This window comes from Kyrpidia spormannii (genome assembly GCF_002804065.1).
In the GTDB taxonomy this organism is placed as follows: domain Bacteria; phylum Bacillota; class Bacilli; order Kyrpidiales; family Kyrpidiaceae; genus Kyrpidia; species Kyrpidia spormannii.
This window is the reverse complement of record NZ_CP024955.1, coordinates 3,167,594-3,352,175: the sequence shown is the minus strand read 5'-3', so window position 1 is coordinate 3,352,175 and position 184,582 is coordinate 3,167,594. Positions and strand designations below refer to the sequence as shown.

The window sequence follows — 184,582 nt, the reverse complement described above, 5'->3', positions numbered from 1 at the left end:
AAAAGAGTGCCTCCTTACACGGGTGCGGTAACGTTAGTCACAGGAAGAGCGCCAGTTATCCACAGAAAAACGGCAAAAGGATGCCCTCCTAATTCCTGTGGAATGAGGGCAAACGGCAACGGTGCCGAAGGTTTTGTGGATAGCGACCAAGTGTTATCCACATTGTGGACGGGCTGTCCACACAGTTATCCACAGGTGTGTATAACTGCAGAGAACGAGCGGGATTGTCCACATGTGAGTATTCCCATGATAGCAGATGGAATGGCCAGGGCCAAAAGATGGTGATGGGCAGATCCGGGCGGTTATCCACGTTTGTCACAGGCGGAGAGCCACAGGCTGTGGATTGTGGATAAGTTTGTGCGCGGATTTTGTCGAAAGAAGCGATGCGTCTTTCGGTTGACAGGGGTTGGGGGCGACGGTAAAATGGCGGAGAATGGACGGATATGCCTGTAGATGGAGGTGTAAGGGTGAAACCGACATACCAGCCCAATCGGCGGCACCGGAAGAAGGTGCACGGCTTTCGGAAGCGGATGAGTACAGGCAGCGGGCGGAAAGTTCTTCGCGCACGCCGGAAGAAAGGGAGAAAGGTGCTATCTGCTTGAGGCCACGAAGAAGTGGCCTTTTTCTTCATAGGATGTCGCTCCGCAAAGGCGGTTTACGGAGGCGCGGGGATCGCTATACTAGAGGATGAAAGATAGGGGTCAGTATGCGTGCGGAAAACCGGCTGCGGAGTCGAGAGGAGTTTCGACGCGTCTTTCAAAAAGGGGTATCGGTTGCCAATCGAGAGATTGTGGTATACGTGTGGAACCGAGGTGACGGTGGACCGTGGCGAGCGGGGTTCTCGGTGAGCAAAAAGGTTGGCGGAGCCGTGGTGAGAAACAAGGTGAAGCGACGGCTGAGGGAAGCCGTCCGGGGCCAAGGGGAACGGTTGCCCGCAGGGTGGGATCTGGTGGTCATCGCCAGGCCCGGGTGCGACGCCGCTTCCTTCGAGCAGCTTTATCGGGGCGTGTCCGACTTGGTGGAGAAGGCGGTACGCCGCGGCGGGCAACGGGGGAATCGAAGGAGTCCGGCACCGCGCAAAGGGAAAGGTCGTTCTTCCAAAAAGGGGTGAGGGTGGTGCGCCGGCTGGCTATCTTGCCCTTACGAGGATATCAGCGATTGATCTCGCCCCTTACGCCTCCGAGTTGCCGGTTTTATCCCACTTGTTCCGAGTATGCAGTCCAGGCGATTACGATTCACGGACTGGGAAAAGGATCGTTTCTCGCCGCGAAGCGGTTGCTGAAGTGCGGTCCTTGGCATCCCGGTGGATACGACCCAGTGCCGCCGAAAGAAAACGGCGAGGCATAAAAGGAGGATGTTGGTTGGGTAAGCGGCTGAAGTTGCTGTTTGGGGCGGCGATGGGGCTTTTGGTCTTGACTGGTTGTTCCGTCGCTCCGACAACGGTGGCCCCGGTGGATCGTGCGACGTGGTGGGGGGCTTTTGTCGGTTGGTTTTCGGACGGTATTGATCTGTTCGCCCGGTGGACACACGATTATGGTATCGCGATTCTCGTGGTGACGATCCTGATCCGGTTGATTACACTGCCCCTGTGGCTGCGTCAGATGAAATATTCCAAAGTTATGCAGGAGATGCAGCCACAACTCCAGAAGCTCAGGGAGAAGTATGGGGATAACAAGCAAAAGCTAAACGAAGAAATGGTGAAATTGTTTCAGCAAACCGGGGTGAACCCGTTGTCGGGGTGCCTCCCGACCTTGATCCAATTGCCGATTCTATGGGCATTGTACCAAGCGATCCGTTCGAACGCCATGCTTCAGGCACACCAGTTTCTCGGGATCTGGCCGCTTGGGCAACCTGACCACTATTTTATCCTCCCCATCCTCGCGGCGGTCACAACTTATATTCAGTCAAAGATGATGCTGACAACGAACGACAAGCAGCAGCAGATGATCCTCGTGATGATGCCCCTGATGATCCTTTTCATCGCTGTCTCATTGCCGTCGGCCTTGTCTTTGTACTGGGTGTATACGAACTTGTTGACGATTATTCAGTATTACTTTTTTACCAAGCATACCAGAACAAGCGTAGAGAAACAGGTGCGTTGAAGGTCTTCGTGAATGAGAGAAGGGTGCGGTGGCTTGGCGGGGCGGACTGTCCGAAGACGGTCGCCTCGTTTTGTTTGCGGAGGTGATCGGCATGGCAACGGTTGCGGAAGATGTGATTGCAGCGGTTGGTACGGCGCCGGGAGAGGCGGGCATCGCCGTGATTCGCGTCAGTGGTCCTGGGTGTGTCCAGGTGGTGGAGCAGATTTTTCGGGGTCGCCAGTCATTAAAAGATGCACCGAGCCACCGGATGGTCTATGGTGCAGTGGTGGATCCCGATACCGCAGAGGTCCTGGATGAGGTGCTTGTGGTGCGGATGCAGGCGCCCAGAAGTTATACCGGAGAAGATGTTGTTGAAATCCACACGCACGGCGGTTCGGCGGTGGTGGGTAGGGTGCTCAATGCTGTCGTTCGGGCCGGGGCCCGACCGGCAGAACCTGGAGAATTCACGAAGCGGGCATTTCTCAACGGCCGGTTGGATCTCAGTCAAGCGGAAGCGGTGATCGATTTAATTCGCTCGAAAACCGACGCCGCCCGCCGGCTGGCGTTAGAACAGTTGAAGGGTGGATTGTCCGCCCGGGTAAAACAGATGAGGGAGATCTTATTAGATGTTATGGCCCAAATTGAAGTGACCATCGACTATCCCGAACACGACGTGGAGGACGTGACCATCGAACAAATTCGGGAGGCTGTGGATCAAGTTCGGGAACAGATCGATGAATTACTTGCGTCATCCCGGGTTGGAAGGTTGGTGCGCGAGGGAGTGCGCACCGCCATTGTCGGACGTCCGAACGTTGGAAAATCGTCGTTGTTGAATGCGCTGGCTGGCCGGGAGCGGGCGATTGTGACGGCCATCCCTGGCACCACCCGGGATGTGGTGGATGAGTGGATTCACGTTCGCGGTGTGGCGTTTCAGATACTGGATACAGCGGGGATTCGCACTACCGAGGACGAGGTGGAGCGCATCGGGGTGGAGAGAAGCCTGAAGTGGGTGGAAGAGGCAGATCTTGTCTTATGTGTGCTGGACGGCAGTTCTCCGTGGGAAAAAGAGGATCTGGAATTGTTGGAAAGAATCAAGGACCGTCCATTTTTATTGGTCGTGAACAAAATCGATCTTCCACAACGGCTAACATGCGACGGACGTCTTGAGGAGCTGCCTCAGCACAGGATTGTGCGAGTATCTGCCCGAACCGGGGACGGAGTACAAGAGCTTGCCGATCGAATGGCTCGGGTGGTGCTGGGGGGCGAGGGTGTTTCGGCTTCTTCGTGCATGGTCACGAATGTGCGGCATATGGCTCTTCTAAAGGAGGCCCGGGAAGATCTGGATGCGGCGGAACGGGCCGTTTCCGAAGGCTGGACCGTCGACGTGGCAGCCGTGGATTTGCGGGCGGCATGGGAGCATCTGGGAGATATCCTCGGAGAGCGAGCGGGGGAAGAGCTGTTGAATCGGATTTTTTCACAATTTTGTCTAGGGAAGTGAGGGAGGAACGTGCGGTATCGGGCCGGGGAGTACGACGTGGTGGTGGTGGGTGCCGGGCACGCCGGATCTGAGGCGGCGTTAGCGGCGGCGAGGCTCGGGTGCCGGACTTTGTTGCTGACGATTAACGTGGATGCGGTGGCATATATGCCGTGCAATCCTTCGGTAGGCGGGCCGGCCAAGGGGATTGTGGTGCGGGAGATCGATGCGCTGGGGGGAGAGATGGCGCGCAACGCGGACCGAACCCATATTCAGATGCGGATGCTGAATACTGGAAAGGGGCCCGCGGTTCGTGCGCTCCGGGCTCAAGCGGATAAAGTGCTGTATGGACGACGCATGAAAGAGGTCTTGGAATATACTCCTGGTCTGACTTTGCGCCAAGGTTTGGTTGAAGAGATCTTGGTACGGGGCGGTCGCGCAGTGGGGGTCCGGACGAATACCGGAGCGGAGTACCTGGCCCAGGCAGTGGTGCTGACGACCGGAACGTATCTTCGGGGCCGGGTGATCATCGGGGACGTCAGTTACAGCAGTGGACCTGCGGGTCAGATGCCCGCTTTGGCGTTGAGCGACAATCTAAGAGACTTGGGGTTCCAGTTGGTGCGGTTCAAAACGGGGACGCCGCCTCGGGTGAACCGGCGTTCCATTGATTTCACCAAATTGATGGTACAACCTGGAGACGACCAGTGGCTGCATTTTTCTCATGAAGACCGATTGCCGAGGCGGCCGCAAGTGCCCTGTTGGCTAACCTATACGAACGAACGGACCCATGCAATTATCATGGACAACCTGGATCGTGCACCCATGTATTCCGGTGAAATCAAGGGCCGGGGGCCTCGCTACTGTCCTTCCATTGAAGACAAGGTGGTGCGGTTTAGCGATCGTCCGGCACACCAAGTGTTTTTGGAGCCGGAGGGGCTTTTCACGGCGGAATGGTACGTCCAAGGAATGTCCACCAGTTTGCCGGAGGACATTCAGGTGGAGATGTTGCACACCATCCGGGGATTGGAGAACGCGGAGATCTTACGGCCGGGGTATGCCATCGAGTATGACGCGTTGGTACCCACTCAGTTGTGGCCGACGTTGGAGACGAAGGCGGTGCCGGGGCTATTCACCGCCGGTCAGATCAACGGGACCTCGGGTTATGAGGAGGCGGCAGGGCAAGGGATTGTAGCCGGAATTAATGCGGCTTTGAAGGTCCTCGCTCGTGAACCCTTGGTGTTGAGCCGGGCGGAGGGTTACATTGGGGTGATGATCGACGATTTGGTGACCAAAGGGACCAACGAGCCTTACCGTTTGTTGACGTCCCGGGCAGAACATCGTTTGTTGTTACGCCATGACAATGCGGATTTGCGGCTGATGGAGAAAGGATACCGATTGGGTCTTGTGCCCGAGAGGGAATACGAGCGCCTGATGAAAAAACGGGAGCGGATTGAAAAAGAGTTGGATCGGCTGAGCGGCACCCGGGTTCGGGGTGAGGATGTGGAGCCTTTGTTGCGAGAACGAGGATCGGCACCGGTGTCCGGGTCGGTGGCGCTGGATCAGTTGTTGCGGCGGCCAGAATTGGACTATTCCTTGGTTCAGGCGGTGGCTCCGCCTCGGGAGGCGTTGGACCCGGAGGTGGTGGAACAAGTGGAGATTGCGGTGAAATATGCGGGGTACATGGCGAAAGAGCAACAAACTGTGGAGCATATGCGAAGGATGGAGGAAAAGCGTATTCCAGAAGGTCTGGATTATGGGAAGGTTCGGGGACTGTCCCATGAAGGGCGGGAAAAATTGAGTCTTGTCCAGCCTCGCTCGGTCGGCCAGGCTTCCCGAATCTCAGGGGTGAGCCCGGCGGACATCGCGATTTTACTGGTGTATCTTGAGGGGCAAAACAGGGCCCAGGCGAAAGGGAGATAAAGCGATGGCCGATGGTTCCAGGGGGGAACTCGTACGGCAGGTACAAGAAGCGCTGGAAGCGCAGGGAGTTATGCTGGAGACCGAGGTTTGGCGCGGGTTGGAGGTTTATGATCGGCGGCTGGTGGAGCGGAACCGGGAAGTGAATTTGACCGCGGTGACCGACGCGGAGGGAGTATACTGGAAGCATTTTTATGATAGTTTGGTGGTCCTGGGCTTTCCGGAGGTGCCTCAGGCCGGTTCTCTCGTCGATGTCGGGACTGGGGCGGGTTTTCCCGGTTTAGTGTTGGCATTGGCACGTCCGGATTTTTCGGTATCTTTATTAGATGCGTTGCGAAAACGTGTTTGGTTTTTAGAAGAGGTGAGCGGGGAATTAGGTTTGACCAGGGTTCGGGTGGTTCACGGGCGGGCTGAGGAGTATGGGCGGCGCCCAGGCTGGAGGGAAAGTTTCGATATAGCGACGGCCAGGGCGGTGGCGGAGATGTCGGTGTTGGCAGAGCTGCTGCTCCCTTTCGTTCGGGTGGGCGGCGTGGCTGTGGCCTGGAAGGGTCCGGATGTCAAGGAGGAACTGGAAGGGGCCCGGGGTGCAATTCGTCGTCTCGGCGGGGAAGTGGAGGCGGTGCATATGTATGAACTGCCTCACGGGATGGGGGGCAGAAGCCTGGTGATTGTACGCAAAATCTCTGCAACGCCAAAAGAGTACCCCCGGCGTCCCGGGGTTCCGGAAAAGCGTCCTCTCACGTAGGGACGTTGCAGGAGTCGATCCTATCGATGGCGAAATGAAATGGGGTAGGAGGTTAGGTCGGGGTAAAGGTGGGAGGTCACATGGGAAAAGACCCGTGGATCCGTTTTTTCCACGCAGGCGAACGGGAGCCCGACGGTAAGGAAGCGGGGGAGCAGGTGCGGGAGATTGCCATCGAACTCATTGTACCGAGCCCGTACCAGCCGCGGGTGGCATTCGATGAACAAGGGCTGGAGGAACTGAGCCGAACGATTCGGACCCACGGGATGATTCAGCCGCTAGTAGTGCGTGAGAAGGATGGGAAGTACGAGCTGATTGCTGGAGAACGGCGGTTACGGGCTGCGAAGCGCATTGGCATGATCACCGTGCCGGCCATTGTGAGGGCGATGTCCGATTCCCAGGCGGCGACGGCCGCGTTGATTGAGAATTTGCAGCGGGAGAGCCTTTCGCCGGTGGAAGAAGCGTGGGCGTATCGGCAGTTGATGGAACTGCACGGGTTGACCCAAGAAAGTTTGGCCCAGCGTCTTGGCCGCGGGCAGTCCACGATCGCGAACAAGTTGCGGTTGTTGCAACTTCCTGAGGCGGTCCAAGCGGCACTTATGGACCGAACAATCTCCGAACGTCATGCTCGGGCTTTATTGGCCCTCTCCGACGGGGAGACACAAGTGAAAGTGTTGAGCGAGATCGTTTCGAATGAGTGGAGTGTCAAACAGACCGAGGCGAGAATCAAACAGTTGTTGGAAGCGCGGGTGAGAAAGCCCCGGAGCCGCAGGACGGGGATTTCAAAAGATGTGCGGATCGCTCTGAACACGATTCGTCAATCCATCGACATGATTCAGAAGTCCGGGGTACCTGTCGAGGCGAAAGAAGAGGATGGTGAGGAGTTTTATGAGTTCATCATTCGGGTGCCCAAGCGGTCGGCAAAACAGGGCGGTTGAGTAAGAGGATGAGGCAAGGACTGGAGCTCGAAAAAGTGGAGCAGGAGAAAGGCGGATGGACGAACGGAGGAAAGGTCGCCATAGATGAGCGAGGAGAAGGGATTGAGGTGGTTCCGTTGGCAAGGGTCATTGCTGTGACCAACCAGAAGGGCGGAGTGGGGAAGACGACCACATCGGTCAATCTCGGAGCGGCCTTGGCGAGCCTCGGTCGGCGGGTGTTGTTGATTGATATCGATCCCCAGGGCAACACCACGAGCGGGATAGGCATCAATAAAGCGGATGTGAAACACTGCATCTACGATGTGGTGATTAACGATGTGAGTGCGGTGGATGCGATTCTGCCAACCCGGACAGAGAATCTGTCGATCATTCCAGCGACGATTCAGTTGGCAGGGGCGGAAATCGAGCTCGTGCCCATTATGTCCCGGGAGGTGCGGTTGCGGCGGGCGATCCAAAGTTTACGCGGGAGTTTCGACTATATCCTGATTGATTGTCCTCCTTCCCTCGGCTTATTGACGGTAAACGCACTCACTGCGGCGGATTCGGTTTTGATCCCCATTCAATGCGAGTACTATGCGTTGGAAGGACTCAGCCAACTGTTGAATACGATTCGTTTGGTGCAGAAACACCTCAACAGCCGCTTGCAGGTGGAAGGGGTTTTATTGACGATGTTTGACGCCCGGACAAATTTAGGGGTGCAGGTGGTGGAGGATGTAAAAAAATATTTTCGTGAAAAGGTCTACAAGACGATTATTCCTCGGAACGTCCGTTTGAGCGAAGCCCCGAGCCACGGTATGCCTGTCATTGAATACGACCCGCGATCTCGGGGGGCGGAGGTTTACATGGATTTGGCTAGGGAAGTGGTGTCTCATGGCCAAGGGTAAGGGACCATCTTTGGGTAAAGGGCTGGGCGCACTGATCCCGCAGATCAATGTGACTCCTGATGACCCGGTGTCCAGTGTTCCCCTTGAGGAGCTTAGGCCGAATCCGTACCAGCCGCGGCGGGATTTTGCCGAGGAAAAGCTGGCGGAACTGGTGGAGTCTGTGCGGGAGTATGGAATTCTGCAACCCCTGGTGGTTCGACAGTCGCTGAGTGGATATGAGATTGTCGCCGGTGAGCGGCGATTTCGGGCGGCGGAGCGTGCCGGATTGGCGGAAGTTCCCGTTGTTGTGCGCAATCTTTCGGATCGAGAGGTTATGGAGATCGCGCTGATCGAGAATCTTCAGCGGGAGGATCTCAATCCCATTGAAGTGGCGGAAGCCTATGCAACATTGATGAGGGAGTTCTCGATGACTCAGGAGATGGTCGCTGAACGAGTCGGGCAAAGTCGATCCCACGTGGCAAACATGTTGCGTTTGTTGAATTTGCCCAGTGAGGTGCGGGAGAGTGTTTCACGTGGAACACTGACGATGGGTCACGCTCGGGCGCTGTTGGCCCTGAATGATCCCGACCAACAAACCAAGCTGGCAGAGCGCATTGTTGAAGAAGATTTAAGTGTGAGGGCGGTTGAGCACCTCGTTCATCGGCTCAACTCGTTTGTTTCACGTGAAACACGAAAACCGGTTCCCCGGGAAAACCCGACCCTGCGCCATTATGAAGAAGTTCTTCGGGTTTCGCTGGGGACAGGTGTGAAAATATATCAGGGGAAGAAACGAGGAAAAATCGAAATCGAATACTACTCGAATGATGACCTTCAGCGGCTTTTGGCGCTCCTGGCGCCCGGCGCGGAGTGACGGGTGTATCCAGGGGCCGCATGGCTCCAAGGGGAGGCTGGGGCATGATCTACCTCGATAATGCCGCATCTACTTGGCCCAAACCGCCTGGTGTTGCGGAAGCGGTGAAAGAAATGGTTGCCAACAACGGCGCAAACCCGGGCCGAGGCACCCACAAAATGGCGATGCAAGCAGCAAGGGTTGTAGCCCGAGCCCGCAGTGCCGTGGCGACGCTTTTCGGGGTGCGCAACCCCGAGGACCTCATCTTTACCCATAATGCGACTGAGGCCCTCAACATGGCCATATTTGGCTTGTTAAAGCCGGGGGACCACGTCGTCACCACCATGCTGGAACACAATTCGGTGCGCCGACCCCTGGAGGCTTTGCGCCGGCGGGGTTGGATCGAAGTGACTTATGTACAAAGCACGGAGAACGGCATTGAGCCCGAAAAAGTACGTGCGGCTTTTCGCTCCGATACTCGTCTGCTCGCGGTGACCCACGCGTCCAATGTACTCGGCACGCTTGTGGACATCGATGCCATGACAGAGATCGCCCACGCGAACGGTGCCTTTTGTTTGGTGGACGCCGCCCAAACGGCGGGGAGCTTCCCCATTGATGTAACCCGTTCTGAAATTGACCTGCTGGCAGTTCCGGGGCATAAGGGGCTATTCGGTCCCCAGGGGACTGGAGCCCTTTATATCCGCCCGGGTCTGGAACTCGAGCCGTTTTTGTATGGAGGGACCGGGAGCCACTCTGAAGAACCCGATCAGCCGTTGGAGCGGCCGATCCGATACGAAAGCGGCACCCTCAATACGCCGGGGTTGGCGGGCCTTGCGGTGGGGGCAGAGTTTGTCAGCCAAATTGGGCCCAGTGCCATTGGGCAACACAACCAGGCCCTTATCCAGTCTCTCCGGGAAGGTCTTGAATCCCTCCCGGGCATCAAGTTCACCGGCCCCGGCCGGGGTGAGCCCCGAGCCGACCTGCTTGCTTTCTCGTTGCGGGGAGTGGATAGTACAGAATTGGCTGTCCTTCTGTCGGACCAATACGAAATCGCCGTCCGCTCGGGACTTCACTGTTCCCCCCTTGCTCACCAGGTTGCGGGGACACTGGACGAAGGGCTAGTGCGGGTGAGCGTCAGCTGGTTTAACACGGAAAACGACATCCGGGAGTGCGTAGCTGCGATCCGAGAACTGGCAGACTTTCTCCGGGATGGATGACCAGAGTCCTGCGGGAATGGCGCAGGACTGTTTTTGCACTTTGCGCTGAAATGGCGGCGTCCAATCGAACACCGTTGAAAGGGGGGAAGGCCGTTTTGCAGGGTTCCACCCACGCGGAACACAGCCGGCCAGATCGTGGTACTTGAAGGCACACTCGTGAATGTGGCTGCCATCATCATTGGAACGTTACTCGGACTTTTATTTAACGGCATTCCGGAAAGAATCCGGACGCTCATGCAACAGGGGATTGGGCTAGCCGTCATGGTCATGGGGATCTCGATGACCCTGAACAACGTCAACGGCCCAGGTCATGAATACGATTTTCTGATTGTCATCGTCAGTTTGGTTGTCGGCGGCGCCTTGGGCGAATGGCTCAACATCGAAGGGTTTCTTGAACGTGCGGGTCGAAGCGCAGAAAAGAAGTGGACATGGCTGCGCGGCCGGGGACAGGCGGGTCAAGCCTTTCTCACGGCTACCCTGGTCTTCTGCGTTGGGGCCATGTCCATTCTCGGCGGCTTGCAAAGTGGCCTGGAAGATAAACATGATATTCTCTTTACTAAATCCCTTTTGGATGGCGTTTCATCCATTCTGTTTACGTCCACCATGGGGCCTGGGGTGGTTCTTGCTGCCCTGCCCGTCTTTGTCTATCAAGGAGCCATCGCCCTCCTTGCAGGATGGCTCCATCAATGGCTTCAACCGCCGATCTTGAGCATGATCAATGCGGCGGGGGGCTTGATGATCCTTGGCATTGGTGTCAACCTCCTGCGAATCACGGCGATTCGGGTGGGCAATCTATTGCCAGCGCTGCTTGTAGCAGCATTGATTCGAGCAATTCTGATCCTGGTTTTAGGCGCATAAATGAGGGAACACTTAAAGGAGGCAGAACCATGTATTCCTCGATTGCAGCCATTCCCCTATGGTATTGGGTTGCCGCCATCGGCATTCTGGTTGTCTTGCTGTGGCTGACCGTCCTTATCCAGGGGGCTGGACTCCGCAAGACTCAGAAGCGCTATCGGCAATGGGTGGGCCGCTCGGGGACAGACGTGGAAAAGCTGCTGCCACAAACCTTAGAGCGGATACAACAACTGAGCGAAGAAGTACGCCGTCTTGAAGCACGAATCGACTACTTGGAAAAAAGTCTCCGGGCAACATTACGCACTGCCCGGGTCGTCCGCTACAACGCGTTTTCCGATTTCGGCAGTGATCTGAGTTTCTCCGCCGCCTGGCTCGACGGCAGTGGCAACGGCGTCATTTTATCGAGTATCTACGGCCGAGATGAATCGAGGATCTACGCAAAACCGGTCCAAAATGGCACCTCGACCTATCCCCTCAGTGAAGAAGAAAAACGGGTCCTGGCTGAAGCCATCCAGTTTAGTGGTGCCTCCGACTCGCCGGTATCCTCTGCTTTGCGGCCGCTTGAAGAAAGGTCGTAAATGGTCATGGAAAGATGGTTGTTTGTTGTTAATCCCGTTGCTGGTAAAGGAAAGGCCGCTCGCCGTTGGAATCGTTATTATCGTCATCTGGCAACGCTCGGCAAGCATTGGGACGTGTATCATACGAAATCCCCCGGAGATGCCACATGGATTGCGAAGAAAACGGTAGAAGACCGGGCGGCGGACGTTGTCGTGGCCGTTGGAGGCGACGGAACGATCCATGAAGTGATCCAAGGCCTGGCTGGAAGCTCCATTGCCCTCGGAATTCTCCCGGCGGGTACCGGAAATGATCTGGCACGCTATTTTGGGATCAAAAAAGGATTGCGGGCTATCCGACAACTCCAAGGTGCCATCAAACGTCAAGTTGACCTCGTGCAAACACAAAACGGCGTTTTTATTAACATTGCTGGCACGGGCTTTGATGCCTGGGTGGCGCGGCATGTGAACAACTCGGTGTGGCTGAAGCGATGGGGACCTTTCGGATATGTGGTGGGTGTTGCTATTCAGTTACTGTTCTTCAGGCCCCAGCGGGTGGATATTGAAGTGGACGGGGCCCTTTACACCTATCGCTCAGCCTGGCTGGTGGCGTTGGGAAACGGATCGACCTACGCCGGCGGGATGCGCATCCTGCCCCACGCGACCATGGAAGACGGCGAACTGGATCTATGTGTGGTGGATGGCCTCTCAAAACCAGAGTTCTGCTTGATCTTTCCGAAAGTATTCACCGGGAAACATGTCGGTCACCCGTCTGTTCACCTTCACCGGGGAAAACGGATCTGCATTCATCCGGCGACACCATGGCCGGTTCACGCAGATGGGGAAGTATTGCCCCAAGAAACGATGGAGGCGATGGTGTGGCCCGGTTCTCTGACTGTCCTCTGTCCCGCACCCTGACCTTACATTGACCGGGGTTGGTTTTTTAAGGTCCACCCGGGGCGGGGCGGCGCACGGGAAACGGCAGAACCTCGCCTCCCGCCCGGAGACGGCGATCCAACCCTTCTGCGAGCCCGTCAGCGATGATACGGGCCATGCGAAATACAAGCTGAAGGCGGGTATTCTGAAGGACGAAGTATTCCATGTAGCCCCCGACATTCACGATGCCGGTGACATGGATGTCCCCCACTGCAGGAAGTTGCTTGTTCACTCCCGCTCCGGGACGAAGGGGACCGTCATGAAGAGAGATCTGACCAATGCTGTTGACCTGCCCCAGGCAGGCGTCTACCGCGATGACAAAGGGAGCCGGTGACATGCGGTCCAGTCTTGTGAGGGTTTCGGTCAAGTTTACGGCGTGAACGGGCTCGTCCAACGTACCGAAGATTTGGATCTCGGTGGATTGCAGCGCCTCGGCAAGCCGGCTTCCCACCAGAGGCCCCAATGCGTCGCCGGTGGAGCGGTCGGTGCCCACGCAAATAATGGCCACATTGCGGTCCCGGGCCTTTAGGCGAACCGTCTCCCACACTCCTTGGGCCAGAACTCCAGCGGCGTTTGGATCATTGTAGGCCACGCGGATAGGATAACGCGGCAGATGTTCATCCTGGCGAAGGAACCTCATAAGAGAACCTCCGGAATATAGATTCATCTCAGTATACGGTTCGCGGCGCGGGGAATATACATAGGACGACAGGGAATGTCGGGGGGACTTGGATGGACGCGCCTCTGTGGATTGCTATGGCATGGGTGACAATGCGTGGGCTGGGGGTTAGTACCAAGCGCATCCTTCTGGAGATGGCCTCTACGGCCGCTTTGCTCGTCACCGGAGGTTGGACGTGGCTTCACCTCGATCGGCGCACCGTCGAGGCCATCGGAGCATGGGCGGCAAATCTCACTGCGATTCCGGGCACCGCCTGGCCGGCAGGCTCCGGAACTGCCGCAAACCCCCTCCCGTCTCTGCGTGAAAGCGCAACCTTCATCGCCGGTGGGCTGACCATCTTCCTTGCCGCGCTTCTGATTGTTTCCGCCATTCACGTCGCACTTGGGGCCATTGAGCGTCCGCGATCGGGTGCCATCCATCCTAATCTGATTGGCGCTCTCCTTTCTCTTGCGGGCTATACGGGGATCTACTACGGCCTATGGCGGATAGCCTTTCGTCTCACTCGCAACCCGGAGTTTGCAGCCCTCCTTCCGTGGGTGAAAAATAGCGTATGGTTCACCCTATTGGGCTCGCCCTCACCTTTTGGCGGGTAACTATGGGGTCCACTTCCCATGGACAGGGAAGCCTAGAAACAGTAGACTGAATACGAAGCGGATGCCGAGGTGCCGGAGGGGTGCAGGGACCATGGAAAAGAAGTATCAGCTCGGCGATGTCGTTGAAATGAGACGGACCCACCCCTGTGGAACAAACGCCTGGACCATTATCCGCATGGGGATGGACATCCGGATCAAATGTGTACACTGCGGGAGAAGCGTTTTGTTGCCCCGAGCGAAGTTTGAGCGAAACCTGAAACGCGTGATTCGCACGGAACAACTCGACAGCCCGGGTGGACCGGGTTTGAGTGCGAAAACCGGAGACTGACTGATCCGAGCGGAGTCGGCCCTTGGGGCTTATTGATCAGAACGCCCCGGCCAAGCTGGACGGATACGCTCATTACCATGGGTCTGAGAAAGGGGGCCGGCCGGAGAGCGGCCGGAAGCGTAAAGATGCCATTACAAGCAGGAATTGTGGGTTTACCGAACGTAGGCAAATCAACGTTGTTCAACGCCATCACCCGCGCTGGCGCAGAAACGGCGAACTATCCATTCTGTACGATCGATCCCAACGTCGGGGTGGTCCAGGTTCCCGATGGACGCCTGGTGCGCCTGGCGGAGTTGTTCCATCCGGGCAGAGTTGTGCCTGCGGTTTTTGAATTTGTCGATATTGCGGGGCTCGTGAAAGGGGCCAGCCATGGGGAAGGCCTTGGAAACCAGTTTCTCTCTCATATCCGAGAGGTTGACGCCATTGTCCATGTCGTCCGGTGTTTTGAAGACCCGGACATCACCCATGTCGCCGGCCGCGTTTCCCCCGTTGACGATATCGAGACGATCAATGTTGAACTCAATTTGGCCGACCTGGAGACGGTTGAACGCCGGATCGAGAAAACTCGGCGATTGAGGAAAAGCGGCGATAAACGGTATGATTGGGAGTTGGCGCTACTTGAAAGAATTCAGCGCCTCCTGGAAGAGGGAAAAGGCGTCCGGGGACAAGCCTGGTCTGAGGAAGAAAGCAAGTTTTTGAGCGATCTTCATCTTCTAACGGCCAAACCCGTCCTTTATGTCGCCAATGTGCATGAACAGGATGTGGCCACGGCCTGGGAGCATCCGATGGTCCAGGAAGTGCGCCGGCGCGCCCGGGTGGAAGGGGCGGAGGTGATTCCCGTCAGTGCTCGGCTAGAAGCAGAGATCGCGGAACTTGAAGGTGAAGACCGGGATCTTTTCCTCGCCGAGGCGGGATTACAAGAGTCCGGCCTTGACCGCATCACTCGGGCGGCGTATAAGCTGTTGGGGTTGATCACGTATTTTACCGCTGGAGAAAAAGAAGTGAAAGCCTGGACCATCGTGAAAGGGACAAAAGCGCCCCAAGCGGCGGGCGTGATCCATTCCGACTTTGAACGCGGGTTTATTCGAGCAGAGGTCGTTTCCTACGAGGACCTCGTCCGAGCCGGGTCCACAGTGGCGGCCCGGGAACAGGGTCTCCTTCGGCTGGAGGGGAAAGATTACGTGGTTCAGGACGGAGATGTGATGCATTTTCGCTTCAATGTCTGAAAGATCCGATCCACAGGTTGTGTTAGAAAAAGAAAACCCCGGCGGTTGCGACCGTGTGTCTGACGTGGTAGACTAGATGATCAGAGGGTTTTTGTGGCGGATTGATTCGCCCAATCCTCCTTGCTCCCACGGGGGCCATTGTCCACAAGGAGGTGACTGACTATGCGTAACTACGAGACACTGTATATCCTTCGCCCTGACTTGGAGGAAGAAGTGACAGCGGACCAGGTCAAGCGGCTTGCTGAGGTGGTCACCGCGGCCGGGGGGGAACTCCAGGAAGTCAATACCTGGGGCAAACGCCGCATGGCTTACGAGATTGAAGGCCACCGGGAAGGATATTATGTGCTCATGAAGTTCGCGTCGGATACCGAAGTGCCGAAGGAGTTGGAGAGAGTGCTCCGCATCTCCGAGCCAGTGCTCCGGTACATCGTCGTACGCGAGGACGAGTGACACGGGGGGATCTCCCATGCTCAACCGCATCATTCTGATTGGCCGCCTAACCCAGGATCCGGAGTTGCGGTACACGCCATCAGGGACACCGGTGGCCCATTTTACGTTGGCTGTCGACCGGCCTCGCCTCAACCAGATGGGAGAGCGGGAGACAGATTTTATTAACATTGTGGTTTGGCAGAAACTCGGCGAACTCTGCGCCCAGTACCTACGCAAAGGACGACTGGCTGCGGTGGAAGGCCGATTGCAGATTCGCAGCTACGAGAATCGCGAAGGGCAACGCGTGCGGGTGGCGGAAGTGGTGGCCGACAATGTTCGTTTCCTGGACCGTGCGGGTGATCGGGAGGGCGGGCCGAGTGCCCCACCGGCCTCAGGCAGCGGGTGGCCGGAGGAGGCCCGTACCCGGAGCACGGGCATGGATGATCCGTTCGAGGGAGACGCCACGCGGATCGATATTTCTGAAGATGATCTCCCCTTCTAAATGGAGGAAACGGCTAAGACGAATTAAGAGAAGGGAGGTTTTGCGATGGCGCGCAAGGGCCGAGGAGGTAAGCGGCGACGCGTATGTAATTTTTGTGTGGACAAGATCGATCGGGTGGATTACAAGGATGCCGACCGGCTGCGGAAATACATGACTGAGCGCGGCAAGATTCTCCCTCGGAGGATCTCGGGCAATTGTGCTCGTCACCAACGTCAGGTGACTGTGGCTGTAAAGCGGGCCCGGCAGGTTGCGCTTTTGCCTTACACGGTGGAATAACGCATCAGGATCCATACAGACAAGAAGGGGCGTGCGGGCTGATCCGGGCGCCCCTTCTCGCAGGGAATGCGTACGAGCAAGGCTCTACGATGAGCCAAGGGGTTTCTGCCCGGTTAGGGGCGGGACGACACCTTGAACCGGTATATCGAGAAGAGTGGGCTTTGGATCAGCGAGGGAGTCGACCAGGGCCCTTTCTAACTGAGTGGCATCCCGGACGCGTTCAGCTCGCCATCCCGAGGCTTCGGCGACTTTGACGAAATCGGGATTGGTCAGGTCGACGCCCGCCTGGCCATATCCGCGCATGATCATCTTGCTTTTTTCCATCTGAAGAGAACCGTTGTTCATCAGAACCACAGTGATGGGGGTTCCTTCCTGGACCGCGGTCGTCAACTCCCCCAACCCCATGGCCAGCCCACCGTCTCCCACCACAGCAACGACGGGCCGGTGAGGTTGGCTTAATTTGGCTGCCAAAGCTGCGGGTAGGCCAAAGCCCATCGTTCTCCAATCCCCGGAATACAACAAAGTCTGGCCCCGGGAACGAAAATTTCGGTTGAACCAGACGGTGTGATCACCGGTGTCCACAGTGATGATCGCATCGGGAGGGATATGTGTAGACAGTGCCCCCATTACTCGTTGGGGTGGCAAGGGGTTTCCATCAAACTCGCTTTCCCGTTCCACCGTTTCCTTCCACTGCCGGTGAGCCGCCTGGACGCGGTCGATCCACTCCTGATCCGGCCGATGGTCAGACAGGGCGTCGGCCAATAAAGCCACCACCGATCCGGCATCCCCGACAATTCCGTACTCGACCTGCACCCGCTGTCCCAGATTCTCGGGGGCCGTGTCCACTTGGATGGCCCTGGGCTGGCGAGGGACGAATCCTTCCGGCCAATAGGTGCTCCCGATCAGAAGAATGAGATCAGACTCCTGAAGAAGCCAAGGCACCTCCGGGCTTCCTCCTTCCCCGAGGCCGCCGACGTGAAAGGGAAATCCTTCATCCACGACACCTTTGCCCCCTAGAGTGGTCACCAAGCCGCCGCCCCATCGCTGTGTGAGCCGGGGAAGATCTGGGCGAGCGGACCATGCGCCCTCGCCGGCGACGATCATCGGACGGCGGCAACTCCGCATAACCCCGAGCACCGGCTCAAGCAAATCCCGAGAAAAGGCCACCTGACCGTGAATCCACGGAACCGGGGGACGCAGGGGTTGGGCCTGTGACTGCTCAAAAAGGTCGGAGGGGACCGACAAATGGGTGACGACGCCATGGGTTCTGGCGAGGTGAAGGGCTTTGTACATTCTATCGACGGCGGCATCGGGATGGACGATCAGTGAACTATACCGGGCGATTGGCTGAATGGCGACCTGTTGGTCAATGACTTGATTCTCGTCGCCGCCGATTTGCTTGACCGGAGCCTGGCCGGTGATGGCCACAACCGGCGTACGGTCCAAATGCGCGTCCGCCAACCCGTTCAGGAGATTCATGAACCCGGGTCCCATGGTGGCGAAGCACACACCAACCTTACCGGTGAGTTTGGCCTCGGCCGAGGCCATGATCCCTGCGTGGAATTCATGCTTGACAGGGATGACGCGAACCTGCGCCTGTTTTGAAACCGCGTCCAAAAACCCGAGGACAGCGTCTCCGGCCACACCATAAATCCGCTCGACCCCCCACAAAGATAGTTCTTGCAGCAACACTTCGGCTACGGTCAAGGAGGGGTCGGCCTGTTGAGGAGTGGGGCGGGGGGATGGTGCCTCGGCGACCGCACGTCCCATCGAGTCTGCTGGATATCGCGAAGGTGTCAGAAAGTCATGGAACACATTTCCCGCTCCTTTCAGGGATCTCCGTGTACACCCCTAGCATGTACGCGGAAACTCAAGATATGCCGGGGCGGCGCTCGTGTCAGGTCGGCCTTCGCGGATGCAGGAGGAATTCAGGGGGCGATGTTGAATCCTTTTATCTGAGGCTTGAGAGGGGAGGGGCACCCGTGGCGACCTTTCGCCGGGACGTGGACATCGGTCGACAAGTGAAGTTGATGGAATGGATAAAGATTGAGTTACTCGACCAGGTGTCAGCTCTGTTTCGGGCATGTCATACTGGGGCTGAGGGGCTGATCGCCGACGCTTTGTCGGGCATATTGATCAGTGTTTATATCCTGGCGCGTCGGGTTGGCCTCTCCCCTGGGGAGATTGATCGTAAAGCACTGGAAAAGTTAACAAAAACAAAGGAAATCGGTCACGAGGCTGAAACCTGGTTCGGAGACCTCGGGGCGGTTGAAAATCACTTGAGAGGCCGTTAATTTTCCGGAAGCGGCGAATGGGGGGTCAGTGGTGAAGGTTATTTTTCTGCAAGACGTCAAAGGCCAGGGCAACGCTGGGGATGTCAAAGACGTGTCCGAAGGGTATGCCCGCAACTATCTCCTTCCGCGAAAACTGGCAGTGGAGGCGACGGAAGCGAATCTCCGCGCTTTACAGACCCGGGTGGAGCATAGAAAGGCGCAGGAGGCCGAACGTCTGCGCCAAGCTAAAGAAACCGCGGACAAACTAAGCGGCCTCGTCGTGGAGATTACGGCCAAGTCTGGCGAAAACGGTCGACTTTTCGGTGCCGTCACCGGGAAGCAAATCGCCGAAGCTCTGGCGGCGCAAGGCCTCAAGGTGGATAAGCGCAAAATTGAACTGGAGGAGCCGATTCGCCACCCGGGCACAGTGACGGTGCGGGTTCGGCTTCATCCTGAAGTGACTGCGGATATTCGGGTTCGCGTGCTTCCCGTGTAACGGCGAGGGATGAACGGTGAGCGACAGCATGCAAGACCGGGTTCCTCCCCAAAGCGTTGAAGCGGAACAAGCGGTCCTCGGTGCGGCTCTGTTGGACGGGGCCGCCTTTCACTTGGCTCTGGAGCGCTTGACACCTGAGGATTTTTACCGCTCGGCCCATCAAAAGATTTTTCGGGCGATGGCGGAGGTGTCCTCTCACGGGGACCCTGTGGATCTCGTTACAGTTACTGCCCGCCTTCAGGATGCGGGCCAACTGGATGAATGCGGGGGAGCTTCTTACCTCGCCGAATTGGCCCATATTGTACCAGCGACGGGAAATGTTGAACATTACATCGACCTGGTGCACGACAAATCGGTGTTGCGCCAGCTCATTCGTACGGCGACCCAAATCGCGGCGAAAGGGTACGAACCCGCCGAAGATGTCGCCGGCCTTCTGGACGAAGCGGAACAACGGATTTTTGAAATCACCCAGTCCCGGGTGGTCCGCGGCTTCATTCCGATTCGGGATATTCTGGAACAGGCTTTTGAGCGCATTGAGTATCTATATGCCAATAAGGGTCAAGTCACCGGCGTCCCATCGGGGTTTCCCGACTTGGACCGCCTGACCTCTGGGTTTCAAAAATCGGACCTGATCATCGTTGCGGCCCGGCCCAGCGTGGGGAAGACGGCCTTCGCTTTGAACATTGCCCAGAATGTCGGGGTTCGTTACGGTTTGCCCGTGGCGATTCTCAGTTTGGAAATGTCCAAGGAGCAGTTGGTGCAGCGGATGCTTTCAGCCGAAGCCAATCTCGATGCTCACAAGCTGCGGACAGGCTTTCTGGATGAACAAGATTGGCCGAAACTCACGATGGCCGTGGCCAATCTATCTGAGGCGCCGATCTATGTAGACGACACCCCGGGAATCACCATTGCGGAGATGCGGTCAAAATGTCGACGGCTCAAGGCGGAACGGGGATTGGGGTTAATCGTAGTGGACTACCTGCAGTTGATGCAAGGAAGGGGGCGGGCGGACAATCGTCAACAGGAGATTTCCGAGATATCCCGGGGTTTAAAAGCATTGGCGAGGGAACTGGAGGTACCGGTGATCGCCCTTTCCCAGTTATCCAGGTCTGTAGAACAGCGCCAAGACAAACGCCCTCTTTTGTCTGACATTCGCGAATCGGGATCGATCGAGCAGGATGCGGACCTCGTGGCGTTTCTCTATCGCGAGGATTACTACGATCCAGATACGGATCGCAAAAATGTGATTGAAGTCATCATTGCCAAACAGCGAAACGGGCCGACAGGTAAAGTCGAGATGGTATTCCTCAAGAACTTCAATAAATTTGTCAACCTCGAACGGGTGTCCGCGGGAGAGGGGACCCCTTGACCGGGGGACCCCGGCGAGGGGAAACGCCTATCTCCAGTAGAGCCGCACGTTGTCCCCGGTGTGAAGGGGCGTGGTGAATGTCGCTTCGGCACCATTGACCTCCACGTGAAACGACCGGGCATCGGCAGGTCGCAACCCCTCGGGATCGATCACTCGAAACAGGTCGCTGATGATCCATTCGCCAACTTGTTCGTCCCAGACCTCCACCCAGTCGTCGCCGTCTTGAAGCGGCGTCCCGGGATCAGCCGGGCGCCCGTTGCACCGGAACGCCCTATAATCTTCCCCGTCCAATCGTACCAACTGGCCGTTGACGGTGACCGTGAGGGCCGGCCGCCCGGGACTGCGTTCCGGGTTCGTGACGAGCCAATCCGCCAATACCGGAGGCGGGGCTTCCACAATCTCGATCCGATCCCCCGCGGCCACGACAGTTCCCGGTTCGGCCGCCACCCCGTTCAATGTCACGATCCAGTTGGGATGAACGTACTGAACGGACCTGCCATTCCATGTAAAATGAATTTCTCGCTGGGAGAACGCTTCGGGTCTCCCGACATCTTCAAGCACATCCCGCAACTGCTCGGGGATGTACGCCTCGATCATTGCCCGATCTACCACTTGGGTGTCCGGTTTGACCCGGTGTCCGTTCATGAACACGCGCGGCGGCACGGGCTGGGATACACCATTCACGTACACCGACAAACTTTGTAGGGGCGGGATCAAATCTTCGATTCGGCACCGAGCGTCTTTCCCGTTTTGTCCGGGTCGTACCTCGATATGATCCCCGCTTGTGACCGGCGAGTCCAGCGTGGCAGGTGAACCATTCAACCGGATCTCCGGCCCCGACCCCGGTGAGCCAGGAACAACGCGCCTCTCTCCTCCGATGGTCACCGTCAACGCGGCGCCAGGGCGACCGAATAGAGAACGGATGTGAATACCCGCTTGAATCAACGCATCCCCGACCGTGAGATCTCGAAAGTCGAACAGGTGTACCTCCGTACTGCCGACCCGAACTGTGGCGGTCTGAACCGGGTGTTCCAGGGCAGCCAGGGCGATTCCCAGGGGCGTTACACCGTCCGGCCCCTTGAGTCTCGGCGGGATCCTGGCGAATCCTGCCACATGATCCACGGACCGGACAGCGACGCGGTCCTGGGGAAGGCCCAACTTCCGGGCCAGACTCTCCGGCAGCCCCGGTGTCAGGCTGCCTCCTCCGATCAAGAGCACTGCTGCGGGGGGCCGGCCGTTCAGGCTGAGAATTTCCCGGGCAATAAGTTCTGAAAGTCCGTCCACGGCGGGGGCCATAGACTGAACGAATTCCGGGCCCGGCACTTTTCGGCTATGACCCAGGACGTCGGTAAAGCGGATCTCCGCATCTCGCCAGTTCCGCTTTGCTGTCTCTGCCGTATCAAAGTCCAGCAGCCAGGTTTCCGCCAGAGCCTCAGTAATTTCGTCCCCTGCACTGGGAACCATTCCGTAGGCGACGACCGTACCCTCTGCAGTCAAGGCGATGTCGGAGGTTCCGGCTCCCACGTCCACCAGAGCCAAGTTCAGCTTTCGCATGGAGGCCGGGATGAGGGCGTGGATCGCGGCGATAGGCTCCAAGGTCAGGGCGCGCATCTGCAGATCTGCGGCTTCCAAGGCCGCAGCCAACGATTCGACCACCACCTTTGGCAAAAAGGTACCGATGACTTCGGTGCTGGCCTCCTGTCCTCTCTGCCCGAGGAGATTGCCGATCGTCGTCCCATCGAGTTTGTATTCGACGACGGAATAACCTACACAATGATAACGGCCGGCAGACTCTTCGTCCCCCGCCAATTCTCGGCGAGCCTGCTCCAACGCTTCTAATTCTAATCCGCGAACCGCGTCCGCCTCTAACCGGGAACCGTTCACAGCGCGAACAGCCTTTCCCCGGCAGGTTTTCAGCGCTCGACCGGCGGCGGCCACCGCCACGTCCCGAAGGGGACCGACCTTTTTCTCCAACCGCGCCTTGAGACGCCGGATCAGCTCGGCTACCCGGGGTATATCGTGAATTTGTCCGTCCAACATAGAACGAGTTTGATGCTCAAGAATTTCGACCGCCTTGATCGTTAATCCCTTTGTTCCGGGAATGGCGGTGAGCCCGACGACAGTTCTCGTCCCAATGTCCAGCGCAAACAATGGCTCCGACTTTTCCGAAACCACAATGCTCCCCCCTCTGCGGCCGCAGATGGGCGCATAGCTGTAATTTACCCTTCTATTACATTCGTCGCCTTGGGCGTGCCTCCCTTTAACCCGAACGATTGACGGCGCATGATGGGGAAACGTTCGGTCTTCCGTTGACACGCACGCCGGGGGCTGATAGACTGGGGGCGGTGACCGCTCTGAGTTGCGCAACCCGCAACGGGGCAGGTTAAGAGACGGAGGTGTCTGCGGGTGGCAACCGTCGTTGTGGTCGGTACCCAGTGGGGCGACGAAGGTAAAGGGAAGATCACCGATTACCTTGCCCAACGCGCTGAAGTGGTCGCCCGGTATCAAGGCGGCAATAATGCTGGGCACACGATTTATCTAGATGGTCAGGAGTACAGATTGCATTTGATTCCATCGGGAATTTTATATCCGGATAAACTGTGCGTCATCGGGAATGGAATGGTGGTGGACCCCGCCGCGCTGGTGGAAGAGATTCGATACCTTGAGCAACGGGGCATGTCGGTGAGCAACCTCCGAATCAGTGATCGGGCTCACGTCGTGCTTCCTTATCACCGGCGACTGGACGAGTTGGAGGAACAACGCCGGGGAAACGGAAAGATCGGAACGACCCGCAAAGGAATCGGTCCTTGTTATATGGATAAGGCGGCCCGGGTGGGAATTCGAATGTGCGACCTGCTCGAACCCGAGGTGTTCGCGGAGAAACTGGCCGACAATTTGGCGCAAAAGAATCGCCTTTTCGAAAAAGTCTATGAGGTGGAAGGGTTTGACCTGAAGGAGATTCTCGAAGAGTATGCGGCATATGCCGAGGTGCTGCGGCCCTATATTGCGGATACATCGGTGGTCCTTAACCGCGCTATTGACGAAGGCCGAGATATCCTCTTCGAAGGGGCCCAAGCCAGTATGCTCGACATTGACCACGGCACGTACCCGTACGTGACCGCTTCCAATCCTGTGTCTGGCGGTGTGTGTATCGGAGCCGGGGTGGGCCCGACCAAGATTGACCGGGCAATTGGCGTGGTAAAGGCCTACAGTACCCGGGTTGGCGACGGCCCGTTTCCCACGGAAATGCTTGATGATGTGGGCCGCGAAATTCGGGACAGGGCGGGGGAATACGGGACGACCACGGGTAGGCCCCGCCGCATCGGCTGGCTGGATGCGGTGGTGGTTCGCCACGCTCACCGGGTGAGTGGGCTGGACGGATTGGCGGTGACGCGCCTGGACATTCTGTCCGGTCTCGACGAGTTGAAGATCTGCACCGGCTACCGATACCGGGGACAAGTCCTCGACGAATTCCCCGCCAGCCTGCGGGTTCTTTCGGAATGTGAACCCATCTACGAGACGTTACCGGGATGGCGGGAAAACCTCGACGGCGTCCGGAATTACGACGAGCTTCCCGAGGCTGCCAAAGGGTATGTAGAGCGGATTTCAGAACTGGTGGACACCCCGCTCTCGCTGATTTCTACCGGGCCAAACCGTGAACAGACCATCGCCCTGGGGGACATTTTTGTGTCCAGACGCTAGCCTTTTCGGTCGGTATGGGAGACCCCGAGGGAGTCAAAAAATCCTCTTGGGGTCTTGCATCTGAGCCGGGGGCGTGGTATAGTATAAACCGTCGTCGACGTCCGCCACTCTGCTGGGTGGTTGCGGGGCATGAGAGCCATTAGCTCAGATGGTAGAGCACCTGACTTTTAATCAGGGTGTCGCAGGTTCGAGTCCTGCATGGCTCACCAACACCGGACTGTGCCGAACCGGCACCGTCGCCACCAATGGTGCGGCGATAACAGGAGATCGGGATGGGCGGTTAGCTCAGCGGGAGAGCACTCGCTTCACACGCGAGGGGTCACTGGTTCGATCCCAGTACCGCCCACCATTTTTATGTCTTGGAGCTGTAGTGTAGAGGCCCATCACGCCTGCCTGTCACGCAGGAGATCGCGGGTTCGAATCCCGTCAGCTCCGCCAACGCCGGGTCGACGCGGGGTCGACCTTTGTGGCTCGGTAGCTCAGTCGGTAGAGCAGAGGACTGAAAATCCTCGTGTCGGCGGTTCGATTCCGTCCCGAGCCACCATTGGTTGAATCGATTGAAAAGCCACCTCTCCGTCCTGGAGGGTGGCCTTTTTTCTAGGAGGTGCTGGGTTGATCAAACTTTTGCCCCGAAACTTCGCAGTAGGTTGAGCACCCCTTCGGTTTCATTGTCGGGAACGACGGCGGTGACCAACCAGTTGGTCCCGATGGCATCGGGGTCCTCTTGGTCCGCCATGCCCGAGGCCGACGGATGGACCGCCGCCAGAGGGCTTTCGTCCCGGTCGATAACTCCGTTTCCGAGGGTGAGGTTGGCGAGGCTAGGGATGTGCCCAGAGATCGTGGTGTGATGCAGAGGAGCCGGCCCTTCGGGAAAGGAGCTGACGGAAGCTAGCTGCACCTCTGAGAATCCTCGTTGCCGCAGGGTATTCGCCGCGTGAGAAGCCCTTGCAAAAGAACGAAAGTATGCGAGGATCGATCGCTCGCCCATGGTGTCCCCCTCCGATCTAAGGGTGGTCAAGCCGAAACTTCCTGCCCTTACAACCACAGTGTTCCCCGTTGAGCTGTATTTTAGGGACTCTGGCCACATTACGGTGTCCGCAACTGCAAAGACTTGCCCGGCACGGGTTGCCAAATCGGACCCCCGCCGGCACAATAGAAGGGGACGTGGGTGAGGTTTTCGGAGGAGGCGTCGAAGGCGTGTTTTCTTTCAGTGTGCTGGCGAGCGGAAGTTCTGGAAATGCGGTACTGGTTTGGGCGGACGATGTGCGCCTCCTGATCGATGCGGGGATCAGCGCTCGGCGATTGGACCGCTCTTTGCAGCAGCACGGGGTGAACCCGGACCAGTTGACGGCGGTGGTGGTGACCCACGAACACCGGGACCACGTCCATGGATTGCGGGTGTTTGCCCGGCGCCATGCGGTGCCGATCTGGGCCACCGGAGGGACCTGGACGGAACTCGGTGATCTTTCCACCGAGGTCGGCAGTGAACGCTGTTTTACGCTCACTGCGGGAAAGGTGGTTTATTTTGGCGGGGTTGCTGCGGAACCCGTCGCTGTCTCCCATGACGCCCGGGAACCCGTGATGTTTTGCTTTCACCACGGCGGGAAAAAGCTCGTGCTGGCCACAGACCTGGGTTTTGTCGGGGACCGCTTGCGCGGCGCCATCGCCGACGCGGATGCGTATATTCTCGAGTCCAACCACGATGTCGGGATGTTGCGGGCCGGTACTTATCCGTGGCACCTGAAGCGGCGAATCCTGGGGGACAAAGGGCACCTGTCCAACGAAGCGGCGGGGGAGACCCTAGCCGAAGTGATCGGCAACCGGACAACCCGGGTGGTGTTGGCCCACCTGAGTGAAGAAAACAATGCGCCGGAAGTCGCAAAAACCGCGGTACGAGCCATTTTGATGCAGGAAGGTCTGGAGCATCTTCCGATTGAGGTGGCTCCGAGACACGAGTCGACGCCTCTTTATGCCGTAGGGTGATCTCCGGATTGGAGGGCCTTCGGTCTGCCGTGGCCGACCCGGGTGTCCAACTCCCGAACCTTGCGAAGGATTTCCTCTCGTTGTGCCACTCCCGACTCGATCAACCATTCCAATAAAGCGGTCAATAACAAGGTATTCTGGTACTCTGTTTCCTTGAGATCGGCAATCAGGGCCGCCCAGTCGGGCGCTGGTTGTGTCGCCACACTTGTTTCCCCCTCTCAGTCCCGTACACCAGCATTGTCGTCCATGACAGATGGTTCTATACACAACAAATCCACCAGATCTCCATCGGTTTTCCAAAGGACTGAATCTTCGCCGACGAATGCGTTCTTTCATTGAGAAAGGGCGCTCCCAGTCGGTATAATGGAGGCAGTCGGGCTGTCAAGGGCATGCTCGGCTCGGGATAAGGAGGTTTGACGATGGGTTTCTACGATACGGATGCAGAAGGCATGAGGCCCAGACGTCGTGGGCCGCTGTCGTGGCTAGCCGTGATCGTGGTGTCCGCGATGATCGGGTCGATTGTGACCATGCTTTTCCTTCCAGCGATGATACGGAGTCATCTAGTGAATTTGCCGGTCGCCCAAGCGCCCGGGACGAATCTCGCACCGCCTTCCGGTGTACAACAGACCGTGAGTTATACTGTCGACACGGGGATCGTTCAAGCGGTGAATAAAGTAAAGCCAGCCATTGTCGGAGTTGTCAACGTGGCCAAGGTGCCCGACTTCTGGCGTGGTCAAATGGTGCAAAAGGACCAAGGGGTGGGGTCAGGGGTGATTTTTGACCCCCGGGGCTATGTGGTCACGAATAACCATGTGGTAGAAGGTGCCAGCGCCGTGGAGGTGGTGCTGGCGAACGGACAGCGAGTGAAAGCCTCCATTGTGGGCACAGATCCGCTGACCGATCTGGCCGTTCTCCGCATCCCCGCTGACCAGGTCAAGGCGGATATGGTGGCTACCTTTGGGAATTCCGATACGCTTCAGCCCGGTGAACCGGCGATCGCCATTGGCAATCCCCTGGGTCTGGAGTTTCGTCAAACAGTGACCGTGGGGGTGATCAGCGCCACGGGTCGAACCTTGCCCATTACCGATAGTCAAGGCCAGGTAGTGTGGGAGCAAGATGTCATTCAAACGGATGCGGCCATCAATCCGGGCAACAGCGGTGGAGCGCTGTGCAACATCGAAGGTCAGGTGATCGGCATCAACAGTTCGAAGATTACCCAAACCGCCCAGGGGCCGGTGGAAGGATTGGGATTCGCGATCCCGATTAACGAAGCGAAACCCATCATTCAGCAACTGATCACCAATGGCAAGGTGATCCGCCCGGTCCTCGGTATTACTGCCGTATCCCTGCAAGAGTTGCCCCTTGAGAGTCGGCCTCAGGTCCCGGTGGATTATGGCGTGGTCGTCGGCCAGCCAACCGCTGGAGCAGCTGCGGCGGGCCTGCAAGAGGGAGATGTGATCGTGCAGGTCGACAACACCCCTGTGCACAACGTCTCTGATTTGCGCAAGGCACTGTTTGTGAAAAAGCCGGGAGATACCGTATCGGTGACCTTCTATCGCGGACAGCAAAAGCTTACGGTGAATGTGAAATTGTCCGCTGCCTCATAGAAGGCGGAGTGTGATCGTCTGCATCCTGGTATACAGAGGCCGGCTCGTGCCGGCCTTCACCATTTTCAACCCGTCTTCTTTCCCGGGTTTCATTGATCCCGGGAGGTCAAATCGACAATCTTGGTAGGTGATGGAGCGATGAACCGACGGTCCCATTCTGACGGACTCCGGGTTTCTCCGGGGCCGACGGAGGACCCGGGCTCCCGCCCTTGGGCAGCTTGTGGGGAATGCGTGGATTACGTCCTCGACGAATACCTGGAGGAAACCGGTTATGTGCCGAACCTCGAACCGATTTCCTTGACTCCGAACCCCAAGCCACTCTGTGTGCGGTGTGGGGATGCGGCCGATTATCTGCTTACGCCAGGGGGTGTCATCGATCCAGATCCACATCCTCGCCGTTGGTAAACTCAAAGAGCGATACTGGGCGGAAGCCGCTCAGGCTTACCTGAAGCGCCTTTCCTTTTATGCGGATGTCTATCTCGACGAAGTGCCCGACCAGCCCGTGCCCAAAACCCCCAGTCCAGGCGAACGCGATGGGGTGTTGGCCGCGGAGGGGGAGGCGCTTCTCGGGCGAATCAAGGATCGGGATTGGGTGACCGCGTTGACTTTGGACGGCCGACGTTGGACGTCCGAACAATTTGCGGAACAATGGCAGGGCTGGATGAGCCGCGGGGCTGCTCGATATGTCTTTGTCGTCGGAGGGACTCTGGGCCTCCACTTCCGGGTCACCCGGCGGGCAGACGCCCTCTGGTCTTTATCTCCCCTCACCTTTCCCCACCAAATGGCCCGGGTGATCGTCCTGGAGCAGCTCTACAGGGCCTTCCAAATCCTTCGGGGTGGCACTTATCACCGATGATCAGCAGCCTTTGGCTTTAAAAACGTTCACAGCTTCGACACGATTCGACAACAGGGATTCGGACGCAATGATATGAAAACTACATATACAGGAGCCAATGCCACGGTAGAGACGGGGGTGGCGAGGAGATGAGGATCGACGGTGAACCAACAGGGGGTGCGAGCAGCGCCCTTGAACCGCTGTCGAGACCCCTTCTGATCGCGGTGGTGGGCAGTATGCTTCTGGGCTTTTTCGCGATGTGGCATTGCCCGGACACCTTCCATCTTCCTGACAAGCTTCCGTATATTTCCGTGCACTTTCTTCTTGAGCTATCATCAATCGCCATCAGTTGGATGATTTTTTCCGTAGGATGGCACGGTGTGGGAGAGAATGGTATCGGCAGTATGGCATTTCTCGGTTCCGTATTCTTGGCCGTTGGGCTGTTGGACGTCCTGCACACGCTGACCTATCAAGGTATGCCCGACTTCATCGGCCCGAGCGCCGCTCCGGTGGCCACTGCTTACTGGATGGCGGCCCGCCTGATCGAAGCGGTGGGGATTCTAATCGCCACTTTGTTGCCCGGGCGGCCGTACCGGCGCTGGGTGAGACGGGGATTGGCGACGGGCGCAATTCTCTCTGTTTTTCTGATTGCATGGGCAATTACAACTCGCCTGGATCAATTGCCTGCTTTATACATACCGGGACAAGGTTTGACCCCGTTGAAAATAGGCCTCGAATATGGAGTTGTGGTGGTGCACATCGCCACGATGGCCGCCATTGCTCGCCTCCCCGGAAAGCTGGATCCAATCGACCGCGGAGGAATGATGGTGGGGCTGGTCGCCGTGGCCCTGGGCGAGCTTTTTTTTACCCGCTACGTTCAGGTGACAGATATTTACAACCTGCTCGGGCATATCTACAAAGTGCTGGGTTACGGTTTTTTTTATCGGGCGATTTTTATCCAGAACGTTCATGCCCCGTTTCGTCAATTGCAACGCTCTCAATCTGAGCTCTTCGAGAGTCGGGAGTGGCTTTTCACCACGCTAAAAAGTATCGGGGATGCCGTCATTGCCACAGACGAAGGGGGCCGGGTCAAATTTATGAACGCAGTGGCGGAGTCCCTCACGGGCTGGTCTTCTGCCGAGGCCGTCGGACGTCCGATTCACGAGGTGTTTGACATTTTGAACGAACAGACCCGCCTGCCGGTGGAAGTTCCCGTCACAAAGGTTCTCCAAGAAGGGGTGCAGATCGGGCTGGCCAACCACACCTTGCTCATCCCGAGATATGGAAGCCCTGTACCTATCGACGACAGTGCCGCCCCGATTCGGGATGATCACGGACGGATACAGGGGGTGGTCCTTGTTTTTCGCGACATCTCTGCCAAGAGGATGTCGGAAGAACGGGATCGACTGGCCTCCCGGGTACTGGAAAGCATTTCCCAGGGGGTGGTGATCACCGATCCCACCGGGCGAATTGTTTCGGTGAATCCCAGAGCTTCGGAAATCACCGGATACACCTTGCCCGAGTTGATTGGACAGACCCCCCATGTCTTCAGTTCGGGCCGCCACGACCGCGCATTTTATGAAAAGATGTGGAAGAGCTTGACAGAAAGCGGTTTTTGGCGGGGGGAGATTTGGAATCGGCGTAAGGATGGCCGTTTCTATCTCGAAGAGATTGCGATCAGTGCGGTGAAGGACGACTCCGGGAATACCACTCAGTTTGTCGGCATTTTTCAAGATATCACCCAGCGAAGGCAGATGGAGGAGCAGATTCGTTATCAAGCGGATCACGATCCTCTGACGGGCCTCTTTAACCGAAACCGGTTCAAGGCTTTGTTGCAATCCGCCATTGACGAAGCCGGGGATACTGGCCATCTGGCCGTGCTCTTTCTCGACCTAGACCGGTTTAAATTTATTAACGACACCCTTGGGCACGGGGTCGGGGATCGGCTGCTTCAGGAAGCGGCCGGGCGTCTGGTGGCGATCATGCGTCCGGGAGATGTGGTGGCCAGGCTCGGAGGGGACGAGTTTATTGTACTGGTTCGAAGGTCGGGAGAAGAGCGAGAGGTGGCGGAGGTGGCAGAGCGCATTGCCGGCGTTTTCCGGGAGCCTTTCCGGCTGGACGGCCACGAACTGTACGTCACGGCCAGCGTAGGCATCAGTGTATATCCCCGGGACGGACTGGGGGGGGAAATCCTGGTCAAGAATGCAGATGCGGCCATGTATCAGGCCAAAGAAAGCGGGGAGACGTACCAATTCTACCGCCCGGAGATGAATGCGGCGACGGCGAAACGGCTGAACCTTGAAAATCGCCTTCGCCGGGCTCTAGAGCGGCACGAGTTCACCTTGGCGTATCAACCTCAGGTGGATTTTCGCTCCGGTCGCATCACGGGGGTAGAAGCTCTGGTCCGCTGGCTGGATCCGGAGGAAGGCGTGATCCTGCCCGGGACTTTTATCCCTTTGGCGGAAGAAACAGGCCTGATTCTTCCTTTGGGCCGATGGGTGCTCGAGCAGGCATGCGCGCAAACGAAGAGGTGGCACGAACAAGGGTTTAAACATTTGAAAGTGGCCGTCAACTTATCGATGGTGCAATTTCATCAAAAAGACCTGCTGGAGATGGTCCAGGAGATTCTGCAAAGGACCCGGCTGGAACCGCGATTCCTCGAGTTGGAACTCACCGAGAGTGCAGTGATGCGCAATCCGGGGACGGCCATCCGCATCCTGAGTGAACTTCGGGACGCGGGGATCCAAATTGCTCTGGATGACTTTGGAATCGGCCATTCCTCTTTAAACTACCTCAAACAGTTGCCCGTGGACCGAGTGAAAATCGACCGGTCATTCATCCGGAACATGCCCGTCGATTCGGCCGATGTGGCTATAGTCACGGCCATTGTGACCCTCGCTCACCATCTGAGGCTGCGGGTTCTGGCGGAAGGAGTGGAAACGGACGCCCAGCGCGATGCTCTGCGTTCCATCGGTTGTGATGAATACCAAGGGTATGTGTTTAGCCGGCCCGTGGATCCGGGAGACCTGGTGCCTCTATTGCAGCAATGCCTTCATGCGCCCAGGGACCTGTCCTGATTTACCCCTTTTTTGAATTTCTACACGTGATCTTGACCGAACTTCAACGGGGTGTTCATGTTCTTGTCCTGCCATGGGAGGAAGGTGGGCTGGTTAGCAACTTGCACCCAAAGCTCTCCGGCGGTCGTCACGTCGATTCGCTATCTCGGGCAGACCTCCACCTACACCATTGCCCGGCAAAATCGCACATTTACCATCATAGACCTGGGAGAACCCCGTTTCCACCCCGGGCAGGCCGTCTCCCTCCGCATCCACGACGCCTGGATCATGCCGGATGCAGCCGCCCCGGATTCCGCGCCGGTTGGATGGCCCCGGACGTAGCCATCGCCTTGAGGAACGCCCCGGCGATCGCCCGATGGCCCGCAGGGTTTGGGTGCACCGGGCGACGCCACGGGATGCGTTGCCGATCTCCGAGCCGGCCCCGGCGATAACCCTCAATCCACTCGGGCTGCCGCCCTTCAAACAACAGGTGCAGAGGCACGATCACTGTGCGCCCGCCCGCCTGGGGAAAAATCACGCGCTCATTGAATTCGGCCACCGCCCAGGAGGCGAGATGACTTTCAGGATACGGGTTGTACACCGATCCCAGGAACACCCAACCGCTTGTCTGGGTTTTCACCCTCGCCAGTGCCACGGCCAGATTCCGGCGGGATTGCTCCAGGAGTGCAGGCAGGCGGTCCGGGCGGACGATGACCGTCCCCGCCCTCCACAATAGGTCGTTCCCTCCGATCGTCATCACCACGATGTTTGCTTGGGGGAGCGGTTCCAGGCGGGTCTGGTGCATCAAGTCGATGGTCCGCATTCCCGGGCGGGCCAGCATCCAGGTTCTCCACGGTTTTGCGGTGGCCTCGTGCAGGCAGCGCGTTAACTGACCGACGTAGCTTCGGTCAGGACGCCCGGCTCCCACTCCTGCGGTGATCGAATCCCCCATTGCCAACAAGACCTCCGGAATCGACGTGTCCATCCTTTTCGCCCCCTGTACTTCTCGTCCCACAGTTCTTTTCCGTTGTATGATGCCGCCTGCGAGGATGGCACGACGGACTCCCAAGGACGGGCTGTGGTTTGTGATCTTGTGCTCCAAAAACTCGGGCGTTTATGCGAGTCCAATCGCTTCTCGTTCCCATAGATTGAAGATGAACCGTGGCCCCGGAAAGGAGGAACCATCGTGGCCAAAGGAAAGAAGTCCACCCATTCCAAAACTCAAGGGAAATCGGCGGCGGGACGTGGTCCGGCACCGGCACCAGGTCCAGGTCCGACAACGCAGGCGGCTGCCCCAAAAAACGGGATTGACATCCTCAAGGAAAACATTAAGCGCGTCGGCAAAGACGGGCTGATCAACATGCTCCACGACGTGAAGAATGCCCGCCCCGAGGACTGGCAGAACCCCGAACGCGTCAAAGAAATGGCCCGGCGTTTTGCCCAGCAGTTCCACATCCCGGTGTCCGAAGACCGCCTCAATGCCTTTGCGAAAGCCTTCCAGGACGCCACCCGGACCGGACGTCCGGTGACCGTTGAAGAGTTGGCGAAAAAATACGGAGGCGATCGGGTGGATGACGCGACCATCAAAGAAATGAAAAAATATATCCCGAAAGTCCCGTAATCATGCGAGGAGGGTTGCCCCGCCCAACGGGTGCAACCCTCGTTTTATGGATCCAAGTCCTTTGCAGCCCCGGCGATCTCCGGCCGCGGTCTCCCGAACAGCACGGCGGCGGTGCCAGGCCCAGGGCCTGGGCCGGGTTTCTCTTTCCTCACGAGCCCTCCGACGGGGGTGGGGCTTGACCGTCCCCGCCGATTCGCTCGAACAAGCGGTTTCCAATGGGGGAGTTGAGCAGTGCCCCGAGAATCGCGGCTAAATCCGCCGTACTCAAATTTCGCCCCCGGTGTTGGATCAATTTTTGCAGAATCCCAGATTCATTCAACGAGTTGGCTGTGGAAAACAGGGTTTCGATCATCGTATCGGCCTGCTGGACATACTGAAGCGCCTGCTTGGTGAGCTTCCGCAGGTTTCCAAGGGAGTTGATCGAATCCTGGATAAACCGAGGGGACAGGCGTACGGAGGGCAATGTGGCTGGCGGGTCTGCTTTAAGCGATTTTTTCGCCGTCCCGGGGCTTTGGCCCGACTTGCGCGCCGGAGATGGCGTCCGACTGCGCGGTGCCGGCACCCTGGACGACCGAGGACTACTTTTCACGACCGCCACCTCCCTTTCCCGCAGCTTCTCTCACCATCCTATGGGTGGAGGCGACCTGGGGTGCTGGACTGTCCGCCCAACCTTTGGCACATGCACCCGCTTTTCCCGGGGGATTCTAAAGGCGGAGGTGTCAATATGCAGGAGACCCATCATCCGGAAGGCACAGACGGGCGGCGGGGAGTCGAGGGTTCCCTTGACGGCACAACGGCAGCGGCGCCGGGGAGGGAAGGCCTTTTCGCCCGGCATGGAGGGCAAAGCCCTGGACCAGGCCGGATTGATCCACCTTCGGCAAGACGGCTTATGGGCGGACGGCGAGGAGCGGATCGGGGGCTCCGACCAGTGTTAAAACGGCGCCCCGCAAACGGCTGTGCCGCTCCGGGGCGCCCCATGTTCCGTTCTATCTCCGCCGGGCCAAAGGTTCTTTCCCGGCGAACCCCTCTTTCTAGTGCTCCACTTCCCCGAGGAACGCCTCCATCCTTTCCATGGCGATCTCCAGATCCACCCGGGACACCGCGTAAGAGAGCCGAATATTGTTCGGCGCTCCGAATCCCGAACCCGGGACCAGGGAAACCCGGGCCTCCTCCAGCAGCAATTCGCACAACCGGTCCGACGTATCGATCGTCTGACCCCGATACCGGCCCCCCAGCAGCCGCGACACGTTCGGGAACAAGTAGAATGCCCCCTCCGGCTCCGCGCAGGAGATGTAAGGCATCCCCCTGAGCCGCTCCAACACATAATCCCGCCGAGCTCGGAATTCCTCCACCACATCGGGATCAAAATGGTCCAGGGCCACCACCCCCGCCTTTTGCGCGATGGATGTGGGATTTGACGTGCTCTGGCTCTGCAGGCTGGTCATGGCCTTGATCACATCTTTCGGCCCGGCGGTGTAACCGAGCCGCCACCCGGTCATCGAAAAGGCTTTCGAGAAGCCGTTGACCACCAAGGTCTTCCGAAAAATCTGTTCGTCCAAAGATGCGATACTCACGTGCTCCACGCCGTAGATCAGCTTCTCATAAATCTCGTCGCTGATCACGTAACAATCGGCCGGGCGCAGAACCTCCGCCAAAGCCTCCAGTTCCTCCCGGCGATACACGGCTCCGGTGGGATTGCTGGGGCTGTTGAGGATCACCGCCTTCGTTTTTGGCCCCAAAGCTTCTTTCAATTGGTCCGGCGTCACCTTAAAACCGGTGGACTCATCAGTCGGCAAGATCACCGGGACTCCTCCGGCCAGTCGGACTTGCTCGGGATACGTCACCCAATAGGGAGCAGGTATAATCACCTCGTCCCCAGGGTCCACCAGGGTAAGCATAATGTTAAATAAAGAATGTTTCGCCCCCACCGAGACGAGAATCTCGTCCGGCTCATACCGCAGGCCATTTTCCTGTTCCAACTTCTGGATGATCCGCCGGCGCAGCTCCATAATGCCGGCCACCGCCGTGTACTTCGTGAACCCTGCCGCGATCGCCCCCACCGCCGCCAAAGAGGCTTCGGGAGGGGTCTGAAAATCCGGTTCCCCCACGCTGAGGTTGATCACCTGTTCACCGCGGCTGACCATCGCCTTGGTCTTCGCATCAATGGACAACGTCGGAGAAGGAGCAATTCCCCGGGCCCTCGCCGACAACGACAAACCCATCTGTTTAGGCCCCCCCTAGCTCGGCGGGCAATGATTGCCCGTGCTTCTTTGCCCTTACCATACTGGAACCGGCGACTTGCGTCAACAATCACCGGCGGGAGCGGCCCTGAAACCAATCCCACAAGTGATCAAAGGGCGTTCTCGTTTCCCCTTGGGACCCTGGTGGGTGAGGTGGACTTCCGTGCAAAGAGCACACCTCCATGGGCTCTGTCCCTTTTACAAAATAATCCCACTCCACCCTGGGGCAGTTTTCGGTGGCCAACTCACCGGACAGGGGATCCACCGCCGCCCGGACCAACCCGGGGGGAACCGGAAAATCCGGGGTTCCCGGCGCCACAGCTTTGCTCATAAAATCCGCCCAGATTTGGGAAGCCAGGGTCGATTCCGCGGGGGAAAGGAGCCGGTCCTTGTCGTACCCCACCCAGGCCACTGCCACCAGATTCGGAGAGAATCCCGCCATCCAGGCGTCGGTATCCGTGGATCCGGTTTTTGCCGCCAGGGGCCGGCCCTCCAGTTCCCGGGCCACCCGCGCCCCGGTTCCCTCCGGCCCGAATACGCTTTTCATGAGATCCGTCAGAATGAACGTCCGCTGGGGATCGGTGACCGGGGTGGTCTTCGGATCGATCACCTCCAGAACCCGGCCTTGGGAATCCAGCACTTCCCGAACCATCCGGGGCGTCACCTGCACTCCTCCGTTGGCAATCGCCGCGTACGCCCGGGCCAAGTCCAGGGGAGACACCGGGAGTGTGCCGAGCGCCAAGGATGGATAGGGCTTCAAAGGCTCGGTGATGCCGAGTTGCCGGGCCATCTCCACCACGGCTTGGGGGCCCACTTTCATGATGGTGTCTACGGCGTACACATTGTCCGACCGGGCGATGGCCTCTCTCATCGCCACCGGGCGATATAAATAATGATTGGCATAGTTGTGTACCTCGTAGGTTTGCCCATGTCCGTAGGTGACCGTCGTCGGTTCGCTGACAAAGGACGTGGTGGGGGTCATCCCCCGATGCAGAGCCGTGAGATACAAAATGGGCTTAAAGGACGAGCCCGGCTGCCTCCGGGCGAGTACTCGGTCATAGGAGCTGGTTCTATAATCTGTTCCTCCCACCCAGGCCTTGACGTCCCCGGTGTGGGGATCCAATGCCACGAAGGCGGCTTGAAGGCCACTTCCCTTTGGAATCGCCCGGGCTACAGCTTCCTCCGCCAGGCGCTGAAGCTTCGGGTCCAGTGTGGCGTAGATGGAGAGCCCCCCTTTGGCCAAGGCCGATTCCGGCACATCGTACCCAGAGCTGAGCTCCCGGCTGACATCATCCAGAAAATACGGCGCAGGCCGGTCCGGGGCGGGCTGCCGGGCCAACGCAAGGGGTTCTCGCCAAGCCCGGTCCGCCTCCGCCTGACTGATCATCCCCGCCCGCACCATCGCGTCCAGTACCTGCTTTTGCCGTTCTTTCGCCGCTTGAAAATGCTGGATCGGATCGTACACACTCGGTCCCCGGGGCAGCCCCGCCAACAGGGCACACTGGGCCAGATCCAGGGACCCCACGGGCTTGCCAAAATACGTCAAAGAAGCCTCCCCCACCCCCGTGGCGCCGTGACCAAAATAGATGGAATTGAGGTAGCGTTCCAGGATCTCATCCTTGGAGGCGTGCATCTCAAACTGCAGGGCCAGGATGGCTTCGTGGATCTTTCGGGTCCACGTGCGGTCCTGGGTAAGATACAGGTTCTTGACCAACTGTTGGGTGATGGTGGAACCGCCTTGGACGGTCGCCCCTTCCCGGATGTCGACCCAAAGCGCCCGGAGGATACCCCGCCAGTTGAGGCCTCCGTGTTGATAGAACTGGGCGTCTTCCGAGGCGATGACCGCTTCTTTCATCGCCGTGGGAATGCGGGTTAAGGGCACATAGTCTCGTTGGTCCGTCCCGCCGTACAACTGTGCGATAACCGATCCGTCCGCCCCGTAGACCACCGTCGGGCGCGTATCCCCGCCCGGGGGCAGGGGTGCGAAACGCAGGTAAAGCACCGCCAAGCCGGCCAGGCCGATTCCCATGACGGCCGCGGCCAACCATATTCTCCACGTTCGTCTGATCGGATTGCGGCCAGGCCGCCCCAGGGGAGGCAGGGACCCCGGGGACGGCGCGGAAGAATTCGAGGGAACAGGAAGATCGGATAAACGATTCACAACGCCTCCCCGCCTTTCCATATTCCCAGTATGGGCGCCGTATCGCCGGTGCAAACTGTCATTACCGTCCCATCATTCAGAACCTGGCCTCGGCGGGGGAGAATGCGTTGTCCGCGCCTGTGTTCTGGTATAATACCTACGTCTAACAAGGGTCAGCGGGGGGTGCCCCGGAAAGGACGTGTCCCATGGAGCTCTGGTTTACCGAAAAACAAACGGAAAACTTCGGGATTACCGCCAAGGTGTCCAGGACTTTGCATACCGAGCGGACTCCGTATCAGCGAATCGATGTGCTTGAGACGGTGGAATACGGAAGAATGCTGGTATTGGATGGCATGGTGATGTGCACCGACCGGGATGAATTTATCTACCATGAAATGATCGCCCATGTACCGCTGTTTACCCACCCCGATCCGAAGCAAGTGTTGGTGATCGGCGGGGGAGATGGGGGTACGATTCGCGAGGTGGTGAAACATCCCCGGGTGGAGAGGGCTGTGCTGGCGGAAATTGACGAGCGGGTTATTGCCGTATCCAAAGAATATTTTCCGGCACTTTCTCGAGGGTTCGCCGATCCCCGGGTGGAGATCGAGGTGGGGGATGGGATCGCCCACGTCAAGGCCAACAAGGACACCTACGACGTGATTCTCGTGGATTCCACAGAACCCATTGGGCCGGCGGAAGGGTTGTTTGCCCGGGAATTTTACGAGGGAATCTATGAGGCGCTTCGGCCCGGAGGGGTGTTTGTGGCCCAGACGGAGTCCCCGCTTTTCAACGCGGCCCTGATTTCCCGGGTCTGGCGGGATATTGCTTCGATCTATCCGGTGACGCGGCTTTATCTGGCGCCGGTGCCCACCTATCCCACGGGGATGTGGAGTTTTACATTGGGATCAAAGGGGCCTGATCCCCTGCAGGCGGAAGGGCAAGACGAAACGGCCATCGAAACCCGGTACTACACCCCGGAGGTTCACGGGGCGTCTTTTGCCCTGCCTCGCTTTGTCGAGGAGCTGCTTGCCCGATGAAAGCGATCCGCTTTGACCCGGCATTCAGCGGAGAGGCGTTTCTGGGGGCGAGCCCGGACTACACCGAGGCCAGGGCGGTTATCTACGGCATGCCCATGGACTGGACCGTGTCCTTCCGACCCGGGGCGAGACTGGGACCCCGGCGGATTCGGGAGGTGTCCGTCGGGCTGGAAGAGTACTCTCCTTATCTGAACCGCGATTTAGGAGAGATCCTTTACTACGATGCCGGAGACATTCCCCTCCCATTTGGCAATGCCGCCCAGAGCCTGGAGAGAATTCGCGAAACGGTGGGGCGGATCCTGGCGGATGAGAAGATCGCTGTGGGGCTCGGCGGGGAACACCTGGTTAGCTGGGGCGCCATTCAAGCGGCGGCCGATCGATATCCCGATCTCGTGCTCGTTCAACTGGACGCCCATGGGGATCTCCGGGAGGAGTACGAGGGACAACGCTTTTCTCACGCTTCGGTGATGCGCAGGGCGGTGGAACGGCTGGGCGGGGAGCGGGTGTGGCAGTTCGGGATTCGGTCGGGCCCGAGAGAAGAATTCGAGTTTGCCAGAAACCATACCCATTTTTATCCGTTCGAAGTGCTCCCGGGTTTGACCGAAGCCCGGGAGCAATGGGTGGACCGGCCGATCTACGTCACCGTGGACATTGATGTCGTCGACCCGGCTTTTGCTCCAGGGACGGGCACCGCGGAGCCCGGAGGGATCTCTTCGTCTGAATTGCTGAGAGCGATCCACTATCTAGCTGGGTTGAAGGTGGTGGGCTTCGACTTGGTCGAGGTCTCCCCGCCCCTGGATCCGACGGAGCAGACCCAGATCCTGGCGGCCAAAGTGATTCGAGAGGTTCTTCTCACGGTGGTTCCGGCGACCCGCTGAGAACTGTCGGCGGCCGGGAGGAAGGAAAGGAGTTTGCGACATGTCGACCCTACACAACGTGCAAGAGAAACTGCGCCGGGAGTTGGCCGCCGCCGCCGGTCGCTGCGGTCTCTCCGTAGAGGCGGACCTGGTGCATCTTGAGGTGCCCCGGGACAAGCGTCACGGCGACTATTCTTCGAATACGGCCATGCAGCTCGCCAAGGAGGTGCGGCAGCCACCGAGGGCGTTGGCCCAGCAATTGGCCGAAACCCTGGACTGTCGGGCTGCCGGGGTAGAGCGGGTGGAGGTGGCCGGGCCGGGATTTTTGAATTTTTACCTGGACACCGGGTATTTGGACGACATCTTGCGGGAGGTGCTAAAGGAGAAGGGCGCCTACGGCCGCAGGGCCGTACCCCGGGGGAGCCGGGTGCAGGTGGAGTTTGTCAGCGCCAACCCCACCGGCCGGCTGCACATCGGCCACGCCCGGGGAGCAGCCTACGGCGACGCCCTCTGCCGAATTCTCGAATGGGACGGATACGAGGTCCAGCGGGAATATTACATTAACGATGCGGGAAATCAGGTGCACAATCTCGCCAAATCCCTGGAGGCCCGGTATTTTCAAGCATTGGGGCGGGACGTGCCCATGCCGGAAGATGGGTATTATGGCCGGGACGTGGTGGAGCTGGCCGAACGGCTGGTTCGGGAGGAGGGCGATCGATACGCCAAGATGTCGGAGGAGAAGCGATATGAGGCGCTGAAACAAAAGGGCCTCGAAGCGATGTTGCAGCAGATTCGGGATGATTTGGCCCGATTCCGGGTGCGCTTTGACCGCTGGTTTAGCGAACGTTCGCTTTACGAATCGGGTGCGGTGGAGGAAACTGTCGAAGAGCTCCGGCGCCGGGGGTGGGTGTACGAGGCGGATGGGGCTCTGTGGTTCCGTTCCGCAGCCTTCGGGGACGACAAAGACCGGGTTTTGATCAAATCGGACGGGTCCTATACGTATTTGACACCGGATATCGCGTACCACCGGGACAAATTGGAAAGGGGATTTGACCGGTTGATCGACGTCTGGGGACAGGATCACCACGGCTATGTCGGTCGGATGAAGGCGGCGGTGGCCGCCCTGGGCGGGGATCCGGAACGGCTGGTGGTGCGGCTGTGCCAATTGGTGGCCCTCTACCGCAACGGGGAACAGGTGCGCATGTCCAAGCGGACGGGAAACGCGGTGACGATGGCGGAACTCATGGACGAAGTGGGGGTGGATGCGGCCCGGTATTTTCTCCTGCGCCGCAGCAATGACAGCCACATCGACTTTGACCTCGATTTAGCGGTGTCCCAATCGAACGAGAATCCGGTGTATTATGTCCAGTACGCCCACGCCCGAATCTGTTCGATCTTGCGCCAAGCCTCCGAACGGGGGTACCCGGATGTGGACCAGGCGGCGGAATCGGCGAACCTTCAGGTGTTGCGCAGGGAGCCGGAGGTGGATCTCCTCAAATGGCTGGGCAACTTTCCCGCCGAGGTGGAAGGCGCCGCTGCGGCTTATGCGCCCCACCATATTGTGCACTACCTGGAGGAACTGGCAAAGAGATTCCACAGTTTTTATACGAGCTGCCGGGTCCTCGGCGAGGCGCCGGAGATCGAGGTGGCCCGGCTGGCGCTGGTGCGTGGCGTTCAATGGACTCTCCGGGTGGGGCTCGATCTTCTGGGCGTGGCGGCGCCGGAACAGATGTGAAGGAGGGATCGGGGTGGATCCATCACGCGACCCGGACGAGCTTCGGCGGCGGCAAATGATGGAGCGGATGAAGTGGGAGTTGGCCCGGGAACTCGGGGTGAAACCTCCGGTGGATGGCTACTGGGGAGGATTTCCGTCCAAGGTGTGCGGGCAGATCGGCGGGCGGCTCCGGCAGCGCATCCGGGTATTGACCGAAGAAGGACCGTCGGGGAAAAAGCCGGCTTCCTCCGGGTCGCCACCGGGTCCCGGATCGAACCCGCGTCGGGAGGCGGGAGGGTCATCCCGGGGCGTGGGAGGTTCCGCTCAGGGGGCGCCGAAGACCCGCCGCCGGGGATCTTCTCGCTGAGCGGGAGCAGGGCCATGTGCGTGAATTGCCGAACTGTTTCCGCACATCGGGCCGGGACCGACACCTCGGTTTTTTCTGGCTTGTTCCAAGACAACCCATTGCCCAAAAGTGAGGGGACGGTTAAAATGAATGGTGAATCATTCATTTTAACCAGGCAAAGTGTTGAAGGGAAGAAAACGAACGGTCGTTACAGGCCGTTGATTATAGGGGGGTTGAGATGTGGCAGCGTTAGCGGTCCTGCGCATCGTGATCTTTCTGGCGCTCCTCGTGACCTCCGTGTACCTCTTTTGGACGGCTTTCTCGAAGCGCTATCGGTATCTTCGTTTGGGCGCCGAGGAGGACCGGACGGATAACACGGGAGAACGCATCAAGAGTTTTCTGAAGTACGTCCTCGCCCAGGGGAAGGTGATCGCCGAACCGGCGGGGCTGGGGCATTTTGTGATTTTCTGGGGATTTATCATCCTTTCCTTTGGCACCTTGGATTTTATCGCCTATCAGTACTTTGGCGTGCACTTGCCCTATGGGGAATGGTCTTGGTTTGCGTTTTTGCACGAACTGTTCTCCTTATTGGTGCTGGCGGCCATCGGCGTGGCTTTCTATCGCCGGTACGTATTGCAGCCCATGCGCCTCGACATTTCCATTGAGGCCGGGGTGATTCTCGGACTCATCACGATATTGGTGATCTCGGATCTGCTGGTGAGCGGCCTTCAGATCGCCCTCCATGAAGAGGCTCCGAGTGCGGCGATTCCCATCGCCACGTGGCTTGGGACCGTATTTGCCGGCGGGTCGCCGGGTGTGTTGCGGGGATTCCACGAGGTCTTCGTCTGGGTGCACATTCTGACCTTGCTCGGGTTTCTCGTGTATATTCCCCGGTCCAAGCACCTCCATATGATCGCGGCGCCGTTTAATGTCTATTTTCGCAAACTCCGCTCGCCGGGCAAGTTGAAGACCCTCGACCTGGAGGACGAGTCGGTGGAGGAGTTCGGGGTCGGCCGGGTGGACCAGTTCACGTGGAAGCAGCTCCTCGACGGGTACGCTTGTACCGAGTGCGGCCGGTGTCACGTCAATTGCCCGGCTACGCTCAGCGGCAAACCCTTGTCGCCAAAATATCTGATTCTCAAGATGAGGGATCATCTTGTGCAGGTCGGGGACACCCTTTTGGCCCAGCGGCAGATGGCTGCAGCCGGGGCCGGGGCGGGGGACGCCGAAGTGGCGGTGGCCACCGAGATTCCGTCTCTAATCGGGGACGTGTACACCGAGGACGAGATCTGGGCTTGTACCACCTGCCGGGCTTGTGAGGAAGCCTGCCCGGTCTTCAACGAGCACGTCGATAAAATCATCGACCTGCGTCGGTATCTGGTGCTCACAGAAGGTAAAATGGAACCGGAGGTCAGCCGGGCCCTGAACAACCTCGAGCGCCAAGGGAACCCTTGGGGGCGCAGCCGCTCCAGCCGGGGGGATTGGGCGGAAGGTCTCGACGTGCGAGTCCTTGAAGAAGGGGAAGAGGTGGAATACCTGTACTATGCAGGGTGTGCCGCCTCTTACGACGACCGAAACAACAAGGTGGCCCGGACCCTGGTGGGTCTCCTGCAGAAAGCCGGGGTGGATTTTGCCATCCTCGGCAGCGCCGAAGAATGTTGCGGCGAATCGGCCCGGCGGCTCGGCAACGAGTTTCTCTTCCAACAGATGGCCGAGCAGAACGTGGAATCTCTGAAGAACTATAAGTTCAAAAAGATCATCACGGCAGATCCTCATTGCTTCAACACCTTGAAGAACGAGTACCCGGAATTCGGCCTTGAGGTGCCGGTGATCCATCACACCCAACTCCTGGCGGACCTCGTTCGGGAAGGAAAGCTCAAGCCGGAAAAAGAGCTGGACATGGACGTGACCTACCACGACTCCTGCTACCTGGGGCGGTACAACGGCGAGTACGACGCCCCGAGGTTTATCCTCGAATCGATCCCCGGCGTCCATCTCGTAGAGATGGAGCGCAGCCGGGAGCGGGGCATGTGCTGCGGCGGCGGGGGCGGCGGCATGTGGAAAGAAGAGAAACATGGAAACCGCATCAATGTCATGCGCACCGAACAGGCGATGGAAACCGGCGCCCAGGCCATTGCGTCCGCTTGCCCGTACTGCCTGATTATGATGGAAGACGGGACCAAAGCTAAGGGCGTCGCCGACGAAATGAAAACCTTCGATGTGGTGGAGATGCTGGACCAGTCGGTCAACGGTAAATCTTAAGAACGCGCGGGGGTTCCCGGGCGGGCGCACGTCAAGGCCTGCCCGGGTCCGTTTGCGTTTCGGAGAGGGAGGATGGCGGGTGGCACGGCGAACAGCGGTGGTGGGGGCGGCTCGGACGCCCTTTGGCAAGCTCGGCGGGGCACTGGCGGCGAAAAAAGCGGTGGAGCTCGGCGCCACGGCGATTCGCGGGGCGATGGACCGGGCAGGGGTGGGCCCGGATGAGGTGGACGAACTAATCATGGGGATGGTGCTTCAGGGCGGGGCGGGCCAGATCCCGTCCCGACAGGCGGCCCGGCTGGCGGGACTTCCTTGGGACCTCCCGACGGAGACGATCAATAAAGTGTGCGCTTCGGGACTCCGGGCGGTGACCCTCGGGGACCAGATCATCCGGGCCGGGGACGCCCGCACCGTGGTGGCCGGAGGGATGGAGAGCATGTCCCAGGCTCCTTATGCCGTTTTCGGAGCCCGGGAAGGGTTGCGCATGGGTCACGGCCGGATGGTGGATCTCATGATGTACGATGGACTCTGGTGCGCCTTTCACGACGTGCACATGGCGGCCCTGGGCAGCCGAGTGGCCGGTGAGTACGGGATCTCCCGGGAAGACCAGGATCGCTGGGCGCTGCGCAGCCACCGCCGGGCGGTGGCTGCCATGGACGCCGGCCGGCTGGGCGAGGAGATCGTACCTGTGGAGGTTCAGGAGAAGCGGAGTGTCCGCCGGGTGGAACAGGATGAAGCGCCCCGGAGAAACACCAGCCTGGAACAACTGGCGGCTCTGCCGCCGGTCTTCACCAAGGACGGGACGGTGACGGCGGGCAATGCCCCGGGGGTGAACGACGGGGCCGGAGCTCTGGTTTTGATGGACGAGGAGACAGCCCGGTCGGAAGGCAAAGAAGTGCTCGCCGTGATCCATGGCCACGCTGAAGTCGGGGCGGAAGCGGCGTACATTGCCACCACCCCGGCGCTGGCAATCCAGAAGTTGCTGAAAAAAACCGGGCGGCGCTTGGAGGACATCCGGCTGTTCGAACTCAATGAGGCTTTTGCGGCGGTGGTGTTGACAAGCGCCAAGCTTTTGGAGATGTCCCCGGAAGCCCTGGAAGAAAAGGTCAATGTCAATGGCGGCGCCGTGGCCCTCGGGCATCCCATCGGAGCCAGTGGGGCGCGGATTCTCATGACCCTCATTTATGAACTTCGGCGCAGGGGTGGGGGCCTTGGCATTGCCGCGATCTGCAGCGGGGCGGCCCAAGGAGACGCCATTCTGATCGAGGTTTGAGAAAGGAGTAATGGGATTCATGGCGAATATCGGGCGAATGCTGGTGGTTGGAGCCGGGCAGATGGGCAGCGGAATCGCCCAAGTGGCAGCCCAGTCGGGACTCGAAGTCTGGCTGCAGGATATTTCTGAAGCCCTGGTGGAAAAAGGGGTCGGGCGGATTCGCGCCAACTTGGATCGCCAGGTGGAAAAGGGGCGCATGACGGCGGATCAGCACCAGGGGGTCCTGGATCGGATTCACCCCGTCGTCCGGCTGGAGGACGGGGCTCAGGTGGACATCGTCGTGGAGGCGGCGACGGAAAACCTCACGATCAAAAAGGGCATCTTTGAAACCCTCGACCGGCTGTGCCCACCTGGGGCGATTCTCGCCTCGAACACGTCTTCCCTGCCGATTACCGAGCTCGCCGCCGTCACAAAGCGGCCCGAACAAGTGATCGGGATGCATTTTATGAACCCCGTCCCGGTGATGAAACTGGTGGAGGTCATCCGGGGACTCGCCACCCGGGATGATGTCTTTGCCGCGGTGAAAGAGCTTGCTGAGCAGATGGGGAAAGTTCCTGTGGAAGTGAACGATTACCCCGGCTTTGTCGCGAACCGTATCCTCCTTCCCATGATCAACGAGGCGATCTACTGCGTATATGAAGGGGTAGCGGCCCCCGAGGATGTGGATACGGTCATGAAACTCGGGGCCAACCACCCGATGGGGCCCCTGCAGCTCGCAGACTTTATCGGCCTGGATACATGTTTAGCCATCCTGGAAGTCCTTCATGAAGGTCTCGGGGATCCGAAGTACCGGCCATGCCCCCTGTTGCGAAAATATGTCAACGCCGGGTGGCTGGGAAAGAAGAGCGGCCGGGGATTCTATCGATACGATCAGTAAATTGAAACGGGATGCGATCCGGTCAGACCTTGAGGGCCCTCGGGGTTCGGCGGGGCGGTACCGCTGACCCTGGGGACCTCCGGGCCACCGGGACCCGGACCGGGGCGCCCTTTTTCCGACTGTTAGGGTAGGGAACCAGCTGCGGGAAGGCCGCAAAAACCGATTGCACCGGCAAAGTGAACGAGCGTTCAGTCAGGATTCAAATGAATCGGAAAATGTGACCTACAGAGAGAGGGGGATCGGGCATGAACCTTTTACTGACCGAGGAACAGCGGGAAATCCGGGACGCCGTTCGGCGGTTTGCCGAAGAGGTGATTCGCCCCAGGGCCCCGCAAATCGACGAAGAAGACCGGTTTCCCCGGGATATCATCCAGAAGATGGCAGATCTTGGCTTTCTCGGGATTCCGATCCCGGAAGAATGGGGAGGCGTGGGGGCGGATTTTGTCTCCTACGTGCTGGCCATCGAGGAGGTGGCAAAAGTATCCGCGGCGGTTGCCGTCATCCTGGCGGTGCACACCTCTTTGGGGGCCCTGTCCGTGTTATACCACGGCTCAGAGGACCAGAAAGATAAATACCTCCGGGGGTTGGCCTCAGGGCGGCTTCTCGGCGCTTTCGCCTTGACCGAGCCCCAGGCGGGTTCAGACGCCGCCTCTCTTCAAACCCGGGCCCGTCGAGAACCGGGAGGGTATCGGATTGACGGACGAAAAGTATTTATCACCAATGGCGGCGAGGCCGATCTGTACCTCGTCTTTGCGAATCTCAACCCCGAAGCCGGGCGGCGGGGGATCACCGCATTTTTGGTCGAAGCGGACAATCAGGGATTGATTATCGGTAAAAAAGAGCGCAAGATGGGACTGAATGGGTCAGCGACCACGGAACTCATCTTTGAAGATTGTCGGGTTCCCGACAGTGCTCGCCTCGGCGGTGAAGGGGAGGGGTATCGCGTAGCCATGTCGTTGTTGGACGGCGGGCGGATCGGCATTGCCGCGCAAGCTCTGGGTATTGCAGAAGGAGCCTTGGAACTCGCCCGGGCCTATGTCAAGGAGAGACAACAATTCGGCCGGAGAATCGGGGATTTTCAGGGGGTGCAATTTATCCTCGCGGACCGGGCTGCAGAGATCGAAGCGGCGCGGCTAATGGTATACCGGGCGGCGACCATGCGGGCCAAGGGACTGCCCTGCGCCAAAGAAGCGGCGATGGCGAAATTGTACGCTTCGGATACGGCGATGCGTGTGACTGTCGACGCGGTGCAACTTCACGGAGGGTACGGCTATATCAAAGATTACGCCGTGGAGCGCTACATGCGGGATGCGAAAGTGACCCAGATCTACGAGGGGACGAACCAGATCCAGCGCATGGTCGTGGCCAAACACGTGCTCGGGTCGGCGCAATGATCGCAAGGGGGATGGAGAGATGGAGTTTGTTCTGACCAAGGAACAAGAACAGATGAGGGAAGCAGTCCGGGCCTTTGCTGAGGAAGTGGTGGCACCTGGGGCGGCGGAACGGGATGAACAGGAGAGCTTTGATCGAGGAATTTTTGACAAGATGGCGGAGTTGGGATTGGCGGGTATCCCCTGGCCGGAGGAGTACGGCGGCGCCGGTCTCGACATGTTGACCTACGTGATTACCGTTGAGGAGCTATCTCGGGTAGATGCGTCGGCCGGGGTGACCATCTCGGCGCACACCAGTTTGGCTTCGTGGCCCATCTATCGCTTTGGGACGGAGGAGCAAAAGCGGAAGTATCTGCGCCCCCTGGCTGAAGGGACGAAGATCGGGGCCTATGGGTTGACCGAACCCGGAGCGGGCACCGATGCGGCCAATTTGCGGACCACCGCCGTCCGCGAAGGAGACCACTACGTACTGAACGGGAGCAAAATTTTCATCACCAACGGCGGGGAAGCGGATATTTACGTGGTATTTGCCACCACCGACCGGGAAAAGCGCCACCGGGGAATTTCGGCATTTATCCTAGAAAAAGGGATGCCCGGGTTTCATTTTGGCAAAAAAGAAAAGAAAATGGGCTTAAGGTCCTCTCCAACGATGGAGTTGGTGTTCGAGAATTGCATCGTCCCGGCGGAGAACCGGCTGGGCGAAGAAGGGTTCGGATTCAAGATCGCCATGATGACCCTGGATGGTGGGAGAAACGGAATCGCCGCCCAGGCGGTGGGGATTGCTCAAGGTGCCTTGGAGGCCGCCGTCGCTCATGCGAAAGAACGCGAGCAGTTCGGCAAGTCCATCGGACAGTTTCAGGCGATTCAGTTTAAGCTGGCCGATATGGCCACCCGGGTGGAGGCGGCGCGGCTGCTGACCTATCAGGCGGCCTGGCTGGAGGATCGGGGGCTGCCCTACGGCAAGGCCTCGGCGATGGCGAAGATGTACGCGTCCGATACGGCCATGTACGTGACCACCGAGGCGGTCCAGATCTTCGGCGGGTATGGGTATATTCGCGAATACCCCGTGGAACGGTTTATGCGGGATGCGAAGATCACTCAGATCTACGAGGGGACCAACGAGGTTCAGCGCATGGTAGTGGCCAGGGAACTGTTGCGGGATTGAGTCCGGGGCGAGGGGTGTCCAAGGTGCCGCAAAGTGTGGAGCGATGGGTTGAACGGATAAGGTCCGGGGATTCCCGGGCCATCGCCCGGGCGATCACGTGGGTGGAGGATGAGGCTCCCGAGGCCGCGGCGCTTCTGAACGCCCTCCGCCCGGTGGCCGGGGGAGCGTACAGAATCGGTTTGACGGGGCCCCCGGGGGTGGGGAAAAGTTCACTGACCGACCGCTTGATCCGGTTGTTGCGGGGGTTGGGTCATCGGGTCGGGGTGGTGGCGGTGGATCCCACCAGTCCGTTTACAGGAGGGGCACTGCTGGGAGATCGGGTTCGAATGGTGGATCATGCCTTGGATCCGGGGGTTTTTATCCGAAGCATGGGCACCCGGGGCCGCCTCGGGGGATTGGCCCGATCAACGAAAGATGTACTGGATCTTCTCGATGCTGCCGGTTACGATGTGGTCATCGCCGAGACCGTGGGGGTCGGGCAGTCGGAACTGGACGTGGTTCATGCGGTGGACACGGTCATTCTCGCTCTGGGCCCGGCGGGGGGGGACCAGGTCCAGATGCTCAAGGCGGGGATCATGGAGATTGCCGACATTTTCGTAGTCAATAAGGCCGACCTCCCCGGGGCCGATCGGACGGTCCGCCTCATTCGCTACATGGTGGACCTCGCCCATCGCCGGGGGTGGCGGCCCCCGGTGCTCGCTGCTTCGGCATCGGAAGGCCGGGGGGTGGAGGACCTGTGGGAACAAATCCTTCGCCACCGGACCTACTTGGAAGAGAGCGGGGAAGGCCGAAAACGGCGGTTGCGGCGCGTGGAAGACGCCGTGTGGGACCAGGTGTTAGCCCGAGTTCAGGGGGCTTTCCTACAATGGAAAGCGGCGCGGCCGGATTGGGAAAGGGTTTTGGAAGAAGTGGCAAACGGAAGGCGGGGCCTCGAGGACGTGGTGGACGAGATACTTCATTCCGTGGACTTTTCCGCTGGCAAGGCGGAGGGCGGTGTGTTATAATTCCCTTCTGTATGCAGTGAACCGTTCCAGTCGTCGAATTCGGTTACAAGAGTTCCGATGGGAAAGGGGGATCGCCGATGGCGGGGGAAGCCGTGGCGGGGTGGGATCCCGAACGTCTGGAAGAAGCGTCGTTTGTCGACTTGGCGTACGAAGTTCTGCGGGAAGGGGGCACACCGGCTCACTACCGCGACTTGTTGGCCGACGTGGCGCAATTGAAGGGCCTCTCCGACGAGGAGCTGGATGAGGTCATTGCCCGCTTGTTCACGGATATCAACGTGGACGGGCGGTTTATCCACTTGGGCGGCAACGTTTGGGGATTAAAACGCTGGTATCCCACCGATAAGACCGCAGACCGCAGCCTTGGCAAGAAGGCGGCCGCGGTCGTGGACGACGAGGAAGAAGAGGACGAAGATCTCGAACTGGTGGAGATCGACGAAGTCGAGGATGAGGAATCCGAAGATGAGGTCGTGGACGAGGAAGATGTGGACGACTTCGAGGAACTGGATGATTTGGAACCCGATGACGACGAGATCGACGACAGTGATGACTTGGACTTTGAAGACAGTGAGGATGATTATTGAATTTCGCCCGATTTCACTTGACGCTGCGGGGGCGAGAGGATACCATACGTAAAGTATGGGAAACGGTTGAGACGACGCCTGATGCAAATCAGGCTTTTTCTCTGTGCCGTGCGGCCTGGGAGGATGAAGAATGACCAAATATATCTTTGTCACTGGCGGCGTCGTGTCGTCTCTCGGCAAGGGGATCACCGCCGCCTCCCTGGGGAGATTGCTAAAAAACCGGGGACTCCAAGTGACCATTCAGAAGTTTGACCCTTACATCAATGTGGATCCCGGGACCATGAGCCCGTATCAGCACGGGGAGGTGTTCGTCACCGACGACGGGGCGGAAACCGATTTAGACCTGGGCCATTATGAACGATTTATTGACATCAGTTTATCGCAAAACAACAATGTGACCGCCGGCCGAGTTTACTGGTCGGTCATCCAAAAAGAACGCCGGGGCGATTATTTAGGGGGAACGGTTCAGGTCATCCCCCACATCACCAACGAGATCAAGGAACGGGTGTTCCAGGCCGGGCGGGACACCGGGGCGGACGTGGTGATCACGGAGATCGGGGGCACGGTGGGGGACATCGAAAGCTTGCCCTTTCTTGAAGCCATTCGACAGATCCGCAGCGATGTTGGCCGGGACAACGTTATGTATATTCATGTCACCTTGATCCCTTATCTGCGCCCCTCGGGAGAACTCAAAACCAAACCTACCCAGCACAGTGTAAAGGAACTGCGAAGCATCGGCATTAGCCCCAATGTGATCGTCTGCAGAACCGAGTATCCGCTCTCCCAAGAGCTTCGGCGGAAAATCGCGTTATTCTGCGATGTGGACGTAGATGCTGTGATTGAAGCACGGGATGCAGTGGTCCTCTATGACGTCCCCCTGATGCTTCAGGAGGAAGGCCTGGACGAGATTACGGTCCGGCACCTGAAATTGGACGCGCCTCCGGCGGAGATGGGGGAATGGATCGATCTCGTCAAACGGGTGAAAAATCTCAGGGGACGGGTCAACATTGCGCTGGTGGGGAAGTACGTCAGCCTTCGAGATGCGTATATCAGCGTGGCGGAAGCCCTTGCCCACGGCGGGTACGCCAATGATCTCACCGTGGACATCCGGTGGATTTCGGCGGAGGAGGTCACTCCGGACAATGTCGCCGAGCTCCTCGAAGGTGTTGACGGGGTACTCGTACCCGGAGGGTTCGGCGATCGGGGAATTGAAGGAAAGATTGCCGCCGTAGAGTATGCCCGGGTGAATCGCATTCCTTACCTCGGCATCTGTTTGGGGATGCAACTGGCGGTGGTGGAATATGCCCGAAACGTGCTCGGCTGGGAGGATGCGCACACCACAGAGATTGACGAATCCACCGGCCACCCGGTCATCGACCTGTTGCCGGAACAAAAAGGTTTGACCGACAAGGGCGGCACGATGCGCCTGGGCGCTTATCCGTGCCATCTCAAGGTCGGAACCAAAACCCACGCGGCCTACGGCGAGTCGGTGGTCTTTGAACGCCACCGCCACCGGTACGAATTCAACAATGCCTTCCGGGATGCTTTGGCCGACGCGGGATTGGTGGTGGCGGGCACTTCGCCGGACGGGCGTCTGGTGGAGGTCATTGAGTTGAAAGATCACCCGTGGTTTGTCGCAACCCAGTTTCATCCGGAATTCACATCGCGGCCAAACCGGCCTCAACCTCTTTTTCGAGAATTTATCCGGGCGGCGATGGAGTACCGGCAGGAACGGCGGGCTTCCTCCACGGCCACCGGGGTTTGAGCTTGCCGAACCCCTATCCCCTTCCCAAAACGGGAGGGGGATATTTTATTCGGACAATTAATTGGAACCGGTTTTCGTCCAACCACGATTGTCGAAAAAGGAGATGTGATGTCGAATCGTGTCATGGAGGATTTTACAGTTGAGAAGCGAAATATTGACGAGGAGGGAGATGTCGAAAGGGGGAAAGGCCGTGTCTTCAAAGAAAATTTTAGTTGTGGACGACCAATTCGGGATCCGAGTACTGTTGAAGGAATTATTGGAACAAGATGGCTACAGCATTTATCAAGCGGCGAATGGACCAGGGGCTTTGCAGATTGTTCAAGATGAGCGGCCGGATCTGATCATCCTCGATATGAAGATTCCGGGGATGGATGGACTGGAGATCCTGCGCCACATCCGCGACATCGACCCCGCGGTGAAGGTTATCATGATGACAGCGTACGGCGAACTCGATCTGGTGAGAGAGGCGGATGAGTTGGGGGTGGTGGCGCATTTCACCAAACCCTTCGACATCGAAGTACTCCGGCAGGTGATCAGGGATCAGTTGAGCTGAAGGTCGTCCCTACATACGTCGGCGCCGGGGCTCGCCGTGGCGCGACAGGTGAAAAATTCCCGTGATATAATGGCAGGGAACGGGCATGGCTGCCGATGGATTGGACGATATTTTACATTGGAGGGATGTTCGGTGCCGCTGGCCACATTGAAAGAAGTGCTGGACGACGCGTTTCGCAACGGGTACGCGGTGGGCCAGTTCAACATCAACAACCTGGAGTTCACCCAGGCGATTATGGAGGCCGCCGAAGAGGAACGGTCTCCGGTGATCTTGGGAACCAGTGAAGGGGCCATCAAGTACATGGGCATCGACTACACGGCGGCCATCGCTTTGACGGCTGCCCGCAATGCCACGGTTCCGGTGGTGCTTCACCTCGACCACGGCAGTTCCTACGAGTGGGTACTCAAGTGTTTGCGCCGGGGATGGTCCTCCATCATGATTGATGGTTCTCATCATCCTTTGGAGGAGAATATTCGCCTGACCAAGCAGGTCGTGGACGCCTGTAAAGTGTTGGGAGTGTCGGTGGAAGGGGAGTTGGGGCGGATCGGTGGAACAGAAGACGAGCTCACCGTCGACGAGCGGGAAGCGAGTTTGGTGCGCCCCGAGGAAGCCAAGCGGCTGGTGGAGGAGACAGGAATTGACGCCTTGGCGCCGGCCATCGGATCGGCTCATGGCCGGTACAAAGGCAAGCCCCAGCTGGATTTTGACCGTTTGGCCGCCGTTCGGGACCTGTGCAAACTGCCCCTTGTCCTCCATGGAGGTTCTGGGATTCCCGACGAGGATATTCGGAAAGCGATCAGCCTCGGGGTCGCCAAGATCAACGTGAACACCGAGAACCAAGAAGCCTTTACGGCCAAAGTTCGGGAGATTTTCGCCGCGGACCGGGAAGTCTACGATCCGCGCAAGTACCTGGGGCCCGCCCGCCAAGCCATTAAGGACACGGTCAAGGCGAAGATTCGCCTGTTCGGAAGTAACGGCAAAGCGTAATCGCCGGGGCGATGCGGTGCCGCCCATTATCGAGGGGGGATTCGGGTGCAGCTGTTTATCGACAGTGCGAATGTCGAAGAGATCCGCCGGGTCAGCGCCTGGGGGGCGGTGTCCGGGGTGACCACCAATCCCAGCCTCATCGCAAAAGAAGGCCGGGATTTTGTCGAAACCCTGGTTGAAATCGCCGGGATGGTGACCGGCCCGATCAGTGCGGAGGTTCTCTCCCTGGATGCCGAGGGTATGCTGGAGGAAGGGCGGAAGCTAGCGGCTGTGGCCCCGAACATCGTCATCAAGGTGCCGATGACCGCGGAAGGTTTGAAAGCGGCCTACGCCTTTGCCCAAGAAGGGATTCGGACGAATGTGACGCTGGTTTTCTCCACCAACCAGGCCCTTCTGGCCGCCCGTGCCGGGGCGTCCTACGTGAGTCCTTTCGTGGGCCGGCTGGACGATATCGGGTACGACGGAATCGCCCTTATCCGCGAAGTGGCGGAGATTTTCCGACTTCACGGCCTGGATGCGCAGATCATCGCCGCCAGCATTCGGCATCCCGTGCATGTGACCCAAGCCGCCCTGGCCGGGGCTCACATTGCCACGGTCCCCTTTACCGTGCTGGAGCGGATGGTCAAACATCCGTTGACCGACCTCGGCATCGAGCGATTCCTCGCGGACTGGGGGAACCGCCCCACTCCCTGAGTCCCGGCCGACTCCCCTCTCCTCGCCCCGGCCGCGAGGCGGGGCGGCCTCCGCCTTAGGTACGGGTTCGCGCCGACAAAAGAAACGGGATCCAGCACAAAGGAGGCGGCGGTGTTGTCGATCACCGCATGGGTGGCGTGGGCGGCGGCGGTGGTGTCGCTGGGCCTTGCCGGTTCGATGATCAAACGGTGGGCGAAGCGGGGCGGAGCCCACCATTTTTGGTGGGCGGCCTCGTTCCTTCTCTACACCGTGGCGGCCTTCGGAGAAGGGTACGCCTTGGTTTGGGGATGGACTTCTGCGATTTATAAAATTTACTACTACGCGGCTTTGGTGCTGGTGGCGACTATGGCGGCGGGCGAGGTGGATTTGCTGGGAAGGGGCCGCCGGGGATGGGCCCAGTGGACCTTCACCGCGTATGTGGTCGTGGTGTCCCTGGTCTTTTTGGTGCAGCTCATCAGCTTAGGCCCCCTGGATATGACCAGATTCCGCGGGGCGGGAACGGCCATCGGCGGGGAGGCGATGCCGGGGTTGGTCCGGGCATGGTATCCTTTGCTTTTGTCCATGGTGGGGGGAGTGATCCTGATTGTCGGCCCCCTGTGGTCTTGGTGGGAGACCCGGCAACCTTCGGGGCTTTTAATCGCTTTCGGGGCAATTATCCTCAGTGCCGCGGGGTCGGCGGCCAAGACCGGGTACCCGGCCCTCCTCCCGATCAGTGAACTGGTCGGCATCCTCCTTATTTGGCTTGGGGTTATGCGGGCGGGGTCCGCCCCGCGAACGGAGCAGCCGGACGGTAAAGGAGAGTGAGCGGACATGGACGCGAAAGAAATCATCGCGTTTATCCAGAACAGTAAAAAGCGGACGCCAGTCAAGATTTACCTGAAAGGACGGCTGGATGGAATCGATTTCGGGCCGGGGGCCAAAGCGTTTATCTCCGGAGATGTCGGTGTGGTGTTCGGCGAATGGGACGAGCTTCGGGAAGTGCTGGCTGCCCACAGGGAACGCATCACCGATTGGGTGGTGGAAAGTGATCGGCGGAATTCCGCGATTCCCCTCCTCGACACAAAGGGGCTCCAGGCGCGGATCGAGCCCGGAGCTATCATCCGGGAGCGGGTGGAGATCGGGGAGCGGGCGGTGATCATGATGGGCGCGGTGATCAACATTGGGGCGGTCATCGGGGAGGGTACGATGATCGACATGAACGCCGTGGTGGGCGGTCGAGGGATCATCGGAAAGAACTGCCACATCGGCGCCGGTGCCGTCATCGCCGGGGTGGTGGAACCTCCATCCGCCAAGCCCGTGGTGGTGGAGGATGATGTAGTGGTCGGGGCGAACGCCGTGATTCTGGAGGGGATCCGGGTGGGCCGGGGCGCGGTGGTGGCGGCCGGCGCGGTGGTGATCGAAGACGTTCCGCCCTACACGGTGGTGGCGGGGACTCCGGCCCGGGTCATCAAGCGGATCGACGAACAAACCCGGGCGAAAACGGAGATCAAGCAGGAGCTGCGGCAACTGTGACCCCGGGGGCTCTCGACCTGCAGGCGATCCGCCGGGATCTGCACCGCATTCCCGAGCCCGGATTTCAGGAGTTTGAAACCCAGCGCTATATCCTCGATGTTCTCGCCCGGCTGCCCGCCTCCCGAATCGAAGTGAAGACGTGGCGCACCGGGGTGTTGGTGCGGATCAAAGGCACGGCTCCCAGGCGGGTGGTTGGCTACCGGGCGGACATGGACGGGCTTCCGGTGGAGGAGGCCACGGGCCTAGCCTTTCGTTCTGTGCGTCCCGGTTATATGCACGCCTGCGGCCACGATGTCCACATGACCGTGGCGTTGGGAGTGGTGGAACACTTCGTACACCACCCTGTGCGGGATGATCTGGTGGTGGTGTTCCAACCTGCCGAAGAGGGGCCGGGAGGTGCCCTGCCTATGCGGGAAAGTCCGGAGTTTTCGCGGTGGAAGCCCGACTGGATCATCGCCCTTCACGTGGCGCCGGAGTATCCCGTGGGGACTATCGCTCTCCGGGAAGGGACGCTGTTCGCGGGCACCTCTGAGCTGTTTATCGACCTCATCGGCCAGGGCGGCCACGCGGCCTTTCCCCACCGGGCAAAGGATATGGCGGTGGCGGCAGCCCATCTGCTCGTTCAACTGCAGACCGTGGTGGCCCGGAACCTCAACCCTCTGGATGCGGGGGTCGTGACCATCGGGAGGATGGAGGCCGGGACGAAGCAGAACATCATCGCCGAGCGGGCGCGCCTGGAGGGGACGATCCGGGCGCTTTCCACAGAGTCCCTCTCCCAGATGAAAGAGCGGATTGAGGCGCTGGTCCGGGGCATTGAAGAGGGGTTCTCCTGTCGGGCGACCATCGACTACGGAGCGAACTACCAGCAGGTGTACAACACGCCGGATTTGGCCCGGGAGTTCATGGATTGGGCCGCTCGGGAAGGCGGGGTGAAGGTCATACCCTGCGAGCCCGCCATGACGGGCGAAGATTTCGGGTATTTTCTCGAAACGATTCCCGGATTTATGTTTTGGCTCGGCGTCGACAGCCCCGAGGGGCTGCACAGCGCCGGCATGAACCCCGATGAACGGGCCATCGACATTGCCGTCTCCTTGTTAACCCGATATTTTACATGGAAAATCGAACGGGATGCCGCGGTGTAAGTCGATCGTCCGGAGACTCGACAGCCGGCCGGCGGTGTTTCACGGTGTCTCGTTCGCAGGATGCAGATTGCCGCCCGGATCCAGCTGGCGAAGGACAGTGCGATAAGGGGCGTCGAGCCACAAGTTTGCCCGCTCCAGGGCTGCGGGGTCGGCCTGCTGTAGGCTGTCCCGCCACCGGTCCGCGGTGAGGACCTCGCCCACGTGTTGACGGTAGAGGGTTTGCAGCCAGGAGAAAAACCGGTCGTCCCCCATGGCCTGGCGCAGATCCCGGTACATGAGGACGGGGCGGAGATATTCGAGGAAGTAATACTGCCATTCGGTGTCAAAATCTTCATAGGGCCGCTCTGTTGCCCCGAGGTCCCGGGTGGGAAGGGCAACGCCCGGGTGGCCCGGCGAATAAGACCGACCTTCCCGAAACCAACTCGTCAGGCGATTCATGGCCGCTTCGTACGCTTCCGGGCCGTATCGGCTTTCTTCATAAAGATAGGAGCTGTAATCCGCCAGCCCTTCATCCATCCACGGCGTCAGCCCTTCGTAATCGCCCACGGCGCTATACCACCACAGATGGGCGAGTTCGTGGGCCGTCCACCGGTCGGCGTCCTGCTCGGGCATCTGCCCGTTCCACAGGTCAACGTCGATCAGCGCTAAATTTGGCAGCTCCTGGGCGAAGGTGGTGCCGGGCGGAGTCTCCACCAAGGCCACCGCCTGGGTCGGCAAGGGGCCAAATCGGGCGCGGTAAAGGTTCAAGGCCGCCGTTGCCGTGGCTTCAAGTGCAACGCGGTGTTCCGGGGCGAGGAGGCCGAGGTGGACCGTCAAGCCGTCAGCCAAAGTCAGGGTTGTGTCCTGGTACCCCGCCGACCCCACCAGGGCAAAATTGCGCAGGGCGCGTCCGTCCATCTTGACGGTGACCGTCCCATCACCCGAGGGCACGGCGCTTTGCGCCGGGGCAGAGGCGTACCAAGTCATCCCCTTCGGTGCCGTCCATGTGACCCGGTAGTCCGCGGTGTCGACGATATAGGGTTCACCGAATCCCTTGGACGGAGGTGGAGTGATCCAACCTGTTTGATCCAGGGATGCGAGGATGGGATACCAATAGGCGAGAATCCATACCCCGTCCCGCTCCCCGTAACGGGTCCCGCCGCTGGGGATGTCTGTGGTAAACTCCAGGGTCAGCCGTTTGGAAGTCCCGGACCCGACTTGTATCAGCAGTTGTTCCCCCAGCACCTGATAGGGGACGCTCTTTCCATCTCGGTATACCCCGTGAACCTGAATGCCGCCGGGATTTAGGGGATAGAGATAGAAGTGGACCGGGCTCGGCAAGGGCTCCCGCCATTCCACGGTTTCTCGGCCGCGGATCTGATGTTGTTGAGGGTCTAACTTGGCCTCGATCTCATAGGTGATGGGTGAAGCGGTCTGCGGCTTTCCGGGAGCGACATCCCGGGCAGCGGGCTCCTCCCGGGAGGCAAAGGCCTTGGCCCATTCGCTTTCAAAGGTCCTATGCGCGTAATGCGCGGCGGCTGCAGCCAATTGAACCCAGGAGCGTTCGGGATAAGCGGCGGTCTTGACCACCAGGGACGTGGATCCCAGGGCGATCAAGAGGGCTAAAGCGACGCCGATCCACCTCCGCACCCCGACCACCTCCGTACCCGAAATTCATCTCGAATATCGAACCCGTCACTTGATAGATTCATATCGTATGGGTCGCTTCCTGCCTGGGCGTGCTTTTGGAGACGGCTTTGTCGTGCTATAGTTAAAGGTGGAGAGTGATCGTAGGGAGGCGGACCGGGTGGAACGGGAATTAGCCATGGAATTGGTTCGGGTGACCGAGGTGGCCGCCCTGGCCTCGGCGCGGTGGATGGGCACCGGCAAGAAGATGGAGGCCGATGACGCCGCCACCACGGCGATGCGCCGCATGTTTGACACGGTGAACATGAACGGTATTGTGGTGATCGGTGAAGGGGAGATGGACGAGGCCCCGATGTTGTATATCGGGGAACACCTCGGAACCGGGAGCGCCCCGGAGGTCGATGTGGCTGTGGATCCCTTGGAGGGCACGAACATCGTCGCCAAGGGATTGTGGAACGCCATTACGGTGGTGGCAGCGGCGCCCCGGGGAACCCTGCTGCACGCCCCGGACATGTACATGGAGAAGATCGCCGCGGGCCCCCGGGCCAAAGGAAGGATCCACCTGGATGCCACGGTGAAAGAGAATTTGATGGAAGTCGCCAAAGCCAATGATAAACATATCAGTGAAGTGGTGGCCATCCTGCTCGATCGCCCGCGCCACGAATCCTTGATTGAAGAGATCCGCAGTGCCGGCGCGCGGATTAAACTCATCACCGACGGAGATGTCGCGGCAGCCATCAATACGGCTTTCGAGGAAGTCGGAGTGGACATCATGTTCGGGACCGGCGGAGCTCCGGAGGGGGTCCTGGCTGCCGCCGCGTTAAAATGTCTGGGCGGTGAGTTCCAAGGACGCCTGGTTCCCCAGGACGATGCCGAGCGGGAACGCTGTCGGACGATGGGGATCGGTGATCCCCGGAAGGTGCTAACCCTGGAAGATTTGGTGCGCGGGGACGATGCGATCTTTGCCGCCACCGGGGTCACCGAAGGGGAATTGCTTCACGGCGTGCGGTTTTTGTCGAAAAACACGGCCAAGACACACTCGCTGGTCATGCGTGCGAGAACGGGCACCGTCCGGTTCATTGAAGCGAGACACCGGTTGGACCGCAAACCTCATCTCGTTCTTCGCTGATGGCCGGCTGCCGGTTTGGCACCGGCCCCAACTGCCTCCTTCCATTCCACCTTCCTGATAAGGTTTCACCGTTTCGAAGCTCGCCGTTTGTTCAACGTTGGCCGGGTTCCCGGGCCGGGCCAGGTTATGCATGAAATTATCCGAAATGCAGGTGACAGCATTTGCACATTGGGGAATTGGAATCGAAAAAACTCACCGAGTTGTATAAGCTGGCGAAAGAATACCAAATTCAGCATTATGGCCAGATGAAGAAAAAAGAATTGATTTTTGCCATCTTGAAAGCGCTGGCCGAACGGGACGGGTTCATGTTTGCCGAGGGCGTATTGGAGATCATGCCCGATGGCTACGGATTTCTGCGGCCCATCGGCTATCTGCCCAGCAACGAGGACATCTATGTGGCCGCTTCCCAGATTCGCCGGTTTGACTTGCGGACCGGGGACCGAGTGTCGGGAAAGGTTCGGCCGCCCAAGGACAACGAGCGGTATTTCGGTTTGCTGCACGTCGAGGCGGTGAATGGCACGAGCCCGGAAGCTGCCGCGGAACGGCTGCATTTTGCCGCGCTGACCCCGCTTTTTCCGAATAAAAAGCTCATCTTGGAAACGACTCCGGACCGGCTGTCGGCGCGAATCATCGACCTGATCGCTCCGGTGGGGCTCGGCCAGCGGGGGCTGATCGTCGCGCCGCCCAAAGCCGGGAAGACCCTTCTTCTCAAAGAGATCGCCAACAGCATCGGCACCAACTATCCGGAGATCGAGTTGTTTATTCTGCTGATAGACGAGCGGCCGGAAGAAGTGACCGATATGCAGCGTTCTGTCAAGGGCGAAGTGGTGGCCTCGACCTTTGACGAAGTGCCCGACAATCATATTAAGGTGGCCGAGCTGGTTCTGGAACGCGCCCAGCGCCTGGTGGAGCACAAGCGGGACGTGGTCATTCTCCTGGACAGCATTACCCGCCTCGCCCGGGCGTACAATTTGGTCATTCCCCCGAGTGGCCGCACTCTGTCCGGCGGAATCGACCCCGCCGCGTTCCACCGGCCCAAACGCTTTTTCGGAGCCGCCCGGAACATCGAGGAAGGCGGCAGCCTGACCATCCTCGCCACAGCCCTCATCGACACCGGATCTCGAATGGACGATGTGATCTACGAAGAATTCAAGGGAACCGGCAATATGGAACTTCACCTCGATCGGCGCCTGGCCGAAAAGCGGATTTTCCCGGCCATCGACATCCGGCGCTCGGGCACCCGGCGGGAAGAGTTGCTCCTCACCCCGGAGCAACTGGACCGCCTTTGGGCCATGCGGCGGGCCATGAGTGATACCCCGGACTTCACCGAACTATTCCTGAAGAAACTGAAAGAGACAAAGACAAACGCCGAGTTTCTGGCTACGCTGGATGTGCGGGAGCGCAGTGCCCGGGCTTAAAGGGGGCCTTAGACTTTTCCAGACCTCCCGCGACCGCCCCGAAGATTGCGAACGGGTTTCATCGCCTCAGCGAATTCCCCTGGCCATTCGCCAGGTGAGCAAGATCTCTTTGGCTGCACGGTAAACCCCAGCTTCTCCGGCGGCAATGGCTTCATCCAATGTGCACGGTCCGGGTACCGCGCTAAAACAGGCCGCGGGCCCGATCCGGCGAAGCTCATCATATCCAGGCCCCAGTCCACCGGACAAAATCACGACCGGCACACCCAGGGAAGCGGCGATCTCCAGTACGCCCATTGGCGTTTTTCCGCGGGCGGTCTGGTGGTCCGTATTTCCTTCTCCTGTCAGGACCAAATCTGCGTCCCGCACTCGGTCGGGAAGCTTGACCGCTTCGGCCACCAAGCCCACGCCGCGTTCCAGGGAGGCGCCGAGCCCGGCCACTAGACCGGCCCCGAGTCCTCCCGCCGCGCCTGCCCCCGGCAGATCCAGGACGCTCCGCCCGGTGGCGGCCTCAAGCAACCGGCCAAAATGTTCCAGAGCCTCGTCCAACGTCCGTACCAGTTCGGGAGTGGCGCCTTTCTGTGGGCCGAATATTGCGCTGGCGCCCTGGGGGCCGATCAAGGGATTGTCCACGTCGCAGGCGGCCCGGACCCGTACGCCAGCCAGCCGGGGATCCAGGTGTTGAAGATCGACCCGGGCTGCCCGGGCCAGGGCGAGACCGCCGGGAGGGAGATCCTGGCCTTCCGCATCGACGATCCGGGCTCCCAAAGCCTGCAACATACCCGCGCCGGCATCGTTGGTCGCCGACCCCCCCAGGCCGATCAAGAGTGTATCACATCCTTCGTCCAGAGCTGCCCGGATTAACTCGCCGGTACCGAAGGTGGACGCCCGGCCGGGATCCCGCCGATCCTTTGGGATCAAGGGCAGCCCCGACGCTTGGGCCATCTCGATCACCGCCGTGCGGCTGTCCCCGAGGATGGCGAAGGTGGCTTCAACCGGGGCGCCGAGCGGGCCCGTCACCCGGGTTTGCACGCGCCGGCCCCCCGTCGCGGCTGCCAGTGCGTCTACCGTGCCTTCGCCGCCATCGGCCATGGGGATCTCCTCCACCTGGGCGTCTGGGAACACCTCCCGGGCCGCCCTTGCCATGGCCGCCGCCACCTTCACGGCGCTTAGACTACCTTTATACGAATCTGGAGCAATCACAATTTTCATACACGATCACCCTTTCTGCACGGTGAGGCGCTGGAGCCCGGCCTCCGCGGATTTTGTTCAGCATGAGAATAACGGGTTGAAGTGGAAGAACAAGAGTTTTCCGGCAAAAGATGCGAAGAATTCGCCTTTGTTCCAAGCCGTAACGTGTTGGCCGTCCCTTCTTCATGATACAATAAAATTGCAGGGTGCCGCGGACCCAATGCCTTTGGTGCCCTCAGCCCAAGCAAGGGGGATGAGTGAATGATGTACGGATATGGACCTGGTGTCGGACCGGGCACAGATTGGGGGTGGTGGCCGATGGGCATGTTTGGCATGATGGGACTTGGCTTTCTCCTGTGGATTATCATTGTGGGCTTGGTGATCTGGTTTATCGTTTTCTTGGTCAGGCGGTACGGTGGACACGCCGCTCCCGGGGGCGGGTGGTCCGGCGACCGGGCGGAACAGGTGCTGCGCGAGCGCTACGCCCGGGGAGAGATCGACCGAGAAACCTTTGCCAATATGATGAAAGACCTCCAAGAGCATCGGCCAAAATGGTGAGGGGCGGCGGGCGAACTTTCCATTGCGATCTACGGTGCGATGGCGATATAATGTACCTTGGCGCTTTCGTTTTGTGCGGAGGTGTCCGAGGAAGGCAGGTGAGTGTTCGTGAAGGCTGGAATTCATCCGGAGTTTAAGATTACAAAAGTGACGTGTGCCTGCGGGGAAACTTTTGAGACCGGCTCGGTAAAAGAGAACCTGCGGGTGGAGATCTGCTCGAAATGCCATCCGTTTTTCACCGGCAAGCAGAAGTTTGTCGACACCGGCGGGCGCGTCGAGCGGTTTAAGAAGAAATACAACATGTGAATGGCCATGCGGCATTCCGCCGATGAGCCGGCTCCCCGGATCGCTTCCGGAAGGATGGGAGTCGGCTTTGTTGTTTCAATCCTTTCTCACCTGGGCACATTAAAGCCGAGGTGAGGAGGTGACGCGATGAGGCAGAGGCGGAGAAATTGGCGGAGCGGTGCCGCTGCGGCGGTGGGGGCGGTCCTGGTGATCGCGGGATGCGGGATCGGGCAGCCCGGTGCCGGGGCCCAACCCCCCGCCGCGCCGAAGATGGACCGGTCGCGGATCGATGTGGACGGCGACGGGGACCGCAACCGTTGGGCACACGGACAAGACGTCCTGAACCCGCCGGTTAGTCTGGGGACCCTGCCATCTCCCCGCTCCGGTGCGGGTGTGGCTGGCGGAGAGGCGGCTTTGGCCGACCGATTGGCGGATGTGGCCTCTTCGGTACCCGGGGTGCAGTCGGCGGCGGCAGTGGTCCGGAATCACCGGGCTTTCATTGGAATTCGCGTATCCATGCCCATTCGGGACGCCGAGCGCACGGAGCAAGTGAAAACCGAGATTCGCCAGCGGCTTCTGATCACGGCGCCGGTCATCAACGAGGCGCATATCACCGAAGACCGGACCTTGCTGCGGCAGATTGAAGACGTGGCCGACGCCGTGCGGGCGGGAAGACCGGTGAGCGATTTTCAGTCGAGGATCGACCAGTGGCAGCGACAGATTCCTGCGGTCAAGCCCAAACTCGAACCCCCCGCGCCCTCCCCGGCCAGGAATTCGGTCAACACACCGCCCACTCCGGCACCTCCCTTTCGAGGCCCGTGACCCCGGACTCAAAACGTGAACATGCACAATCAAAGCCACCGGCGTCGGTGGCTTTGTAACGTTTATCGGCTGATGGACCGTCCGCCAGGCCCCGAAGCCGTGCGAAACCGCGGCCAAAAGGCCTTGAGGTGACAGCGGATCGTCGTCCGGATCGTCTCTGCGGGGAAAGATTCAAGAGCGTTGTAGCGGGCAAGCCCGTCGTACACCGCCTGCACCAACTCCCGGGTGCGGGCCGGAGATTCCCCCAGTTCCGGTGCCAACTCCTTGGCCCATTCATCAAGTTCTGCCTGTTTCACCCTACTCACCCCCGAATCGAAACACCGATCCCCATTGTACAACCAATTGACCGGGGACGAAAGAGGAAAATCCCGCATTTTCGCCTCCTTCGGTTTTCCCGGCCAGGGAATTCCTTTATAATGTTAGAATGGTATCGTTTATGTGCGGCTGGGCGATACGGTCAAGGAGGAATGACCATGTGGGACAAACTTCAGGCGATCGAGGAACGCTATGAGGATCTGAGCCGCCGCCTGTGCGACCCCGACGTCCTGGCCGATCCGGAGAAACTGCGGACCTATTCCAAGGAACAGGCCGATCTCGAAGAGACCGTTCAAACGTACCGGGAGTATAAACAGGTGGTTTCCGCTCTCCGCGAGGCCAAAGAGATGTTTGAGGAGCGCCTGGACGAGGAGATGCGGGAATGGGTGAAATCGGAGATTGCCGCCCTGGGGCATCGGCGGGAAGAGCTGGAGGCCAAACTCCAGATTCTTCTTTTGCCCAGGGACCCCAACGACGATAAAAATGTCATCGTGGAGATCCGCGGCGCCGCCGGCGGCGAGGAGGCCTCTTTGTTCGCCGCCGACCTGTTTCGCATGTACACCCGATATGCGGAGCGCCAAGGATGGCGGGTGGAGATGATCGATTCTCACCCCACCGATCTTGGAGGCTTCAAAGAAGTGGTCTTCAGCGTTCAGGGCCGGGGGGCTTACAGCCGGTTAAAATTTGAAAGCGGGGCCCACCGGGTCCAGCGGGTGCCCACCACCGAATCCGGAGGCCGCATCCACACGTCCACGGCCACCGTGGCCGTCATGCCCGAGGTGGAAGAGGTCGAGGTGGAGATCCACGAGAAGGATCTTCGCATCGATACATTTTGTTCCACGGGTCCGGGGGGACAGAGCGTAAACACCACCCAGTCCGCGGTGCGGATCACCCACCTTCCCACCGGCATCGTCGTGTCCTGCCAAGATGAGAAATCCCAGCTCAAAAACCGGGAGAAAGCCATGCGGGTCCTCCGGGCGCGGTTGTACGAAAAATATCACCGGGAGCAGCAGGAGGAGCTGGCCCAAACCCGTAAAAGCCTGGTGGGCACCGGGGACCGCAGCGAGCGGATTCGCACGTATAATTTTCCCCAGAATCGCGTCACCGACCACCGCATCGGCCTGACCCTCCACCGCCTTGACGCCGTGCTCGACGGCGATTTGGACGAGATCATCCACGCCTTGATCGCCGCGGATCGAGTGGAGAAATTATCCATTGCCCAGTGAGGAACCTCCCCGTGACTGTTCACGAAGCATTGAAGGCGGCCGTGGCGCAGTTGCGAAAAGCCGGGGTGGAGGATGCTCGGTTGAGCGCCGAGGTGCTCATCCAGCGGGTGCTGGGCGTGGGCAAAGCGTATCTCTACGCTCATCCGGACCGGGTGCTCACCCCGGAAGAGGAGCGGCGGATTGCCGAAGGTGTCAGCCGCCGGGCCCGTCGGGAGCCCCTGCAGTACATCACCGGGGTGGTGGAGTTTTACGGGTTGGAACTCGAAGTCGGCCCCGAGGTCCTCATTCCCCGCCCGGAGACCGAAGGGCTGGTGGAGCGGGTTCTGGGGTGGCGCTCCATGTGGGAACGCCCGCTGATCGCCGATGTGGGTACAGGCAGCGGCGCCCTGGCTGTGGCCCTGGCTCACCACTGGCCCGGGGTCCGGATCGTTGGCATCGACGTATCACCCGGGGCGTTTCAGGTGGCTTCCCGGAATATATGGCGGCACGGGGTGGCGGATCGGGTCACCCTGGTACAAGGGGATCTCCTCTTCCCGTTGCTCGACCATAAGCAGCGAGCGGATATCGTCGTCTCCAATCCTCCGTATATTCCGTCCGCGGAGATTGAGGGCCTGCAGCCCGAGGTGGCCCGTTTCGAACCCCGGGCGGCCTTGGACGGAGGCGGGGACGGCCTGGCGGTGTATCGGCGCCTCTTCTCCCAGTTGCCCGAAGTTCTCGCCCGTCCGGGCGCCGTGGCGGTGGAGGTGGGGGCGGACCAAGCCGGAGAGGTGCGCCGCCTTCTGGAGGAGAGCCTTCGTCACGTGGCGGGCGGCGCCGCTGATGTCCAGATGGAAACGGGGACAGACCGGGACCTGGCGGGCATCGAACGGGTGGTCTGGGGCCGCTTCTCATAACGGCTTCTCTATCAGAATGCAATCATAGGTTTGCAAGGTTTAAGATTTCTCCCCGCCGGCCATACTGCTGGTACGACAGCAGCGGTGAGGCGGGGGGATGAGCCGTGGAAGAGCAAGAACAGCAACCGAAACGTCCCCGGCCGTGGGCGGTGTGGCTGTGGCGGGTCATGGTCGGCCCTTTGGCCTTGGCGCTTACACTGGGGGTGGGGTGGATCGGGGCTTTGCTTCCCGATCGGTCTTGGAGGCCCCAAGAAGGGCCCAGCGGGGTTCCGGTGACCGCTGCCCCGGGCGCCTTTACCCCAGGGGCACATCCCGCCGGGACCGCCTTCTCGACGGGTGGACAACTCCCCCCTCTGGACGCGCCGGGCGGGGCGGGAGGCAGCGACGGGGCCGTTATTCCAATCCCGAATCAGGCGATCCGCCTGCGGATCATCGCCAACAGCGATCGCCCCGAAGACCAGGCGGTCAAACTGAAGGTTCGGGACAAGATCATCCAACTGGTGTCCGATCACCTGAAGGGCGTGACCACCGCCGACGAGGCCCGGGCCCGGCTTCGCGCCCTGGTGCCCCAGGCGGAGGCGATCGCCCAGGAAGAGGTCCGGGCTGCGGGGTTCCACTACCCGGTGCGGGCGGATTTTGGAATGGTGCCCTTTCCGACGAAAATCTACGGGGATCAGGTGTACCCCGCCGGTCGTTACGAAGCTTTGCGGATCACGTTGGGAAGTGGCCTGGGGACCAATTGGTGGTGTGTGCTCTTTCCGCCCCTGTGCTTCGTCGATTTGACGAACGGCGACGCGGTTCCCACGTTCCACGAAAAGGGGAACGTCACCACCGTGGAGTTGCCCGGTGTCGATGGTCATAAACAGCCGGTGGTCCTAAGGTGGTTTATTGTTGAGCTCATCATGAAAATCGTGGAATGGTTCCGGCATCTATGGTGATGGGGGCTTGAAAATGGAAACCAAGTGGATGCGTGTGGCCGCGGCCCTGGACGATCCGGAAGGGTTGAAAAACGATCCGGCTATCCTCGAGGCCGCTGCTTTTTTGTCCCGGGGAGAAACGGTGGCATTTCCCACCGAGACGGTCTACGGGCTCGGGGCTGACGCCTTGGATCCCGCGGCGGTTGACAAAATCTACGTCGCAAAGGGCCGCCCCGGGGATAATCCGCTCATCGTACACATTGCCGAAAAGCGGCAAGTGGATGACCTGGCCAAAGAGATTTTCCCGGCGGCCGAGCGGTTGATGGAAGCGTTTTGGCCGGGTCCACTGACCGTCGTTCTCCCCGCGGCGAACCGGGTGCCCCGGCGCACCACCGGGGGCCTGGATACGGTGGCCATCCGCATGCCCGCCCATCCTGTGGCGGCCGCCATCCTGCGGGTCGCCGGGATTCCGGTGGCGGCGCCCAGCGCCAACCGCTCGGGCCGCCCCAGCCCCACCACGGCCAAGGACGTGTGGGAGGATTTGGCCGGGCGCATTCCCCTCCTGGTGGACGGCGGAGCGGCGGGGATCGGCGTGGAATCCACGGTCATCGGATGGCCCCAGGGCCGGCCGGTGATTCTGCGGCCGGGGGGCATCAGTCCCGAAGAGCTGCAGGACGTGCTGGGGGAGCCGGTGGAACTGGACGCCTCCTGGAAAGCTTCCGTCGACCGCCCTCTGGCTCCGGGGATGAAATACCGGCACTATGCCCCCAAGGGGCAGTTGTATCTCCTGCGGGGCGATCTGGATACCGCCCGGGCGGAGATCGTGCGCCGGGCGACGGACGACCACGCCGCCGGCCGCCGGGTGGGGGTGTTGACCACCGCCGAAGGGCGGACTGCGTATCCCCCTTTCTGCGAGGTGGTGGCCTGCGGCACCCGCCGGGACCTGGCCACGGTGGCGGCCGGCCTCTTCTCGGCCCTCCGGTTTTTCGATCACCGGGGATGTGAGGTGATCTACGCCGAACCGTTTCCTCCGGAAGGCATCGGCTGGGCCATCCTCAACCGCCTGATCAAGGCGGCGGGGCACCGGGTGATTCAAGTACCCCGGGCGACATGAAGGGCGGCCATTCCGATGGCAAAAGGGACAGTTTTATCAAGGTGGTCCTCACTCCATAATTCCCCCTTGCAGGACTTGCGGGCGGCCCCGCCGTGGCCCCGTGATGTCTAACCTTCGGCGTGTCCGCATAGACATGGTCCCAGACGGGCGGGACGGCCCCGACCGATGCGGACGAAGGGATGACGGCTATGGCGGAGGTTGGGTACGGGATCGGCATGGTGCCGGAGGAGTGGGCCACCTTGTTTTTGCTGGCGGTGGCCTTGGGGTTGGATGCCTTCTCGGTGGGGCTGGGCGTGGGGTTGACCAAACCTCGCCCGGCGGAGATTCTGCGAGCCAGCGCCGCGGTGGGCGTCCTCCACGTGGCTTTTCCTATGGCGGGTCTCAGCTTCGGCATGAATCTCCACTATGCCATCGGCGATGTGGCCCAATGGCTCGGATCTGTGGTTCTCATCGTGATCGGAGGCCACATGATTTGGCATTCCATGCGGGAAAAAGCGGAGGATTGGATGCGGTCCGGGGTCAGCTACGGCTGGCTTTTGTACGCCTTCGGGGTCAGTCTTGACAGCTTGACGGCGGGCTTCGGGCTGGGGTTATTCAATGTGAATCCCTGGGGCGCCGCGGCCCTTTTTGGCGTTTTCGGGGCCCTGTTGTCCGCGGCGGGGCTGATCGTGGGGCAGCGGGTGGGCAGGTGGCTCGGAGGATACAGTGAAGCCGTGGGCGGGGCCCTGCTCATCGCCGTGGGTTGCCATTTTCTGTTGTAGAGGGGGCCCCGGCGGTGGATCCGGTGTTGTGGATCAGTCTATGGTCTGGGATGGCCACGCCTCTCGGGGGGTTGTTAATTTTGTCTCTCGGGGAGCGGGCCCGGCGGTGGTTGGCGCTGTGCCTCGGAATTGCCGGAGGAATAATGGCGTCGGTGGTGGGGATCGACCTGTTGCCCTCAGCGCTTCGCCACGGGGGGCCGGCGGCTTTTTGGGGCGGGGGCCTGGCGGGGGTCGCTTTTATGAGTGTGCTGCGCCGCGCGGTGGAGCGCGGGATGGACGGATGGAAAGGCGATTTCGAGCAGAAACACCTCATGAGGTTGGGCTGGTTTCTCGCCTTTGCCATCGCCCTTCACGACCTGCCCGAGGGACTGGCCATCGTGGCCGGTGAGCGGGTGGCGCCCTCTTTGGGAGCGGTGTTGGCTTTGGCCATCGCCCTCCACAACGTTCCCGAGGGGATGAGCATCGCCCTGCCCCTTCGCATGGCCGGCCTATCGCCGCTCATGGTGACGGCGGTGACCGTGGCAGCCGGGCTTGTCACACCCTTGGGGACGTGGATGGGGATGAACCTGTTTCAGGCCGGTCCCGCCGGGGTCTCCTACGCCCTGGCCTTTGCCGGGGGGGCCATGGCTTATGTGGTGGCCCGGGACATTCTGCCCGAGGCCCTGGAAGAGGACTGGAGGGAAACCTTTGCCGGCATTGTGGTGGGGGCGCTGGTGATTCATTTTGCCGCCCGGTTACATATGTGAAGGTGCCGATAGGATGCTCAGCGGCCCAGCGCTCGCTCGTTGTCCTCCCGTCGGTATCAGAAGGGCGATCAGAAGGGCGAAGGCGATCGGCTCACCGCGTCAACACGTGCAACGACACGGCGGCACTGTCTCCTTCCAAAAAGCCGCCGGCGTTTTGCGTCAAGCCGGTCCGGGCACCCTCCACTTGGCGCGCCCCCGCCTCGCCCCGCAACTGCCAAACGATCTCAGCGAGCTGGGCGAGCCCGGTGGCTCCCACCGGGTGTCCCCTAGCGATCAGCCCGCCACCGGGGTTGACGGGCACTGAGCCTCCCAGGGCGGTGTCCCCGGACTCCACCAGCCTGGCCCCTTCCCCGGGGCTGCACAGCCCCAACTGTTCATAAGCCCACAGTTCCCCGGGAGCTGCCGCGTCGTGGACTTCGAGCACATCTAAGTCCCGGGGACCGAGTCCGGCCTGGGCATAGACGCGTTCCGCAGCCCGCTCCACATTGCTCCTCTTCTTCTCGGTCCCGCCCGAGGCCGGACCGGTCAGGGCGGAGAGTACCACGGAACCGGCGACAAAGACCGGCCGGCTCGTCCAGCGCCGCGCCGTCTTCTCCCGGGCGACGATCGCTGCCGCCGCACCATCACTCAAGGGCGAACACATCAGCAGGCGCAAGGGGTCGCTGACGACCCGGGAGGCCATGACACTCTCTACCGTCTGCGGCACCTGATACTGGGCGTAAGGATTGAGAGCCCCGTGACGGCTGTTCTTCGCGGCGATTGAAGCGAAGATCTCGACGGGCGTCCCGTATAACTCCATGTGGCGCCGGGCTTCCTCGGCGTAATAGTCCATGAACATGCTCTGCCGGCTCCGACCCCCACCGCCTGGAAACGCCCAGAGAGATTCTACGTCTGTTGCACCCTCGAAAGCGCGAAAAGTCCGGTCCTTATCCGGATGGATCATCTTTTCGACGCCGAGGACCAGCACTGTGTCGTACATTCCCGAGAGGACCGACAGACAGGCCAGATGAAACGCCGTCGACCCGCTGGCGCAGGCGTTCTCCACATTGAACATGGGAATCCCGGCCAACTCGGTGCCCGAGAGGAAGACCTGGCCGCGCACGCTCTCCTGTCTCCAGATGGCGCCGGCCATAGCATTGGACACGAACGCCGCCTCAATTGCCAACTCACGAATCCCCGCGTCTTCCAGGGCCGCCCGCGTCGCTTCCCGGGCCAACTCCTTCAAGCTCCGCTCCGGCTGCTTGCCGAACCGGGTCATGCCAACGCCGACCACTACCACTCGGTTCATTTCCGCTTCCTCCTTGCGCTCACTTCAGTTGACCTGCCGGTCGCGCCCGGACCAATAGGGCTCGCGCAGCGCTTTTTTGTCGATCTTGCCGTAGGGCGTCAGCGGAAGGGCCTCGACGAACCGGACTTCCTTAGGCCGTTTGTAGGCAGACAACTCCTTCCGGCAATGCTCGAGGATGCTCTCTTCGGTCACTTCCACCCCCCCTTGGGGTACAATGATCGCCATGACCGCCTCCCCCCAGTCGGGATGCGGCACGCCGATCACTGCCACCTGGGCCACTCCAGGGTGCCGCTGAATGGCGTTTTCCACCTCCGTGGTGTAGACGTTCATGCCTCCACTGATGATCATGTCTTTCTTCCGGTCCAGAAGATACACGTACCCCTCTTCGTCCATCATCCCGACGTCTCCGGTGTGCAACCACCCGTCCCGCAGGGCTTCCGCCGTCTTTTCCGGTTGGTTATGGTATCCCACCATCGTGTAAAGGGTACGGGCCGCGATTTCGCCTTCCACCCCGCGCGGCACCTCGTTGCCGTGTTCGTCGACGATTTTGACTATGCTCATTGCCACGGGCTGGCCGCAACTGCGCAGCCGGTGGACGCCCTCCGGGTCGGTGCGGTGATCCTCTTTTTTCAGGCGCGTGATGAAATTGGGCGCCTCGCTCTGACCGTACAGTTGCATGAATACCGGACCGAAAATCTCCAAACCCTGTTTAAGTCGTTCCGCGGTAATCGGCGCCGCGCCGTACACAATGGTCCGCAGGGACCGGAGATCATAGGTTCGGCCGCCGATCTGGTCCATCACCCGGTAGATCATTGTCGGCACCATGAACGTGAGGGTGATTTTGTTCTGTTCAATCCGATCCAGGACCAATTGGGGGTCAAATTTTCGTTCAATATAGTGGGCCGCCCCTTTGATCAAGCCGGCCAAAAGCACCATCCCCGCGCTGTGCGGCAGGGGCGACATCAAGAGGATCCGCTCGTCGTCCTGCAATCCCATCTCCATGATGTGGGAGAACAGATTGAGCACAATATTCTCTTGGGTGTGAACCACCCCTTTGGGCAGACCGGTGGTGCCGCCGGTGTAGATGATCAGGGCCATATCCTCAGGTGAGACGTCCACCCCGATATCTTCCTCTGTTTCATGGGCTTGAAACACTTCCCAAGATATGAACCCGTCGGGACACTGCTCCTCGGGGGCGACGCCCACCACCGTCTTCAGATCCGGCAGATCACGGCGGATCTTTTGGACGACGTCGAAGAAATTGGGCCCGACCACGGCCAGCTCGGCTCCGGAATCTTTCAGGATATACGCGATTTCTTTTTCGCCAAGCATGTCGTTGAGGGGCACCTTGGTGCCGCCGGCGAACGTCAGGCCCAGATCGCTGATCACAAATTCCGGGCAATTGGACATCATCAGGGCGACGCGCCGGTTCGGCCCGACCCCGCGGCGGGCCATCGCCCGGGCCACCCGCAGGGCGGCCCGATGGAGGGTATCGTAGGTGAGAGTCTGTCCTCCGAAGACGATGGCCGGCCGGTCGCCGTGGATCGGTAACACACGGCGAAACAAGCTCCGCAAGGTCGACAATTCACGATCCATGTTGCAAACCTCCCATTTTCATTTCATGCGTCACTTTGCCCCGCGCAAGGCATGAAGGCGGTTCAGCACATGTTCCGGATGGGCGTCGGCGGGAACGACCCCGTATCCCGGCCCCCGGTCGGTAGCTTCGGGCAGAGGTCCGGGCTCTTTCCAGAAGTCCCGATTCAGTCCGCCCGCGGCCGCCAAGCCTTGTTCCCAGAGAGCGGCCATCCCGTCCCACGAGACTGAGGGAAAGAGGGCGAAATCCACCTCCCTGCCCACCGGCAGAGCAACCGCCTCTCCGTGCCACCGGACGCCCTTGAGCCATTGGTAGTGATCCGCAACATTCCAAACGGGTTGATAGAGCGACCACAGTCCGCCAACCTTTTCCGAGTCCGTTTCATCCTCATCCAGCACAAGGGCAAAAATGCGGTAACCAGAAAACGCGCGCAGGCAATCGGCCACATACATCGCCGCAGCGTCAATCTCGTCCTCCTCCGGATCGACGGCCCCTCCCGCCCCGGTCCGCTTCCTCGCTTCCGAGAGCCACCGCCTGGGGGAGTCTGTGACGAGGGCTGTGGGGTGCCCCGGGAACAAAGACTCCAACCCCGACAACACCTCGCCCACGACCCGCCTCGGCTCCTCCAGGCCAAGAAGTTTCTTGCAGACAAAGGTCGTCGACTTTCCTTGCCACGGAGCCGCAATCTCCGGATGGGAGTCGAGCCATCCCATAAAAAAGGAGGATATCGGTACGCTCAGCACATCCGATTGGAGCAGCCGCTGCCCCTGGCTGTATACAGACAGAAATTGCACCGGGTCTGTCCACAACCCTCCCCTTCCGCCGGCGAACAACCGCTCAGCGTATTCCACAAAATCGATCCAGATCCCGCCGCCGCCGAACCATTCCGCAGCCACAGCCGTTCCCTCCCGTCTCCCGGCCGAGCCACTCAGGCCTCGGCCCGCAGGCGGGTGAGACGGGCTTCCAGTTCGGCGATTCGCACATCCTTCGGATCCGGCAGATAGATCGATTGAATGGCGTCCGCCGCCATCTTCACCTGAGGCGACCCGGCATATACCACCTTCGGATCTCCCCAACACCCGTACCAGGGCAGGTGAGCCGGTGGTTCCTCGGTGACCCACTCCCGGACGAATTCTCCAAAAGGAACCCCCCTCCGGAGGCGCGCCCGGCGTTCCTCCTCCCGCGCCCGCTCTGTGGCTTCCCGATCCAGCACCAAAGTGTCCGGATCATACACCACCCGGTAGATGTCCCGGGCGACCTCGACGGAAATCAATCCTTCTTCCAGATCCTTCATGACCAACTCCGGATCCCGTTCCAGCACATCCCCGTAACCGCCGCCGGCTCCCTGGGTCAAGATGTAGAGCTCACCTTCCTGGACGAGTTCAAACTGCAAACCGCGATGGTGGGTGCTGTAGGAAGCCTCTTCAAAAGGACGCTCGTTGAGCATGTCCTCCATGGTGTAACGCATGTTCTCGGGCGCCTCCTGCATCTTGCGGAACACATTGACGCCTTTGATCTTGGCGAGGGGATAGGCCGGACACCCGTACCCGCCGAACAGCCCGTAGATGCTCGGGTATTTGGACCCGATTGTGGTGGACATCAGGCCCCAGTATGGCGTGTCCTTGACCGCCACCATCATTTGGTAGCCGTGTCCCCCTCGATATTTGCCGAATCCCTGGTTGTCTTTCATGATCCGCCGGGACAACTGGATCATCGGAATCTCTTCCTCGATCAACTCCTGTTCACCCTGTTCCGCCATGGCGGCAAACAGCGGAGCGATGGCGTGCTCGCCGTCTGCATCCTCCCTGGCGCCTCCCGGCATCCCGTTGAGGTCCGCGCAGAGATTACCGACAATCTCGCCGTTCTGCGTAATCCCGCCGTAGAGGAATGTCGCGATCATGTTGTACCAGGGGGCCAATACTTTCGTGTACTTCTCCGGTGAACTGTACAAAAACTTTGCGAGGCAGAGTTGGGCTGCCGTGAACAGCGGAAAGATCGTCATCATGCTCTGGGCATTTGGCGCCTCATAGGAACAGTCAAAAATAGTCTTGGGGGTAACGGTGAATTTCATAGGCGCCACCACCGCCTGGTTGCGCGGCATATCCGGCCAGATGAAGCTGAGGAATAGCTGGGCGATGACCCCTTTGGCGCCGACAATAATCGTATTGTTCGACCGATTGGCGAACTCCGGAGCCGATCCGGACAGGTTAAAATGCAGTTCGTCCCCCTTTTTCGTCACTTCCAAATTGGTTTTGATCAGGATGTTCTCACGCAAAGTCCCGTCGGCAACCGCCATGGCCCGCACCGTGCCGTCAGGCCATTGGCGCAGGCGCCGCTTGACCTCCTCCACCGTATCGTCGAGGGTCTTGCGCAAAGTGGCGATGATGGCGTCCACTCCGTAGTCGGCGATCGCCTCCTCAATCCGCTGCTTCATGCGCATACAAGCCGACAGTTTCGCCTTCATATCCTGCAACTGGAGCTTCGGCTCGCGGACGGAGTTCTGCAAAAACGTCACCAAATCTTTTTTGAGCGTGTAATTTTCGGCTACTTTAAAAGGCGACATCATCAGTCCTTCCATGAACTTCGACTCGGCCGCGGAGGGGATCCCGCCCGGTTCGACAGCCCCGTTTTCCCCCTCGTGAACGACCGCCACCGCCCAGGCGACAAGCTCTCCACCGTAGAACACCGGCAACATCAGGCTGTGGTCGGCATTGTGAATACCACCGTAGCGGGCGTCGTTGTGCATGAAAGCGTCTCCGGGCCGGATACCCACGGTCGGCTCGTCCTTCCAATATTGGTAGGTGTATTTCACCGCGTACTGGGCCGTGGTGGAAAAGGCCAGGACGCCCCCGGAACTGGCCAAGGACAAATCGCCGCTGGTGGTGTAAATTCCCGTAATCAAATCGCCCCATTTCGCCCCCGGTGCGGCACCGATCTGTTCCAGCATCTCGAAGGACTCACTGGCGGCGGCCTGAAGTTTGCTGCGCACGATGCTGATGACGGGATCCGGCACGCGCTCAATCGCTGCCCGCTCCCTCTCGGTGATCGGCGCCAGGCCGTGGTCGTACATGATCGCCGGATCGGGCCCCAAAAACAACGTGGTACCCTTCAAAAATTGTTCGACCAGTTCCCGTTCCTGCTGATCGTTGTCGTGCGGGGTGAACATGAACACCACTCCTCCTTGTAAACCTTGTCTCGGATTCTTCCTCACGCCCGCAGGATCCACGCCGAACCCTGCGCTCCCATCACCAACCGCCAGCCCGTCTCCACCAGATATGTAGTCCGCGGAGACTCGACGAGGGCGGGACCCTCTACGATCGAACCGGGGGACAATTGCCCGACGTCGTACACCGCCGTCTGCACCATCCCGTCCAACCCCGTGAAATGACAGGGACGGACCTTGACCGGCTCGACGGCGACACGGCCGGACGCCCCACCGGGTTTTCGGAAGGGGATGGTCTCGAGTTCCACATAGGCTATGACGCGGATGGTGTTAATCCGAATGCCGGCTTCCGGCGACTGGCTGCCTTCTCCGAACCGTTCGCCGTAATTCTTGCTGAAAGCGGCGATGAGGTTCATCACGTCCCGGACGTTGTTCAGGCGCGTGGTGGGGCAGACCACCGAGGTCTCGGTCCGCTGATTGCCGTACCGCATATCCAGCTCCAGGCGGAAGCGGATATCCTCTTCATTCATCCCCTGGCGCAGCAGATCTTCCCTCCCGGCGTCTTCCAACTCCGCCACCAATGCGTTGAATCGGTCGTATTGGTCGAACAGCTTCCGCGTGTTGGAGTCGTAGATGTGGATGAACACATTCCGCTCGTGAATGTGCAACTGGTTCATCAGTCCGGCCCCAACGGCGGAGAAAATCGAACTGAACGGCGGAACCAGAATTTTGTCGATACCGAGCACCCCGGCGATGCCGCAAGCATGCAGAGGCCCGTTCCCCCCGTAGGCCAACAAAGTAAAATCCTTTGGGTCATACCCTTTGACCCCGAGCTCCTGAAACATGGCGTGGGCCATGTTTGTGTCCACTTTCTGTTTGATCTGTTTGGCCGCCTCGATCACGGAAATCCCCAGTTCCTCGCAAAGGTATTCCCGCACGGCGAACTCGGCCCGCCGCCGGTTGAGCTTCACGGTACCGCCGGCGTAGTGGTCCGGGTCCAGGTATCCCAACAAAAGATCGGCGTCGGTGACCGTGGGGTACATACCGCCGCGGTCGTAACAGGCAGGCCCCGGGTCGGAGCCGGCGCTTTCCGGCCCCACCTCAATCGAATTGAAAATCTGGTTGTACCGGGCGATCGATCCGCCTCCGGCCCCGATGATCTTGAGGTGGAGCATTGGCACGTTGACCAACCAACGGTCGATCACCGGATTGAACTCGTAGAATTTGATCCCCCCGCCGACCACCAGACCAATGTCGCAACTGGTTCCGCCGATGTCCATGGCGATCAGCTTCCCGGTGTCAAATTCCTCACTCAGCCTCTCCGCCACGTTGATGCCCGATGTGGGCCCGGAGTGGATCGTTTGTAAAGCGTGGGTGGAGTTGAGCTGGGCCATCCCGCCGGTGTTATGGACCACCAGCATCGGCTTGGTGTATCCGTACTCTTTCAGCGTCATCTCAAGAGCGCTCAGGGCATGGTACATCTGATCGTGCAGATAGGCGTCGAGGATGGCCGACGTGGCCCGGCCGTATTCCCCTTTACGCCCAACCACCCGGTGGGACAGGATCACAGGGATGGCTCCGAGCATGTGCGACGGATATTCCTCGAGCAAAATCTCTTCCACCCGTTTCTCGTGAACCGGATTGACCACGGAATTGACCAGCGCCACGACAAACGCTTGGGCGCCCCGGTCCACTAGGCGCCGGATCTGGAGCCGCAGATGTTCCTCGTCCAGGGGCATGAGCACCTGCCCTTTATAATCCACCCGCTCCCGCACCCCGGCGATCATGGTGGGGGGCACGAGGGGATCCGGTCTCCGGGCCGCCGGAAGGTCCTGCTGTTCCTTGGGCGTCAGCCCCTCCCCATACCCCCGGCCCCGGCTCAGGGGCACGGAACTTTCGTACCCGGCGGTGGTCAGGAGCCCCACCTTCGGCCCCTTGCGCTCCAGCAAGGCGTTGGTGCCGAGGGTCGTGGCGTAGCGGACCGAATCGACCTGGGACAGCACCGTCCGGACGTCCAGCCCCAGCTCGTCGCAAGCCCGGTCCAGAGCTTCCATGAATCCCAGGGCCAGATTGTGATGGGTGGTGAGGGCCTTGGCCTCCACTTGCTTTGCGTCCCATACGAGAAAACAGTCCGTAAAGGTTCCGCCGATGTCGACACTGATGCGCTTCATACTCGCGACTCCTTTCCGCCGTTCAGCCACCGGGCTTTTAACGCGTCGATATCGAACTGCATGTCGTAGACGGGGGGGTGCCCCGGCGGCAAGTATTCAACCTCAACCATCGTCCCGCACCCCGGACAGTAATACTCCACGATCCGCACCCAATCGGGGTCTGGGGCAAAGCTATACGCGTACCGGTCGGGATCCAGGATCGGGCGGTGGATCTCCCGCGGATCCCGGGCATACACCAAGAGTCCCTCTTTATAATTGGACCGGGCGGGAGCGAGGATCTGCCCGCATTTGCGGCAGCACCACGTCTCCTCCTTCAGGTCGATCGCCAGATATTCCGTCATCGCCACCTTCATCGTTGACTCCCCCTTTCGTAGCGCATAAACAGATCTCTGTTCTCGTTGACGCGAAAATTCCAACCCTCCGCTACCCGGCAGGTGAACAGTTTGTCCTCAATCAGCGCGGGCCCATGGCCCGAAGCCCCCGGTTCCAGGTCCTCGAATCGGTACACCGGCACCTCCAGCACCTGTCCCGACGGCTGCAAGATCGACTGATGCCGGGAGGCCTCCGGCTTGTATTCCCCTAGATCCCCGCTCGGTTGGAAGGTGAAATGGCGAATCGGTTTGACGACCTTCAGGTGCAAACGCCCCGGCTTGTCACGCCGATCGGGGCGGGAGGCGATCTCCTCAAGCGGGACCACTTCATACCCGTCGTCTCCTCCATATCGCGCGTCCATCTCCAGCCGGCATTCGTCGAGGTCGAACCCTTCCGCGAACATGTCGCGCCTAGCCCGCTCCCGTAACTCCGAGACCTTCTCTTCTAGGCCCGCGGCGTCCCGACTCCGCAACACCGTCTCGTATTCGTGGGCGATGTCGCTGAAACTGATGCCGAAAGCACTAAACACCGCCGCCAGACGCGGGACGATGACGGTCCGGATGCCGACCGCCTCCGCAACGCCACAGGCACTCATCGGGCCGGCGCCTCCAAATGCGAGAAGGGTGGTCTCGGCAGGATTCTCTACGTATTGCGACAAACCCTCTGCAATTTTCGCGATATAGGCTCTCTCCATAGCGAGGAGGGCCTCCTCCAGTCCCAAGCCGAGCGGAGCGGCGATCTTTTCTTCCACGGCGCGCCGGGCGCGGCTGTTGTCAAGGACCATGTTGCCGCCGAAATACGAATGGGCGTCAAGGATGCCCATCAAAAGGTAGGCGTCGGTGATCGTCGCCTCCTGTCCGCCCCGCGCGAAACACGCCGGTCCCGGGGCGGCCCCCACACTGTCCGGACCGACCCGGATCCGCCCTCCCTCCGCGCGGAACACCGAGCTCCCACCCGCCCCCACGCTGATCAGATCGCTCAGGGGGAAGGAGGTGCGGATGCCCTCGATCTCACCTCGGACCATCTCTTTGACTCCGCCGTCCCGGACCAGGCCGATGTCGGTAGTGGTGCCGCCAATGTCCATGGTCAGGAGTACCGGCAACCGGTAATGACGTGCTAGTGCCCGTGCCCCTTCCATGCCGCCCCGGGGTCCCGAACCGTAGGTCTTGATGGCCGTGGTTTTGGCAACCCGGGCGGAATTTCCGTCATTGTGAAAAATCAACAGCGGGTTTTTTATTCGGTGATTCCTGAGAAAATTTTCGGCATTATATAAGAACCTCTCCATCACCGGGTGGAGGAACGAATTGATCAGCGCGCTCCAGGTTCGCGTCCGGTCGTCTTCGTCATCGGCCAATTCGTGAGAAAAGAGGACCGGAACAGCTCCGAGCAGGTGACGCGGATACTTCTCCAGGACAATCCGTTTGATTCTTCGTTCTTCAACGTCGCGCGTCGGACCGTCCATGCTCACCACGAGCCGGTTCGCCCCTTGGGACAACAGTCGGTTGACAGCCCGGACCACGGAACGTTCTAGGACCGGTTCCTCTTGCGCCGGATCAACGCCGGCGACCCGCTCGCCGACCATCACCTCGAGCATATCTCTTTCGGTCTGCCTCTCGGCGAGAAACGCCGGATCCGCTCCTTCGCGCAGAATGAGGCCGAGCCGCGGCCCTTTTTTCTGTACGATGGCATTGGTGCCGGCGGTGGTTGAATAGCGGATGTAGTCCGTCTCCTTCAACAGCCGGGCAATGTCCTCGTTCCCATACAGGGCTGTGGACCCAGATTTCAGGACTTCAATGAAACACTTGGTTAGATCAAAAGGGGTAGTCAGGGTCTTAGCCCGGACCACCTCCGACTCACGGAGAATGCAAATATCCGTGAAAGTGCCGCCGTTGTCAATATTGATCAACAAACTCATCGTTCCATCTCCTTTCTGCGGCCCCGGGCGATCACCTAATCAATAAGCAAGAAGGATGCCAGGTCACGCAGACAGCCATTGGACCGATAACCCCCGTGATCAACACGGGAAACAACTCCGGCCGGTTGCCCCTAAGAGAAAACCCTCAACATGTGACAAGATGGACACATTGTGACAATGTGACAATGTGACGCCGATAAAAGGGGAGCCGCAAACCCATTGTGGCCAATTTTCAGAGGTGGTAGAATGATAGTGTTTTATCCGCGTTTGACGGAGAAAACCAGTCACAGCTTCGGGGGAAATAGCAATCGCCGTTAAGGAGGGAAAATCATTGTGGGTGACGCCTTGGTGGTCAAAAGATTCGACGAGTTCCATCAACTTGATCGAAAACTGCTGCAAGCGTGGGAACAGTTTATGTGCGGCGGTTTTCTGCCGGATCAACACCGCCCGGTGATCGCCTCTTCCTGGGAACGGTGTGCAAGCCTACAGGTCGATCCTTTAAAATATCTGGCCGACTTGATCCCCCAGGAAGATCTGTTACTGGAAAAAAAGGAGCAGAATTATCTTTTGTTGAGTACTGCTAAACCGTATATCGAAGAATTGTTTCGCTATTTTTGCGACGAGCCCTTTGCCATTGTTCTTTCCGACCCGGAGGGAGTGTTGATCGACGGTCGGTACAATCGGCGCGTGTTCGGCAAGTTGGAACGGCAACGTTTCCTCCCGGGTTCAAACTGGAGCGAACAATCAGCAGGAACCAACGCAGTGGGCACTGCGCTGGCTGAGGGACAACCGGTGCAGGTTTTCTCGGCGGAACATTTCTGTCAAGGATGGCACAACTGGGTGTGTTCCGCCTCGCCGATCCGAGACCCCTACACCCGCCAAATCATCGGGGTGCTCGACATGACCGGGGAAAAGGAACTGGTCCAGGCTCACGACCTGTATCTGATCACCAGCCAGGTTTATAAACTCGAACAGGCCCTGGTCTCCCACCTGCGGGAACAGAACCTCCTTTCCCTTCAGGCGCTGTTGGATGCCATGCACGATCCGTTCATCCTCTTCGATAACGATGGCCGGGTGATCCGCCTCAATGATCCTGCCAAATTTTTGTTGCGTATGGAACTGGGAAAACCCCTGTTCCCTGCTTTGGATCCGCCCGTGCATCCGGTCCTGGGCGAGTTATCCCAGAAGGGTATGGAGACAACCTACCGGCAGGAGAACGGCGTCCAATGGCGGGTTCGAATTCTCCCATACCGATTCGGGACCCGGATGATGGGGGGCATCGCTGTCTTTCACCGCCTGACGGCGGCCAGGCAAAGCCAGGCAACGGCGCTGACCCGCTATCGATTCGACCACCTGGTTACCGGCGACCCCAACATGTTGCAACTCATCGAACTTGCAAAAAAGTCAGCTTTCTATGAAAAGACGATTCTGATCACCGGGGAAACGGGAACGGGCAAAGAAGTGCTTGCCCAATCGATTCACGCGTATGGCCCCCGGCGCAATGGTCCCTTCGTGGCGGTGAACTGTGGCGCGATTCCAAAAGATTTGATCGCCAGCGAACTGTTCGGATATGAAGGAGGTGCTTTTACCGGAGCGAAATCGGAGGGGAAACAAGGAAAGTTTGTCGCCGCCGACGGGGGTACTATTTTTCTCGATGAGATCGGCGAACTTCCTCTCGATGTCCAGGCCTATCTGCTCCGGGTGCTGGAAGAGAGGGTCGTCGTACCGGTGGGCGGCACTCGAGCCATTCCCGTTGACGTGAGGGTCATCGCCGCCACCCACCGCAATTTGAAAGAAATGGTTAGAATGGGGAAATTTCGAGAGGACCTCTACTATCGCATTCATGTCATCACGCTGACGATCCCCCCTCTGCGGGAACGCCGGGGAGATATCCCCCTCCTTGTCCGGCATTTTATCAAGCAGTCGTCCGGCATGGGCGAAACGTGCATCGATGAGGAAGCGATGCAGGCCCTTTCGGCTTACCCCTGGCCTGGAAACATCCGCCAATTGAAAAACACCATCGAGCAGGCGCTGTTTCACGCCGATCACGGGCAGATCCGGTGGTGCGATTTACCTGCGGAAGTGCGGGGCCGCGGACCGATTCCCGCATCCGGCGGGAAGAGAGCCCTCCCTCGCCGGCGGCGATCCACCGCTCTGGACAGGCTCACTTTGGAGGAGGCTCTGCGCCGGACCCGGGGCAATATCAGCGAGACCGCACGGCTGCTGTCTGTCTCGCGGATGACGATTTATCGGAAAATCGAGGAGTTTAGAATTGATATTGAGAATTAAGACAAAGAAGCCGGGATGTCCCCAGTGCTGTCCACCCCCGCCCGGGCTTCCTAACTTCACTTCATGCCACCCTGGCGCCAGTCGTGTTCCGCTGGGCCGAAACCTCTGACACCCTCTTCACCCTGACCTCCCCGTTGTGCTGCGGTTCTCCGGATCGGTATACTAAGGGCAAATCTGTCCCGGGAGCTATTGAGGTCGGCGCTGGATGCGCATCGCCGGGCGGCGGAAATCCACGGGATGCGAATCGGGACACGAAGAGGACGGAGAGTTGAAGATGCGGATCTTGTTTGTCTGCACAGGCAACACCTGCCGAAGCCCCATGGCGGCCGCTCTGCTGCGCCGTCTGGCCAAGCAGCGGGGATATTCCCTCGAGGTCCGGTCGGCGGGCCTGGCGGCGGTCCCCGGGTTGCCGGCGTCGGAGCACGCCCGGGAGGCCCTCCGACGTCGCGGGGTGGAAGATGTGGAGGATCACCGCAGCCGAAGTGTGGCGCAAGAGGATGTGGAGTGGGCGGACGTGGTGCTGACCATGACTGAGGGGCATAAACGGATGATGCACGCCCGGTTTCCCTCGGCAGTCAGTAAAGTTTTCACTCTCAACGAATACGCCTGGCCCGGGGAGAACGCCAAGGACATCGCCGACCCCTTTGGAGGGGATGTGGAGGAATACACGCGCTGTCTGGAAGAAATCGAGAAGGCGCTCACGGCGCTCATGGATCGATTGACCCGGGAGACGGATGGCACCCAGGCAGAGCATCGAGACGGAGAGGCGGGTGGCAATACAGAGGACGCCGGGAATGGCGGGCCGCCGCGAAATGCCCGGGAGGATGCAGAGGACACCAAGGGCGGTCCTTCGGATGCACCGGGTGGGCAGTTTCCACCGACACCGCGGGCGGCTGACAACGATTGATCAATCACGACCCGTGTGAGAAGATGGCCTTCCTGGCCGGGGTGCTAGACACCCCGTTTTTTATTGCCCCAAAAATGTACTTGTCGCATTGGAATATAAGACATATAATAGGGCCCAAGGATTTTTACATTTTTCCGATTGGAGGGCTTTGAAATGATCTCGGTCATCGTCCTCGGCCTGCTCTGCGGGGTGCTGCTCGGATTTGTGCTCCAGCGGGGCCGATTTTGCTGGGTCAGCGCCTACAGGGACGTGTACGTTCTCGGGGACACCCGGCTGTTTGTCGCCACCATGGTGGCCATTGCCGTGCAAAGCATTGGCGTATACGCGTTGGCCGCTCTGGGAGCCATCCGGATTGACCCGGTTCCCTTCACGTGGGTGGGGGCCATCGTGGGCGGTTTCATCTTCGGCATCGGTATCGTGATGGCCGGGGGCTGCGCCACGGGTACGTGGTACCGGGTGGGAGAGGGACTGATCGGCAGTTGGATCGCCCTGTTTGGCTACATGCTCGGTGCGGCGGTGATGAAATACGGCGCCCTGAAGCCGGTGTATGGCCGCCTCACGGCGGCGAAAGGGCCGGATTCTTTCGTTTATCAAAGTCTTGGCGTCTCCCCATGGGTGCTCATCGCCGCCTTCGCCCTGGTGACGGCCTGGGCGGTGCGATGGCATTTGCGCCGGGAAGGCGGGCCCATTCCGGGGCTACCGGCAAAAAGGCGCGGTCTCAATCATCTATTGTTCGAGCGGCGTTGGCACCCCTTCGTCACGGGCATCCTGGTGGGGCTGATCGCCATTCTGGCCTGGCCCCTCAGTGAAGCCACCGGGCGGATCTACGGCCTCGGCATCACCACGCCGTCGGCGAATCTCCTTCGCTATTTGGTCACTGGCGATCTAAAGTCCTTAGATTGGGGCGTATTCTTGGTCCTCGGGATCGCCTTGGGCTCGTTTCTCGCGGCAAAAGGCAGCGGGGAGTTTCGCTGGCGGGTCCCTCCGGCGAAAACGGCTATCATCAACCTCGTCGGCGGTCTCCTCATGGGGTTTGGGGCAGGGCTGGCCGGGGGATGCAGTATCGGGAATGGCCTGGTGAACACCTCTCTCTGGTCTTGGGAAGGATGGGTGGCCACGCCGGCCATGATCCTTGGCACCTGGTTCGCTGCGTATTTTGCCGTGGTGCGTCCCATGCGGGCGGCGGGCGCCCCGAGCCGGGGTGCGGCCCTTCGTCAGGGCGCGTGATCGGGCCCGGAACGACATAGGGAGGTGAGGAAAATGACCCATCATTTACAAGTTCTCGGCTATGTTTGTCCCTTTCCGGTGGTGGAGGCCGAAAAGGCCATGGCAAACCTGGCTCCCGGCGATGAACTGGTGATCGACTTCGACTGCACCCAGGCCACCGAAAGTCTCCCCCGTTGGGCCATGCAGCACGGCCATCGGGTGACGGCGTTCGAGCAAACCGGAGACGCCCAGTGGCGCATCCGAATCCAAAAGCGAGCTGAGGGTTGTGTTGATACTCCTTCCCGCCCTCCCGGCCCGGCCTCGTCGCCCCCGGGAGGGCAAATTTTTTCGCGCGGAAATGAGCCCGTTGGCCGCGGGGCTGTGCGCCCTTGGCTGCGCGACGCTGCACCCTTGGCCGGCCAAGATCGAAGAACGGCCTTACCCCACGAGGTTCCGGTTGCCCTTTTTTCCTGCCAAAGGATAGAATAAAGGGGGAAATGGAGGGAGAGCCGTGAACGTGGCCATCGCCGCCGACCACGGCGGTTTCGCGCTGAAAGAGCATTTGAAAACCGTACTGGAAGACTTGGGGATCCCCTACACGGATTTCGGCTGCCACAGCGAGGCGTCGGTGGACTACCCGGACTTTGCCGTGCCCGTGGCGGAGGCCGTGGCGAGGGGGGAGTACACCCGGGGGGTGTTGATCTGCGGCACGGGTCTTGGCATGGCCATCACCGCCAACAAAATCCCCGGAATCCGGGCGGTGACGGTACACGATACCTTTTCTGCCAAGGCCACTCGCCTTCACAACGACAGCAATGTGCTGACTATGGGCGGGCGCGTGATCGGGCCCGGGTTGGCCGGGGAGGTCCTGCGGGTGTGGCTGGAGACGCCTTTTGAGGGCGGCCGTCATCAACGGCGGTTGGACAAGATCGCCGCTGTCGAGGAGCACCGGCCTGAGCTCCGGGCGGAGGCGGGGGATCCGGCGTGTCCGAACTGTTAAAGGAGCCCGTGCCCGAGGATTTGATTCGTAAAGTGTATGACCAGACCCTGGCCGCCGTGGAGGAGTTGGCCCAGGTATCGGGGCTCAACGACGGGACGCTCCTGGTGGTCGGGGCGAGCAGCAGTGAGATCGCCGGGCGGCGCATCGGAACGGCTGGGTCCCTGGAGATCGGTCGGGCGGTGGCCCGGGCCCTGCGGGAGATTCGTCAGCGTTTCGGGGTGTCCATCGCCGTCCAGGGGTGCGAGCACATCAACCGCGCCCTGGTGGTGGAACGGGAAACGGCGGAGCGCTTCGGGCTGGAGGAGGTGCGGGTGGTCCCGGTCCCCGAGGCGGGGGGAGCCGTGGCTTCGGCAGCCTTTCGCCTCTGGAAAGATCCGGTGTGCGTTGAGGCGGTGCGGGCCCACGCCGGCATTGACATCGGCGACACGCTGATCGGCATGCACCTGCGCCCGGTGGCGGTCCCGGTTCGCCTCAAAACGGACCGGGTGGGAGCGGCCCGGGTGGTGGCGGCCAAAACCCGTCCAAAGTATGTGGGAGGTCCCCGAGCCAGGTACAGCCTGGACGAAGGGTGAGCCAGGAAGGAGAGACGCGTTTGTGAGCCATTTGCGACTGATCGACCCGGAAGTGGCCGAGGCGATCGAAAAAGAACTGAATCGCCAGCGAAACAAGATCGAACTCATCGCCTCGGAGAATTTTGTCAGCCGAGCCGTGCTGGAAGCGATGGGCACGGTACTTACCAATAAATACGCCGAGGGGTACCCGGGCAAACGCTATTACGGCGGATGCGAGTACGTGGACATCGTGGAGAACCTCGCCCGGGAACGGGCGAAAGAATTGTTTGGGGCGGAACATGCCAACGTCCAGCCCCATTCCGGCGCCCAGGCCAATACGGCCGTGTATTTTGCCCTTCTTCAGCCGGGCGACACGGTGCTCGGAATGAACCTCTCCCACGGCGGACACCTGACCCACGGCAGTCCGGTGAACATCTCCGGGAAACTGTATCATTTTGTCCCTTACGGCGTGGACGAGCACACCCAGCAGATCGATTACGAACACGTCGCCCGCCTGGCCCGGGAGCACCGGCCGAAGATGATCGTCGCCGGGGCCAGCGCCTATCCGCGGATCATCGATTTTCCGAAACTCCGGGAGATTGCCGACGAGGTCGGGGCGTATCTGATGGTGGATATGGCTCACATTGCGGGACTCGTGGCCACAGGGCACCATCCCAATCCCGTCCCTTACGCCGACGTGGTGACCAGCACCACCCATAAGACGCTTCGGGGGCCCCGGGGCGGACTCATCCTGTGCAAGGAGCGCTTCGCCAAAGACATCGATAAAGCCATTTTCCCCGGTATCCAGGGCGGGCCCCTTATGCACATCATCGCCGCCAAGGCGGTGGCCTTCGGAGAGGCGCTCCGGCCGGAGTTCCGGGACTACAGCCAGGCGGTGGTGGACAACGCCCAGGCTTTGGCAAAGGCGCTGATCGATCGCGGGTTTAACCTGGTGTCCGGCGGGACCGACAATCATATGATGCTGGTGGATGTCCGGAATTTGCGCCTCACGGGCCGGGAGGCGGAACGGCTGCTGGACGAGGTCGGGGTGACGGTGAACAAAAACACCATCCCCTTTGATCCGGAAAGCCCCTTTGTGACCAGCGGAATTCGGATCGGGACCCCGGCGGTGACCACCCGGGGCATGGGGACGGCCGCGATGGAGACGATCGCGGAAATCATCGATCTGACCCTGCGCCACCAGGATGAACAGCCGGCCATCAACCGGGCGATGTCCCTGGTTCGGGGGCTTTGCGAGGAGTTTCCGCTCTACCAAAGCGTGGAAGCGCACTGAGCGAGGGGACGGCCGTGGGGCGAGTTCACGTTTTGGACCATCCATTGATTCAACATAAGTTGACGCTGATTCGCGATAAAAACACCGGGACGAAGGAGTTTCGGGAGCTCCTGGAGGAAGTGGCCATGCTCATGGCCTACGAAATCACCCGGGATCTACCCTTGGAGGAGACGGTGGTGGAAACCCCTCTGGGCCCGGCCAGGGCCCAGGTCCTCTCCGGGCGGAAACTGGGCGTGGTGCCCATACTGCGGGCGGGGCTGGGCATGGTGGAAGGCGTTCTGAAACTGATCCCCGCCGCCAAGGTCGGCCATATCGGCCTTTACCGCGACCCGGACACTCTTCAACCCGTGGAATATTATTGCAAATTGCCCACCGACGTCACGGAGCGGGAGCTCATCGTCATCGATCCGATGCTCGCCACCGGCGGCTCGGCCTCGGCCGCGATCCGGTTCATCAAGGAGAGGGGCGCCCGGCACATCAAGTTGATGTGTCTCATCGCCGCCCCCGAGGGCGTTCAGCGGGTCCAGTCGGATCATCCTGAAGTGGATCTGTACACCGCGGCAGTGGACGAACGTTTGAACGATCACGGCTACATCGTGCCGGGCCTTGGCGACGCCGGCGATCGGCTGTATGGCACAAAATGACCCGGCGTTTTGGAGGGCCATAAACCTCGGCCAAGGGGCTGGGCGGAGGCCGGCCAAGTGGACGGGTGGGGCTTCGGCTCGGGAAGGGAGAGGGAGAGATCATGGTGGACGTAGTGATTACTTCAGCAGTGCGCACCGCCGTCGGAACTTTTCAAGGGGCACTGTCCCGGGTGCCGGCGCCGGAACTGGGTGCGGCGGTACTCAAAGAGGCGGCGGCCCGGGGCGGGGTGGACCCCGAAAGGCTCGACGAAGTCATTATGGGCAACGTCCTTCAGGCCGGCCTGGGGCAAAACCCCGCCCGCCAAGCGGCGATGAAGGCGGGCATTCCCCAAGAAGTCCCATCCATGACTATCAACAAGGTCTGCGGCTCCGGACTTAAAGCGGTGATGCTCGCTGCCCAGGCGATCAGGGCCGGGGATGCCGAGATGCTTTTGGCCGGCGGCATGGAGAATATGAGCCGGGCGCCCTATCTCACCGAGGGGGCGCGAAGCGGTCTGCGCATGGGCCACGCCGAACTGGTGGATTCGATGATCAAAGACGGGCTCTGGTGCGCCTTCACCGACGTGCACATGGGGATCACGGCGGAGAATGTGGCGGAGCGCTACGGACTCACCCGGGAGGAGCAAGACGCCTTCGCTCTGCGCAGCCAGCAGCGGGCGGCGGCGGCCATTGCCGAGGGCCGCTTCAAGGACGAGATCGTCCCAGTGGAGATCCGGGGGCGGAAAGGGGAGGTCTCCGTTTTTGACACGGACGAACACCCCCGGCCGTCGACCACCGCGGAAGCCCTGGCGAAGCTCCGCCCGGCCTTCAAAAAGGACGGCACCGTCACGGCGGGCAACGCCTCGGGGCTCAACGACGGCGCGGCAGCCCTGGCGGTGATGAGCGCGGCCCGGGCAACGGAATCGGGCGCGAAACCCTTGGTCCGGGTCGTCTCCTATGCCTCGGCGGGCCTCGACCCTGCGGTGATGGGGCTGGGGCCGATTTATGCGACACGCAAAGCCCTGGACCGGGCAGGGCTTACCATGGCGGACATCGGACTGGTGGAGGCCAATGAAGCCTTTGCTGCTCAGTCCCTGGCCGTGGCCCGGGAGCTCAACATTCCGGATGAGATTCTCAATGTCAACGGCGGAGCCATCGCCTTGGGCCACCCCATCGGCGCCAGTGGAGCCCGGATCCTGGTCACCCTCATCCACGAAATGAAGCGCCGGGGCGTACGTTATGGTTTGGCCACGCTGTGTATCGGAGGAGGCCAAGGGGCGGCGATGATCGTGGAAAACGTCCGGTGACCGGAGTACTCCGACCAAGCCGATCTCCAGGCATTTCCGGAAATCTGAACAAATCGTGAGGATTTTCGGCCAAAGCCGCGGCACGTCCCGTTTCCGTACAGGTTTCGTTGACAACCGTACAGCGTTTTGTGTACTATGGGGCTGGGAATAGGGCGTTTCACGGTGGGATACACCTGTTGCGCAGCGTGAAACCACCAGCGGCCCTAGATCGCGTGAATTCGGCAGGGCCTGGGAGCCGGAACCGCCCGAATGGGCGGTTTTTTTCGGGCTGTATGCCACGGGCGGCGAACGCCTGCGGACTCACCCGCGGCCCGGGGCCCTCCTCGGAGGGATGGAGATGGCGCGGGGCCAAGGGGAATCCGGGGGTGACGACCCGAGGCCCGAAAGGGGGCGGGGGTCAGAGGAACGCCGGTCCTGGCGGGCTTTCGCCCTCGTTTCGGGGATTGGCGTGGAGCTCGCGGCCGCCGTTCTGGCCGGGGTATATCTCGGACGCTGGTTGGACCGTCTTTGGGGAACGTCGCCGTGGATGTTGCTCGTCGGGGTGCTCCTGGGGCTGGCCGCGGGGATCCTCGGTGTCGTGCATTTGGTGCAGACGGTGATGGGGGGCACCTCGCGGGATGGCCGGTGAGATGGGGGAATTCGAAACTCGGGTGCGGCGCGCCGTACGGAACACCCTGTACGCCACGGCGGCTTTTGTACTGCTCTGGGGCGCGGCGCCCGCGGCTTGGCGTCCGCTGGCCGCAGGACTTGCCGTAGGATCTTTCGTCGGCGTGTATTACCTGATCAGCGCCGCCCGACAAGCCCGGCAAGCCGGTGCGGTGGCGGTGGAGCACGCCAGGGTGCGCCCGGGATTCGCGGCGGTCTCCAGGATCGCCGCCGTCCTCTTGATGGTCCTTCTGCTCAGCCGGCACCCAGAGTGGGCCAATCCTTTGGCCGCTTTGGCGGCGGTCTGGATCGGTCCGGCCCTCGCCCTTGGGGACCACGTGCGTGCTCTGAGGCGCGACAAATCCTAATCTCAGGCTGGTTCGGCCCGAAAGGGGGGAAACGAAGCGGTGGAAGGTGCGCATCCGATTCTTGTGCTGTGGGGAATGAAGTTCAATCTCGCCACCATCGGGATGTCGCTCTTGATGATGATCATTGTGGCGGTGCTCGCCAGGATGGGGACAAGCCGGATGAGCATGCGCAGCCCGACGGGAATGCAGAATGTCCTGGAATGGTTGTACGGATTTGTCCGGGGCCTGGCCACAGACATGATGAGCGAAAAACAGGCCGACAAGTTCGTTCCTCTGGCGCTGACGCTCATTATCTACATTTTTATCTCCAACATGAGCGATATGCCGTTCAACATCACAACTGCACATCCCAACGGCATCCCCGGACTCGGGGTTGAACCCGGGCAGTCTGTCAATTGGTGGGTGGCGCCGACGGCGAACATGAGCGTGACCATGGCCATGTCCCTGATGGTCATTTTGCTCAGCCACTATCTGGGACTACGGCGTCCGGGTGCCTATTTCAAACATTATTTTGAACCGTTCTTCATCTTCCTCCCCATCAATATCTTGGAGGAAGTCGCGAAATTTCTGACGCTTGGTTTGCGGTTATACGGCAATATTTTCGCGGGGGAAGTGTTGATCTCCGTTTTGCTCGGAATCCCCATGGCCTTCGGTTGGTTGCCCATCGGAAACGTCCCGACGTTGATCATCTGGATCGCGTACAGTATCTTCGTCGGTACGATCCAATCCTTCGTTTTCACGGTGTTGACTCTGGTGTACATTTCACAAAAATTGCCTCACGAAGCTCATTGACCGGAGAGACGGTCGGTTCGTGGGGGGAGATTTCGAAGGGAGTGTCCACTGAATGAATTTGTTCGGTATCGCTGCAGCGATTGCGTTCGGGTTGGCGGCCGTGGGTGCCGGTATCGGCAACGGCCTCGTCATCAGCCGTACCATCGAAGGAATCGCCCGGCAGCCGGAAGCCCGGGGCATGCTGCAAACCCAGATGTTTATCGGCATCGGCTTGGTTGAGGCGTTGCCGGTCATCTCGCTGGTGATGGGCTTCCTGCTGTTCGGACGCAGCTGAGGAGCGGGCCGTCGGGCGGGGCAACGGGCCCTGCCTTCCTTTTGTCCGGTCGAAGGGAGTGAACCAAGCAGATGGAGTTTGAGCTCGGTACGGCCCTCGTTCAACTCATCGCCTTTTTGATCTTGTTGTGGTTCCTTTCCAAGTTTGCGTGGAAACCACTGGTCAAGATGTTGAACGATCGTCGGGAATATATCGAGAATCAACTGTCCTCCGCCGAACGCGAGCGGGAAGAGGCGGAGCGGGTTCTGGAGGAGCACCGGGCGCTGGTGGAAAAGGCCCGGCAGGACGCGCACGAGTGGATGGAGAACGCCCGGCGCACCAGTGAGCGCCAGGCGGCGGAGATCCTCGCTGCGGCCGAGACCGAGGCCAGGCGCATCAAGGAAGAAGCCTTGGCCGAGATCCAGAGCGAGAAGGAAAAAGCCCTGGCGGAACTCCGGGATCAGGTCGGCGAGCTGTCGGTGATGTTGGCCGGGCGCATCCTGGCCAAGGAACTGGATGCGAAGAGCCACCGGGAACTGGTGGACCGGGCCCTAGCGGAGATGGGGGATCGGGTATGAGGGACGGCACCGTCGCAAAACGCTATGCCATCGCCCTTTTTGAGGCCGCCCGGGACAAATCGGACGTGCAGACCATCGAGAAGGAATTGGGCTCGGTGCTCGAGGTGTGGAAGACGGAGCCGAAACTGGTGGAGTTCCTCCACCATCCCAGCGTGTCCAGAGATGTGAAAAAACGCACCATAGCCCGGGTGTTCGGGGATCGGGTCTCCGGGCTCATGTTGAATTTTCTCTACGTCTTGCTCGATCATCGGCGACAGGATGACTTGCCGCAGATAGTGGGAGAGTACCGCGGGCGGGTGGACGAGGCCCTGGGGCGAATCCATGCGGAGGTCGAGACTGCCCTCCCGGTTTCCGAGGAGGAGGCGCAGAAACTCAGGAGCCGATTGGCGCAAAAGACCGGCAAAGACGTCTCGATGCGGCTGGAGGTCAACCCGGCCCTCATTGGCGGAGCGCGGCTTAGGGTCGGCGATCGGGTGTGGGACGCGAGTATTCTGGGACGTCTTGAGCGGTTCCGTGGACAGCTCAAGCAGATCCAAGCCCGGTGAATAGGGGGGATTGCGCGGATGAGCATTCGTCCGGAAGAGATCAGCGCGCTCATCAAGCAACAGATTGAAAACTACGATGCCGAACTCGAAGTGTACGACGTCGGCACCGTGATCTACGTCGGCGACGGGATCGCCCGGATTCACGGACTGGCCAACGCCATGGCCGGAGAGCTCCTGGAGTTTCCAAACGGCCAGATGGGCATGGCTCTCAACCTCGAAGAGGACAATGTCGGTTGTATCGTCCTCGGAACGGTGGAGGGGATTAAAGAGGGGGACCAGGTAAAACGCACCGGCCGCATTGTTGAGGTGCCCGTCGGGGAGGCCCTGATCGGCCGGGTCGTCAACCCCCTGGGACAGCCCCTGGACGGCCGGGGTCCGGTCGAAACCAAGGAGTTTCGGCCCGTGGAATCCCCGGCACCGGGGGTTATCGACCGCAAATCGGTGCACGAGCCTCTCCAGACGGGGATCAAAGCCATTGACGCCATGGTGCCCATCGGGCGGGGCCAGCGGGAGCTGATCATCGGCGACCGCCAGACCGGGAAAACGGCCATCGCCATCGACACCATCATCAATCAAAAAGGGCAGAATGTCGTCTGCATCTACGTGGCCATCGGCCAGAAGCAGTCCACCGTCGCCCAGGTCGTGGAGACCCTGCGCAAGCACGGGGCCATGGAGTACACCATCGTGGTCGTAGCTTCGGCCTCTGATCCGGCGCCGCTGCTGTATTTGGCGCCCTATGCCGGCTGCGCCATGGGTGAATACTTCATGTACAACGGCGGCCACGCCCTTTGCGTGTACGACGACCTGTCGAAGCAGGCCGCGGCCTACCGGGAATTGTCTCTGCTCCTACGCCGGCCGCCGGGCCGTGAAGCGTATCCCGGTGACGTCTTCTATCTGCATTCCCGGCTTCTGGAGCGGGCGGCGAAACTGAGCGACGAGCGGGGCGGCGGTTCTTTGACGGCGCTGCCGTTCATTGAAACCCAGGCTGGCGACGTGTCGGCCTACATCCCGACGAACGTCATCTCCATCACCGACGGTCAAATCTTCCTGGAGTCCGACCTGTTCTACGCCGGGCAAAGGCCGGCGGTCAACTCCGGAATTTCGGTCTCCCGGGTAGGCGGCAGCGCCCAGATCAAGGCCATGAAAAAAGTGGCCGGGACCCTGCGCTTGGATTTGGCAGAATATCGGGACCTGCAGGCCTTTACCCAGTTCGGTTCGGATTTGGACAAGGCCACTCTGGCCCGGCTGACCCGGGGCGAGCGGACCATGGAGATTCTGAAACAGCCGCAGTACCAGCCCATGCCTGTTGAACGCCAGGTGGTGAGCCTGTGGACGGCGGTCAACGGATACCTGGACGACATTCCGGTGACGGCGGTGCGGCGGTTTGAGACGGAGTTTCTGAGCTTTGTCGACTCCACCTACCCGCAGATTTATAAATCGATCCTTGAGAGCCGGGATCTGACTGAGGAAACGGTCAACCTGCTCAAAGAGGCGGTCACCAAATTCAAAGAGTCCTTCGCGGCTTAGGCGGGTGACGGAAGATGGCGCAGAATGCGCGGGATATCCGCAGGCGGATTCGCAGCGTGAAAAGTACGGAACAAATCACCAAGGCGATGGAGATGGTGGCGGCGGCCAAACTCCGCCGGGCCCAGGAACGTGTGCACCTCGCCCGCCCCTACGCCCGCAAGATGGAGGAGGTCATCGGCAGCATCGCCAAGGCGGGGGATGTGCGCCACCCCATGATGGTTAAGCGCCCGGTGCGCAAATCCGGGTACGTGGTCATCACCGCAGACCGGGGGTTGGCGGGTGCGTACAACGCCAACATCATCCGCGTCACCCTGGAAGCCATCCGGGGGAAAGCCAAGAACGAGTATACGATTATCGCCGTTGGCCGCCGGGGCCGGGACTTTTTCAAGAAACGGGATTTTCCCGTGGCCGAAGAGATCACCGGCCTCTCCGATTACCCCACTTATGCGGACATCAAGAGGGTGGCCGGGGCGGCGGTCAAGATGTACGAGGAAGAGGTCTACGACGAACTGTTCCTGGTGTACAACCAGTTTATCAATCCGGTGCAGCAGACCCCCGTGGTCAAAAAAATCCTTCCTCTCGAGGACGTCGGCGGGGAGGCCGAAGGGCACCGGCTCCATTATGAATACGAGCCTTCCGCGGAGGCGGTGCTGGAAACCTTACTGCCCAAGTACGCAGAAACACTGATCTTCAGCGCACTGCTCGATGCGAAAGCCAGCGAACACGGGGCGCGGATGACCGCCATGGGCAACGCGTCGGACAACGCCGCCGAAATGATCGACACGCTGACCCTGGCCCTGAACAGGGCGCGGCAAGCGGCGATCACTCTGCAGATCTCCGAGATCGTCGGCGGCGCCGAAGCTCTGAAGTAGGCGGATGTGCCCGGGATGACCGGATTGGAGGGAAAAATGCACATGAACGTTGGACATGTGGTCCAGGTGATGGGACCGGTTGTCGACGTGGCGTTCCCCGAGGGGCAACTGCCGGAGTTGAACAACGCCCTCACCATTCGTTATGAAGCGAAGAATCCCGGCGAGCGGGACATCGATTTGACCTGTGAAGTGGCCGTTCACCTCGGGGATAATGTGGTGCGGACGGTCGCCATGTCCTCTACCGACGGATTGGTTCGGGGAATGGAGGTCGTGGATACCGGACGGCCCATCGCGGTGCCGGTTGGGGAGGCGACCCTGGGGCGGATTTTCAACGTCCTGGGCCAGCCCATTGACGAGCAGGGGCCCGTCGCGACGGAATTGACCCATCCGATTCACCGGCCGGCCCCGAGTTTCGAGGAACAATCCACCAAGGTGGAGATCTTCGAGACGGGCATCAAAGTGGTGGATTTGCTCGCTCCGTACATCAAGGGCGGGAAGGTCGGCCTGTTCGGGGGCGCCGGGGTCGGCAAGACGGTGCTCATTCAGGAGCTGATCCACAACATCGCGAAACAGCACGGCGGCTTTTCGGTGTTTGCGGGGGTCGGCGAGCGCACCCGGGAAGGAAACGACCTGTATCACGAGATGCGGGAGTCCGGGGTTATCGACAAGACCGTCATGGTGTTCGGCCAGATGAACGAACCCCCCGGCGCCCGCATGCGGGTGGGCCTTACAGGCCTGACCTTTGCGGAGTATTTCCGGGACGTTGAGGGCCGGGACGTGCTGCTGTTTATCGACAACATTTTCCGATTCGTGCAGGCCGGATCCGAGGTGTCGGCCCTGCTTGGGCGGATGCCCAGCGCCGTGGGATACCAGCCCACCCTGGCCACGGAGATGGGGCAATTGCAGGAGCGCATCACCTCGACGAAAAAAGGATCGATCACCTCGATCCAGGCGATCTACGTGCCGGCGGACGACTACACCGACCCGGCGCCGGCGACGACCTTCGCCCACCTCGATGCCACCACAAACCTGGAGCGGAAGATCTCCGAGCTCGGCATCTACCCGGCGGTGGATCCCTTGGCTTCGACCTCCCGGGCCCTGTCTCCGGATGTGGTGGGCCAGGAGCACTACGATGTGGCCCGGGGCGTGCAACAGGTGTTGCAGCGCTATCGGGAACTGCAAGATATTATCGCCATCCTCGGTATGGACGAGTTGACGGACGAGGATAAGCTCACCGTGGCCCGGGCCCGGAAGATCCAAAACTTCCTGTCCCAGCCCTTCCACGTGGCCGAACAGTTCACCGGCACCCCCGGGGTGTATGTTCCGGTGAAGGAGACGGTGCGCAGCTTCAAGGAGATTCTCGAAGGTCGCCACGACGAGATCCCGGAAAGCCTCTTCCGCTACGCGGGCACCATCGACGATGTGGTGGAGCGGTTCAAAAAGGAGCGGGGCTGATCGATGAGCACCACGATTCTGGACATCGTGACGCCGGAGCGGACCGTGTACAGCCGGCCCGTGGAGATGGTGATCCTCCGGGGAGCCGAGGGCGATCTGGGCATTCTCCCCGGACACATGCCGCTTGTCACCACTCTGCCCATCGGCCTCGTGCGGATCAAGGAAGAGGGGCGGTGGTCGCTGGTGGCGCTCAGCGGCGGGTTTCTCGAAGTTCGGCCGGACCGGGTGACGGTGCTGGCCGAGGCGGCGGAGCTGCCCGAGGAGATCGACGTGGTCCGGGCCGAGCGCGCCCGGGAGCGGGCCGAGCGGCGTTTGGCGGAGAAAGGGCGCCCCGACATCGACTACGTCCGGGCGGAATTGGCTCTCAAACGGGCGTTGAATCGGCTGCGGGCTGCGGAGGAAGCGAAAGTTTCCCTGCGCTGAGCCAGGCCAACCGCCGGCTGCAAGAGCATACCGCGCACGGGAAGGCCCGGAGGGGGTCTTCCCGCTCTTTTTGCCCCCCTATCAGGGGTCTGCTATAATGAATGACGGACGGCGGCGGCCCGTCGACCGGAGGTGAGGCCGGGGCCCGAAGGCAGCCGCCGAGCCGAAGGCGGGAGGGTTGCCCGTGACGGCGTACTGGAATTCGTATCTTTTTGTCGTGATTTTCATCGTTCTCGCCATCGCCCTTCCGGTGGGGGCCTTGACGCTGGGCAAGTGGCTTCGGCCCACTCATCCGTTCCGGGAGAAGCTGGAGCCCTATGAGAGCGGCGTGGAGCCGGTGGGGGACGCGCGGGTCCAATATCACGCGCGTTATTACCTCTTTGCCCTTCTATTTGTGGTATTCGATGTCGAAATCCTTTTCTTGTACCCTTGGGCGGTGGCGTTTCACGAACTCGGTTTATTCGGGTTGGTGGAGGCGCTGATTTTTATGGCCATGTTGGTCATCGGCCTGGTGTACGCCTGGCGAAAGAAGGTGCTGGAATGGAAATGAATCCGGTACCGGGCTCGCGGCCGGCGGGCCGGGTGGAATTCGAAGGTTTCAGTGACGAGGAATCCGCCGAACTCACCCGTGCGGGGGTGTTGGTCAGCACCATCGAACAGTTGAAAGCCTGGGCCCGGGCGAACTCCCTGTGGCCCCTTACCTTTGGGTTGGCCTGCTGCGCCATCGAGATGATGGGAACCGGGGCGTCCCATTATGATCTTGACCGATTCGGCATTATCTTTCGCGCCTCGCCTCGGCAGTCCGACGTCATGATCGTCGCCGGAACGGTGACCAAGAAGATGGGACCGCTTCTCCGCCGGCTCTACGACCAAATGCCGGATCCAAAATGGGTCGTGGCCATGGGCAGCTGCGCCACGGCGGGCGGGCCCTACGTACGTTCCTACGCCGTGATGAAGGGCGTCGACCAAGTGGTTCCCGTGGATGTGTACATCCCGGGTTGCCCCCCCTCGCCGCCTGCTCTGATCTACGGGTTGAATAAACTGCAGGAGAAGATTCGCATGGAGGCGAGGAGAAAGGTGGGGCGGGCATGACCGAGGACAGACGGGAGGAGCAGGATTCGGGTAGGAAAGAATCGCAGGCGAAGGATGCGAGCCCCGGGGAGCGGGGGCAGGCTGAAGGGACAGAGGCCGGGCCTCCGGATATCCAAGGGGAGGACCGAGTACCTCCAAGCCGCGGGGGCGAGAAGAACGCCGCCTCCAGCGAGGCGGTGGCGGAGAACGTCGATGCTCCCCGGACGGTGCCGCCGACGGGGGGACACCCCGGGGCGAAACACGCGGGTGCAGACGGTGGCGCGGCCAAGCCGGAGGGGGCGAAACCCGCAGCAAAGGCGGCCGGGAAAAAACCGGCGGCTCCAAAGCCTCCGGACCCCCGCGAAGCTCCGGCGAAAGCCCTGTTGGAGGACGTGCTCGGGCGGATTCAGGAACGCTATCCCGATGCGGTTGAGGCAGGGGAAGTGAAAAAATTCACTCCTATGCTCCTCATCAAAAGGGAATCCTGGCGAGAGGTGGCGGCTTATCTCAAGGAGGGGGACGGGCTTGGCTTTCGTTATTTGGAGGCCATCGCCGGCACGGATTACCCAAAGGAAGGCTACATAGAGGTGACAGCCTTTCTGACTCGGATTCCCGAAGCCACCATGGTGGGGATCAAAGTCCGTGCGCCCCGGGAAGCGCCGGTGGTTCCCTCTTTGGTCCCGGTATTCCCGGGAGCGAATTGGGATGAGCGGGAAATCTATGACCTGCTCGGCGTGACCTTTGCCGACCATCCAGATTTGCGGCGGATCATGATGCCCGACGATTGGCACGGTCATCCGCTGCGCAAGGACTATTCCCCGTTTGATTGAGGTGGGGTGAACAATGGCGGATACGCGAACGGAAGAAATGCTGATGAATGTCGGCCCCCAGCACCCATCCACCCACGGGGTGCTTCGGGTGGTCGTAAAACTGGACGGGGAAACGATCGTCGATGCGGCTCCGGTAATCGGCTACCTGCACCGGGGGACGGAAAAATTGGCGGAGGATCTGCAATACACCCAGATCATTCCCTACACCGACCGCATGGATTATTTGGCGGCGATGCTCAATAATTACGCCCTGGTCCACGCCGTCGAGGAGGCCATGGACCTGGAGATTCCCGAACGGGCGGAGTACCTCCGGGTCATCGTCATGGAGCTCAACCGCATCGCCTCGCACTTGCTCTTTATCGGCACGTATCTGCTCGACCTCGGGGCCATGAGTCCCTTTTTGTATGCATTTCAAGACCGGGAGCGGATCGTGCAGCTGTTCAACGAGATCAGCGGGGCGAGGTTAACTTACAATTATATGAGGATCGGCGGTGTGAAATGGGATGCGCCCCCGGGCTGGATCGACAAGGTTCGGGAGTTTGTGCCCCACATGCGGGAGAGCTTGAAGATGCTCGACGACCTGATCACCGGCAACGAGATCTTTCTCAACCGCGTCCGGGGCATCGGCGCCTATGATGCGGACACGGCCATCGCCTACTCGTTGTCCGGAGTGAATTTGCGTTGTACCGGACTGAAATGGGATCTTCGAAAAAATCGGCCCTATTCTGTCTACGACCGTTTTGAGTTCGAGATTCCCGTGGGCGAGAACGGCGACTGTTATGACCGGTACATCTTGCATCTGCGGGAGATGGAGCAATCCCTTCGCATTGTGGAGCAAGCCTGCGAGCAGATTCCCGACGGTCCGGTGATGGGCAAAGCGCCGAAATTCGTTCGGCCTCCCGCCGGTGAGTACTACAGCGGCATCGAAGGGGCCCGGGGCGAGCTCGGGGTGTATTTTGTCAGCGATGGAAAGGATAAGCCTTACCGGCTGAAATTCCGCCGGCCCTCCTTTGTGAATCTGCAGTTGCTGCCTTCCTTGCTCAAAGGGCAGAACATGGCCAATCTGATCGCGATACTGGGCGCGGTGGATATCGTCCTCGGGGAGGTGGATTGTTGATATGATCGCCTTCTTCGATTGGGTCAACCAAGCCCTAAGCGCCGGAACGGTGCTCAAAATGATCGTCGGCGGCGTGATCGTCCTGCTGTTTTGTCTGCTGGTGGTGGCCTACATGATCTATTTCGAACGGAAGGTCATCGGGTGGATGCAGCTGCGGATCGGGCCGAACCGGGTGGGGCCCCTGGGGCTCTTTCAGTCCTTTGCCGACATCCTGAAGCTTTTGATCAAAGAGGACATCGTGCCGAGAGAGGCGGACAAACCGCTTTTTCTCATCGCGCCGATCATCGCCTTTATCCCGAGCTTTGTGGTCGTGGCCGCCATTCCCTGGTCGGCGAGCCATGTGTTTACCGCGGATCTCGCCGTGGCGCTGCTCTATTATCTCGCCCTGTCGTCCATCACCATCGTCGGCATTATGCTGGGCGGTTGGGCGTCCAACAACAAATACTCTCTTCTCGGCGGAATGCGCTCTGCCGCCCAGATGATCAGCTATGAGATCCCCCTGGGGATGTCTCTGCTCGGGGTCATCCTTTTGGCCGGATCTCTCAACATCGCCGATATCGTTACAGCCCAGCAGCGGTTCATGTGGTACATCGTGCCGCAGTTCCTGGGCTTCTGCGTGTTTATCGTCGCGGCCACGGCGGAGCTCAACCGAACGCCCTTCGATCTGCCGGAGGCCGAATCCGAACTTGTGGCGGGGTATCATACCGAATACTCCGGGTTTCGGTTCGCCTTTTACATGCTCGCGGAGTATATGTATGTGTTCGCCATCTCCACCCTTGGGGCCACTTTGTTCCTCGGCGGCTGGTCGGGTCCAATTCTCCCCGGGTGGCTGTGGTTCGCCATCAAAGTGATGGCTTTCGTCTTTTTCTTCTTCTGGCTTCGGGCGACCATGCCCCGGATCCGGGTCGACCAGTTGATGAGCTTCAGTTGGAAGTTTCTCTTGCCCCTGGCGCTCGTCAACATCGTTTTGACCAGCGTCATTAAATATTGGGTGAACGCGGGGTGAGATCATGTTCGGCTTTCTCAAGGGCTTGGCGGTTACCATCAGCCAACTGCCAAAAAAGAAGGTGACCCTGCAGTATCCCGACGTCCGGCCCCAGTGGCCCGAACGCTTCCGGGGGATTCACCAGCTCAGCGTCGAGCGGTGTATCGTCTGTGGGCAGTGCGCCCGCATCTGCCCGACGAGCTGCATCTCGTTGTCCGGGACCCGGGGCGAAGATCGGAAACTGCACCTGGACACTTTCGATATCAGCTTCGAAATCTGTATTCTCTGCGACCTGTGTACCGAGGTGTGTCCCACCGAGGCGATCAAGATGACCGACGAGTTCGAGCTGGCCGCCTACAGCCGGGATCAGCTGTACAAGAATATGGAATGGCTGCATGAGAACTATCTCCGCCACGACGGGGCGAAAGAGCTTCAGGAAGCCGAGCGCCCTGCCGCCCTGGTCGGGAAAGCGGGTGAGGGCCGTGACTAACTGGTTTGGCGGGCTCGCCTGGACCGGGCAGACGGTGGCCTTTTTCGTGCTTGCTGTCGTCGTCGTGTTGGCGGCGGTGATGCTGTTGCAATTCCGCAAGGTCATGTACATGGCCTTGTCCATTGGCCTCGTTTTCCTGGGCATGGCGGGCATGTACGTCCTGCTCGGGGCGGATTTTCTCGCTTTTGCCCAAATCCTGATTTACGCCGGGGCCATCACGATCCTGATGCTCTTTGCCATCATGTTGACCCGGCACGATGAAGTGGAGGAAGAGGAACGGGCTGGCCTGCGGCAATGGTTGGCGGGTTTGGGGGCGGTGGCCTTGGGGGCCGCGATGCTTTGGGCGATCCGCACCACGACCTGGCCGGCAGCCCCGGCCCAGCCCCCGTGGCCGGCCCGAAACAGCGTCACCGCTTTGGCGGAGACGCTTTTCACCAGCTACGTGGTGCCTTTTGAACTGGTGTCGGTACTGCTCACCGTGGCCCTTGTGGGCGCGGTGATCCTGGCGAGAAAGGGGGACTAGCGGATGGCGCCGATCGGATCCTTTCTGGCTTTGGCGGCGATTCTGTTTTGTATCGGGCTGTACGGGGCGCTGACCAAGCGCAACATCATCATCGTCCTGTTGTCCATCGAGCTGATGCTCAACGCCGCCAACCTGAACCTGATCGCCTTTTCCCGCCTCGGGGCCAGTGCCAATGTGGCCGGGCAGGTGTTCGGTCTGTTCAGCATGACCGTAGCAGCGGCGGAAGTGGCCGTGGGCTTGGCCATCTTGATCGCCCTGTACCGCAACCGCAACAGCAGCGACGTGCGGGACATGAACCTGATGAAATGGTGACTCCATCCATTAATAGGGAGCTGCCGATAACACCGATGGGAAAAGGGTGATGGTATGATCGCGCATGCCTGGCTCGTGCCCGCTGTCCCCTTGATCGGGTACCTTCTGCTTCTCGCCATGGGGCGCCGGGTGCACGAGGGGGTCGCTGCGAGTATCGGCGTGGTGGCCACCCTGATCTCCCTGGTCCTTTCGCTGATGATTTTTGGCGATGTGGCCCGGGGAGGTGGACAACCGCCGTACCTCTGGAACTGGCTGACCTTCGGACCGGGTCCGGCCCATACCTGGCACGTGGGGTTCGAAGTCAACCCGCTGAACGCTTTGATGCTCGTGGTCGTCAGCTTTGTCAGCACCCTGGTCCTGCTGTTCTCCAGGGGATATATGCACGGCGATCCCCGGTTCGGGGTGTTTTATCAGTACCTGTTGCTCTTTGTCTTCTCGATGCTCGGCCTGGTGATCTCACCGAATTTCCTTCAGTTGTACGTGTTTTGGGAGCTGGTCGGGCTGTGCTCGTATCTGCTGGTGGGCTTCTGGTATTACAAGCCGGAGGCCGCGGCGGCGGCGAAAAAATCTTTTGTCGTCACCCGTCTCGGCGATGTCGGGCTCTTGGCGGGGATCATCCTGCTCTATCTGGCGACGGGATCCTTTGATTACGAAGACATTGCCCGAGCCGTCCAGTCCGGGAATCTCCAGGTCGGCTGGATCAGCGCCCAGGGCATGGCGACCTTGGGAGCCTTATTGATTTTCTTCGGAGCCGTGGGAAAATCCGCCCAGTTCCCCCTCCACGTCTGGCTGCCGGACGCCATGGAAGGCCCCACCCCGGTGTCGGCCCTCATTCACGCGGCGACCATGGTGGCGGCCGGGGTGTACTTGGTGGCCCGGGCGTTTCCCTTGTTCGCCTTTTCACCGGCGGCCTTGCACGTGGTGGCGTATATCGGGGGGATCACCGCAATTCTCGGGGCGGCCATCGGCCTGACCCAGCGGGACATCAAGCGGGTCATCGCTTATTCCACCATCAGCCAGCTGGGGTACATGATGATGGGGCTGGGGGTGGCGGCCTATACCGCCGGCGTTTTCCACCTTTTCACTCACGCCTTTTTCAAGGCGCTCTTGTTCCTGGCGGCGGGAAGTGTCATCCATGCCGTGGACACCCAAGATCTCGACAAGATGGGCGGGCTCTGGCGGCGGATGCCGATGACGGCCTGGACCTTCCTGTTCGGTGCCCTGGCTTTGTCCGGCATACCTCCCTTCGCGGGGTTCTGGTCCAAGGATGACATCCTGGCCGCGACCCTGGCGGCGGGACAGCCGGTGCTCTACGTCCTTGGCACCGTGGCGGCGTTTTTTACTGCCTTCTACATCTTCCGGGTGTTCTTCCTGACCTTCACCGGCCGCTACCGGGGTGAGCGGATTCCCCGGGAGAGCGGGTGGGTTATGACGCTGCCCTTGATGATTCTCGCCCTGATGGCCCTGGGGGCCGGGGTGGCTGGCGCGCCTTTTGCGGGTCTTCCTTTGGAGCGATTCCTCGGGGAACCGACCGGGGCCATGGCGGTGTCGGCGGGTCCGGGGGTTATGGCTTTATCCACGGTGGTGGGCCTGCTGGGAATCGGTTTGGCCTGGCTGATGTACGGAAAAAAGTCGGTTTCCGCCAAAGCCTGGAGCCGGGCGTTGTCCCCCCTTTACAACCTGTCTTTTCACAAATTCTATTTTGACGAGTTGTATCAGGCGGTGATTGTCCGCCCGGCCTTTGGCCTTGGCCGGGTGTTCGACTGGGTGGACCGGTGGATCATCGACGGGATCGTCACCGTGATCGGGGGCGGCACTAAGGCGGCCTCATCAGGCCTGCGTCGAATCCAGACCGGTCAAGTTCAGACCTATGGGCTGATTACCCTGCTCGGGATCGTCGCTCTCATCGCCGTGTCCTGGTCGTTGTTGTGGGGGGTGCATTCCTGATGCATGCGGCCGTGTTGTGGATCGTTCTCATCCCGCTGGCAGCCGGTCTCACCAGTTGGCTCGCTCCGAAAAACAATTCGTCCATACCCCGGGCTGCGGCGCTCCTGGGAAGTCTCATCTCAGCCGCGCTGGTTGGGGTGGTCTATCTGGGGTATGATCCGGCGGCGGGAGGCGTGCAGTTTGCCTTCACTAAAACCTGGTTCACCATCGGCGATGCCCTGGCGGACATTCCGGTGCAGGTGACTTTGGGCTTTGGAGCGGACGGGCTCTCCCTGCCCCTTCTCGCCCTCACCGGGGTGGTCGGATTTGCTGCGGCGTGGGCCTCCAAAGGTGTCCGCACCCGGGCCAACGAGTATTACGGTTGGCTCATGATCCTCCTGGCCGCCTTGTACGGGGTGTTCGCCGCCACGGATCTGTTCCTGCTCTTTTTCTTCCTGGAACTCACCCTGGTGCCGATGTACTTTTTGATCGGGATCTGGGGTGGGGAGGAGCGGAAAAAGGCGGCGACGAAATTTCTGATATACCGGGGGATGTCCAGTATCGGCCTGGTGGTGGCGTTCTTTGGGATTGCCTACCTGTCCGGGAAAGTTGGCGGAGGCATGACCTTTGACATCACCTCCCTCACCCAGCAGCTTCACAGCGGCGGAGCGGCGGCCGGGCTGGCGCCGGTGGCCGGAGCGTTGTTCTTGTTGCTGTTTGCCGCTATCCTGGTGGAAGAGGCGTTGGTGCCTTTTCACACGTGGCTTCCTTTTGTACACAGTCAAGCTCCGGCGGCGGTCAATATGCTGCTCGGCGGCGTGGTGGTGAAGACCGGCGCGTACTTATTTCTCCGGGTGGCCGGGGGGATGATGCCCGCCATGGTGGCCCGGTACGCCCTGCTGGTGGCGGTGGTCGGCGTCATCAACATTCTGTGGGCCGGACTCATCGCCTTTGTCCAAGGGGACTGGCGGCGGCTCCTGGCTTATACGACCATCAGCCACATGGGCGTCTTTCTTTTGGCCGCAGCTTCCATGACGCCAGCGGGCCTCCAGGGGGCTTTGTTTGTGGCGGTCTCCTCCGGGTTGCTCACGGCACTGCTTTTCGCCGGGGTCGGCATTATCGGAGAGCGGGCGGGCACCGTGGAGATGGCGGCCCTGGGCGGGCTGTCCAAGCCCATGCCTTACGTCTCCGGGCTGTTGTTGACGGGGGCGCTCGGCTCCCTGGGGTTGCCGGGAATGGGCCAGTTCGTGGGAGAGATTCTCTCTTTTAGCGGATCCTTTTCGGTGTTCCCGCGACTTTCCGCTTTCGGCATCATCGGGATCCTCCTGGCGGCGGTGTACCTGTTGTGGGCCATTCAGCGCACCACCTTTGGTCCGACCCCCGCGACCAAGGAAGGCCTTCGGGACGGGACGCCGGGTGAAGTGCTCCCAATGGTTCTGCTGCTGATCGCCGTTATCGGCGTCGGCGTATTCCCCGCGGTGATCGGCCAGACCGCAGGTGGCACTTTGGCTGCCCTGGCTGCGGGAATCGGGGGGTGATGGGGGATGTCGACGATACTGCAAGGGTTAACTTGGAGTCAAGTCTGGTGGGTCATGGGGCCGGAGATCGTGCTGATCGCCGGAGGGTTTGTTCTCATGCTCCTCGATGCGATTTTGCCGCCCGGTGTGAAGAGGGCGACAGTTGCCAACGGTCTCGGGGTCGTCGCTCTGGCCTGGGCGGGTGTGCTCGTCCTTCGCCGCTTTGGCCAAACGGCGTCCTTGGGGCCCGGGAGCTATGTGCTCGACGATTACGCCCTCGTCTTCAAGCTGTTGTTTATCGGCATCACGTTTTTGATCCTGCTCCTGTCCGTGGATGAGCACGGCCAGATTGACGTGGCCCGGGGAGAATATACGTACCTGTTGCTTTTCGCGACGGTGGGAGCCATGGTCATGGCTTCGTCGGTGGATTTGGTCACCCTCTTCGTGGGGTTAGAGATTCTTTCGGTTTCTTCCTATATATTGGTGGGCGTCCGAAAGACCTCGAAATCGGCCGAAGGAGCGATGAAATACCTGGTCCTCGGGGCTATTGCCACTGCCTGTGTGCTCTTCGGTATGTCTTACATCTACGGCGTCACCGGCACCACGAACCTCGCCGAAGCGGGGTACGCCCTGTACCTGGCCTGGGACAGCTACCGGGCCATTGTGGTGATCGGGATGCTTTTGATGCTGGTGGGATTCTCGGTCAAAATCTCAGTGGTGCCTTTTCACATGTGGGCGCCGGATGTATACGAAGGGGCCCCGACGCCGATCACCGCCTTCCTGGCCGCAGCGTCGAAGGCGGCGGGCTTTGCCATGCTGATCCGGGTGTTTCTGTACGGGTTTGCCAGCCATTTTCCAGAATGGGGCGGGCTGTGGATCGGCATCGCGGCGGTTACCATGGTGGTGGGGAATCTTCTCGCCATCGTCCAGCGCAACGTCAAGCGGATGCTCGCCTATTCAAGCATTGGGCAAGCCGGGTACCTGCTGGTTCCCTTCGCCGCTTTGACGGGGGCCTATCACGGCGGCAATTTGCTCCAGGGCGTATCGGCGCTCTACTTTTATCTCGCCGCCTACGCCCTGATGACGGCGGGCGCCTTTGCGGTCCTCACCGTCGTGGCGCACCACGCCCGGTCCGAGGATGTGGACGCCTTTACCGGGCTCTTTCGCCGGTCCCCGCTTTTGGCCGGGGCGATGACCGTTTTTCTCACGGCCATGGCGGGGATGCCCTTGACGTCGGGATTCACGGGCAAATTTTTCATCGCCCTCGGGGCGATCAACACCGGGTACTACTGGCTGGCGGGGCTGATGTTTCTCACCAGCGTGATGGCTTTCGCGTACTATTTTGGCTTAATCAGGCGCATGTATCTTCAAGAACCCTACGGGCCGCCCGAGCTGTGGGGGACGCCGGCCACCGTCGCCCTGGTGGTGGCCATCGCCTTGGTCGGGACCATCGGTCTTGGGGTGGCACCGGGGGTGATGATGCACAGCCTGCCGAGTTTGAATTGGTTTGGGCAATAGGGGGGGATGGAGGGTGGAACCGAGCACCGCAGAACAGTCGTTGGCCAGGCAGCCGGTGTGGAAGGCCTTGTGGATCGTATCCCTGGGTCACTTCCTGAACGACACCATGACCACCCTGGTCCCTTCATTGCTGCCGTTATTTCAAAGCCACCTCGGACTGAGTTATATCGAGCTGGGCGTGCTCGTCCTTGTCGCCAACGTGACGTCCTCAATGGTGCAACCGATCATTGGCGCCTGGACGGATCGGCACCCCAAGGCATGGCTGCTCCCCGCCGGGGAGTTCGTCGTGGGTGCCGGTGCGGCGGCCATGGGGTTCGCGCCGAGTTACGGATGGTTGTTGGTTCTGGTGGCGCTGCTCGGCGCGGGCTCGGCCGCGTTTCACCCCGAGGCCAGCCGGGCGGCCCACCTGGCGGCCGGGGTTCAGAAGGGCACCGCCCAATCAATTTTCCAGGTGGGGGGCAATGCCGGGCAGGCCATCGCCCCTCTGGTCGTGAGTCTCTTGTTTGTCCACACCGGCCTTCATGGCAGCATTTGGCTGCTGGTACCGGCGATGCTCGCCGCCGGGGCGCTGGCGACCATCGTGCCTTGGTACGGGGCCAAGGCCAAGGTCAAAGCCCCCCGGGTGGTGCGCACCGCGGGCGGGACGGGTGCGGCCTGGGCGGTCGTTCTTCTGCTCGTGGTCGTGACCTTTCGATCGTGGATGCAGGCCGGGCTGTCCGGTTTTCTGCCCTTGTACTACGTAAACGTCCGGGGTCTGTCCACCTCCGTGGCGGAGGTCTACACCGCCCTGTTCCTTCTGGCCGGGGCGTTGGGGACTTTTATCGGCGGCCCCCTGTCGGACCGCATCGGGAAGCGCCGGTTGATCCTCATCTCCATGGCCGGGGCCATTCCCTTTTCCCTGGTTCTGCCCTATGCCCACGGCATATGGGCGGCGGTGGACGTGGTGCTCCTGGGCTTTATCGTCCTGTCCACCTTCGCGGTCACCGTCGTCTTTGGCCAGGAGCTGATGCCTGGGCGCATCGGCCTCGTGTCCGGGCTGATGATCGGTTTGGCGGTGGGCATGGGGGGCGTCGGCGCCTCCTTGGCGGGGTATGTGGCCGACCGGTTTGGCATCACCACGGCCATCGAGATCCTCGCGGTTCTGCCCCTGCTGGCCGCAGTGCTCGCCTGGTGGCTACCTGAAGACCGGCCCCTCTCGCCTCGGGGCCGACCGGCGACAAAACCCCACCACTAGAGAAAAATGGCGAGAGCCCCGGACTGAGGTCCGGAGCTCCCGCGTCCCATCGCTGCCACTTTTCAGTAGGCGACAGCCTGCGCCGCAGCACCGCCCCCCGCGCCGCCGTAGCCGTGGGGCACAATCAGGAAGAACAGGACAAAGATGATCAGGAACACGACGGCCCAGCGGGTGGCGGGACCAAAGACACCGTACATTGCGCTTCCTCCTCATTCCTTCAGTTTTTGGGGAGTACCCGTATATAATCAATGCTCCTTTGCTGGCTGGCGTAAGGGACACCTGGCCGGAGGACAGAAAATGGGCCGATTCCACCGCCCACGAGAGGGGGAGTGCCGGTATGCCCTTGGATCTTTTGCCTTCGCCCGGAGCCTCGGGCGCCCTGGCCGTATTGCTTCTTCTTTTTGCCCTGGTCATCGCCTGGTATGCTTTAGGCCAGGTGAAATGGGGGATTTTCCTGAAAGACGGCGGCAGTCCCCAGGCAAAGGTGCTGCGGTTGCTTCTCGCCATCGCGCTGGCCTGGACGCTCGTCCAATTCATCAGTGCCTATATGTTCGCCTGGCGTATGCTGAAAAATCTGTTTACCGGTTGACTGGAGCGGCTCTTTCTTCAGGCCGATTGGCTATAAAATCCCCGCCTCCCGTCCACACTGTGGATAAGGGAGGGGAAGCCATTATGCGAAAAATCGGTTTTCTGGGTTTGGCGGTTTGTGCGGTGGTGGCGTGGATTTCCTTGTATACCGGCCAGTTCACCATGGCGCAGTCTGTGGCTCCCACGGCGTTCTTGGAGAAAGCGTTTGCGGCCACCGGCGCCCGGGTGGAAGGATACGGGGTTCATCATTGGTCCATCCTGAATCATGAACTGATGTCCACTGATCAACTGAAACGAATGGCGGCAAAACTCAATGCCACCTTGCAACTCCGCGACACTCGGGAGTGGGTTTACGACCAAGGCGATCAGCGGGTCTTCCAGCTCCAGGGCTGGTGGCCGGGCGGAACCTCGGGCGTGCTGGTCCTCACGTCCCTCAAAACGGATTCCCAGCCGGACACGACCCTGGTGCTCCGGGTTGAGCATACCGGACCGGGCACCGACGGCCTGGCGGCGGCCTACGACCGGGTCAAACAGACGGTTGAATCCGCCGGCCAGACCCCTCGAATTGACTCTTGTCTATACGGAAGCCTCAGTGTTAGAATGAGCGAGACAGAGCGCCAAAACCGGATTGCTCAGGCGTTGGCTTCGGTCCGGGCCAAGGAGGTCGAAGCCCTGCGCTCGCCTCAGGTGACCAGCGTCTCTGCCTATTCCCCCCAAACGAAAGACTACATACTGACGGGCAGCAAAAAGATGAATCTGCAGATCGCTGTACACGATGACGCGTACGAGAACAAGACCCGGGTAGTGGTGGGGACTCCGATCGTCACCGTGGAGTATTAGGACGGAGGTAACAACCATTGGCGACCATTCTCGTGCAAGGCGGTCGACCCCTCAAGGGGACGGTCCGGGTAAGCGGGGCGAAAAACGCCTCCCTTCCCATTCTGGCGGCGTCGCTGTTGGCCGTGGAGGGCCGGTGCGTGGTTGAAGATGTACCGTTCCTCCGGGACGTCGATTGCATGTGTGACATGATCCAGGCGCTTGGGGTCGATGTCCAGCGCGAGCCTGGAGGCGTGGTCCGGCTCAATGCCGAGGAGGTTTCCCACACGGAAGCTCCTTACGAGTTGGTTCGCCGGATGCGCGCCTCCTTTGTTGTGATGGGTCCGCTCCTCGCCCGATTTGGACATGCCCGGGTGGCCCTGCCCGGCGGGTGCGCCATCGGGGCCAGGCCGGTGGATCAGCATATCAAAGGATTCGAAGCCCTGGGCGCCGAAGTCACCGTGGAGCACGGCTATGTCGAGGCCCGGGCTCCCCGGGGTCGCCTGCGGGGCAATCGGGTGTACCTCGACATCCCAAGTGTTGGAGCGACCCAAAACATCATGATGGCGGCCGCCCTGGCAGACGGGCTGACGATCATCGAGAATGCGGCCAAAGAACCGGAGATTGTTGATCTGGCCAATTTTATCAACAAAATGGGCGGCCGGGTCCGGGGGGCCGGCACGGACGTCATCCGGGTGGAGGGCGTGGATCGGTTGCGGGGGGTGGAGCACACGGTCATCCCCGATCGAATCGAAGCCGGCACCTTTTTGTTGGCCGGTGCGATTACCGGCGGAGAGATCTATGTCGAGGGTGCCATCAGCACGCACTTGAAGCCCTTGCTGGCGAAGCTCAAAGAAACTGGGGTTCACGTCGAGGACGATGTGAACGGGATTTTTGTGGCGGGGGGCCCCGGACAGCGTGCCCTGGACATCAAGACGCACTATTATCCCGGTTTCCCGACAGACATGCAGGCGCAGATCATGGCGCTGCTCACGATCATTCCCGGGACCAGCATGGTCACGGAAACGGTGTTTGAGAACCGCTTCATGCACGTGGCCGAACTCCAGCGCATGGGGGCGGACATCCGGGTGGAAGGGCGGACTGCGGTGATCGAAGGGGTGCCAAAACTCACCGGCGCCCGGGTGAATTCGACAGACCTGCGGGCGGGTGCCGCCCTGCTGTTAGCAGGCCTGGCTGCTGAAGGGGAAACAGAAGTGCACGGCGTCCACCACATCGACCGAGGATACGTAGATATCGTCGGGAAACTCCACGCCCTCGGGGCGGCGATCAAGCGGGTGGAGTGACGGCGCTGGAAGAGCCGGGGGCACCGGCATCATCACCGGTATCACCCGGGGCCCAGAGCTCCTTTCTCCGCGCCCGTCCGGCCGGTGGGGCGTGGACGCCCTGCGCCCGCGGTCACCCAGGTGCCTGTATCCGGCCCGGGATGGACAAAGCCGATATCAACGACCCCAGGGGCAACGTCCCGGCCCAGGCCGTCCACCAGCACCTCGGTGCGGCCAAGGGGCCGGGAAGACCACCAGAGCCTGGCGTGGTCCCACGCCTTTCGCAACCCCACCCACTGTTCACCGGGTCCCCACCACCCGGCCAGATCTTCCGCTCCGAAAAGCGGATGGCTCAGTTGAATGGCCCGGCCGTCCGGGCGAACGGCCCACAAAGAGGCCGGCCTCCATCGCTCCTGGATCCACGGATGGGCAAAAGCGCGAACCACCAACCACCCCTGAGCCTGGGGATCCGACGACGCCCGGCGGTCCGTTGCCGTTTCCGGCGTCAGGATGACGGGTCGGTCCACCGACGAAACCGCTCCTTCAGGCAGCTTCCAAGCCAGGAATTCCCCCTCAAAGGCTTCAGAACGGCCCTCTGTTCGATGCCCGGATTCTCGACGACGATCCGTCAAAAAACCGATCCACAGGCGTCGATCCTGTATGGTCCAACCCGCGAATTCGAGGGGGGAGCCCAGTCGCGCCTGCCAGACCACAAGGGGAATCGCGGATCGGTCGGTAAAGCTGATGAGGCCCCGGTGGAGAGCCCGGCGGGAATCCGGGGCATCCCGCACCACCAAAGCCACCGCTTCACCACCCGGGGACGGATAGATCCCCTCCACCCCCCAGACCGGCCACCCGGACCGGCCGGGTGCCTGGGATCCTTGAGCCGCAGAAGGCGTTTGATCGTCGTATACGCGAATCCCTTCCGCCCTCTTCGGCTCATGCAGTTTATGCCGCACAGCCGTGGATTCCTGCTGATCCTCGACCATGCGCAATGGAAGTTCTCCCCATACCTTGGGCGTTCCTCCCCGCCACTTCACTTCCAGGATGCGAACCGCCTGTCGCCTGACCGGCGTTCCTGCGGCTCCCGCGGCTTTGCCGAGGGCCGGAGAGGGAAAGATGCCATTCGTTGTTGCTGCCGACGCCTCATGCCCGCCTTTTCCCGGGGAGTCCCCCGGTTTTTGCTCGGTGTCCCGGGTGCCCGCATCGGGGCCCGGCCGCCCGGGTGGGCTTTCAGGCTTCCGGGGAGCGATGGGGGTTGTGGGCTTCGGCGGGGCCGGGACGGACCAAGCCGGGGTGGCCACGTAGAGCCGGTTGCCATCGGAGCTCCAAGCAAACCGTTCCGCTTCCGGGGCGGCCAGGCTCCAATCGCTGGGGCCTTCCGGACCGCAGGGGATCACCCACAAAGCCCCGGAACGAATGTAGCCAAGCCGTCCGCCCGTAGGCGACCAGGCCATATCGGGACTCACTCGATCCTTGGCCAGGAGCCATCCTTTCCTGCCGTCCGGGGTGGTCAGCCACAGAGAGCCCTCGGATCTGTGAACGGCGAGAAACCGGCCGTCGGGTGAAAAAATCGCCCGGTCTGCCCCTTCAGTTTTGGGAACTGGCGCGAACCGACCTTCCGCCTGCAGCACCCAGACGGCCCCTTCCCGGATGACCGACACCAACGGCCTCTGGGGCTTTTGTGCCTCGACAGGTCCCACCGCTTCGGCATCTGGGGACAAAGCCGGGAACACCCCTCCGACGAGGCACAAGAAAAGCACCCATCCCGCCCAGTGGCCCCTTGACCGACGCGGGGAGGGGGCGGGAGAGAACGGGTGCCGACAGACAGCGTTCCACTGGAGCGACATAGGCGAACACTCCCACTGATGACAGTTAGCGCTAGTGTTCACCTGGTCCGGGATTTTTATGAACTCGGTGAGCCGGCCCCCTCCTGGGACGGGGCCGATTCTGCCGCAACGGCCGTCCCCGCGGAAGCGAGACGCGCATCGTTGCCTTCCCCTTGGGAAAGCCTGGCCACGGTCTCCGCCGCCCGGGCGATCTGCCCCAGGGATGCGGCCAGCTCTTCGGCGGCACTGGCTTGGGATTCGGTGTACTGACTGGAGGTCTGAATGTCTGTGACCATGCGCTCCACGGCGGCACGGATCTGGGACAGGCTGTCCTCGATCTCTTTGGAGGCGGACTGACTGCGTTGGGCCAGGCGCCGGATCTCGTCGGCGACCACGGCAAAGCCCCGGCCGGATTCTCCCGCCCGGGCCGCTTCAATGGCGGCGTTGAGCCCCAAGAGGTTCGACTGGGCCGCGACTTCGTGGATAAAGGAGAGCACCCCGGAAGTCAGCTGGATCCGCTCCTGGGCCAAAGCGGCGTGCTGGCTCATGTCGTCATTGGCCGAAGCCACCTCCGCTGCGGAACGGGACAACGATTCCGCATTGGCGGACAATTGTTCGACAAGTGCAGAAAGTTCGTGCGCTTGCGTGCGCAGCTCATCCTCCCGGGTGGTCAACACATTCAACGCCACGGCCCCGACGAACTCCCCGGACTCAAACAGCGGCACGGCCACGGCGTAGTAAGAAAATCCGAACAACTCCTTGTCGATCCGGGCCGCCACCCGCTGCTGGGTCTGCACGGCTCTGTTGATCGTCAAGTAGAATTGACCCCGGTTTGGCACTGAATTTTGACCCCCCTCAGAAAACGGAAGTCATTGCTTGCCATGTCGTGTCGTCACTCAGGGTTCATCGTCGTCGGCCGTTGTCCCAACGGGCCGAGTGTATCGGCCCTGGCCGCTCCGTCAAGGGACGCTTCGCTCGCCCAAGGGCGCCCTTGACCTCGCGGCTGCGGGCCGATGGGGGGCCCTTAGGGGACAACGGCCACGTGTGCGTGTCGCACACGCACGGACAACATGGGGTACCAAGTCCGCCGGGCTGGTGATTAGGCGGAGGCATCGGCCTTGAGCTTGTCCTTCATCCGGTAACTGTGACCCTGAATGTGAAAAATGTGACTGTGATGCACCAGACGATCAATGATGGCGGCAGAAGCAATTGTATCGCCAAACACCTTGTCCCACTCGTCAAAAGGCATGTTGGTCGTCAGGATGATTGATCCCGTCTCATAGCGCTTGCTGACGAGCTGGAAAAAGAGGTTCGCCCGTTGCTTGTCCATGGGCATGTAGCCCAACTCGTCGATGATCAGCAGGTGGTAGCGGCTCAGCGACGCCAGCTTTTGGGGCGTGGAACGATCCGCTAAACTGGCATACAAGAGATCCGCCAGTTCAGAGGCGGTGAAAAACGCGACCCGGAGTCTGGCCGTGCACGCTTTGACCCCAAGGGCAATCGCTAAGTGCGTTTTTCCAACCCCTGGAGGACCTAGGAAAATAACGTTTTCTTTTCGGTGGATAAAGCCGAGTTCTCCCAATTCCCGAATCTCCGCGGCATGGAGCGAAGGTTGAAACGAGAAATCGAACTCCTCCAATGTACAGATCCGCGGGAATCGCGCCAGATGAATCTTCGTGGCAATGGACCGGTTGGTCTTCTGCAACACTTCCGCTTCCACGAGCCGCGTGAGAAAAGCTTGGTAAGTCAGCTTCATTTTCACCGCGTTCTCAATTTCCCGTTCCACCACCTCCCGCATATACGGCAGTTGGAGCGTTTTGAGATGTTGTTTCAGGGTCTCCATCGCATCTTCGGTCACGGGAACTCCCCCTTGTTAATGCAACAGTTGACTGTAGTAGGACAACGGGCGAATGGTGTCGGCGCGCCGAGATAACGCCTGGACCTCGACGTTTCTCGAAGAGGCGGCCGGTTTTGTCGGGTAGTTGGCCAGCAGTTTCAACACGACCTTCTCGTCCGTGGCTCCGTAAGCCAAGGCCTCCTTCAGGGCCATTTCAATAGACTCGTCGCTATAGGTGCTGCGCATGTCCAGGATGCGGGCGGCATGGTACCGAGCGTTGTGGGCATACCGACGGGTGAGCCCTTGGTAGAATGCCGCACCGCTGGGAAACACCTCGCAGAATCGCTGACGAACCGAGACACGCTCCCGGTGAGGCGCCTGGTGTTCGGGCAGCGTGTGGATCGAGCCGGTGTCTCTCGATTTGACGTGCCGACACAAGAAGGTGCCGTCTGGGCCGTACATCTCGACATATGCCCCCCTGGGTTGCGTCACCCACACCTCCCGGCCGAGGTAGGAGGGCGGGACCGAGTATTCCACGTGATCGACGGAGATGTATCCGTCTCTGCTGACGCGGCGCAAGACGCGCACACTGTCGACATACCTGCGCTCGGGGAGGGGCCGTAAAGCCGCCCGGTCCGCCTCAAACCGCTCCAACGGGGTTTGTCCCAACCGGCGGTGCACCCGCTGATTCTCCGATTCGTCAAAGGACTTCCCTTGGGTAATGAGGTCCTCAAAGTCTTTGAACTCCGTCCCTTTGAGGAAATGCTGTTCCAGCATATAGAAGGCCCGTTCCACTTTCCCCTTCGTTTGGGCGCGGTACGGGGCGCATGCATACGGGTCCATCCGGTACAGTCCCATGACCTTGAGAAATTCCGGGTGGTACCGTACAGCTCCATCCGGCCGATGATCCACGACCATTTGACCGGCATTGTCGATCAGCACCCTCTCAGGCACACCGCCAAAGTGGCGAATCCCGCACTCCAGAGCTTCCAGGACCGTCTCCAGCGTTTGATTCAGCGCAAAGTGCGTGTATCGCATTCGACTATAACTGAGAATGTAACGGTACGCGTATACCTTGACCTCCTTGCCTCCTATCTTTACTGAGTACTCCGACCAGTCGAACTGGGCTTGTTCACCTGGAGCCGTCTCCATCCGCTGAACCCGCACTTCGGTGTGCGGCTGTTCTTTCTTCAGCCGCTGCAGACACCGGTGAACCGCAGAAAGTGAACCTTGGTACCCCATCTTCTGCAACTCCGCATAGATTCGTGTTCCGATCAATTGTTTTTCCACGTACATCTGTCGAATGTGCTCCAGGAATGGGTCTGTTGCCCGAGCCGACGGCTTCTTTCGCACATACTTGGGTGGATCGTCTCCCCGCAAGGCACGACGCACAGTGTTGCGCGAAATTCCCAGTTGCCGCGCAATCGCCTTAATACTGACACCGCGGGCATGGAGTGCTCGAATCGCAGTCCAATCCTCGATAGAGATCAACCCTTTCTCCCCCGCTCCCACTCAGATTAGTAGGAGCGTACCAGTCTATCTGGTGGGGGTCAATTTTCACTGACGATCTGGGGTCCATTTTCAGTGTATATCAACAGGCTCGGTAGATCGCCGTCCCCGGATACCGTTCCAGGGGATCTCCGACCTGGATCGGAATCGGCAGATCCGGATGTGGACAAATCGCGATGAATTTTTCCCTGTCGGTCATGGTCAACATGGACGCCTGGCGTTGCAACTGTTGAATCACGGGCGCTGCCGCCATGACAGATTCCAAAATCCCCACTTCTTTCACCTCCTCCCATAACCTTCATCAGCTGAGAAGCAGAATCCTCTTCATGTGCCTGGGCGCAACCCTCAGGGCCCCACGCTCGCGGTGGTATAGTCCCGGTGCCGAATGCATAAAAACCAACATGAACCGCCCGGTGCGAATTGCCCTCTTCACCCACGGCCAACCGAGTTGCCCCGCCTGCGCCTGAACTGCAAGGGAGTGAATGTTATTGAAGCGCTTTTCTTGGACAGCCCTGCTGCCTGTGATCCTCGCCTTTCTCGTCCCGACGGCCGCCGTGATCGCCCTCCGCCCGGGGCCGGCCGCCCTCCCCGCGGCTGATCCCGGGCCGGTGATCCGCGTGTACCGGGCCGCGACCCATTCGGTGACTCCCATGCCCCTGGAAGACTATGTCGCCGGGGTCGTCGCGGCAGAAATGCCGGCGAATTTTCACATGGAGGCGCTCAAAGCCCAGGCCGTGGCCGCCCGCACAAACGCCGTCCGGACCCTGGCCCATCCCGGCCGGGCCACCGGAGGGGCGGATATCACCGACGACCATACCCGGGATCAAGCGTTTCTTTCTCCCGACGATCTTCGCCGCCGGTGGGGATCGCAGTTTACGGCCAAATTCAACCGCATCCAGCAGGCGGTGAAGGAAACGGCGGGCCAAATCCTCGTCTACGGGGGCCAGCCCATTGACGCGACCTTTTTCTCCACGAGCAACGGCTATACGGCCAGCGCCCAGGAGGTGTGGGGAAAAAACCTCCCCTATCTTCAGTCAGTCCCATCTCCCTGGGACGCCTCGGTGGCCCCGCGATTTCAGGACACGAAAACGGTGTCCATTAAAGACTTGGCGGCGGCTTTACACCTGACAGCCGTGCCCGCCACCCCGGGAGGCTCCTTTATTCAAGTCCTCGGGGAGAGCCCGACCCATCGCATCACCCAGCTTCGCGTCGGGGACCGGGTGGTGAGCGGCAACGATTTTCGCACAGCTGTGGGGCTCAATTCCACATCCTTCACCTGGACGGTCTCCGGCGGCGAGGTGACCTTTCGAACGACGGGCTACGGCCACGGAGTCGGCATGAGCCAGTACGGCGCCGAAGCCCTGGCACGGCAGGGGAAAACGGCGGAGGAAATTTTACAGTACTACTATCGAGGGATCCAAGTGGTGCCTTGGTCCAAAACCTTGGTTCTGGCGGCGGCCAAAAGGCCGAACCCTTAAAAATCTCATAAATTCCTGGGCTCGCTTGGTATATTTCACCTCATCCCCGGCGAGAATGGCCTACTGAGGTGATGAAGGTGAAACAAGAAGACCCGCATTTTGAGCATTCCCGGGATACGGAACCGGGCGAGCCCGACAAGGGTCAGGAATCGGACGCACCGGTGGGTGGGCAGGCGGAACCCGGGGAGAGGATGGCCGCCGAGGGGACGCCGGTCGGCCCTGGGGAACGTACGTGGCGAAATATTCTGCGGACACGGTGGTTCTACCCAGCCATTTATTTGACGGCCGCCGTCCTAATCATCGCCCTCATGTACGCCAAAACTGCCCAGGTCTGGCCTTTTGCCCATGAGACGCCGGCGCCGGCGCCGAACTCCACCGCCCTTGACAACAACAATCCTCCGGCAGTTCCCGTGGGAGCGCAGCCGGGGTTCATCTGGCCGGCAGATCCTTCCGCCCAGGTCAGCGTTTCGATGAAGAATTTTGACGACACCCTCAGCAAAGACGCCCAGGCGGCGGCACTGGTGAAATTCGACAACAGCTACTATCCGCATCACGGTATTGACCTTTCGGCCCAGAACGGAAAGCCGTTCCAAGTTCTGGCCGCTGCGGCGGGGAAGGTCAGCAAGGTGGAAGATGACCCGCTGATGGGTAAAGTGGTGGAGATAGCGGCAGATAACGGGTATACGCTGTACTACGCATCCCTTGCGGATGTGTCCGTCAAACCCGGCGAATCGGTGACCCAGGGGCAACCCATCGGCACCTCGGGTCTCAACAAGTTCGAAGCGGCGGACAAGAACCACGTGCATTTGGAGATCAAGAAAGATGGTCAAGATGTGAATCCGGAAACCTTGCTTCCCAAACCCGGAACTCCGTAACCTGGAGCCGGGGAATTGCGGGGGCGGCCGCCGAGGTCGCTTCCCTTTTTTTGTGTGCGGACTTCGTCCCGGGCGAGAACCTCCCCCGGGGGGTTTGTCAACCTCCGGGAGTGGGCGTGAGCCCGTCTTCCCCCCACGCGCTTCAGATGTCGACAGCTTAGGCATAGCAACCCCCTCCCCGCATAGAATGTAACAGACATTTTGAGATGTGGGGAGGCGAAGGGCGTGCACGATTACATCCGCGAGCGCACGATCAAAATCGGCGAGTATATCGTCGAGACACGCAACACCGTGCGCACGATCGCCCGAGAATTCGGCGTATCCAAGAGTACCGTGCACAAAGATCTGACCGAGCGCCTGCCGGAGATCAACCCGGAGTTGGCCAGCCGAGTCAAAGAGATCCTGGAATATCACAAGTCGATTCGGCACCTGCGGGGCGGGGAGGCCACGAAGAATAAATACCGCAACGGCCAGAGTTCATCCCCCCAGACGATGGTGAACACGCTGTTATGACACCGCCGGCCATGCCGGCGAAAACGGGAGTGGCAGGACGACTTGCCTTGCATCCGTCCGCCGTCGTCGCCACTTCTGTTCGCAGGTCCCGGGACAAGGCTGACGAGGCTGACAAAGGTTTCCGGCGACTCGGGATGACGATGCCCCCCACATCCTGGTCACTGAGTCGCACCGGGTTTGCAGAGCGGACTCCGGTCCGGAGTGCAGGCCCGGGATCTGCCGCCAGCAACCGCGGGAAAGTTTGCGACGACAGGCAGGAATCGCACCGGCGCCGGACGCATCTTAAGGAAGCAAGGTGTTCGCAGCGAGGCGATACATACGGGGCGAAAGGGGAATCGGCGGATGATTCGTGGCCTCTATATTGCGGCGTCTGGGATGATCGCCCAGCAGCGCCGGGAGGAGATCGTGGCGAATAACCTCGTCAACGCCTCCACGCCGGGGTACAAGCAGGACGAGCCCTCCCTGCGAACCTTTGGCGATTTGTTTCTGCGCCGGCTGGGAAGCCCGGCCTCCGACATCTCCCTCCCCCTCGCTCCCGGGGTCGGGCCACTCAACCTGGGGGCGACGATGGAGGACGCGCCGCCCCGGTTTACGCCGGGCCCCTTGGTGGAGACGAAGCGCAACCAGGATTTTGCCTTGATCGATCCGCCGGGGAGGCAAAGCCGGCCCGGCGGGGTGGAGGCTTTTTTTGCGGTGGAGGGCCCGAACGGGCAGGTTCTGCTCACCCGGGACGGGCAGTTTATCGAAGGGCCGAACGGGCAGTTGTATACCGGGGATGGATATCGGGTGCTGGCGGCGGGGCCGAACGGTCAAGTGATCCCGGGCTCTTCGGTGGCGTTGGACGCTTCGGGGGCGGTGCACACCTACGATGGGACCGGGGCGGAAGTGTTCGGAGGCTTGGCGGTGGTGGACGCGCCGGTGGCCGCGCTCCAGAAACAAGGCACGGGCGTCTATGTGCTCACACCGGGCGCGGCGGGCGGGTTGGTTCCCTCGTTCGCCCAGGTGCGCCAAGGGTTCTTGGAGCAGTCGAACGTGGACCCCGGTCAGACGATGGTCCAGATGATCGACGTTGTCCGAGCCTATGAGGCGAACCAAAAGGTCATTCACACCGTGGACCAGAGCATGGACAAGCTGGTCAACCAGGTCGGGCGGGTAAACGCGTAATTTTCGCGGGACGGGTAATGGCCCCGTGCCAAAAACTGTTGAACCGGGAGAACGTAGAAGGGGGTTCGGAGGATGAGGGTGCTGTGGACCGGCGCATCGGGGATGAGCGCCGCGAGCCATTGGGTGAACGCCATGGCGAACGATGCGGCAAACATAAACACCACGGGGTACAAAAGCGAGGATCTCGCTTTCTCAGATTTATTGGCCGTTCATTACGCTCCGGGGGTTCGGATCCCCGCCCCGGACACGCCGCCGGGGCTGCCGGTGGGAAGCGGGGTTCGGGCGGCGGCCCGGGTATCCGACTGGAGCCAGGGGCCGCTGCAAGAGACGGGGCGAAAGTTGGACGTCGCCTGGGAAGGGGAAGGATTTTTCGTCGTATCTGGGCCCGAGGGCATCCGCTACACCCGGGATGGGTCTTTTCAAGTGTCGGTGGATCCCGCAGGTCAAGCCACTCTCGTGACGGCGGACGGCCACGTCGTACTGGATGAATACGGAGCGCCCATCGATTTGACCGGGGTGGATCTCTCGACCCTCGCCATTGGGCCGGACGGGCGAATCACAGGGTCTGTGGCAGGGACGCCAACAGATATTGCCGTGCTCGGTCGGGTGGTGTTCGATCACCCCCAGCGGTTGATCAAGGCTGGGAACAATCTTTACGACGCCGGCACCGAGGTCCCCCTCACCCCGGCGGACGTCCCGGATCCTTTGCGCTTTGGACGGTTGCGGCAAGGGTATCTGGAGGCCTCGAATGTGGATCTCACCGATGTGATGACCAAACTCATGGAGGCGGAGCGCTTGTACGCCCTCAGTGCCCGGGCGGTGCTCACCGCGGATCAGATGATGAGCATGGCGAACAATCTGCGGGGCTAACCGGGATACTTGGGATTTTGGGGATGCAATTTCATTGCCGGGCCTGTCACGGGGCAGTATAATGATGTTTGGATTGTTTCGAGGAGGTCACCCCGTGAACATACCCAACGCCCTCACCATCGTCCGGTTTATGCTCATCCCGGTGTATGTAATCGTGTTTTTTTCGCCTCGGCCCTGGAATATGGAAGGCGCCTTAGTAGTGCTCATGATGGCCGGGCTGACGGATGTACTCGACGGGTATTGGGCGAGGCGGCATCGCCAGGTGACGGAGCTGGGGATCATGCTGGACCCCTTGGCGGACAAGCTGATGATGGTGGCGGTTCTCGTTTCCTTCGTGGTCGACGGCCGGGTGCAGTGGTGGATGGCCGGGCTTTTGGCCTTGCGGGAGGTTGCGATGATCGTCAGCGCCGGGGTGCTCCACCGCCGGGGCAAGAAGATCATTCCCGCGATGATTTGGGGAAAGGCGACCACTGTTTTGTACTACATCACCGTGGTGGCTGTTCTGTTCGAGTGGCCGGTGATGACGGAGCTGTTGTGGTTGACGGTGGGGTTCTCGTTTTTGACGAGCTTTATTTATTTGTCGAAGATTCGCGAAGTGAACCAATCCTCCGCATGATCCGCCGCCGGGCCGGATTATGTACCGGAGCACCGTCCCCGGAAAGGGAAGGTGCTTTTTATGTCAACGCCCGGTTCCGCGGAAGTGAGGGCGGTACGACTAGTGTGGGCCGCTGGCCCCCCCTCATGCGCTGCCGAGGCCCCCGGATGTTCGGGAATGGGTGGTTCTCCGTCTAGCCCCTGGAGGTGACACACATTGCTTCATACTGAGCAGATTCAACAAATCCTGCCGCACCGGCCGCCGTTTTTGCTGGTGGATTGCATTCTGGAGGTGGAACCCGGCGTCCGGGCGGTGGGGATCAAGAACGTCACCGTCAACGAACCGTTTTTTGTCGGGCATTTTCCCCAATACGCTGTGATGCCCGGCGTGTTGATCGTGGAAGCCCTGGCCCAAACCGGTGCTGTAGCGATCCTTTCCGCCGATGCTTATCGGGGGAAGATCGGCTTTTTTGCCGGGATCGACCGCTTCCGGTTCCGGCAGCAGGTCCGGCCCGGGGATCAGCTGCGCCTGGAGGTCCAGATGACCCGCTTGAAAGGGTCGGTGGGCAAGGGCGAAGGCCGGGCCCTGGTAGGAGACCGGGTTGTGGCCGAGGGTGAGTTGATGTTTGCGGTGGGAGATCCCCCCGCGGAATGAGCGAGGGCCGGAGGGCCGCCCAGGTGGCCGCCCGGCCCGCTGCGTGTTCAGGCCCCTTTTATCCTCTTTTTTATCTTCCCCAGTCGTGCCCCAACTTTTTCAAGGCTCGACGCAGGTGATATGTGACGCTCTGGCGGGCGACCCCTTCTTGTTTGGCCAGTGCCGACAAGGGCAGCCCGCTCAGGAGGCCGGCGAGAACCCGGCGTTCCCGGGGCGCGAGTCCCGCCAGGAGCAGCCGGATTTCCGCCTCCAGAAAGGGCTCGGCCCATCGGGGGTCCCGAAGCAGCGCAAAGATGTCCCCGGGTCCCCCATCCTCCGCTTGCCCTCCAGAGCTCGCCCGTTTTTGCGTCTCCCGAGATGTCCGCCTCACCAGGGTCCACAGCCGGTGGTGAAATTTTCGGGCGAAGAAAGCCGGGAAGGGCACTCCGCGGTCGGGATCCCATATCTGGAGCACCTCAAGGTAAATCAGGGCCGCTTCCCCTTCGGCGTCTTCCCGATCGATGTTTTGGTATTTCCTTGCGACCATGGCGGCCAGGGGCCGCAGGTGAAGCCAGAGCTCCGCCACAGCAGCCGGGCGTCCGGCCCGGGCTTCGATCAGCAGATCCGGTGGAATGGGTGGAATCATCTGTCCAGTCCTTTCCCCGGAGGCCTCCGGTGGATATTGCGCGCATCTTGAGGATAGAACGCGCAATCCCCGGGGTCAGGCTGTCAGTTTCCACAACTTGGCGGGGGAGAGGGCGCTGAATTTTTACAAGTGAAGAATGACTTTTTAAAAATGGATAATGAAGAGGCGAACCACTCTTAATAGCTAGACAAGTATTGAGTATTTCGTTATGGTTTTATTGATAATATTTCATTCAAGTAAAGGGGGTCTCATCGAACATGCAGTTTTTGGATTTGGGTCGGGAGGTCTGGGAACTCGGGGCGTTCTGGCCGGTCTACAACCAAATGGGAGATGTCACCCTTGTCCTCTGGAAGAATGGCGAATTCGACCTCCTTCCCACCTCCGCTTCCCGGCTGCTCAAGAGTCTGGCCGCCTCTCTGGCGGTGGATCTGCGACAAGTGCGCGAAATTTATGGCCGGGAGGTGGCCAGAAAGTTGCTGGTGCCCCTGGCGCTCCACGATCAATTTCTGCTGGTGCCCCTCAAGGTTCGCACCGCCGTCATCCCCGGAGATGAAGTCTATGGGTATTTTGATCTTTCCTGTATTCAAGGTCTTCAGGTATCGGCGGAAGGGGTCACGGAACTCATTGTCGCCGGGTGCATTATTTCTCTGAGGCAGAGGCTTCGCTCGGTGGAGGAACAGTTGAATCGCGCCCGGCACATCGAGTGGTTGTATCAACTGCGCATGGTGGAACGGCGGTTGCCGATTTGGCTGGGGCGGCCCCGGGGAACGGAGCAGGTCCCGCCGGCGGAGCTTCGCCGGATTCACCCTTCGGGGGAATTGGAGCCGGAGAAATCCCCCGATAAGGCGGAAGGGACCCGGGCTGCCCCGTCCACCTCGTCCAACCAGACCTCCTCCTCGAATCGGAGGTCCACCTGACCGCCGGTGGCGTCCGCCGCCACAGATTGGCATTCGTGTTCGCGGCCTCGGGGAACGTAGACGGTGAGCCGAACGTCTTCGGCGAACACCGGCTCCTCCCGGGGCCAGCCGCGTTGGGCCAGGCGATGGTCCAGTTTGCCGAAGGCGGGGTAGGGGATGCGGATTCGGACCCGGACATAGGGGCGGCGGCTGAGAATGCCGGCCGCCCGCACCGCCTCGGAGGCCGCATGCCCGTAGGCCCGGACCAGTCCCCCGGCCCCGAGCAGGACCCCGCCAAAATACCGGGTGACCACCACGAGGGTGTCCCGCAGGTTCATGTGGTGCAAAACTTCGAGGATCGGGCGCCCGGCGGTGCCGGCAGGTTCCCCGTCGTCGCTGGAGCGCTGGATCTCGGAATGGGGGCCGATGGTGTAGGCGTAACAGTTGTGGGTGGCATCCCAGTGCTTCCGCCGGATCGCCTCCAGGAGGGAGACGGCTTCCTCTTCGCTGGCCACCGGAGCCGCCCGGCCAATGAACCGGGATTTCTTGATGACAATCTCCACCTCGCTTTGTCGCCCGACTGTTTGATAAGTTTCCACGAATCCTCCCCCTCCCACCGCCCGCGACATACCGTATTGCGGGTTCCGCTTTTTTACCCAGGATGACACGGAAAATCCGCAAAGTCAAAGGCAGCTTGACATGGATTCCGCCCTCCTACCATAATAATGTTGTGTGAAACAGGGTACCGGGTAGGGTATAATGCCGAGGCCTGCCCGGAAGGCCAGGGAGGTGACGGAAGGTTTCGGTTCGTCCGAAGCGCAGCTCGGGGAGATCTCCGAAGGGGTGACCGGTGCTTTCGCCCCGACTTGCATCTTGGACGGTTCATCGGCAGAAAGGTGGTAGGTATGAAAACGTGGGTGAAGGGTGTGCTGTTCCTCGGCGTCCCCCTGGGAGGGTTCCTCCTGGTCCTGAGCGGTGTCCTCGTACATAAGATTCCTCCAGGCACCGCCGAACGGGCCCCCGCGAGCATCAGCGGGGTCAAGGTGGCCGCGGTGGAACAATCGGCGGACCACACCGGTGTCACGGTGCCCGGCACCGTGGTCGCCGACGGGACCTCCCAGGTCGCCAGCAAAATCATGGCCTCGGTGCAGCAGGTGTTGGTGAAGGAGGGGGATTTTGTCAAGCAAGGCCAGACCTTGGTGGTCCTGAATCCGGAACCCTTGGCGGCGGCTGTCAAACAAGCCCAGGCGGGCAGTGCCCAGGCCCAGGCCGGAGTTCAGGCGGCCCAGTCGGTTCAGGCGCAGATCGACGAGGCGATCCGGCAATCCCAGGCCAGTCTACAAGCGGCCCAGGCGAACCTTCAGGGCGCTCAATCAGATTTTGAACGCACCCAATCGCTGTACGAAGCCGGTGCGGCGAGCCGCCAGGATTACGATCACGCCCAGACGCGCTACCAGGCGGCAAAGGCTCAGTATGACCAAGCCCAGGCCGCCCTTCAGGGGGCTCTGGCCCAGAAGGCGGAAGCCCAGGCCCGGCTCGGTGAAGCCCAAGCGGCCTTGGGTCAGGCCCAGGCTTCGGTCCAGGCGGCGTCCGCCAATCTGAGCGACACCGTCCTGAAAGCGCCCTTTGACGGGTTCGTGACCTCGAAGACGGTGAATGAAGGAGACATGGCGAGCCCTGGGATGCCTCTCCTGACGGTGGAAAAAGGGCCCTTCGCCCTGGAGGTCTATGCCGAAGAGAAACTGGCCGCGGCCATGAAAATCGGTGATACCGTCTCGGTGCACATTCCGGCTTTGAACCGGTCGGTTACCGGGACGGTGTACGAGATCACTCCCCGGATCGATCCCGCCAGCCGGACTTTTAAAATGAAGATACGCCTTCCCGGCGATGTGGAGGTGCGGCCGGGAATGTTTGGCGAGGCGGTCCTCGGCACCGGCGGGCCGAACGACAAGATTTTCATCCCGAAGGCGGCGGTGGTGCGCTGGTCGCAATTCACAGGGGTGTATACGGTGGATAACCAGAACCGGGCCCATCTTCGTTATGTATCATTGGGTCGGGAATCCGGGGATCAGGTCGAGGTGCTGAGCGGGCTGAACCCCGGTGAACGGATCGTCGTCTCCGGCGTGGATCGGGTGAGCGACGGGGCGGAAGTGAGGACCGGCTCATGAAGATCGGCCTCTCGGGCAGAATCGCCAAGGCATTCATCAATTCTAAGATCACGCCGCTTTTGGTGCTGGCCGCGCTGTTGATGGGCGTGCTGGCGGTGCTGAACACGCCCCGGGAAGAAGAACCCCAGATCTCCGTGCCGATGATCGATATTTTCGTCCCTTATCCCGGTGCCACGGCGAAAGACGTGGAGGACCGGGTGACGAAAGTTCTCGAAAAGAAGCTCTGGAAGATCAAAGGGGTCGAGTATATCTATTCTACATCCCAGCCCGGTCAGGCGCTGATCACGCTTCGGTACTATGTTGGTACCGACCTGAACGACGCGGTGGTCCGCACCTATAACGAAGTGATGTCCAACATGGATGAGGTTCCCCCCGGCGTGGGCCAGCCCTTGGTCAAGCCGATGACCATCGACGATGTGCCCATCGTCTCGGTGACCCTGTGGAGCAACAAGCTCAACGACTACGATTTGCGGCGGATCACTGCGGTGGTGGCCGACGAGGTCAACCGGGTGGAAAACGTCGCCAAGGTCCAGGTGATCGGCGGCCGGGAGCGGCAAGTCCGGGTGGAGGTCGATCCCACCCGGTTGGCGGCCTACGGGATTTCGCCGCTGACACTGGAAAGGACGCTCCAGAGCGGGAACCAGTCCCTGGACGCCGGCCAGTTCGCCGAGGCGAACAAGCAGTTCAAGGTCAAAGCCGGGACGTATCTGGTGGATCCCGAACAGGTCAAGAACTTGGTGGTCGGGGTTTATGAGCAGCGCCCGGTGTTTCTGAAAGACGTGGCCACGGTGACGGACGGACCTTCCGAGGTCAATCAGTACGTCCTCTTTGGGACCGGGCCCCGGGCGGCGGACAAAGGCGTGACCGAGCCCCCCGGGCGCATCTTCCCCGCAGTGACCATCTCCGTCTCGAAAAAGCCCGGGACCAATGCGGTCTGGGTGGCGAACGACGTCATCAAGAAGGTGGATGATCTCAAGGGCAAGGTCATCCCTTCGGACGTGCAGGTCACGGTGACCCGGGATTACGGAGAGACGGCGATGGAAAAGGCCAATGAGCTGATCGATCACCTGCTCATCGCCACGGCGTCGGTGATCCTGCTCATCGGGGTGGTGCTCGGAATCCGGGAGGCCATCGTGGTGGGCATCGCGGTGCCCGTGACCCTGGCGCTGGCTTTGTTCCTGAGTTACATGCACGGGTACACCCTGAACCGGGTGACGCTTTTTGCTTTGATCTTTGCCATCGGGATCCTGGTGGACGACGCCATTGTCGTCGTGGAGAATATGCACCGGTGGTTCCGGATGCGAACGCTCAAGCCCTTGGATGCGGCGGTCCATTCGGTGGACGAGGTGGGAAATCCCACGATCCTCGCGACTTTTACGGTCATTGCCGTGTTGATTCCCATGGCTTTCGTTCGCGGGCTCATGGGGCCGTATATGGCGCCGATTCCCATCAACGCCTCGATTGCGATGTTTTTCTCGCTGCTCGTGGCTTTTATCGTCACGCCCTGGTTTGGGCTGCGGCTGCTGAAGCGGGATGAGCCGAAGGCGGCGGTCCCGGCGGCGGCCGGTGTGGGCGGCGGGGATGAGGGTACGGTGGCCGTGGGACCGGCGTCGTCGCCGGGGGGTGCGCCAGGTGTGGGGATGTCGACGGGAGGCGCGTCCGAAGACGGCCCCGGGGCCGAAGGGGGACGCTCTGGCAACGGGGATCACGTCGGCAACGGGTATCACGTCGGCGAAGAGCACGGCGGCCGGGTCTCCCGGATGTACGCGGGTGTGCTCATGGCCATGGTGCACAGCCGCAAGAAGCGCAACCTGTTCTTCCTCGCGGTGGTGCTCCTGCTCTTCGCGTCATTGATCTTGTTTTACACGAAGGCCGTCGCGATGAAGATGCTGCCGTTTGATAACAAGAGCGAATTTCAGGTGGTCATCGACATGCCCCGGGGGACGACCCTGGAACAAACGGCGGCGGCCACCAAGGCCATCGGGGATTATCTGTCGACGGTCAATGAGGTCACCGATTACGAAATGTACATCGGGACCGCGTCGCCCTTTAATTTTAACGGCTTGGTCCGCCACTACTACCTGCGCCAAGGCCCGGACGTGGCCGACATTCAGGTGAATCTGGTGGCCAAGGGCGAGCGGCAGCAGCAGAGCCACGATATCGCGAAACGCATTCGGCCGGCGGTACAGGCCATCGGGGAGAAATACGGCGCCAACGTTAAGGTGGTGGAGGTGCCGCCGGGGCCGCCGGTCCAGGATACCCTGGTGCTCGAGGTCTATAGCAACGATCCCGCCGACCAGTACGCCGCGGTCCAGCAGGCGGCGGAGATTTTCAAGAAGACGCCCGGCGTGGTGGACGTGGACACGTCTCTGCAGGCGCCTCAGACCCAGTATTCGTTTACGCTGACCGACCAAGCCCGGCTCAACGGCATCACGGACCAGGAAGTGGCCCAGACGCTGCAAATGATGTTGGCCGGGGCCCAGGTGGGGTTGGTGCATCCGCCTCACGAGCTGGAGCCGGTGAAAATCTGGCTGCAACCGCCCCGGGACCGTCGGTCGAGCTTGGATGAGCTGAAGAGCATCCAGGTGCCGACGCCCTCCGGGAAGCTGATTCCTTTGGGCGAGGTGGCGAATATTCAACAGGAGACGGCGGAGCAGACGCTCTACCGGAAGAATCTCCAAAGCGTCGCCTACGTGTTCGGGGATGTGGCGGGGTATGAGGAGAGCCCGGCTTACGATATCGCCAAGATGTGGAACGCCGTGAGCCAGATTCATGTGCCGAGCGGCGCGAAGGTGGAGCAGTACCTGACCCATCAGCCTTGGCTGGAAAATGGCGTCAAGGTGAAATGGGACGGGGAATGGCAGATCACCTACGAGGTGTTCCGGGACCTCGGATTGGCCTTCGGGGTGGCGCTGGTGGTGATGTACCTTCTGGTGGTCGCCTGGTTCCAGTCCTTTATCACACCTCTGGTGATTATGGCGCCGATTCCGCTCACCATGATCGGGGTGGTGCCGGGACACTGGCTTTTTGGGGCCTTTTTCACGGCCACGTCGATGATCGGGGTGATCGCCCTGGCCGGCATTATCGTGCGGAACTCGATCTTGCTGGTGGAGTTCGCCGAGCGCCGGCGCAAGGAAGGCGAGGATCTGGATGCGGCGGTGGTGACCGCCGGGGTCGTCCGTTCGAAGCCGATCCTCCTCACCGCGGCGGCGGTGGTGGTGGGGGCGTTTGTCATCCTGTTCGACCCGATCTTCCAGGGGCTCGCCATCTCGCTGATGTTTGGGACGATCGCTTCAACGGTGTTGACGTTGTTCGTGATCCCGGTTTTGTATTATGCGGTGGAGATCCGCCGGGCCAAGGCGCGGATGCGGAAAGAAGCGAAGGCCAGGGCGAGGGCGAACGCGTGAGGCGCGTGGCGGGTTGACATAAGGGGAGGGTGATGGATATGTTCGTCGAGTCCGGAAAGGGTTCCCTCATCCGGATTGTCGCTGGGGTGTTCATTTTGATCGGAGCGGGACTGTCGCTTTGGGTGCATCCCCACTGGGTGTATTTTGACGCCTTTGTCGGGTTGATGCTGATCATCTCGGCCCTGACCGGGTTTTGCCCGATGTATTATATTCTGCGGGCTTTGGGGATCAAAGACGCCCAGTGTACGGTGAGACGGGTGGGGCGGTAAAAGAAGGGTTTCGGATGGGCGGTCGGGGAATGAGGAGATCGGCCGCCGAACCGATGAGAGCGCGGGGAGTTGTTGAGGCCCCGCGCTTTTTTTGCGGGTGCCGGCAGGTGGGAGATTGTGGATTGTAAAAGTGCGAGGAGGGTGTTGTGTCCGCCCTTTGATCGGACGGAGTGGCGGCTTTGTCCACGTGAAGTGGACAAGAGGTGGGGAATGGGAAAAGAGATCGGGCTATGATATGCTAATGGTAAACCGTTAATGTTCGGTTCGGGCATCGTGGTGAGAGAGGGTGAGCGACCTGGATTTTCCGATTCTTCTGGTGCACGATCCGGCGGAGGCATCGCCGGCCATTGCCGAAGGGGTGCGGTACATCGCCGAGGCGCTGGCGGCACAGGGTCTGGCCATTGTTAACGCCCGGGGTGAAGAGGAGGCGGAGCTGATCGTCAAAACCCGGCCGGAGCTCTCCTGTGTGCTGATGAGCTGGGACGATCCGGATCACGATCCCGGGGGCGGGCGGCGGATCGAACGGCTGATCCGTCTGGTGCGGGAGATCCAGGAGAGCCTGCCGATTTTTTTGTTGACAGAATCTTTGCGGGTGGACGAATTGCCCCACGAGGTGCTCCAAGAGACTTCGGGGTACGTATGGATCACCGAGGATAAGCCGGAGTTTTCCGCCGGGAGGATCGCCCGGGCGGCGGAGGGATATCGCAGGAGCCTGATGCCGCCATTTTTCCGGCGGCTGTACGATTATGTTAACGAGTTCAAGGACGCCTGGCACACGCCCGGGCACAGCGGCGGCCTGGCGTTCTTGAAATCTCCGGTGGGGAAGATTTTTTATGATTTTTACGGGCCGAACATTTTTCTGACCGATTTGTGCAGTTCGGTGCCGGAGATGGGATCGCTGCTGGAGCACCAGGGGGTGATCCGGGAGGCGGAGGACGAAGCCGCCGAGGCGCACGGGGCGGATCGGACATTTTTTGTGACCAATGGGACGACGATGAGCAACCAGATCGTACACCGGGCGCTGCTCAAGGCCGGGGATGTGGTGGTGGTGGACCGCAACTGCCACAAGTCGGTGATCAACGCCTGCATTATGACCGGGGCGATTCCGGTGTTTTTGCCGGCCCACCGCAACGGGCAGGGGATTATCGGGCCGGCCCGGTGGGAGGCGCTGGATCCCGAGGCGATCCGGGCCCGGGTGGCGGCCCATCCGCTGATGCGGCGAAAGGCGGGGGCGGTGGATCCCGGGGCTGCGGACGCTGCCGGAGGGGGCCGTGTGGGCAGCGGGGCGGCGGAGGCGGCTGCGGCGGCCGCGGCGGCCGGACGGGACGGTGTGGGCGTCGGCAACGGGTCGGCGGATTCGGAAACGGGTTTGGCCGCGGGTTCATCCGCGAGTTCGGCCCCGCGGGTGAAAATGGTGGTGATCACGAACTCCACGTACGACGGGGTGCTTTATAACGCCGAGCGGCTGTTGCGGCGGCTGGAGGGAGTTGCGGATTACATCCACATGGACGAGGCGTGGATTCCCTACGCGGCTTTTCACCCTCTCTACCGGCGGCACTACGGACTGTCCCCGGCCACCCGGCGGAAGGATTTGCCGACGGTGATTTCCACGGTGTCCACCCACAAGGTGCTGTCCGCCTTCTCTCAGGCCTCCATGATTCACATTCGCAACGGGCGCATGCCCATCGACGAGGATCGGTTCAATGAGGCGTTTATGATGCACACCTCCACGTCCCCCCAGTACGCGATCCTCGCCTCTTTAGACGTGGGCACCCGGATGATGATGGGCAAGGCGGGGGAGCGGTTGGTCCAGGAGGCGGTGGAGCGGGCGCTGGAGTTCCGCCGGCAGGTGTACAGCATCCACCGGGAGGCCGAGGGGCGGGGGGATTGGTGGTTCAACGTCTGGCAGCCGGAGACGGTGGAAGCGGTGTTTGCGGCGGCCGGGGATGTGCCGGGGGAAGGGCTGGGAGGCGATGAGAGGCGTGCGCTGGCCGGACTGGAGGGGCTGACCCGGAGTGATGCGCCCTGGCAGATCCGCGCTGGGGATCGGTGGCACGGGTTTGAGGGGGTGCCGGATGGTTTTGCGATGCTCGACCCCATCAAAGTGACGATCCTGACGCCGGGGGTGGACAGTGCCGGCCGGCCGGAAGCGACCGGAATCCCGGGTCCCCTGGTGGCGGCGTTCCTCCGGGATCACGGGGTGGTGGCGGAGAAGACCGGATTTTATACATTGTTGGTGCTGTTTACGATTGCCGCCAGTCGCAGCAAGTCGTCGACCCTGGTGTCGAAGTTGTACGCGTTCAAGCAGCTGTACGACAGCAATCGCCCGGTGAAAGAGGCGCTGCCCGAGGTGTACCGGGCGAACCCCGGGAGGTACCGGAGCCAGGGGGTCAAGGATTTGGCCCAGGAGATGCATGATTTTCTGCGGGAGGCTGAGATCGCCCGGGTGCAGGAGGAGATGTATGCGGTTCTGCCCGAAGCGGTCCTCACCCCCACCGAGGCATTTGGACGACTCGTGGACGGCGAGGTGGAGCTGGTGCCGCTGGAGGGGCTGCCCGGGCGGGTGTCGGCGGTCATCGGTTTGGTGTATCCGCCGGGGATACCCGTGATCGTGCCCGGGGAGCGGTTTGATGAGGGGTCGAAGGCGATCATCGAGTATCTGCGATTGTTTGAAGCCTGGGATAACCGGTTTCCGGGGTTTGAGATGGAAGTGCAGGGGGTGGTGAAGAACCGGGGGGCTGGGGACCGGGTGAACTATCGGATTTACTGCGTGCGGGATTGAGTGGAGGTGTGGAGGGTGGAAGAATATGGGCCGTCGAAAATCGAGGGGGGTGTTGTGTCCACCTTTTGAAAAACTACTAAGCAAAAATGTCTACGGTGAGGAGACATTCGGCCGAGTAATCGGAAAAGTTTTTCGCAACCGTCAAATCTCCGGGCGACGGGGGCGGTGATGGCCACCTGTTGTGCTATGGCGGGCGGGTCGCCGACGGGCGTGCATTTCATGCTACAATATGGATATGGAAAGAATTCGGAAGGGGAGGTGCGCATGGAGCACCAACCGAGCACGGCTGGTTTGGAACGGTGGGAGCGGATCGACGGCGTGATCTACGACATGACGCCGCCGCCAACGTCGGAGCACCAAAGGATCGTCGGCAACCTGTTTCGCGAAATCAGCGTCTATTTGAAGGGCAAGACGTGTACGGCATATCCGGCCCCCTTTGGAGTTTGGTTGGACACAGAGGATGACGGGAATTACGTGGAGCCGGACATCACAATCGTCTGTGACCCGAGCAAGATACAGCCGAAGGGTTGTGTAGGCGTTCCCGACATGGTGATCGAAGTCCTGAGTCCGGCCACAGCCAAGAAGGACAAGGCCGCCAAGCCGAGGGCGTATAAAGCCGCAGGCGTTCGTGAGTATTGGATCGCCGACCCATCGAACCAGATTGTTGAGGTACACGGGCTAGTCGACGACAACGTGTTCCCGACAGTCTACGGAAAGGACGACACGGTTGCGGTTGGTATTTTCGGGGACTTGCACATAAACCTGCAGGACATCTTTTAGCCCTTTTTTCGCATGTCATAATTTGTCGAATAGCGGCATCACCGGTGGCTCTGGGCGCGCTTTCTTGCCCCGGTCGGGTTTAATGATGGACAAGGGATCTGCGGGTAAGGAGGGGAGCGCAGTGCCTTCAGGACGAGAGTGCAGAAGTGGGGCAACAGCCTGGCCATACGCCTGCCTAGCGCCTTTGCCGAAAGCATTTCGATTCAACAGGGATCTGAGGTCGAACTCAGGCTGATAAACCGCACAATTACCGTGGTTCCGCGAAAGCGAAAACCGTCTTTAGAGGAGTTGCTGGCGAAGATCACCCCGGAAAACCGCCATGAGGCCATTGACTTGGGGACCGAAGGAAAGGAACTGCTTAAAAAATGCAAGGCCGGGGATATGGAAATGCAAGGGGTGGTGAAGGACCGGGGGACCGGGGGGGCCGGGGATCGGGTGAGCGATCATGTGCTGCGTGCGGGATTGAGTGGGGAGTGGCGGGTGGAAGACGATGGGTTGTCGAAAACTGAGGGGGTGTCGTGTCCACCTTTTGAAAAACTACCGAGTAAAAATGTCTACGCTAGGAAGACATTGGACAGAGTAATCGGAAATTTATATTCGAAAGAGGAACTTCACGACACGAATAGTGATTGCATATTGAAGTGTTTATTCGCCCATTAACGTCTGCGGAGCCTTCCTTTTTCAGGGTGGGCACGTCTGCCATGTTCGTCGATTCCTGATTCGTCAGTTCATGTGAGCTAAACGTTTATGGCTGCAGTAGCATGGCTCGCGATTAAGGTGCGACCCATTGCCAGAAAGCGCTCCAAAGGTCTTCTCTTCTTACAGATTATTGAGGATATCGACAAGAGTTCTTAGCATGAATGCGTTTGGCGTGTGCTCAGAGTGGGTGAGGGCATACCTGTAGAGACTCTTATGGCGGAATGCGAACGCGTCCGTGAAGAACTTTCATGGCCCGGCCGGCTGGTAACGAGTATGGAGCCCGTTTTGCAACCAGATGCGAATCAGTTATAATGACCACAGAGGTGGTCACCATGAAGATGATCAGTATTAAAGAGTTCCGCGATCACGCGACTCAACACCTGAAAACGTCTGAACCCATCATCATCATGCGCGGATCTACGCCCGCCGGAGTCTTCTTGCCTTGGGATGAGTCCATGTTGCCGCCTGACATCGTGAAAAAGGCCATGTATGAGCAACTGTCTCGCCAATTGCAGGAGCAACTGGAGAGGTTGCACGTATCCGAGCAGGAGGTCATGGCGGATTTTGAAGCCTATCGAAAAAATCGTGATTGATGCGAACGCTCTATTGTCCATCGTGATTGGCGGAAAGGCAGCTCAACGCATTGTCCTTCATTTAAAAGCTCCTGAACTATATGCGACGGTGCAGGCGTATTCCGAAGTTGAAAAGTATCTTCCCATCTTAGCTGAGCGGAAAAACCTTAACGAAAAACTGTTGTGGTCCGTATGGCGAATACTGCCGGTGGAGATCGTCGCTCCATCGACACTTGGACCAGCTTGGGAGAAGGCGTGGCATTGCCTGCACCAACGCGATCCCAACGATGTTCCTACGTTAGCTCTCGCGCTGGAACACGATTGGCCGATTTGGAGCCAGGACAAGGATTTCGAAGAGGCACAGGATGTGTGCAAAGTGTATTCCACAGCGGAGTTGCTGCGAATTCTGGATAGCTAAAGAACTTGGAGGTTAAAAATATATCTGCATAGACCATATTTTATAATAATATATATTCATGAAAGACACACAGTATCTCCCCATCGGCAAAGTGGCAAAAATGCTGGGACTGACCGTGCAGACGATCCGACGCTGGGACAGGGATGGAAAGATTCATTCCATTCGTTCGCCGGGGAACCACAGGTTGTTCGACGTCGAGGAGGTGAGGCGACTTTTGGGGAAACGGGCCGGGGACCGGACGGCGATCTACGCCCGGGTGTCTTCGGCCAAGCAAAAGGCGGACGGCAATCTCCAGCGGCAGCGGGAACGGCTGGAGCGGTATGCGGAAGAGCGCGGGTACGATGTGGTCCGGGTGTTTTCCGAACAGGCGTCGGGGGTGGGCGAGAACCGGAAACAACTGGCGGCCCTGCTCAAACTTGCGGAAGACGGGGAGATCGACCGGGTACTGATTGAATACCCGGACAGGCTGGCGCGGTTCGGATACCGGTATCTGGAACGGTTTTTCGAAAGCCACGGGGTGACGGTCGAGTCCACTCACAAGACCGAGCCCAAGACATCCCAGCAGGAGCTGGTGGAGGATCTGTTGACGATCATCACCGTGTTTTCAGCCCGGATGTACGGCAAGCGGTCGCAGGAGTTCCGGAAAAAGGTCCAAAAAGCCATGAACGAGATGGGAGGTGAGGACGCTGGCGACTGTCATCAGGGCGATCCGCATCGGGATTCACAGGGAGGTCCATCGGTGCAAGACGGAGGCGCTGGAGCGGACGAAGGATATCTATAACCAGGTGGTCGCCTTTTACATGGACTTTTTCGCGGCCCATCTGAACGTGTTGGACGAGCCGGTTCAGGTTCGGAAGAAGGACGGGTCTATCAAAGAACGAACGCGCACCAACCAGGAACTGTTGACCTTCGCGGAGTTTCACACCCTGGCGACCAAAGCCCACCCGAACCCGGGGTGGCCGCTCGACGAACACGTTCCGGCGGCCAGAGGAATGCCGACGGAGTTGCGGCGGGCGGCGATCAACCAGGCGATTGGCAAGGTGCGTTCCTGGTGGAGCCACCTGAAAACTTGGGAGGAAACAGCACCGGACCAGCGCGGGCGGGAACCACGACCCGGCGCACCGAACGAACCGGTGACGTTTTATGCGGGGATGGTCGAGCACCCCGCGTATGACCTAAACCCGCAGAAGAAAAAGCGGCATACGTTCATTATCCTGAAACTGCACACGGGGCAGAAGTGGGAAAAGGTGTCGCTGCCGGTGGTGGTTCATGCCCAGGCCGAATCGCTTCTCGCCGGGTCCGCCCTGGAGAAAGAACGCATCGCTCGGGAAAGGAAACGTTCAAAGACGGGCCAGGCCGGTTCCGGCGAAGAAAAAGGGGGCCGGACATGGGTGGCGAAATCCCTGACGGTGCACGGGAAGCGGGATAAACGGTATCCGGGCGGGGTGCGGTATGCGCTGCACATCCCGATGGAGAAATCCGTAGACAAACCCCGGAAGGCAGAGGAACAGCGCCGGGCAGACCCACAGATGCCGGTGGTTGCGGTGGACCTGGGCGTGGGCAGGCTGGCGGTGATGGGAGCGTTTGTGGAAGGGCGGCTGGCGACCACGAGGTTCGTGGACGGCAGAGCCCTGAACCATCGCCGGCACCGGCTGTTGACGGCAATCCACCGCAAGCGGGAGCAAAGCGGACGGCTCCAGCCGGGCGTCCAGGACAACGCGAACTTGTGGAACAAGATCCGGAACCTGGACGAGAACGCGGCCAAGCAGACGGCCGTAACCATTGTCCAATTCGCGATGGAGCACGGCGCAAGGGTGATCGTGTTCGAGCACCTGCGCCGGTACCGGCCGCCCAAGGAGAGGATGAGCAAAAGCGGGCGGAAGAACCACAAACGGGCGTATTGGTTGCGCGGACAGATCATGAAATGGGTCCGGGACTTGGCGTTTCGGGAAGGGATTCTGACGGTGGAGCGCAACCCGGCCTATACCTCCCAGGTCTGTCCGCACTGCAAGGTGCTCGGGGAACGCAACGGCTCACGGTTCACATGCAAGAACCCGAACCACCGGTACAGCGCGGACGCGGATTTTGTGGGGATGATGAACCTGTACAGGAAATGGACGAAGACATTCGTGTATCCCCGCAAAGGGGATGACCCAAAGCCAGAGGTTGCCTGAGGGCAAAATACCCCTCTGGTCTCGCGGGAGGCTAACCGCCTGGACGGGACAGGGATTCACGCCCCTGCCTTTCTCGAGTGCCCGTGTGGTACGGGATGGCCCTGAGCTTCTCTCTTCGGGGACCGGCTTGCCGATCTTAGGCGGTCGGATGCGGGAGGAAGCACACGCCGAGAAGCGCGCCCACCCCGGGGGCGGCTCCCTTCCGGATGGAAGGAGACACAGGTCAGGCCGACAGCGGTTTGTTGGATAGTTTTGATAAGATATCCCGGCAGCTGCTGATACCACGAGTCTCCAAGTACGTTTTCAGATGGCCGGGGGGTGGATCGTCGACGGGAAGGGAGAGAAGAGTGGGTGGCCATCCGGAGTTCTTTGGATGCTGCCGAGTTCGATAAGTTGTTTGATCCTGCCCTTTCCGGACCCGAAACAGATCAAACTCGACCTGACGACCAAGGACGCGGACGGGCGGGGTGTCTGGTCAAAAGTCTTCTTGCCCCGGGGCGGGTGGGTGAAGTTCCGGAAGTCCCGGCCCATCGACGGGACGATTCGGAACGCCACGGTGACGTGGCCGGTCGGGCGCTGGTAACCCAAACACGAGTGGAAAGGACGTTGCGGGATGCAGCAGGATCACGATTCACGCCAGCCGATTTTGCCTGAACGGTATGAGGTGATTGATGGCAGGGTGTACGACATGTCCCCTCCGCCGTCCGAGATTCACCAAAGAATTGTGACGAATCTGCTTCGGGAGTTCAGCATCTACCTGAAAGGGCGGGAATGTTTTGCCTATCCGGCCCCCTTTGGCGTGTGGTGGAAGGAGGACGACGATGAGCACGTGGAGCCGGATATTGCGGTCATCTGCGATCCGGGCAAAATTCGGCCGCAAGGTTGCGTGGGTGCTCCAGATCTCATCGTCGAAGTACTCGGCAAATCGACGGCGGAGAAGGACCGGAGCGTGAAAATGACAAAATACCGTATCGCCGGCGTCAGAGAGTACTGGATCGTCGATCCTGAGCACGAGACGGTGGAGGTCTATCACTGGGAGGACAATGTTTTTCAGCAGCCCGATGTGTACGGCGGGGATGGGGAAATACCGGTGCGCATCTTTGACGACCTCGTCATCAAATTGAGAGACGTGTTTTGAATGACAGCATTTGTCTGGAACCGAACCGGGAAAATATCCCGCGCAGGTGTAGCAGATGAACTCGACACAGGTGCGTGTCTTCGCGCCGGCCTCACTGAAGGGTTGAAAGGCTAGGGGAACTCGGGAGCGGGTCCGGTGGTCCTAGAGGTCATCGATGGACGGGTGTACGACACTTCACCTCCCCCGTTTGGGATTCACCAGAGCCATCGTGGCGAATCTGCTTCCGGAATTCAGGTAATGACTCGTTTGTGAAGGTGCCACTGAGTGATTGCGGGAGGTTGAATTTTTTGTTCCCATTGGGTACAGTAAATTCAGAGATAAACGCTGCTGTTCGCCGCAAGGGGGATGGCAGGTCAAGAACGGAGGCGGAGGATTGGCCGAATGGTCGTGCCAATTCTCCGCCTCTTCCATTGGGGGGGTTGTTCCCGTAGTGCGTGTGGCTGTATTTCTGGACCGAGAGACGGTCTCTCACTCTCGAGCTGGTTTGTCCCGCGCTTTGCTACGACTCGGACATTCTCCGGCTGTTAAAGCGATTTTTGGAAGACGTTCCGGTGCAAAGCCCGCGTTGCTTCGGGGATATTTTCATGCTACGATAAAGATGCACAAAATAAGGCCGCCGGTGTTGGCGACACCGACGGCCGCCCAGGAGCCCTTTCAGGGGCGGCTCCTCCGGTTTACGCGAAAAGACCGCTTGCCCGGTGCATCAGGGGCGGTCTTTTCTATTGGCGTTGATGATCGCGATGACGAGCATGGCTACATTGATGGCCACCATGAGTGCTTCAAATACGCTCACCGCACCACCTCCCTTCCCCCTGTGGAATCAGGGATCAGGGAGGGCCGCCCCTGATGGAGCCTTGTCCTGAGCCTCTTCATTATAGCCGGACAGCGGGCAATTTTCAGCAGCATCTTCTCCGGTTGTGGACTTTTAGCAAACCATCGCGTGCTGGATAAAGGGTCGCCCTGGGGAACCGCGCATCGTTTGAGGGGGCGATTACAGGTCGGCGCGCGTGTCCGGCCAAGGATTCGTAACCGGAACGCGGCAACGTTCTATGTCGCGTACGTTTCGCGTGACCACAACCAGGCCATGAACCCGGGCGGTGGCTGCAATGAGACTATCCATGACAGGGAGTGTTTCTCCTCGCCGCGCCGCGTCTCCACTGATTTCGCCCCAAGCCACCGCCACCTTTTGGTCGACGGGCAAGATGCGTCTCTGAAAACGCTGGGTTAAGTCGTCTTTCAACCACGCCTGCAATTGTTCTGCGCGACTGCGATCCAACAACTTACTCACACCGCGTTGCAGTTCTCCCAGGGTTAATACGCTCAAATACAGGTTTTCCTCATCCTGGTTCTCGACCCACCTCAGGACTGCGGGAGCGGGAGCCCTCTTGACCAGTTCAGAAATGACACAGGTGTCCAGTAAGTATTTCACAGTCCAGTCTCCCGCGGATGGTCCCGGACTCGTTCTACGTCCAGTTCAACCCCGACCAGAGGGGAATTTCGAAAAAATTCCACCAGACTGGCCTTTGGATGTGCTAAACGCTCATATTCCTGAACGGACACCACGACGACCGCGGGTTTCCCGCGCACCGTAATCATCTGCGGACCGTTCCGCATGGCCTTGTTCACAAGTTCACTGAGGCGATTTTTGGCATCCTGAAGCTGCCAGGTCTTGTCCATGACCATCCCTTCCCTCGCAAGATGGGTAAGCGCGAATTTAGCCAGACTGTCTAGCCATATTATAGTCTCAAATGCTGAACCAAGTGAACAGATACTCAATGCGCGGGCCCTGACAAATTTCCTGTTCCTGACCAGCAGTTACCTTCTCAGATTCGCCCGGTTGTCGAAGGAGCTTTTAGGCCTTGCCACGGGAAACCCATGGAAGGAGCTGAGTACATAGATGCCCTCTCTACCTTTTGCCAAACCGCAAGGGACATTGTGTCTGCGTGGACGGATGGAGGACAGTCTGGCTGCTTTACGTAAACGGGCTCTGTCCATGAGATGACATATTGCGGATGGCAATGTTTCGTGCTATTGTAAAAGTGCAAAAGATAAGGCCGTCGGTGGTCGGAGACCGATGGTCGCGCAAGAGCCTTTACAGGGGCGGCTCCTCCGCTTGAAGTGCCAAGGCCTTTATCCGGGTCGGTCATGGGCGGAGTTTTCTAGTGGTGTTGCTGATTGCGATTACGAGCAGGACTGAATTGATGGCTATTATGGTTCGATCACGCTCATCATGCCCCCTTTGTCTCTGGGATAAGGGATAGGGGAGAAAGCGACTCTGGCAAGAGACTTACTCTGTGCGTTTCCAAAACACCTAATGATTTCCAGATGTATTCAGTACGGTTTGTTTCTCCTTTGAGGTGGCAAACTTGTCAGCTGAGGAGATCGATATGCGCACGATTGTCACCGTGGGTGCAATAATACTTACGATCGTCATCATATTGCTTAATGATGGGACAAGCCTATCAAATGAGGCTAGGAGGACAGTTTTTGGAATTGTCCAACCCATTATGAATGCTTTTGCTGACCCAAATTCGTTTCAAGAGATCGATGCCAACAGGTACCTCGTTGATAACATGACTCGGATCATCAATTTGGGGCGCCATTATTACAAGTATCGATCCGAAGCAGCAGCGGCTATTGTAGTTATTATGGGGGTAATTCTTTTCATTTGGAGATACGTTATTTGGAAGCGCCGAGAATGAGGGCTAGTTCTAGTGCCCCTTCAGAAAACATAGTTGGATAAATCGGAAGGAATGTCCAGTTGTCTGTCGAATGATCATCCCAGGTGGTGATCATCATGTGCATCTTTGTCCGAGACCTGACACCTGAAGAGGGAAATAAACTTGTAAAGATTGCTCGCAAAGGATCCAACCCCGTTGAAGTGCGACGGGCTTTGGTCGTGTTGGCTTCCGCTCAAAAGATGAAGGTGCCGGAGATCTCCGAGTTGTATCATCTGTCTCAAGAGCACATTCGTCATATTATTCATGCCTTCAATCAGCACGGATTTGTGGCCTTAAAACCTCGGTACAGGGGCGGACGACCGCGGACCTTTACCGAAGAACAAAGAGCCGCGATCATTGAGTTGGCCCAGATCCCGCCAAACACCCTGGGTTTGCCCTTTACCCATTGGTCACTGTCCAAGCTCAAAGAGGAGGCCGAAAGGCGGGGCATCGTGATCTCCATTAGCATTGAGACTATCCGTGTCATTCTGGAGGAAGCCGACATCACCTACCAGCATACCAAGACATGGAAAGCCTCGAATGATCCTGACTTTGAGGTAAAAAAAACGAATCCAGTCGCTCTACCGGAATCCGCCCAAAGACGGACGGGTCATCTGCGTTGACGAGTTTGGACCGTTGTCCATTCAGCCGTTTTCCGGTTGCGGATGGTACCCGAAAAGTCGGCCCGATCGATTGCCGGCAACGTACCGCCGCACCCACGGGGTGAGGCACTTTTTTGCGGCTCTGGATCTGAAAGCGGATAAACTGTATGGGCACGTCTCATCCAGCAAGAAGCACCAGGACATACTGCGTTTTCTCAAGGTGCTCCGCCGGCGGTATCACCGGTCTGAACGGCTGTACGTGGTCTTGGACAATTTTTCACCTCACAAGCATCGTACTGTGACTGAGTGGGCTGCAGAAAACGATGTAGAACTGGTTTTTACACCGACCCAGGCATCATGGTTGAACCGAATCGAATGCCATTTTGCGCCGTTGCGATCGTTTGTGTTGCGTGGGAGTAACTATCGCCGCATTCTCGTCCCGGTCCATCACCGTCCCGCACTCTTCACACCGATACACCCGCTCCCAAAGCGGAAGGAATTCCTTGATCGCCCCACACCTGGAGCAGGTCTTGGAACTGGGATACATCCTGGGGGCCTGGACAAGACGGGACCCGTACCACTCGCATTTATACTGCAACTGCCGTCTCAACTCCGCCAGCCCCGCGTCGTAGATCGCCCGGGACAATCGCCGGTTCCGCCCCATCCCCGCCACATTCAGGTCTTCCACCACGACGGTGCCAAACGTGGTCGCCAGCCGGTGAGTCAGCTTGTGCATGGCGTCCAAGCGAATTCTCGCCACCCTCGCGTGGGCCCGGTTCAGCCGCCGACGGGTATCCTCCCAGTGTCGGCTTCTGCGTTTTCGCCGGACCAACTCCCGGTTCAACCGCGCGATCTTTCGCAATGCCTTGCGCAAGGGTTGCGGGTTCGGCACCTTCTCCCCCGTTGACAGGACCGCCAGGTGTTTCAGCCCGGCGTCCACTCCCACCACGTCCCGGGGGCGCTTCGGCCGCCCGGCGTCCCGCTCCACTTCGCAGGTGAAACTCACAAACCATCGCCCGCCTTCCCGGGAGACGGTCGCCGACAGGATCCGCGCCCGGTCACTTTGCACCCGCTCCAAGAGCGCCGTGGTCATCTCGTGCGTTCTCACCCGCCCGATCCGGGGCAAAACGACGTGGCTTTTGTCGTCCACCCGGATCGCTCCCGTCGTGAACCGCACCGATTCCCGACCCCGGCCCTTCTTCCGGAACTTCGGAAACCCCACCCGACGCCCCTTCCGCTTCCCGGACCGGCTGTCGAAAAACGCCTTCAGCCCCCGGGCCAGGCCGTCCAGCCCCGCCGAGTACGCTTCCTTGGAATTCTCCCGCCACCACGGGGCGACTTGTTCCTTCTGCCGGTTCCACTCCTTCCGAAGGGCGGCAAGGGTCCACGGCACTTCGACATCTTCGCCTCGTCCTCTGGCCTTCAAACGCTCTTTCACCAATGCCAGCCCCCAGTTAAAGGCAAACCGCCGGGCTCCGGTGTGGGAGGCCAGCATCCTCTCCTGATGCGGCGAAGGATCGAGTGCAAAGCGGTACGCCTGAAGCGCCTTCATGATTCTTTCCCGTCCTTTTTAGCGGCGGTCACAGCCCGCAAAGCCCGATTCCGTGCTCCCCGTCGGCCGCAGGGCCGCGCGCAGAACGATGTCATGACCTCGATCATGTTCCGGACCAGATCGTCGCGGGTCTCCCCGGCATCCACCACCACAATGTGACGGCCCTGAGCAGCCAGTGCAGATTCCAGGTACTCCACGCCAAACCTCGCCAGTCGATCCCGGTGTTCCACAATGATGGTCGTCACCCGCGCATCCGCCAAAATACGCCGGAGCTTTAGACATTTCCCGTTCATCCCCGATCCGACCTCCGTCACCACCTCGTCCACGACGAGATCTCGCTCGGTTGCCCACTGGGTGATTCGAGACACTTGCCTGTCCAAGTCACTCCTCTGGTCGTGAGAGGACACCCGGGCATACACGACCGTCCGGCCGCCTTCACGGGTCGGAGGGACATCCACCAGGATCGTACCGGATTCGGTCTGACGGGCAGGTACAGGCAGCTTGCCGTCTTTCCACCAACGCCAAGCGGTCATGCAGGAGATTCCTTGTTGCCTAGCCCAATCGGAGAGTTTCATGAGACGATTGTATAACAGAAACGTATGTTCGTCTATAGATGTTCACAAACTTCCAGGCTGTTGATCACCCCCTTTGTGCACAGCGCATAGAATAAGAAATAAGAAATAATATTTATGAATCGACAAACCGATCAACGGAAGGGGCGAAGTGACGAGTGAGACAAAGTAAAGTCACCAGCCACGGTCAGGTGACGATCCCGAAGTCGATCCGAGACGCAATTGGTCTCGAGGAGGGCGACTATGTGATATTTGAACGGGTACCCGAAGGTATTCTGCTGCGGCCAAAAAAGGTGCGACTCGTTGATCCGGATGATACGCTGTCTCTCGAAGATCAGGAAGGGTACAGCGTGGTCGGGAGCAGATCCAACTCGGGGAGTACGTGGAATGGAATGATTTACGGAAGGAGTTGGAGGAGTGAGTGAGTGGCGCGTGATTGTGTCGCGTGAGGCCGCCGCAACACTGTGGCGGCTCGACCGCAAGCAGAAAGAGCGTACAATCCGCGCCATCGATCGGATTGCCAAAGATCCAACACCAGGTCCAGGAAAAGATATCCGCCCCTCCAAGGAGTGTCCGGACTCTGTAGGATGCGTGTGGGTGACTGGCGCCTTATTTTCACGATCCGCACCGAGGAACGGATCATTGAGATTGTGGCTGTTCGTCCGCGGGGAGAAGCCTACCGACGGCTCTGAACCACCCGCAGACAATCCTGGACGGCATCTTCCCAACCACGGACATGGCCGAATGGCCGTGCCAATTCTCCGCCTCTTCCATTGGGGGGAGGGTGGTTCCCGTAGTGCGTGTGGCTGTATTTCTGGACCGAGTTGGCGGATAAGACTTCGAAGAAATGCGGGTCAAGCCCCGGCGGAATGCTCGGCGCTTTGCGGATGATGATTTCACAGTTTGACTCGTTGACCGTAAGCTTGACTTCGTCCCCCATGTGCAGGCCAAGAGCCCGCAGCGCATCCTTTGTGAACGTGATGCCGACGCTGCTGCCGATCTTCGTAACCTACCGGCGTACTTGGCGCAATGGGATCACCTCGGCATCGCGGATTTCCGGGCGCAGAACGTCTCCAGCAACTCCACTTGCCGTTCCAAATCCCCCTTCTGGTCGTGAGTGGAGGCCCGGGCATAGGCGAGAGTGATCCGCTCTTTCGGTTCCGGTTTCTTGCGGGCCCACCCGCGAAGGCTGGCCAGGTCGTACCGACGGTGCCCGCCCGGCGTCCGCTCCACCCGGATTTTTCCTTCCGCCTCCCAGCGGCGAAGGGTCTCCGGGGCAACTCCCAACTCTTTGGCGGCTCTACCAATGGAAACCTTCATGAGATAATATTACACAAAATGATGAGGAATATCAATCTTTATTAAGGTTTATGTGAGCAGTTGCGAGCCCCCGACAAAGGGTGCTCCTGTACTGAGAAAACACGGCTCGAACAGCGGATGACGTAGACATTTGTGCACTTGCCAATGCGGTACGAAAATAAGAAAATAAGAATATCCCAAAGTGAAGGAGTCGTGACGAATGGAGCGCATTATACATCCAACGGAACGCGGACAGGTAACTATCCCAAAAAATATCCGCGAAGCATTGCATATCTCTGCTGATACTCCGCTCGTTATTCGCCAAGAAGGGAGAAGGATCATCATCGAGCCAGTCTCCGGTCTAGAACTGCTTACTCGTCAACTCGAACACGAAGCGAAAACTCGAGGGATCTCACCGGAGGAATTGGTGGCGGAAGTGGAACGTGTCCGGCAAGAACTTTTTAACAAACGAACCGATGTGAAACAGTAAACATGACGCGACTCTGGTGCCTAGACACAAATGTTCTAGTTTCGGGACTGGTCTTCCAAGGTCCTGAGCACGTCCTCATCCGACAATTACAACATTACCGAGAACCCATATTGTGGCGGCGGATAAGACTTCGAAGAACTGCGGGTCAAGCCCCAGCGGAATGCTCGGCGCTTTGCGGATGATGATTTCACGGTTTGACTCGTTGACCGTAAGCTCGACCTCGTCCCCCATGTGCAGGCCAAGAGCCCGCAGCGCATCCTTTGTGAACGTGATGCCGACGCTGTTGCCGATCCTCGTGACCTTCCGGCGTACTTGGCGCAATGGGATCACCCCCGCATCGCGGATTTCCGAAGCTCATCCGCCAGTCGTTAAAACCGTTTATAACCGTTATACGTATCGATGTTAAGTTTGGTGGCGACAATACAGCGCGCTTGTTATCGCCCAATTTTGTTCTGACCAGTAATTTACAGGAGACCCCCCGACAAGGGCGTGCTTCTGTACTGAGGAAACAGGACTTGAACAGCGGATGACGTACTGCTGCGGGCGATGTTTCGTGCTACTGTAAATGTGTAAAAAATAAGGCCAACGGTGCGGGGGCGCCGATGGTCGCATAGGAGCGCTCACAAGGGCGGCTCCTCCGGATTAGGCGAAAAGACCGCCAACCCAGTGGCTCAGGGGCGGTCTTTTCTAGTGGTATTGATGATCGCGAAGACGAGTGCAGATGTGTCGACTGTGCGAACACTTTCACACAACGCCCTCTCCTTGGATGGGAGAAGGGCGTTCTTTTGTGCCGTGAACGATTGCACCATCCCTGGTTTCCGGGGCACGTGCGGAAGCCTCCGCGGGGCGTCTCCATACAGGTGCCGTCCTTGCCGCCGCAAACCCCGCTGCGGCTCCTACGATGTCTTTCCTTTTGCTCTCAGCCCTTCCGTCAGCAGTGCTGCGGCCAAGGGGGCCTGCTGTAGGGGGCTTACCGTGACGCGGGCGACGGCGGCCTGGCGCACCACGAGCGAGGAGCCTCTGCTGACAACCTGTTCCCCCACAAAATATCCCCGCGCCCACACCGCCGATGCCCTTCCCTCTTGCCAACGCCCTCCCGGTGGTCTACGATCGGAAGGGAATACGGCGCGAGGAGGCCTTGGGATGCGGGTGCTCACCATGATCGGCGCGGGGGAGTTCGGCGGCGCGGAACAGCACGTCTTCGACCTGCTGCGAAGCGTCAAGCGGGTGGAGCCGCGCCTGGCCGTCTTCTACGAGGGTGAGTTGGCCTCCCGCATGCGGGCGGTGGGGGTGCCGGTGCGGGTCTTGTCCCGCTCCCCCTGGCGGGCCATCGCCGAGGTGGTGGATTACGCCCGGGCTCAAAACATCGTCCTCCTTCACACTCACGGGGTCCGGGCCAACGTCATCGGCCGCCTGGCGGCCCGAAGAGCGGGCGTGCCGGTGGTTACCACCGTCCACAGCGTGCTTGCGACAGACTATCCCGACCCCCTCAAACGGTGGCTCTTCGTCGGCCTGGAGCACCTGACCCGGCGCCAGACCGACCGATTCATCTGCGTTTCCCGGGCCCTGCGGGACGACCTCGCCGCCGGGGGCATTCCTCTCGAACGTCTCACGGTGATCCACAACGGCATCGACACCTCCCGTTTTCATCCCGACGGCGACGCCGTGTCTCTCAACCTGCCCCGCCCGCTGATTGGCACCGTGGCTCGGATGCACGCCGCCAAGGGCTATGACGTGCTCCTCGATGCCGCCCGGGAGCTGGTCAAGGGGGGCTTTGTCGGCAGCTTTGTTTGGATTGGCGACGGTCCGCTCAAAACGCAGCTCGCCCGCCGCATCCAAGAGGCGGGACTGGAGGAGCGGGTGAGGATCGTCGGCTATCAACCAGACGTCGAGCGATGGCTGCGGGCGGTGGATATCGTTGTGCTCCCGTCTCTCTCCGAAGGCTTTGGCCTGGCGCTGCTTGAGGCTCTGGCGTGTGGCAAGCCGGTTGTGGCCAGCCGGGTGGGAGGCTTCGCCGAAGTGGGCGAGGGGTTGGCGGGAGTGCGCCTGGTGTCCCCGGGGGATCCCTATACCCTTGCCGCTGCGGTGGACGGCATGGTCCGGGAACGGGTGGTCCTCCCCGATCCGGACGCCGTGGCGAGCCTGTACTCGCTAGAGCGCATGGTGAGGAGCACCGAGGAGGTCTACGCCGAAATCCTGGCGAAAAGGTCCCTCTAAAAATCTTTCGCATAGAAACGATGATTTGTGAATTTGCGCCGGCCGGAAAAATGAACTAGACTGAGAGCACTCGCGGATCCGGAAGATTTCTGGGTGGGTGAGAAAGGAGAGACGCCGCCCTTTACCTTTGCCGGCGGACAGACTATAATAGCACTCGTGGGATTTTGGCTATTTTTCCCGCGGGAGATGGGGTGAAAAAAATCCTCTCCCCGGGGAACCTTTTCGAAGGTCTCGTCGTCAGTACTAGTGAAAGGCCCCAGGGGAGCGGGTTCCGGGTGAGGAAGTGAAGGCGAAGCCGCACATCGCGCCCCGGAGGGTTGAGCGCAGAGACCCCAAGGATTAGCATGTTCATGCGGGCCCGGTGCGATGCGCCCGGCCCACTACACGCCACTGAAGGGAGTGATGCGGCCCCGCAGGGCGGCGGATACATAACCAGCCTTTCTTCGATGATTGGAGTCGCGCACAGTGTCGTGCGCCTCGACCGAAGGGAAGAAAGCCGGCTGAGGATCTCCGGCCCGAGTGGGGACGACCATCCAGAAAAAGAACCACCTGCATCACGCCTCATTTCAGTAGACACACACGGGGGAGGAGAAACGAGGGTTATGAACAAAGGCAAAAAGGCTCTTGCAGTACTTTCCACCGCAGCTCTCTTCGGCACTACGCCGGCGGCTGTGGCGCTGCCCTTCTTGACCGCGACGGTGGCCCATGCGGCCGGAACGGCGACAGCGTTGGTCGTGCCGAATATTAATAGTTCTGTGCAAACTGCTGATTTGGGAACGGTTGATCTGTTCATTCCCAAAGGTGCTTTAGCGAGTGGTCAGGATAACCAAGTTACTCTTATGTTGCCAAACGGCTTTCAGTTTGACCCCGCCGTTGTGGGAACCAAGTGGCAAACGACCAATGTAAATGGTTCGCCGGGAAATGCGTCGGTTACCATGCTTGATGGTACAACAGCACCTACAATAACAACCAACGTGGCGGTTAATGGTGTAACGTATCCCGTCGGGTTACCCGCCAAGACTGGCAGCCGCAACACCCCAATCGTGCCAGCGCCATACGTGGATGTGGCGGTAGGGAATGCCATAAGTACTGACGCTACAGTAACGTGGGAAATCCCCAGTGCAACATTGCTGAAAGTTAAAGTGGTGTCAGGGACGCAATACGATGATGTGCACCTCCTTTTGCACCTGCCACAAGTCAACGTGACCGGACCCTCCGACGGTCCAGTTAACGCAACGCTGATTGCGCCTTCAAACAGCGCGCTGCCAACGGGTACTGTCGCCGTTGCTAATGTGGTATCTTCCGGAAAAGTCGACTTAGCAGCTACTGACACCCAGAGCAGCAGCGATGACTTCAAGTTTAACCTTGCCGTGAACGAGGAAGTTGCGGGATCCCTTAAGACGAGCACCAATGCGCTGAAATTGAAACTGCCCAGTGGATTTAAGTGGCATACAGATTCACAAAATGCGTCCGCAGCTCTGGTGTACGGCCAAGAGGCGAAGCCGCAAACTAATATGCAAATTCACGTTCAGGATCAAGACCTTTGGATCTCAACAACGGCTTCGACCACACAAGCTAGCGGTTGGCTAATTACAGGGTTGCATTTCTATGTTGATGACGAAACCGTGGCTCGAAACGGTGACGTAACGGTTCAGGTCACAGGTGCCTCCAGTACAAACGTATCGAGCTTGGTTGTCGGCCATTATGGTCAGGTTGGTTTTGAATCGTCTGTGGTGAGCAAGCCGACGCTCATCGCTGGCAAGAAGGAACAGATCATCGGCGACATCATCATTAAGGAAACTGTACCTGGTTCCTTCATTGATGGTCGTACCGTGACATTGCAATTGCCTGATGGAGCTCGGTGGGAGACTCCTTTCGAAAACAGTAAAGACCCAAACGGGAACTACGTTGGGTCAATCACCGCCACCAATGGTTTGGGGACTCCCCAAGTGCTTTATACGGACACCGACCGCAGGACCCTGAAACTGGTCATTAATGGAAGTTCAAACAAAAATTCCACCAACCCGGGTGAAATCGACCTGCGGAATATGCAGGTTGCTCTGCAGCCCGGATTCAGTGGGGATCTGACGATTCAGCTCGGTGGCAGCGAGGGTGTGACCGGGAACATCACGGTAGCTACCGTTCAGACGCCCATCTCTGTGAAGGCGGATACGACGCCCAGTGTGATCGTTGGCTCCGGCGGTCAGGCAATCGGTACAATTACACTGACCGAAAATGTGGCCGGCGGATTTGCTAAGAATTCCGATGTAGGCTCTGGTTACAACCAGGTCCACCTTGAACTGCCGTATGGTGTGCAATTCGATGGCACGCCCAAAGTTGAGGTCACCCAAGGCGACCTCCGGATCAAGGATATAACCGCCGGTCTCGGCAGTGACAACAAAGGCTACCTCGACTTCTATGTAGATGCCGAAAGTACGACGCCGAGCCAGATTACGATCTCGGATGCGAAGCTGAAGCTCGACCGCACGGTACCCCAAGGGAGCATTGTGCTGAAGGTCAAGGGTTCATCTGTGTCTTACACGGCCTATGCAAAAGATGCAAACCCAGACCTCAAGGGCGCGTATGCCGTGCAGACCTGGTATGACAACAACAAAACCGCTGCCAGCACGACGATTGCCAACGTCACCACTCCGGCACAGTCCGGCTCCAATGTGGCGACCTTCACCGTGGGTAGCAACAGCTACACGGTCAACGGTGTACAGCAGACCATGGACGTGGCTCCGTACCTCAAGAACGACGGCCGCGTGATGTTGCCGGTGCGGTTTGTGGCCAACGCCCTGGGGGTAACTGACGACCACATCGTCTGGAACGGTGCGGATAAATCCGTGACCATCTTCAAGGGCAACACGGTGGCGAAGATGACGGTGGGCAGCACCACCATGGTCGTCAATGGTGTGGCGGTCCAGATGGACGTGGCGCCGGAGTTGTACAACGATGGCCGCGTGATGCTCCCGATTCGCTGGATCGGCCAGGCGCTCGGCGCGCAACTGAGCTGGGATCAAAACACCCAGACGGTGACGGTGACCAGCCAACAATAATTTGTCGCTTGACAGTCGAAACAGATAGGTGGCTGAGGCTGCCGAAGGAGGGCCCCTTTATGGGGCCCTTCCCCTTCCAGGGGATACTTGGCGGCTCCAATCAACCACGCTTTGCGAAGACGCAGGAGTCCATTCGGCCGGTACGTTGCAGAACCGTAGCTCGGAATCATGTTTGGAAGGAGGGTCCTGGCGTGAAGTGGAAGCCCGTGGCTGTGCTGACGTTGACGGCGATGCTGGCCGGATCGGCTCCGGTGTTTGCGGCCGACGTGCAGGCGGAGCCGGTGCAGGTGGTGGTGAACGGCCAAGCCCAGCAATGGACGTCCATGCCCCGGTTGGTGGACGGCCAGGTTCTTGTACCCGCTGACCAATTGGCGAAACAATTCGGGGCACTGATTAAACAAGACGAAGGCTCTAAGACGGTTACCTTAACGAAGGGTTCTCAGAACGTAACCCTGACGGTTGGATCCAGTATGGCCTGGCGCGGTGGCAGCCAAGTTCCGTTGCCCACGGCTCCGGTTCTGTTGGACGGAGCAATCTTTGTCCCGCCAAATCCGGTTGCCCAGTGGCTGGGCGGGGACAGTGAGTGGATCGACGGCACGAAAACCCTGGTGTTGTCGACCCAGGGGGCCATCACCTCCGGGGTCTCTCCGGACACGACGAATGTCCCCTTGACCTACGAGAAAGCGCTGGAGCTGGCCTACGCCAATAGTTACAAGGTGAAGAATGCCCTGGAAGACATCACGCGGACCAGCAAGGTTCTGGACAAAGTCTCGGATAACGTGGAATTCGTGCCCGCCCGGGGCGGCGATACCACGACCACCCAGATCTATGCGGGGTATGCCCAGGCATCCATCGCTCACCAGATGTCCTTCCGGGCGTACACCATGGCCCAGGATGTGGTGACCTACGCCGTAAAACAGGCGTACAACGGTATCCTCCAAGCCGAGGCCCAGCAACAGGCGGCCGAAGCGGCCCTGAAAAACGCCCAGGTCCAGGCGAACATTGCCACGGTTGGCCATCAGTACGGGACTGTGAGCGACATCCAGTGGCAACAGGCCATGCAGGGGCTCCAAGCCGCGAAAGCCGGTCTTGAGGCGGCCAACAAGGCGGTAACCGACGCCTACCAGCGGCTCAACAGCCTGACGGGGCTCCCCACGGATGCCAAGTACCAGGTGGTGGACCAGCCCCAGGTCGACGATCTCAAAAACGTGGATCCCGAAGCCCAGGTGGCCCGGGTGACTTCGGACAGCCCGGCGATCTGGCAGGCCGAGCAACAGGTCAACCTCGCGAAGCTGCAGCTTGACCTGTACACCTTCAACGACAAAATGAACCCGGACCCGTATGAGGCGAAGCAGATCGATGTGCAAAAGGCGGCCAACACCGTTCAGGATCTGCAAGACCAACTTTCCCGCGCGGTGCGCTCCGCCTACAACGGGCTGCTCGAGCTCCGGGATCAGTATCAATCGCTCCAGTCCCAGCTCGCGGCCGCCGAGCAAAGCCTGAAGCTCGCCCAGATCCAGTACCAGTACGGGACCGGCATCCAGGCGGACGTGGTGGCGGCCCAGGCCAAGGTGGATCAATTGAAGCAGCAGCTCGCCAACACCGCGGCCCAGTTCGACAATCTCAAGATGGTTTTTGAGAAGCCCTGGGTGGCCGGCGGATCGGGGAGCACCTCCGGCACCTCGAGCGGCGGGTCCGCGGGTTGATCCGGCGGGGCCGGGGCATCCAACCTTTTCTGAACCACGCAACAGCCACACAACAATCCTTCCCAGATGATAAAAAGGCAAGAAATCCGGCGCAAAAGCCCCTCCCGTGGCCGGCCGCGACTTGTGGCCGGCGTCCTTTCTTTTTTCAAACTCTGTTCACGGTTGCCGCTTTGCGTTAATATAGAATACACCGAGATCGTTCGCACACTAACGATTTCGTGGAAGGAGGCGGTGGGAGCCTCGGCCATATCCGGAAATTGGGAACGACGAGTCTTTTTTTGTGCGTAAAGAATCATGTCGCTGGTGCCTGTGCGCTGCCGCAACGGCAAACCCGACAGAGAGAACGCCCACCCCGGGCTTGCGCCGGGCATCGGGCGAAGAAAGAGGGAGGGACCATTGACGCGGTCATGAAACGGAAGATCATCCTCATCATCCTCGTGATTGCGATCGTCCTCGGCGGCGGGGGCATCGGCGCCTATTACTGGTATCAGGCGTCGCATTATGTATCCACCGACGACGCACGGATCGACGGGGACATCTATCGCGTGATGCCCCGTACAGCCGGGAAGCTGATTTCCTTAAACATCCGCGAAGGGGACTACGTGGTCGCCGACCAGATCGTGGGCCAGCAGGATGTCAGCAATCTGCCGAACAGCCTGCTCGACAACGCCCTGCTCCGGGCGCCCGCCAGCGGGACGGTGATCAAGACCCTGGCCAAGGTGGGGGAGGTGGTTTCACCGGGACAACCGGTCGCGCTCATCGTCAACAAGAAGAATCTCTACGTGGAAGCGAACATCGAGGAGACGAACCTCGGGAAGATCCGTCTCGGCGAACCGGTGGATTTTACGGTGGACAGTTTTCCGGGCCTTCGTTTTACGGGTAGGGTGATGGACATCGGCCAGGCCACCAATTCAACTTTCTCGGCCATTCCGGCGCTCAACACCAGCGGCAACTTCACCAAGGTCACCCAGCGGATCCCGATCAAGATCAGCATTGACGACCAGCACGGGGCCGACCTGTCGCCGGGGATGAGCGCGGAGATCCGCATTCACATCAAAGGATAGGAGGGGGACGGGATGAAAAGAGGTCCGAAGAACCTTGGTTTGTTCATCGCCGCCTCTTCCGCGCTGCTGCTGTTGCTCTCCGGCTGCGGCTCCGGTGCCACATCGGCGCCGGCGGCGCTGACCGGGCCCGTGGTCCAGGTGTTCACCGTGGCCGGCGGCGGCCAGACGGTGACCGGCAAGGTGGCGGCGGCCGATTCCGTGCAGGTGTCCTCGAAATTGGGGGCAAGGGTGACGGCGGTTCATGTGACCGAGGGGTCCCGGGTACATAAGGGGCAGGTCCTGGTGGAGCTCGATCCCACCGACTATACCGCCGCTGTCAACCAGGCCCAGGCCGGGGTGGAACAGGCCCAGGCTGGACTCGCCGCCGCCCAGGCGAAGCTGGCCGACACCCTTGCCGGCGCCCGGGAGCAACAGATTCAACAGCTCCAGGCGGCGGTGGAGCAGGCTCAGGCGGCGTATGACACCGCCCAGGAGAACCTGACCCGCACGCAAAACCTGTTTAACGCCGGGGCCGCACCCCAGTCGGCGCTGGATCAGGCCCAGCTCGGGTTGGCCCAGGCCAAGGGGGCACTGGATCAGGCCAAAGCCCAGCTCAGTCTGGCCCAGGCCGGGGCCACGGCGAACACCATCGCGGCGCTGAAAGCCCAGGTCGACCAGGCCCGGGGGGCGGTGAACCAGGCCCAGGCCGCGCTGCAGGCGGCGCAGAATAACCTGGCGAACACGAAGATCACCGCGCCCATGGACGGAGTGGTCGCGTCGAAAAACATCAATCCGGGGGAGATGGCGGCCCCGGGGGTGCCCCTGATGACCCTGGTGAATCTCGACACGGTGAAGGTGGACGCCAGTGTGCCCCAGACCCTTTTGCCCGGGCTTCACACCGGCCAGACGGTGGCGGTGCACGTGGCCGAACTGGGGGATCAGATCTTCACCGGGACGATCACCTTCCTCAGCCCTGTGTCCGATCAAAACAACAACACCTTCCCGGTGGAAGTCACGGTGCCCAACTCGGGCGGCCAGCTCCGGGCGGGGATGGTGGCGGACGTGACCTTTGCCGGCGGCGAGGCCGGGGTGGAGATCCCGGTGAGCACCTTGGTCAAGCAGGGTGGCCAAACGGCAGTCTTCAAACTGGAAGGCGACAAGGCTCGTCGCGTGGCGGTGCAAGGGAAGCAGAAAGACAACAACTGGTTTATCGCCGCGTCCGGGGTGAACATCGGCGACAAGCTGGTCATTCAGCCCCCGGCCGACCTCAAAGACGGCGCCCAGGTCCAGGTGCAGGGAGGGAAGACCCCGTGAGCCGGGAGGACGTGGTCGCGCAGCCGGGCGGTCCAGGCGGCCCGGCGGCTGGCGCCGGGGATCGCCCGGGTCCCGGGGCCGGGTCCGGAGGGCCGGCCGCCCCCGATGAGGTCGTGGAGGCCCAGTGGCTGGCTCTGGTCGTCATCATCCTCGGGGCCTTTATGGCGATCCTCAACAACAGCCTGATTAACGTCGCCCTGCCCCAACTCGCGAATTTTTTCGGGGCCTCCACGGACCAGATCCAGTGGGTGCTGACCGGCTACACCCTGGCTTCGGCCATGGTGGTGCCCCTGAGTGGTTTTCTCGGTGACCGGTTCGGCTACAAAAAATCCTATTTGATCTCCGTTCTGCTCTTTGTCGCGGCGTCGTTTCTGTGCTCGGTCGCATGGAGCACTTCAGCCTTGATCGGTTTCCGGATTTTGCAGGGGTTGGCCGGCGGGACGCTGATGCCTCTCAGCATGACGATCATCTACAAGATCATTCCCAGGCACCAGATCGGCCTAGCGCTGGGAATCTGGGGGATCGCGTCCATGGCCGCGCCCGCCGTGGGCCCGACTTTTGGAGGCTACTTGATTCAATATTTTTCCTGGCACCTGCTGTTTCTGGTCAACGTACCCTTTGGACTGCTCGCCGCCCTATTCGGGATGATCCTGCTGCGGGAAACGCCGATCCAGAAAGACCTCGGTTTCGACACGGCGGGGTTCATCCTCTCCATGGTGGGCACCGGGACACTTTTGCTGGCGCTCAGCGACGGCCAAAAAGATGGCTGGGGGTCCTTTTACATTGTCAGTCTCTTCTTCATCGCCGTCTCCGCCCTGAGCCTTCTGGTCTGGGTGGAGCTCGGCACCGCCAAACCCCTAGTGGACCTGCGGCTGTTCAAGAACCCGACCTTCACCATCAGCACCATCACCTCCAGTCTCGTGATGGTGGGGCTGTTCGGAGGGGTGTTTCTGACACCTCTGTACTTGGAGAATATCCAGGGTCTGTCGGCGATGGACACGGGACTGCTCCTCATGCCCCAGGCTCTGGCCATGGCGCTGATGATGCCCGTCTCCGGCAAATTATTTGACAAGATAGGCCCGGTGCCTTTGGGGGTCGTGGGAGTGCTGCTCCTGGCCGCCATGACGTATCATCTGCACAATTTGGCCTTGGATACGCCGAATTCCTGGCTGACATGGGTCTTGGTCCTTCGGGGTTTGGGGATCGGTCTTTCGATGATGCCGTTGACCACCTCCGGGATGAACGCGCTGCCGCCCGATACAATCGGCCGGGCGTCCGGCCTCGGGAATATGGTGCGCCAAGTGAGCGCCTCCTTCGGCATCGCGGCGCTCACCACGATTCTCCAGCAGCGTTCGGCGGTGCAATTGTCCCGGATCAGTGACGGGGTGACCATCGACTCGGTGCCCTTCGCCCAGCTTCAGGCCCAGGTCAGTGCCGGTCTGGGCCAGGCCGGGCTGGATCCGGCGACAGCTGCGGGCGGAGCGTCGGCGGTCCTGGCGGGCCTCATCCAGAAGGAGGCGGTGACCCGGGCCGTCGCCGACACGTTCATGGTGGCGTCGATCCCGCTGTTCTGTGCCCTGCCGCTCATTTTCTTCCTGAGGAGCCGGCCGAAGGCCCAGCCGGCCCACACCGGTTCCCCTGCGGCTTCGGCCGCTCCGGCGAAGGCTGAAGGATGATGCACTTGGTGTCGTGCTCCACAGGATCTTCAAGAGTTTTTCACAACCCGTCGACAATCCGGCGATACAATGGCCTCAGATGCAGCCTCGCCCGCCTCGTCACGGAGGCGGCGCGGGGGTGCGGCGCCGCCGGCCTCTTGATCGGGTCGGGAGCGGAGCCCGGACCTTCGCCGGGCACCCGTTCGGGGCCGCGGGCGGCGCATCTCCGCTCGTGCATCGTCAGAGGTACGCCAATTCCGGGAAGAAAACCGTCCTCGAGGGAGGAGAATAATGAGACCACACCGCCTCGCACTCACGCTGGTTGCGGCCCTTGTCCTGGGCGCGCCCCTCGCGGGGTGCGCTGGGGGCAAGCCTGCCGCCACGCGCCAAGCTAAACCGATCCCCGTCGAAACTACAGTGGTCCGGATGGGGGATGTCGGGGGGAGCCTCACCCTGACCGGACAGGTCCAGGCGACCGCAGTGACCAAAGTGGCGCCAAAGCTATCCGGGAAAGTCGCCGCAGTCCTGGTGAAGGCCGGAGACGCGGTGGCCGCCGGACAAGCCCTGGCCAGGATCGACACCAGCGATCTGGAGCATCAGATTGCCCAACAGCAGGCGGCGCTCCAGGTCGCCGAGGCCCAACTGAACAAGGCCCGCTCGGATGCCCAAAACGGGTACACCCAGGCGAACTCTGCCTTGACCCAGGCCAAAGTGGCCCTGGATGATGCAAAGACTAATTATGAGCGCACGAAAAATCTGTTTGATGCCGGCGCGGCCTCCCAGCAGCAGCTCGATGCCGCATCGGTGACTCTGCAGACCAAACAGGCGGCGTATGACGCGGCGCTCCAACAGGTGCAGACCGCGGCTCCGGGGGGCAATCCGCTCAACCAGGATGGGATTAAAGTGGCCCAGGCCCAGGTGAATCAGGCCCAGACGGCCCTTGCCACCCTGCAGAGCCAGTTGGCCGAGGCCACGGTCACCTCGCCTGTTGCCGGGGTGGTGGCCTCCCGGGACGTAGAGCCCGGGGAGTTTGCCGGCCCGCAGTCGTCGGTGGTCACCATCGCACAGATCAATCCGGCCAAAGTAACGATCCAGGTGCCGGAGAACCGGATCAACGATCTCAAGGCCGGGATGTCCGTCAAGGTGCAGGTCCCGGCGGCGGGGATGGATGCGTCGGGCACCCTGTCGAGGATCGATCCGGTGGAGGATAATACCACAAAATCCTACGGCGCCGAGGTGGAGATCCCGAACGGGGACGGACGGCTCAAGCCCGGGATGGTGGCCCAGGTTACGATCGACGGGCTGACCCCGGCCCGGGGGCTGGTTATCCCGGCTTCGGCCATGGTGGAGACGCCGGATGGCCCGAAGGTCTTCACCGTGGAGAATAACACGGCCCACCAGCATTTGATCCAGGTCGGTGCGGTGGACAGCCAGCACGTCCAGGTCCTGAAAGGCCTCAAAGAAGGGGATGTGCTGGTCATCTCCGGCCAGGACCTGCTCGGCGAGGGCGCCGCGGTGACCATTGTGCAACCGGGTTCGGGCGGCGCCTCGGGCGGCAACGGGAGTCCCGGTGCGAGAACTCCGGGCGCCGCCGCAAACGGCGGGGTGAACAATTCTGGCGGCGCGGGCAGCCCGGTCAAGGGCGGCCACGCGCCCGGCGGGCCGGGTGCGTCTTCGCGCGGATCATCGGCCGGTGGCGCGACGTCGGCTGTCATGGGCGCCTCCTCCTCGGCATCCTGGGACGGGTGGGCCTCATGGGATCAAAGCAATCGGGCGCGAGGTAACCTGTCATGAAGATCGCGGATTTTTCGGTAGAACGTCCGGTCACGATCTCCATGATCATGGTGGTGCTGATCCTGCTCGGAAGCATCGCCTTGCCGCTGTTGCGGGTGGATCTCTACCCCACCCTCAGCATTCCGGTGGCGGTGGTGACGACGACCTGGAACGGAGCGTCCCCGGAAGAGATGGAGCAGCAGGTGAGTAAGCCCATCGAGGCCGCCATGGCGACGGTGCAGGGGGTCAGTGAGGTCGATTCCAGCTCCCGACAGGGCGGATCCTTGGTCGTGGTGCATTTCAACTATGGCGTCAATCTCGACCAGGCCATGCTCAACATGCGTGACAAACTGGATCGGGTGCGAAAGGCTTTGCCCGACGGGGCGGACACGCCCCAGGTGATGCGGCTGGACCCGAACAGCATGCCGATCTTGAGCATTGCAATGTCCGGCCCGATGGACCCTGTCGAGTTGCAGCGGTTGGCGTCGGATGTGGTGGAGCCCCGGCTGTCCCGGGTGAACGGGGTGGCTTCGGCCACGGTGAGCGGGGGGCGGCAGCGGCAGATCCAGGTGGTCCTGGATCCGGCCAAAATGCAGGCTTACGGGATCTCGATCAATCAGGTGCTTCAGGCCATTCAGGGGGACAATACGTCGGCGGATGCCGGAGTGGTGGACCAGGGCACCCGGCGGGTCACGGTGCGAGTGATCGGGGATTTTCAATCGGTCCAGGATCTTGGGGATGTGCCCATCCATCTCTCCGGGTCGCCGTCCGGCGCCGCTGGCCCGGGCTCTGCCGGGGACGTTCCCGGGGTTCCGGTCCTGCACCTGCGGGACATCGCCGACATCCAGGATACCTTCGCCGAGGTCACTCAGTCGGCCAGACTCGACGGGCAGCAGAGTGTGAGCATCGATGTGTACAAAGTGTCGGACGGCAACACCGTCCAGGTGTCGGACAACGTCCGGAAGGAGCTCGACACTTTGCAAAAGCTTTTGCCGCCGACGGTAAAACTCAGTGTCATTTCTGACCAGGCGACGTTTATCAAACAATCCATCGATACCGTTGTCAACCACACCCTGCTCGGGGCCCTGTTTTCGGTGGTGGTGCTCTATCTGTTTTTGCGCCGGGTGCGCACCACGCTGGTCATCGCCGTGGTGATCCCCATCTCGGTGATCAGCACCTTTTCGTTGCTCTATTTTAGCGGACAGACCATCAATGTGATCACTCTTGGGGGTCTGGCCTTGGGACTGGGGTCCCTCGTGGACTTCGCCGTGGTGGTGCTGGAAAGTATCTTCCGCCACCGGAGCGAGGGTGCCGGCCCCAAGGAAGCGGCGAAGGTGGGGACGGCGGAGGTGGGCACCGCCGTCATGGCATCGGCCCTGTCGCAGATTGCGGTGTTTTTGCCCATCGCTTTCACCCAGGGGTTGGCCCAGCAGTTGTTCGGCCCCCTTGCCCTGACGGTGAGCTTCTCCCATATCGCCGCATTGTTCGGCGCCCTTACGCTGGTGCCCATGCTGGCGGCGCGGTGGATTCCCGAGATGAACGAGGAGGAGGAACTTCGCCGGGCGGCCCGGTGGAACCCGGTGGCGGCCTTCGGCCGGGGGATTCAGACCCTGAATCGGGGGTACGGGCACCTGCTCCGCTGGGCGCTGGGACATCGCAAAACGGTGATTGCCGCGACCCTGGCACTCTTTGTGGCGAGTGTCGCCATGGTGCCCTTGATCGGATTCGAGCTGACGCCCACCGTGGACAACGGGCAGTTTCGGGTTTCCATTGAAACGGGCACGGGCACCAATCTGCAAACGACGGATCGGGTGGCGACCCAGGTCGAAACCGTTCTCCACAGGATTCCGGAGGTCGATCGGGTGTTCACCCAGCTCGGCGGCGGGGGGCAGATGGGCTTTGGCGCCGCCGCTTCCACCGACCGGGCGAACCTGCAGGTGGAACTCAAGCCTCTGGCCGAGCGGCACCGGTCCACCGAACAGGTGATGGAGCAACTCCGCCAGGAGGTGTCCCGCATTCCCGGCGCAAGAATCACCGTGAGCGCCGGGGCCGGGCCCCAGATTGGGGCGGGGGGCGCCCCCATTCAGGTTCAGATCTCCGGACCGGATGTCGCGGTGTTACAACAACTGAGCGATGAGGTGCAAAAAGCGCTTTCCGCGGTGCCGGGCCTGCGGAATATCCAGAGCTCTCTGGACCGCCAGGTGCCGCAATTCCAAATCCTGGTCGACCGGCAGCGGGCGGCCCAGTACGGGCTGTCGGTGGGGAGCATTGTCTCCGCGGTGAGGACGGCGTCGGCGGGGAATGTGGCCACACAGTACCGGGCAGCGGATGCGTCCATCGACGTGCTGGTGAAATACCCGGACTCCTTCACCCGGCAGTATTCGAACCTCAGCCAGATCATGATCGCAACTCCCACCGGGGGCCAGGTGGCCCTGGGGGACGTGGCGAAGATCGTGCCGGGGGTGGGGCCGGCGACCATCACCCGGGTCAACCAGAACCGGACGGTCACCGTATCAGCGGAGTTGTTCAACGTGCCCCTGGGGAACGCCCAGCAGGCGGTGACGGCAAAGCTGCAGGAACTTCCGCTGCCCGACGGTTATACGGTGCAGCTCGGCGGCCAGGCCAATGACCTGAACGACTCGTTCCGGAGTCTCGGGTTGGCGATGCCTCTGGCCATCGTGTTCGTCTACATGGTCATGGCGAGTCAGTTCGAGTCCCTGTTCAGTCCCTTTATCATCATGTTCTCCCTGCCCCCGACTTTCATCGGGGCGGCTTTGGGGCTGGTGGTGACCCACCGGGCGCTGAGCATTGATGCGCTGACCGGCATGATCATGGTGATCGGGATCGTGGTGAACAACGCCATCGTGCTGGTGGACTATATCAACCAGTTACGCAAGCGGGGGTTGGCGCGCAACGACGCCATTGAGCAGGCGGGCCCGATCCGGCTGCGCCCGATCCTGATGACCACCGCCACCACGGTGTTGGCCATGCTGCCGTTGGTGATCGGATACGGCGAAGGGGCAGAGGCCCAGGCGCCCATGGCCACGGTGGTGGCCTTCGGGCTCACGGTGTCGACGCTGGTGACCCTGGTGCTGGTGCCTGTGGTGTACACCCTCTTTGACGATTTCGGCCACTGGATCCGGCGCCGGTTGGGGCGGGTTTTCGGCCGCCGGAAGCGGGAGGCCGAGGCGTGAGCCTTGGCGATGAAGCGGTTGTCGCCGGTCCGCGGGGACGGGCGGCGGCCGCTTTGTTGCTTCGGGGTGCCGCATGGGGCCGACCGGGCCCATCCACCCTTTACGGAGCTGGGAAAGTTCAATAGAATCGGTGGTGGATGAGGGGGGTGGGGGATGGCGGCGATAACCGGAGCGGTGAGAAATGCCGTGGTGTACGTGCTGGCCGCGGCGGCTGTGGTGGGGCTGTTGATCGGGTACAATATCGCCTCGGACCAGAACAAACAATTTCTCAAGACATTCCAGGCGTTTCAACAGTCCCAGACCCTGATGCAACAGCAGCAGTACGCCCAGGCGGAACCGCTGCTGAAGAAAGTGGTCGAGGCCCAGCCGCACAGCTTCATGGCGTTGTGGAACTATGGAATTTGCCAATTCGGACTGAAAAACTACGACTTGGCGGATCAATACTTCACCAAGGCGAGGGAGCAGCGGCCCTTTTTGCTGAACGACCAACTGTACGTGACCCAGTATGGAGAACTGCTGTACGCCAAAGGGGATCTCGCCCGGGCGAAGGAGTATCTGGAGCGCAGCGTGTCGCTGAACGGCGGCACCGATCTGGCGAAGGAAGCGAAGTCGTGGCTGGACAAGATCCAGGCGAAAGAAGCCCAGGCCCGGGCCAAGCCATAGAGGGCGGGGATCGGGCCCGGCCTTGGATAAGTCGACACGCGGGGACGTCAAGGGGCACGGCGTCGCGAGTACCCCGCATCAGCCGGAACGCGGATCGGGAAGAGGTGAAAAAGCGGGTGAGTCGTGCACTTCTCCGGTCGGTCCACTTGGAAACCCAACAAAAGGTGGACCGATGGGTTGCGGGAATTTTGATCGTTTTTGTGGCGCTGGCGCCTATTATCATGCGGGTGAAAGCGTTTCTGTTCATCAGCCCGGTGCTGTATCCCGGGGCGATGGGCACCGGCGGCAAGGGGGATGTGTTCAACTATTATAAATACGTCTTTCTGCTGGTTGTGACGGTGGTTGTGGCGGCCTTCTTTCTCTACAAAATGACCAAAGGGCGCTACGAGATCCGCCCGGGGTACATAAATCCGCCACTGGCCGTCGCCTTTGTGCTTTTCTTGGCTTCAGGCCTGGCCGCACCGTATATGTTCCTGGCCCTGGGGGGCGATCCCAGCCGATTTGAAGGGACTTTGACCTACCTGTGTTATTTTGCCCTTTTCCTCATTGCGGCGAATACGGAGTACACCGACCGGCGGGTGGAGCTGCTCATGTACGGTCTGGCGGTTCCGGTGGTGGTGAACGTCCTCATTTCGCTGATGTATTTTTATGGACACGACATGTTCCAAATCCCTTGGTTCCGGGCGTTGATCGTGCCGCCGGGGCCGGGGTCCGAACACACGACGGGGTATCTGGTCACCTCCCTGGCCAACCCGAACTATCTCAGCGGGTTTGCGGCGGTGACCACCGCCCTGTTTTGGGCCCGGGCGATGTGGGACGGCGGCCGGTGGTCCCGGTGGGTTGTCGACGTGGTGCTGGCGGTGATTTCTTTTGCCGCCGTTCTTGCCTCCACCTCCACCAGCGGATTCGCGACCTTGGTGGGCATCCTCGTGGTGTTGGCGGTGGCGGGCTTGCGGCTGCGCCCCCGGCGGGGGTGGCTAGGCTTTGCCGTGCCCCTGGTGGCTTTCGTTGGGGTGTTTGCCGTCATGAGTCCGCACAACCCGGCGGTGTGGGAGAACACCATCGGGACTTTTGTGAATCTCGGCGGATTGGAGCAGCGGGGGGCGCCGGGCGCCTCGGGTCTTTTAGAGGCGGGTTATCCACGGGCGGTGGCGGCGGAACAGGGGGCATCTCCGATGAAGGCGGGGTCCGCCCAGGCAGCCGGAGGTGAGGCGGCCGCGGGCCAGCCGGCCGGGGGGCCGAAGCCCAATGCTCCGGATGGTATCTACCTGCCTCCCGCCGAGACCGGAGCCGGGAGCGGACGGCTGTACATCTGGAAGTGGGCGGTGTCGATGATCGCCGACTCCCCTTGGCTGGGACACGGCATGGATACCTTCATGTTTTATTTTCCCCAGGACGATCCGGCCAAGAACAGCAATTTGCACGATTATAACATTATCGTGGACAAGCCCCACAACATGTATCTGGCCTGGGCTTTCGGGGCGGGGGTGCCGGCCCTTGTGGCGCTGCTCGCGTTGTTTGCGCTGCACGCCTGGCGCATGGTGGCCACGCTTTGGCGGCGGATCCTGCCCGGGCAGGCGGTGCGGTTGTTGGTGCCACTTTTCGCGGCCTGGGTGGCCTGGCTGGTGCAGGGTCTTGTCAACGACTCGGTGATCGGGCTTTCGGGGGTGGTGTGGGTCCTGTTCGGGGCGGCTGTGTCGATCCTCTTCCGGTACCGGCCGCGGACGGAGCCCGTCAAGGGGGGTAAACGGTGAACGAGCAGCAGATGGAGGATGTGGTGGATCTGAGGGATCTGCTGAGGGCACTGGGCCGGCAGATCCCGCTGATTGCCCTGGTAACGGCTGTGGTCGCCGTTCTGGGAGCCTGGGTGAGTTTTCGGGGGCAGCCGGCCCCCGCGCCTACATACACGGCCACGGCGGCGATCTACGTGCAGGTGACGCCCGGGGCGGCCGGCGGATCCGGGCCGGGCGGGCCCGGGGTGGCTGCGGGGTCGGCGGCGGACGCCGCCCAGGCGGTGGATGCGGTGCTGGGCAGTGATTTGGCCCTCATGCAGAGCCAGGCGTTTCAACAGGCGGTGGCCCGGGCGTACGCCGACGGGACGGCGGGCTCGGGAGGTGCGGGGGCTGCGCCTGGGGGTGTCGTCGGCGCCGGGGCGCTTCCGGACGGGGCGTCTTTGTCGGTGGCCCGGTCCGGCCACCTGTTCTCGATCACGGCGAAGGACCGCTCTGCAGAGGGGGCGACGACCCTGGCCGGGGCGGCCATTGATGTGCTCGGGGAGATGATGAAGCGCATTCCCCAGCCCCAGAGTTTGAGTGTGGTGAGTGCGCCGGTGGCTGTCGAACAGGCCCCTGCCGCAGTGTCCCACTCCTTGGCAAAGGTGACCGTGGCGGTGGTGCTCGGGCTGATCCTCGGGGCCGGGGCGGCGCTGGTCCGGGAGTACACGACTCCCATGGTGCGCACGGTCCCGGAGGTGGAGCGGCACTTGGGGGCGCGGGTGTTGTCCGCGGTCCGGCGGCCGGCGCCGGCGGTGGATGGCGCCGGCGCCTCCGGGGATGGGACCGCCGACGGGGCGCACCCGGGGTCCATCTACCGGGCGCTTCGGGTCAATGTGGCTTTTGCAGCCGGGGACCGTGTGCCCCGGGTGCTGGCGGTGGCGGGTTGTGTGCCCGGCGCTGACAGCCGGGTGACGGCGGCATCCCTGGCCCGGGTCGAGGCGGAAGCCGGCCGGAGGACGTTGTTTATCGATTGGACCGGATCCGGGGGGATGCCGGCGAACTGGCAGTCGAAAGTGCAGCCCACCGGCGTGGAGGGACTTGAGAGGCTCTGTGTGGGCGCCGGGGAGGAAAAGGGCGGCCCCGGGGTCGATGAGCAGATTGCTGCTTTAGTGGATGAGGCCCGGCGGGTTTACGATCAGGTGGTGATCGGAGGACCGGCTTTGCTGGGCACGGTGGAGGGGCGGATTTTCTGTCACGTGGCCGACGGGGTGCTGGTGGTTCTGAGCGGGGGGCAGGTCCGGAAGGAAGCGGTGGAAGAGGCGGCCCGGCTGCTCGACCTGGCCCGGGCCAGGGTGCTGGGCGCCGTGCTCTGGGATGCCGACGGGCCGGCTCGGGGCCGTTTGTTCGCCCGGGCGCGTGCAGTGGCGATGCCGGGCTGGCTGGAGCGCCCAGGCGTGAGATGAGGCTCCGGGCGGCGGGCGGGGTGCCCGGCCCGGGGCGCGGCGGAAGGCCTTGGCTCGCGGCGATCCTCCTGTTCGGGATCGCCCTGCGCCTGGGGTGGATCTGGGCGGTGAACACCCAGCCCATCTCGGATTTTTTGCATTATCACGATTTGGCCATGTCGCTGCTCCATCAGGGGCGCTATGAGATGCCCGAGGGGCTGGATTACATCAAAATGGACACGCCCTATGTGAAGACGGGGGTGCATTATCCCACAGCTTTCCGGCCGCCGGGTTACCCCTTTTTCCTCACGGCGGTTTATGCGGTTTATCCGTCGGTCCTGGCGGCGAAGCTGGCCAATGTGGCCCTGGACGGCCTGTGGATCTGGGCGGTGTACACCCTGGCGGCGGCGGCCGGAGGAAAGAGGGCCGGGCTTCTTGCGGCCGGAGTTGCCGCAGTGTTCCCCACCTCCGTGGCGTACAGCAGCGTGCTCGGGACCGAGACCCTGTCGGCGGCTCTGGTGACGGTGATCGCCGCTCTGCACGTTCGGGGTTTTGACCGGAGGCCGGCCGGGATGGCGGCCCTCGGCGCCCTGATGGGGGGGCTCGCCCTGGTCAAACCGTATTTTGCGGTGATGCCGGCGTTGTACGGGGCACTGCACTACCTGCGGGCCCGGGAGGAGAGGGGAGCGCCGGTGACGGCGCTTCGACACCCAGGGGCAGGGCCGCGGGGGTGGCTCAGGCCATGGACGGTGGGGACTGCCTGGCGGCGGGCGATCCTGGCGCTGGTGGTCAGCGGCGCGGCGGCGGCGGCAGTCGTCGCCCCGTGGACGGTCCGGAACGCCCTGGTGTTTCACCGGTTCATCCCCATCTCCACCAACGGAGATTTTGTCCTGTACATCAACAACAATGACGCCAACCGGGGCTGGTACCTGGATCCGCTGCAGGTGCCGAATTCGATTTTTAAGACCGATCGGGTTTTGGGGCCGGACGGGGTGTACGACGAGGCGGTGGCAATGGCCAGGGCCAAAGAGGAAGGGATGGCCTGGATCCGGGCGCATCCGCTGGGGTTTATCCGTCTGGGGATCGACCGGCTGAGTGTGAGTTATTTTAACCTCGCCGGGGATGTGGCGGACTGGTCGGTGGCTCCGGCCGAGCTGCGGATCGACCGGCGATGGGTGGAGCCGCTGTTGCAGGGGGCCCGGGCCGCGGCCCTGGTGGTGATCGGTGGCGGCTGGGTGTACGTGTTGGCGATGGGGCTGCGAAGGATCGCGGGGCTTCGGCTCGGGGCGGCGCATCGCGTGAATGTGCTCATGATTGCCTTCGTGACCGCCGTGATTTTCGCGTCCGAGGGGCAGCCGAGGTACCTGTTTCCGATCTATGGGTTTTGGATCGCCGGGGTGGCGTTTGTGGCGCATCGCGCGGCTTCTGATAAAACAGCCGAGGACCGGGGCTAGAACGGGAGGGCTTTGCGTGGAAGTTTCACTGTCGGGCTGGGGAAGGTACCCTGTGCAGCGGTGTCGGGTGTACCGTCCGGAATCCCTGCGGGCGCTGAAAGAGGTGGTGGTCTCCGGGGAGGAGAGGAGCGTCCTCGCCCGGGGGCTCGGGCGGGCGTACGGCGACGCGGCGCTGAACGAGGGGGCCGGGGTGATCCTGCAGACGAGGCGCAACCGGTTTCTCAACTTTGATGAGGCGGCGGGGGTGCTTCGGTGCGAGGCCGGGGTGTCTCTTGCGGAGATCCTCGATGTGTTTGTGCCCCGTGGGTATTTTTTGCCGGTGACGCCGGGCACCAAATTTGTCACCCTCGGCGGGGCGATCGCTTCGGACGTCCATGGGAAAAATCACCACAAGGACGGGTCGATTTCGAATTTTATCCTGGATTTCGATCTGCTCACGGCGGACGGAGAGATCGTTCGCTGCACCCCCCGGGAGAACGCCGACCTGTTCTGGGCCACGGTGGGGGGAATGGGGCTGACCGGGGTGATTCTTCGGGCATCGCTGCGGCTGGTGCCGATTTCCTCGTCATACCTGCGGGTGGATTATTTTAAGGCGAGAAATATTGATGAGGCCTTTGAGGTGTTCGAGGCGACGGATGAGCAGTACCAGTACTCGGTGGCATGGATTGACTGTTTGGCGGGCGGGCGGTCCCTGGGCCGGTCCGTGCTGATGCGGGGGAATCACGTACCGGCCGAGGCACTGCCGGAGAAGCTGAGGGGGGAGCCCCTGGCGACCGGGAAAAAGGGAAAGCTCGTCGTGCCTTTTGATTTTCCGTCGGTGACACTGAACTACGCATCGATTCGGGCGTTTAACGCGCTGTATTACCGGGTGTCGAAGGGGACCCCCGGGGTGGTGGTCCACTACGATCCTTTCTTTTATCCTCTGGATTCGGTGCTGCACTGGAACCGGCTGTACGGCAGGCGGGGGTTTTTGCAGTATCAGGTGGTGTTCCCCTTTGAGACGAGTCGGGAAGGGTTAATTGCCCTCCTGGAACGCCTGGCCAAGGACCGCCGGTCGTCCTTTTTGGCCGTGTTAAAACGCTTTGGGGCGGAAGGGCCGGGGCTGTTGTCTTTCCCCCGCCCGGGGTATACCCTGGCCCTGGACATCCCATTCCGGGACGCGGGTTTATTCGGTTTTTTGCGGGAGATGGACGAGTGGGTGCTGAGAATGGGCGGGCGGGTGTATTTGACGAAGGACGCGGAGTTGGCGCCGGAGATTTTTGAAGCGATGTATCCCAGGCTGGGGCAGTTTCGGGAGATCAAGGGGCGGATCGATCCGGAAAACCGGTTCTCATCCTCCCTGGCCCGGAGGTTGCGTGTGGTGGAGGGAGTCCAATGAAGACGGCGGTGGTGCTGGGGGCGACGTCGGGAATCGCCCGGGCCCTGGCCGGGGAGTTGGCCCGGGAGGGGTACGGGTTGATCTTGGCGGGAAGAGATCTGGAGGAGTTGGAGGCTCTGGCGGCGGACCTGGGGGTCCGGTACGGCACCCTGGCCCGGGCGCGGCGGTTTGACGCCCTGGATGAGAAGAGCCACCCGGCTTTTGTTGAGGAGTGCCTGGAAGAGGCGGTACGGGAGTTTGGCGGGGAGTTGGAAGGGGTGGTGCTGGCCTACGGGTACCTCGGGGACCAGAAGCGGGCCGAGCGGGATTTTGAAGAAGCGCGGCGGATCGTGGAGACGAATTTTGTCTCGTGCGTGTCAGTCCTCCACCCGTTTGCGGCACATATGGAACAGCGCGGGCGGGGTTGGCTGTGCGTGTTTTCGTCGGTGGCCGGGGACCGGGGGCGCCAGAGCAACTACATGTACGGGGCGGCGAAGGGGGGCTTGTCCTTGTTTCTGCAGGGGCTGAGGAACCGCTTGGCGAGGTCCGGGGTGCGGGTGCTGACGGTGAAGCCCGGGTTCGTGGATACGGCGATGACCTTCGGGAAGGAAGGGATGATGTTGGTGGCGAGCCCCGAAGCGGTGGCCCGGGGGGTGATGAAGGCGCTCAAGAAAGGGCGGGATGTGGTGTATGTGCCCGGATTCTGGCGCTGGATCATGGCCGGGGTGCGGGCGGTGCCCGAGCGGGTGTTTAAGAAGATGTCGCTGTAGTTCGGGCTGGGAGGGTCGGCGGTGACAGCGACCGGGATTTTGGGGCCGCCGGTGCCGATAAGGGTTGTGGGCTGGGGGGTTACGGATGAAATGGCTCGCTTTGGGACTGGGGATTGTGTTTAATGCCCTGGCCAATGTGTTGATGAAGGCGGCGGCGCAGCACGGCGGTGTCCTGGGCGGCGCTTCGGGGATGTCCGGGGCGTTCCCGGGTCTGGGGCAAGCCGCCGGGGGCGGGGCTGCGAGCCCCTTGGGATCCGGCGGGCTGGTGGGCGCGGTGCTTTCCCTGGTGACGAATGTGTATCTTCTGGCGGGGATCGTCAGTTTTGTGCTGGCCCTCGGAGCCTACACTTTTGCGTTGACGCGGTTTCAGCTGAGTGTGGCGTATCCGATGATGACGAGCCTGGGGCTGGTGCTTGTCGCCCTGGCGTCCATGGCGGTCTTTCGGGAGCCATTCACCTGGGCGAAGACGGTGGGGACGCTGCTGATCTTGGCCGGGGTGATCTTCGTGGCCCGCGGTTGAGGGGGGACGGGGGCGAGGCCTCGTCCTGAAGTGCGTCCCGGCGATGGGATTGCGCAGCAACTGTTCTACCCGGTAAAATAAAAGATAGCGAGGTGAAACATGGACATTGCGCGAAATTCAAACGACATTGTGGCGCGCCATTTGGCGGGGGCTGTTCCTCACGAAGTTCTGGAAGTGATCGGCATTCGCAATGCCTATGTCACCCGGGTCCTTGCGGCGGATTTGCCTCGGGTTGAAGTGTGGCAAGATTTTGCCGATATCCTGTTGGAATTGGAAGATGGGCGGTTGTTGCACCTGGAGTTCCAAACCACCAGAGAACCGAATCTGTACCGGTTTTTGCACTATGATGCGGCGATTGCGGAGAAATACCGGCGCAAGGTTCGAACTGTGGTGTTGTACACTGCAGATATTCCGTATGCGATGGAGGAGTTAGACGCCGGGACGATCCAATACCGTGTCGAGAATGTCTACCTGAACCGCATGGATGGCGATGGCGCTCTTGACACGATCATCCGCCATCTGGCGGTTGATGAGTGGTCGGAAACCGACCGGGTGCGGCTGGCTTTTACTTTTCATATGCGTTTTGAGAAGCGGACCCGGGATGAGGCTTTTTCGGAGATTGTGGGACTGATTCAACAGCTGCCGGATCGCCGTGAGCAGAATTATATCGCGGCCTTGATCCTCGGGTTTAGCGGTCGGGTTCTCACCAGTGAGCAAAAAGAGCGGCTCAAGGAGGTGTTGGGGATGACGGATTTGTTAAGAGAACTGTTGCACGACATGGAACAGGAAGTGCGGGAGAAGGCTCTAAAAGAAGGGCTAGAACAAGGGCTGCAACAAGGGCTAGAACAAGGGCTGCAACAAGGGCTGCAACAAGGGTTGCAACAAGGGTTGCAGCAAGGGGTGCACCAAGGGCTGAAGCAGGTTGCGGAGCGGATGCTCCGGAACGGCGCTGCGCTGGAATACGTGGTTAAAATGACGGGGTTGCCGAAATCCGAAGTGGAAGAAATTCAGCGAAATCTCACCTCCTAATTCGTGCTCGACATTTATCGTCGATCCTATGTGCAGCTCCGGGGCCTTGGGCATGGTCTGAGCCGATCCCCCGGGTTATTGTTTTCTCCAGTTTTTCACTTGTGCAAAGAAAAACTCCTCGGAAATTGTCCGTTCTTCCCTTTTGTTTGGCCGTAGAAATGGTTTATAATGCTTGAGATGGACTCGATGGTGCGCTGTCTGTGGCGTGCGGCCGCCCCAGGTGGATCCGCCCGCCGGAACACGATCCCCGAAACGACAAAGATCTCATCTATCCGATGCAGCCTATACACCGCTACGTACGCCAAAGGGGCCGCGAAACTACCATTTGTGGGTGAACAGGCTTGGAGACACGCGGATTGGGAACCCGTGAATCGCATCACGGGGATGACATGGAAAAACTGGCCAGGGTGTTGCAAGGGATGATCGGGTTTGGAAATTCCAGGGTCCGGCTGCAATACATGGTCGATCAAATGGCCGCGTTGCTCGGGGTGGCACTGGTTGGGATTTGGATGGAAGAGAAGACGGACCTCATTCCGGTGGCCGTGGGGGGGCGGGCGGCGGATTACGGCCGGGCCTTGGTGTTCAGCACCCGGGAAGATGTCCCCGGGGGCCAGGGGCCCAGCGGCCGGGCGTTCCGGGAGCGGCGCACGGTGTTGTATGATCCTCTCCGGGAGTCGGACCGGCACTGGCGGGAACTGCGCGAGCGCCACGTGCTGGGGACATCCCTGGCCGTGCCTCTCGTCTACGAACATCAAGTGTTCGGAGTCATCGGCCTTTACGTGACCCGGGGAAAATCCATCCAGCCCCGCATGCGCCACATGATGGAGATCCTCGCCCCGGTCCTCAGCATGATGATCAAAGACCAGCGGGACCGGATGCTCCTCGAAGAGCGGTCAAAGGGCTTGTCCACGCTGATTTCCGCCATTCAAGTTCTGGGGCGGGTGCAGTCCGAGGAGGAATTGATGATAGAGTTTGGGGATATCGCGATTCAAGTCCTCGGCGCCAATGGCGGCTATATCATCCTGTACGACAAGGAGGAACGCCCTTCTCTCAAAATGTTCGGTCTTCTCACGGGCTACGAGGAGGAGTTGGGGCCGCTGTTGATGCGACTGATACGGATGAACCCGCCCCGGGGGGACTGGCTGTCGGAGCCCTTTAGTTATCGAAAGCGCCGGGGACGGTACCGGGACATCCTGGAGCAACTGCAATTCCGCAGCGGGATCTCCGGGCAGTTGAGAGTGGACGGACAACTGGCCGGGGTCTTCACCCTCTGGAGCTACGAACCTGATTTTTTCAATAATAAGCAATATGTGCTGCGCGCTCTGGCCGAGGAGGTCTCCACAGCCCTGGAGCTGCTCCGGGTGCGCCGCCGGCTTATCGCCGGGGCGCAAACCGACCCCCTGACAGGCCTGGCCAACCGGACGGGCCTTCAGGAACGGCTCGACGAGCTGGTAGCAGAAGGCCGGCGGTACACCTGGCCCTTTCTGTTTGTCTTGCTCGACTTGGATCATTTTAAACAGATCAACGATACCCAGGGTCACCCAGAGGGCGATCGGCTGCTTCGGGTGGTGGCCGACCATCTGCGCCGGGCGGTCCGTCCCTTCGATGTTGCCTCGCGCCTTGGGGGGGACGAGTTCGCCCTGCTCTTGGCCCGTTGCAGTCCTCAGACCGAGGGGATTCAAAAGCGGTTGGCGGCCCTGCTCGGGGAGTTGTCCCGGGCTTTTGAGGGTCTGGGTGTGAGCGCCGGGGTGGCGGCCTTTCCCGACGATGGGGATGAATTCCGGGAGCTTTATCGGGCTGCAGACCAGCGGTTGTATGAAGCAAAACGCCGGGGCCGGGGGCAGATCGCCTGGCCGGACGAGGTTTTCCAGCCATTGTGAGGCCTCACCCGGCTCCTCGGGGATGAGGCCGGGCACGTTTTGCCCCTATCGCCCGATTGGCCGCGTCTTGGATTCGTGCATTCGTGCTATAATAATATTCAACCACACATTTCATGAGGTGATCGCCGGTGCCCACGATCAAGACCGTCGGCAACAATGGCCAAATCTCCCTCGGCAAAGAGTATGCGGGTAGGACCGTTCTGGTGGATGAGGTGGAACCCGGTGTTTGGATCATCAAGGTCGGACAATTCATTCCCGACAGTGAACGGTGGCTAATAGACAAGAAAGTTCAAAAGGATCTGGACGATGCTATCGAATGGGCCAAGAACCATCCCCCCGCGGAGACTTCCCTAGACGACTTGGAGAAAAGATTGCGCGATGAGTGACGCATGGATTCGTCTGGACTTGAACAACCCGGTTTTCCAGCGTTCATGGTTTGGTCTCCCCAAACGGGAGCAATGGGCCGTTCTTGGAACGTTGCGGAAACTGTCCGATATGACATGGGACCAAGCCTATCGAGATCATTCATACCCGCACTGGTCCGAACGGAGAACGGCTATACAGTTTTCGCATGGGAAAAGGATTCCGCGCCGTGGCGTACCGGGATGGATACTGGCTGCGCGTGTTGTCCCTCCACCCGGACCACGATTCTGCCTATCGTTAATGGCCTTGTCCAAACATTGGACAACGGAGCGTCCGCCCTGGCCGGTCTCAGTTCGATTCCGTGACGGCCCGGGCTGTCTCTAACGTCAGTCGCCCTTGTTTCCCAGGCCAACTGAATACGCCAGGGCCGTGACCGGCGAGACTGTGCGCTGAACTTATGATAGAATTCAGGCAGAGTGACCCCGCAGGGAGGAGAGATTGCATGGCGGAACGGTTTCGGGCATGGGTGGCGGATCAACAAGATGAATCTATTGCGCTGAATTTGGTGGAACGGGGTTGGGACGACCTGCCGCCGGGGGAGGTCACCGTTCGGGTGGCGTACTCCAGCGTCAATTACAAGGACGGGTTGGCGGTGATACCCACCGGACGGGTGGCCCGGAAGTATCCCCTGGTCCCTGGGATCGATCTGGCGGGAACGGTGGAGACCTCGACCGATAGGCGTTTTCGCGAAGGCGACGAGGTGGTCGTGACCGGCTATGATCTCGGGGTGTCCCACGACGGCGGGTTTGGTGAATACGCCCGTGTTCCGGCGGATTGGGTGGTGCCCCTGCCCACGGGCTTAAGCGTGAAAGAAGCGATGGTACTCGGGACCGCGGGGTTTACGGCGGGCCTCTCGGTGTATCGCCTGGAGCGATACGGACTTACGCCGGAACGGGGCCCGGTGCTGGTTACCGGGGCGTCGGGCGGCGTGGGCAGCGTGGCGGTGGCGATTCTCACCAAGCTGGGCTACACCGTGGCGGCCAGCACCGGGAAGGCGGAGGCCGAGGCGTATCTCCGGAGCATCGGGGCTTCCGAGGTGCTGAGCCGGGACGAGGTGTCGGCGGAGAGCCGCAAGGCGCTGGAGAAGGAGCGCTGGGCCGGGGCTGTGGATCCGGTGGGCGGCCGCACCCTGGCGTATCTGCTGCGCACGATGAAATACGGGGGAGCGGTGGCCTTGAGCGGGCTGACCGGCGGGTCGGCTTTGGAGACCACAGTGTTTCCTTTTATTCTTCGCGGGGTGAGCCTGCTCGGGATCGATTCGGCTTATTGCCCGATGGAGGAGCGCCGGGAGGTGTGGGAGCGGCTGGCAGGTCCGTGGAAGCCGGCGGGGCTGGCGGACATCGGGCAGGAGATCGCCATGGAAGACGTCCCGGCGACGTTGGAGGCGATTTTAAAAGGGAAAGTGAAGGGACGCACGGTGATTCGGATGGGGTGATTCCCCGGGACCAACGGGAATTTTCCATAATCCCCAAAATGCGGGCTGTAGACCGGCTAAGACAGGTGCCGGGGCTGCAGCCCGTTTTGTTTGTCCAAGGCGGCGGCGAAAGGCCGCGGACGGCCCCATGGGTGGAGGTGAAGGATTTTTCGTGGGAAGAGGGGGGTGATATAGTGGAACCTGGGCAAGTTCTGCCGCGAGGTTTGCAGATTCGGTACATAGGTAGAGAGATGGAGAGAGGAGAAACGGAAGATGGGGAAACTCGGACGGCGCTGGTTCGCGGGGGCGGCCGCGGTGTCGGCGCTGGTGATGGTGCCGGGGATCGTCCAGGCGGCGTGGCCGCAACCGACGGGCTGGCCGACGATTTTGTCGCAATCGGTGGATCCGGAGGTGGGGATCGCCCGGGGTGTGAAACTCCAAGATGCGGCGCTCTCTACGGACGCCGGGCCGCTGCGGATTCACCGGATCGAGGTGGATCTGACGGCTCCGCAGCTGCGGGTCCAGGCGGTGGCGGCGGGGGATAAGATCTTTGCCGGGCGGGGCGAGACGGTGAGTTCCATGGCGAATCGCACCGGGGCCGTGGCGGGGATCAACGGGGACTATTACGACATCGGCCAGACCTATGGTCCACTGAATATTCTGGTAGCGAATGGGCAACTGTACCGGAGTCCCATCGGCTGGGCGGCGCTGGCCATCGATGGGCAGAATCGGGCGTCCATCGTGCGGTTCCAGTGGAGTGGGCAAGTCATGGTGCTGCCGGGCGGGGACAATTCCGAAGCTTGGCAAAAGAGCGGGCAGAAGACTGAGGCCCCATCAGGGCAGAGCCAACCGTTGGCAGCGTTCAACAGTTTTCTGGGGGACCAGGGGATTTACCTATACGATGATAAATTCGGCTACTCTTTTCCGGCTCCCAATCCTGCCGCCCGCCGGGTGGCGGTGTATTTGACAAAAACGGCCGATCCGACGGTCTATACGGTGAGTTCAGTGGTGGAGGATTCGGCCGTTCCCCCTGTGCCGCCCGGACAAGCGGTGCTCATCGGGCATGAGCAGTGGGGGGATTGGTTGAAAGGGAACATGGCCCCAGGGGAAAAGATCCAGGTGGGATTGTACACGTCGCCGGATTGGCGGAGTTACCAGACGGTGATCGGCGGCGGGCCGATCTTGCTGAAGGGCGGGCAGGCCTATGCCGATCCCCAGGCGCCGAATCCCGGGGACAGTGGACGCAATCCCATCATTGCGGTGGGTTTGTCGGCGGACGGGCGCCGGATGGCCATGGTGGCGGTGGATGGCCGGCAGCCCGGGCGGAGTGTTGGGCTCACCCGGGCGGAGATGGCGTCGTATCTCCAGACGCTGGGCTACACGGATGCCATTGGGTTCGATTCGGGTGGATCGGTGGACATGGTGGCCCGCCTGCCGGGAAGCAGCGGGGTGTCTGTGGTGAATTCGCCGAGTGACGGGCATGAGCGTCCGGTGGCGGATGGGCTTTTCGTGTATAGTTCGCTGCCTCCGGAGCCGCCGGCGCCGCCAGAGCCGCCGCAGCCACCGGCGCCGCCGAGTGGGCAACAGCCGGGTGGCGGGGGTGGCCAGCCCGGGCAGCAACCGGGGAGTGGGCAACCGGGTCAGCAATCCGGGCAACAACCGGGCACCGGACAACCTGGACAGCCAGGCCAGCAACCCGGACAGAATCCTCATCCCTCTACGGGCACCCAGCCCGGGGGTGGCGGCTCAGTGACGTTGCCGGACGCGGGATCCCTGATTGCCGGCCGGCCCCTCGTGTGGCAGGAGACGGTGGCCGAGAGCCGGTCGGGGGATCGCCTCTCCGTTCAAGTCCTGGATGAAACCGCCGACCGGGTGCGCAGTGCCGATGCGGGGGTGTCGACCTTTGTCCTGCCTGTCCAGACGGACGCCCCGGCGGTGGATGTTCACATCCCGGTGGGGGTGTGGCAAGCGTTGGCAGATAAGACGGGTGACTCAGGGGTTGTCGTCCTTCAAATTCCTCTCGGGGCGTATCAGGTGCCGGTAAAGGCCGTGAAACCGGATTCGGGTGACAAAGAAATCTTGATCTCTGTGGCCCGGCCGGACGGAAGTGTGCCGGTTCAGGGGCTGGCGGATCAGACAGGCGGCACACCGGTCGCAGATGCCGTCGACTTTTCCGTCCGAGAAGTCCGCGCAGACGGCACCGCTGTGCCGGTGAGCGCCGGGAAGGCATATTTTCGGGCTCTGATCCCGCTCGGGCAAAATGCCGGAGGGTCGCAGGAGATGGGGGTGTTCACGTATGACGTCGCCCGCCGCGTCTGGGCACCGGTTCCTGCGCGGTTCGTGACCACAGGCCAAGGGCAGGCGGCCCTTGTGGCTCAGGTTTCGCCCGGGACTTATGTGGCCGTGCACGATCCCAAATCCTTTGTCGATATGAAGGGACACTGGGCGGAGGACCAGGTGGCGCGGCTGGCTGCCGCGGGCGTGATCGGCGGCGTGGATGGGCAGCATTTTGCGCCGGATCGGCCGGTGACCCGGGGGCAGTTTGCGGTGTTGTTGGTCCGGGCCTTGGGACTGGAGACGGTGCAAGCGAGACCGGCGGATTTTGCCGACGTGTCGGCCGACGCCTGGAACCGGCACGAAATCGATGTGGTGGCCCAGGAGGGGCTGATGTCCGGGGTGGGGGGCGGGCGGTTTGCTCCCGATGATCCCATGACCCGGGAGCAAATGATCGCGGTGCTCACCCGGGCGATGCGTCAGGTGAAAGGGGAGCTACCGTCCCCGGATACCACTGTGCTCACTCGTTTTTCCGATGGCGGCGAGGTGAGCAACTGGGCCCAGGGCGACGTGGCGGTGGCGGTTCAGACCGGAGTCGTGGTCGGGTCGGACGGGAAGCTGGAGCCCGGAAAGGTTTCGTCCCGGGCCGAGGCTGCCGCGATGCTGGGCAAAATGTTGAGGTTTGTGCAGTTGAGTGATTAACCGCGGGGCGGCATCCCTTCCACTACTGCCAAAAAGAGTTGCGCGGCCTTCCACGCGGCTTCAAAAGTGTACTCGAAACGCTGGATGGCCGCATCCCGAACAATAGGCGAATCCCCAGGCTCCGACAGGACGGTCTCTAATGAGTTCAGCGCCCGGAGGGCGGTTTTGAGGCGATTTCTGAGTCGCTCCACTGGATTCCCTCCTTCAGTACGCGTTGCACAAAAGCTGGATCCACCCGGGTGAGGTCCACCACGTCCACTCGGCGTGGGACGGTGGATTCTTCGAATCGCTCCCGGAGGGAAGCGATCCATTCCCGAGACAGCGGCCGGGAACTCCACAGCCCGATATCGATGTCCGAGGACCGCCGCTCCTCTCCCCTGGCCCAAGAGCCAAAAAGATACACGCGGACGTCTGTCCCGCGGACATGCTCGAGAGCGATGCGCCTGACTGTTTCCAGCAAGGCTGTTCGGTCCATCTGCCCGCCCCCTTCGTCCATCTTTGTGGAAAATTCTATCCTGCGACGGCTTGTTCCGCAAGGGCCGGTTGACGGCGGATGTACGATCGACGGGAGCGGGGCAGCCCGCGGGTATCGCCGGCGGCATCGATCCCGACGTGGGCGCCCAATATTTTCATCGATCTCCATAACATATCCATAATTGCTTGACCCGGTGTCCATATCCACCGGCTAGAATGAAAACGTGGCCGGGATACCGGCCTGCAAAAACCCCAAGCATCCAAGGAGGAGAAAACGATGAAAAAATCGCTTCTCTACAGTGCGTTGGCGTTGGCGGTGGCCGGAGGCGGGGCGGCGGCCGTCACTGCGGCTGCACCCTTCGCCGTGGCCGCGGCAGACACGGCGACGACCGCTTCCGGCAGCACCCAACCGGCTCAGGCGGAGCATCACCAGCCGTGGGGAGGTGTTCTGTCGACCGCGGCGCAGGTGCTCGGCGTCACGCCGCAACAACTGGCCCAGAATCTGCGGAGCGGCCAATCGATCGCCCAGGTGGCGCAAAGCAAGGGCGTCTCTGAGCAGCAGGTCATCGACGCCGTTGTGCAAAAGATCTCGGCGTCCATCGACCAGAAGGTCCAGTCCGGTAAATTGTCCCAGGACAAAGCGGCCCAGATGAAAGCCAATTTGTCCGCCCGCGTGAAGAACATCGTCGAACATGCCGGATCGTTGGAGGAAAAAGGGCATTCATTTGCCCGAGGCGGTATCGCCGACGCCGCGTCCATCCTCGGCATGACGCCTCAAGACTTGCTCGCGCAGCTTAAAACCGGCAAGTCCATTGCCGACGTGGCCCAGAGCAAAGGGATGAGCGAGGCGCAATTGATCGACGCGCTCATGAACAAAGAGAAGGACGCACTGACGAAGTTTGTCGAGCACAAGTGGGATGGGAACAAAGCGGAGGGAACGGCAGGCTCCGGCGAGGATTCCCAGGCGCCCGCAGCTTCTTCGAACTCCGGTTCATCGGCCGGTACCACAACCTCGTCGACGATGTGACGGCGTCACAGGCAACAAAGCTGACGTGGATTGCGCATGAATCTTTGACCTCCCCCGGGGTTTGAACGGCGATTCGCCCCCCTGCGGATATTCTGAAACCTACACCGGTGAAGGGCGGGGGCTCTGTGCCCCCCTCCTTCCCGTTTTCATAGATGGGTCGAGCAAAGATTCAAGAGCAGAGAGGAGGTTGTCGGCGTGAATGTCTTGGTCCTGGGGCGACGCACAGTGTTCTCTGTGTTCACCATTGTGTCGATGTTGGTCGCTATGTTGCCGACCATGGCTTTCGCGGCGGTTCCGTCGGATATTTCCGGCCACTGGGCGGAGCCCCAGATTGCGGACTGGGTGAATAAAGGATTGATCAAAGGGTACCCGGACGGCACCTTTAAACCGGACAACAATATTTCCCGCGCTGAATTCATGGCTTTGGTCAACGGTGCTTTCGGATTTACGGCAAAGTCGGACATTGCCTACATAGACGTTCCGAATCATGCCTGGTTTTACGATGTGGTGGCCGAAGCGAAGGCCGCCGGATACATCAACGGGTATGACGACGGGACGATGAGACCGAACAGTCCCATTACCCGGGCCGAGGCGGCGGCGATCATCATGCAGGTGAAGAAGCTGACGGCGGATCCCGCGGCTGCGGACAAATTCACCGACGGGTCGGCGATTCCCTCTTGGAGCAAAGGGGCGATCGGCGCCGTTGCAGATGCGCAGATCATGAACGGCTATCCCGACGGGACGTTCCGCCCGGAGAGTCCGATCACCCGGGCGGAGGCGGTGGTGGCTCTGGATAAAGCGATGGCGGCGGCCGGTCAGTCGGGGAACGGGGGAACCTCGACGTTATCCGTGATCACGGCTTCGCTTGCCGCGGCCACGGTGGGGAGCGACTACTCGGCAAGCTTGCAGGCGAGCGGGGGTATGGCGCCCTACAGTTGGTCGCTCGTCGGCGGCAGTCTACCCGATGGGCTTACCCTGACCACCGACGGGACGATCAGCGGGACGCCGACCACAGCGGGCACGAGCACGTTCACGGTGCAGGTGATGGACAGTTCGGGCACGCCGCAGAGCGCGACGGCGGATCTCAGCATCACGGTGGATCCGGCCGCCCAGGCGCTGTCCATCAACACGCAGTCGCTGCCGAACGGCACGGTGGGGAGCGACTATGCGGCGAGTCTCGATGCGAGCGGGGGGACGTCGCCGTATACCTGGACTGTGGTGAACGGGTCGCTGCCTGATGGACTGACCTTGTCCAACGACGGGACGATCAGCGGGACACCGACCACAGCGGGCACGAGCACGTTCACGGTGCAGGTGACGGACAGTTCGGGCACGCCGCAGAGCGCGACGGCGGATCTCAGCATCACGGTGGATCCGGCCGCCCAGGCGCTGTCCATCAACACGCAGTCGCTGCCGAACGGCACGGTGGGGAGCGACTATGCGGCGAGTCTCGATGCGAGCGGGGGGACGTCACCGTATACCTGGACTGTGGTGAACGGGTCGCTGCCTGATGGACTGACCTTGTCCACCGACGGGACGATCAGCGGGACACCGACCACAGCGGACACCGTGACGTTCACGGTGCAGGCGACGGACAGCTCCGATCCTCCGCAAACGGCGACGGCCTCCTTGGGAATCACCGTGGATCCCGCCCCGGCGACGAGCGGCAACAGCGGCAGCTAGTCGGGAGTGCCGGACCGATCTTCGGGGACTGGCCCGCCGGGATGGGGCGGGGTCACACACGGGCCCGGGAGTTTTCCCGGGCCCTTTTTAGAGCCCGTTTTTCTTAACCGGTTGTTCGTGCCTCTCCGGGGAGGGTGTCGGTCGGCGCCGAGCCGCCGCACATTGTGGCCATTCTGTGCGTTCCGGGACAAACGGTTGATCGTCTCCCGGCGAACCGGTACAATAGATCTTGGAAATGCAGCCCCCTCAATGTGAAGCCATTTCAATCCATCTACAGTCATCGCCCGCACGGAGTAAAGTCGAGTCAAGACGAGTGATCCTCAGCGCGGAGCGTGCCCATCTTTGCGGTGTTTCTTTCGTTTTCTCTCATCTTTCGGCCTTTCCGTGTTCCTTGAGAAACCGGCCGCCGCATCCTCCCCATTTTAATGGGGGGTCAAGGCGGCCAAATCCTGAATCCTTGGAAACGTTTGTTTGTAACTCCTTCTATGGTACAATTAAACCATGGAAGGTGAAGAGAATGCCCTTGCTTAAAAATATAATCTCAACCAAACAGCGTATGAGAAGATTTATCACCGGCTCTCCGGAGATGATCCGCCGGACAGAAGAAATCTACCGGGCCGTCTTGGGGTTTTACCTGGGCGTGATCCATGACAATTTTGACAAACTGCCCGGGTGGGACCGGAATTCCGGAACAAGGGCGCTGGAAAAACTGACGGTCCGGACAGAGCCGCGCATGAACAGGAAAACCGGGAAACCATTCGGCGGCAATCCCAACCCGCCTTACCCGATTGATGCCGTCTGGCCGAAGTTTCCCGCATATTTGCGCCGGGCGATTATCTCCAAGGCGATCGGGATGGCGAAGAGCTGGCATTCCAACTACCAGCGGTGGCTCAGAAAAAAAGAAAGGATACAGGACAGAAACGAAAGACGTGTTGCCGAAGGCAAAAAACCAATCCTTTTCGACGAACACCCGCCGAAGTATCCGGCGGTGGGCAATGTGGGTATCACCTTTTACAAAGGCGACTTCAAGAATCTTTCGCTCAAAACCAACACGATTCAGCTAAAAGTCTGGGAAGCGACTGGCGGTTCATCACCGTGGAAGTGGAACCCACCAGTCATTCGAGGAAGCTCCATCTGGATGATTCTTGGGAGATGATGGTACCCACCGTTTATGAAAAAGAGGGTATCTTTTATCTGGTGACCGCCTTCGAGAAGAAGTCCAACGTGATGAAGTTTGCCGACTACTACCGGTCCAAGAACCCGAAGGTACTGGCCGCAGACCTGAACTTGGGCCGCAAGAACCGGGCGGTGTGCGCCTTGGTGGGGAAGGACGGTACGGTTCACAAAGTCAGGCACATCGGCCTGACGGCGTGTAACACGACGAATGTCCACCACCTGCTGGGGCTCATTGCTCGGAACGTGAGCGGCCTGGGAATCGTCCCAAAAGGACATCGGCCCTGCAAGAAGCTCTGGCGGAAGGTTCATGCGGCAAACGACAATTACGCCCACCACCTGAGCAAACGCCTGGTTGACCTTGCTGTGGAGTGGGATGCACGGGTCATTGTGTTCGAGAACTTGAAACACTTCAGGCCGGACAGAAACAGGCACGGTTCGACGAGGATGCGCCAGAGGGTGGGTTACTGGTTGCACCGGAGAGTCATGAAGTACACCGCGTACAAAGCAAAAGCACGGGGAATTTTGGTTGCTCTTATCTCTCCGAAGGACACCAGCACCCGGTGTTCGCTGTGCGGCTCGCTGGATACTTTAAGGGCCGGCAACATCTTGGCGTGTAGGAACTGCGGCACCGTTCACAACAGCCACGTGAATGCCGCCATTAACATCGGCATGGCCTGGTTCATCCGGGAGGAAAAGCGGTTTCGCCAGAAAACCGCCTAACCGTGTTGCGAAAGCCTGCGACTCCCGAAAGGGAGGGGTCGCCTGCGGGACGAGGTTCCCGGCAGGTGTCCGGGAATCCAGGAACCCGTCCAGCCTAAGGGGTCAGGAAAGCCTGGGTGGCAGCCCCGCTGCCGGATGCCGAGGCTTCTCCCGTGCCTATGGATGGATGCTCCCCACTTCAGTGGGGGGAGGATTCACAGTTTCGATGGTGATCGACGACAGCATCCACCGACTGTTGATTGCGGCATGAGTCGAACGTTGGTTTCGGACAAGACTCAACAGTCAGGAGTGAGGGGAATGAGAATCGCCATTGCCTGTCATTCGGGGCTGGGCGGCTCGGGTGCACTGGCGGTGGAACTCGCCAGGAGCTTGGCGCACAAAGGGCATGAAGTCCACGTGATTTCGGATGGTGTCCCTTTCCGGTTCGTGCGGCCCCATGAAAGGATGTTTCTTCACGTCGTGGAGCTTCCGCACCACCACGTGTTTCGCTATCCGCCGTTTGAGATGGCCTTGGCCGGGACGATGGCCGAGTTGATGAAGAAATATTTTTTCGATATCCTCCATGTTCATTATGTGGTCCCCTTTGCGATCAGCGCTTATCTCGCTCGGCAAATGGTCCCGGAGCACCCGGTGCCCGTCGTCACGACGCTGCACGGGACGGACATCACTCAGCTGAGCCGGGAGAAGGCCCTGTTTGCCCCCATTCGCCTGGGGCTTGAGAAAAGCGATGCCGTAACGGCGGTTTCGGCCAGTTTGGCGGAAGAGGCGATGCGGATCTTCTCCTTGAAAAAAGATATCACCGTGATTCATAACTATGTTGATGTTTCCCGATATATCCGACAGGAAGTGACAGAGCTGCGACGGCAGTATGCCGATCCGGATGAACCTCTATTGATGCATATTTCGAATTTTCGACCGGTAAAAAGGGTGCCGGATGTGGTGCGGGTGTTCGCCGGGGTCCGCCGCCGGCGCCGGGCCAAACTCGCCCTGGTGGGAGAAGGGCCGGGGGTGCCGGAGATACGCGCCTTAGTGAGGGAACTCGGGTTGGAAGAAGACGTGCATTTTCTCGGTAAGCAATCGGATGTGGAGACGGTGCTTTCCATGGCGGACGTCCTGCTCTTGCCTTCGGAACAAGAGGGTTTCGGGTTGGTGGCCGTTGAAGCCATGGCCTGCGAAACGCCGGTGGTGGCGAGCCGGGCAGGGGGACTTCCGGAGGTGGTCGTCCACGGAGAAACGGGTTTCCTGGCCGAGGTGGGGGATGTGTCGGCGATGGCGGATTATGTCAATCGGCTGCTCGACGACCCGGCCCTTCACCGGGATTTTGCGGCCAAGGGGCGGGATCGCGTCGAACGGTATTTTTCCTGCACCCATCAGGTGCAAAGATATGAAGAGTTGTACAGGCAGATTTTGGATGCCCAGGGGGCGGATGTCACGGATGCCGAACAGGCCGGCTGACCGGGCCGGCCTCGATAAGGCCGCAGATGTATCACTGCATGCCGGGTGTGTCTCGTTGCCGGAAAAGCCCCTTGTCGCTATTGGAAAATCTCGCTTAACCGGATAGTTAAATTTTCAAAGCACATCGACCGCAGGGTATCGTTTTTTCCGTAAACTTTGGGTTGATCCACTTCCTCCGTATTTACCAAGCCTTCACTTTTGTTTTACCACGCGCAGGGCCTTCTTTGGTACAATGATCGCGCAATCTTTGCCCCAATGAGTGGGCCAGAACACCCGGGAGCGGGAGTGGGCCGGGTGGGCGTGGGAGGTTTTGGATGATCGAGCTTCGGAGTGTGACGAAACGGTTCAAGCAAGTGACTGCTCTTCACGACGTGTCTTTTGATGTTCAGCGGGGTGAAGTGGTGGGGTTGATCGGGGAGAACGGCGCCGGCAAAACCACGACCCTTCGGCTGATCGCCACGGTGTTGCGCCCGACGGCCGGTTCGATCCGAGTGGCCGGGCTGGACACGGTCCGGCATCCCCGGGAGGTCAGGCGCAAAGTCGGGCTTCTCTTCGGCGGAGAAACGGGACTGTACGACCGGCTTACGGCCCGGGAGAACATCGCGTACTTCGGCCGGTTGTTTGGTCTTGATGACGGGGAGATTCACCGGCGCACCGAGGCTTTGGCCGAGC

Annotated in this window: 180 protein-coding genes, 4 tRNA genes and 3 pseudogenes (1 of these 187 only partly in view); 150 read left to right on the top strand and 37 right to left on the bottom strand. The window is 60.5% G+C overall.

The genetic code is table 11. The annotated features are described in order from the left end of the window. Positions 1-443: 443 nt before the first annotated feature. From rpmH to CVV65_RS16400, 14 genes are all read left to right on the top strand, one after another. Positions 444-602: a 50S ribosomal protein L34 gene (gene rpmH / locus CVV65_RS16465; protein ID WP_197945655.1), complete on the top strand. Its 159-nt coding sequence runs from the start codon at positions 444-446 to the stop codon at positions 600-602. A gap of 104 nt (positions 603-706) precedes the next feature. Further along, on the top strand, positions 707-1,111 hold the full coding sequence (gene rnpA, locus CVV65_RS16460; protein WP_100669062.1) for a ribonuclease P protein component: 405 nt from the start codon (positions 707-709) through the stop codon (positions 1,109-1,111). Positions 1,112-1,116: 5 nt separating this feature from the next. Further along, positions 1,117-1,347 carry a membrane protein insertion efficiency factor YidD gene (yidD, locus tag CVV65_RS16455; RefSeq protein WP_215811055.1) on the top strand — a complete coding sequence of 77 codons (231 nt, stop codon included), beginning with the start codon at positions 1,117-1,119 and terminating at the stop codon, positions 1,345-1,347. Positions 1,348-1,361: 14 nt separating this feature from the next. Further along, positions 1,362-2,102, top strand: a complete 741-nt coding sequence (locus tag CVV65_RS16450) for a YidC/Oxa1 family membrane protein insertase (RefSeq protein ID WP_100669060.1) — start codon at positions 1,362-1,364, stop codon at positions 2,100-2,102. A gap of 91 nt (positions 2,103-2,193) precedes the next feature. Beyond that, the gene (mnmE, locus tag CVV65_RS16445; RefSeq protein WP_100669612.1) at positions 2,194-3,579 is read left to right on the top strand and encodes a tRNA uridine-5-carboxymethylaminomethyl(34) synthesis GTPase MnmE; all 1,386 of its coding nucleotides are present in this window, start codon (positions 2,194-2,196) and stop codon (positions 3,577-3,579) included. A gap of 9 nt (positions 3,580-3,588) precedes the next feature. Beyond that, positions 3,589-5,475, top strand: a complete 1,887-nt coding sequence (gene mnmG / locus CVV65_RS16440) for a tRNA uridine-5-carboxymethylaminomethyl(34) synthesis enzyme MnmG (protein WP_100669059.1) — start codon at positions 3,589-3,591, stop codon at positions 5,473-5,475. Between the two features lie 4 nt (positions 5,476-5,479). Beyond that, positions 5,480-6,217, top strand: a complete 738-nt coding sequence (gene rsmG / locus CVV65_RS16435) for a 16S rRNA (guanine(527)-N(7))-methyltransferase RsmG (RefSeq protein ID WP_100669058.1) — start codon at positions 5,480-5,482, stop codon at positions 6,215-6,217. Positions 6,218-6,297: 80 nt separating this feature from the next. Further along, positions 6,298-7,152, top strand: coding sequence for a nucleoid occlusion protein (noc, locus tag CVV65_RS16430; RefSeq protein ID WP_232059782.1), 855 nt, complete (start codon positions 6,298-6,300; stop codon positions 7,150-7,152). A gap of 116 nt (positions 7,153-7,268) precedes the next feature. After that, positions 7,269-8,036, top strand: coding sequence for a ParA family protein (locus CVV65_RS16425; protein ID WP_013077201.1), 768 nt, complete (start codon positions 7,269-7,271; stop codon positions 8,034-8,036). After that, positions 8,023-8,886 carry a ParB/RepB/Spo0J family partition protein gene (locus CVV65_RS16420; RefSeq protein ID WP_100669056.1) on the top strand — a complete coding sequence of 288 codons (864 nt, stop codon included), beginning with the start codon at positions 8,023-8,025 and terminating at the stop codon, positions 8,884-8,886. Before CVV65_RS16425 ends, CVV65_RS16420 begins: the two co-directional genes overlap by 14 nt. 44 nt (positions 8,887-8,930) lie before the next feature. Further along, complete coding sequence (locus CVV65_RS16415; RefSeq protein ID WP_100669055.1) at positions 8,931-10,082, top strand: aminotransferase class V-fold PLP-dependent enzyme; 1,152 nt, start codon at positions 8,931-8,933, stop codon at positions 10,080-10,082. A gap of 135 nt (positions 10,083-10,217) precedes the next feature. Continuing rightward, complete coding sequence (locus CVV65_RS16410) at positions 10,218-10,940, top strand: DUF554 domain-containing protein (protein WP_198592069.1); 723 nt, start codon at positions 10,218-10,220, stop codon at positions 10,938-10,940. Between the two features lie 29 nt (positions 10,941-10,969). After that, the gene (locus tag CVV65_RS16405) at positions 10,970-11,515 is read left to right on the top strand and encodes a DUF4446 family protein (protein ID WP_100669054.1); all 546 of its coding nucleotides are present in this window, start codon (positions 10,970-10,972) and stop codon (positions 11,513-11,515) included. A 6-nt stretch (positions 11,516-11,521) separates the two neighbouring features. Beyond that, positions 11,522-12,409 carry a diacylglycerol/lipid kinase family protein gene (locus tag CVV65_RS16400; RefSeq protein ID WP_157935577.1) on the top strand — a complete coding sequence of 296 codons (888 nt, stop codon included), beginning with the start codon at positions 11,522-11,524 and terminating at the stop codon, positions 12,407-12,409. A gap of 25 nt (positions 12,410-12,434) precedes the next feature. Here the strand turns inward: CVV65_RS16400 and yyaC are convergent, their stop codons facing one another. Continuing rightward, positions 12,435-13,067 carry a spore protease YyaC gene (yyaC, locus tag CVV65_RS16395; RefSeq protein WP_100669052.1) on the bottom strand — a complete coding sequence of 211 codons (633 nt, stop codon included), beginning with the start codon at positions 13,065-13,067 and terminating at the stop codon, positions 12,435-12,437. 92 nt (positions 13,068-13,159) lie between these two features. On the opposite strand from yyaC, the gene CVV65_RS16390 reads away from it, so the two are divergent. From CVV65_RS16390 to rpsR, 6 genes are all read left to right on the top strand, one after another. Further along, the gene (locus tag CVV65_RS16390) at positions 13,160-13,699 is read left to right on the top strand and encodes a hypothetical protein (protein ID WP_100669051.1); all 540 of its coding nucleotides are present in this window, start codon (positions 13,160-13,162) and stop codon (positions 13,697-13,699) included. A 91-nt stretch (positions 13,700-13,790) separates the two neighbouring features. Then, on the top strand, positions 13,791-14,027 hold the full coding sequence (locus tag CVV65_RS16385; protein WP_100669050.1) for a DUF951 domain-containing protein: 237 nt from the start codon (positions 13,791-13,793) through the stop codon (positions 14,025-14,027). 125 nt (positions 14,028-14,152) lie between these two features. Then, positions 14,153-15,253: a redox-regulated ATPase YchF gene (ychF, locus tag CVV65_RS16380; protein WP_100669049.1), complete on the top strand. Its 1,101-nt coding sequence runs from the start codon at positions 14,153-14,155 to the stop codon at positions 15,251-15,253. A gap of 162 nt (positions 15,254-15,415) precedes the next feature. Next, positions 15,416-15,703 carry a 30S ribosomal protein S6 gene (gene rpsF / locus CVV65_RS16375; RefSeq protein WP_100669048.1) on the top strand — a complete coding sequence of 96 codons (288 nt, stop codon included), beginning with the start codon at positions 15,416-15,418 and terminating at the stop codon, positions 15,701-15,703. Between the two features lie 16 nt (positions 15,704-15,719). Then, positions 15,720-16,184, top strand: a complete 465-nt coding sequence (gene ssb / locus CVV65_RS16370; RefSeq protein WP_100669047.1) for a single-stranded DNA-binding protein — start codon at positions 15,720-15,722, stop codon at positions 16,182-16,184. A 45-nt stretch (positions 16,185-16,229) separates the two neighbouring features. Next, a complete protein-coding gene (gene rpsR / locus CVV65_RS16365) occupies positions 16,230-16,460 on the top strand; it encodes a 30S ribosomal protein S18 (RefSeq protein ID WP_013077189.1) in 231 nt (76 codons plus the stop codon). Between the two features lie 84 nt (positions 16,461-16,544). Here the strand turns inward: rpsR and CVV65_RS16360 are convergent, their stop codons facing one another. Further along, positions 16,545-18,167, bottom strand: coding sequence for a thiamine pyrophosphate-binding protein (locus CVV65_RS16360; protein ID WP_198592068.1), 1,623 nt, complete (start codon positions 18,165-18,167; stop codon positions 16,545-16,547). A 275-nt stretch (positions 18,168-18,442) separates the two neighbouring features. Here CVV65_RS16360 and CVV65_RS16865 point away from each other — a divergent pair, with 275 nt between their 5' ends. Genes CVV65_RS16865 through dnaB form a run of 3 tightly spaced genes read left to right on the top strand, consistent with a single transcriptional unit; the run spans position 18,443 to position 20,598 of the window. Next, positions 18,443-18,754: a MazG-like family protein gene (locus tag CVV65_RS16865; protein ID WP_157935575.1), complete on the top strand. Its 312-nt coding sequence runs from the start codon at positions 18,443-18,445 to the stop codon at positions 18,752-18,754. Between the two features lie 31 nt (positions 18,755-18,785). Then, on the top strand, positions 18,786-19,229 hold the full coding sequence (gene rplI / locus CVV65_RS16350; protein WP_100669044.1) for a 50S ribosomal protein L9: 444 nt from the start codon (positions 18,786-18,788) through the stop codon (positions 19,227-19,229). Positions 19,230-19,257: 28 nt separating this feature from the next. Continuing rightward, positions 19,258-20,598 carry a replicative DNA helicase gene (gene dnaB / locus CVV65_RS16345; protein ID WP_407928410.1) on the top strand — a complete coding sequence of 447 codons (1,341 nt, stop codon included), beginning with the start codon at positions 19,258-19,260 and terminating at the stop codon, positions 20,596-20,598. A gap of 27 nt (positions 20,599-20,625) precedes the next feature. Here the strand turns inward: dnaB and CVV65_RS16340 are convergent, their stop codons facing one another. Continuing rightward, positions 20,626-22,773, bottom strand: a complete 2,148-nt coding sequence (locus CVV65_RS16340; protein WP_100669042.1) for a cell division protein FtsA — start codon at positions 22,771-22,773, stop codon at positions 20,626-20,628. A 231-nt stretch (positions 22,774-23,004) separates the two neighbouring features. Between CVV65_RS16340 and CVV65_RS16335 the strand changes: the two genes are divergently transcribed. The 5 genes from CVV65_RS16335 (at position 23,005) to CVV65_RS16315 (ending at position 24,844) form a co-directional block, all read left to right on the top strand. Then, positions 23,005-24,300 carry an adenylosuccinate synthase gene (locus CVV65_RS16335; RefSeq protein ID WP_100669041.1) on the top strand — a complete coding sequence of 432 codons (1,296 nt, stop codon included), beginning with the start codon at positions 23,005-23,007 and terminating at the stop codon, positions 24,298-24,300. A gap of 133 nt (positions 24,301-24,433) precedes the next feature. Next, positions 24,434-24,509, top strand: a tRNA-Lys gene (locus CVV65_RS16330). A 65-nt stretch (positions 24,510-24,574) separates the two neighbouring features. Then, a tRNA-Val gene (locus CVV65_RS16325) sits at positions 24,575-24,649 on the top strand. Positions 24,650-24,661: 12 nt separating this feature from the next. Next, positions 24,662-24,738: transfer RNA gene (locus CVV65_RS16320), tRNA-Asp, on the top strand. 30 nt (positions 24,739-24,768) lie between these two features. Then, positions 24,769-24,844 (top strand) — tRNA-Phe (locus CVV65_RS16315). Positions 24,845-24,916: 72 nt separating this feature from the next. Here CVV65_RS16315 and CVV65_RS16310 read toward each other — a convergent pair. Further along, positions 24,917-25,288, bottom strand: coding sequence for a hypothetical protein (locus tag CVV65_RS16310; RefSeq protein ID WP_100669040.1), 372 nt, complete (start codon positions 25,286-25,288; stop codon positions 24,917-24,919). A 209-nt stretch (positions 25,289-25,497) separates the two neighbouring features. Between CVV65_RS16310 and CVV65_RS16305 the strand changes: the two genes are divergently transcribed. Then, positions 25,498-26,283, top strand: a complete 786-nt coding sequence (locus CVV65_RS16305; RefSeq protein WP_100669606.1) for an MBL fold metallo-hydrolase — start codon at positions 25,498-25,500, stop codon at positions 26,281-26,283. Here the strand turns inward: CVV65_RS16305 and CVV65_RS16300 are convergent. After that, positions 26,268-26,486 (bottom strand): hypothetical protein, encoded by a 219-nt coding sequence (locus CVV65_RS16300; protein WP_133121345.1) that lies wholly within the window; start codon positions 26,484-26,486, stop codon positions 26,268-26,270. The genes CVV65_RS16305 and CVV65_RS16300 overlap by 16 nt on opposite strands. Positions 26,487-26,702: 216 nt before the next feature. On the opposite strand from CVV65_RS16300, the gene CVV65_RS16295 reads away from it, so the two are divergent. From CVV65_RS16295 to CVV65_RS17505, 4 genes are all read left to right on the top strand, one after another. Next, positions 26,703-27,890, top strand: coding sequence for a S1C family serine protease (locus tag CVV65_RS16295; protein ID WP_100669039.1), 1,188 nt, complete (start codon positions 26,703-26,705; stop codon positions 27,888-27,890). A gap of 337 nt (positions 27,891-28,227) precedes the next feature. Further along, on the top strand, positions 28,228-28,746 hold the full coding sequence (locus CVV65_RS16290; RefSeq protein WP_232796661.1) for a 23S rRNA (pseudouridine(1915)-N(3))-methyltransferase RlmH: 519 nt from the start codon (positions 28,228-28,230) through the stop codon (positions 28,744-28,746). A gap of 128 nt (positions 28,747-28,874) precedes the next feature. Beyond that, entirely contained in the window at positions 28,875-31,802 is a 2,928-nt protein-coding gene (locus tag CVV65_RS16285; protein WP_100669038.1) for a bifunctional diguanylate cyclase/phosphodiesterase, read from the top strand. Between the two features lie 57 nt (positions 31,803-31,859). Continuing rightward, complete coding sequence (locus CVV65_RS17505) at positions 31,860-32,123, top strand: TOBE domain-containing protein (RefSeq protein ID WP_133121344.1); 264 nt, start codon at positions 31,860-31,862, stop codon at positions 32,121-32,123. On the opposite strand, the gene CVV65_RS16280 is transcribed toward CVV65_RS17505, so the two are convergent. Then, complete coding sequence (locus CVV65_RS16280) at positions 32,068-32,766, bottom strand: SGNH/GDSL hydrolase family protein (RefSeq protein ID WP_100669037.1); 699 nt, start codon at positions 32,764-32,766, stop codon at positions 32,068-32,070. The two genes, CVV65_RS17505 and CVV65_RS16280, sit on opposite strands and share 56 nt — an antisense overlap. A 201-nt stretch (positions 32,767-32,967) precedes the next feature. Here CVV65_RS16280 and CVV65_RS16275 point away from each other — a divergent pair, with 201 nt between their 5' ends. Then, a complete protein-coding gene (locus CVV65_RS16275; RefSeq protein ID WP_100669036.1) occupies positions 32,968-33,402 on the top strand; it encodes a hypothetical protein in 435 nt (144 codons plus the stop codon). A gap of 148 nt (positions 33,403-33,550) precedes the next feature. Here the strand turns inward: CVV65_RS16275 and CVV65_RS16270 are convergent, their stop codons facing one another. Beyond that, positions 33,551-33,991 (bottom strand): hypothetical protein, encoded by a 441-nt coding sequence (locus CVV65_RS16270; protein WP_133121343.1) that lies wholly within the window; start codon positions 33,989-33,991, stop codon positions 33,551-33,553. A 193-nt stretch (positions 33,992-34,184) separates the two neighbouring features. Between CVV65_RS16270 and CVV65_RS16860 the strand changes: the two genes are divergently transcribed. Continuing rightward, positions 34,185-34,337: a hypothetical protein gene (locus tag CVV65_RS16860; RefSeq protein WP_157935573.1), complete on the top strand. Its 153-nt coding sequence runs from the start codon at positions 34,185-34,187 to the stop codon at positions 34,335-34,337. Positions 34,338-34,433: 96 nt separating this feature from the next. Here the strand turns inward: CVV65_RS16860 and CVV65_RS16260 are convergent, their stop codons facing one another. Together CVV65_RS16260 and CVV65_RS16255 are read right to left on the bottom strand one after the other, a co-directional pair. After that, a complete protein-coding gene (locus CVV65_RS16260) occupies positions 34,434-35,624 on the bottom strand; it encodes a pyridoxal phosphate-dependent aminotransferase (RefSeq protein WP_100669033.1) in 1,191 nt (396 codons plus the stop codon). A gap of 88 nt (positions 35,625-35,712) precedes the next feature. Further along, on the bottom strand, positions 35,713-37,686 hold the full coding sequence (locus tag CVV65_RS16255) for a transglycosylase domain-containing protein (RefSeq protein ID WP_232796660.1): 1,974 nt from the start codon (positions 37,684-37,686) through the stop codon (positions 35,713-35,715). A gap of 302 nt (positions 37,687-37,988) precedes the next feature. Here CVV65_RS16255 and speE point away from each other — a divergent pair, with 302 nt between their 5' ends. From speE to CVV65_RS16165, 18 genes are all read left to right on the top strand, one after another. After that, positions 37,989-38,819, top strand: a complete 831-nt coding sequence (gene speE, locus CVV65_RS16250; RefSeq protein WP_100669031.1) for a polyamine aminopropyltransferase — start codon at positions 37,989-37,991, stop codon at positions 38,817-38,819. Further along, a complete protein-coding gene (gene speB / locus CVV65_RS16245; RefSeq protein WP_197945654.1) occupies positions 38,816-39,697 on the top strand; it encodes an agmatinase in 882 nt (293 codons plus the stop codon). The genes speE and speB overlap by 4 nt, the downstream gene beginning before the upstream one ends. Positions 39,698-39,737: 40 nt before the next feature. Continuing rightward, on the top strand, positions 39,738-41,411 hold the full coding sequence (gene argS, locus CVV65_RS16240) for an arginine--tRNA ligase (RefSeq protein ID WP_100669030.1): 1,674 nt from the start codon (positions 39,738-39,740) through the stop codon (positions 41,409-41,411). A 13-nt stretch (positions 41,412-41,424) separates the two neighbouring features. Continuing rightward, positions 41,425-41,757 carry an alpha/beta-type small acid-soluble spore protein gene (locus tag CVV65_RS16235; protein WP_100669029.1) on the top strand — a complete coding sequence of 111 codons (333 nt, stop codon included), beginning with the start codon at positions 41,425-41,427 and terminating at the stop codon, positions 41,755-41,757. A gap of 219 nt (positions 41,758-41,976) precedes the next feature. Next, a complete protein-coding gene (locus tag CVV65_RS16230) occupies positions 41,977-43,998 on the top strand; it encodes a heterodisulfide reductase-related iron-sulfur binding cluster (RefSeq protein ID WP_100669028.1) in 2,022 nt (673 codons plus the stop codon). A 79-nt stretch (positions 43,999-44,077) separates the two neighbouring features. Next, positions 44,078-45,268, top strand: a complete 1,191-nt coding sequence (locus CVV65_RS16225) for an acetyl-CoA C-acetyltransferase (RefSeq protein WP_100669027.1) — start codon at positions 44,078-44,080, stop codon at positions 45,266-45,268. A gap of 19 nt (positions 45,269-45,287) precedes the next feature. Further along, complete coding sequence (locus CVV65_RS16220; protein WP_100669026.1) at positions 45,288-46,145, top strand: 3-hydroxybutyryl-CoA dehydrogenase; 858 nt, start codon at positions 45,288-45,290, stop codon at positions 46,143-46,145. A 245-nt stretch (positions 46,146-46,390) separates the two neighbouring features. Continuing rightward, positions 46,391-47,539 carry an acyl-CoA dehydrogenase gene (locus tag CVV65_RS16215; protein WP_100669025.1) on the top strand — a complete coding sequence of 383 codons (1,149 nt, stop codon included), beginning with the start codon at positions 46,391-46,393 and terminating at the stop codon, positions 47,537-47,539. Positions 47,540-47,558: 19 nt separating this feature from the next. Continuing rightward, positions 47,559-48,701 carry an acyl-CoA dehydrogenase gene (locus CVV65_RS16210; RefSeq protein WP_100669024.1) on the top strand — a complete coding sequence of 381 codons (1,143 nt, stop codon included), beginning with the start codon at positions 47,559-47,561 and terminating at the stop codon, positions 48,699-48,701. A 23-nt stretch (positions 48,702-48,724) separates the two neighbouring features. Beyond that, entirely contained in the window at positions 48,725-49,705 is a 981-nt protein-coding gene (meaB, locus tag CVV65_RS16205; protein ID WP_100669023.1) for a methylmalonyl Co-A mutase-associated GTPase MeaB, read from the top strand. A 77-nt stretch (positions 49,706-49,782) separates the two neighbouring features. Continuing rightward, positions 49,783-50,286, top strand: a complete 504-nt coding sequence (gene rpoE / locus CVV65_RS16200; protein ID WP_100669022.1) for a DNA-directed RNA polymerase subunit delta — start codon at positions 49,783-49,785, stop codon at positions 50,284-50,286. 130 nt (positions 50,287-50,416) lie between these two features. Next, on the top strand, positions 50,417-52,051 hold the full coding sequence (locus tag CVV65_RS16195) for a CTP synthase (RefSeq protein ID WP_100669021.1): 1,635 nt from the start codon (positions 50,417-50,419) through the stop codon (positions 52,049-52,051). Between the two features lie 169 nt (positions 52,052-52,220). Continuing rightward, complete coding sequence (locus CVV65_RS16190) at positions 52,221-52,604, top strand: response regulator (protein WP_100669020.1); 384 nt, start codon at positions 52,221-52,223, stop codon at positions 52,602-52,604. A gap of 132 nt (positions 52,605-52,736) precedes the next feature. Next, a complete protein-coding gene (locus CVV65_RS16185; RefSeq protein ID WP_100669019.1) occupies positions 52,737-53,591 on the top strand; it encodes a class II fructose-1,6-bisphosphate aldolase in 855 nt (284 codons plus the stop codon). Positions 53,592-53,636: 45 nt separating this feature from the next. Then, positions 53,637-54,284, top strand: coding sequence for a fructose-6-phosphate aldolase (gene fsa, locus CVV65_RS16180; RefSeq protein ID WP_100669018.1), 648 nt, complete (start codon positions 53,637-53,639; stop codon positions 54,282-54,284). Between the two features lie 114 nt (positions 54,285-54,398). Beyond that, positions 54,399-55,088 carry a hypothetical protein gene (locus CVV65_RS16175; protein ID WP_133121342.1) on the top strand — a complete coding sequence of 230 codons (690 nt, stop codon included), beginning with the start codon at positions 54,399-54,401 and terminating at the stop codon, positions 55,086-55,088. Between the two features lie 6 nt (positions 55,089-55,094). Further along, on the top strand, positions 55,095-55,796 hold the full coding sequence (gene dapD, locus CVV65_RS16170) for a 2,3,4,5-tetrahydropyridine-2,6-dicarboxylate N-acetyltransferase (protein ID WP_100669016.1): 702 nt from the start codon (positions 55,095-55,097) through the stop codon (positions 55,794-55,796). Then, positions 55,793-56,938, top strand: a complete 1,146-nt coding sequence (locus CVV65_RS16165) for an N-acetyldiaminopimelate deacetylase (RefSeq protein ID WP_100669015.1) — start codon at positions 55,793-55,795, stop codon at positions 56,936-56,938. The genes dapD and CVV65_RS16165 overlap by 4 nt, the downstream gene beginning before the upstream one ends. Before the next feature lie 39 nt (positions 56,939-56,977). Here CVV65_RS16165 and CVV65_RS16160 read toward each other — a convergent pair whose 3' ends face one another. Further along, positions 56,978-58,567 carry a gluzincin family metallopeptidase gene (locus CVV65_RS16160; RefSeq protein ID WP_100669014.1) on the bottom strand — a complete coding sequence of 530 codons (1,590 nt, stop codon included), beginning with the start codon at positions 58,565-58,567 and terminating at the stop codon, positions 56,978-56,980. 157 nt (positions 58,568-58,724) lie between these two features. Here CVV65_RS16160 and glpX point away from each other — a divergent pair, with 157 nt between their 5' ends. Both glpX and rho read left to right on the top strand, forming a co-directional pair. Further along, on the top strand, positions 58,725-59,693 hold the full coding sequence (gene glpX, locus CVV65_RS16155; RefSeq protein WP_100669013.1) for a class II fructose-bisphosphatase: 969 nt from the start codon (positions 58,725-58,727) through the stop codon (positions 59,691-59,693). Between the two features lie 161 nt (positions 59,694-59,854). Next, on the top strand, positions 59,855-61,111 hold the full coding sequence (gene rho / locus CVV65_RS16150; RefSeq protein ID WP_100669012.1) for a transcription termination factor Rho: 1,257 nt from the start codon (positions 59,855-59,857) through the stop codon (positions 61,109-61,111). 66 nt (positions 61,112-61,177) lie between these two features. Here rho and CVV65_RS16145 read toward each other — a convergent pair whose 3' ends face one another. Next, positions 61,178-62,320: a glycerate kinase gene (locus CVV65_RS16145; protein WP_100669011.1), complete on the bottom strand. Its 1,143-nt coding sequence runs from the start codon at positions 62,318-62,320 to the stop codon at positions 61,178-61,180. Between the two features lie 240 nt (positions 62,321-62,560). Between CVV65_RS16145 and CVV65_RS16140 the strand changes: the two genes are divergently transcribed. The 3 genes from CVV65_RS16140 (at position 62,561) to CVV65_RS16130 (ending at position 63,964) form a co-directional block, all read left to right on the top strand. After that, positions 62,561-62,857 (top strand): SHOCT domain-containing protein, encoded by a 297-nt coding sequence (locus tag CVV65_RS16140; protein WP_197945653.1) that lies wholly within the window; start codon positions 62,561-62,563, stop codon positions 62,855-62,857. A gap of 108 nt (positions 62,858-62,965) precedes the next feature. Further along, entirely contained in the window at positions 62,966-63,163 is a 198-nt protein-coding gene (gene rpmE, locus CVV65_RS16135; RefSeq protein ID WP_041306519.1) for a 50S ribosomal protein L31, read from the top strand. A 126-nt stretch (positions 63,164-63,289) separates the two neighbouring features. After that, entirely contained in the window at positions 63,290-63,964 is a 675-nt protein-coding gene (locus CVV65_RS16130) for a YhcN/YlaJ family sporulation lipoprotein (RefSeq protein WP_100669010.1), read from the top strand. A gap of 62 nt (positions 63,965-64,026) precedes the next feature. Here the strand turns inward: CVV65_RS16130 and CVV65_RS16125 are convergent, their stop codons facing one another. Next, a complete protein-coding gene (locus CVV65_RS16125; protein ID WP_013077144.1) occupies positions 64,027-64,260 on the bottom strand; it encodes a hypothetical protein in 234 nt (77 codons plus the stop codon). A 177-nt stretch (positions 64,261-64,437) separates the two neighbouring features. Between CVV65_RS16125 and prfA the strand changes: the two genes are divergently transcribed. From prfA to CVV65_RS16095, 6 genes are all read left to right on the top strand, one after another. Further along, entirely contained in the window at positions 64,438-65,505 is a 1,068-nt protein-coding gene (prfA, locus tag CVV65_RS16120) for a peptide chain release factor 1 (protein ID WP_100669008.1), read from the top strand. An 11-nt stretch (positions 65,506-65,516) separates the two neighbouring features. Next, positions 65,517-66,398 (top strand): peptide chain release factor N(5)-glutamine methyltransferase, encoded by an 882-nt coding sequence (gene prmC / locus CVV65_RS16115; RefSeq protein ID WP_198592067.1) that lies wholly within the window; start codon positions 65,517-65,519, stop codon positions 66,396-66,398. Between the two features lie 104 nt (positions 66,399-66,502). Then, entirely contained in the window at positions 66,503-67,336 is an 834-nt protein-coding gene (spoIIR, locus tag CVV65_RS16110) for a stage II sporulation protein R (RefSeq protein ID WP_100669006.1), read from the top strand. Positions 67,337-67,349: 13 nt separating this feature from the next. Beyond that, a complete protein-coding gene (locus tag CVV65_RS16105) occupies positions 67,350-68,429 on the top strand; it encodes an L-threonylcarbamoyladenylate synthase (protein WP_100669005.1) in 1,080 nt (359 codons plus the stop codon). Between the two features lie 179 nt (positions 68,430-68,608). Further along, positions 68,609-69,190 carry a manganese efflux pump MntP gene (locus CVV65_RS16100; protein ID WP_100669004.1) on the top strand — a complete coding sequence of 194 codons (582 nt, stop codon included), beginning with the start codon at positions 68,609-68,611 and terminating at the stop codon, positions 69,188-69,190. Between the two features lie 14 nt (positions 69,191-69,204). Continuing rightward, entirely contained in the window at positions 69,205-69,936 is a 732-nt protein-coding gene (locus CVV65_RS16095; protein WP_100669003.1) for a ZIP family metal transporter, read from the top strand. 91 nt (positions 69,937-70,027) lie between these two features. Here the strand turns inward: CVV65_RS16095 and CVV65_RS16090 are convergent, their stop codons facing one another. The 7 genes from CVV65_RS16090 to CVV65_RS16060 are packed head-to-tail and all read right to left on the bottom strand — an operon-like array spanning position 70,028 to position 80,439. Then, positions 70,028-71,224, bottom strand: a complete 1,197-nt coding sequence (locus CVV65_RS16090) for a thiolase family protein (RefSeq protein WP_100669002.1) — start codon at positions 71,222-71,224, stop codon at positions 70,028-70,030. A 24-nt stretch (positions 71,225-71,248) separates the two neighbouring features. Next, complete coding sequence (locus CVV65_RS16085; RefSeq protein ID WP_100669001.1) at positions 71,249-72,820, bottom strand: class I adenylate-forming enzyme family protein; 1,572 nt, start codon at positions 72,818-72,820, stop codon at positions 71,249-71,251. Between the two features lie 30 nt (positions 72,821-72,850). After that, positions 72,851-73,714 carry a hypothetical protein gene (locus tag CVV65_RS16080; protein WP_100669000.1) on the bottom strand — a complete coding sequence of 288 codons (864 nt, stop codon included), beginning with the start codon at positions 73,712-73,714 and terminating at the stop codon, positions 72,851-72,853. A gap of 32 nt (positions 73,715-73,746) precedes the next feature. Further along, positions 73,747-75,984, bottom strand: coding sequence for a hydantoinase B/oxoprolinase family protein (locus CVV65_RS16075; RefSeq protein WP_100668999.1), 2,238 nt, complete (start codon positions 75,982-75,984; stop codon positions 73,747-73,749). Positions 75,985-76,025: 41 nt separating this feature from the next. Beyond that, a complete protein-coding gene (locus tag CVV65_RS16070) occupies positions 76,026-78,152 on the bottom strand; it encodes a hydantoinase/oxoprolinase family protein (protein WP_100668998.1) in 2,127 nt (708 codons plus the stop codon). Beyond that, a complete protein-coding gene (locus tag CVV65_RS16065; RefSeq protein ID WP_100668997.1) occupies positions 78,149-78,505 on the bottom strand; it encodes an acetone carboxylase subunit gamma in 357 nt (118 codons plus the stop codon). Before CVV65_RS16065 ends, CVV65_RS16070 begins: the two co-directional genes overlap by 4 nt. After that, on the bottom strand, positions 78,502-80,439 hold the full coding sequence (locus CVV65_RS16060) for a hydantoinase/oxoprolinase family protein (RefSeq protein WP_100668996.1): 1,938 nt from the start codon (positions 80,437-80,439) through the stop codon (positions 78,502-78,504). Before CVV65_RS16060 ends, CVV65_RS16065 begins: the two co-directional genes overlap by 4 nt. A gap of 333 nt (positions 80,440-80,772) precedes the next feature. On the opposite strand from CVV65_RS16060, the gene CVV65_RS16055 reads away from it, so the two are divergent. The 31 genes and pseudogenes from CVV65_RS16055 (at position 80,773) to CVV65_RS15905 (ending at position 108,597) form a co-directional block, all read left to right on the top strand. Next, positions 80,773-82,728, top strand: a complete 1,956-nt coding sequence (locus tag CVV65_RS16055; RefSeq protein WP_100668995.1) for a sigma-54-dependent Fis family transcriptional regulator — start codon at positions 80,773-80,775, stop codon at positions 82,726-82,728. Positions 82,729-83,002: 274 nt separating this feature from the next. Then, positions 83,003-83,635, top strand: a complete 633-nt coding sequence (locus CVV65_RS16050) for a low molecular weight protein arginine phosphatase (RefSeq protein ID WP_100669596.1) — start codon at positions 83,003-83,005, stop codon at positions 83,633-83,635. Positions 83,636-83,788: 153 nt separating this feature from the next. Beyond that, complete coding sequence (locus CVV65_RS16045) at positions 83,789-84,862, top strand: YeeE/YedE family protein (protein ID WP_100669594.1); 1,074 nt, start codon at positions 83,789-83,791, stop codon at positions 84,860-84,862. A 33-nt stretch (positions 84,863-84,895) separates the two neighbouring features. Then, a pseudogene (locus CVV65_RS16040) lies at positions 84,896-85,117 on the top strand (sulfurtransferase TusA family protein); the annotation flags it as partial. Between the two features lie 235 nt (positions 85,118-85,352). Continuing rightward, positions 85,353-85,841 carry a ribose 5-phosphate isomerase B gene (gene rpiB, locus CVV65_RS16035; RefSeq protein ID WP_100668994.1) on the top strand — a complete coding sequence of 163 codons (489 nt, stop codon included), beginning with the start codon at positions 85,353-85,355 and terminating at the stop codon, positions 85,839-85,841. Then, a complete protein-coding gene (locus tag CVV65_RS16030; protein WP_100668993.1) occupies positions 85,826-86,413 on the top strand; it encodes a TIGR01440 family protein in 588 nt (195 codons plus the stop codon). The genes rpiB and CVV65_RS16030 overlap by 16 nt, the downstream gene beginning before the upstream one ends. A gap of 22 nt (positions 86,414-86,435) precedes the next feature. Beyond that, a complete protein-coding gene (locus CVV65_RS16025) occupies positions 86,436-87,686 on the top strand; it encodes a serine hydroxymethyltransferase (RefSeq protein WP_100668992.1) in 1,251 nt (416 codons plus the stop codon). A 14-nt stretch (positions 87,687-87,700) separates the two neighbouring features. Continuing rightward, positions 87,701-88,330 (top strand): uracil phosphoribosyltransferase, encoded by a 630-nt coding sequence (gene upp / locus CVV65_RS16020; RefSeq protein ID WP_100668991.1) that lies wholly within the window; start codon positions 87,701-87,703, stop codon positions 88,328-88,330. Positions 88,331-88,431: 101 nt separating this feature from the next. Beyond that, positions 88,432-89,616 carry an acetyl-CoA C-acetyltransferase gene (locus CVV65_RS16015; protein WP_100669592.1) on the top strand — a complete coding sequence of 395 codons (1,185 nt, stop codon included), beginning with the start codon at positions 88,432-88,434 and terminating at the stop codon, positions 89,614-89,616. 337 nt (positions 89,617-89,953) lie between these two features. Further along, a complete protein-coding gene (locus CVV65_RS16010) occupies positions 89,954-90,244 on the top strand; it encodes an AtpZ/AtpI family protein (RefSeq protein ID WP_100668990.1) in 291 nt (96 codons plus the stop codon). 1 nt (position 90,245) lies between these two features. Further along, on the top strand, positions 90,246-90,629 hold the full coding sequence (locus CVV65_RS16005; RefSeq protein ID WP_133121341.1) for a hypothetical protein: 384 nt from the start codon (positions 90,246-90,248) through the stop codon (positions 90,627-90,629). A gap of 39 nt (positions 90,630-90,668) precedes the next feature. Next, positions 90,669-91,421, top strand: a complete 753-nt coding sequence (gene atpB / locus CVV65_RS16000) for a F0F1 ATP synthase subunit A (protein ID WP_100668988.1) — start codon at positions 90,669-90,671, stop codon at positions 91,419-91,421. 52 nt (positions 91,422-91,473) lie between these two features. Continuing rightward, positions 91,474-91,695, top strand: coding sequence for a F0F1 ATP synthase subunit C (atpE, locus tag CVV65_RS15995; RefSeq protein WP_013077125.1), 222 nt, complete (start codon positions 91,474-91,476; stop codon positions 91,693-91,695). 71 nt (positions 91,696-91,766) lie between these two features. Continuing rightward, entirely contained in the window at positions 91,767-92,252 is a 486-nt protein-coding gene (gene atpF / locus CVV65_RS15990) for a F0F1 ATP synthase subunit B (RefSeq protein WP_013077124.1), read from the top strand. Then, a complete protein-coding gene (locus CVV65_RS15985; RefSeq protein ID WP_100668987.1) occupies positions 92,249-92,797 on the top strand; it encodes a F0F1 ATP synthase subunit delta in 549 nt (182 codons plus the stop codon). The genes atpF and CVV65_RS15985 overlap by 4 nt, the downstream gene beginning before the upstream one ends. A gap of 18 nt (positions 92,798-92,815) precedes the next feature. Beyond that, entirely contained in the window at positions 92,816-94,324 is a 1,509-nt protein-coding gene (gene atpA / locus CVV65_RS15980; protein WP_100668986.1) for a F0F1 ATP synthase subunit alpha, read from the top strand. A 14-nt stretch (positions 94,325-94,338) separates the two neighbouring features. Next, positions 94,339-95,196 (top strand): ATP synthase F1 subunit gamma, encoded by an 858-nt coding sequence (atpG, locus tag CVV65_RS15975; protein WP_100668985.1) that lies wholly within the window; start codon positions 94,339-94,341, stop codon positions 95,194-95,196. A 42-nt stretch (positions 95,197-95,238) separates the two neighbouring features. Continuing rightward, positions 95,239-96,651, top strand: coding sequence for a F0F1 ATP synthase subunit beta (gene atpD, locus CVV65_RS15970; protein WP_041306494.1), 1,413 nt, complete (start codon positions 95,239-95,241; stop codon positions 96,649-96,651). A 3-nt stretch (positions 96,652-96,654) separates the two neighbouring features. Then, the gene (locus CVV65_RS15965) at positions 96,655-97,074 is read left to right on the top strand and encodes a F0F1 ATP synthase subunit epsilon (protein WP_100668984.1); all 420 of its coding nucleotides are present in this window, start codon (positions 96,655-96,657) and stop codon (positions 97,072-97,074) included. A gap of 184 nt (positions 97,075-97,258) precedes the next feature. Next, entirely contained in the window at positions 97,259-97,624 is a 366-nt protein-coding gene (locus CVV65_RS15960) for an NADH-quinone oxidoreductase subunit A (protein ID WP_100668983.1), read from the top strand. Next, on the top strand, positions 97,621-98,166 hold the full coding sequence (locus CVV65_RS15955; RefSeq protein WP_407928409.1) for a NuoB/complex I 20 kDa subunit family protein: 546 nt from the start codon (positions 97,621-97,623) through the stop codon (positions 98,164-98,166). Before CVV65_RS15960 ends, CVV65_RS15955 begins: the two co-directional genes overlap by 4 nt. Further along, positions 98,163-98,975 (top strand): NADH-quinone oxidoreductase subunit C, encoded by an 813-nt coding sequence (locus CVV65_RS15950; RefSeq protein ID WP_100668982.1) that lies wholly within the window; start codon positions 98,163-98,165, stop codon positions 98,973-98,975. The genes CVV65_RS15955 and CVV65_RS15950 overlap by 4 nt, the downstream gene beginning before the upstream one ends. A gap of 13 nt (positions 98,976-98,988) precedes the next feature. Next, positions 98,989-100,092 carry an NADH-quinone oxidoreductase subunit D gene (locus CVV65_RS15945; RefSeq protein ID WP_100668981.1) on the top strand — a complete coding sequence of 368 codons (1,104 nt, stop codon included), beginning with the start codon at positions 98,989-98,991 and terminating at the stop codon, positions 100,090-100,092. Position 100,093: 1 nt separating this feature from the next. Beyond that, entirely contained in the window at positions 100,094-101,098 is a 1,005-nt protein-coding gene (gene nuoH, locus CVV65_RS15940) for an NADH-quinone oxidoreductase subunit NuoH (RefSeq protein ID WP_100668980.1), read from the top strand. 4 nt (positions 101,099-101,102) lie between these two features. Next, the gene (locus CVV65_RS15935) at positions 101,103-101,567 is read left to right on the top strand and encodes a NuoI/complex I 23 kDa subunit family protein (RefSeq protein ID WP_100668979.1); all 465 of its coding nucleotides are present in this window, start codon (positions 101,103-101,105) and stop codon (positions 101,565-101,567) included. Next, positions 101,560-102,090 carry an NADH-quinone oxidoreductase subunit J gene (locus CVV65_RS15930; protein ID WP_232796659.1) on the top strand — a complete coding sequence of 177 codons (531 nt, stop codon included), beginning with the start codon at positions 101,560-101,562 and terminating at the stop codon, positions 102,088-102,090. Before CVV65_RS15935 ends, CVV65_RS15930 begins: the two co-directional genes overlap by 8 nt. A gap of 3 nt (positions 102,091-102,093) precedes the next feature. After that, positions 102,094-102,402, top strand: a complete 309-nt coding sequence (gene nuoK, locus CVV65_RS15925; RefSeq protein WP_013077111.1) for an NADH-quinone oxidoreductase subunit NuoK — start codon at positions 102,094-102,096, stop codon at positions 102,400-102,402. 54 nt (positions 102,403-102,456) lie between these two features. Continuing rightward, complete coding sequence (gene nuoL, locus CVV65_RS15920) at positions 102,457-104,349, top strand: NADH-quinone oxidoreductase subunit L (RefSeq protein ID WP_100668977.1); 1,893 nt, start codon at positions 102,457-102,459, stop codon at positions 104,347-104,349. Next, positions 104,349-105,866 (top strand): complex I subunit 4 family protein, encoded by a 1,518-nt coding sequence (locus tag CVV65_RS15915; protein ID WP_100668976.1) that lies wholly within the window; start codon positions 104,349-104,351, stop codon positions 105,864-105,866. The genes nuoL and CVV65_RS15915 overlap by 1 nt, the downstream gene beginning before the upstream one ends. A 6-nt stretch (positions 105,867-105,872) precedes the next feature. After that, complete coding sequence (locus CVV65_RS15910; RefSeq protein ID WP_100668975.1) at positions 105,873-107,363, top strand: NADH-quinone oxidoreductase subunit N; 1,491 nt, start codon at positions 105,873-105,875, stop codon at positions 107,361-107,363. Between the two features lie 13 nt (positions 107,364-107,376). Beyond that, on the top strand, positions 107,377-108,597 hold the full coding sequence (locus CVV65_RS15905) for an MFS transporter (RefSeq protein ID WP_100668974.1): 1,221 nt from the start codon (positions 107,377-107,379) through the stop codon (positions 108,595-108,597). Positions 108,598-108,659: 62 nt separating this feature from the next. Here CVV65_RS15905 and CVV65_RS17335 read toward each other — a convergent pair whose 3' ends face one another. Next, complete coding sequence (locus tag CVV65_RS17335) at positions 108,660-108,794, bottom strand: hypothetical protein (protein ID WP_013077106.1); 135 nt, start codon at positions 108,792-108,794, stop codon at positions 108,660-108,662. A gap of 140 nt (positions 108,795-108,934) precedes the next feature. On the opposite strand from CVV65_RS17335, the gene CVV65_RS16855 reads away from it, so the two are divergent. From CVV65_RS16855 to murA, 3 genes are all read left to right on the top strand, one after another. Next, on the top strand, positions 108,935-109,186 hold the full coding sequence (locus CVV65_RS16855; RefSeq protein WP_157935571.1) for a DUF1146 family protein: 252 nt from the start codon (positions 108,935-108,937) through the stop codon (positions 109,184-109,186). Positions 109,187-109,269: 83 nt separating this feature from the next. After that, positions 109,270-110,025 (top strand): YwmB family TATA-box binding protein, encoded by a 756-nt coding sequence (locus tag CVV65_RS15895; RefSeq protein WP_157935570.1) that lies wholly within the window; start codon positions 109,270-109,272, stop codon positions 110,023-110,025. Between the two features lie 17 nt (positions 110,026-110,042). Next, on the top strand, positions 110,043-111,305 hold the full coding sequence (murA, locus tag CVV65_RS15890) for a UDP-N-acetylglucosamine 1-carboxyvinyltransferase (protein ID WP_100668971.1): 1,263 nt from the start codon (positions 110,043-110,045) through the stop codon (positions 111,303-111,305). Between the two features lie 41 nt (positions 111,306-111,346). Here the strand turns inward: murA and CVV65_RS15885 are convergent, their stop codons facing one another. The 5 genes from CVV65_RS15885 to CVV65_RS15865 all read right to left on the bottom strand — a co-directional run bounded on the left by CVV65_RS15885 (position 111,347) and on the right by CVV65_RS15865 (position 116,733). Continuing rightward, positions 111,347-113,038, bottom strand: coding sequence for a hypothetical protein (locus CVV65_RS15885; RefSeq protein ID WP_133121340.1), 1,692 nt, complete (start codon positions 113,036-113,038; stop codon positions 111,347-111,349). Positions 113,039-113,190: 152 nt separating this feature from the next. After that, positions 113,191-113,952, bottom strand: coding sequence for a methyl-accepting chemotaxis protein (locus tag CVV65_RS17330; RefSeq protein ID WP_100668969.1), 762 nt, complete (start codon positions 113,950-113,952; stop codon positions 113,191-113,193). A 260-nt stretch (positions 113,953-114,212) separates the two neighbouring features. Beyond that, positions 114,213-114,971, bottom strand: coding sequence for an IS21-like element helper ATPase IstB (gene istB, locus CVV65_RS15875; protein ID WP_100666831.1), 759 nt, complete (start codon positions 114,969-114,971; stop codon positions 114,213-114,215). Positions 114,972-114,986: 15 nt separating this feature from the next. Then, complete coding sequence (istA, locus tag CVV65_RS15870; protein ID WP_157935348.1) at positions 114,987-116,441, bottom strand: IS21 family transposase; 1,455 nt, start codon at positions 116,439-116,441, stop codon at positions 114,987-114,989. Positions 116,442-116,541: 100 nt separating this feature from the next. Next, a complete protein-coding gene (locus CVV65_RS15865) occupies positions 116,542-116,733 on the bottom strand; it encodes a hypothetical protein (RefSeq protein WP_133121339.1) in 192 nt (63 codons plus the stop codon). 214 nt (positions 116,734-116,947) lie between these two features. On the opposite strand from CVV65_RS15865, the gene spoIID reads away from it, so the two are divergent. The 7 genes from spoIID (at position 116,948) to fabZ (ending at position 122,608) form a co-directional block, all read left to right on the top strand. After that, positions 116,948-117,937 (top strand): stage II sporulation protein D, encoded by a 990-nt coding sequence (gene spoIID / locus CVV65_RS15860; protein ID WP_157935569.1) that lies wholly within the window; start codon positions 116,948-116,950, stop codon positions 117,935-117,937. Positions 117,938-118,014: 77 nt separating this feature from the next. Then, a complete protein-coding gene (locus CVV65_RS15855; protein ID WP_157935568.1) occupies positions 118,015-118,812 on the top strand; it encodes a M23 family metallopeptidase in 798 nt (265 codons plus the stop codon). Positions 118,813-119,037: 225 nt separating this feature from the next. Next, complete coding sequence (spoIIID, locus tag CVV65_RS15850) at positions 119,038-119,325, top strand: sporulation transcriptional regulator SpoIIID (RefSeq protein WP_100668965.1); 288 nt, start codon at positions 119,038-119,040, stop codon at positions 119,323-119,325. Positions 119,326-119,667: 342 nt separating this feature from the next. Continuing rightward, positions 119,668-120,489, top strand: coding sequence for a flagellar hook-basal body protein (locus CVV65_RS15845; protein ID WP_100668964.1), 822 nt, complete (start codon positions 119,668-119,670; stop codon positions 120,487-120,489). A gap of 72 nt (positions 120,490-120,561) precedes the next feature. Next, on the top strand, positions 120,562-121,359 hold the full coding sequence (locus CVV65_RS15840) for a flagellar hook-basal body protein (RefSeq protein ID WP_100668963.1): 798 nt from the start codon (positions 120,562-120,564) through the stop codon (positions 121,357-121,359). A 94-nt stretch (positions 121,360-121,453) separates the two neighbouring features. After that, positions 121,454-121,975, top strand: a complete 522-nt coding sequence (gene pgsA / locus CVV65_RS15835; RefSeq protein ID WP_100668962.1) for a CDP-diacylglycerol--glycerol-3-phosphate 3-phosphatidyltransferase — start codon at positions 121,454-121,456, stop codon at positions 121,973-121,975. 195 nt (positions 121,976-122,170) lie between these two features. Next, positions 122,171-122,608: a 3-hydroxyacyl-ACP dehydratase FabZ gene (fabZ, locus tag CVV65_RS15830; protein WP_100668961.1), complete on the top strand. Its 438-nt coding sequence runs from the start codon at positions 122,171-122,173 to the stop codon at positions 122,606-122,608. A gap of 70 nt (positions 122,609-122,678) precedes the next feature. Here fabZ and CVV65_RS15825 read toward each other — a convergent pair whose 3' ends face one another. After that, the gene (locus tag CVV65_RS15825; protein ID WP_100668960.1) at positions 122,679-123,233 is read right to left on the bottom strand and encodes an RNA polymerase sigma factor; all 555 of its coding nucleotides are present in this window, start codon (positions 123,231-123,233) and stop codon (positions 122,679-122,681) included. A gap of 257 nt (positions 123,234-123,490) precedes the next feature. Here CVV65_RS15825 and CVV65_RS16620 point away from each other — a divergent pair, with 257 nt between their 5' ends. Beyond that, on the top strand, positions 123,491-124,150 hold the full coding sequence (locus tag CVV65_RS16620) for a hypothetical protein (protein WP_133121337.1): 660 nt from the start codon (positions 123,491-123,493) through the stop codon (positions 124,148-124,150). On the opposite strand, the gene CVV65_RS15815 is transcribed toward CVV65_RS16620, so the two are convergent. Then, the gene (locus CVV65_RS15815; RefSeq protein WP_100668958.1) at positions 124,036-124,728 is read right to left on the bottom strand and encodes a YigZ family protein; all 693 of its coding nucleotides are present in this window, start codon (positions 124,726-124,728) and stop codon (positions 124,036-124,038) included. The two genes, CVV65_RS16620 and CVV65_RS15815, sit on opposite strands and share 115 nt — an antisense overlap. A gap of 306 nt (positions 124,729-125,034) precedes the next feature. Here CVV65_RS15815 and CVV65_RS15810 point away from each other — a divergent pair, with 306 nt between their 5' ends. The 12 genes and pseudogenes from CVV65_RS15810 to CVV65_RS15760 all read left to right on the top strand — a co-directional run bounded on the left by CVV65_RS15810 (position 125,035) and on the right by CVV65_RS15760 (position 138,536). Further along, positions 125,035-126,297 (top strand): efflux RND transporter periplasmic adaptor subunit, encoded by a 1,263-nt coding sequence (locus CVV65_RS15810; protein WP_157935567.1) that lies wholly within the window; start codon positions 125,035-125,037, stop codon positions 126,295-126,297. After that, positions 126,294-129,704, top strand: coding sequence for an efflux RND transporter permease subunit (locus CVV65_RS15805; protein ID WP_100668956.1), 3,411 nt, complete (start codon positions 126,294-126,296; stop codon positions 129,702-129,704). Before CVV65_RS15810 ends, CVV65_RS15805 begins: the two co-directional genes overlap by 4 nt. Positions 129,705-129,736: 32 nt before the next feature. Further along, positions 129,737-129,973, top strand: a complete 237-nt coding sequence (locus CVV65_RS15800) for a YgaP family membrane protein (RefSeq protein ID WP_232796801.1) — start codon at positions 129,737-129,739, stop codon at positions 129,971-129,973. Positions 129,974-130,259: 286 nt separating this feature from the next. Then, positions 130,260-132,755, top strand: a complete 2,496-nt coding sequence (locus CVV65_RS15795; protein WP_100668955.1) for an Orn/Lys/Arg family decarboxylase — start codon at positions 130,260-130,262, stop codon at positions 132,753-132,755. A 264-nt stretch (positions 132,756-133,019) separates the two neighbouring features. After that, positions 133,020-133,535 (top strand): Uma2 family endonuclease, encoded by a 516-nt coding sequence (locus CVV65_RS15790; RefSeq protein ID WP_232796658.1) that lies wholly within the window; start codon positions 133,020-133,022, stop codon positions 133,533-133,535. A gap of 138 nt (positions 133,536-133,673) precedes the next feature. Continuing rightward, positions 133,674-133,892, top strand: a pseudogene (locus CVV65_RS15785) (AbrB/MazE/SpoVT family DNA-binding domain-containing protein); the annotation flags it as partial. 674 nt (positions 133,893-134,566) lie between these two features. After that, positions 134,567-134,827, top strand: coding sequence for a hypothetical protein (locus tag CVV65_RS16845; RefSeq protein WP_157935566.1), 261 nt, complete (start codon positions 134,567-134,569; stop codon positions 134,825-134,827). Continuing rightward, on the top strand, positions 134,799-135,224 hold the full coding sequence (locus tag CVV65_RS15780) for a PIN domain-containing protein (protein ID WP_157935565.1): 426 nt from the start codon (positions 134,799-134,801) through the stop codon (positions 135,222-135,224). Before CVV65_RS16845 ends, CVV65_RS15780 begins: the two co-directional genes overlap by 29 nt. 58 nt (positions 135,225-135,282) lie before the next feature. Beyond that, positions 135,283-136,005: an IS607 family transposase gene (locus tag CVV65_RS15775; protein WP_100668953.1), complete on the top strand. Its 723-nt coding sequence runs from the start codon at positions 135,283-135,285 to the stop codon at positions 136,003-136,005. Continuing rightward, a complete protein-coding gene (locus CVV65_RS15770; protein ID WP_232796657.1) occupies positions 135,902-137,398 on the top strand; it encodes a zinc ribbon domain-containing protein in 1,497 nt (498 codons plus the stop codon). Before CVV65_RS15775 ends, CVV65_RS15770 begins: the two co-directional genes overlap by 104 nt. A 373-nt stretch (positions 137,399-137,771) precedes the next feature. Beyond that, positions 137,772-137,981, top strand: coding sequence for a hypothetical protein (locus CVV65_RS15765; RefSeq protein ID WP_198592066.1), 210 nt, complete (start codon positions 137,772-137,774; stop codon positions 137,979-137,981). 30 nt (positions 137,982-138,011) lie between these two features. Further along, the gene (locus tag CVV65_RS15760) at positions 138,012-138,536 is read left to right on the top strand and encodes a Uma2 family endonuclease (protein WP_100668952.1); all 525 of its coding nucleotides are present in this window, start codon (positions 138,012-138,014) and stop codon (positions 138,534-138,536) included. 703 nt (positions 138,537-139,239) lie between these two features. Here the strand turns inward: CVV65_RS15760 and CVV65_RS17250 are convergent. The 3 genes from CVV65_RS17250 to CVV65_RS15745 form a co-directional block, all read right to left on the bottom strand. Continuing rightward, positions 139,240-139,329, bottom strand: coding sequence for a putative holin-like toxin (locus tag CVV65_RS17250; RefSeq protein WP_232070153.1), 90 nt, complete (start codon positions 139,327-139,329; stop codon positions 139,240-139,242). Positions 139,330-139,527: 198 nt separating this feature from the next. After that, positions 139,528-139,965 carry a type II toxin-antitoxin system VapC family toxin gene (locus CVV65_RS15750; RefSeq protein WP_100668951.1) on the bottom strand — a complete coding sequence of 146 codons (438 nt, stop codon included), beginning with the start codon at positions 139,963-139,965 and terminating at the stop codon, positions 139,528-139,530. Next, complete coding sequence (locus CVV65_RS15745; protein ID WP_013077081.1) at positions 139,962-140,213, bottom strand: type II toxin-antitoxin system Phd/YefM family antitoxin; 252 nt, start codon at positions 140,211-140,213, stop codon at positions 139,962-139,964. Before CVV65_RS15745 ends, CVV65_RS15750 begins: the two co-directional genes overlap by 4 nt. A gap of 1,120 nt (positions 140,214-141,333) precedes the next feature. Between CVV65_RS15745 and CVV65_RS15735 the strand changes: the two genes are divergently transcribed. Together CVV65_RS15735 and CVV65_RS17500 are read left to right on the top strand one after the other, a co-directional pair. Then, a complete protein-coding gene (locus CVV65_RS15735) occupies positions 141,334-141,879 on the top strand; it encodes a helix-turn-helix domain-containing protein (protein WP_133121336.1) in 546 nt (181 codons plus the stop codon). Continuing rightward, positions 141,827-142,210: pseudogene (locus CVV65_RS17500) on the top strand (transposase); the annotation flags it as partial. The gene CVV65_RS15735 and the pseudogene CVV65_RS17500, both read left to right, overlap by 53 nt. A gap of 3 nt (positions 142,211-142,213) precedes the next feature. Here the strand turns inward: CVV65_RS17500 and tnpB are convergent. Further along, positions 142,214-143,410: an IS607 family element RNA-guided endonuclease TnpB gene (gene tnpB / locus CVV65_RS15725; RefSeq protein ID WP_133121335.1), complete on the bottom strand. Its 1,197-nt coding sequence runs from the start codon at positions 143,408-143,410 to the stop codon at positions 142,214-142,216. Next, entirely contained in the window at positions 143,407-143,985 is a 579-nt protein-coding gene (locus tag CVV65_RS15720) for an IS607 family transposase (RefSeq protein WP_100668947.1), read from the bottom strand. Before CVV65_RS15720 ends, tnpB begins: the two co-directional genes overlap by 4 nt. A gap of 155 nt (positions 143,986-144,140) precedes the next feature. Between CVV65_RS15720 and CVV65_RS15715 the strand changes: the two genes are divergently transcribed. Next, on the top strand, positions 144,141-144,407 hold the full coding sequence (locus CVV65_RS15715; RefSeq protein WP_100668946.1) for an AbrB/MazE/SpoVT family DNA-binding domain-containing protein: 267 nt from the start codon (positions 144,141-144,143) through the stop codon (positions 144,405-144,407). 39 nt (positions 144,408-144,446) lie between these two features. Next, the gene (locus CVV65_RS17495) at positions 144,447-144,674 is read left to right on the top strand and encodes a type II toxin-antitoxin system RelE family toxin (RefSeq protein ID WP_407928366.1); all 228 of its coding nucleotides are present in this window, start codon (positions 144,447-144,449) and stop codon (positions 144,672-144,674) included. A 343-nt stretch (positions 144,675-145,017) separates the two neighbouring features. Here CVV65_RS17495 and CVV65_RS15705 read toward each other — a convergent pair whose 3' ends face one another. Beyond that, on the bottom strand, positions 145,018-145,302 hold the full coding sequence (locus CVV65_RS15705) for a MerR family DNA-binding transcriptional regulator (RefSeq protein WP_232796656.1): 285 nt from the start codon (positions 145,300-145,302) through the stop codon (positions 145,018-145,020). Positions 145,303-145,501: 199 nt separating this feature from the next. Between CVV65_RS15705 and CVV65_RS15700 the strand changes: the two genes are divergently transcribed. Continuing rightward, positions 145,502-145,771, top strand: a complete 270-nt coding sequence (locus CVV65_RS15700) for an AbrB/MazE/SpoVT family DNA-binding domain-containing protein (RefSeq protein WP_100668944.1) — start codon at positions 145,502-145,504, stop codon at positions 145,769-145,771. 75 nt (positions 145,772-145,846) lie between these two features. Here CVV65_RS15700 and CVV65_RS15695 read toward each other — a convergent pair whose 3' ends face one another. Next, positions 145,847-146,092: an AbrB/MazE/SpoVT family DNA-binding domain-containing protein gene (locus tag CVV65_RS15695; RefSeq protein ID WP_100668943.1), complete on the bottom strand. Its 246-nt coding sequence runs from the start codon at positions 146,090-146,092 to the stop codon at positions 145,847-145,849. Positions 146,093-146,667: 575 nt separating this feature from the next. Next, complete coding sequence (locus tag CVV65_RS17015) at positions 146,668-146,835, bottom strand: hypothetical protein (protein WP_198592065.1); 168 nt, start codon at positions 146,833-146,835, stop codon at positions 146,668-146,670. 79 nt (positions 146,836-146,914) lie between these two features. Here CVV65_RS17015 and CVV65_RS15690 point away from each other — a divergent pair, with 79 nt between their 5' ends. From CVV65_RS15690 to CVV65_RS15590, 21 genes are all read left to right on the top strand, one after another. Then, a complete protein-coding gene (locus CVV65_RS15690) occupies positions 146,915-147,988 on the top strand; it encodes a glycosyltransferase (RefSeq protein WP_198592064.1) in 1,074 nt (357 codons plus the stop codon). Between the two features lie 602 nt (positions 147,989-148,590). Further along, positions 148,591-151,047: a copper amine oxidase N-terminal domain-containing protein gene (locus tag CVV65_RS15685; protein ID WP_157935563.1), complete on the top strand. Its 2,457-nt coding sequence runs from the start codon at positions 148,591-148,593 to the stop codon at positions 151,045-151,047. A gap of 191 nt (positions 151,048-151,238) precedes the next feature. Beyond that, positions 151,239-152,753 (top strand): stalk domain-containing protein, encoded by a 1,515-nt coding sequence (locus CVV65_RS15680; RefSeq protein ID WP_100668940.1) that lies wholly within the window; start codon positions 151,239-151,241, stop codon positions 152,751-152,753. 407 nt (positions 152,754-153,160) lie between these two features. After that, positions 153,161-153,817 carry an HlyD family secretion protein gene (locus CVV65_RS15675; RefSeq protein ID WP_100669580.1) on the top strand — a complete coding sequence of 219 codons (657 nt, stop codon included), beginning with the start codon at positions 153,161-153,163 and terminating at the stop codon, positions 153,815-153,817. A gap of 12 nt (positions 153,818-153,829) precedes the next feature. After that, entirely contained in the window at positions 153,830-155,110 is a 1,281-nt protein-coding gene (locus tag CVV65_RS15670; RefSeq protein WP_100668939.1) for an efflux RND transporter periplasmic adaptor subunit, read from the top strand. Next, positions 155,107-156,786, top strand: a complete 1,680-nt coding sequence (locus CVV65_RS15665) for a DHA2 family efflux MFS transporter permease subunit (RefSeq protein ID WP_100668938.1) — start codon at positions 155,107-155,109, stop codon at positions 156,784-156,786. Before CVV65_RS15670 ends, CVV65_RS15665 begins: the two co-directional genes overlap by 4 nt. A 270-nt stretch (positions 156,787-157,056) precedes the next feature. After that, on the top strand, positions 157,057-158,559 hold the full coding sequence (locus CVV65_RS15660; RefSeq protein ID WP_100668937.1) for an efflux RND transporter periplasmic adaptor subunit: 1,503 nt from the start codon (positions 157,057-157,059) through the stop codon (positions 158,557-158,559). Next, positions 158,556-161,732: an efflux RND transporter permease subunit gene (locus CVV65_RS15655; protein WP_100668936.1), complete on the top strand. Its 3,177-nt coding sequence runs from the start codon at positions 158,556-158,558 to the stop codon at positions 161,730-161,732. Before CVV65_RS15660 ends, CVV65_RS15655 begins: the two co-directional genes overlap by 4 nt. After that, entirely contained in the window at positions 161,729-161,857 is a 129-nt protein-coding gene (locus CVV65_RS17325) for a hypothetical protein (protein ID WP_269148829.1), read from the top strand. Before CVV65_RS15655 ends, CVV65_RS17325 begins: the two co-directional genes overlap by 4 nt. Positions 161,858-161,885: 28 nt before the next feature. After that, complete coding sequence (locus CVV65_RS15650; RefSeq protein ID WP_100668935.1) at positions 161,886-162,395, top strand: tetratricopeptide repeat protein; 510 nt, start codon at positions 161,886-161,888, stop codon at positions 162,393-162,395. 116 nt (positions 162,396-162,511) lie between these two features. Continuing rightward, positions 162,512-164,149 carry an O-antigen ligase family protein gene (locus tag CVV65_RS15645; RefSeq protein WP_100668934.1) on the top strand — a complete coding sequence of 546 codons (1,638 nt, stop codon included), beginning with the start codon at positions 162,512-162,514 and terminating at the stop codon, positions 164,147-164,149. Next, entirely contained in the window at positions 164,146-165,573 is a 1,428-nt protein-coding gene (locus CVV65_RS15640; protein WP_100668933.1) for a Wzz/FepE/Etk N-terminal domain-containing protein, read from the top strand. The genes CVV65_RS15645 and CVV65_RS15640 overlap by 4 nt, the downstream gene beginning before the upstream one ends. Next, on the top strand, positions 165,570-167,006 hold the full coding sequence (locus tag CVV65_RS15635; protein ID WP_100668932.1) for a glycosyltransferase family 39 protein: 1,437 nt from the start codon (positions 165,570-165,572) through the stop codon (positions 167,004-167,006). The genes CVV65_RS15640 and CVV65_RS15635 overlap by 4 nt, the downstream gene beginning before the upstream one ends. Before the next feature lie 16 nt (positions 167,007-167,022). Further along, complete coding sequence (locus CVV65_RS15630; protein ID WP_100668931.1) at positions 167,023-168,384, top strand: FAD-binding oxidoreductase; 1,362 nt, start codon at positions 167,023-167,025, stop codon at positions 168,382-168,384. Then, complete coding sequence (locus CVV65_RS15625; protein ID WP_100668930.1) at positions 168,381-169,133, top strand: SDR family oxidoreductase; 753 nt, start codon at positions 168,381-168,383, stop codon at positions 169,131-169,133. Before CVV65_RS15630 ends, CVV65_RS15625 begins: the two co-directional genes overlap by 4 nt. Positions 169,134-169,218: 85 nt before the next feature. After that, positions 169,219-169,653, top strand: a complete 435-nt coding sequence (locus CVV65_RS15620; protein WP_100668929.1) for a DMT family transporter — start codon at positions 169,219-169,221, stop codon at positions 169,651-169,653. Positions 169,654-169,752: 99 nt separating this feature from the next. Next, entirely contained in the window at positions 169,753-170,682 is a 930-nt protein-coding gene (locus CVV65_RS15615) for an RpnC/YadD family protein (RefSeq protein ID WP_100668928.1), read from the top strand. Positions 170,683-171,038: 356 nt separating this feature from the next. Continuing rightward, positions 171,039-172,562, top strand: a complete 1,524-nt coding sequence (locus tag CVV65_RS15610) for a GGDEF domain-containing protein (protein WP_133121333.1) — start codon at positions 171,039-171,041, stop codon at positions 172,560-172,562. A gap of 128 nt (positions 172,563-172,690) precedes the next feature. Beyond that, positions 172,691-172,948, top strand: coding sequence for a hypothetical protein (locus CVV65_RS15605; protein WP_100668926.1), 258 nt, complete (start codon positions 172,691-172,693; stop codon positions 172,946-172,948). Positions 172,949-173,427: 479 nt separating this feature from the next. Beyond that, a complete protein-coding gene (locus CVV65_RS15595; protein ID WP_100668925.1) occupies positions 173,428-174,420 on the top strand; it encodes an acrylyl-CoA reductase family protein in 993 nt (330 codons plus the stop codon). 252 nt (positions 174,421-174,672) lie between these two features. Next, positions 174,673-177,375: an S-layer homology domain-containing protein gene (locus tag CVV65_RS15590; RefSeq protein WP_100668924.1), complete on the top strand. Its 2,703-nt coding sequence runs from the start codon at positions 174,673-174,675 to the stop codon at positions 177,373-177,375. Here the strand turns inward: CVV65_RS15590 and CVV65_RS15585 are convergent. Both CVV65_RS15585 and CVV65_RS15580 read right to left on the bottom strand, forming a co-directional pair. Continuing rightward, positions 177,372-177,566 carry a nucleotidyltransferase substrate binding protein gene (locus tag CVV65_RS15585; RefSeq protein ID WP_232796655.1) on the bottom strand — a complete coding sequence of 65 codons (195 nt, stop codon included), beginning with the start codon at positions 177,564-177,566 and terminating at the stop codon, positions 177,372-177,374. The genes CVV65_RS15590 and CVV65_RS15585 overlap by 4 nt on opposite strands. Beyond that, a complete protein-coding gene (locus CVV65_RS15580; protein ID WP_100668923.1) occupies positions 177,521-177,850 on the bottom strand; it encodes a nucleotidyltransferase family protein in 330 nt (109 codons plus the stop codon). The genes CVV65_RS15585 and CVV65_RS15580 overlap by 46 nt, the downstream gene beginning before the upstream one ends. Before the next feature lie 276 nt (positions 177,851-178,126). Between CVV65_RS15580 and CVV65_RS15575 the strand changes: the two genes are divergently transcribed. The 6 genes from CVV65_RS15575 to CVV65_RS15555 form a co-directional block, all read left to right on the top strand. Further along, complete coding sequence (locus CVV65_RS15575) at positions 178,127-178,876, top strand: hypothetical protein (RefSeq protein ID WP_100668922.1); 750 nt, start codon at positions 178,127-178,129, stop codon at positions 178,874-178,876. Positions 178,877-179,071: 195 nt separating this feature from the next. Continuing rightward, on the top strand, positions 179,072-180,559 hold the full coding sequence (locus CVV65_RS15570; protein ID WP_100668921.1) for an S-layer homology domain-containing protein: 1,488 nt from the start codon (positions 179,072-179,074) through the stop codon (positions 180,557-180,559). Positions 180,560-181,076: 517 nt separating this feature from the next. Beyond that, positions 181,077-181,715, top strand: a complete 639-nt coding sequence (locus tag CVV65_RS17245) for a hypothetical protein (RefSeq protein ID WP_232796654.1) — start codon at positions 181,077-181,079, stop codon at positions 181,713-181,715. After that, positions 181,712-182,455: a zinc ribbon domain-containing protein gene (locus tag CVV65_RS17240; RefSeq protein ID WP_232796653.1), complete on the top strand. Its 744-nt coding sequence runs from the start codon at positions 181,712-181,714 to the stop codon at positions 182,453-182,455. The genes CVV65_RS17245 and CVV65_RS17240 overlap by 4 nt, the downstream gene beginning before the upstream one ends. 297 nt (positions 182,456-182,752) lie before the next feature. Continuing rightward, entirely contained in the window at positions 182,753-183,910 is a 1,158-nt protein-coding gene (bshA, locus tag CVV65_RS15560; protein ID WP_100668920.1) for an N-acetyl-alpha-D-glucosaminyl L-malate synthase BshA, read from the top strand. Between the two features lie 314 nt (positions 183,911-184,224). Next, positions 184,225-184,582 carry the beginning of an ABC transporter ATP-binding protein gene (locus CVV65_RS15555; protein ID WP_100668919.1) on the top strand. The gene runs 374 nt beyond the window's last position, so 358 of the gene's 732 nt are visible here — the first part of the coding sequence; it begins with the start codon at positions 184,225-184,227; its stop codon lies off the right edge, out of view.

Bases quoted from the DNA above. Each gene is read 5' to 3' on its own strand.
- nuoL (WP_100668977.1), top strand. From the start codon at position 102,457: ATGATCGCGCATGCCTGGCTCGTGCCCGCTGTCCCCTTGATCGGGTAC.
- CVV65_RS15580 (WP_100668923.1), bottom strand. From the start codon at position 177,850: ATGGACCGAACAGCCTTGCTGGAAACAGTCAGGCGCATCGCTCTCGAG.
- CVV65_RS16015 (WP_100669592.1), top strand. From the start codon at position 88,432: ATGGTGGACGTAGTGATTACTTCAGCAGTGCGCACCGCCGTCGGAACT.
- speB (WP_197945654.1), top strand. From the start codon at position 38,816: ATGAAAGCGATCCGCTTTGACCCGGCATTCAGCGGAGAGGCGTTTCTG.
- CVV65_RS16070 (WP_100668998.1), bottom strand. From the start codon at position 78,152: ATGAAGCGCATCAGTGTCGACATCGGCGGAACCTTTACGGACTGTTTT.
- ssb (WP_100669047.1), top strand. From the start codon at position 15,720: ATGCTCAACCGCATCATTCTGATTGGCCGCCTAACCCAGGATCCGGAG.
- CVV65_RS15760 (WP_100668952.1), top strand. From the start codon at position 138,012: ATGCAGCAGGATCACGATTCACGCCAGCCGATTTTGCCTGAACGGTAT.
- CVV65_RS15650 (WP_100668935.1), top strand. From the start codon at position 161,886: ATGGCGGCGATAACCGGAGCGGTGAGAAATGCCGTGGTGTACGTGCTG.
- CVV65_RS15800 (WP_232796801.1), top strand. From the start codon at position 129,737: ATGGATATGTTCGTCGAGTCCGGAAAGGGTTCCCTCATCCGGATTGTC.
- yyaC (WP_100669052.1), bottom strand. From the start codon at position 13,067: ATGAGGTTCCTTCGCCAGGATGAACATCTGCCGCGTTATCCTATCCGC.
- CVV65_RS15810 (WP_157935567.1), top strand. From the start codon at position 125,035: ATGAAAACGTGGGTGAAGGGTGTGCTGTTCCTCGGCGTCCCCCTGGGA.
- CVV65_RS15735 (WP_133121336.1), top strand. From the start codon at position 141,334: ATGTGCATCTTTGTCCGAGACCTGACACCTGAAGAGGGAAATAAACTT.
- CVV65_RS15805 (WP_100668956.1), top strand. From the start codon at position 126,294: ATGAAGATCGGCCTCTCGGGCAGAATCGCCAAGGCATTCATCAATTCT.
- CVV65_RS16105 (WP_100669005.1), top strand. From the start codon at position 67,350: ATGGAAACCAAGTGGATGCGTGTGGCCGCGGCCCTGGACGATCCGGAA.
- CVV65_RS15670 (WP_100668939.1), top strand. From the start codon at position 153,830: ATGAAAAGAGGTCCGAAGAACCTTGGTTTGTTCATCGCCGCCTCTTCC.
- rsmG (WP_100669058.1), top strand. From the start codon at position 5,480: ATGGCCGATGGTTCCAGGGGGGAACTCGTACGGCAGGTACAAGAAGCG.
- rpsF (WP_100669048.1), top strand. From the start codon at position 15,416: ATGCGTAACTACGAGACACTGTATATCCTTCGCCCTGACTTGGAGGAA.
- CVV65_RS16420 (WP_100669056.1), top strand. From the start codon at position 8,023: ATGGCCAAGGGTAAGGGACCATCTTTGGGTAAAGGGCTGGGCGCACTG.
- CVV65_RS16195 (WP_100669021.1), top strand. From the start codon at position 50,417: ATGACCAAATATATCTTTGTCACTGGCGGCGTCGTGTCGTCTCTCGGC.
- CVV65_RS17505 (WP_133121344.1), top strand. From the start codon at position 31,860: ATGTTCTTGTCCTGCCATGGGAGGAAGGTGGGCTGGTTAGCAACTTGC.
- CVV65_RS15655 (WP_100668936.1), top strand. From the start codon at position 158,556: ATGAAGATCGCGGATTTTTCGGTAGAACGTCCGGTCACGATCTCCATG.
- CVV65_RS15910 (WP_100668975.1), top strand. From the start codon at position 105,873: ATGTCGACGATACTGCAAGGGTTAACTTGGAGTCAAGTCTGGTGGGTC.
- CVV65_RS16260 (WP_100669033.1), bottom strand. From the start codon at position 35,624: ATGGGTTTGTCGTTGTCGGCGAGGGCCCGGGGAATTGCTCCTTCTCCG.
- atpG (WP_100668985.1), top strand. From the start codon at position 94,339: ATGGCGCAGAATGCGCGGGATATCCGCAGGCGGATTCGCAGCGTGAAA.
- CVV65_RS16065 (WP_100668997.1), bottom strand. From the start codon at position 78,505: ATGAAGGTGGCGATGACGGAATATCTGGCGATCGACCTGAAGGAGGAG.
- CVV65_RS16290 (WP_232796661.1), top strand. From the start codon at position 28,228: ATGCGGCCGATTATCTGCTTACGCCAGGGGGTGTCATCGATCCAGATC.
- CVV65_RS15915 (WP_100668976.1), top strand. From the start codon at position 104,349: ATGCATGCGGCCGTGTTGTGGATCGTTCTCATCCCGCTGGCAGCCGGT.
- CVV65_RS17240 (WP_232796653.1), top strand. From the start codon at position 181,712: ATGATGGTACCCACCGTTTATGAAAAAGAGGGTATCTTTTATCTGGTG.
- CVV65_RS16845 (WP_157935566.1), top strand. From the start codon at position 134,567: ATGAAGATGATCAGTATTAAAGAGTTCCGCGATCACGCGACTCAACAC.
- CVV65_RS16855 (WP_157935571.1), top strand. From the start codon at position 108,935: ATGCCCTTGGATCTTTTGCCTTCGCCCGGAGCCTCGGGCGCCCTGGCC.
- CVV65_RS16385 (WP_100669050.1), top strand. From the start codon at position 13,791: ATGGAAAAGAAGTATCAGCTCGGCGATGTCGTTGAAATGAGACGGACC.
- atpE (WP_013077125.1), top strand. From the start codon at position 91,474: ATGAATTTGTTCGGTATCGCTGCAGCGATTGCGTTCGGGTTGGCGGCC.
- tnpB (WP_133121335.1), bottom strand. From the start codon at position 143,410: ATGAAGGCGCTTCAGGCGTACCGCTTTGCACTCGATCCTTCGCCGCAT.
- CVV65_RS17245 (WP_232796654.1), top strand. From the start codon at position 181,077: ATGCCCTTGCTTAAAAATATAATCTCAACCAAACAGCGTATGAGAAGA.
- CVV65_RS16210 (WP_100669024.1), top strand. From the start codon at position 47,559: ATGGAGTTTGTTCTGACCAAGGAACAAGAACAGATGAGGGAAGCAGTC.
- speE (WP_100669031.1), top strand. From the start codon at position 37,989: ATGGAGCTCTGGTTTACCGAAAAACAAACGGAAAACTTCGGGATTACC.
- CVV65_RS15595 (WP_100668925.1), top strand. From the start codon at position 173,428: ATGGCGGAACGGTTTCGGGCATGGGTGGCGGATCAACAAGATGAATCT.
- CVV65_RS15590 (WP_100668924.1), top strand. From the start codon at position 174,673: ATGGGGAAACTCGGACGGCGCTGGTTCGCGGGGGCGGCCGCGGTGTCG.
- CVV65_RS15620 (WP_100668929.1), top strand. From the start codon at position 169,219: ATGAAATGGCTCGCTTTGGGACTGGGGATTGTGTTTAATGCCCTGGCC.
- CVV65_RS16285 (WP_100669038.1), top strand. From the start codon at position 28,875: ATGAGGATCGACGGTGAACCAACAGGGGGTGCGAGCAGCGCCCTTGAA.
- CVV65_RS16140 (WP_197945653.1), top strand. From the start codon at position 62,561: ATGATGTACGGATATGGACCTGGTGTCGGACCGGGCACAGATTGGGGG.
- CVV65_RS15690 (WP_198592064.1), top strand. From the start codon at position 146,915: ATGCGGGTGCTCACCATGATCGGCGCGGGGGAGTTCGGCGGCGCGGAA.
- CVV65_RS16145 (WP_100669011.1), bottom strand. From the start codon at position 62,320: ATGAAAATTGTGATTGCTCCAGATTCGTATAAAGGTAGTCTAAGCGCC.
- noc (WP_232059782.1), top strand. From the start codon at position 6,298: ATGGGAAAAGACCCGTGGATCCGTTTTTTCCACGCAGGCGAACGGGAG.
- CVV65_RS15575 (WP_100668922.1), top strand. From the start codon at position 178,127: ATGAAAAAATCGCTTCTCTACAGTGCGTTGGCGTTGGCGGTGGCCGGA.
- CVV65_RS16100 (WP_100669004.1), top strand. From the start codon at position 68,609: ATGACGGCTATGGCGGAGGTTGGGTACGGGATCGGCATGGTGCCGGAG.
- CVV65_RS15895 (WP_157935570.1), top strand. From the start codon at position 109,270: ATGCGAAAAATCGGTTTTCTGGGTTTGGCGGTTTGTGCGGTGGTGGCG.
- CVV65_RS16190 (WP_100669020.1), top strand. From the start codon at position 52,221: ATGTCGAAAGGGGGAAAGGCCGTGTCTTCAAAGAAAATTTTAGTTGTG.
- CVV65_RS16310 (WP_100669040.1), bottom strand. From the start codon at position 25,288: ATGGGCGAGCGATCGATCCTCGCATACTTTCGTTCTTTTGCAAGGGCT.
- CVV65_RS15950 (WP_100668982.1), top strand. From the start codon at position 98,163: ATGACCGAGGACAGACGGGAGGAGCAGGATTCGGGTAGGAAAGAATCG.
- CVV65_RS16085 (WP_100669001.1), bottom strand. From the start codon at position 72,820: ATGGATCGTGAATTGTCGACCTTGCGGAGCTTGTTTCGCCGTGTGTTA.
- CVV65_RS16005 (WP_133121341.1), top strand. From the start codon at position 90,246: ATGGGGGAATTCGAAACTCGGGTGCGGCGCGCCGTACGGAACACCCTG.
- rpsR (WP_013077189.1), top strand. From the start codon at position 16,230: ATGGCGCGCAAGGGCCGAGGAGGTAAGCGGCGACGCGTATGTAATTTT.
- CVV65_RS15625 (WP_100668930.1), top strand. From the start codon at position 168,381: ATGAAGACGGCGGTGGTGCTGGGGGCGACGTCGGGAATCGCCCGGGCC.
- CVV65_RS16295 (WP_100669039.1), top strand. From the start codon at position 26,703: ATGGGTTTCTACGATACGGATGCAGAAGGCATGAGGCCCAGACGTCGT.
- dnaB (WP_407928410.1), top strand. From the start codon at position 19,258: ATGCAAGACCGGGTTCCTCCCCAAAGCGTTGAAGCGGAACAAGCGGTC.
- CVV65_RS15635 (WP_100668932.1), top strand. From the start codon at position 165,570: ATGAGGCTCCGGGCGGCGGGCGGGGTGCCCGGCCCGGGGCGCGGCGGA.
- CVV65_RS15775 (WP_100668953.1), top strand. From the start codon at position 135,283: ATGAAAGACACACAGTATCTCCCCATCGGCAAAGTGGCAAAAATGCTG.
- CVV65_RS16220 (WP_100669026.1), top strand. From the start codon at position 45,288: ATGGCGAATATCGGGCGAATGCTGGTGGTTGGAGCCGGGCAGATGGGC.
- nuoK (WP_013077111.1), top strand. From the start codon at position 102,094: ATGGCGCCGATCGGATCCTTTCTGGCTTTGGCGGCGATTCTGTTTTGT.
- CVV65_RS16215 (WP_100669025.1), top strand. From the start codon at position 46,391: ATGAACCTTTTACTGACCGAGGAACAGCGGGAAATCCGGGACGCCGTT.
- CVV65_RS16405 (WP_100669054.1), top strand. From the start codon at position 10,970: ATGTATTCCTCGATTGCAGCCATTCCCCTATGGTATTGGGTTGCCGCC.
- nuoH (WP_100668980.1), top strand. From the start codon at position 100,094: ATGATCGCCTTCTTCGATTGGGTCAACCAAGCCCTAAGCGCCGGAACG.
- atpA (WP_100668986.1), top strand. From the start codon at position 92,816: ATGAGCATTCGTCCGGAAGAGATCAGCGCGCTCATCAAGCAACAGATT.
- CVV65_RS15985 (WP_100668987.1), top strand. From the start codon at position 92,249: ATGAGGGACGGCACCGTCGCAAAACGCTATGCCATCGCCCTTTTTGAG.
- CVV65_RS16050 (WP_100669596.1), top strand. From the start codon at position 83,003: ATGCGGATCTTGTTTGTCTGCACAGGCAACACCTGCCGAAGCCCCATG.
- CVV65_RS16045 (WP_100669594.1), top strand. From the start codon at position 83,789: ATGATCTCGGTCATCGTCCTCGGCCTGCTCTGCGGGGTGCTGCTCGGA.
- argS (WP_100669030.1), top strand. From the start codon at position 39,738: ATGTCGACCCTACACAACGTGCAAGAGAAACTGCGCCGGGAGTTGGCC.
- dapD (WP_100669016.1), top strand. From the start codon at position 55,095: ATGGACGCGAAAGAAATCATCGCGTTTATCCAGAACAGTAAAAAGCGG.
- CVV65_RS15790 (WP_232796658.1), top strand. From the start codon at position 133,020: ATGGAGCACCAACCGAGCACGGCTGGTTTGGAACGGTGGGAGCGGATC.
- prfA (WP_100669008.1), top strand. From the start codon at position 64,438: ATGTGGGACAAACTTCAGGCGATCGAGGAACGCTATGAGGATCTGAGC.
- bshA (WP_100668920.1), top strand. From the start codon at position 182,753: ATGAGAATCGCCATTGCCTGTCATTCGGGGCTGGGCGGCTCGGGTGCA.
- CVV65_RS16415 (WP_100669055.1), top strand. From the start codon at position 8,931: ATGATCTACCTCGATAATGCCGCATCTACTTGGCCCAAACCGCCTGGT.
- CVV65_RS15955 (WP_407928409.1), top strand. From the start codon at position 97,621: ATGAATCCGGTACCGGGCTCGCGGCCGGCGGGCCGGGTGGAATTCGAA.
- CVV65_RS15965 (WP_100668984.1), top strand. From the start codon at position 96,655: ATGAGCACCACGATTCTGGACATCGTGACGCCGGAGCGGACCGTGTAC.
- ychF (WP_100669049.1), top strand. From the start codon at position 14,153: ATGCCATTACAAGCAGGAATTGTGGGTTTACCGAACGTAGGCAAATCA.
- CVV65_RS16010 (WP_100668990.1), top strand. From the start codon at position 89,954: ATGGCGCGGGGCCAAGGGGAATCCGGGGGTGACGACCCGAGGCCCGAA.
- CVV65_RS15685 (WP_157935563.1), top strand. From the start codon at position 148,591: ATGAACAAAGGCAAAAAGGCTCTTGCAGTACTTTCCACCGCAGCTCTC.
- mnmE (WP_100669612.1), top strand. From the start codon at position 2,194: ATGGCAACGGTTGCGGAAGATGTGATTGCAGCGGTTGGTACGGCGCCG.
- CVV65_RS15935 (WP_100668979.1), top strand. From the start codon at position 101,103: ATGTTCGGCTTTCTCAAGGGCTTGGCGGTTACCATCAGCCAACTGCCA.
- CVV65_RS15675 (WP_100669580.1), top strand. From the start codon at position 153,161: ATGAAACGGAAGATCATCCTCATCATCCTCGTGATTGCGATCGTCCTC.
- CVV65_RS15720 (WP_100668947.1), bottom strand. From the start codon at position 143,985: ATGAAACTCTCCGATTGGGCTAGGCAACAAGGAATCTCCTGCATGACC.
- CVV65_RS15840 (WP_100668963.1), top strand. From the start codon at position 120,562: ATGAGGGTGCTGTGGACCGGCGCATCGGGGATGAGCGCCGCGAGCCAT.
- atpF (WP_013077124.1), top strand. From the start codon at position 91,767: ATGGAGTTTGAGCTCGGTACGGCCCTCGTTCAACTCATCGCCTTTTTG.
- CVV65_RS15845 (WP_100668964.1), top strand. From the start codon at position 119,668: ATGATTCGTGGCCTCTATATTGCGGCGTCTGGGATGATCGCCCAGCAG.
- CVV65_RS15615 (WP_100668928.1), top strand. From the start codon at position 169,753: ATGGACATTGCGCGAAATTCAAACGACATTGTGGCGCGCCATTTGGCG.
- CVV65_RS16620 (WP_133121337.1), top strand. From the start codon at position 123,491: ATGCAGTTTTTGGATTTGGGTCGGGAGGTCTGGGAACTCGGGGCGTTC.
- CVV65_RS15825 (WP_100668960.1), bottom strand. From the start codon at position 123,233: ATGATTCCACCCATTCCACCGGATCTGCTGATCGAAGCCCGGGCCGGA.
- CVV65_RS16280 (WP_100669037.1), bottom strand. From the start codon at position 32,766: ATGGACACGTCGATTCCGGAGGTCTTGTTGGCAATGGGGGATTCGATC.
- CVV65_RS16060 (WP_100668996.1), bottom strand. From the start codon at position 80,439: ATGAGTTTGTTGATCAATATTGACAACGGCGGCACTTTCACGGATATT.
- CVV65_RS15945 (WP_100668981.1), top strand. From the start codon at position 98,989: ATGGCGGATACGCGAACGGAAGAAATGCTGATGAATGTCGGCCCCCAG.
- CVV65_RS16390 (WP_100669051.1), top strand. From the start codon at position 13,160: ATGGACGCGCCTCTGTGGATTGCTATGGCATGGGTGACAATGCGTGGG.
- CVV65_RS16400 (WP_157935577.1), top strand. From the start codon at position 11,522: ATGGAAAGATGGTTGTTTGTTGTTAATCCCGTTGCTGGTAAAGGAAAG.
- CVV65_RS15745 (WP_013077081.1), bottom strand. From the start codon at position 140,213: ATGGACAAGACCTGGCAGCTTCAGGATGCCAAAAATCGCCTCAGTGAA.
- CVV65_RS15705 (WP_232796656.1), bottom strand. From the start codon at position 145,302: ATGAAGGTTTCCATTGGTAGAGCCGCCAAAGAGTTGGGAGTTGCCCCG.
- rnpA (WP_100669062.1), top strand. From the start codon at position 707: ATGCGTGCGGAAAACCGGCTGCGGAGTCGAGAGGAGTTTCGACGCGTC.
- CVV65_RS17335 (WP_013077106.1), bottom strand. From the start codon at position 108,794: ATGTACGGTGTCTTTGGTCCCGCCACCCGCTGGGCCGTCGTGTTCCTG.
- atpD (WP_041306494.1), top strand. From the start codon at position 95,239: ATGAACGTTGGACATGTGGTCCAGGTGATGGGACCGGTTGTCGACGTG.
- CVV65_RS15660 (WP_100668937.1), top strand. From the start codon at position 157,057: ATGAGACCACACCGCCTCGCACTCACGCTGGTTGCGGCCCTTGTCCTG.
- CVV65_RS16090 (WP_100669002.1), bottom strand. From the start codon at position 71,224: ATGAACCGAGTGGTAGTGGTCGGCGTTGGCATGACCCGGTTCGGCAAG.
- CVV65_RS16130 (WP_100669010.1), top strand. From the start codon at position 63,290: ATGAGGCAGAGGCGGAGAAATTGGCGGAGCGGTGCCGCTGCGGCGGTG.
- rpoE (WP_100669022.1), top strand. From the start codon at position 49,783: ATGGCGGGGGAAGCCGTGGCGGGGTGGGATCCCGAACGTCTGGAAGAA.
- CVV65_RS15765 (WP_198592066.1), top strand. From the start codon at position 137,772: ATGCTGCCGAGTTCGATAAGTTGTTTGATCCTGCCCTTTCCGGACCCG.
- CVV65_RS15700 (WP_100668944.1), top strand. From the start codon at position 145,502: ATGGAGCGCATTATACATCCAACGGAACGCGGACAGGTAACTATCCCA.
- CVV65_RS16075 (WP_100668999.1), bottom strand. From the start codon at position 75,984: ATGTTCACCCCGCACGACAACGATCAGCAGGAACGGGAACTGGTCGAA.
- rpmH (WP_197945655.1), top strand. From the start codon at position 444: ATGCCTGTAGATGGAGGTGTAAGGGTGAAACCGACATACCAGCCCAAT.